Origin of the sequence: Planococcus citreus (genome assembly GCF_003664125.1) — a bacterium.
GTDB classification, from domain to species: domain Bacteria; phylum Bacillota; class Bacilli; order Bacillales_A; family Planococcaceae; genus Planococcus; species Planococcus citreus.
Genome location: NZ_RCCP01000001.1, coordinates 574,482 through 805,167, shown reverse-complemented (window position 1 = coordinate 805,167; position 230,686 = coordinate 574,482). Strand labels below are relative to the sequence as shown.

Below are 230,686 nucleotides of genomic sequence, written 5' to 3'. Positions count from 1 at the left end.
ATGGACCATTTTCTTTCCATGCTTTTTGCCAGTCACACCACCTATTATAGCTCCTACTCCTCCTAATGCTAAACCACCAATGGCTGCTCTGCCAACAGCACTAGTTAGAGAAGACCTATATTCAATTGTGTCATCAATAATCAATTTCACGTCTGTTATGTTATGATAATGGCGACTAATATAGCCATTGTGTTCAATTATCCACAACATTCTAGTGCCCGTATTATCTAATAAAATTTGTCCACCGTTGAATAATTGCCACTCATAATACGTCATGTTGTTTTCATTAATAAGATTATCCATTTTTTCTTTAGCAATCTGCCCTTCGTTATGATCATTAACTAAAGGTGCTACTGCACTTATAAATGCTAATATTACGGTTGCAACAATAATGAATAATATAAATCCACCCATCCATTTTCCTTCTTTCTTAATATATGTAGTTTATATTTAACAGGTCTTCCTATCCTTCTAATTTACCTGAAATCTAAATATTAACTCATATGTTATTTGTTAAAAATTTTTTAATATAAAGCAGTACTACGATTGTTTAATATTGAGGTTGTTTGGGTAATTTGATTTTTCTTTTTATTAATTTGACTCTCCATTTTAATTGCTACACAAAAGTGGCCACCCTGAAGCTTTGTTATTCCGCTTCGGCGTGGCCTCTTTTTTTAATCTATTGACTCTGTAAGTTCTAAATGATCTTTCAAAGTCGACTGGATTTCTGCAAGTTCTGCATCGTCCATCATGTAATACCAGATGCCGTTAATGGTTTCCCCGTAGCCGTCTTCAACAATCATCTGATCAACATTGGTTACCGCGTCTTGGTAATTGCGTTGTACATCGACCATTTCGTCGAAGGTCATGTTCGTCCGGACGTTTTGCCCGAGGGCATCAAAGATGTCTTTGTAATTCCAGAGGCTGTTAATGGAAGCGCCTTTTCTCATGATGCCTTGGATGACTTGTTTCTGACGGTCCTGGCGCCCGAAGTCGCCGCGCGGATCTTGTTTGCGCATTTGGACGTAGTCGAGAGCCTGTTCGCCGTTCAATTGGATTTCGCCTTCTGGGAAGTTATCGAACGCGAGTGAGTTGTTGACGGTCACGCCGTCCACGGCATCGACGATATCTTCAAAGCCTTCCATATTCACTTGCACGACGTAATCGATTGGGATATCAAGTAAATTCTCAGTTGTATTCATCGACATTTCAATGCCGCCGAATGCATAAGCATGGTTGATCTTGTCTGTCGTGCCGCGCCCGATAATTTCGGTGTAAGTATCACGCGGAATGGAGACCATTTTTGTTGACTGTGTTTCTGGGTTAACGGTCATGACGACCATCGTGTCCGAACGGCCGCGATCATCTTCGCGTTCGTCAACGCCGAGCAGTAACACAGAGAATGGATCTTGCTGGTCGAATTCAACGATTTCAGTCCGTTCAACAGACGGTTGTTCGCGTTCGACTGGTTCGTGCATTGTATCAAGTGTTGTCGTGAAGTTTGAGTAGACGCTATAGGCATAGATGCCGCCAGCGATAACTGCCAAAAGCAATGCAATGAGCACGTACTTGGGCCATTTTCGTTTCTTTTTCACATTCGTTCCTCCGTTAGTTCGCGATAAAATAATTGCTTAATTCAGATGCCCACGTTTCAGCGCCCTTATCATTAGGGACGGCATCTTCGGTCAAATGTTCCTTCAAAGCGATGTCGTCCGTGTCGGGCCATGCATCCCAGTGCTCAATGTACGGATGGCCGTAAAGGTTTGCGAATTCCTCGAGTGCCTGCACTTGTGCCAAATAGAACCCGGCACCATAAATCGGCTGCGGTGCGTGTAGGACAAGAACTGCGTCTGGATTTTCTGCTTCCAGGCGAGTGGTGAAGTCACGGACGTCTTTGCGTTCATCTTCAATGGAGATGCGGTCGTTGTTCATAAGCGTCATCGGTTCGAGTAAGACTAGATCGTAGCCGGCGGATAAATCCACGCTCGGCAAATTGTAGGATGTTCCTTCTACTGGCTCAATCGCAACTTCAATCGAATCGCCATATACTTCATCTAATGAAGTCTTCAAGCGTTCCGCATAACCTGGATTGCCGGATTCGAGTGCTTCAGATCCCGCAATTAATAGTTGAAGCGTTTCGCCTTCTGTCCCTTTTTGAAGGAACAGCTTCTGGACTTGTTCATCCATATTGGCGAAGAGATCGGTATTCACAGATTCGCCATTTTTTTCTTCACTTTGTGTGTTTTCGGTTTCGCTCGTGGTGTTTTTACTTTCGGTGCTCGCTTCAGCGTTTGTGCCGGTAGCGCCTTGCAATTTGTCCTGCCAAGATAAGTAAGAAAAGACAAGGATTCCTAAGCAGGCAAGGACTGCAACGAGCCCTCCTAATTTATACAACTTCATACTTTACTCCTTTCAAAAATAGCCATTTATATAAATTAAAGATAGCATAAATCCATCCTTGTTCCTATATAACTTTTTAAAATTGGAAGTCCAAATGGTATATTCCTGTGATATACTGTCTTATGTTGTTTAAATTTGTCTATTATTTAAATTGAAATAGAAGGAGCCATTTACTACATGGAAGAGACTATTAGCTTACAGGATTTATTCAAGACATTAAAAAAGAACTTCGGAATTATTGTCCTTACGACGATCCTTGCGATCACGATTGCAGGAGCGGTTTCGTTTTTGTTTCTGACACCGATTTATGAGAACTCAACACAAATCCTCGTCAATCAAGAACAAACTGAAGCATCACAGATGACTAACCAAAACATCCAAACTGACTTGCAACTCATCAATACATACTCGGTCATCATCAAAAGCCCAGCGATTCTCGATCAAGTCATCGAGCAGATGAATTTGGATATGAGCGCTGAAGCATTAACTCAAAAAATAACAGTAAATACAGCAGAAAACTCGCAAGTCGTGAACGTAGTCGTACGCGATGAAGATCCAGCGCAAGCAGTGGAAATCGCCAATACAACAGCTGAAGTATTTGAAAACGATGTTCGTGAATTGATGAATGTCGACAACGTATCAATTTTATCCCCTGCAGTATTGAAAGAAAACCCAAGCCCGGTTGAACCGAACCCGATTCTTAACATGGCAATCGCTGCAGTAGTAGGTTTGATGCTTGGTGTCGGTATCGCATTCTTACGTGAATATCTGGATACATCAATGAAGACAGAACAAGACATCGAAGACATCCTCGGAGTTCCGCTACTAGGTGTGATTTCACCAATCAAAGAAAAAGCAGAACTTGAAACAACAACGAGCAATCGCAGAAAGGCGGCGGAATTGAATGGCTAAGAAAAAACAGAGTTTGCAAGCAACTGCACGAAAAGTCGTTACGCATACAACGCCTCGCTCGGTCGTTTCTGAACAATTTCGTACTTTGCGGACAAACGTCAATTTTGCATCGCCTGATATGGAACTTCGTTCAATCGTTGTCACTTCCGCTGCACCAGGGGAAGGGAAGTCGACAACGTCCGCGAACTTAGCGACCGTCTTCGCGCAAGAAGGAAAGACTGTCTTGCTTGTAGACGGCGATATGCGAAAACCAACGACTCATTATACATTCCATATGCCAAACACTATCGGTCTATCCAACGTCTTGACGCGTCAAGCAACAGTGGAAGACGCAATCCGTCCGACGACAATCGAACGTCTCGACTTGATGACATGTGGACCTATTCCGCCAAATCCGGCAGAACTATTGGCATCTAACGCGATGGGGATGCTCATCTCTGATTTGAAGAAACGATATGACGTCGTGATTTTTGACGCCCCGCCTGTATTGTCTGTAACGGATGGTCAGGTGCTCGCGAATAAATGCGACGGTGCCATTTTGGTCGTCAATTCCGGAAGTACAGAAAAGGAAATGGCAGCCAAGGCAAAAGAAGCAATCGAAGCGTCCAATAGCAAATTAATCGGCGCCGTATTGAACAATTTTGAGCTGGCAAAAGACAGCTATTATTACCAATACTACGGCAATGCTGAAGAGTAAAAGGGGCATCTTCTCCTTTTGCTTTTTCTTTTAGATACGACACCCAATTTTTTCAAAGAAAGATTTAAAGCTAGCCATAATTGGTAAATCTATCAATCATAAGCGAATATATAGAGAACTCTTATAGAGAAATGAATACCTGGACCTGAGAAATGATTGCCGAGCAACAGGAGGGAACTAGACATGATCGATACACACTCACATATTTTACCAGCACTGGATGACGGTGCAGAAACAATGGAACACACGAAGCGGTTATTGGATATGGCAGTTAAAGAGCAATTGACAGGAATCATCGCGACTCCGCACGGCCACCACCCAAATTTCAAGACCGATATCGCAGCACTTCATATGCAATTGAAAACAGTGAAAGACTATGTAAAAGAAGCACAATTGCCACTTGAAATCTACAGCGGACAGGAATGCCGCTTGTCGGATAAACTACCGGAACGTCTCGCAAATGGCGAAGCCTTGACTTTAGCAGAATCACGCTATGTGTTATTAGAGCTTCCTTCTTCTGGAATTCCTGCTTATACCGTCCCAGTCATTCAGCAATTAATCACTTCCGGCTATATTCCAATCATTGCTCATGCAGAGCGCAATCAAGGCATTATTCAAAAGCCTGAACGTTTAAAGAAGCTATTGATTCACGGTGCCATGGCTCAAGTGACAGCTGGATCCCTCTCTGGGAGCTTCGGTAAAAGCATCCAAAAAACAGCACTTCAGCTCATCGATGCCAACATGATTCACGTATATGGTTCGGATGTGCACAGTGAAGATGTGCGGCCGTTCCATTTCAATGCGGGCCTTGATGTGCTGGAGAAAAAGAACCGTCACCAGATGATTGACATTCTCCTGGAGAACAATGACCGCATCCTCCTGGACCAAGACTTGTACGTTCTTGAGCCACAAGACATAGGAAAGGGCAAGTGGTGGAATATCTTTGCTTAAAACCTAATATTTTAGTATGAATTTTACATTTCTGCTCTATCTTTACTGGAAAATGCATGTTAAAATTAGCAACAGATTTCCAGCACTTATGTAAATAGTAATGCCTCGTGAAAGGGTGGATCCACATGTCACTGAAAAACAGAATGTCTTTACTCATAGTAGTCGATTCGCTGATCGTATTTTTCTCCATCTTTGTCGGCTACTATATCCTCTACCCTTACGTAGATATCTTCGAAAATCAATTCCTCTTAGCAAGCGCATTAACTATCTTTATCGCTCATCACGTTTTTGCCATGTATTTTGGTCTTTACCGAAAAGTATGGGAATATGCCTCTATTGGTGAACTTTCTTCTATTGTAAAAGCTGTAACTTTATCCATTGTCGCAATTGGACTTGTCCAATTCCTCTATCGTGGCGACATCTTAATTCGTGCGTTAGCTATCACTTGGATGCTTCATGTGCTTTTAATCGGTGGTTCTCGCCTTTCGTGGCGCATGATGCGTGGTCGAGCTTTTAAATTGAAATCTTCAGCTCAAAATCTGAAAAGAACAATGATCGTAGGTGCAGGAAAAGCTGGCACGCTTGTTGCACGCCAATTATTGAATAATCCTGAAAATGGATTTTTGCCTGTACTATTTGTCGATGATGACAAGAACAAGCATGGTCTCGATATTTACGATGTCCGTGTCGTTCATGGTGAGACAAAAGATATTGGCGACATCGCAAAAGACAATGCGATTGAGCGCATCATCGTTGCTATTCCCTCACTTTCCAAGCAAGAAGCTGCAGAACTAATTAAGCACTGTATGGACACCGGTATCAAAACTCAGACTATCCCCCTTATTGAAGACGTTATGACGGGGAAGGTTTCTGTGACTGACATTCAAGATGTGAAAATTGAAGATCTTCTCGGACGTGAAGAAGTGAAGCTTGATATGAACAAAATCGCTGATCAACTAACGGGGAAGACGATTTTAGTGACCGGCGCAGGTGGTTCGATTGGATCCGAAATTTGCCGTCAAATCGCTCGCTTTGGTCCAAAACAACTTTTATTACTTGGTCATGGTGAAAACTCTATCTATCTAATAGATATGGAGCTGCGAAAAGCTATCGGTAACGAAACTGAGATTGTGCCTCTAATTGCAGACATTCAAGATCGCGAAAGAATTATAGCAATTATGGATGAATACAAGCCAGATGTTGTATATCACGCTGCAGCACATAAGCATGTTCCTTTAATGGAAGGAAATCCGATGGAGGCTGTGAAAAACAATATTTATGGAACGAAGAATGTCGCTGAAGCTTCCCATATGGCTGGAGTAAGAAACTTTGTCATGGTATCAACCGATAAAGCAGTTAATCCACCGAATGTGATGGGAGCCTCGAAGCGTTTTGCGGAGATGATTGTCCAAAACCTAGCGAAGCGAAGTGAAACAACTTTTGTTGCAGTTAGGTTCGGTAACGTGCTTGGATCCCGTGGATCAGTTATTCCACTCTTCAAAAAACAAATAGCAGCTGGTGGTCCGGTGACGGTTACACACCCAGATATGACGCGCTATTTTATGACGATTCCCGAGGCTTCACGACTGGTAATACAAGCTGGAACATTAGCACGTGGTGGAGAAGTATTTGTTCTTGATATGGGAGAACCAGTTAGGATAGTTGATTTAGCGAAAAATCTTATTCGTTTATCTGGTTACTCCGAAGAAGATATTCAAATTAATTTCTCAGGAATTCGACCTGGAGAGAAGATGTACGAGGAATTATTGGACTCTGATGAAATTCAGGATAAACAAGTGTTCCCGAAAATTTTCATTGGAGTAGCAAATCCGGTAGCGGAATTAGAACTGAAGTACATAATGGAAAAACTACATGAAATGAACGATATAGAGCTGAAAGAAGTTCTAGTAGGCTTAGCAAATCGTAAAAATGTTGGCGAGTCAAACATTCTCGTCAGCAATCAGTAAGTGAAAATACAATAGTAAGGATCAGGTGGGAAAATGTCATATTTAGTTGTAGTAGCACATCCAGATGATGAAGTTTTAGGGGCAGGAGGAACAATTCACGCTTTAACGCAAAGAGGAGAAGAAGTGAATGTTTGTATTCTTTGCTCAGAAGTAGAAATTCGTAACTTCCGACCTACAACTGAAGAGTTGAATTCAGACTTAAAAGAAGCGAATAAATTACTAGGAGTAAACAAGGTGTTTCAAGGTGGATTTCCCAATATTGCTTTGAATACTGTGAAACAAATCGAATTGGTTCAATTCATTGAAAAAGTAATGATTGAGACAAAAACAGAAGTCCTTTTTACCCATCATCCAGGTGATTTAAATAACGATCATTATCATGTATCTATCGCTTGTCAAGCAGCGTCCAGACTTTTTCAAAGAAGGTCCGATGTTGTTCAGTTAAAAGAACTATTATTTATGGAAATCCCGTCTTCAACGGATTGGGCTCTCAATAGTTCGTTAAATACATTCAAAGCCAATGTGTATTTTGAAATCCACGAGTCAGGTGTAGAAAAGAAAGTCGAATCACTTTCAAAGTATCGAGGAGTAATGAGGGACTATCCTCATCCGAGAAGTGCTGAAAACCTCAAAAGTTTAGCTACATATAGAGGAAGCCAAGCTGGACTTGTCTACGCTGAAGCTTTTGAAAGTGTATTTAGAAGAGTTTTTTAATAGAGGAGAGCATAAACTATGAAAATAGCATTTGCTACATGTGTAGAGCTAGGAATGAGTTGTATTGAAGAAATCTACCGTCTTGACGGAAAACTGGATCTTTTAATTACGCTAAAGGATGATAAGGCAAAGAAAAAATCCGGAAGAGTTTATTTAGATGACTTTTCTTCTAGACATCAAGTTCCTTTATTAAAAATCAATAATATTAATGATAAAGAAGTACTTTTCGAACTAAAGATTAAAGAAATAGACTTGCTGTTTATTATCGGTTGGTCTCAAATTGCAAAAAAAGAGTTATTGGATACGCCAATACATGGATGTATTGGTATGCATCCGACCTTGTTGCCTCAAGGAAGAGGAAGAGCGGCAGTTCCTTGGACAATCTTAAAAGAACTTAATAAAACAGGTGTTACTGCTTTTAAGATTAATGAAGGTGTAGATACAGGACCTATCATTGATACTGTTGAGATTTCTATATCTCCTACAGAAAATGCAACAACTTTGTACAAGAAAGTAAATGAATCTCATGTTAAATTGATGGAGCAAGTTTGGCGATTAATTATAGAAGATAACTTGAAAACAAAAGAGCAAGATGAAGCGCTTGCGACTTACTGGGAAGGAAGAAAGCCAGAAGATGGAGAGATAACTGCTTCTAATTCTATGAAAGAGGCTGACCTATTAGTTAGAGCGGTAACAACCCCTTACCCAGGTAGTTATTATATATTTGAGGGCCAGACTTACCGGATATGGGAAGCAAAGTGTGCAAAAAAAAAAATGAGAATGAACTAGTTTTACCATTAAAAGACGGTTACCTAATTCCCTTAGTTTATAAAGTAGAGGAAGTAATGCACAATGCGTAATTTTCAATTATTAATTAAAAGAATTTTCGATTTTTGCGTCTCATTAATATTGGCAATTATCTTATCTCCATTTTTTTTACTAGTGTCTTTATTGATAAAGATTTCATCAGAAGGACCGGTATATTTTAAACAACAGCGTCCAGGACTCCACGGAGAAATTTTTGAAGTGTATAAGTTCAGGACTATGAAGCCTGGTTCTGAAAAAATGATTACCGGTAAAGAAGTGTTATTGAATGACAATAGAATTACTACTATTGGAAAGTACTTGAGAAGATTTAAAGTTGATGAGCTGCCTCAAATTTTTAATGTTCTTAAAGGAGAAATGAGTCTGGTAGGGCCGAGACCAGAACGACTAGCCTCCCTTGATGCTTATACAGATGAAATCTCTAAAAGATTGGACATAGTTCCTGGAATGACAGGTTTAGCACAAGTAAGTGGGAATATTTACATCACTTTACAAGATAGATATAAATACGATATATATTATGCAGAAAATTTCAATATATGGTTAGATGTTAAAATTATTTTCCGGACAATTGGTGTGATTTTATTTGGTGAAGATAAATATATCAATAACTCTTTAGTTAATATAAAAGTAGCAGTGAAAGAGAATAATATCTGAGAGGTGGTTAAGTAATGAAGAAAATACTTATAACAGGGGAGAACAGTTATGTAGGCTCTTCATTGAAAGCTTGGTTATCTAAGCATCCAGTAATATATTCAGTAGACACAATTAGCTTGCGAGATAATCAGTGGAAAGAAGTATCTTTTGCTGGCTACGATACAGTTCTTCATACTGTTGGAATCGCTCATGTAGAAGCAAAGCCTGAAATGGAAGACTTGTATTATAAAATTAATAGAGATCTAACAATTGAAGCAGCAAAAAAATCAAAAGATGATAAAGTAAAACAGTTTATTTTTCTTAGTAGTATTATCGTTTATGGCGATTCTAGTAAAATAAATCAACCTAGAATAATTGATGAAAATACAATTCCAACACCAGCTAATTTTTACGGCAATAGCAAATTACAGGCAGAAAAAGGGATTTTGCCTCTAGAAAACGATGATTTTAAAGTAGTAATAATTAGACCTCCAATGATTTATGGAAAAGAATCAAAAGGAAACTATCGAAAATTAGTTAAAGTTGCTTCAAAATTACCGGTGTTTCCTGAAGTAAACAACGAACGCAGTATGTTACACATCGATAATCTGTGTGAATTCATACGACTTTTAATTGATAATGAAGAAAAAGGGATTTTCTTTCCACAAAATGCTGAATATGTAAAAACAAGTGAAATGGTTAAAGTGATAGCGGAGGTACAGGGAAAGAAAATAAAGTTAACTAAAATTTTTAATCCATTCGTTGTGGGTGTGGGGAAATATGTAAAGATTACCAATAAAATATTTGGTAATCTTGTGTACAAGCAGAGTTTGTCGGAATATAAAAATGAATACAGGATAAAAGATTTTAGAGAATCAATTGAAGATAGTAAATAGAACTTATAAGAAAGGCAAGAAAAATATATAAGTTGTAATAATTTTTAAAAAAGATGCTCTTAGTATCTTTAAATCTATTGTTCTAGTAAGTAAATTTATTTAAGTGGGCTTAAACATATTTCATCAAACTTATAAAGAGTAACTACTTTAAGTTCAAAAATTATAAAGATTATATTTTATACAACTGAACGAAGCGGGATAGTCTGTTTTTTATCGATAATCATTATTATTATAACGACCTTGAGGAGTATATTATGAAAACAATATGGATATTAGATCATCACGCCTCAGAACCTAAGTATGGTGGTATTACAAGACACTATGACTTTGCCAAAGAATTGGCTAAACGTGGGAAAAGGGTAGTTGTAATAGCTTCTTCTTATTCCCATTTTTCCAAAAAAAATATTTTTGACGAAGATTATAAAATAGTGGAAATATCTGAAAATGCACATTTTGTTTATCTGCGTACTACACCTGAATATACTGAAAACAGCCCCAAAAGGTTCCTTAATATGGCTTCTTTTGTCCGAATGGTTAGAAAGTATCGAGATAATATTGCAAAAGCACTGGGAGAACCAGACTCAGTAATGGGTTGTTCTGTTCATCCACTTACTTGGATTGCAGCGTATAATTGTGCAAAAAAATACAAGGTGAAATTTTTCATTGAAGTACGGGATTTTTGGCCAGATTTTTTTATTCAGGCAGGTACATTTTCAAGATATCATCCAATAGTAATTTTTTTCTCGATGTTAGAAAAATGGGCATACAAAAATGCTGATAAAATAATAGTTTCGTTGCCATTTGCAGAACGATATATCTGCGATAAGTTAGGGTTTTCTAAGGAAAAAGTTGTTTGGATAGGACAACCTATGGATTGTAAAAGATTTGACGAATATAGCGTCTCAAAAGTAAAACTAATTCCTGAAGAAATTACAAACTTCATAAATGATTCTTTTGTTTGTACATTTACTGGGTATTACAAAAGTTATGAAGGCGTATTAACAATGTTAAAAGCTGCAAAGATTTTACAAGATAAATCCATACCTGTAAAATTTGTATTTGTAGGAAATGGAAGCGAAAAAGAAGAAATGTCAGATTATGTAAGAGATAACCAGCTTTTTAACGTATATGTAGGATCGCGTATAAATAAAGAAGCAATACCCACCTTATTAAGAAAATCTCAAATTAAGTTAGGGGCTCTATCTCTTAATAATAAAGACGCTTTCGCGTATGGAATATCTAAAAATAAAATAAATGAATATCTATATTCGGGGGGATGTACAATATTCGGATTTTCTCACTTAAACAACGCAGTCGACCTTTCAAAGGGAGGGTATGTTATAGAACCTAATGATGCGGATTTACTTGCAAATACAATCATTAATGTCTATCAAAAGTCAAAAGAAGAACTTATAGAAATAGATCAAAATGCAAGAAATTATATTGAAAAAGTTCATGGTGTAAACATTTTATCAGAAAAATTAGAGAAAGTTTTATTGCAATGACTTTATGTCTATCTTCAACCTACATAGAAGAGTAATTTATGTGTTTATCTTGTCAATAAAAATAACTATAAAAAGAAAGAAGAGAAATTTAAATGAACTTTGCAATAATAGGATGCGGATTTATAGCTAAAAAACATGCACAAGCAATTGAGAATATACCTAACGCAAAATTGATAGCTGTTTGTGATAAGTACCCGGATGCGATGGATTTTTATGTTGAAAACTATAATGCAACAGCCTACGTAGATTCTATTGAAATGCTAAAAGACAGCAGAATTGATATTGTTTGCATTTGTACGCCTAGCGGATTTCATGCTGCTGTTGCAGAAGAAGTGGCTGTAGCCAAAAAACATATTGTATTAGAAAAACCAATTGCAATGACAATTAGAGAAACAAATCGCATTATTAATGCTGCTGAATCAAATAATGTTAAATTGACGATTGTGCATCCAAATAGATTCAGAACAGTAGTACAAGAAGTTAAAAAAATTCTTAATGAAGATTTACTAGGAAAAATTAGCCACGCAAATTGTCTTGTGAATTGGAATCGTGGACAAGAATATTACGATCAAGCTTCGTGGAGAGGAACGAAAGCGCATGACGGTGGAGTATTAATGAACCAAGCTATTCACAATTTAGATTTACTCCTTTGGTTTATGGGAAAGCCGAAAGAAATATTCAGTATGGAGGCTACTAGATTAAGGGATATTGAAGCCGAAGATGTATCTACCGGAATTATAAGATTTGAAAATGGCGCATTGGCAAATGTTCAAGCATCAACAACTGTTTATCCGAAAAACTTTGAAGAGTCTATAACTATTTTTGGTGAAAAAGGAACAATTAAAATCGGGGGAACAAACGCTCTCTTTTTCGAAAAGCTAGAAGTTAAAGATTTAGATGAGACTGAAATTAGTAGGATAATAAGTAAAGTTGAAAAAGATCCTTGGGGGCCTCCAGGTCATCAAAGAATTATTGAAGAAATGATATTAGCTATAGAAAATAATAAAAAACCTTCTGTTACAGGACAAGATGGTAAACAAGCATTAGAACTAGTATTGGCTTTTTATAAATCAGCTGAATCAAAAGAAATTGTAAGTTTATAAAAATTAGATAAGGGGTTTGAAAATGAAAATAAATACAATAGAACGACTAGAAAATGAACTCGTTAAAAAGTTAAATACAAAAAATGCAACAATTGGTGTTGTAGGGTTAGGTTATGTCGGTTTACCTTTAGCTGTAGAAAAAGCCAAAGCCGGTTTTAATGTAATTGGCTTTGATGTTCAAGAGGATAAGGTGAAAAATGTAAATGATGGTATAAATTACATTGGGGATGTATTGCCAACTGACCTTGAATCATTAGTATCTTCAGGGAAATTGAAAGCTACCTCTGACTATTCTTTTATAAAAGACGTAGATGCAGTAGCAATATGTGTTCCAACCCCTCTAGATGTTTATAAACAACCCAATATGGCATATGTTGAAAGTTCAGCTAAAGCAATAGCTGCTAATTTCACTAAAGGAACACTAATCGTCTTAGAGAGCACGACCTACCCAGGCACTACAGAAGAGCTAATTAAGCCAATATTAGAGGAGTCAGGAATGGTATGTGGAGAAGATTTCTTTTTGGCATATTCACCAGAACGCGTAGATCCAGGCAATAAAGACTTTAATACAAAAAATACTCCTAAAGTAGTGGGAGGAATAACTGAAAGTTGTACAAAAGTGGCTGCTGCAATGTACAGAGCAGTTTTGGATGGAGATGTACATGAAGTTTCAAGTCCTGCTGTAGCAGAAATGGAAAAACTACTCGAAAACACTTTTAGAAATATTAATGTGGCTTTAGCAAATGAAATGGCTATTTTATGTCATAAGATGGGTATTGATGTTTGGGAAGTTATTGATGCTGCAGCAACGAAACCATATGGATTCATGCCCTTTTATCCCGGACCAGGCCTCGGAGGGCACTGTATTCCAATCGATCCATGGTACCTAACTTGGAAAGCAAGAGAATATAATTACCATACTAAATTAATCGAAACTGCTGGAGAAATTAATGATAGTATGCCAGATTTTGTTGTACAGCGTTGTGCCGAAATTTTAAATAAACAAGGCAAAGCTTTAAATGGATCGAAAATTTTAGTTTTGGGCGTTGCCTATAAAAAAAATATAGATGACTACAGGGAATCTCCAGTATTACCAATTTTAAATCGTTTATCTTTGGCAGGTTCAAATTGGAGTGTAGTTGACCCATTTGTGGCTAAATTTAAATTAGAAGGAGAAATTATTCATACTATTGATTTGAAAGATGAAACAATACAAGAGGCAGATCTCGTCTTGATAACGACAAATCATAGCAATTTTGATTATGAAAAAATTAGTAAATTTAGTAAAGCAATATTAGATACTAGAAATACAAATGTAAGTAATGAGCTGTATTTTAAAATCTAATTAAATTATTATTGATAAAGGGTTGACCGTTTCAAATAGAAAACTGTATAAAAATGCATAAAGAAATAATATAGAAATCATATTAGTTTTGATTTTTGGTATTTCAATACTTGTTTTATTGATATATGAAGTATGGGTCAAGCTAAAAAAGAATTTAAGTAGTTTTCTTTAAGAGTAGGTGTAAAATTTTCTTTATTTTTGCTTTTGTAAGTATGAATAAGGTAAGGAGTGATTATTTTAAATTCCGCTATTTTTTCATTAATCCTTATTCACATCTTTGTATTTTTTGATAGAAGGTTTGTATAATGAATAAAAAAAAATTCTTAATTGATTCTTTACTAAATATATTTTCTACTACCTTACCCTTATTAGTTTTACAATTAGTATCTCTGCCTATAGTTGCCAATCAGACAGGTTCTGATAAATTCGGAGTGGTGATAACTGTAATAAGTGTAATTACAGTTATTGGCCATCCTTTAGGAAATGTTTTGAATAATATTAGGTTATTAAAAAATGACTTTTATCTCCAAAAAGGTCTTGTTGGGGATTTTAATTATTTACTTATTGGCTCTTCTATCTTTAGTGCCTTATTAGTTATACTTATTTCAATTTTTTATATTAACGATTTAAATATATTTAATATCATACTATTAGTTTTGATTGTAGTATTATCCGTACTGAAAGAATACTTATTAGTAAGTTATAGGATTACTTTAAATTTTAAAGGCATACTATTAAATAATTTATTATTAAGTATAGGATATGGTTTAGGGACTATATTTTTTTTCTCTTTAAATTATTGGGAGATCATTTATTTGTGTGGTTTACTCGCAAGCATAGTTTACATTATCTTAACTACATCTTTGCTATCTGAGCCAATTAAAAAAACAAAACAATTTAAATATACACTTATAGAATTCACAATACTCTATGGGGCGGGGCTTCTCAAAAACTTTTTAAATTACGCTGATAAAATTATACTTTTACCGATACTTGGCCCCAAAAATGTATCAATATACTACGCAGCCAGTATAGTAGGGAAAATTGTTTCACTTGCTTTTGGTCCTATAAATAATGTGATTTTAAGTTATTTAGTTAAAATTGAAGAAATAAATCATAAGGTCTTTATTAAAGCTTTATCAGTAATTCTAACAATTGGTATAGCTGGTTACTTTTTAACCATTTATATAAGTCCTTTCTTTTTGAATTTCTTTTATCCTTTATGGGCTGAAGAATCTTTGAATTTAATATATATTACTTCAGCTACAGCTATAGTTGCAATTTTTTCATCAGTATTTCAACCCTTTAACTTAAGATATAATAAGATGAAATGGCAAATTTACATGAGCATTTCAAATTTAATATTCTTTCTCTTACTTACATATTTACTAACTACAAAATATGGCTTAATTGGTTTTACAACAGCAGTTTTATTTTCAAGTGTTTTCAATTTTGTTTTTCAATTAGCGCTTTATTTTACAAATTATTCAAAAAAAAAGTAATCAATTAAGTGCAAATTTTTATAAACATGATAATTTAGGAGCATTTTACTAGTAGAGTGTTAGAAAAATTTGAAGTTAGGAGTACATTAATGAAAATTTGTCATATGACATCAGTCCACTCACCTTTTGATATAAGAATTTTTATAAAAGAATGTACTTCACTTGCGCAGACAGGTTTTGAAGTCCATTATATTGTTCCTGGAATAGAAGATACTAAAGTAAAGGATGTTTTTATACATGGAATAAGTAAAGGGAGTGGGAATAGAATTCATCGAATGACTACAACTGTGAATTCAGTTTATATGAAAGCACTTGATATAAATGCAGATGTATACCATTTTCACGATTCTGAACTTATTCCGATAGGTCTTAAACTTAAAAGGAAAGGCAAAACAATTATCTATGATATACATGAGGATTTGCCCAGAGCACTACTTTCTAAAAAGTGGATTACCCCTTTAATTAGAAAGCCGTTGGCAAATCTATTAGAAATTTATGAAAACAATTCTGCTAAAAAATTTGATTATCTTATAACAGCGACTCCATTTATTACTGAACGTTTTATTCGTATAAACTCAAATACTACTAATATCAATAACTATCCGTTATTGAAAGAATTACAATCGACGTCCGATAAGGAACAGCGATTTAAGCGGAAACAAGTTTGTTATGTTGGAGGACTTGGATCTATAAGAGGCTCGAACCAGTTACTTGAAGCTGCAAATTTTATAAATGGTACTATACAGGTTGCTGGTCCTTTAAGTCCCAAGGAATTAGAGGATAAATTAAATGTTCATGGTTCTTTCAACTATTTAGGAAATATAAGTCGTGAAGAAGTAAAAGAACTTCTTTCAGCCTCTATGGCAGGAATTGTTACTTTTCTTCCAGAACCAAATCATATAAACGCTCAACCAAATAAAATGTTTGAATATATGTCGGCCGGGATTCCAGTTATTTGTTCTAATTTTCCTTTATGGCGGAGTATCATTGAACGACATAACTGTGGAATATGTGTAGATCCAGAAAGCCCCAAAGATATATCTTCAGCTATAAATTACCTATTTGAAAATCCTGAAATTGCAAAAAAAATGGGGGAAAATGGACGGAGAGCTGTTGAAGGCGAATACAATTGGGAAAGAGAAAGTCAGAAATTGATTAGTATTTACCAAAAAATTAATAAATGAAAGTAGGAATAAATTGTGAAAGTAAATATGCTAGATTTATCTGAACAGTACAAAGTGTTAAAAGATGAAATAATAGAATCCTTAGATAGTGTAATGTCTTCATCTCAATTTATTCTTGGAGATAATGTAAAAAAATTAGAATCAAATGTCGCAGAATATAGTAATACTACTAATGGGATAGGAGTAGCAAATGGTAGTGATGCAATACATATTGCACTTCAAGCTGCAGGTATTAAAACCGGGGACGAAGTTATTACCACCTCTTTTACATTTTTTGCAACTGGAGGTGCTATTGTACGCGCTGGAGCAACTCCAGTTTATGTAGATATTGATCCTATTACTTTTAATATTGATCCAACTAAAATTGAAGCTGCAATAACAGATAAAACAAAAGCGATTATACCTGTTCATTTGTATGGCCAGATGGCAGACATGGAAGCGATTAAAGCTATTGCTGATAAATATAAAATAATAATTATTGAAGATGCGGCTCAGGCTATCGGATCACGACAAAATGGTAAAACGGTTGGAGAAATTGGAACTGCTGCAACTTATAGCTTTTTCCCTACAAAAAATTTAGGAGCTTATGGCGATGCGGGAATGATTATTACAAATAATGATGAATTAGCTGAGCAAGCTCGTGTTATAAGAGTTCACGGCAGTAAACCAAAGTATTATCATCATGTGCTTGGGTATAACAGTCGTCTCGATGAAATGCAAGCAGCTATTCTAAATGTAAAATTTTCACACTTAGAAAAATGGTCAGATGATAGAAGAAGACACGCTGCAGTTTATACAAAACTTTTAAATGAAAAATTATCAGATGTAATTCAAACACCAATTGTAAAGGAAGGAAATCATCATGTTTTCCACCAATATACTTTAAGAGTTCCTAACCGTGATGATTTACAGAGGTTTTTAAAAGAACAAGGTATTGCTACAATGATCTACTATCCTATGCCGCTCCACTTACAACCTGTTTTTGAAGATTTAGGTTATGTAGAAGGCGATTTGCTAGAAACAGAAAAAGCGGCAAAAGAGGCGATTTCTTTACCAATGTATCCTGAATTACCTCGCGAACATCAAGAATATGTAGTTAAGAAGATTGTGGAGTTTTACTCATGAAGATTATGACAATTGCAGGAACTAGACCTCAACTTGTGAAAATTGGAGCGGTTTCTAGAATACTTAGAGAATCTTTTAATGAAATATTAGTGAACACAGGACAGCATTATGATTATAAAATGGCAGGTGTGTTTTTTGACGAACTAAAAATTCCTAAACCAGACTATGATTTAGGAGTTGGTTCAGATTCACATGGGAGACAAACTGGTCGAATGATGATTGCATTAGAAGAAGTAGTAGAAAAAGAAAAGCCTAGTGCGATTTTAGTTTACGGGGATACGAATTCTACATTAGCTGGAGCGATAGTAGCGGCTAAACTGCATATTCCAATAATTCATATTGAAGCAGGGCTGAGAAGCTATAATAAAAAAATGCCAGAAGAGTTAAATAGAATCCTTACTGATCATATTTCTACTTTGCTTTTTACTCCGACAGAAAATGCTGGGGATAACTTGAAAAGAGAGGGAATAGAAGAAGGGGTACATCAAGTTGGAGATGTAATGTATGACGCAGTTAAATTTAATATTGGTTTAGCAGAAGAAAAATATAAGTTAGATGATTTTGCGTTAGAAGAAAAAGGATACATTTTAGGGACTATTCATAGAGCGGACAATACAGACAATCCAGAACGTTTAAGAGCAATACTGGAGGCTTTTAGTGAAGTCAAAGAAATTATTTACTTACCTTTACACCCGAGAACTAAGAAGATGATTGAAAACAGTGGGTTCCAGAGCATCGTAGAGCAATCAGAAAACATTAGAATTGTAGAGCCTATATCTTATTTGGAAATGTTATTTTTAGAAAAAAACGCTAAAGCTATTGTTACGGATTCGGGTGGAGTTCAGAAAGAAGCATATTTTGCAAAAGTGCCTTGTTTAACTTTAAGAGATCAAACTGAATGGGTTGAAACTATTGAGACAGGCTGGAATCAGCTAGTAAATCCTCTTGAAGAGAACTTATCAGTAAAAATTTCTAATTTGACCGTTGGAGAACCCATTGAAAATTTGTACGGCGACGGGCAAGCTGCTCAAAAGATTACTTCAATTATACAAAAACAATTTATTTAAAAAGAAGAGTTAGTCTGAAGTCAGACTAACTCTTCTTTTAAGGAGGAACTTTAATGACAATCGAAAAAGGTTTTAATGTTGTAATTGATAATGGCGTGAAATTTGGAGAAAATATAAAAATAGGGAACAATGTAGTTATTTACGAAGGTACTGAACTTGGAAACAATGTAATTATTCAAGATAATGCTGTTGTAGGAAAACAACCTACTCGTGCTAAAGCTTCAATTTTACCTGAAGTAAATAAACTCCCCCCTGCTATCATAGGATCGAATGTTACCATCGGCACCTCTGCGATCGTTTATGCTAATGCAATAATAGGTGATGACGTATTTATAGCAGACTTAGCAACTGTACGTGAACGTGTAATTGTAGGAAAGCAAACAATTGTTGGTCGTGGTGTTGCTGTTGAAAATGATTGTAAAATAGGTGAAAATTGCAAGCTTGAGACTAATAGTTATATAACGGCTTATTCTGAATTGGGTGATTATGTATTCATAGCTCCATATGTTGTAACTACAAATGATAATTACATGGGTAGAAGTAAAGAACGATATGATAAATTTAAAGGTGTAACGATAAAAAAAGGGGGGAGAGTAGGAGCAAATTCTATAATACTTCCAGGTAAAACTATTTTTGAAGATGGAACAGTAGCTGCTGGAAGTACAGTTTCACGGGATGTTACCAAAGAAACGTTAGTAGTAGGATCCCCTGCGAGAGAGCTAAGAAAAGTGGCAGAAAATCAGTTGTTAAGAAATCAGTAAAGAGAAGTATATTAAGAAGAAAAATTTTATTATTATTCTATTTGGCATTTTGTCCTTTCCCATTCAATTGGTAAATAAACCTGTTGTTAGCTTACTTATAAAAGGTCACGATTTTCAATGTAACTAATTGTTTGAAACTATTAATTCATTCTCTAATGGGATTTATGGGAATTTTAAGATAGAAAGGCGTTACTAAAACATGAGAAAGTTTTACCACACCGTAATATCAGCTGAGTTTTTCTTTGCTGTATTCTTATTTGTAGGCTACTTTAAAGAAGTAGTTAATTTCCCTATTGATTTAGCGGCAGTTTTTTTAGCTTTTACAATTCTTGCAGTTTTAAAAAGATTATATTTTTTACCCCATATCTCCAAAGTATATTTTTTACCTGTGGGGTTAATTTTACTTTTCATGATGTACTTAATATTTGGTTATTTTTACAGTCCCAATATCATAGCTGCTCAAGAAAAAGTATTAAAAATTATTGTTTTGACTATTCCAGCTGCCATTCTCCCATTTTTTATCTTAAATAAGAAGGAAAATGTTAGAAGGTTAGCTGACTCAATAGTTGTCATCTCTGCGTTTTCTGCACTAGCCATTCTCCCAGTGGCAATAAATAGTATTTCAGGAGTTGGCTTTGTAGGATATGGAGATGGTAATTATCAAGGCTTAGCAAGGCTTACAGGAGCAGGTCTTGTTTTCTTGGCATTTTATCATTTTAATGAAACAAAAAGAAGCAGTGATCGTATTGGTTACAGTATTTTAATATTAATATTCTCTTTTGTGCTTCTATCTACCGGCAGTAGAATGCCAATAATCGCACTTGGTATTTTGGTCATATACTACCTGGCAACAAGTATAAAAGTTTTTAAACACAGTCTGTACATGAAAAAAGAAGTAAAACCTATTATAGGATTATTAATTCTACTAGTACCTTTTTTAACTGTTGCTATCAACAAAGGATATTTTAGTACAGTCTTTAATCGCTTTGAAATACTTTTTTCTGATGGCGGAGGTACAAGCGCAGCTGAGCGAGTTCATAGATTTGATTCATCTCTTTCAATGTGGGGGGATAGACCAATAGCTGGTAATGGTACGGGCAGCTTTGGATATCTTTATAATGGCACGAATCAGAATGATTATCCTCATAATATAGTATTAGAGTTATTGGTTGAAAATGGACTAATTGGTTTAATTCTATTCATTTTTCTGATTACTCAAGTACTATACTTTCTAATTAAAGTTAAGTCGCAAAAACTTTATAGCCCTTTATTGACAGCCTGTGTATTCTTTTTAGTTTACTTTTTTATAAATGCAATGGTCAGTGGCGACATTAATAGCAACCGTATGTTTTTTGCTTCAATTTCGATTTTACTAACAAGTTGTATCTTGATGTTAGACAGGAACAAAGAGAAAATTAGTAAAACATATTAAAATATATTTCAAAATAAATAAGCATATGTAATTTTGTGTCCTTATAAAAGAGAAAATTTAGTTTGTTCATTTACAAATCTACAAAGTTTTAAGAAAATCTAAATACCTTTGTCAACGCCGGTTTATTTTTAGTTCTTCCGCAATTTTGGTAAGCCTCTTTTCGAAAATTATTGTAGTATCAACTCTGATATGAGACGTTCACGAATAGACCTGTAATTTTTTTACCCAAATTGTACTGTGCAGCATTTTTCTGAGGGTTCCTTCCACTTGTATCTAGTCGGATTCACAGCCGGTATTAACGAACACTCAAGAATATACCTCTTCAATCTTCTCGTGTCTTCCAGCATGTGCGCGGGCGCTAAACGTTAATGAAGCCTGAGTTTATCTAGAAACTAACGGTTTTTTTGGCCCAAACCTGAAGTTTTCTTTGTCCAAATGAATATAGAAAAACGTGGGAGAACTAAAGCGGTTCTCCTTCGATCACTTTCTTAACTATCCGGTTATCGATGATGCGCGGTGAGCGTCCAATAACGAAAACCTCGTTTCTTAAAAATAAATGCCTTTCCATTTTTTTCGGAAATGCATTTTTTTATTTTCTTTTGAATGTAAAAGTCTTTTGTCACTGCCGCTGATAAAATTACCCAATAACGCCGTTTTAAAATTCCCCATTTATCAAGGATAATCTATATATACCACGTCGTAGAGGAGTATGTGTCGATGTTGAAAATGGAGGAATTTTTTATGATTCGAAAACTTTATCAAAAAGGATGGTCGTTAACCGCCATAGCTCAAGAGACTGGCTTTGACCGGAAAACTATAAGGAAATACATAAATACCGAACACCTCCTTTGGAACAACAAACGAACGTAACGGGCAAGTAAATTAGATGCGTATATGCCCTATTTAATTCAACGGATTCAAGAAGTAACCAACAATTGTGATATGCAATTCGGAAGTTGTTGAAGAATACCTCTACCATAGTTTGGGTGATACGGATTTCCACTTTGTGAGCCATCTCGCATCATATTACAGAGAAGCGTTGGTCTTTTACGAAGAATTAAAGTAGCGGATTAAATAATACATCTATTATTACAATACCGAACGTATAAAAAAATGGCCGGCATGAGCCTGGTGCTATACCGGACGTATGCTGGCCAACTAGCTACATAATTGAAATTGTAACTTTAAAGCGGCACTACCAAAATAATTGTTCTTCAGGTTTTCTATGGATTATTTTTTCAGCGCTTCATCTAAAGAAACTTTAACGCTATCAGATACAGCGCCTGTGTCTCCAAAGATCGAGAAGCCGTCATACGTGTCCAGTTGTCTATAAGTTGCATCTGGAATTCCCGCTGAGCGAACGAGTAAAATCGGCGCATTATTTTTCGCGGCAAGTACAGATCCCGCTAGCGCATCCGGGAAGTTCATCGCTGTTGCGATATATGCTTTATCGGTGCCAAGTGTGAGTGTGGTCGCTACGATATGCCCAGTTTCATAGCGGTCTTTGCCGCCGAGGCGTGTTGGCTTTGTCAGGGTTTTGAAGACGCTGTTACTCACTGCAATGGTACTGCCGATTACATAGGTAGAAGTAGTGTTTTTCAAAACTACTTTCGTTTCCTCTGGCAAACGATCTGGCCTTGTCAAAAGAATCGGCACGCCGTTTTTCGCAGCATACGATGATACAGATAAGACATCCGGGAAGTTTAAGCCGTTTGCTACAATCGCTTTGTCAGAGTTCAATTTACCTGCAATCAGAGCCGCCGTGTCGAAGCGCGTTTGTCCTCCAATTCGCTCCACGTTCAAATTCATGCGTTTCAAATCGCTTTCCACTTCTGCGGAAACCGCGGATGTACGTCCAAGGACGATGACTTTTTTCGCGCCGAGGCGCTGGATTTCTTGTTTCGTCTCAGGCGTTAATGCGCTTGTTTTCGTCAACAGAATCGGTGCATCTTCCTTGAACGCTAGCGGACCTCCCGCTAGTGCATCCGGGAAATCGGCACCCGTGGCGAGCACAACGACTTCAGACGAATCCCAGCCTTCCCGTGAAATCGCAATTGCAGTCAAATAGCGATTCGAACCTGAAATTCGATTTGTTGATTCAGCGTCGGTTTCTGTGCCTCCACCAGTTGGAATAACTGTGACATCCTTAACTTGTAGTTTTCCTCCGTATCCACTTAAATTTTCTAAAGGTATTTCTGCTTCTATTGTTCCATTTTCAACCAATGTGCTACCACCCGCTATCCGCACTCCATAAGCAACAGGCTGATTACCTACTAAATTAGGTTTTTTAACGTTAATATTAATATTTCTGAAAGTAGTGTTCTTACTGTTAGAAGCTAAAGCAACATTAAATTTTCCTTGGACTTTCACATCTGTAATTGTATTATTTTTATTCATTTCTATCGATAGTGGATCTGCTAGTACACTTATTGCTGTAAATGAATCATTAGTATCAGAGAATGCTACAACTTTTCTGATGTCTACGTTGGAAGCTTGCAGTTTGATGAGCCTTTTGCCGAAGTTATGCCCATGTATATCCTCAATTATAATCTTGTTATTTTCTGGCTTTCCTTTATCGACAATATAGATACCAGATACATCTTCGAATATAATCTTATTATTTTCATCGATATTATGGGTGTTAAGTATTTTTATTCCTTTCAAATGAGCTGAAACTGCAGAGTCTTCAATACCATTTCTTACATAAAGAGATGTTAAATTTCCAGCTGCGTCTCCAATAATACCATTTCCCTTTTTATACATATTTTCGAACTTAAGATTTTCGGCATTTAAGTGATTTCCATTTGCCGAAAAATACACTACAATTGTCCCCCCTGAACTATTTATATCTTTTATATTTTTAAACTTTAAATTTTCGAGTGAAATCTCTCCAAGGTTTTCAGAGTAAAATATTCCATACTGTAGGGGGCCACTATTGAAGTCAAATTCTATATTTTTAAATGACAGATTCCTTTTTAAACTAAAAAGATTTTGATTCGCAGCGAGATGAGCTGAAATCACTACTTGTGGTTCTCCAGTAATCTTTCGCGCTTTGCCAGAATTAACGACGATAGGAGCAGTAACTTTATAAACTCCTGTAGGAAAGTACAAGTCTCCCACATCAGAATTGAAAGCATCCCTTATGGCATTGGTATCATCAGAAACACCGTCTCCTTTTGCCCCAAACGTTTTTATGCTTACACTCTCTTGTTGAAGTATTGTTTGCACGTCTTTAGAAGAATCATAAGAATTTTTTTCTGTTACATCGCCCAGAGTAGTGAAATTATTAGAGAAGTACTCGCTCTGGTTAGATCCTTCTTCCGATTCAGTATCTTTTCCATTACTTGCCACTGCACTATAAGTAAAACCAGTGACGAGCATTATAGATAATGAGATTACTGTAAGGTTTTTTCTTTTGGTCATTATAATCCCCTCATTTCTTCTATTTTTATAATAATAAAAAAGTAGCGAAAGAGTGAAAAAATAATTAATTGTAAAGTGAATAGTAATTCTTATTGCTTACTAAAATTTTAAAAAATAAAAATAAATAAAATTAATGGGTAATAATCTCTATATATAGTGTAAAACAATTGGCTATAAAAGTATATAATTATCCGAATAGACAAAAAAACTTGTAAATATTGATTTTTGTTTATTTTGAATTAGGTAATAAGAATTGCGTTTTTGTTTTTTTGAGGTATTTATATTGTTAATTAGATAAATACGCTCTTTTAAAGAGCTAAAAAGATTTTGAGACTTGTAAAAAAAAACTGAAAATTAGAGCCTATTTACAACGGCGTGAATAGGCTATAAGGTTCAATTGAATTCCGAGGATTTTCTTATCGAATCTGTTAAAGCTTTTGATGTTAATTTCTCAATGTATATCTCGAGATGTTAAAAGCTATAGTATTTGAGTATTAAGTATCGGAAATTCCTATGTGAGGAGTTCGGGAACTTTAATTGCTGAGAGTATTACCGTGAATGCAACGAAGAGAGTCGCTGGTTAAAGTTCGCCAGCGACTCTCTTCGTTTATGAGATTAACTATGAATATTAGACTTAGTTGTTTAAGCCATGGTGGAAGGTATTGTTCTGTGTAGTGAATGAATTTGACCATGGAGCGATTCGGTGGACAAACACGCTTTGATACGGCGGCTTTGATTGCGGGCAAACTGAACTCAGAAAAAGCTGTCGTAGCGAACGACTTGAACTTCCCGGATATCTTGTCCGTATCATCGTATTCCATAAAAAAATGGCGTGCCGATTCTTTTGACGCACACAGACCGTTTAGAGGAAGAAACGAAAACGTCATTGAAGGATAAAACATCTACGTATGTCATCGGCTATCGTAATGGTGTCCCTGTGCTAGACACAATTAGTTATTGAGCAGTTAAAAAAAGAAAGTGAACATTGATTTTGGAGAGAAAGCGTCCTTACAGAGCTATTTTTTTCAAGTGCGAAACTGGAATTCCACTAAGTAACCGCTTATTTATTTTTCGTCACTTGCTAAATTGGTATAGACAACTATACCTCTTGGGGCTATAGTGAGTTTAAGAATACATAAAGGGGTGGAAAATTTATGTTTGGTTTTCTTCAAAAAATAGGGAAATCCTTGATGTTCCCGATTGCGACCTTGCCGGCGGCGGCATTGCTGCTGCGTTTGGGGCAGGACGATGTGTTTGGGATTCCGTTCATGTCAGCAGCAGGCGCGGGGATCATCGATAACTTGGCAATCATCTTTGCCATCGGGATTGCGATGGGGCTTGCACATGATGGCAGCGGGGGAGCGGCATTGGCCGGTGCGATTGCTTATCTGGTCTTAACGTCTGCCATCGTCACGATCAATGAGACGATCGATATGGGCGTCTTTGCTGGGATTATCTCCGGGATTGTCGCAGGTCTCCTGTACAATAAATTCTATAATGTGAAATTTCCGCAATGGCTGGCCTTTTTCGGCGGCAGGCGCTTTGTGCCGATTATCACCGCAGCCGCCATGACGATTTTGGCGGGTGTGCTCGGCGTTGCCTGGCCTCCGATCCAGGATCTTATTGACGGTGCCGGCAACTGGATTTTAAATGCAGGGATGTTTGGCGTTGGCGCTTACGGTTTCTTGAACCGGCTGTTGTTGCCGACGGGGCTTCACCACGTGATCAACACAATTGTCTGGTTTGATTTCGGCACGTTCACGACTGCTAGTGGAGAAGTGGTACGAGGAGAAATTAACCGCTTCTTGCGGGGCGACCCTACGGCAGGGCCATTCCTGTCTGGATTCTTCCCAATTATGATGTTCGGGCTTCCGGCTGCTTGTCTAGCGATGTACGTGGCAGCGAAAAAAGAGCGCAAAGCCCTTGTTGGCGGGATGTTCTTCAGTATCGGCTTTACGTCATTTTTAACAGGAATTACAGAACCGATTGAGTTTACATTCATGTTCTTGTCGCCTGTTTTGTATGTCGTCCACGCGTTACTAACGGGCGTTTCGATGATGGTCGCTTATGCCTTGGATATCCATCACGGTTTCGGCTTTTCTGCCGGAGCGATTGACTATGTGCTGAATTTCGGGCTTGCGACCAACCCGCTCATTTTATTGGTGATGGGACTCGTGTTCGGTGTCATTTACTTCTTCATCTTCTATTTCTTGATTGTCAAACTGGATCTGAAAACACCTGGCCGTGAAGACGAAGACGAGGACGCAGACAATGCGGCTTCAGGCAATAACGCAATTGATGTAAGAGCCTATAACACGATTGAAGCATTGGGCGGCGCGGATAATATTGTCGCGACCGAGTATTGCACGACGCGTCTGCGCATGACCTTGAAAGATGCAGATCTCGTCGATGAAAAAGCCTTGAAGCGCCATGGTGCCATGGGCGTCATGAAAATCAATAAAACGAATGTGCAAGTGGTCATTGGAACGGCTGTGGAATTCTTAGGGGACGCAATGAAACCACGCGTGGCAAACGGCAACCCGGCTCCTGAGGCTGGAACGGAAACCGCAGCGGTTGAAGATACGTCGAATGAGGAACCGGCAATGAAAGAAATCATCCCGAAAGATTTCGAAATGCCGATCCAAGGAAAAATCATTCCGCTATCGGAAGTGCCGGATGACGTGTTTGCAAAAGAAATGATGGGGCCTGGCTTTGCTATCTTGCCAACTGAAAATGTTCTCTATTCACCAGTGGATGGCCGTGTCGTCAGTGTCTTCCCGACGAAGCACGCGATCGGCATCGAGACCGATACCGGCATTGAAATCTTGATTCACGTCGGCTTGGATACGGTGAAACTCGACGGCGAAGGCTTTGAGCTATTCGTAGAACAAGGGCAGCTTGTCCAGCGCGGCGACAAATTGCTGCAGCTCGATCTGGAATTCCTGGATGCCAATGCACCATCTCTGGCGACGCCAGTCATTTTCACCAACCTGACAGACCAAAAAGTCATCATCTTGAAAGATGGCAATCAACCACAAGGAACCCATTCCATTGTGAAAATTGAATAGAAAAACAGAAAAGCCAGGACATCCATCGTGATTCTCCTGGTTTTTCCTAAGGAGGAATCAACGTGAAGAACAGCCTATTGATTTCGGACATCACCATTGCAGATGCGGTGGAAGACAGTTTTGTAGGAGACATCCTGATTGAAGATGGCAAAATAAGCCGCGTGGCCGAAAAGATCGATGTAAAGGCAGACGTTCATATTGAAGCAAGCGGTAAAAATTGGACCGCGTTTCCCGGATTTATCGATGTCCATATTCACGGGGCGGCAGGGCATGATGCGATGGATGCCACGCCAGAAGCCTTGATTGGTTTAGCTGGAGCTTTGCCGAAAGAAGGGACGACCAGTTTTCTCGCGACGACGATGACGCAATCGGATGAGGCCATTTCAGCTGCGTTAGAAAATATCCGTGAGTTTCAAGCTAGTGAAGGGCTGGCGGAGATGCTTGGCGTTCATTTGGAAGGACCGTTTATTTCCGCTGAACGTGCAGGGGCGCAGCCGATTGAACATATTGTCGAAGCGTCATATCCGTTATTTCGCGAATGGCAAAAAAAGAGCGGCAATCAGATCCGCTTGGTTACTTTAGCGCCAGAAACCGGGGGCGCCATGGAGTTTATCAAAAAGCTGAAGGAGGATAAGGTCATTGCTTCCATCGGTCATTCCGATGCCACCTTTGAAGAAGTACAGGCAGCCGTTCGTTCTGGCGCGAGCCACGTGACGCATCTGTATAACCAAATGAGCCCATTCCATCACCGTAAGCCGGGTGTTGTGGGAGCGGCATTGATGGAAGATGGCTTGATGGTCGAAATCATTGCCGATTTCATTCACAGCCATCCCGCATCCGTCGAAATGGCGTATCGGCAAAAAGGGGCGAATCGCCTGATGTTAATTACCGATGCGATGCGTGCGAAAGGCCTGCCCCCGGGCGTTTATGATTTGGGCGGACAGGATGTACAGGTAACGAAAAAAGACGCACGGCTCGCGGATGGAACCTTAGCCGGCAGCATCTTGACGATGGATAGAGCGATTCAGAATGTGCAGTCTATCACCGGCTGCAGCGTCAATGAATTGGTGGCCATGACGTCCGCCAACGCGGCAAACGAACTGGGCTTGGCGGATAAAGGCAAGATCCGTGACGGCGCGGATGCGGACATCGCGATTTTGGATGACGATTTCAACGTCCAATTGACCATTTGCAGAGGAACAATCGCCTACAGGAAGGAATGACTGTCATGAAACTGATACGAGTCGAAAACTACGAAGAGATGAGCAGCAGCGCGGCAAGGTTAGTGGAACAGCAAATCCTGGACAATAGCCGTTCGGTACTCGGACTCGCCACCGGATCGACGCCACTCGGACTGTACGAACAATTGATTCGCGGCGTCCATGAACGCCATATCTCTTACAAGCAAGTTCAAACGATCAGCTTAGATGAATACTGCGGACTTTCAGCGGACCATCCGAACAGCTACCGCTATTTTATGAATGGCCACCTATTCCAGCACATCGACATTCAACTGGACAATACGCATATTCCAGATGGCACAGCTTCTCCGGTTGAAGCTGAATGTCAGCGCTATGAGGCCTTGATTGACAGAATTGGCCCGCCGCATCTGCAAATTCTCGGACTCGGGACAAACGGCCATATCGGCTTTAACGAGCCAGGTACACCTGAAGCGAGTGTGACGCATTGCGTGAAGCTAGAAGAATCGACACGCAAGAGCAATGTGCGGTTTTTCAGCGACTTGGATAGTGTACCAATGCACGCCATTACGATGGGCATTCAGTCGATTCTAAAAAGCGAACAAATTCTTGTGCTTGCTTCCGGCAAAAAGAAAGCGCCGGCAGTGAAGCGGTTTTTGGCTGGCGGGGTCAGCGAAGATTTTCCGGTGTCGTTTTTATGGAAGCATCCTCATGTTACACTCATAGTAGACAAGGAAGCCTATAGCCTGGCAGCGGCAGAAAAGGAGTGATGGCTGTGTTGGACAAACAATCGCCGATTCCCATTTACATTCAAATAGAAGAACAGCTGAAGCAGCAAATTCAGCAAGGCGACTTTTCCGTCGGCACGTCGATTCCTTCCGAACGCGAACTGTCCGAACGCTTTGCGGTCAGCCGCATGACGGTGCGCCAGTCGATCACCAATTTGGTCAATGACGGCTTGTTGTACCGGGAAAAAGGGCGCGGCACGTTCGTGGCCTCTCCAAAGGTGGAGCAGCCGCTCAATGGCTTGACCAGTTTCACAGAAGACATGGAGTCGCGCGGCATGGTGCCGAGCAGCAAGCTGATCGGCTTTGACATTCTGGAGCCGGAATCCGATGTGGCCGAGGAGTTGCAGTTAAACGAAGGCGACCGAGTGTATTTTGTCGAGCGCATTCGTTTTGCGGACGACAAGCCAATGGCCATCGAACGCACCTATTTGCCGGTCAATCGATTTCCGAATTTAACGGAAGAGTCGTTTCAAGGCTCGCTGTATGCGGTGATCGAGAACGAGCAACAACTGAAAATCAGCCACGCCACGCAGCGCATGGAAGCGGGACTCGTGAAAAAAGAAGACGCCGAGTTGCTGCAGATCCAACCGCCCGCAGCGATCTTAATGATTGAACGCATCAGTTTTCTAGAAGGCGACTTGCCATTTGAAGTGGTCCGCAGCACGTACCGGGCCGACCGTTATAAATTCACGACCGAAATTCAGCGGTAAACGAAAAGGAGACATGGACATGATTGAAAAAACGTACACTATCATCAGCGACGAAGGGCTGCATGCACGCCCAGTCTCCAAATTAGTGGGAGCGGTGTCACCGTTTTCTGCGGAGGTCAAAATGCTCTATAAAGAAAGAGAAGTGAACTTAAAGTCCATTATGGGCGTCATGTCACTTGGTGTCTCTAAAGGCCACACCATCAAAATCACAGCCGATGGCAGCGATGAAGAATCCTTGATGGCGAAAGTCGATGAATTGATTGTGACGGAAGGGCTTGGGCAAGCGTAAGAAAGTAAGCGGTTTGGAGTGGGTGTCTGATGTTAAGCGATTATTTTAAACGAGTGAAAGAACGCTTAGAGCTTGTGGAAAGACAAGAGGAGCGGGCGATGCTTGCGGCGGCTGAAAAAGTGTCAGACGCGATCCAAGCAGGCGGCATCGTTCAATTGTTTGGATGCGGCCATTCGCATATTTTGACGGAAGAAGTATTTTACCGCGCCGGTGGATTGGTGCCGGTCAAGCCGATTTTTGTGGAGCCGCTCATGCTTCATGAAGGTGCGGTCCGATCCTCTCAACTGGAGCGGGAAAACGGCTACGCTAGCGAATTCTTGCAGGAACAGGATTTCCGTCCTGGCGATGTCGTCTTTGTCATCTCCACTTCGGGCCGCAATCCGGTACCGGTAGATGTGGCACTCGCGGCTCGCGAGAAAGGCGCATTTGTTATCGGCATCACATCGCTCGAATATTCAGGGAGCCAAGCTTCGCGCCATGACACTGGCAAGTACTTGTCTGATTCGGTAGATCTGGTCATCGACAATCATTCGGTGTCTGGGGACGCCATCTTGTCGTATGAACACGTCGAAGTACCCTTTGGTCCCACTTCTACTGTGGTCGGAGCCACGATGCTGAATGCGATTTTTGCGGAGGCTATCAAGAGAATGGCCGATTCCGGCTTTGCGCCGCCGATTTTTTTGAGCGGCAATATCGACGGGGCGGATGCGCATAATATGCGGCTCATTGAGAAGTATCGGGAGCGGATTTCTTTGTTGTAATGGTTGTGTGGTTGTAATAGTTAGTGTCCCTGTGCACGGAAAGATTCTGATAATAGAAACGCTGACGAGTGGGGATTTGTTGAGAAGTTTGAATGTTTTTGTCCCTGTGCACGATACAATTCAAGTGAAAAGCCAGCAACCGATTGCTGGCTTTTTCTGTGCTTTGCACATAGCCCCTTGATTGATGAAGCGAACAGGTAGTTAGTGACTCAGGTAAAAGAGAAATACAAGAAGAGAGCGAGCAGTGATATTTTCACTGCTCGCTCTCTTTTTCTAGTTAGTTCCCTTATTAAGCAGACTTTAGTTTTTAATGATTGAAAATATTTAACAAAAATTTAACCTAACCAACCTAAACTACTAATAATAGATTTATTCCAAAAAAAGCGGGTGAGGCAAACTGAAAAAAGTTTGTAGAAATCAACTTCAATAGAAACTGGAAGTCGCTCTTCCCTCGTGTGACAAAGCCTATGAATTTTCAACAATGGAGTTATATTTTTGATAAAAGGGGGTTGATTGGAAATGAGAATAATTGAAGTCGCGTTGATACTCGTCTTTTCTGTTTTTGTCGCTATCATTACTTTATTTTTTGCATTGCTGGTTTGTCTTGAAAGTCGAGGCGGCGCATTTTATTCGCAAATTAGGTTAGGAAAAGATGGCCGTAGTTTTAAAATTTATAAATTGCGTTCGATGTATATCGATGCGGAAAAAGACGGTCCTCAATGGGCATTGGCAAACGATCACCGAGTGACCAGGGTGGGCAAGTTCATCCGCAAGACACGGATCGATGAACTGCCGCAATTGTGGAATGTCGTGCAAGGGGATATGTCACTCATAGGGCCGCGCCCGGAAAGGCCGGAACTTGTGGAGGAGTTTGAAAAAGAGATCCCGAATTTCAGCGACCGTTTGGCTGTAAAACCAGGCTTGACCGGGTGGGCGCAAATAAACGGGGGATACGAGTTAACGCCAGCCGAAAAGCTGGCATACGATCTACACTACATCACCAATAAGTCTTTCATGCTAGACATCCAAATCATGCTGCGGACGGCTAAGATCATGTTCACCGGCCACGGCGCCAGATAGCACACATCTTACTAGAGCAACCGATAAAGGGGGGAGCGCTTTGAAAATTGACTATCTCGTCTCCACAATGAATCAGCCTGATGCTTCAGTAGTCGGCAAGATGAATATCGCAGAAGAAAATTACACGGTCATCAATCAAGTGACCGATGGGGAAATGACGCCAGTTGCTAATGTACATGCACCCGGACAAAAGATCTTGAGTGTTCTCGATAAAGGCTTGAGCAAAAGCCGCAACATGGCCATCCGAAATAGCGATGGCGACATTTGTGTAGTTTGCGATGACGATATGGAATACACCTTACCGGCAAAAGACATTGCCCGTTATTACGAGCGTTATCCACAGGCAGATCTTATCTTATTCAAAGTAGACGGCACTACCAAATCGTATTGGGACAAGCCAACAGAAGTGGGCTTTGTGAAATCGATGAAAGCCATGTCAGTGGAAATCACGTTTAGAAGAGACCGCATTGTCTCGAATGGCATAAAATTTGATGAGGATTTTGGGGCCGGTGCAAAATACTTCTTGGGCGAGGAAAACATCTTTTTATGGGATTGTCTGAGGAACGATTTGAAAATTGTCTTTGTGCCTGACTCTATCGGCACGTTGCACAATGACAGGCCTTCCAGCTGGTTTACAGGATATAACAGTTCGTATTTCGTCTCAAAAGGCGCGGTATTTTCCAGGATGAGCAGCTGGTTTTACACACCGCTCGTGTTGCAATTTGCGATTCGGAAACACAAAGAATACCACCACGAAGTTCGTTTTTCCAAAGCCATTACGGATATGTGGAAAGGCAGAAAAGAGCTAATGAAGGATTCATAATAATTTTCCGCATATCACGGATCATTCATATGCGGAAAAGTACTGGCAGAGGGATAAGCCATGAAAAAAGCCGTTGTGTTCTTAATCGTCATTACCATCGTTTCGAAAATCACGGGCCTTTTTCGTGATATTACATTGTCGTTCTTTTACGGAGCGTCAGATATCAGTGATGCTTATATCATATCCATGACAATTGCCATCGCCTTGTTTGACATCGTGGTGACCGGTGTCATCACTGGTTTCATACCGATCTATAAAGAAATCGAAGAGCGCAAAGGAACGGAAGAAGCCAGGGCATTTTCGGGGAACTTATTGAATATCGTCTTGTTATTGGCCCTATTGATTGTTGGGGTAGCACAAGTTTTCACAAAACCGATCGTGCTGGTGTTTGCTTCCGGATTTTCCGGAGAAGTGTTGGAGCTAGCCGTTTCGTTCACACGAATTAGCTTGTTGAGCATCTTTTTCGTCGGAATCTTGTACATTCTGCAAGGCTTTTTACAGGCACAGGAAAAGTTTTACTCCCACGCGTTCATTGGCATTCCGTACAATCTCGTCATCATGCTGTTTATTTGGCTCAGCTCGATCTATAGCGTTTACTTGATCGTCTGGGGCGAGATTATCGGGGTCTTCATGCAAGTGCTGGTGTTATTCATATTCGCCAGAAAGCATGGATTTCGAATTCGGTTCGGTTTGCTGTTCAAAAATGAATACGTCAAGAAAATGCTTTTTCTGTCATTGCCAGTCATTATCGGGGTGTCCACACATCAAATCAATATCTTGATCGACAGAACGCTAGCTTCGAACATCATCGAAGGCGGGATTTCTGCACTCAATTATGGAGACAAGGTCAACCTTATTATTCAAGGAGTGTTCGTGCTGACGATGAGCACTGTGTTGTTTCCTGCTATTTCTAAAATGGCGGTTATCGGGGACAAAATCGGCTTGCGGAAGGCTTTTGAGACAGCTGCAAATGCCATCAATATGATTGTCATCCCCATGTCGCTCTATCTCATGATCTATTCGGAAGATATTGTGATGTTGCTGTTTGGCAGGGGGGCATTTGATGAACAGGCGGTGGAGTTGACGCAACTGGCCTTGTTCGGGTATTCATTCGGGATTTTGGGCTTCGCTTACCGAGAAATCGTGTCCCGCTTTTATTTCGCTTTTCAAGATACGAAGACGCCCATGTATAATTCCTTGATTGCGATCGGCATAAATATTGTCTTGAACATCATCCTTTCTTATTTTTTAGGAATTCTCGGATTGGCTCTCGCGACCAGTATTTCTGTTATTGTGGCAGCTGCCTTATTGATCAGAGGAATCGGACGGAAAGTCTCGGGAATCCAGTATGGGAATCTGTTGAAGACGGCGCTTCGAATTGTTCTTGCGACCATCGCCATGCTGGCCTTGGGAAGAGGGGTCCATTTAGGGCTTGAAGGCAAGCTGTCGGATGACTTGAATTTGATCATCACGTCTGTCGTGTCGGGCTTCATTTACCTGGCATTGGTTCAACTGCTAAAGATATATGATTTCAAGGAGTTTAGGCTAAGCCGCAAGTAATGGGGCAAGGCTATTCCGCTTCTACTAGGTTCTGATCGGTGCTAATAACAGTTACGTTAAAGGCAGGAGTAATCAAAATGATGGATACCAATAACAACAAAAACACAAATATCGTTCTGGCATGCTTGCTCATTACTTCCGTTTATTTGAATGCTTTTTATCTCAATGTCGGATTTTCGCTAAAGCCGTACATGATCATCAGTGCCTTGATTTTTATTTTGGTGCTCTATAAATTTCAAATCCACAAACTGCGGTTTTTTGAAGTGAGCATGCTGGTGTTTTTCATCTTTTATTGCGCGACTGGAATCTTCTCAAGATACCCCCAGGACAGCATCCGGTTAATCGTAGCTATCATTTTGGTACTCATCGTCTACTTCATCATGCGCTATGTGTTCAGCAGCCTATCGATCGCCAAACTGGAGAAAGCCATTTCCATCAGTGGCATCTGGTTTAATGTCATTTCACTCGCTTTGTTTGCCTTCGGTGCACTGACTTTACGCTTTAACTTTGTAGGAAATGGGGTGCGGGCATACGGCATTCTGCTCGATCGCGGCGTCCCGCGCTTGATTGGCACCTTTTCGGATCCCAATATCTTCGCATTCGGAAACTTACTGTTCTTTTATTATTATGTGACACATTTAAAGACCACTACGGCAAAAATTGGCTTGTTATTGTCGTCCACTGCGCTTTTGCTCACTTTTTCACGGGGCGCATATATTGCTGTCTTGCTCGGCGGGCTGTTGTTGTTCCTCACCTCCAAGGCGAAGACCAAATTGAAGATTGTGCTATTGGGGCCGCCAGTCCTGTATTTATTAGTGGCTGGGGCATCTCAAGTATTCAATATGAATATCGCACAAATCGTAGGGGATAGATTCAGTGGGTCGGTGAGCGATAACGGGAGCGGGCGGCTGGAAATTTGGAGGAATGGCCTGCAATTATTTGCTGATAACCAATACTTCGGCATCGGGATCTACAATTACAGAGCCTATAGCAATGCCGTTTTCAACAATGACCACTATATGCACAATACGTTTTTAGAAGTGCTGACTGAGTCTGGCATCATCGGTTTCACCCTTTATATCGCTATCTTTTTGTGGATCTTTTACGACTTCTATCTCCATCGCAGCAAAGCGGTCGATACACGGTATTTAGTGGCTACTTTAATCTCCATGCTCATTTTTATGAGTTCGCTGTCACTGGTTGCGAGTGAAGTGTTTTTCTTAATCTTGGCGGTCATCTGGCGCTATTTATTCGAAATCGAGCAGAACAGGAAGGCAGCATTTGCACTTCACTCCAAGAGTGGAGGAGTAAGCTAAAGGCGTTTCACCGTGAAAGCGAGGACTATGCGGAAATTCAAGGGGCGAGGAAGGGAGCAAGCCATGCATACTATCAGTATAGTGGTACCAGTATATAATGAAGAAAAATTTATTGAAGCTTTTTATCACTCTTTAGCGCAACAGCAAAATTTAGACCGTGAACAGGTGGAGGTCCTCTTTATCGATGGCAACTCCGAAGACCAAACACTGTCCAAACTGCAGGCGCTCCAGCGGGAAAATGAAGGATTTGCCATCAAAATATTGCACAATGAAAAAAGGTATATTTCTTCGGCTTTAAATATCGGACTGAAAGAAAGCACTGGCACCTACATTATTAGGTTAGATGTCCACAGCACTATTCCGTGTGACTACATTAGTCGGATCTACAAGGGATTGGCGGAACATGCTTCTGAATACTGTAATTTCGGCGGTCGCACGGTTGCTAAAGGATACGATAAGACGTCTAAGGTTGTCGCAAAAGCTCTTTCCACGAAATGGGTCATAGGCGGCGCGCAATTTCGCTTTGCCACCACCAAAATGGAAGTAGATTCTCTTTTCCCAGGAGCCTGGCTGAAACAAGATTTGTTGACCGTTGGAGGATGGGATGAGGGTTGGATCATCAATGAAGATGCGGAATTAAATTATCGCTTAAGAAAAGCGACGGATAAAAAAATTATGCTGGACCCCGATATTGTCATCAATTATTTTCCGAGAAATACAGTTGGGAAGCTGGGCAAACAATATTTCAATTACGGTTATTGGCGAACCAAAACAGCTAATAAGCACGAACAATCCATGAGGTTCTCACACCTATTGCCGTTTTTTGCGCTTTGTGCATTGCTGTTTGCGACTGGATTAGCGCTGCTCAGCGTGAACGTCTTCAGCTACTTATTGATTGGTGCTGGTGTATGCTACTTACTTTACCTAACAGCAATGACTATAAGCGAATTTGAGAAAGAGGAAATCCCTTTAGCTGTAGTGGTGATCCCGGTCATTCAGTCTGCATGGATACTCGGCGCATTTAAAGGGTATCTTGTTTTCGGATTCCCTATAAAAGGATACACGCGTCTTTTAAAAGATCTAGTCGTCAGTAAATGGAAAATAAAAGTAAAAGGAATAGCGAGTTAACTCCCTTTAGTAGGAATACTTTTTAGGAGAGGTAAATGTTTGGCCTGACTTGTATTTATTTGGCGCAGAAAAAAAGTCGCCATTTTTATCGTGACTGCTAAATGATAAAGCCGTTCTGAGAGCCTGCCAACGAAATCGAGTGATTTCGTTGGCAGGTTTTTTTGCAGTAGAAGATTGTCACAGGCTTTCTTTTTAACTCGAATTTAACGTTTGTTTCTTAAGATACAAGAGAATCATCTGATTCTTTTTTACTGATTAATAGAAAAGAATATGAAAAAGGGGGAGTGTTATGTGTCTATATTACTAACTGGAGGAGCAGGATTTATTGGTAGTCACGTTGCTGTTGAGCTCTTGGATCATGGCTATGATATCGTAGTTGTGGATAATTTAGACAACAGCCAAATGGAAGTTATCACACGCATTCAAGAGTTGACTGCCAAAGGTTTTCCGTTTTATAAACTCGATTTAATGGACAGTGAGCGCTTAGACCAAGTATTTGCTGAGCATGCCATTGAGGCTGTCATGCATTTTGCTGGACTCAAAGCAGTTGGGGAATCAGTTGAGAAGCCACTAGCATATTACGAAAACAATATCACCGGTACTTTGAATTTGTGTAAAGTGATGAGCAAGTATGGAGTGAAGCAAATGGTCTTCAGTTCCTCTGCAACTGTTTATGGCACACCGGCTAGTTTGCCGATTGACGAAAGTTTTCCGCTTTCTGCGACCAATCCATATGGGCGTACGAAATTGATGATCGAGGAAATGCTAGCGGATTTGGTTGTTTCAGACGCTTCTTGGAGCATAGCCGTTCTGCGGTATTTCAACCCAGTCGGCGCTCATGAAAGTGGCAGAATCGGTGAAAGTCCAATGGGGCCCCCCAATAACCTTATGCCGTATATTACACAAGTAGCGGCTGGCAAGCGGGAGCAGCTCCAGATTTTTGGAGCGGATTACGAAACAATGGACGGGACCGGGGTGAGAGATTATATTCACGTATGCGACTTGGCTAGTGGTCATTTAAAAGCACTCAATTATTTAAAAAACCACACAGGAATCGATTCCTTTAATCTTGGAACGGGTGTCGGGTATAGCGTATTGGACATGATCGCAGCCTTTCGCAAGGTCAGTGGCATTGAAATTCCTTTTCAAATTTCAGAAAGACGTCCTGGGGATGTGGCTGCCTGCTACGCTAACTCACAAAAAGCACAAACAGTTCTCGGATGGCGGGCAGTAAAAAGTTTAGAAGATATGTGCAGGGACTCCTGGAGATGGCAAACTGAAAATCCAGAGGGCTATACAGAGCGCATTCCAAACACCATCCTCAATTTTTATGTTCCTGCTGAAGAAGTTCTTTTGCAAGATGCTGAGATCTCACAAGATTATACAGAGGCAGAAATTGGTTAGTGTCCCTGTGCAGGGAACTATTCTGACTACTCAAATACTGACGGGTGGGGATTTTTGGGGAGGTTATACCTTTTTTGTCCCTGTGCACGACACAATTCAAGTGAAAAGCCAGTAATCGGATCAACCGATTACTGGCTTTTAGCTATTTCTTTTATTCTGTGAAAAAGCGGATACGAGATTGATGTCGATAGTGTAGTGTTAAGATCCTTTATGCCGACTAGTCAGATCCCGGAGTTGTCATCAGAGCCAGCTTTTCCCTGGATATTCTTTAAATGGACTTCACTGAATATGCGCATCAGCGGACGAACGAGAAGCTCGATGCTTCCAAAAAGAAAGAACCAGATCGCTATTGTTTCAGTTTCCTTCCAAAAGAACAAAACACTGCCGAGTATGAACCAAACCGCGATTAGAACATCGTTGACATTGTAGTAGAACTTATAGCGGTTGCGAATAATAAGCTCGTGATTTTTTGAGCTGAACTCGATTTCCGAAGAATCATTTCCGTTTTTTTGTGGCATTGGTGAATGCACCCCCTATAGATACGGTGCCATTTCCGTTTTTTCATTCCTAATTTGTTGCTGTTTCATTTTTTCTATACCCTAAACTGACAAAAACCAAAAGGTCTTCTTTTTTCCGAATGTGTTCCTTGTCGTTTCTTAATGGTGTTAATACTGTTTCTTAATGTCCAAAAATTGAGGGGATTGTTTGTCAAGAAATTGATGGATATAATGTCCTTAATAACTCTGGAGAAAGGAAAAGGCGCCACCCTATGTATCGGCATTACCAGTAGCTTGAGGGGAGGCGTCTTCTCAAAAACCATCATAATTGTTTTTGATCATAGTTTAGCAGTATTAAAAAGTCGCGTCCCTGTGTCGAAGACGATTCAGCGTATTCATAACACTATAATGTGAATGATGGTGATAATATTGAAAAAACTGTTAATTATACTAGTGGTAGCGATGATCTGTGCGGCTGTTTATATTTTAGGGGATGCTGGTAAAAATGATCAGCAGTCTGCTTTATTGGACGAAGATGCCTTTCTTTTAATTGCTCATCGGGGGGCAAGCGCATTTGCCCCTGAGCATACTTTGGCATCTTATCAGCTGGCGGTAGATATGGATGCAGACTATATTGAAATTGATTTACAGATGACAAAAGATGGGGTTCTGGTTGCCTTCCATGACGATACTGTGGACCGCACGACCGATGGCAGCGGAAAAGTAGCGGAAATGGACTGGGCAGACATTAAAAAACTGGATGCGGGTTCTTGGTTTAATGCCGAAAATCCGGACAGAGCGAAAGATGAGTACGTAGGCATTCAAGTTCCGACGCTTGAGGAAATCTTTACAGCTTTCGGTGACAGTGCCAATTATTACATTGAAACCAAGCAACCGGCTGAAAGTGAAGAAATGGAAGAGAAGCTGCTGGAATTGCTTGATCGGTTTGAGTTGGTGGAAGAGTCTCAAGCGGATGGGAAAGTGATTATCCAGTCATTTAGTGCAGACAGTTTAAAGACGATTCATGAATTGGACGACGATATACCACTCATCCAATTGATAGACGACTCGGAGCAAGTAATCCCTTCCCCTGAAACTTTTGAGTTGTATAGTGAATATGCCGTCGGTATTGGCGTTAGTCACAGGAAAGCGGACGAGGCCTATATTGCTGCTGCAAGAGAAGCCGGCTTATTGGTCCATCCTTTTGTTGTCGACAAACTGGCAGAAGGGAAGAAGCAGAAAGCCTGGGGAGCAACTGGGATCTTCACGAATAATATTGAAGCTGTAAGCAGTTTGAAGCGATGAGATCTGTGATAAAAGTTAAGTTGTGTCCCTGTGTTCGGGAATATTCTGAAAACAGGAATACTTTCGGATGGGGATTCGCGTCTGTATATGTGTGGAATTGTCCCCACTAGCGTTGCATAGAATCCATAATTACTAAGAAGAGCTAAAATATCCCACCATTGAAGAAAAAGAAATTGAGGGTAGCCAAAATTCGTTTTCCTTTTTTTAACTTTTTTGATGTTTATGGATATAATGATGTTTTGAAATCGGTCTTACAATGGCATGATCTTCCCCAAAATCGATTTGGACGGGGCGAGATATTGGGATTTTCTGGCGTCCTTTGCTTTTTCTCAACGGGCGGGTCATGTACGCGAGGAAATCATCCAGTGTCTTATAGATGTAGGCCCGGATCGCTCTTAAAAACGCCCAGGCCGAGACATTCGGCAACTGGGTAAGCCGCAAAATCTCGGAAAGTGCAAAGGTGATTAACGTTAGAAACATTTGGTTCCAGATCCCCTTTGGGGATTCGCTATATAAGTGACTCACTTTCAGGTGTTGCTTGATCCATTTGAAGAACAATTCGATATACCATCGGTTTTTATAAGCATCGAGAATTTCCTTTTCACTGAGTTCAAGCCGAGTGGTGATCAGGTGATAATGGGTATTTTTTTCATCGACGAATTCAATGTAGCGTAACTTTTTCTTATGTGTCCGCATGGACACCAGTTCGTCTTTCAACACATTCGGTAGTTCCGGTGTGTAAGCCCGTAACGTCTCTGTTCGAAAATCGTGACGGACACGCACGAGGAAATCAATGTTCCGCTCCATCCAACCGCCCATCTTGGTTTTATGCCCATAACCGCGGTCCATGATATACAATGGACTATCGGCGTCAATGATATGGTTCGCCGCATCCACATCGGCCATGTTGCCTGTGGAAGGAATCATTTTTTCCGGAAAGACGCTGTTGGCGGAAGCAACTACTAGGCGGATGTGCAGTTTGATGCCACTGGACACCTTGGAAATGGCGGTCCAGTTCGAAGCGCTATCCGGCAGTTTCACATAGGTCGCATCGATGATGCGTAGAATTCCTACATGGGGATTCATTCCTCCTGCGTGTCGCTGTAGAATCCAATAATGACGAGCCAACCGTCCCAGTAGATCCGCTAAATGAGCTGTATTCAATTCGTTCAATCGACGACTAATCTGTGAATGGCTAATGGATTTTAGGTTCAATTCTTGTTGGAAAGATTGTTCAGGCCCAACGTTTAAAGCAATCGTCCGGTGGGATTCCCATTTGCTTAAAACCGCCATGATCATGAGTTTTACCAACGAAAAATCGGTTAGTTTTTTCGCGTCATAATTGTACAGCGGACAAGCCAACGTATTGATCGGGAGGAGTTGTAAATATTGACGAAAGACTTTCGTTTCGTCTACACTCTTCATAAGGGAGCTCCTTTCTGTAGAGTCATAAACTGATTTAGTCGTCGGTTTCATTCTACGTTGAGGGCTCCCCTTTTTGTATTTAGTTGTTTACCTTTGGATTTTCCTTACAAGTAATCCTATTCATGTAAGCTATGCAACGCTAGTGAATTGTCCCTGTGTCAGACACAATTCAAGAAAGTAGCCGCCAGTTCAGATTTTAACTGGCGGCTACTTTCTTTGCATCTGCTGAAAAAAAGGCTTTTTTTGATCAAATCCGGGAAGTAGAGGGAAGGCGTAGCGAAGGAAATACGCTTATTTTTACATAAAATAAGACGAAGAATGGCAAAATGGAGCTTAACTCTAGTCATTTTTACAGGTCATAATAGCTTTAATAAACTAATGACCATTTTCGTTTAAAAAAGGAAAAAATATCTATACAAGTGGACCATAAAAACTATATAATGATAAAAGTTAGAATAGAGCGACAAATTTTATTCCGCTTTAGCGGCCAGAAGAAATCCAACTGTATTCGCTGGAGATCAACGGCCGTGAGAGCCCGATTGGGTCGACCAACCATCAGTTTTGTGTTCGCTGATTGGCGTTTCTCTCAGGCGTGGAAGAATGTGATATGCCGCGATAATGATTGCGGCGTATTGATGAATCGGATAGCTGTTCTCGAAACTGACGATGAATATAGAAATGAGGGGGGTGTGCTGTGTTCACTGTTAGGGGGATAAAGACAAAAAGAAACCTCCGGATGTCATAGTCTTGGTCGACAAACATCCGGAGGCAGTCAGTTGGAGTGTACCAACTATTAGTTAGTATACTCCTTTTTCGGTAAAGAAATACATCAAAAACCACAAAAGGGGATAGAAACGTGAGAAAGCGTAAGAATTTCAAGTTGGAAATGAACATAGAGAAGGAAATCGGGCAAGATACCGTATTGATTTTGCCGGACTATGATGAAAACGGTTGCTTGAACTCGGTGATTTACCATACGGACGGCATGATTAAAGTTGAGTCGAAGCCTTTCGATTTAATCGATACGAATCTGCGTTTCCGCGGCTCGAGCATGCGCGGAGCGGTGGAAGGCTCGTCGGCGATTCTCGGGAAACTCAATAAGAATCCGGTCATCATCGACCGGGATAAAGGCATTATCCTATTACCAAGCAAATCAGCGATTTTGGATGACTGCGTGTGGCTGTCCTTGCAGCACATTATGGAATGCTTTAGCTTGGAAGGCAACCAGACGAAAGTGACCTTGAGCAACGGCAGTTCGATCGTGCTCGCGGGAAGCAAGAAGTCGATCCAGCGCCGCATGGAAAAAGCGTATGAGCTGCAGTTCAAGATGGAAGCGCAGAAACGCATTTTCGACAATGGAAGGGTCATCTCGGAAAATGCGTATCATTTGGTGAAGCAGGCGGGCCAAGTAAATTATGAGCATCAGGTGGAATAGGTTTTTGGGGGAGAGTGGGCTGTGTGCCTGCTCTTCTTTTTTTGGTTTTGTCCCTGTGCGTGGCACAATTCACATGCACTTGAGTTATCAGAAAGACTGTCAGGTAGGGATTTCTGGTGAACGTGTGTGTTTTTCGGTCCCTGTGCAAGACACAATTCGATGCGGTAGAATGGAGAAAACGCAGTGGAGAGGGAGTCATACGGATGGACAGCATCATTTTTGATTTGGACGGGACGCTTTGGAATCCGCTCGAGGTATCGGTAGCGGTGTGGAATAAGGTATTGGCGGACAACGGTGTAGAGGAGAAGCTCTCGAAAGACGATTTGCGTGGCATCATGGGGATGCAAGCGGATCAAGTCGGGGAGAGGTTGTTTCCACATCTTTCGAAAGAGCAATGCGAAAAACTGACGGAAGAGTCCTCGGAACTGGAATGCGTGTATTTAAGAGAACAAGGCGGGCAGTTGTATGACGGCGTCGAGCATGTGTTGGAGCGGCTGTCACAGAAATACAATTTGTACATCGTCAGCAATTGCCAAGACGGCTATATCGAAAGCTTCTATCAATACCACGCACTGGACAAGCATTTCATCGATTTCGAGAATCCGGGAAGAACGGGCTTGTCGAAAGGCGAGAACATCCAGTTGGTCATGGAGCGAAACAATGTGGATTGTGCGGTGTATGTCGGCGATACGAAAGGTGACCATGAGGCTGCGAAAAAGGCCGGGATTCCTTTTGTGTATGCGGCGTATGGATTTGGGGAAGTGGATGAGTTTGATTATGTGATCAAGCGATTCGATGGATTGTTGGAATTATTCGATTGAAAAAAAGCTGGAACTCTTAACACAATGGAAGTTCCAGCTTTTTCATCTTCTTACTTAGGGCTATTTAATTGTCAGTCCTTGAATTTTTTCATAGATGCTAGAGCCAAGTTTGCTTTCAAAAAGACCTGCAATAACGCCGATTAAGAGTTGGAATTCAGTTCTCCCTGTGATAGCTTCAAAAGATGTTTCACCAATTTCAAAGCTAAAAATCTCACTATTCAATAATAAGAAGAAAATTATGGCACAGAGACCGATATAAGGCAGTCGAATATAGATATTCATGTTGTCCTTTTCAAGGACGCTTAAATCATCTAACTGAAAGGTTAGTTTTCTCGCCCCAAAAGATATCCATAGCCCTACCATCGAACCTGTCCATACGGAAAAATATCCGATTAATGGCGTGATATTGGTGATTGATGAGAATACACCATACACGATCCAACAAGCTACAATTGAAACAAGAGCGCCGATTCCTAATAACTTCATGTAGCGATTTTTAATTCTGTGTCCTTCTATCAGTAAAATTTCCTGCTTCACTAAATCGAGTGATGTTTGGGCTAGTTTAGGCTGTGGAGATACACCTAAAAAACCTACTCTAGCTAAAGATAATAGCTTATTGAAGTAGACTCTTTTCGTTTCTTTCTTTGTATGCTTTAGACTTTTTACGATAGTGACTGTATACTCAATGCTTTTAAACAATTCCTCGTCTATTAAACTCATTTCTAGCGGGTCTTTACCGGGGGATCTCTCGAAATAGAGATCAAACTCTTCGTTTGGATTTTCAGTTATACGGCTGAAAATCCCTATTTGATTCTCAGTTTTAAAAGGGCCGGCCACAAGACAGGCAAGAATCTGGAGGTGGAGCTACAATTCCTCTGCGATGTTTTTCATGCCGTTTTTCATCTAGCATGAAATTTCCTTGTTCATCTAGTTTAACGACTGATAGCAACTCGAGAATTAGTTCAGCTTCGTCATCGGTTAATTCTCTTCCGCCATTACTGATTTTGATGAAAAGATCTCTTGATTTATCCACTTGAGGAGCCTCCTTGAGTTTATTTTGTTGAATCAATTATACTATTTATTATAAATTATTACATCGTTTATTTACTATTTTTAAAAGATTTATGATATTTTATTACCGGTGGCCCAATATTTTATAGTACACTGGATTTTGTTGGATTTGGAAGAAAAAAGCCGGAACTCTCGCTTTCGAGGTTTCCGGCTTTTTTACATGGGATTAATTTTTCGCATCTTCGTCCAGCTGTTCATATAACTGGTCCGTATCGTAGATGGATAGATGAGTGATCTTGCCTTCTGGCGTACAGACGGCCACACCGATGAAATCGAAGTGCTTGGGAGGATCGGGTGCGGTGACGTATTCCAAGTAGACGAAGAATTCATAAGCGCTGATGCCAGCGGCGTTTCCATCGATTTGTGCTTTATCCAGCGTCAAATGCTTTGGAAAGATCTCGTAGTCGATATTGGCGCGGTGCAATCTCAAGGCGTTTGGCCATTCCGTTTGGACATAATTTTCGATTGCGGTGTCGGTTAAATACGGTTTGTACACTTCAGCCGCATGCACATAATACTCATCCAGTTCAGGGTCTCCCCATAGATAGCCGGGATGTTCTCCGTAACTGCTGTAAGCGCCGGCAGCCAATTCTTGCTGATTTTGGTCTTCGACTTTTTGATCGATTCGGACGAGTTCCTCGTCAGGGCCGTAGAACTCCATATTGATGACCGAGTATATGGCCGTTTCACAAGGGTCTCTCATCTGTTCGGGTGATTCTTCCGTGTCGACCGTTACATTTTGGCTGGCGGCGGCGAAAAACGCACTGAGCAGCATCAATCCCTTTTTCCTCAGCTCTTTCAATTTCAAAGGCTCGGTCAAGGATGGGCGAATCATTTTAACTCCTCCTCGTAGTCTGGCTTATATGTATAGAAATCGAGTTGGTGGAGGAGAGAGCTAGTTATTTGCTTTTATCATATGCCCATTGCTCGCCATTTCCCATCGTTAAATCCTGTAATTGGAAAAGAAATGACTGTGGAAATTCGCGTTGTTTAATTGAAAAAAGCCGGGATTCCATTTATCAGGGAGTCCGGCTTTTCATCTGGATTCAACGCTGTTTTTCGTCTTTCAGCATGCTGGATAGTTTCTGCATGGCGGAGAAGAAAGCGGGTACGATGCCGCCATGTGCTTGAACATACACGCCCAAGCGGTAGGCGGCGTATACGCCGGCGATGTCGATGAGGACATCGACCAGCCTGCCGCTGCGCTCGAAGAACAGTTGAAGAAACTCAGTGAACAAGGCGAACAAGCTGCACAGGACGATGGCGACGCGGTGGTCTTTGATGGCTTGATTCACTAATAGGTAAAGGATGCCGAACGACAAGGCGTGGCCGGTTTTCTGGAACACGTAGAGCTTAGAGTCGAGGTGGATGTCGCTGGTGATGAACAAATCGGACAGGTTCGGGAACAGCCGGATGTTGAAGTCGATGTCGCTTGCGAACAGCGCCATGAAATTGTAATTATTGGTGGCGACCAGGATGCATAATGCCCACAGGAGGGCCGGGATGTATTTGGCTTTCATGGTATGGTCCTTTCCCCGTGGATGCGGATTGTAAGTGTTTAATTTCATTTCAGGACGATGATGTACCAGCGATCTGGCATTCTGCTGTTTATTCATAAGAGTACCACAGGACATTCTTTGCCAGCGAAAGGAATCGGAGGAGTGAATGGCTAAAACCTACTGCATCGAGTAGCGCCTTAATCACGGCTTTATTATGTAGATACTCCAAATGGATTTGTGATCCTGGTCTAAATTTTAAAAAATGGTATAATTTTCTTGTGTATAAGAAAAAAGAAAATCGGATTTTATTAAATGGAAAAGTAGGTGCATTCATGAGAGTCAAAAAGGCGATTATACCTGCGGCGGGTCTTGGGACGCGTTTCTTGCCGGCCACAAAAGCGATGCCGAAAGAAATGCTGCCGATTGTGGATAAGCCGACGATTCAATACATCGTTGAAGAAGCGATTGCTTCCGGTATAGAAGACATCATCATTGTGACTGGGAAACATAAGCGTTCCATTGAAGACCATTTCGACCATGCCTTTGAATTGGAAGATACCTTGTTGAAAAAAGGGAAGATGGATATGCTGGATTCCGTGTTGCAAACGTCGAATGTCGAGATCCATTTTATTCGTCAAAAGCAGCCGCTTGGCTTGGGCCATGCGATCTGGTCAGCACGTAAATTCATCGGTGATGAGCCGTTCGCTGTGTTGCTCGGGGATGATATTGTCGAAAACCCGGAACCTTGTTTGGCGCAGTTAATGAACCAGTACGAATTGACCCAAAACAGCATCATTGGCGTGCAGCAAGTACCGGAAGACCAAACCCATCGCTACGGCATCATCGATCCCATTTCGGTTGATGATAAATTGATCGCGGTGAATAAATTTATCGAGAAACCGGCAGCGGGGACCGCCCCTTCTAACTACGCCATCATGGGCCGCTACATTTTGACGCCAGAGATTTTTCAGTTTCTTGAAAAGCATGAGCTCGGCGCTGGAGGGGAGATCCAATTGACGGATGCCATTCAGCAGTTGAATGAGCGGCAACCGGTCTATGCGTATGAATTCGAAGGCAAGCGCTTTGATGTGGGAGAGAAATACGGGTTTATCGAAACCACCATTGAATTCGCCTTGCAGCGGCCGGAATTGAGAGATCAATTGCTGGCGTTGTTTGAGAAAAAGTTGGAGCAAGCGAAGTATCGTGTAGACTGAGTTAAAAAGCTGTTCATACCTGCAGGGTTCGCGAAGTGCTTGCCGATTGATCGGCTGGGTAAATACATTTCATTGCCATAAGTAAACCGCCTGTCCAAGCATCGTGAATTCTTGGGCAGGCGGTTTTTTTAGTCATCCAATTTGATGATGATGGTATCACCGACTCGTTGGACAGCGCTGGCTGCGGGCCATGGCTCCATTTCTTTGTATAAGTCGCTTTCCTTAATTTCTTCTCGCTCTTCCGCACTGGACAAGCCATAGGAATAGCCGAAATAGTTTTTCATCATGCGCTTATAATGAGGCGGGTGAGCCAAGAAACGATCACCCAACATGCCCGTCATTTTCGGTACATTCTGCGGCACTTCTACGGAGCTGACGCTGCTTTCCATCGAGATCCGACCGAGCACCGCCAGTTTGGTGGCTTCTTCTACGCCTTCTGTCTGTTCGATGCGGTCCACGACACGGTTCATGAAGGCGTAGGAACGCTCGTATTTCAAGTTCATATTAAAATAGGAAATGTTGGCGATGATCGCAAAGTTGAAGACGATCAAAGCAGAGACCAACAAGGTGCTCCAGGACAAGACCGGTGTGGTGAATTTGACAGGTGTGTAATTATCATAAAAGACAATTGGCACATAATAGAAGCTGACCAATGTCATGACCATCAGCATGTGGTAACTGACATCAGACGACACGAAGTACAAACTATAAGCCGATATCGGCAAGCTCAGCAATAACACAATCGCTATGCCGAGCAGCCAGCCGTGGCGGTAAATTTTATGGTGCACGGCAAACCAGACGAAGCCGAGTATGATCAGGGTGAAGGTGGCAACATTCAACATTTCAAAAAGGTTGACCGGCATCTCCGTGATATAGCCGCGGAAGAAAAATTCCTGGAACGATTCTTTGATTAACGTGAAGCGTTCGGATATGGTGATCGACGTATCGCCGATTTCGTTCAAGCCTTGATAATTGGAGATCTTGCCGGCAAAGAAATTGGTGTAGAGCGTAAAAGTGATGCCATACAGCGCCATGCCGATTCCCGTCGTCATCAAAAAGCGCAAAGCGTACGTGAGGGTTTTCCGTAAACTTGACTGCTGCGTGAGAATTTCATTGAGCAACACCACCGTGATCAGCGTGAGGGCGAGAGGCAAATTGGCTTGGTAGACCCCGACGCTCACGAAAAACAGCACTGCCCCCGGCAGAAAACCGTAAGTGTATTTCTTGGTGATCACCAGCGAAAGGACGGTTGTGAAGAAACCGAGCATATAGGCGTCGGCCGTGAACATATAAGAAAAGGTGGACGTTACCGTCGGGAAAGTCACGAGCAATCCGGCAGTTAAAATGATCGACAGTTTTTTGCGCAAGCCGAATAATTCCGTCAAGGCGGCTGAGGTCAACGCGAGATAGAAAATGGATAAAGCCCCGTTGACCCACGGCAAGTCGAAATAGGAACTGATGCCGCTAAACGGCGACAGGAAAAAGCGCCCGAGCGAGAACTTTTTTTGCGACATATGGATATTCAACAAGCTGTCGTGGTTTGGGATGGCATTCGTAAACATGAAGAGATGAGTGAGGAAACCTATGATAAGCGCAGCGAAGAACGCAGTTTTCCATTGCGGCTTGATCGCGTTTTTAAGGCGTAGCAATACTTGTTCTGGCATGGAAATCTCCTTTTTTCGGCAATGATGAAGACAGGCAGGGGGATGAGCAGTTAAAATCTCCCTTGCAGCTGCTGGAATCAAGCACTGGTATTTTAATTGATTGAAACATTGAGAATTATACCATATATTAGGTAGTAGGAATCTGTAAAGCTCGTAATATTTTCCAAATTGAGTCCGAATTGTAGGATTGACTCATCGACTTGTTTCAAAATTATTGCTATTATGATAATATATGACTCCAATAATAAGAAGTGGGTGGAAACGATTAAAAAATTAATTACGATTCTTATACCTGCCTATAATGAAGAAGAAGTACTGACGCCTCTTTTGCAGCGCCTGAAGGGTGTAACGGGGAAACTGCCGAACTATAGTTTCGAGTTCCTGTTCGTCAATGACGGCAGTACCGACCGGACATTGGAGATGTTGAGGAAAATGGCCAAAGTCCATTCTGAAATCTCCTATGTGAATTTATCGCGAAATTTCGGCAAGGAAGTGGCGATGCTCGCGGGGTTCGATCATATCAACGGAGACGCCGTCATCATCCTCGATGCCGATTTGCAGGATCCCCCTGAGCTCATTCCGCGAATGATCCGCTACTGGGAAAAAGGCTATGATGACGTATTTGCCAAACGCAATACGCGTGCGGGGGAGACTTGGTTCAAGAAATGGTCTTCCAATTCCTATTACAAGATTCTGCAGAAAGTCTCGAGCATCCCGATCCAGAACAACACCGGCGATTTTCGCTTATTGGACCGCAAATGCATCGAAGCGTTAAAGCAGATGCGCGAATCCGAGCGCTATACGAAAGGCATGTTCAGTTGGATCGGCTTCAACAAAAAGGAATTGCTGTTCGACCGTGAGCCGAGGGCAGCCGGCACCACGAAATGGAATTACAAGAAGCTGTTCAATTTGGCCGTAGATGGCCTGACGTCTTCGACGGTGGCACCGCTGCGGATTTCGTCGTTCTTCGGGATCGTCATCTCGATTTTCGCCTTATTGTTCATGTTATTCATTTTCGTCCGCACCTTGGTCTTTGGCGGCTCGGTGCCCGGGTACCCGTCATTGATGACGGTCATCCTGTTCCTCGGCGGAATTCAATTGATTTCGCTTGGGATCATCGGTGAGTATTTGGGGAAAGTGTTCAATGAAACGAAGAAACGCCCAGCTTATTTGATCAACGAGTATTATTCGCCTATCGCGCTCAGAAAAAATGAGCGGCGCAGAGACGGGTGAAGTCCATAGAGTACAATACATGAAAAGCAGCGGTCTCCGAGTGGGAATCGCTGCTTGTTTTTCGAGAAAGATAAGACGCTGTATTTTCCGAAGCTTATTGCTCGCTTTCCGTGGGGCGGGAATCGAGCCTCCTCGTCACTTCGTTCCTGCGGGGTCTCTCAAACCCGCTAGTCCCACAGGAGTCGAGCAAACACTTCTCCAAATACTAAGATAGGTCGTTGATTAATATATCGAAAAGCTAAGGTTTTTTGACCTATAGTAGATTACGAACTTATTCAACACTCTAAGCAGCGATCCTTTGGAGACCGCTGCTTAGAGTGTGAGAGCTATGGATGTCAGGTGGTTTGCTTGGTTTTCGTGTAGCGTCTTTTTATTGCACCATACGGGAAGTTGAAAAGAATCAAGCCCAGCCCGACGATTGTCGTGATCCACGGGTAGAGCAGCGGGTACAAGAGCGACGGGTAATAATAACCCGGCGGCAAGTAATAATTGATCGGCCCGCTGTAGTTTTCGGTGATCAATTGCGTCTGCAGCTTGGATTTGTTGTCGAAGGTGAACAGTTGTTGCGAGACGGTGCCATCTTTGGTGATTTTGATGAGTTTGTATTCGAGTTGTTCCAGGTCGACATAGCCTTCCATCCAGCCATCTTCATCAATCTGTCTCGTGTCGTAACCATTTTGCCAAATGACGATGGCGAAGAAATCCTCGTCGGTGAATTTGTCTTCAACAGTCCAGTATGTAAGGTAATGCGTATAGCGGTCGAGGCCAGCGACTGCGATGTCTTCGGAATAAAGCAATTGCACTGGATAGTCTTCGAGTGTCTCAACAGTTTCGCCGTTGACCGTCAGGCGGATATCACTGGGATGAACGAGCTCGTCCGAGCCATCAAAATACGGCTCGCCGGTTGTGATGTGCGAGGCGCGGATGATGTTCCCGTAGTAATTGGCATCATCCGGAGCACCGGCGTAATCAGCGTTCAACTCGTCGATGTCGTAGCGCGTGTCCATTTCAATCTTATATGCGATTTCCATGAGCATCGGCGTGATGGAGGGAAGCGAAAGTGCCACGAGGATGATGCCGATAATCAGGCGTTTGCGTTTAGGTTGGGTCATGGGGAGAATCCTTTCCTGCTGTCTATGTATAAATGCCTATTTAAAGTATAGCAAGAATATCGCTTGTTGAGAGGAATTCATTGACAAGAACCTGGCTTAATTTTTAATAAGTGGAAGAATAGAAGTGCTGGAGTAATGTGAATATTAAACTGGATAGGAAGAAAGATACTAGAAGTGCAGCATTTCAGAGATTTTTGTTGTATAATAGTCCTTGCTTGTTTTAAATCGCTTTTGACGGAATAAATTTGCCGTTGAAAGGAAGGACGTGTCTATTTGAAAACTGTATTACGAACGATCATTATCCTCCTGGTGAGCTTAGCTATACTCGCGGGAGCTGGATATTGGGCGTACAAGAGCTTGACCGCGAGCGACGAGCAGCAAATTTCCAAGGCTGCAGAGGAAGCTGAAGATAAGCTGCAACAAGGGGAAGACACTGAAGCACCTAAAGCGAATGAGCTTGTTGAAACTGTGGGCTTGAGTGAAGGTGAATTCCAGATTCATCTTCACCAAATGACACATCAAAAAATCCAAGCGACCGAAAAGCGGGGGGCGATCGAGATGACGCCGGAGCGCATCGATGAAATGTTAAAAATCTTACGGGCTAACGAAGACGCTTATAAAGAGTACGAATTCTATGAGCAAAGCTTGAGCGCTTGGGAAGAAGGCAATTTCTCCAATGCCGTCAATGTGCACAACACCATCTGGGAATGGCACAATGGTACGGTCGGACGCGCGACGGGGTTGTTGTCAGAAGAGCAGGAAGCGGAGTACGTGGAGAATAATTTTAACTAATAATGGTCTGCCTTTGGCAGGCTATTTTTTATAAAATAATAACCTTAATGAATTTAACCCCAGATGTTAGACACTTATTAACCAGTGTCTAACATCTGGGGTTTTATGCGATTGAAGTTATAAATTAGTTAGAGCACTAGTGAAAAAATAAGAATAAAAATTAATAGTGAAAATCTCTGAAATCTCTTGCAGATAAAAATAACGATAAAAGTTTCAAGGAATAAAATGAAAGTAGTTTTTCTTAATGTTAGATTATAAAAGGATGGATATTTAGATTTTTTTGTAAAGTTATAGGTATAAGTTCTCATGAAAAATTATATTTTTAATAAGATAATTATCACATGCAAAGTGCTGAATTTTACCATTAAAGAATCAAAAATTGGCTACATAAGATAGTTCTTTAGGGTTGATAGAGGTTTACTATTGTGATTAATAAATAGTCAATATTTTGCATCTAGAAAATTTTCTCTCGCATCATTGATCAGTGTGAAAGACATAGCATGATTTCTTTCGAATATAAATTGTAGAACGGGTGAAGAAGATGACAGAAAAAGAAAGAATTATTAAAGGGATGAATAAGTGGATTTTATTGAATGATAAGGATCATTATGCGGATTTCCACAAAAAATTAAATTCTATTAAGGAAGACTTCGAAGATCGATTGATGATAATGGTAAGTGGAGAATTCAATGCCGGAAAATCGACTTTTATCAATGCAATACTGGGAGAGGAATTACTGACAGTCGATATAACTCCTGCAACTGCAATGATTACAAAACTAACATATGGTGATCAAAAGAGAGTTATAGCGCATTATACTAATGGGAGTCAGGAAGAATTCGATTGGTCATGGATTGAGAATTTAACAGCTGAACGCGAAGGAGAAGGTGAGTGTATTCGTCAGCAACTTTCTTATGTTGAATATCAATTACCTTCGGATTTTCTGAAAAAATTTACACTAATCGATAGTCCAGGTTTAACCGCCCTTCACTCTCATCATACCGCTGTTACTGAACGGTTCATGAAACGTAATGAAGTTGGAATATGGCTATTTAATGCCATGAGTGTAGGAACTGCTTCGGAGTTAGAATGGCTGAAAAAAATGCGCGCTCTGAATATACCTACATATGGAGTAGTGAATGCAATTGATCGTTTAGACGAGGAAGAGGATTTGGATCAATTCCTTGAATACAATGAGCGCAGATTGTATCCACTTATTAATAAGCTTTATGGAGTTTCAGCCCAGGAGATTTTGAAGGGCAAAATGGAACGAAATGCTGAGTTGCTTGACTGGGGCAATGCACAGGCGATTGATGAATTACTGAAAGATATCGGTTCTGTCGAAGAAAGAAAAATTGATAGTTTTTATCGAAAATTAGTACCGGTACTTGAAGAGTTTAGAGAAATACATAAAGGCGTGAAATCTTCATTGCTATTTGTAGGAGACTCGCAGAGCTATAGGATATTTAATGAAATTTCCTATCCTTCATTTTTGAAAGAACAAAAAGCTTATGAAAAGAGTCTTAGACAAGTTGAAAAAGAACGCGCTGCATGGAGTGATTTATTAAATGGTAATCTCTATATCTTCAGCAAAGTAGAAAAGATCATCGAAAAATTGGGCAATCCCCAAAAATTGAATGCTATATGGAATTCAAAAATTTTGGGTGAAATACAGGTGCTAAAAGAAGGATATCCCAATTTGGAAAATATTTTACGAGGATTGTTAAGAAAAAGAGAAGAACTCGATACACAATGGAAATCTACTATTTCAAATACGAAAATACTCAATCATAAAATTGAGTTCTCAAGACTTGAAAAAAAACATATTGCTGAAGTGAAAAATTGGAACAAAGAAGCAGAGAAGTTAACGAATAAGACCAGACAGATAGAGAAAGAAATAACTGCATTCAAGGAGTTGCTAGAAAACGAAATTGAGCAAAATTTTGCTCGTTCGATGAATAAATCCTTGCCATTCAAGAAAAACCTTCAAAAGACTATTGAGTTAGTGCATAAACGTTTTGATGGAATTTCTCAAGATGAAATTCAAATTGTAAGAAGTCACATTGAACTGCATAAGAACTTTCATCAAGATGTTCATCCTCTTGTATTCCCGACAGAATTGTCTAATAAGAATAATGAAGAACTTGATAAAGTAAGAGCTAATTTGAATGCAATCTCAACACTTTATCATGAAGAAAACTATGAGCTATCTCTTGATCACTTAGAAAGAGTAATATCGTATAGATTCAATGTATTGGATAATATTGAAATCGACTTGAGCTTTGTCAAAGGAAGCGCATTCGATTTAAAACACTTCGAGCAACTTGAGATTGAATATAAGATTACTGAAGAACAAAATAGAGAAAATATTGCTATGAGGGCTACCAATCTAAAGATAATATTAGCGGTTGCAGGAGGGGCTGCGGCATTAACCGGCATGTTCTTATCATATGACAGCTATGATGCAGGGCCTAACACTTCTGATCAATATAAGAGTCCGGAAAGTTATTTTGTTGAAGAAGCTGCATCTGATATGGAAGAGTGGTTTGCGGAAGACTCAAGTATTGAAGCAGCAAGTACTGAACCAGGTAGCGTTGAATTTGCTCTTGAAGAGGACGAGTCCGCTGAAACCTCTGATTATGAAGGATTAGAAGAAACTTCTGACGAGCAAGAGGAAACTCGGCTATACGATTTCAGTGATATAGAGATTGAAGAATTCTTCCGGGAATACCGGTCTGCTTATATGAGTGATTTAAACGGTGAGTCAACTGACAGAATAGCTGATTATATAAATACGGATAGCGATTTATACGATGCTTTAAGTGATTTTGTAAACGACAATAGCTACACCGATAATTATTACGACTTTGAAGAAAATGAAGTTCTTTCTATTCAGCGAGGGAAAGTTGGAGAATATGAAATGCTCGCTCGAGAGACCTTTTATTTATACGGGGAAGATGACAGTGAATTTTATAATAGCCGAACTAAGGAGTACACCCTTGCTACTAACAGTAATGACGAATTACGGATTTTAGGATATGAAACGATTGAAAAGTCCAATGAGATGATCAAAGCGCCTGAAACGGAAGATGAAGAGTTTGATACCGATACAGAAGGTATAGAGACAGTTTATCAAGTAACGGAAGAGCAGATAAGCAGTATGGTGAGTTCTTATTACACCGCTTTGGAGGATGGTTTCAATGGCGGCGGTTTTGGAATAGTTGATTATTATCTTTCGCATGATGGGGCAGAGTATGAACCAACTAAAGAATATATTGAGAAAGCCATAGATGAAAATATGAAGATGATCAATCACGAACTGACCGTAGAAGATATTGAAATCCATGATTCAAATCATTACGTAGTAACGGTTTATCTGGAAGATGAGTACCATTACCAAAGCGGTGCAGGAGATATAAAGGAAGTCCGCGCACAATACTTAATAAAGGTGACGGAATACGGGGATATGTTAATAGAAGAAATGCTGTCACTGGATATCCTGAATAAATATGAACTTTAAACAAGTAGAAGGGAGCAAGACGTGGGCATCAGTTTAGATGAATATCAAAAAAACAGGAGCTTATTGATCAGAGAATTAGACAGCTATAATAATTGGCTCCAAAAAATGGAGCTGAAAGATGATCAAAAAAAGCTTACGCACTACAAAGAAGATATCTTAAGAGATACTTTTCAATTAGTCGTAGTGGGTGAATTCTCTAGGGGAAAGTCAACTTTCATTAATGCATTGTTAGGTACAAAAATCTTACCCTCGTCGGCCAAACCGACAACAACGATTTTAAATAAAATCACGTATAGTGAAAAACCGGTCATCAAGTTGCATTTCCACGATCGTAAGAAGAAAGTAGAAATGATTTCAGAAGACGGATTTAGAAGTTTAGTAGCGCCGATGGATCCTATTCCTGGAAATTCTGAGTCTGAAAAAGAATATGCTAGGCAAGTGAGTTTTGTGAAAGGGATTCAGTACGCTGAAATCGGAAGAAATTTAGCGATTTGTCAAAATGGAGTGGAGATTATAGACACCCCAGGGACAAATGATTTGGATCCTTTACGTGAAGAAATAACGAATACGATAATCCCGCGTTCGGATGCTGCAATTTTGTTATTGAGTGCCGTAAAAATCCTTTCTGAATCGGAATTAAGTTTATTGCGAGACCGCCTGTTGGCGAACGATATTCAAAAAATATTTCTTGTTATAAATTTCAAGGATGAACTGAAATCTGCAGAAGATGAAAGAAAAGTGCTGGACTTCGCTTACGCCAACTTAAAAGAGATCTTAGGAGACCCCAAGATATACTTAGTCTCTGCCAAGCATGCTTTAAATGCCAGAAGAAAAGCTGGTGGTGAAGAGCTTAAGGGTAGAAGAGGAAGACCAATGGATGTGTGGGATTTTGATAGAACAGGATTCCCAGAGCTGGAAGAGCAACTTGCTGATTTTCTACAGTTCGAAAGAGGCAGTATTAAAATGATGAAGCCTATTAAAAGAACTTTGGAAAACATCAAGGGTGTGAGGAAAGAGTATATTGAATTCGAAAAGAAAATCTTGCATTCACAGATGAACGGTTTAAAAGAAAAAGTAGAAGCATTTAAGCCGAAAGTGACTTTAGCTGAAAAGCATGCCAACGATTCTCTTAAAGTATTGAAAATGAAGTTGCAGTCTGAGGAAAAAGCGTTGATGGAATGGCATGAGCTCGAATTAGCTAAGATTGCAAAGAAGGCATTGGAAGCTTTTGATCAGCATCCTCATCTTTCTCAATCAGAGATAAGTCAAAAAGTGGATTTAGCAGTAGCCAAATACGAGAAAACACTTTTCGAGGAAAAAAAGAAAAAGATGAATTCAATTGTGAAAGATGCGATTCAAACAGCTTCAGGAAAAATCAATGAAGAATGGGCAAAGATGGATTTTGAAATGAAGAGTATGCCTGAAAGTGAATCGTCTTACGAATTGTCGACAATAGTTGACCAAGATCCTGCATCCGATGGTGTAGACGACTTCTTTAACTCCATTTACGAGGAGTTAGACAGTGCTTGGAGCAGTTCGCGTGGATTTTGGGATAAAGCAGCAGTCGGGGTAGGCGTAGCTGTCAGTGTAGTGGCTCATGGGCTTACCAAACTTTTTAGCTGGGGATGGTCTCAGCTCACAGGCGTGGACGAAAAAGTTCAACTGAGAGGCCAGTTGGTCGCTCATTATAATAGCGTAGCTAATCAAAAAATGATCACTATGAAGTCCGAATATCGCACTATGAGTAAATATGCAGAAGAGCAATATCAAGGAATCATAAAAGAACATTTATTGATGATTGAAAAACAGCTGGAACAATTAATCGGATCAACTGAACTAGAAGGTAATGAAATTACAGAAAGACAGTTAGTTCTGTTAGAACAGGAAGAAGAGCTGAACCGTATCGCTATTACTTTGGAGAAATTAGCTTTAACGCTCAAACGGCAATCTGCAGGGAAAGTAGGCGTCTGATATGACTTATATTGATGAGAAAGAACGAATTGGAAAATTAGCTGAGGCCGCTTTAACAAAGCTCGAAAGTACACTGCCAGGAAGTTCGCAGATGAAAACCTTAACGGATTTGATTGAAGACCTCGATGAAGATTCCTATAAGATAATGGTAGTAGGAGAATTCAAACATGGAAAGTCTACATTCGTTAATGCACTATTGGGACGGGATATTATGCCGAGAGGAGTTACACCTACTACAGCTACGATAAATGTCATTGAGTATGGTAAAGAAGAAAAGGCGTCAGTTCATAAAAGAAACCAAACCATTGAGGAATTTGATACCCTTGATATTTTAAAGAGCTATACGGCTGATGATGATTTTGATTCAGATGAAATTAGGCATATCAAACTGACTGTGGATTCTACTCTACTAAAAAATAAGGTTGTATTAATCGATACCCCAGGAGTCAATGATTTGAGTGAGCAGCGATCTGAAGTTACCCATCAATTTTTGCCGCGGGCTGATGTTGTGCTCTTTATGGGTTCATTGACCTCCCCCATTAAGGCTTCAGAGGAAAAGTTTATTAGGGAACGATTGATTAAGAATGGAATTGACCGTGTAATTTTTGCTGCTAATTTCATGGATAGTATCGATGAAGAAGAACTGGACGAACTAACTGAGTTTGTCGAACGACGTCTCGAGACGATTACTGGTACGCGTTTGAACTCTTTATATCCACTGTCTGCACTCGAAGCTTTGGAAGGGAAGAAGGAGAACGATGCTGAACTATTAAATTATTCGGGATTGCCAGAACTGGAAGAGGAAATACTTCGGCGTATCGAGTCTGGCTCCAGAGGTAAGGAAAAAATTAAAAACTTCACAGAACGATTAGTTAATATTTGTGAAGTCATTGAAGATGAAATAAAGACTGCTTCAATCGTCTCATCGCAGACGATTGAAGAATTAGAGCTTCAATTTGCGGCTATTCAGAAGTGGTTCGGTGATTTAGCTGCACAAGAAACGGACCTACAAAACTATTTGTACGATCGGGAAGCTGAAATTAATTTTATGGTCAGTAAATCATTAAGCCACTTTGGTGAGCGATTGAATGATGACATAGAAACGCGTATACATACTTTCCAAGGTGCTGCTATAAAGAATTTAGTAGAAAATCAACTTCCCATGGTAATCAAATCTCAATTCACCACATGGATTGATCAATATGAAGATAAAATCCATCAATTACTAATTAAATTGGAAAAGGAAGTTTCTCAAGGACTTACACGTTCTTTCAACCAATCAATTCAGTTACAAAAAAACCAGCGCGCTTCATTTAATCATTTGTCCACGATTCCTATTTTCGACGCGAAAAGCGGGAACGCTCATGTAAAAGCAGGGGTAATTCTTGGAAGTGTTGGATCTGTTGCCTTGTTATTGGGAGCTCCATTCTTCTTGCCGATTGTCGGCATGGCCGGGTTGCCTTACATTTCAGAGAAAATAGCAGAAAAACAATTGGCTGCGGTAAAACCGGAACTTATTATGACAGCTAGGCAAAAAGTAAATGAAATGGTAAAAGATTTTGACCGGCAGTTAAGTGAATATATTAAAGAGGCAACAAATGATATTAGGGACCGCTCTTTAGAAGAGTTTAACCGCTTGCTTTACTCCTATGAGACTATCTTAAATGATGAAATGGATAAACATCACAATGAAACGGCTGATATTAAGAAACGAGAGTCTAAGCTTGAAGAGTTAAAAAATATTGTAACATCCTATAGAAGTGGAGTTGAAATTTATGGATAATGACTCAATTGGTGAAGTCTTTTCTGAAGCAATATACGAAGTGCTTTCTACGGATAACTCAACACAAGTCGAGGTTCTTCCAGCTTCAACGTCCCTGTGCAGCCAAGAGGTATTTGCTTATAAGGATCCATTGAAGTACGCCCACCTTTTTGATTTCACACCGTTGCAATTGAATGTTGAAGGATCGGATATCGTCAAACCTCATTACGTAGCTCCCTATATTCGAGAAGACGGAACATTGGTAGAAGGCTATTATCGAGATGGGGACGGAGATACATCAATTGACCGTCCGTTTGGAATGGGCGGCGGATATACACGCTCAAATCCCAGCGGAGAGTAGTTAATGAATTTCTATGTAAATTTCATACGTGCAGTATTTCAGAAATCGTATGGGAAGAAAGAAGAGGAATTATGATTAAAATAATAGCATACCTAATGGTTTTTATTGGTATTATAATGGGTGTAATTCATTTAGTAGATATCTTAATAGAATCAAGTTTTTTTATATTCTTATTTGTTCTATTTATTTTATTTGGGATAGTAAGTACTGTTTATAGTGTTTTGAGATATTGCTATCGTCTACTTATAGGCTATACTCCAGAATCAGAAAATCCAATTGTCTCCGAGAGAGAAACACCAATTATTGCACCCGTTCGAAGTATGGTGAAAGAAGTAGAAGAAACTAAGGAATATTCAGAATCTGAAAGTGGAATAGAATTTGTTAGAGTAAATGAAAAGTGGGGATATGTTCAAGGGGAGCATAGACAGTTTCGTTTATTTAATACCGGTCTTTGGAAATTTGGGTTCCGAATCGAAGTCATTGTATCGAACAATTCTAGTGATAGCGTTGATGTGGTCGATATTTTGCTTGATGGAAAATCACAATTAACCGATTGGTTTATAGAAAAAGATAAAATGGAAAAAGAGTTTTTAGAATTAGTAATGATTAAGCTTTGGAGAATGGCTTATCGTGAAGAAATCCCATTTCCAAATGTAAAAGAATTAGATGAATTCTTAGAAGAAGTTTCCTTTAACAATTACTTGCTGAAAGAAGGTCTTCTTACGCAGACTGAATCTGAAGAAAATCTTGAACTTGAATATCAATGGGTAAGTTAAGATATTAAATTAAATTTAAGGAGTAGGGTAAATTTTTTTGAATATCAGCCAAAAGCCTTGGATTCCTTCATGGAGTCTAAGGCTTTTGTGTTTTAGGGGAGGTTTATTGTATTAAATGGGTGATAGCGGCGTGGGCTTAATTGCCGATTTTTTCTAAATTTATTAGAAAACTTCCTGATTTCTGTTTAATCCTTAGTCGGTTGGGGAATTATTTCATATCTTGAAATAATATAGGGGGAAAGCAGTTGGAAGGATTTTTGCAGGGGATTGCTGAGTTTTCAGCATGGATATGGGGCATCCCGCTCATTACATTGTTATTGGTTTCTGGACTTTATATGACGTTTAAATTAGGATTTTTTCAGTTTCGTTATTTCGGGTACATAGTAGGTCAAACCTTCGGCAGCATTTTCAGAAGGCCAAAAGGCGAAGGGACGGTCACGCCGTTCCAGGCATTGACGTCTGCATTGTCGTCGACAATCGGTGCGGCGAACATCGTCGGGGTCCCGGCGGCGATCATGTTCGGTGGACCGGGCGCGATTTTCTGGATGTGGGTCATCGCATTGATCGGCATGGCGCTGAAATTCGCGGAAAGCGTGCTGGCGGTTGAATACCGCGAGAAAAACGGCAACGGCGAATTTGTTGGTGGGCCGATGTATTATATGAAGAAAGGGTTGAACATGAAATGGCTGGGCGTCTGGTTCTCGTTCGCGTTGATGATCGAATTGATCCCGAGCATCATGGTGCAAGGGAACTCGATTGCCAACACCGTCGAAGCGACCTTCAGCATTCCAGCGTTATGGACGGGGATTGCAACTGCCATTCTCGTGTCGATCGTCGTCTTCGGTGGCATCAAGCGCATTGGTAAAGTGACGGAAATCTTCGTTCCGTTCATGGCCTTGATGTATGTCGGCGGAGCGGTCGTCATTTTATTGATGAACGTGAAAGCTGTTCCGGAATTCTTTATGTTGATCTTCAACAATGCCTTTTCTCCGGCGCCTGTCATGGGCGGATTTGCCGGTGCGGCGATTGTGGAAGTCATCCGCTGGGGCTTTGCCCGCGGACTTTATTCGAACGAAGCAGGACTCGGGACGGCGCCAATCGCTCACGCTGCGGCGACGACTGACCATCCTGTGCGCCAAGGCTTCTGGGCCGTTATTGGCGTAGTGGTCGATACATTAATCGTCTGTACAGCAACAGCGTTTGTCATTTTGTCTTCAGGCGTGTGGACAGAAGAAGGCGCGATGGAAAATTCATCAGCGTTGACGAGCTTGGCATTTGAAGAGTATTTCGGGGATTTCGGCGCGATTCTTGTGACGATCGCATTGATTTTCTTCGTCTTGTCGACGATTTTGGTCGTCGTGTTCTACGGCGCCAAGCAAGCGGAGTTCTTGTTCGGTACCAAAGCTTCCTACGGCATGCAAGTGGTCTATATCATCGCCGTGGTATTGGGTGCAGTCGGCGCAGCGGAAGTCATCTGGGGCTTCCTCGACATCATGCTCGCCGCGATCCTGATTCCGAACGTCATCGCGATCTTGTTGCTCAGCAACAAAGTGAAAGACTTGAAGAACGAGTTCTTTTCATCGGATGAGTATTACCGGAAGGATCTGAAAGTGAAGAAACGGGCGAAACGCCAGAAAGCCGTTAGAGAAGAGTATGAATCGTAGGCAGGGTGTGTGTGTTTTGCATTGTCCCTGTGTTGGGCACAATTTGCAGGGGACAATTCGCGGCGTAGCGGGATTCTGTTGCTTGGATGTCCCTGTGCGCCACACAATTTAAGTAGCTGGAACGTCAAAAACCCCTTGAACTCGATTGAGTTCAAGGGGTTTTTATGCATTATGGGGGTTGAAGGTTTTGGTGTTTTGTCCCTGTGCGTGGAACAATTTACAGCATTAGATTCGCATCGTGTGGGGATTTTAATTGTCGGGTTTCCCTGTGCGTCACACAATTAGTCAAAAAAATTTTGAATGTTTATAAACTTTATTGAATAGTCATAATTGAGGCTGTCAGGAGAAAACAGCTTTAAGTTGAAGAAAAAAGTTTCAGAAAATCATTATTGCAGTTTACCTTTTAATGGAAACCGGGTGGGGTATTTGTTAAGGGCAGTTGAAAAGATAGATTGGAATAAACGTTAGAAACAGTGGGATTTATAAGGTTTTGATTTGCTTAAATTACGGAAGCAAGCAACTTATTTTCCATTAAAAGTATATAAGAAAAACAAAATATAATCTGAATTATGAGAATTTTCATAGACTACTTTACATATTTTGGCCCTTAATGTAGGTTTATTGTAGTGTTATCAGTTATACGAGGTTTAATTTTTGATAAATAATTGATTTTTAATTATTAATTGGCGGTCGCAGGTAAGAAGTTTTCATGGACAGATCGATTAAATCGAGCGGAGGAATGGTTGAAATGATGGATACACAGCAGGTGGCTTCACCAGACAACAAGACAGCCGAGATGATGGCCGCCCAAGCGGTTGAGAAATCGCGGAGTTGCCCGATCGGCAGCGCGCCTGAAATCGAAGGGCATCGAGTTCCTCAGTTGTATATCGGCTTGCCAATGGACCGAGGCGTTTCTGTTCAATTATATCGGGATGAGCAGGAGGGGCTGAACGAGGCAACGATTCTGCTTTCAGTTGAGCAATTACCGAGTTTTACGCGAGCGCTCATTGAACACCCAATTTTGCTGCCGACGAGTTATTCACAGCGTTCGTCAGTAGAAGATGGACAGCACGCACTTCGGATTGCTTCGAAAGAGGATTTTCCTGATTTTGTTGAACGCCTGACGGATGCGCTCCATGCGCTCCCGCAAAAAAAGTGAATACGGCAAATCTATCCCGTTTATTGTTACGGGGGAAGATATGCATTTATGTTAGCAACAACAGCAATGTTTAAATAATGAGTTGGTAGCCGCGTAATCAATGCTTGTAAGGACCAAAATCGAGGAGGATGAATCGGATGACTGCGATTGTAAAAGAAGAAATGACAATGGAGATCCCGAACAAAACCTATTTGCAAACTTATAAGGAACATATTGACGGTTATAAACAGTATAAGCTGGAGAAGTTGGCTCCGCAGTGGCATGTGCCGGTGGGTCGTAAGGCGCTAAAAGTGGAGAGTGGATCGTAAGCTGTCCCTGTAACTGTCCCTGTGTTAGGCACAATTCGCGTGGGAAGAACCGCGTCGCAGCGGGATTCTGGTGCTTGGTTGTCCCTGTGCGCCACACAATTCAATCGTCAAAAAGCCGTGAACTCATTGGAGTTCACGGCTTTTTCTGCATTATAGGTTTTTCACGTAGTCTTCAACTTCCTGGGAAGTCGCGAGCCCTAGGATATGCTCAGTATGCCCTTCCATGTCCGCTTTGGATAGGCGGCTCAGCTGGGAGCGGGCTTTTAGGATGGACGAAGCGCTCATCGAGAATTCGTCCAGGCCGAGGCCAAGGAGAATCGGGATGGCGATTTCGTCGCCTGCCATTTCGCCGCACATGCCGGTCCATTTGCCTTCTTTGTGGGACGCGTCGATGACGGTCTTCACGAGGCGCAAGATGGCTGGGTTATACGGCTGGTAGAGATATGATACGGATTCGTTCATCCGGTCAGCAGCCATTGTGTATTGAATCAAGTCGTTTGTGCCGATGGAGAAGAAGTCGACTTCTTTTGCGAAAGTGTCTGCCATGACGGCAGTCGACGGGATTTCCACCATGATGCCGACTTCGATTGAATCGCTCACTTCGACGCCTTCTGATTCGAGTTTTGCTTTTTCTTCCAATAGAAGAGCTTTCGCTTCGCGGAACTCATCGAGCGTCGCGATCATCGGGAACATGATCTTGAGATTCCCGTGGACGCTGGCACGGAGAAGTGCGCGCAGTTGCGTGCGGAACATGTCCGGCATCTCGAGGCATAGACGGATCGCACGGAGGCCTAGGAACGGGTTGAGTTCTTTCGGCAATTTCAAGTACGACAATTCCTTGTCGCCACCGATGTCGAGTGTGCGCACAACGGTTGGTTTGTTTTCCATGCCTTTTAAGACGGCTGAGTATGCGTCGAATTGTTCCTGTTCTGTCGGGAACTCGTCGCGGCCCATATACAGGAATTCTGTTCTGTACAAGCCGATTGCTTCGCCGCCGTTTTCGAGAACTCCGGTAAGGTCTTTCGGTGTGCCGATGTTCGCGCCGAGTTCAACTTCAACGCCGTCTTTTGTGACGGTCGCTTCATTTTTCAGCTTCGCCCATTCGGCTTTTTGATCGGCAAACGCCGTTTGTTTTTCTTTGTATTCGGCGAGTGTCGCTTCGTCCGGGTCAAGAAGGATTTCGCCTTCCAATCCGTCGATGATAACGATCGTGCCGTTATCAATGGAGCTCATCGCTGATTTCGCGCCGACGACTGCCGGGATTTCCAGCGTGCGTGCGAGTATCGCGGAGTGGGACGTACGCCCGCCGATATCGGTGATAAAGCCTTTGATGTATTTCGGGTTTAATTGCACCGTATCGGAAGGCGTCAAGTCTTCTGCGATGACGACGACTTCATCGGTGATCATGCTTGGGTTTTGGATCTTCACGCCTAATAGATGGGCGAGCACGCGTTTTGTGACATCGCGCACATCGGCAGCGCGTTCTTTCATGTATTCATTGTCCATCGCTTCGAACATGTCGACGAACATCGTCGAAGTTTCGTGAAGCGCGAACTCTGCGTTGACGCTATCGTTGTTGATCTTGTCGGTGATCGGCCCGATCAATTCGGGGTCTTCCAAGACAAGCAAGTGGGCGCCGAAAATGGCCGCTTCCTTGTCGCTGATTTCTTCAGCGGTGCGTTTTTTGATGACTTCGAGTTCAGCGATCGATTCGTTTACTGCTTGACCGAAGCGCTGGATTTCCGCCTGTGTGTCCGCTACGTTTTTCTTGTCGACTGTCAGTTCCGGATTTTCCAGGCGGAAGGCCTTGGCGATGGCGATGCCGTTAGAGGCTGCGATTCCGGAGATGCGATTCATTCGTTCGAGATTCCTTGTTCTTGGAGTACGCGTTCGATTGTTTCCATCGCTTCCGCTTCGTCTGCACCGTCTGCGGCGATCTGGACTGTGGAGCCAGAAGGTACGCCTAGTGACATAACGCCGAGGATTGATTTCAAGTTAACTTTTTTGTCCTTGAATTCCATCGTGATGTCCGATTGGAATTTTGATAACGAACCTACGAGTGCTGAAGCTGGACGTGCGTGCATGCCTGCCGGGTCTGTGATTGTGAATGTTTTTTCTACCATGAAAAATTCCTCCTTAGGGTGGTTGGGATGTAAGCGAATTCACCCCCCATTATGACATTATCCGCAGAAAATGCATAGCGATGGCCTTGTGGGTGAAAAAAACAGAAAACACAGTCTTGTCCGGAAAGGGGCGACAGGGGTGGTTTTTTGTGTCCCTGTGTTAGACGCAATTTGGCGGAGGAGATCTGCGGCGCAGCGGGGTTTTGGTGTTCGCGTGTCCCTGTGTCAGGAACAATTCGCTGGGCGGGTGGAGTGCCGTGTCCCTGTGTTAGATATAATTTGGCGTGTGAGATTCCCGCCGTAGAGGGATTTCGTTGCTCGAGCGCCTCTGTGCGCCGCACAATTTCACGCCAACGACAGCCTTGTCCGGACAGTGGCGACAAAGTTGGTTTTTCATTAGATTGAATGCGCTTACACAAAGGGCGTATAATCTGAATTAACAAACAAAGCATAAGGGCAAGAGCCCAAAAAAGGAGGATGAAAGGAATGGCAGAAGAACGTTCAAGCGTGAAAGTGAAAGTCCAGAAGTTCGGTAACTTCCTGAGCTCGATGGTTATGCCGAACATCGGCGCGTTTATTGCCTGGGGTCTCATTACCGCATTATTTATTCCAACGGGCTTTTTCCCGAACGAGAATTTCGCGTCACTTGTCGGGCCGATGATCACGTATTTGCTTCCGCTATTGATCGGTTATACGGGCGGTAAGCTTGTGCACGATCAGCGAGGCGGCGTCATTGGCGCGATCGCGACGATGGGGGTTATCGTCGGGGCGCCGGATACTCCGATGTTCCTAGGCGCGATGATCATGGGGCCACTTAGTGCTTGGGTCATCAAGCAGTTTGACCATTTGATCGAAGGCAAGATCCGCTCCGGTTTTGAGATGCTTGTCAATAACTTCTCATCCGGTATCATCGGCGGGGCGCTAGCGATCTTCGCTTACCTCGGCATCGGGCCGGCCGTCAGCGCATTGACGCAAGTATTGGTCGCAGGCGTTGACTGGTTGCTTGAAACAGGATTGCTTCCATTAACAAGTATTTTGATCGAACCGGGGAAAATTTTATTCCTCAATAACGCAATCAATCACGGCATCCTGACGCCGCTTGGGCTTGAACAAGTCCAGCAGGCGGGCCGTTCGGTTCTGTTCTTGCTTGAAGCGAACCCGGGACCTGGTCTTGGCGTCTTGCTCGCGTTCATGTTCTTCGGAAAAGGCATCGCGAAGCAATCGGCACCAGGGGCCGTCATCATCCACTTCTTCGGCGGGATTCACGAGATTTACTTCCCGTACGTGTTAATGAAACCGATGCTTCTGTTGTCCGTCATCCTCGGCGGCATGAGCGGCGTGTTCACACTGGTCTTGATGGGCGGCGGCTTGATGGCCCCTGCATCACCAGGCAGTATCTTCGCGATTGCCGCGGTCACACCGCCTGAAGGCATGGCGTATGTCGCAAACTTCACGGCGATTTTGGTCGCAGCGACCGTATCGTTCTTAATTTCAGCGGTCATCTTGAAGCGCAGCAAAGACACAGCATCAGATGAAGACGTCGAAGCTGCAACGAAACGCATGGAAGAAATGAAAGGCAAGAAGAGCTCGGTTGCCGGCGCACTTGGCGCTAGCGCTGGAGCTGCAGGAACGGCTTCTACAGCTGGCACGTTCCCGGACGATGTCCAAAAGATCGTCTTTGCGTGTGACGCCGGGATGGGGTCGAGCGCGATGGGCGCCTCGCTCTTGAGCAAGAAAGTAAAAGAAGCGGGCATGCACATCAAAGTCACCAATAGCGCGATTTCGTCAATTCCTGCCGATTCACAAATCATCATCACGCAGGATAAATTGACGCCGCGTGCAAAAGACAAACGCCCGGATGCGTACCACATCTCGGTCGACAATTTCCTGTCGAGCCCGGAATACGACCGCTTGATCGAGCGCATGAAACACGGCGTGACAGAAGAGCAAAGTGAACTGGTCGACGATAGTGAAGCGAATGCAGCGACTGGCGATGAAGGCGACGCTCCACTACTGACGGAAGACAATATTTTCATCAATAAACGCTTCCGCAATAAAGAAGAAGCGATCCGCTTCGCAGGCGATGCGCTTGTGAAAGCAGGATACGTCGAACCATCGTATGTCGATGAAATGTTGAAGCGTGAGGAAATCACGACGACCTATATGGGCAATGATGTGGCGATTCCGCATGGCACCGAAGAAGCGAAAAAAGCGGTTATCAAATCCGGCTTTACGGTTGTCCAAGTGCCGGATGGGGTAGACTTTGACGGAGAGAAAGCGAAATTGATCTTCGCCATCGCTGGCAAAGACGGCACGCACCTGGAGATCTTGTCAGGCATCGCGGTCATCTGCGCCGAGCAGTCGAACGTCGACGAACTCGTCGCCGCGAAATCTTCTAAAGAATTGCTGGACATCTTGAACAGCAAATAATCAGCACCACGAAAAGGCAGGGGAGATCCTGCCTTTTTGTGCTATTTCTTTGGTTTATTCAAAGTGAGCAATTTGTTGAAGAAATAGAAATAGTAAATGATAGTGGGGAAATCGCTCCAGGCGGACGCTTTAGGCGCGCAGGATGCGGGTCATGCAGCTGATGCGACAGGACGTCGCGGTTTCAGCTGCCCGCGGTTTCAGCCGCTTCCAGTTTACCAATGAATCAGTTTGAAACGCTGCTGCTCCCACATCTGCGGGGCAGATGCGTCGCAAATGAACAAGCTCAACTGCCTTTCGCTTATTCATTAGTCGCCACCTTTCGCTCTTTAAATTTAGGGTGAGCACTGATGTAGTGTTTCCAACTTTATGGAGATAAAAGAGGAAAGTGAGCTATTTTGCGGAATGTGGATAGTAGTGGGAAAATGAATATAGAACGTTGAAAAGCTTTTATAGCTATAAGAAGTAAGAGTTCACAACAAAATGTTCAGTAAGATATTAGAGTGTGTGTAGAAGCGTCCGCTCGACTCCTGTGGGACTAGCGGGTTTGAGAGACCCCGCAGTGAATGGATGAGTGAAGCTTAGCTGAGCGAATCCATTTGCGACGCAGCTGCCATGCAGATGTGGGAGCAGCGGTTTTCGTAGCGAATGAGGAGGCTCGATTCCCGCCCCACGGAAAGCGAGCGGTAAGCTTCGGAAAACACGGTTTATGACTCAGTATTTGATTCTACAAAGTCTTCATCAACGAAAGGTGACAAGGGAGTAGGTGAGTGGATGTTTGTCACGGTTAGGGAAAAGTCGATTATTGAGCTGGTGACGCGGATGTCGGCGAAGCATACGGTCAATTCCTTGGCGACGTATCTTGATGTCAGCGCGCGGACGATTCAGCGGGATTTGAAATCGGTGGATAAGCTATTGGAGGGGTTCGGCCTTGCGATGAAGCGCAATGCGGCGGATGCGCTGTTTATTGATGGCAACAATGAAAAAATCTACCGCTTGATGCAAAAGCTTGCGGCATCGAGTGCGCCGGAAGCAACGCCTGAGGAGAAAAAGCTGCGTTTGTTGGTCATTTTAATGGAAGAAGGCGCGTTTTTTAAAAAGCAGGTGCTGTCGAATCAGCTCGGCATCAGCACGACGACGCTGACTTCGTATTTGGATGAGCTGGGCAATTGGCTGCGCAAGTTCTCGGTCACTTTGTCCCGTCAGCGCGGTGTCGGTGTGGAAGTGGCAGGTGCGGAAGCGCATAAACGCCATGCGCTGGCGGCGTATTTCCTGATTCATTTCTACGAAGAGCTCATTGAAAGCCTGTATTACTTGCAGCGCGGCAAGACCCAGGACGAAAAAGTGCTCGGCTATTTCAACCCAGACTATCTCGCGGAGGCGAATAAATTGGTCGGCGAACACATCAGCGACGAACAGATTCGCTTGGCCGACAGCGATTATACCGGTTTGGTCGTGCATCTGGCGTTGGCGCTGCAGCGCACCGAGAATGGCTTGTTGCTGGATGCGCAAGAGCCGGCGGGTGAACCGAACGGCGAGTACCACGTCATCGAAGCGATTTGTGAGGATTTGCATAAACGTCTTGGCGTGGAATTGACAGAGCGCGATATTGAGTTTCTTGCGGTCGTCTTGAAGGGTTCGAAAATCCAGGCGTCCAATGTGCTGTATTACGACAGTGTGCTGCTCGGGAAACTCGTGAAGAATATGATTCGCGATGTGTCGGGGCAGCTCGGCGTTGATTTGACGAAGGATTTCTCCTTGTACCAAGGCTTGCTTGCGCATATGGAGCCGCTCATTTTCCGGCTCAAGCAAAAGCTCGAATCGTTCAATCCGTTGACCGACGAGATCAAGAAGAAATACCCGATGCTGTTTCTCGCGGTCAAGCAGACCTTGGAGACGGAGTTTGACGACCTCGAGTTCTCGGCGGACGAAGTGGCGTTTATCGTGCTTCATTTCGGATCGGCCTTATTGATGAATGAAGAGCGCGTGCAGATCGACGCAGTCGTCGTGTGCCCGACCGGCATCGGCACGTCGAAAATGCTGGCGAGCCGCATCCAAAAAGAGCTGCCGGAAATCGATACGGTGAAGATTTTGTCGATCCACGATTTTCAGGCGGCGAATTTTGAGGACTACGATCTGGTCATTTCGACGATCCGCCTGCCGGTGACCGATGTGGATTATTTGATGGTGAGCCCCCTTTTGAACGAACAAGACATCAGCCATATCGAGAATTACTTGCAGCACAATATCCAGAAAGTGACGCGCAACAAGCAGTATTTGCCGGCGGAGGATTATGGCGATGCGGGCAAAAAGCACAGGCCGGATCTCCGGCGCTTGCTGCTCGACATCAAGCAAGTACAGACCGGCATGGAAGCGATAATCGAGCATTTCGGGGTCGTGAAAATGCGCGGCACCGATTATTGGCGGGTGCTCGAAGACGTATTGGACGGGATGGAGTCAGGCGGTTTGCTGGATGCCCAAAGCACGTTGCGGCAATTAAAAGACCGCGAGACGAAAGGGGGACTCGGGATTCCGGGGACCAATATGGCACTGTTTCATTGCCGAGACGAGTCGGTCGGTCAGTTGCTGTTCCAAGTGGTGCATTTGGATACGCCGAGTGCGGTCAAAGGGATGGACGGCCGCGACGTGCAGATGACGAATCTATTGTTGATGCTGACGCCGGTGGAATTAAGCGAGCGCGAACAGGAAATCATGAGCTTGATTAGTTCGAGCCTCATTGAAAGCGAAGCGGCGATGATGATTTTCTCGTCGTCGAATGAAGGCGTCATCCGCGGCAAGTTGGAAGAGTTGTTTTTCGAATACTTACAAAATAATTTGATGAAGGAATGATTTGAATGAAACAAGCGATCCATTTTGGAGCAGGAAATATCGGCAGAGGGTTTATCGGGGCGTTGTTCTCAGAATCCGGCTATCACGTCAGTTTCGTCGATGTGGCGGAACAAGTTATCGACGGCTTGAACGAACAAGGCCAGTACCGCGTGAACATGGCGCAGGAAACGGACGAAAGCGTCTTGGTGGAGAATGTGTCGGGCATCAATAATATGAAAGACGAAGAGGCGGTCATTGCGAAGATCCAGCAAGCGACGTATTTGACGACGGCGATCGGGCCAAACATCTTGCCGCGCATTGCGCCGTTAATTGCAAAAGGAATCGAAGCGCGCGTTAAAAGCAATTTTGCGACTGGGCCGGATTTGGTGCCGTCGTCTGATTTGGATGTGGCGACGGACATGAGCGCGGGTTCGGAAAAATTATACATCATTGCCTGTGAAAACCAGATCGGCGCGACCGATATTTTGAAAGGGCATATTTTGAGCCATTTGAGCGACGAAGCGAAAGCGGATCTCGCGGACAAAGTGTATTTCTTTAATTCTGCAGTAGACCGCATCGTGCCGATTCAGGAAGGCCATTCGCTTGATGTCTTGGTCGAACCGTATTACGAGTGGGTTGTTGAAACGACTGAAGATATTCCTCACGTAACGGGCATGACGATTGTCGACGACTTGGCGCCGTTCATTGAGCGCAAGCTGTTCACGGTCAATACGGGGCACGCGGTTATCGCGTATTACGGCTATCTCGCGGGCAAGACGACGATCGATGAAACCTTGGCCGACCCGGAAATCGAACAAGAAGTGCGGGAAACCTTGAAAGAGACGGGCGCGTACCTCGTGAAGCAATACGGCTTGGACGAAGACGAGCATCTCGCGTATATCGATAAAAACATCGAACGCTTCAAAAACAGCTATTTGAACGACGGCGTCACGCGCGTCGGCCGCGCGCCGATCCGCAAGCTCGGCCCGGAAGACCGCCTCGTGCGCCCGGCCGTGCAAGCGCAAAAAGCGGGACTTGCGTATTCGCATCTCGCGAAAGCGATCGCGGCGGCGTTGTTGTTCGATTATGCAGAAGACGAAGAAGCGGTGAAAATCCAAGAGATGATCGCACAAGGCGGGCCGGAGCGCGTATTGACAGAAGTCAGCGGGCTTGAAGCCGACAGCGAGCTGGCGAAAGAAGTCGTGCGCCAGTATGAGGCGATGAAGAAGTAGTTGCTGCAGCTGTTGCAGCTGTCCCTGTGCACCACACAATTCCAACCGCATTCCGGTGGCCGAAACGGCGCCGGGATGCGGTTTTTGTGTTGCGGATGGTGGTTTGCGTCCCTGTGAGCCACACAATTTCGGCGGGGAGTTTTCTTGCTTGTCCCTGTGTTGCACACAATTTGGCGGGCCGAAAACCCGTTGCAGCGGCATTTGGCTGTTCGTTCGCCCCTGTGCGCCACACAATTCGACACGTGACGGTATACTTTTTGTCTGTATGTGCGGTTAAAGTGCGTACTTCCCAAGATGTAGGGCAGGACTTACACTGGGGAAGCATCAAAATACGCATATGAGGAGCTACACATAGATGAAATTACAACTAGCATTGGATTTAGTAGACATTCCGCAAGCCATCGAATTGATCAAAGAAGTGGAAGGGTCGATCGATATCGTGGAACTGGGCACACCGGTCATTAACCAAGAAGGATTGAAAGCGGTGCGCGAAGTGAAAGCGGCGTTTCCACACCTAGAAGTCTTGGCGGACGTGAAAATCATGGACGCGGCGGCTTATGAAGTCGGCAACGCCGCGGCTGCTGGAGCGGATATCGTGACGATTCTCGCGCAGGCGGAAGATTCGTCAATCAAAGGCGCAGTCGAAGAAGCGAAGAAACTGGGCAAGAAGATTCTCGTCGACATGATCGCTGTGAAAGACATCGAAACACGTGCCGCTGAACTGGACGTGCTGGGAGCGGATTATATTTGCGTCCACACGGGCTATGATTTGCAGGCAGAAGGCAAAGATTCATTCGCAGACTTGCACACGATCAAAAGCGTCGTGAAAAATGCGAAAACGGCGATTGCTGGAGGCATCAAGCTCGAAACTTTGCCGGAAGTGATCAAAGCGCAGCCAGATTTGATCATTGTCGGGGGCGGCATCACGTCTAAAGACGATAAGCAATCAGAAGCAGCGAAAATTAAGGCGCTGATGAACGAAAGCGTGACGGTTTAACGTGAGCGCTTCTGGATTTATGAATGAAATTTCAGCTGAACTTGCGCATACAGTTGGGCAAGTGGACGAGGCGGAAGCTTCCCGGTTGGTCACTGCGATGGCGCAAGCCGACAAGATTTTCGTCGCAGGCGGCGGCCGCTCGGGGTTCATGGCGAAAGCGTTCGTCATGCGCATGGTGCATATGGGCTTGACCGCCTATGTCGTCGGCGAAACGGTGACGCCGAGTTTGCAGGAAAATGATTTGTTCATCGTCGGCTCAGGTTCCGGTGAAACGGACAGTTTGATCGCGATGACGGAAAAAGCCAACGCAATCGGCGCAACGGTCGCAGCGGTGACGACCAATCCGGCGTCATCAATCGGCAAGCTTGCCGGTCTCCACATCACCATCCCGGCACAAGCGAAAGCGGAAGGCGCGATCGGCAAATCCATTCAACCGATGGGTTCGTTGTTCGAGCAATCGCTATTGGTGGTGTACGACGCGCTCGTCTTGGCGTATATGGAGCAGTACCACATTACCGCCGATGCGATGTTCGGCACACACGCCAATTTGGAATAGCACAGAAATAAGCTTGAGGCTGGAAGCGATTCCGTCTCAAGCTTATTTTTCATGCCAAGCGTACCTATTGGACAACTCGCTCACAGAGGTGCAAAATTGATGGAATGGAGAACTGCGGTGACAGGGCAGTGTTGATTGAAATGAATGGCGAGCCGCTCGTGCAGCGCTTAATTTTAATAAAAGACCCGCCAACGAAACTATTTTGATATGAAGGAGCAAGTGTATGTATAAAATGATCGCAATTGATTTAGATGGAACTTTATTGAATGATGAGTTGACGGTGACAACAGATACGATGACAGCGATTCGGCAATCGGTGGAACTCGGAGTGGTCGTGACGATTGCGACCGGACGCATGTACCCGTCCGCACAGCGCATCGCCTTGGAGTTGGGGCTCGATGCACCGATGATCACGTACCAAGGGGCGATGATCAAATCGGCGACGAGCGGAGAAGTGCTGCGTGAGCGCGTCGTGCCGTTCGAGATCGCACAAAAATGCATCCATTTGGCAGCGGAGAAGCAAATGCATATCCAAGTCTATCAAGACGATGTGCTCTACAGCGCCGTGGATAACGAACAAGTCAGAGCGTATTCCAAAGAAGTCGGCGTCGGCTATGAAATCGAGCCGGATCTCCTCAAGCTTGCGAAAAACGGCTTCATGAAATTGCTGTTTATCGACGAACCGGAAGCACTCGCGCCGGTGCAGGAAGAATTGCAGGCGGTGCTCGGCGACGAGGCGTGCATCGAGAAATCCAAACTGCGCTACCTCGAAGTGACGCATCCGGAAGCGAATAAAGGCAGTGCCTTGAACTTCTTGGCCGAACATCTCGGCATCGACCGCTCGCATGTGATCGGCATCGGCGATAACCACAACGACACGGACCTAGTCAAAGCAGCGGGATTCGGCATCGCCATGGGCAACGCCGTCGAAGAATTAAAAGCGCTCGCGGACTACACCAGTTTGTCGAACAACGAAGAAGGCGTGTTGCACGTGCTCAATAAATTCATTTTGGAACCGCGCACAGCCGCTGTCGATTCGGGGCAGTGAGCGACGGATTCCAGTAGACATCATAAGAATGAAATGCGCGAACGATGGAGGGAAAACGAATGCCCAATTTGGGAGAGAAGACATTTAATTGCGAAAAAGAATTGACCCTTTCCATCATCGGCGGAAAGTGGAAAATGCTCGTGTTGTGGCATTTAGGGAAATCCGGCACGAAGCGCTTCGGCGAGTTGAAAAAACTCATGCCCGGCATTACCCAGCGCATGTTGGTCAACCAGCTGCGTGAACTGGAAGATCACTTGATCGTCCACCGCGAAGTGTATCCGGTCGTGCCGCCGAAAGTGGAGTATTCGCTGACGGAACAAGGCGAGAGCTTGATGCCGATTCTCGATTCGATGTACGACTGGGGCAAGGGATATATGGAGCGGAATTTGTAGTTGTGTCCCTGTGCACCACACAATTTCAACCGCATTCTGGAAGCCGAAAAGGCGCTGGGATGCGGTTTTTTGGTGTTGGGAAATTGTTTGCGCCCCTGTGTGCCACACAATTTCATTTCAGAAAATATTTGCATAGATCTGGAAGTTGCTTGATAATCGTACGAGAGTCGCTTCCAGGAACATTCTGGAAGTGGAGTGGAGAAGTTGAAAAGTTATTGGAGGTTCTATAGATGAAGAAATGGCATATTGGATTACTGGCAATTGCTGTACTTTTAGCGGGATGCAGTGAAGATAAGGTAGAACAAACGGGGACAGATTCCCCGAATGCAAGTGAGCAAGGTGTTGAAGTGGAAGAGGTAGAGATTCCTGAATACAGTGTTTTGGAAATGGACGTTTTTGAAGATGCGGGAATTATACGCCGGGATTATTGGGTGCTCCCAGATGATATTTTTATTTGTGAGGAACAGATTGAATTATTGATTACCGATGCAGTCAATCAAGCTGGGGATGACGGGCCGTATAATTCTGTTTTGATTAACGTTATTGATGATGAGCGGTCTATTGATGAACTTCGGACGTTCGCAGAGGGCCAGCATTCTCCCTATGGAAATTGGGCGCGATCGAGTGAAGTGGAAGCGGGCGATTACTCGAACCACGAACTTGTCATTGAAACAGGGTCGTTAAGAAATGACCAAATTCCGGCCGACTATGAAGCAGGGGCGTATCCGACTGAAGAAGAGCTGGATGTGTTTTACTATATATTGGATAAAGTACATGAAGAGCTTGACAGTGCAGGTCCAGAAGAATTCATCGATGGGGACAAAATCGTGAGGGAATCAGCGCAAGAGTTATCGATCAGCTACGAGGAAGCGGAAGCCATTATGGAAAAAGCCAAAAATCGGTGAGGAGGGAATGTCCCTGTGAGCCACACAATTTGCCGGCCGGAAAACCTGTTGCGGCGGCGTTTGTGTGTTTGTTCGTCCCTGTGCACCACACAATTCAAACAGAAAAAAGCCCGTTCCAGGGAAGGAACGGGCTTTTTTATGGAAATGTTAACGGACGTTCATTTCGTTCGGGTGGGCGCCTTTGCGGCGGTTTTTGTCCAGCCCGTTGATTTGGTTCATGTCTTCTTCGCTTAATTCAAAATCGAAGACGTTGAAGTTTTCTTCGATGCGTGATGGCGTGACGGATTTCGGGATGACGATCGTGTTGTTTTGCAGGTGCCAGCGCAAGACGATTTGTGCTGGTGATTTTTTGTGTGCTTCAGCGATTTTTTGGATCACTTCGTCTTTCAGTACTTCGCCGCCTTGGTCAAGCGGGCTCCACGCTTCCACGAAAATATCGTGCTGCGCACAGAATTCTTTTACGTCATTTTGCGCCAAGTATGGATGGCATTCAATTTGGTTAAGAACTGGCGGCACATCGCATTCATCCAACAAGCGCTGCAGATGTTCGGGTTGGAAATTGCAGACGCCGATCGCTTTGACGCGGCCGTCTTTGTATAGTTTTTCCATCGCTTTATACGTCTCAACGTAATTGTCGAATTCAGGTGTCGGCCAGTGGATGAGGTAAAGGTCTACGTAATCGAGGCCGAGGCGCTCCAGGCTTTCGTCGAATGCGCGCAAGGTGCTGTCATAGCCTTGGTCAGAGTTCCACACTTTTGTGGTGATGAACAAATCTTCACGCGGAACGGATGTTTCTTTCAACGCCTGTCCGACGCCTTCTTCATTTTTATAGATCATGGCTGTATCGATAGATGTATAGCCAGTTTTTAGCGCGGTCGTTACGGCATCGGCAGCTTGGTCGTTGTCGACTTGCCAGACGCCGAAGCCTAGTTGGGGCATTTCGAGTTTGTTATTTAGTGTTACATGATTCACGGGACATTTCTCCTTTTTTGGGTTTTGTCACAACAATGTTTATCATACCCTGAAGTGGGCGGGGATAAGCTTTTTTTGTTGGGTGTCCCTGTGTCAGATGCAATTTCGGGTATGTGATTGCGGTTGAAGCGGGGTTTTGTGGTTTTGGCGTCCCTGTGCGCCGCACAATTCAACGAAAAAAAAGCTGCCGAAGGAGGCAACTTTTGGGGATTATGCGCTTAGTACAGGCCGAGAGCGTCCAAGCCGATTTCAGCGAGTTTTGCTTGTCCGGCATTCGACGGATGGATGTCTCCCGGCAGGACGTACAGTGCTTGATCGTTCCCGAAGGCTGTGTAAGCATCCGCCAGATAGACGTCTTCATTGGAGAAGGCGAGGCCGGCGAAAGCATCGTTAATGTCCGGGAGTAGGGGATCGACGATATAGTGGAGCGGGTCGGTCAGCTGGAACGGATTGTAGACATTATAGAGCACAATCGGTGAATCTGTGAGTGTGCGGATTTCTGTGATGATTTGCTGGATATTCGAGAAGACATCGCTTTGGTTGAGTTTCGCTGCAAGCAATTGCTGGAACGCTAGTTGATTGCCGCCGCTTTCGATCGCGGCTTCGCGCAGAATGGCAAGAAAATCGTTATTGCCGATCGTTACGGCGACGTAATCCGAGTGGATGATGGCTTGGCGGTATTTCTGGTCGTTCTGCAAAGCTTCGAGCAGTTGATCCGATTGCCAGCCCGACACGCCGAGGTTGCGCACCCGGAGATCGGCGAGCTTGCCGATTAGATAAGGATAGCTGGTCTTCGCCGGATTTTGGTTGGTCTGGCCGAGATTCAAGCCGAACGGAATCGAATCGCCAACTGCGACGAGCGATTCTTTGGCGTTGTCACTTTTTGCGAAAGCACCAGGAGACACGAGCAGGCTTGCGAGCAACACAACGACAATGGTTTTGATGAGCTTTTTCATAGAACCCTCCCTTTCTCTTCATTCAGCTATAGTATAAAACTAATAGTTCGAATATTCTATCTATTTTTAATGCATATGATTCATTTGATCCGATTGTCACGGATTTAAGGAATGGAGGAATTATCGGCGGGGGAGAGAACATAAGGAGAAAGGATGTATAGGGAGGGCTGGGCGTGAAGCATAGAGGCCGATCAAAATTGGCGGGTGGGATAATCGGATTGATTGCAGGGGTGTTCGCCGGTGCGTTTCTCGGGCTGGTCATCGGTGGTACCTTTTTGGGCGGATTGGATATTTACGAAAATACCGGACTGGAAGGCTATGAACTGGCGGCGTATGTGGGGGCTGTGATTGGCGGAGGGGTTGGCATCGTGTTCGGGGGTCGGCGTCGGACTTGATGTCCCTGTGTCAGACACAATTTGCATGCCAGGAACTTTGTTGTGGCGGGGGTTGACCGTTCGGATGTCCCTGTGTCAGGCACAATTACCGGTGAAAAAAAGAACAGCAGGCGGCGTGAGTTGTCCCTGTGCGCCACACAATTCAAGCCGCATTCCCAATGCCAAAAAGGCGAGGGGATGTGGTTTTTGCGGCTTGGCAGATGGTGTTTGTCCCTGTACACCACACAATTTGACCCACCACAGTCATATTAAAAAAAGAAATTATTCCCAAAACAGAAAGTAGATTACTATTAATTGGAAAATAGAGATGTTACAATAAGCGGGAATTTACCAGCCACGGAGAACAGATGGAAGGGGCCAACAATGTGAATACATCTAAGAAAATCGGAATCACTGTGCTGACGGGAGCGGCGGTTTTGCATATGGCAGGAGGAGTGTCAGCGGATGATGCTGTCGAGACCGATCGCGTCATCGTTGAATTGGAGGCGGGGGCACGCAGCCATGCATTGTCAGGGGAAAAAATCGAAGCTTTGGAGGTCAATACAGCCAATAAGCTGGTGACGGTCGAGGTGCCGAAAGGGCAAAGCGCAGAAGCATACATAGAAGAACTCGGCGCGGCGCCGGGCGTGGCAAATGTCGAGCCGGATCATTTGCTCAAGACGACGGCGGTGCCAAACGATCCGTATTATTCATTCCAATATCATCACGGATTGATCGGGTCGGAACGCGCCTGGACGAAAACGATGGGCACGACGGATGTATTGGTCGCCGTTCTGGATAATGGATTTGATTTGGACCACCCAGACTTGAAAGGGCAACTCGTCAGTTCCTATGCAACAGCGTCGAGCATAAGCGAAGACGACCACGGCACGCATGTTGCGGGCATCATCAACGCTGCACATAATAACCGGACTTACGGCGCGGGTGTTGCACCGGGCGCTGGGGTGCTCGCGATTGATGTGTTCGAAGGAGAAGAGGCGTATTCGTCCGATGTCATCGAAGGCATTTATTACGCAGCGGATGCCGGGGCGGATATCATCAATATGAGCCTGGGCAATTATTACAAGAGCGAGCCCTATCAAGCGGCGATTGACTATGCGCATGAGCGCGGCGTATTGGTGATCGCGTCTTCCGGAAATGATGACACGGACGAGACGCATTATCCATCGGGTTACGAAAACGTTATCGCGGTCGGATCGACAGACCATGCTGACCGGATTTCGTGGTTCTCAAATTATGGTGCTGACCAGGACATCACGGCACCCGGCACCGGCATTTGGTCGACAATCGCGGACGGCAGCTTTTCATCGATGAGCGGGACTTCGATGGCGGGACCAGTCGTGGCAGGGGTCGCAGCACTCGTGAAAGCGAACGAGCCGGATTTGACGAATGAAGAAATCGCCCAGCGGCTGTATGATACCTCGGTCGACCTCGGCGCTGCCGGCAAAGACCTTTATTTCGGCCACGGCCGGGTCGATGCAGAAGCGGCGTTGATGATTTTTGATATCGAACAGCCGTCAGTGAATGCTGTCTATGAAAGCTCGGCGGAAATCACTGGCACTTTGAATCAGCCCGTAGAAGACGCCGTGATCACTGTTGAGAATGAAAACGGTGAAATCGCGCGCCAAGAAGGATATGCGGGAGCGGGCACGTTCAGCGTGGCGATTCCGAAGCAAACAGCGGGGAGCGCGTTGACGATACTGGTGCGCGACCGCTACGGCAATGAAAGCGAAGCGCTGGAAGTTGTCGTGCAAGAAACGGAGCCGGAAGAAATGCCGGAACGCATATCCGGCACTAGCCGCTATCAAACGGCAATCGCGATTTCACAAACCGGCTGGGATGAAGCTAACACAGTGGTCCTCGCCACTGCAGGCGATTTCCCGGACGCACTGGCTGGCGGGCCGCTCGCTTACCTGGAAGATGCACCGATTTTATTGACGCGTACAGGTGAACTTCATTCCGGAACGCGCGAGGAAATCGAACGTTTGGGCGCTGACAAGGCGATCATCCTCGGGGGAAGCATCGCCATATCCGAAGAAGTGGAAGCGGAACTGGAAGGCATGGGACTATCCACTGAGCGCATCGGCGGAAAATCGCGCTATGACACCGCTGCGTTGATCGCAGAGAAATTGGACTCGGAGCGAGCGGTCGTCGCAAGCGGATTGAACTTCCCGGATGCTTTATCGGTTTCGCCGTATGCCGCGAAAAACGGCATCCCGATTTTGCTGACGCGCAGCGACTCCTTGCCAAACGAGACCGCTACCGCGCTTGAACGCTATACGTCGAGCTACGTCATCGGCAGCACCGGCGCCGTCAGTGAAGAAGTGTTCGCCCAGTTGCCGGATGCCGAACGATTCGGCGGCAAATCGCGCTACGACACCGGATCCGAAGTCGCGACACGGCTTCCGCTCGGCGACAGCCGCGCCTTTATCGCTACCGGATTGGACTTCCCGGACGCGCTGACGGGCTCTGTGTTGGCTGCGAAAAACGACGCGCCGATTTTGCTCGTGCGCCCGGATCGCATCCCGAAAGCGACCGAACAGCAGCTGCCGGTGTATCATGGCTTCTCGATCTTCGGAGGCACCGGCGCGGTGTCTGACGGAGTGAAAGGGATGCTTGGGCGGTAAGATGTCCCTGTGTTAGACACAATTCGTCGGGCAGGAACTTTGTTGTGGCGGAGTTTTTCCGTTCGTTTGTCCCTGTGTTAGACACAATTTAAACGCTGTATCCTGCTCATGGATACAGCGTTTTATTTTTGGATAGATATAAGAACTGCTGAGTATGACGACGGATTTCTCCTTTCGTTTTTTTAGTGGATTTTATTGTGGATAGTCAAAATAATTTCACAAATTGCAATAATATTCCTTCAATAAAATGTCTCTAATTAGCATAAATTTATCATAAAATGTATGCTTATTTTAACGGAAACAATAATCATGGCTGGATTTGAAGAGTGGAAGGCAGTGAATTCGTGGCGATATGCTGGGACTCCTTGAGTAGAGGCAAAAGTTCTTCTGTCTAGTGAGGGCATAGCTTTTGATGTGGCAGGGACATATGCTTAAGAAAGGAAAGAGAAGCTGTCATGAAGTTAATTAAAGTCGCAGACTATAACGAAATGAGCCGGATCGCAGCTGACTACGTCATCGATAAACTTCACCGAAATCCGCAAATCAAATTGGGGATGGCGACAGGCGACACGCCAAAAGGATTGTATCGGGAATTGATTTCCGACCATGTGATGAACGGCACTTCCTATAAACACGTCCAGACATTCAATCTAGACGAGTACATCGGATTGTCCGGACGCGATTACCAGAGCTACAGGTACTATATGGATACGCGGCTGTTCGACCATATCGATATCGATAAAAAGAATACGCACCTTCCAAAAGGTGATGCGGTGGATGAATTCGCAGAAGCTGAGGCGTACGAAAAGCTCATCCAAGACAGCGGCAAGGTGGATTTGCAGATTCTTGGCTTGGGCGGCAATGGCCATATCGGCTTTAATGAGCCCGGTACTCCATTCGATTCAACGACGCATGTCGTGGAATTGACGTTAGCTACAAGAACCGCGAATGCCAAGTTTTTCGGAAGTCTCGATTTGGTGCCGAACCGGGCGATCACGATGGGCATATCCACGATTATGGGAAGCGAAGAAATTTTACTGCTCGTCTCGGGTGCGGCAAAAAGCACAGCTTTAAGCCGTTTGGTGCTTAGGGAAATTGATGAAGGGTTTCCCGCGTCGATATTAAAGACGCATCAAAATGCTACTATCATTGCCGATGAAGCAGCTTTGCAGTACTTGGACAGTGTTGTGTTCGGTAGTGTCCCTGCGCACGACGCAATTCATGGGGGGAGAAATGCTGATATAGCGGGGTTTTGGTCGCTGGACGTCCCTGTGCAAGACACAATTTAAAAGCCTGGAAAGCGCTGCTTTCCAGGCTTTTTGTATGGGAAAAACTCATTTTCAGCCCTTGCCCAGACAGTACTTATGCCCATCGAATCAAAAAGAGACACATGTGTTTACTGCAATGCGTATCGGGAAAAAGTCATTAAGCTTTAAACGCATGCGAAAGCGTTCGCATGTGGGAAGGAGAGAAGATTTAGTGGAAATACATCCCTTATTATTGGTGCTGATCATTTTCAGTATCAGTTTAAGTTTTGTCACTTTGTCGACGATCCGCATGATTTTGATGGTAAAGGGTTATCAATATTCAGCGGCCGGCTTGTCGATTCTCGAAGTCATCATCAATATTTTGGGACTTGGTCTGGTCTTGGACAATTTAGCGAATGTACAAAATTTATTGGCGTACGCGCTTGGTTTTGCGGCCGGCATCATCGTCGGTTCGAAAATCGAAGACAAATTAAGCCTCGGCTATGTGACAGCGAATGTCATTTCGCAGGACAGCAGCGGGCGGCTGGCCATTCAATTGCGCGATAAAGGATATGGCGTTACGGATTGGGAGACAAACGGCTACGAAGGGAAGCGCAGTTCACTGCAGATCCTGATGCCGAAAAAACAGGAGCCTGAGCTTTACCGCATCGTGAAAGAGTTGGATCCCCACGCGTTCATCGTTGCTTATGATGCGAAAACGATCTACGGCGGTTTCTGGATCCGTGCGTTGAAAAAGCGGACGATTACGGTGAGTGATTAGATGTCCCTGTGTTGCACACAATTCACGGGACGGAATTCCTGGTATAGAAGTATTTCGCTTCGCGGCTGTCCCTGTGTTGCACACAATTCAATAGAAAACAAGAAGCCTCCATCCGCCCAAAAGACGGATGGAGGCTTTTATCATTTTTATGGCACATAGCGACTTTGACGAACACCTGCAGCCGTAAACTACATTTCCGGCGGGGCAAGTTCCTCCACATGCTTGTCTTCGTCCACTTGTTGCTTGTATTTCAGGCAGTACAAGCAATAGGCGGCGTTGGTTTGTGCGAAAGGCTCGGGCATTAACGTGGATAGGATGGAGCGGTCCAAAAACGGCGGAGCTTGCCGATCCTCGTTCCAATAGTACGGAAACGAGCTATACGGATAGTGGGCCAGGCGCTTGACCATAGGCGTGGATGTTTGGATGGGGTTGCGATGGATATAGCTGCTGACGACCAATAAGCCATACGGCGAAGCGACTTCCTTGGCGAAATATCGCTTTTGGTAGATGCGCCCGAGATGCCCGTAACGCTTGCTATAAGAATGGCTATAGCGGCGATTCACCAAGCTCATGATTTTGCTGAGCGAATCTTGCTCCGGTTTAATTAAAATATGATAGTGGTTGGACATGAAGCACCAAGCGAGAATCGTGAATGGATAATGCTGATGGACATGCAAGAATGCCCGCTTCAATTCAAGCATATCTTCTTTTGTGTTGAAAATGGACTGCCGGTTATTGCCGCGCATAATGACGTGATAATAGGAATCCGGGTTGAAATTGCGTCTTCTCGTCATGTGAGGCCACCGCCCGATTGGGGGACGTTGACAAATGGAGTTAGGTAACTGTTTTCTTGTGGAGGAGAATTAAAAGTGGTGGTTGAAGAGCTTTCGTGGGGCGCTGAATCTGTGTAAGAGGAAATGGAGAAAATGCTTATAAAAATCCCTTCTTTCTATAGAGGATATATTCACGTTTAGTATAATCGACGGGTGAAAAATAGTATATAGAATTTTGTGTGGCACGAAGGTTTCTGTGAAATTGTGTGTAACACAGGGACAGACGGCCACTGAAATGCCGATATACCAAGGATTTCGCCCGTCAAATTGTACGGAGCACAGGGAGCCCCAGTGAAGAGATTTGTTTAGACATATGAATATAGGGAATTTTTAAACTGATTATAATCTCAAGAGGAGGCGCTACCGTGAAGAAAAATATCGGCACGTATAACTCGATGTTCCGCATCGCCGGCGGCTTGACACTGCTTGCGTATGCGACGGCGAAAATGGCGCGCGAAGGCACGTCCGCTGTACAGCTCGGCGTGGCATTTGCCGGCGCGCAGAAAGTCGGGGAAGGCATAACCTATTATTGCCCTGTGGCAGATGCATTGAATTTAGAAGGTTCGAAGTTTTTGAAGTAAGAGAGACCGTCTCCGGCGACAGCTGGGGGCGTTTTTTTGTGCTTGCAGAATTGTGTCTAACACAGGGACAATCCAACAGCGAAATGCCTATACACCAAGGGATGCGCCCGTCGAATTGTGCGCAACACAGGGAACCGAGCAGGAACCGAGCTAGATGGGTTGACTAAAAACGATTACAGTTGTAAACTAAGGTCAATCGATTACAAACGTAAACGAAATGGAGGCATGCAAAATGGCAGTTGAAGAGAAAGTGGAGATGACCACGTCAGAGCGGGAGATCATGCGCGTGGTTTGGACGCTTGGCGAGGCGACGAGTAAAGATATCATCGATGTGCTGGAGGCGAAAAAGGAGTGGAAGCCGGCGACGGCCAAGACGTTTATTGGCCGCTTGGTGAAGAAGGGCTTTTTGCTCGCGGAGCCGGAAGGCAATAAATACATTTATTCGGCTGCGATCAGTGAAGAGGATAGCGTGAAAACGGCGGCGCACCGGCTGTTCGATCAGATCTGCCATAAGCAGGCGGGCAAGACGATCGCGGATATGCTGTCAGAGGCGCCACTTAGCCATCAGGATGTTGAATTAATTCAGCAAGTACTCAATGACAAAAAGAAACACGCGGTCGATGAAGTGGCATGCAATTGCGTGCCGGGCCAGTGCAAGTGCAGCACGCATTGATTTTAAAATAGAGAGGTGAAACGCAATGGAGAAATTATTGACGATCGAAGGGATGACGTGTGCCTCGTGCGCACAGTCCGTCGAGAAATCCGCCGGCAAACTATCCGGTGTGGAAGAAGCGAGCGTCAATCTCGCGACCGAGAAACTGAAAGTCCGCTTTGATGAACAAGCGGTTTCAATAGAAGAGATTTACGAAGCGGTGGAACAGGCCGGCTATAAAGCGCTGGCCCCTGCCGAAACGAAAACCTTCACGATCGAAGGGATGACCTGTGCATCCTGTGTGCAATCGGTCGAGAAAGCGACGAGAAAGCTCGACGGCGTCGCAGAATCGAACGTCAATATGGCGACTGAGAAAATGGTCATCCGCTTTGACCCGCAACAAATCACAGTGAATGATATCAAAGCTGCAGTTGCGGATGCTGGTTACACAGCAGTTGAAGATGTCGACGGCGAATCAACTGCTGATCAGGGCCGCGAGAAAAAGCAGCAGCACATCCACTCGATGTGGCGGCGCTTCTGGATGTCCGGGGCATTGACGATTCCGCTATTGTTGATTTCGATGGGGCATATGATCGGCATGCCGCTGCCAGCAGTGGTCGACCCGATACTCAATCCGGTGAACTTCGTGCTGGTGCAGCTCGTATTGACCATACCGGTAATGGTTTTCGGGAAAAACTTCTTCACGGTCGGTTTCAAAACTTTATTCAAAGGCCATCCGAATATGGATTCGCTGATTGCGCTTGGAACCAGTGCGGCTTTCATTTACAGCGTCATCGCGACCGTTTTCGTCTTGATGGGCAATACAGGGTACACGACGAATCTTTATTATGAATCAGCCGCTGTCATTTTGACATTGATTACTTTAGGAAAATATTTTGAAGCGCTGTCGAAAGGAAAAACGTCCGAAGCGATCAAGAAATTGATGGGCATGGCACCGAAGACTGCGGTCGTCGTGCGTGGTGGCGTGGAGACGGAAATTCCCGTCGACGCTGTGGAAACGGGCGATATCGTCATCGTCAAGCCCGGCGAGAAACTGCCGGTCGACGGCGTCGTTATAGAAGGTGCGACTGCGATCGATGAATCAATGCTGACGGGCGAAAGCATGCCGGTCGAAAAAGCTGCCGGCGACCGCGTCATCGGGGCGAGCATCAACAAGAACGGCGCGATCCGCTACGAAGCGACCAAAGTCGGCAAAGACACGGCGTTGGCACAGATCATCAAATTGGTCGAAGACGCACAAGGATCCAAAGCGCCGATTGCCAAAATGGCCGACATCATTTCCGGCTATTTCGTGCCGATCGTCATCGCCATCTCGATTCTTTCGGGTTTGGCTTGGTATATCGGTGGGCAGTCAGGCTTGTTCGCCTTCACGATCGCCATTTCCATCTTGGTCATTGCGTGCCCTTGTGCGCTCGGGCTTGCGACGCCGACAGCCATTATGGTCGGCACCGGCAAAGGCGCAGAACACGGAGTCTTGATTAAAAGCGGTGGCGCACTTGAGACGACGCACGCCATCGATACGATCGTTTTCGATAAAACCGGGACGATCACGGAGGGGAAATTGACCGTGACCGATGTGTTGATTGCACAAGACGGTTTGACAGAAGACGAATTGCTGAGCCTCGCCGCATCGGCTGAAAAAGGTTCGGAACATCCGCTCGGCGAAGCGATCGTCAAAAGCGCGGAGCAGCGACAACTGGCGCTAAAACCGGTCGAGCGTTTCAACGCAATCCCTGGCCACGGCATTGAAGTGTTCATTGAAGGAACAGAAGTCCGTCTCGGCAACCGCAAACTGATGGACGATTCCGGAATTGCGCTCGTCGAATTTGCAGCAGCGTCCGACCGCATCGCGAATCAAGGGAAGACGCCGATGTTCGTCGCTGTGGACGGTGAATTTGCAGGCATCATCGCTGTATCCGATACGGTGAAGCCATCGAGCGTCCATGCGATCCGCAAGCTTCAGGACATGGGAATCAAAGTAGTGATGCTGACAGGCGACAATAAATTGACCGCCGCTGCAATCGCCAAGCAAGTCGGCATCGACGAAGTATTGAGCGAAGTCTTGCCGGAAGAAAAAGCGAACGAAGTGAAGAAACTGCAGGCACAAGGCAATAAAGTGGCGATGGCCGGCGACGGCATCAACGACGCTCCGGCGCTCGCACAAGCCGATATCGGCATCGCGATCGGCTCAGGAACGGACGTTGCCATGGAATCGGCTGACATCGTCTTGATGCGCAGCGATTTGATGGACGTGCCGACCGCGATCCAATTGAGCAAATCAACCATCAGAAACATCAAGCAAAACCTGTTCTGGGCATTCGCCTACAACGTACTCGGCATCCCGATCGCGATGGGCATCCTGTACTTGTTCGGCGGACCGCTGTTGAACCCGATGATCGCGGCTGCGGCGATGAGCTTCAGTTCCGTATCGGTACTGCTCAACGCCTTGCGCTTAAAAAACTTCAAACCAGCTGCGGTTTGATGGGTGAGTTGAGTGGATAATAGTAGAAAATGAAAGGAGTTTGATGGAAATGGATAACAAAACGGAATTGGTGCTCTATACGCGCCCGACTTGCTCAGATTGCCAGGACGCGAAAGCTTATCTGGCAGAGCATAACATCCCGTACGAGCATAAAGACGTTGGCGCGGACCCGTCGCTCGAACAAGACATGAAGAACATATCTGGCGCCAAGATCGTGCCGGTATTCGCCTTCTATAAAAAGGGATTGTTCGGCAAGAAGCTGACGCATCATTTCATCGGCTTCGAACGGAACCGCCAGGAGATAGTGGACTTGTTGTTGTAGATTTTGTCCCTGTGTTGGACACAATTCACAGAGGCAGAATGTTGTCGCACCGGGATTTTGCTTGTCGCTTGTCCCTCGCTTGTCCCTGTGTTCAACACAATTCGATTGCTTCAAGCCATATCTTTACAAAAAAAAGCCGCTTCCATCAAAAATGGAAGCGGCTTTTTTGTATATGTTTTATTCCTTACAGCCCAGGCAAGATTCCTGAGAACAAGTTCAGGATAAAGACGGTAATCAAGGCGGTGACACCGGCGATGAAACCGCCACCGGTCCAGGCGAGAAGCGTTTGGGGAACAGTGAGTTTCCCGAAGCGGTTGACGACCCAGAAGCCGGAGTCGTTGGGCAAGGACAGGCCGATTCCGCCGGCACAGATGGCAAGACCCAAAAGGATCGGGGAGACGCCGAGTTCAGTGACCATTGGCCCGAGAATGCTCGAAGTGGTGACGAGCGCGACAGTTGCCGAGCCGAGTGAAGCGCGCAGGATCTGTGAAAAGATGAACGCGAGCAAGAGTACCGGAATGCTCCAGCTTTGCATCGTGGAGATCAAATGGTCGCCGATGCCGCTGTTGTTAATGACGGCACCGAACGCACCGCCAGCTCCTGTGATCAGTATGATAATCCCGGCAGAGTTGATGGCTTCGCTATACAAGCGGTTGTTCGGGATGGAAATATAAGGGCGCAAGAAGATAATCGCTGCGAACACACTGATCAAGAGGGCAACGTTTTTCTCACCGACGAATCCAAAAAAGCTGGAAACAGAAGTTTCAGGCACCAAAAGTTGGGACACCGTATTTGCCAAGATCAAGACGATCGGCAATGCGAGCATGAAGAAACTCAAGGCCGTGCTGATTTCTTTTTTCGGCAAGTCTTCTTTTTCCACGATGATTTCCTCGATTTCGCCGGAATGCTTGACGCGTTTTCCGATGAACATGCCGTAAAGATAACCGCCGACCAATGTCGCTGGAATGGCGACGATGATGCCGTAGATGATGAACAGGCCAAGTTCAGCGCCGGTGTTTTCCGCAACGACAAGCGGGCCGGGTGTCGGGGCGATCATATTGTGCGACACGATCAAGCCGACACCGAGAGCCGTGACGAAGCTGACGACCGAAATGCCCGTTTTGCTGGAAAGCGAACGGATCAAGCCGCTCAAAATGACGAACGCAGCGTCGAAGAATACCGGAATCGAAACGGCGGTACCGGTCAAGGCGAGGCCTGCCGGCGAGCGTTGGATGCCGAACACTTTCAAGACGGCTTGTGCGATTTTCTCGACCGCGCCGGACGCTCCGAGGAATTGGCCGAAGATGACGCCAAGGCCGATGAGGATCCCGACGCCTGCAAGCGTGTTGCCGAAGCCGGTCGTGACGGTCGATGCGACGTCTTGCAGCGGCATGCCGATTGCGAGCGCAGTGAGCACGGCGATGGTAATCAAGGCGAGAAAGGGCTCGATTTTTAATTTAAGAATGGCAAAAAACAAAGCGGCGAGCGACAGAACAAAAATCACAATCAACAAATTTCCTGTAACCATGTGAACATCTCCCTTATCGGTAAAGTTTGGTGGGGCAGCTTATAGCTTAGAAGCCAGTGGCGCTGGCTAGATATGCCTTAATTTTTTAATGAATGCAAAAATTTCCCTCAATAATAAAGCTTGTTATTCGCAATAAGGTCCATCAAGCATCCGGATTTTTCAACAGACGGACAAACCGCGCCATGACCGGCGTGATGGCTTGCTGCATGCCGGCCATCATATCGGACAGATGCATCGGCTGATCGGCTGCTTGCTTCAAATACTTTGTCGCAGCGAGCGACACTTCCGTATTTACGTTGACTTTGCAAATGCCTTTGGCGACCGCTTGTTGCATCGTGTCGTCCGGGGTGCCGGAACCGCCGTGGAGCACGAGCGGGACGCCGACCGCTTGGCGGATGTCGTCGAGTAGCCCGAGCTTGATGTCCGGTTCGCCGGTATACATGCCGTGGACGGTGCCGATCGACGCTGCGAGGAAATCGACGCCGGTTTGGTCGACGAATTCTTTAGCGGACGCGGGGTCCGTCAAGGCACCGGTGCCTTCTTCTTCATCGGAGAACGCGCCGCGGGCAGTGGAGCCGATTTCCGCTTCGACGCTGACGCCTGCCTGGTGTGCGAGTTCGACGATTTCTTTCGTGTAGGCGATGTTTTGCGGGAGCTCATGTTTCGAGCCGTCGTACATGACGGACGTGAAGCCGCAAGCAATCGCGCGGATGATGGATTCTTTTTCGTACGCGTGGTCGAGATGCAAGGACACCGGGACGGACGCTTTTTCCGCCAAAGTTTTCGTGAGTGCCGCAAAGCCTTCGACGTCGACAGTTCCGAAATAACGTTCGCCGAGCGCGATGATGACAGGCTGGTTTTCTTGTTCTGCTGACTGGATTGCAGCCTGCAAAGTTTCGAGGCTGTAGACATTGAACGCCGCAACCGCGTAGTGTCCGGCTTGTGCCGCTTGTAACATTTCTTTTGTTTGGATAAACATTCACACACCGCCTTTTATTGTATTCGCTTACATGGATTGCAAGCGGCAAATGCCACCCGCCTTATCCGTGAAGGATTTCTGCTACATCTTTCAAGCTAGTTTTCGAGCCGACATTGCCCGGAAAAATCACGTAAGCCATCCCTGGGAATTTGCTTTCGCTGCCCGTCAGCCATACCGGAATGCCCGGTTGGATCTGGCCGGCGACAGTGGCGCGCTGGACGCTTAGGCCATTGGTGCCGATGTCGCTTGAGGTGATGCCGCCTTTTGCGATAATGAAGCTCGGGCGCACGTGGAGGTTTTTGACGATGCTCGTCACAGCATCCGAAATCTTCACCGAGAGCTTCAATTCTTCTTCTTGCTGGTTGTCGCCGAGGTCGAGCCGTTCGCGTTTCGTGTAGACAGCGACGGTCTGGCCCTCACAAATCAAGCGCTCGCTCGTGTCGATGACGCGGTTGATTTCCGCTTCGAATTGTTCAGGGTGCAAGACGAGATGGACGTCGAACTCGATAAATTCGATAAAATCGCACGTCTTCAATACTTCGAATTGCTCGGTGGTCTTTTTCACGTGAGAGCCGATCATGATGAGCCCGCCGTTGTCGCTCGGTTCAGTGATCAGTTCTTCTTTCGTCAGCAAGGCTTTGTCGCTGATGCCGCCGATGATTTTCGTCAAGGCCGCTGCGCTGCGGAACATAAACTGCTTGCCGGCGTTCATCGCGCGGATCAAGGCGATGACGACGACTTTGGCATCTACGTACTGTACGGCGTTGACGATCACTTTATTGAAATCCGTAACAGTCATCAGCTGGTCGACGAGATGATCGATGCGCAATGCGCGGATGTCTTCGAGCGACAGATAGACCGCGTCTTGTGCTTTGAAGGCACCATTTGACTTTTCTTCTGCCCATTCGCCGAGATGCGATGCCGTATAGCCGAACGTGCGGTCTTTCGCGAATTCGGTTTCACCGGCCGGCACCAACTGCTCGCCGTCCTGGACGTAATGGATGTTATTGATGGTCAAGCGGCCGCCTTCTTGGAAGAACGGCATGATGACTTCGCCGTCGAATGAACGATCGGATTCGGATTCGACCGTGTTTTTCAGCACTTCGGTTTCGAGTGGGTAATGGCCGCGCAAGGTCGAGTCGCCGCGGCTGATGATGATGAAGTCTTTATCGTGCTTCGCGGCGGTTTCTTGGATAACGCGCGCGATGTCTTCATGCGCTTGTTTTGTTTCCGCTGCCGTAAAGCCTCTGGAATTGGTGAGGATGAAGAACATCGACTGCTGTTCCTTAAATCCAGCGTCGATGCTTTCTGCTGTCCAGTCGGTGTAGACTGAAACGCTGTGGACGGTTTGCACGCCGGTCGGATCGTCGTCGAGCACGATGATTTTTTTATTGAAATCAAGCAGCTCTTGCTCAAGCATTGCGTCTACTTTTGCGGCGTCCGGAACTGCCGGTAATGAAGCAAGCACGTCGTGTGCGTTTAGAATTTCAGAATGAGCCATCCGTTACACCTTCCTTACTTCGACATTCGCTAACTTTTCATAGTATTGGACGATTCCGCCGTGGTCGTCGGCTGCTTTGCCGTCGACTTTCAAGGCGTGGAAAATCTCCACTAGTTGGCTCGAAAGCGGAAGCGGCACGCCGATTTCGTGTGCGGTCTCCATCACGTTCGTCATGTCTTTCAAATTAATGTCGATGCGTCCGCCTGCTACGAAATTACGGTCGAGGATCAACGGCACTTTAGCATCGAGCACTGCGCTGCCGGCTAAGCCGCCGCGGATCGCTTGATACATTTTCTCCACATCGATGCCGGCTTTCGCTGCAAGTACGAGCGCTTCGGACATCGCCGCAATGTTCAAGTTGACGATAATCTGGTTCGCGAGTTTAGCGGTGACGCCGCTGCCGTTATCACCGACAAGGACGATATCGGAGCCGACGCATTCGAAGACATCTTTGACGGATTCGAAAACGCTTTCTTTTCCGCCCGCCATAATCGCCAAGGTGCCATCGATGGCTTTCGGCTCTCCGCCGCTAACAGGTGCATCAATCATGTCGACGCCTCGCTTCGCTGCTTCGTTGGCAATTTCAACCGAAGCGACAGGGGAGATCGAGCTCATATCAATGATGACCGTTCCTGGTGTGGCGTTCGTCAAAATGCCGTTGTCGTCGAGGACGACTTGTTTCACGTGATGGGACGCTGGAAGCATCGTGATGACGACATCACAGGTTGCACCCATTTCTGCAGGGGTGGCGAATTGTGCGCCGGCTCTGATAAGTGTGTCGACAGCCTCTGTGTTGAGGTCATTGACCGACACTTGGTAGCCTGCTTTCAGTAAATTCAATGACATCGGCTTGCCCATAATGCCGAGCCCGATAAATCCTATGGTTTTGTTCATTGATGATTGCTCCCTTCAAATTCACAAAGCTGCCATGTAAAATAGCGCTTTCATTTTGGTATTAATCAATATAGTACACATTATTGTTCATTTTGTATACAAAATATTTTAAAATGTATACAAAAAAATAGTGGCTTTTAAATTTTTCCAATAGAACTTATACTTTGTAAGGAGAAATAAATTAGCCAGGAGTCGATTAGCATGACCAAAAAAGCCACACAGCTTGCGTATATCCAAGCTTACGAATATATCCGGGACCGGATCCTGAACGGTGAACTCGAGCGCGGCACGAAATTGGTGGAGGAGCGGCTCGCCGAAGAGATGGGCATCAGCCGGACGCCGGTACGCGATTCCATCCGCAAGCTCGAGCAAGAAGGGCTCATCAAAGACAAACGCGTCGTCAACCCGAGTGACAGCGATTTGCGCGACGTCTTCCAAGTGCGCACCTTGCTCGAAGGCTTCGCCGTGCGCCACTGTGCGATGTACATGGGCGAAGGCGATCTCGACAAACTTAGAAACTGCGTCGAAGTCGGCCGTACCGGCACGATGGAACAAGTCATGGCGGCGAACAAGGAATTCCACGAAATCATTGTCGGCGCCACGAACAACCCCGTCATGATCGACATCTTCGAACGCATGCAGTCGATCATCTACCTGTTCCGCAAGACGGTCGTCTACCACAAACGTCCGCTCTTGATCGACGAACATCAAGACATCTACGAAGCTATCGCTGCTCATGACGCAGACGAAGCGGAGCGGCTCATGAAAGCGCATCTGCAGCTGGACCTGGAGTTCTGCTTGAACCGGATGAAAGGGTAGGGCTGGTTCGTTCTTCTGTCCCTGTGTTAGACACAATTCAAGGAGGAAGAATACTTTCGCACTGGGAATTCGCTTTCTGCTTGTCCCTGTGTCAGACACAATTCATCAGAAAAAAGCATCCAGCCGCCTTCATGGCAGCTGGATGCTTTTTTAAATTGTGTGTTACGCAGTCACATATGCCGTTGAAAACTACATTTCCAGCGCTTCGAATTTCATATCTTCTTCATCTTTCTGCCGATACTTCAAGCAGTATTGGCAATAGGGGGCGTTGGTTTTGTGTGAGGATGATTCATTAACGTGGAGAGAAAGTGGCGGTCTAAAAAAGGCGGGGCGTGCAGTCTTCGTCCCAATAATACGGAAATGAGCTATGCGGTATTTTGCGCAATACAGAAGGAACGAAATGGCCGATGAACTTTCAGCTTTTATAAAAATAGTTGGTCGCCAAGGAGGTCTTCAGTTGAATGTAAGAGAAGCTCTTAATAATCGACTGAAACTTTCAATGTGCATGGTCCTGATTTTAGACAGCCTATTGAAGTAAATCTACGGAAGGCCTTAAATTCAAAGAAGGATGGTGAAAGGATGAAAATACTTGTCTGCGGTGGCGCTGGATATATCGGCAGCCATACCGTCAAAGAATTGATAGGGAATCATGAAGTCGTCGTATTGGATAATTTAACAACAGGGAATTCTTTTTTATTGGATAGCGAAGTGATTTTTGAAGAGGGGAATTTAGGTGATGGGGCGATTTTGGATAAGATCTTTACGGAACATGCCATCGATGCGGTATTTCACTTTGCGGCCAATAGCTTGGTTGGGGAATCGGTCCGAGATCCACTGAAATATTACGGCAATAACGTAGGGGCCACAATCGTTCTATTACAGAAAATGATTGAGCATGGCGTGGATAAATTCATTTTTTCTTCCACAGCTGCGACATATGGAATTCCCGATTCAAAGATCATTACGGAGGAAATGCCAAGCACTCCCATCAATCCTTATGGAAGATCCAAACGGATGGTGGAAGAGATATTGGCTGATATTTCGCGGGCACATCAGTTCAAGTATGTCGTTTTGCGCTACTTCAACGCTGCAGGGGCCCATGCGTCCGGCGAAATTGGAGAAAGCCACGATCCTGAGACGCATTTGATCCCGATCATACTTCAGCACTTATTGGGGCAGCGGGAGAACATAGCGGTGTTCGGGACGGATTACGATACGCCGGACGGCACTTGCATCCGTGATTATATCCATGTGACGGACTTAGCGAAAGCTCATATTTTAGCTTATGAAGCTCTGCGGAAAGGTTCCATAAGCAATGAAGTATTCAATTTGGGGAATGGGACAGGCCATTCAGTAAAAGAAGTTATCGGGGTTTGCGAAAAAGTGGCTGGCAAGTCGGCAAGGGTGGAGTACGGGGAACGGAGAGAAGGTGATCCCGCTATCTTGGTTGCATCTTCCGGTAAAATCGGCCGTTTGCTTGGGTGGAAACCTGATTACGGGTTAGAGGAAATCATCGAGAGCGCTTGGATATGGCATAAAGGCCGAATTTAATCGGAAACTGAAAAGCTGTTTTCGGCAATTTATCGCTTGTATAAATAGTTGAAGGAAAAAAGCATCGCTAAAAGGATCGAAATGTAAAAAGGATGAATATTTTTATGCGGTTATTTTGAATTAAAAAGGTATTTTACACATTGGTTTTCATAATGGCGAAGTTCCAGCTGAATGGTGCATAAAAATAAAAAGCTTGGTTAATCCTGGGTATTCCTAGGATTAGCCAAGTTTTTCTTATTTTTAGAATATAACTTTACTAAACAGGCTAGCAATAAAAATGACCGTTTATGCATCCATTTACCCAAAAAATTAACGCAATTAAAGCTGTAGAGGAAGAAAGCGGGAAGGAAACTAGGGCGAAGGAGAGCGTGGAAATTATATGAATTAAACAATAAGGAAGTTTAATGCGGAAAACTGTCGAGGAACATTTAGGTTATAAAAAGCAGGTAGAATGTCAGTTATTTATTTATTTGTAAATTATATTGTAATTGAATCTTATATGAGAAAAATTAATGTGACTATAGTATTGTGTATTTTTTAAAAATTAAAAAAATTAATGATGACTTAGGTTAAAAGTCATGATAAGATTAACGAAAATTTAACAAAATCTTTACTTTGTTTACAAAAGTCATGGTTTTTATTTGGTTCTCCTTCTTGGCCTTGGTGAATTACAATCATCAATCTTTGGGTAATCGGCGAAGTCCCTGTCCTGGTTGATTGACCTTTCTTGTTGGAATTGAACGGCTGTTGAATCTTTTCGGCAGCTTGCCCTATGGCCAATGTAAAAAGGAGGAGAGTCCTATGAGAGTAAAAGAAAGCAGGTTGCTTTTGGATATGCCTGCCGCAAGCCCAAGTTTTCCTGAAGTGAGCGTCGCCTATTTGTTCATCAAAAGGTCGCTTGATGTCATAGGGGCATTGGTTGGGATTTTCCTGATGCTTTTCATCATGGCCTTTTGTTCATTCTTCTATGTAGTGGGTCCGAATAAGGGTGCGGTTTTGTTCAAACAGAAGCGCATTGGCCGGAACGGGGAACCTTTTGCGATTTATAAATTCAGGTCGATGGTCAACAATGCAGAGGAAATGTTGAAAAAAGATGAACTTTTGTACAAGAAATATGTCGCCAATGGCTATAAGATCACGGCAGAGGAAGATCCGAGGATCACGTCTTTCGGCAAGTTCATCAGGAAGACCAGTTTGGATGAATTCCCCCAGTTCCTTAATGTGCTGAAAGGGGACATGAGCCTTGTGGGCCCGCGTCCGCTGGTCCAGGCGGAATTAGACGAATATCGCGAACAGAAAGATTTGCTGCTGTCGGCAAAGCCGGGAATGACCGGTTACTGGCAGGTTTGCGGCAGGAGTGACGTTCATTATCCGGAGCGGGTGGACATTGAGCTGTATTATGTGAAACATCAATGTCTCTTGCTAGACCTTGAAATCCTGTGCAAGACCGTTGTGCAAGTTCTGCATAGAAAAGGCGCTTACTGAGCGGGTTTCGGAAGGGGCGGGATCATGAAAAAGGTGTTGTTGATCGGAGAATCTTATAGCGGCGGAGTCAAGACATATATCGACACCATTATGGAGAATAGCGAAGGCATCCCAAGGGTGCGCGTGTTTGCGATGGTCAGTTCCGTGCGCCTCGATTCCGGGGAAAGCCAAGGGGAAGGGTATTTTATAGAAGATAATCTGTCCTTCGGGAAATCGCCTTGGAAATTAATAAAAGCTGTGAAGGCAACTCACGGAATCGTCAGAAGCGAAGCCATCGATGTCATCCATGCCAACAGCACATTCGCCGGCATGCTGATGTACGTCTATTCCTTTTACAATCCTAAGCTTTCTTTTCTTTACACTCCCCATGGCTATTATTCATTCAAGAAGATGGGAAGGGCGAAGAAATATGCTGTGCAGTTGATCGAGAAGCGCATCAATAAAGTGGCGGACCAGGTGATTCACGTGTCGCCGCGTGAAGAGCGGGAAGCGCTCAGCGAAAAGCTGGTCGACCAGGATAAGTCGGTGGTGATTTTAAATGGCGTAAAGCCACCGGATAGGATGCCGGGCCGAGAAACGCAAGGTATTTTTACGGTTGTTAACCTAGCAAGAGTCGACGACCAGAAAAATCCGTTCGATTTCATTGACATTGCCAGGGAAGTGGCGGGCATTTCACGAGATATCCAGTTTATATGGGCGGGAAGCGGAGAACACCTGGAGGAAGCGAGGGGGCGTGTGAGAAAATACGGCTTGGAAGAGCAAGTGAAGTTTATCGGCTTTACTGCCGACAAAGACCGGATTCTTCGGCATGCTGATCTGTATCTCTCTACTTCCCATTACGAAGGGCTGCCTTTTGCGGCAGTGGAAGCCATGTCCTATAAACTGCCTTTATTGCTGACGGATGTCATCGGCCATACGGATTTAATGGATGGCAGCAATGGATTGCTGTTCAAAGGTAAGGGAGATCCAGCGCTTTATGATTTCATCGCCCAACTTCTCGGCGACAAGGAAATTTGGCAATCCTTGTCGGCTGGATCCTATCGTGTATTCAGCGAGCGTTTCAACACACACCAAATGATGAAGCGCTTATCGGAAGTATATGGCGTGCTTTAAATGGGCAGAACCAAAAATGGACAGGCTGCGCGGGCCTGTCCATTCGAAGTATTGCTTTTAAATGAAAAACTATTTTATTTTTTGGGCAACGGGAACGCCCAAGGAAGTGCATAAATAAACCAGAAATGGCGCCAATGCAAAGTGTCTACCACGATGCCGTTGAACAGTAAGCCGACAGCGGAAGCGAAAATGACGATGGATAGAGGGCTTTTCGTAACCAAGACAATCCTTAAGGACCGGTATAAGGTCGTCAACAGGAATCCGGTATAGCCAATAAAGCCGACAAGGCCATTTTCCGATAATACCCGCAAGAAAGAATTATGGGTGGCATAGCCGATCGTTTCCTCGTATTGCCCTGGCCCGATGCCCAATGGATTGGATGCCCCGACCCCGACCGCTGTAGCCTGGTTGCTGAAGCGGTCATCGTCGTAGTATTGGTATTCAAAACGTTCATAGAACATCTCGTTCACCAGGGGGATGCTCAACACATAATTGAAAATGCCGAATAGCAATACTAAGGTCAATAAAAATTTCCCTATGACTTTCATGGATGGCTCCAATAAGAAACGCAGGCCTGTATAGAGAAAAAGGGATAGCACCATATTACCCCAGGCAGCCCTGGAGAAGCTGAGGAAGATGCCGAAAATTAAAATCGCCAATATGGCTGGCCAAATCACCTTCTGTTTTCCTTTAGGCTGTTCGATTAACGAGTAAGCGTAAAGGGCGATGGGAATGAGGAATGGGCCGAACACATTCGGATCTTTGAATAAGCCTTTGACGCGGCTGAACTTCATAAGAATTTCTTGCCAAGGAATAATGCCGAAAAACGTGAGGATGCCGATGGCCGCTGAAAACACGGCGGCCAATGTATAGCCATAGAATAGGATTTTTACCGCCTTTTGGCCATACATCTCAATGATGCCGATATAGAGGAACCAAGACAGGATCAGATAGAAAGTGATGGCGAAATCCCGCACCCCGAGCAAAGTGTGAGGAAGTTCGAACATCGAAATGAGGCTCGCGACTACAAATAAATAAAGAAAAAGAAGAGCCGGGGTTAGATTGGCATATGAGAATCTGAGCCGCTGAAACAGGATTCCTGCCACGAGCAAAAATATAAGGCCAAAGTCTACAGGTGCAGGTTCAATCAAGACGATGGAACTGCTGGCCATGATCAGGAAAACGAGCCATAAATAAAAAGAAGAAGCCTGCTTTTGGGGCATCAAAGTGTCGGGATTGCGCATCTCCATCAACCTTTCTTGAAAAAGAGTAGGAGTCATTTTTTAACACAACGGTTCATGTAATATTAAAATATCTGAAAATTAAAAAATTTATATTTAAAAAATATCATAAATATGTATAATAGGCTATAAAAAATAAATAAATATAAATTTATTCTTTTTAACTAAATCTTTTAACCCATTAAAATGATACGGAATGGAGTGGTAGGGATGAAGGGGGAAATGGACGCTCGCCAAATTTTCGGGATAGGGAAACGTTTTATTGGCTTGATTCTGTTGATGGCATTTGCAGGGGCTGTAGTGGCTGGAGTGATTTCTTATTTCTTTATGACCCCGCTGTACCAAAGTACGACGCAATTGCTGGTCAGCAGGGAAGCCGGAGAGACACAGGAATTGACCGAGCAGAACATCAAGGCGGATCTGCAGCTAGTCAACACGTATAGCAGTTTGATCAAAAGCACAGCAGTTTTAGGGAAGGTCAGTGAGCAATTGCCATTTACGGCTCCTGAAGAAGAATTGAGATCGCAGATTAAAGTGGATTCTGCTGAAGACTCCCAGCTGATTGACATTACCGTAATAGATTCCAGCCAAAAAAATGCGGTAGAAATTGCAAATGCGACAGCGACGATTTTCCAGCAAGAAGTAAAAACCCTTATGAACAGCAATAATGTGAAGATTCTCTCGCCGGCGGTCGTCAATGACGATGCGATTCCAGTATCACCTGAGCCGATATTCAATATCATCGTCGGATTGGCAGTAGGATTTATGTTTGGGATCGGTGCTGCATTCCTGCTCGCTTATTTGGACACTTCCATAAAGGACGAAGAAGATGTCCGGAATCTTCTTGGCGTGCCTGTACTGGCAAACATTCCCCCCATTGACGGCGTCAAAGAAGAACTCGCTTCAGCAAAAGTGGGACTGCAGGAAAAGGAGGCTTAGCCCATGATGATTAAAAGGAAAAACAGGATAGATAATGAATTGGTCGTTGCCACAACGCCCCACTCGCATATTTCCGAAGAATTCAGGAGGTTGCGCACTAATCTGAATTTATCTTCTGTTCCTGGTGAATTTCGTTCGCTTCTTGTTGCATCCTCGGCAGAAGGGGAAGGGAGATCGATGGTCGCTGCGAATCTTGCAGTTGTTTACGCTCAGCAAGGGAAAAAAGTGCTCTTGGTCGACGGGGATTTGAGAAACCCGACAGCGAATGAAAGCTTTGGATTAAAAAACAAGGCAGGTTTATCAACTATATTGGAGGGCCGAATGGGCATGGAAGCGGCAATCCAAAAAAACGCTTTTGAAAACCTTGATTTGCTTTCTTCCGGTCCCGTTCCGTCGAATCCTTCCGAATTATTGAGTTCGGATACGATGGCACAGCTGATGGACAGGATGGCGAAAACTTATGGCATTGTCATTTTTGATTCTCCCCCCCTCTTGAAAGCCGTCGATGCCCAGATCATTGCAAACAAATGTGATGGAAGCATTCTGGTCATCCATTCCGGGGCAACCGATAGAAAACAAGTACTGAAAGCACAAGAAATCCTTGCTTCGTCAGGTTCTCAGCTGATTGGCGTCATCTTGAATAATTTTAAGCCTGTGCCGGCGAAAAGCTTTGGATAAAAATGAATTTGCGGATTTCGCGTGGGGGAGGGTGGAGGAATGGAACAACAGGCAACTTTAAGCAGCTATATAGCAGACGCTTTCCAAGGAAGGGCCGATCTCCGGATTTTGCATTTCAATGCGAAAGATTTGGTGTTGAAAGAAGAGCTGTCACAACGTGGGTTTTCGAATTTTTTAGGGATTGCTATGAATAAGCCAGTACCGGGCCTTTACTGGCATGAGTCGAAAAAGGCAGCACATAAAAACAATGCGGAACTCCTATTCTTGGATGGTGCCGATTTCGAAACTTTGGTCAATGCTTTTCGCTCACGGGCAGAGTGGATCATTTATCGGCCCAATCAATGGTTCAACAAGTTCACTTTTCGGCCGCTCCTCGCTATGCTTCAATACAAAAACAGGCGCTGGGATTTCAGTTTTGAGAACTTCGAAATGGCCGGCCGGGGCATGCAGCGGGTGATTGTTTTTAAACGGAGGCATATCAAGAAAGAGGCAGCCCGCCATTACCTTTCACCGGACATTCGCCCGGATGACTTCTTTGGGCGGTTGAACAAGGAAGAAGTGCCTTATGTTGTGTTGCGTTGGCATGAGGAAATCCCGTTTACGGACATCGATGAAGACATCGATTTACTGGTTTCCGATGAAGCCATTGGCAAAGTGCACGCAATCCTGGATGAGCGAATAGGGATTGTACCATTCGACGTGTATAGTGAAAGCGGCTTGACGGGAAGCGGTTATCGAGAAATGGCTTATTACCGGCCGCATCTTGCGCGGGAAATTGTCTTGAGCAGAGAGCTTTGGAACAGCCGCTTTTACATTCCGGATTGCAGGCATCGCTTTCTCAGCCTGATGTATCACGCAGTCTACCATAAAGGCGAGGAATCTGGTCTTCCCATTTTTGAAGGGGGCAGAGGCAAGCGGCAAACCGAACACGATTATCCCCGTATTCTTAAGGAAATGGCAAAAGAGAACGGAGTTGTAGAACTGGCCATGAACTTGACCGATTGCCACCGCTTTTTGAAACAGCAAGGCTGGTCACCGGCAACTGATACCATCCGTAAGCTCAGTCAAGGAAACGGCCATTGGCTCGAATCGATTGTCCAGGCCGATGAAATGAATTTCGAGAAAAATGGTGAATTGATGGTTTTTGTCATCCGCGAATGGGCGAGTGAAAAAGGCTTGAACGGCTATATCGCGGATTGGTTCGAAAACGCCGGATTGAATGTCGTGAAATTGATCGAGCTGGAAGGAGAAGAGCGAAAAAAAGCAGCGCAAAACCTGCGGGGCGGCAATTGGGGCAAGGGGCCGTGGCCTGTCAGTGGAGGCGAACCGGCCGCTTTATTGATTGTCTACGATTACCACCCTAAAGCGTTGAAGGCAAAGGAGCGAAAGAAATATCCTTACGTTTCCAATGAGCATTATCTATTGAAGGAAAAATTGCGGAAAGAGATCAACTCGAATTTGTGCAAAGAGCAACAGGCGAATGCGCTCCACAGTTCGGACGATGAAATTGAAGCATTGGAGTATATCCATTCCGTCGTGCCTCAGGTATTCCAGGAAGTGGAAGAAACCATCCGGAACTGGGATGAAAAGTACCGGACGAAAGAAAAAGTGATCAAGGACATTTCAGAGAATAAACGGCGGGCTAAAGTGGAAATCATCGACTTCAATGGCGTTAAAGCCGTTAAAAAAACCTATAAAGCCGGAAAAGAACGGTTCTTGAATCGCGAGAAGTATGTTTACGGTGAGCTAAGCAATGAACGGGAATTCATCCCGAAGCTTTTGGACAGTGGGGATAATTATATCATCATCCCCTATTTCGAGACTGTGAGATTCTCGAACAATGAACGGGCAAAGAACAAAATGCTGAAAAAACATTATAAGGAAGAAATCTACGGTATCAGCGACTTTTTCTATCATAAAGGATGTGCGTTAATTGATTTTCATCCGGGCAATCTATTGATCACGCGTGAAGGGCTGAAAGTGATCGATTTTGAATTCCTCTATCATTACGACCAATTACCCGAAAGTAGCCTGAAAACATTCGACCTGCTTGGCTTCCCGGTTGATTTTGAGGGAGATAAACCTTATGGCATCAAGGGCGCACACCGGAAAAAAGTGTGGAAAAAAATCTTAAATTAATCGCGATCTGAGGTCAGGCTTATGGCATCCTTGAAAACGAAAGCTGTGGACAGCGTTAAGATTACCGGAGCGACTATGGCAATTGTGGGCATCCTCCAATTAATCCAATTGGTGGTGCTCGGGCGAGTGCTGGGGGCAGCGGTGTTTGGAGCCATCGCGGTCATACAGATCGTCATTCAATTTGCCCAAATGTACATGGATATGGGTATCACGGACGCCATTATTCAAAAAGAAAAAATCAGCAAGAAAGAATTGTCCAGCCTGTATTGGTTTTCGATCGGCCTGGGGACTGTCCTTTTCCTGCTCATGGCACTGGCAGCGCCTGTAATCGCCACTTTGTTTGACCAGCCCGAACTGGAGGGCTATATCCGCGTGATCGGCATCAGTTTTGCCATCATTCCATTTGGCGCCCAGTTCCAGACCATTGCTACCAAAAGCTTGGACTTCAAGGACATCGGCAAGTATGAAATCCTGTCGAATCTCGCGGGGACCCTTGTGACATTGACTCTGGCCATCTTTTTCAGCTTGGGGGCGTGGTCATTGGTATACGGATTTATCACCATGTCGGTTTTCAAGACTGTGCCATGGGCCATACACGGCTTCCGCGACAGCGGGACCCGCCCGCACTGGGAGTTCGCTTGGGGAGACATTCAGGAATTGATTAATTTCGGCATGTATCGCTTGGCAGCAAATACGGCCAATTTCTTCAACACTAAAATCGACCAGATTGTCGTCGGCATCATGCTCGGCCCCCAAATCCTCGGTTATTACAGCATGGCGATGAATATTGTCATGCAGCCAATCCAACGCCTCAATCCGATGATTACCAAAGTGTCGTTCCCGGTTTTCTCCAAGATCCAGAAAGATCGATTGCGTTTGAGAAAAGCTTATTTGTTCATCATCAAGCTGATCATGGCGTTGAATGCGCCTTTATACGGAGGGCTCATTGTGTTGGCGCCTTATGTCATCCCGATGCTTTTGGGGGACGGCTGGGGCGAGGCGATACCGGTTGTCCAAATCCTTTCGCTTTACGCTTTGTTCAGGGCGCTAGGCAATCCGAGCGGCAGCTTGTTCGTCGCCGTCGGCAAGGTCAAATGGAGTTTCTATTGGCAATTGTCGCTGTTGTTCGTGGTACCGCTAGTCGCTTATCTTTCCAGCTTGAGCGGCAGTATCGTTCTGGTGGCATCGGCGATGGCGCTGTTGCGGTTCGTTTTGTTTTTCATCAATTACTGGCTCCGGATTCGCTGGATTATCGGGCCTGCTATCGCTCCTTTACTGAAAGCTATTTTCATCCCGCTTGGCTATTCTGCTGTCATGGCGACGGTTTTGGTGGTGATCATTGCGTCCATTTCAGGAATTGCGGATGGAAGGATGATCGTCACGGGCACGTTGGCGGGGGCATTTGTATACGGAGGATTGATGCTGTTGTTTGAACGTAAATTGCTTCAGGAAGTGAAAGGCATGTTCATCAAAAAAGCAGAGATTTGAGAAGCAATCTTGAAGTGAGGGAGTGTTGCCTAATGAAGGATGTCCAAGAGAAAGTCAGCATTGTTATCCCGACCTACAACCGCGCCGAACTGCTGAAAGAAGCAGTCAAAAGTCTCCAGAATCAAACCTATGGAAACATCGAAATAATCATCGTGGACGATTGCTCAGTTGATGGGACAGAGGAAACCGTGAAAAGCATTGGGGATAGCCGCATCACTTACCTCAAACATGAAGTGAACAAAGGCGGAGGTGAAGCCAGGAACACAGGCATTCGCCACGCATCAGGTGAATACATCGGATTTTTGGATTCCGATGACCAATGGGAGCCCGATAAATTGGCGAAGCAGATGGCAGTGTTCCAAAAGCAGACGGATGTCGGCGTAGTCTATACAGGGATGAAAGTCTATCAAGGCGATTATTTAGTGAAAGAGGTAATTCCGAAATATCAAGGGGGTCTATTGAGCAAACTGATCGAATCCAATTGCATTTATACCACTTCTTCTATCTTAGTGAAAAGACCCCTGTTGAAAGAGGCGGGTGGATTCGATTCGTCGCTTCCCAGCTGCCAGGATTGGGACCTCTATATCCGTTTAGCACAGATTACCCGCTTCGGTTTTGTGGAAGATTCCTCGGTGCTATATTATCTTCACCCTGGTGAACGAATTTCCACGAACGTCGATTCGGTGATTCGCGGCCACATGCAGATCTACCACAATTACAAAGAATTAGCGAAAGAGCAGGGAAAAGACACTTTCCAGAAATTCAGCATTAAAATCGCTAAGACGATTTTCAGGGTCGGCATGATTAAACAAGACAAAGACACCATCAATCTGGCGCGCCGCATTTTAGTCGATGGCTTAGCCAGGACAGAATCGACCGGCAAAAACCTGATGTTATATGGCACGACGTTCATGAACCGGAGAGTCTTGCTGTTCATGTACAGGCAATTCGAGAAAATCAATAGCGGAAATTATCCGGTGCCAGGAAAACGGAAGCTGATCTTTAAATGAGCATGGGGCCTTATGCGGCCAAGCAATGGAGGAGGAATAGACATGAACAAGAAAGTAACGAAAGCGATCATTCCCGCTGCGGGTTTAGGGACGCGTTTTCTGCCATTGACCAAGGCCATGCCGAAAGAGATGCTGCCAATCGGGGAAAAGCCGACGATTCAATACATTGTCGAGGAAGCGGTCCGGTCGGGGATTGAAGACATCATCATCGTGACCGGGAAAGGAAAGCGCGCGATTGAAGATCATTTCGATACGAACTTCGAACTCGAAGATAATCTGATCAAAAAAGGCAAAATCGAATTATTGGAAAAAGTGCAGAGCTGCTCCAAGATTGAACTTCATTATATCCGCCAGAAAGAACCGAAAGGGCTTGGGCATGCCGTTTGGACCGCCCGGAAATTCATAGGGAATGAACCTTTCGCTGTCCTGCTGGGGGATGATATCGTGCAATCGGAAAAACCATGCCTAAAGCAATTGATCGATAAATACGATGAAAAACAGGCGTCGATCATTGGGGTGCAGACGGTGCCCGAAAGCGAAACGCATCGCTACGGCATCATAGATCCTGAACGCAAGAGTGGGCGTTGCTATGATGTCCGGAATTTCATCGAGAAGCCGGTGCCCGGCACCGCCCCTTCCAACCTGGCAATTATGGGCCGGTACATTTTAACGCCGGAGATTTTCCGCTTCCTGGAGGAGCAGGAAATTGGCGCAGGCGGGGAAGTGCAGCTAACCGATGCTATCCAAAAACTCAACCAGATCCAGGATGTCTTTGCCTATGATTTTGAAGGGAAGCGATACGATGTCGGGGAGATGATGGGCTTTCTCCGTACGACTTTTGAGTTTGCCCTGGATAACCCGGCGTTGGGCGATGAAGTTCAGGAGATGATGATTGAATTGTTAAGGATGCGGGCAATGACAAAAACAAGCTAGGCCGAGGAGTGATCGACATGAAAATATCGGTGATCGGGACTGGATATGTCGGCCTGGTGACAGGGGCGACGTTGGCGGATATCGGACATGAAGTGATGTGTGTCGATGTCGATGTTCAAAAAGTCGAGCAGATGAAACAAGCGATTTCCCCGATTTATGAACCGGGCCTTGGTGATTTGATGGCACGGAACATTGCTGCCAAACGGCTCAACTTCACGAGTGACCCACAGTCGGGTTTCAAGGAGGCTGAAGTAATTTACATTGCAGTCGGCACTCCGGAAAATGAAGACGGTTCAGCCAATTTGACGTATATCGAACAAGCAGCAAAAGATATTGCGGACCATATTGAAAATGATATCGTCATCGTCGTGAAAAGCACCGTCCCGGTAGGCACCAACCATAAAATCAAACAATTGGTCGAAGCCGCTGTGAAGGGGCGTGCCCGAATAGCTGTCGTGTCCAATCCGGAGTTCCTGAAGGAAGGGTCGGCGATTCAGGACACTTTTTATGGAGACCGGATTGTCATCGGTTCGGATGATGAACCCAGTGCGCGGATTGTAGAAGCTATCAACGAACCATTCGGGGTACCAGTTTTCCATACCGATACGCGCAGCGCAGAGATGATCAAATACGCGTCGAATGCCTTTTTGGCGACCAAAATCAGTTTCATCAATGAGATTTCCAATATTTGTGAATTGGTCGGCGCCAATGTTGAAAATGTCGCAGCGGGAATGGGGATGGACAGCCGGATAGGCCATCAGTTTTTGAAAGCGGGCATCGGTTATGGCGGCTCCTGTTTCCCAAAAGATACCGAAGCTTTGATCCAAATTGCGGGCAATGTCAATTATGAATTCGAATTATTGAAAGGCGTCGTCAATGTCAACCGCAAACAGCAATTGCTGCTGATTGAAAAGCTCAATGCCTGTGTTGACTCCCTCGCCGGGAAGCGAGTGGCCGTCCTTGGGCTTGCGTTTAAACCAAAGACAGACGATATGCGTCAAGCGGCTTCACTGCTCATCATCGAAGAACTACTTAAGCAAGGCGCTGAAGTGGTTACTTTCGATCCCGTGGCGACTGAAAAGGCTAAAGCTTTACTCAATCCTTCCATCGTGTATGCAAATTCTCTCGAGGCTGCAGTCGAAGGCAGTGATGCGGCATTGATTGTTACAGAATGGGATGAAATTAAGAATGCGGACCTGAATGTTTTTGCGGGCATGAAGCGCCCGTTGGTGATCGATGGCCGGAATTGTTTTGGGTTGGAAATGGTGAAATCCCATGCTATCGAATACCATTCGATCGGCAGACCGGCGATTTTCAATGCAACGAATAAGGATTTTTCCGGAGTGAAATGGAGTCCCGAAGCGGAAAGGCTCGTCCATTGGGGCTTAAATACGAATTGAAGGGAAAATCCGTTGTTGTGAATGTTGGACTGACCATTTGAGCTTTTCCGTTAAAGGCAGTGGAAATCGATGGCAACGAGTGGGAACCGTCTTCCTGGAATCTGGGGAAACGGTTTTTTTGAGTGGATTGCACGGCCATATCCGCCTCAAAAATCACCACTGTCAGAATACGCTGTTGAAAGGGTTTTCATGATAATATGGGTTTAACGGCTTTGCCGAGAGAAAATGGGGGAATGGATTTTGAAGACGATGGGTTTTGTAATTAGCCGCAAGAATAACGAGAAGCGGCGGGCGATTTTGCCGGCAGATTTGAAGCAAGTGGCACATCCGGAGCGCTTGTATTTTGAGCAAGGCTACGGCGAGGTACTCGGCCTGACGGATGAGGATTATCGTGCGATGGGCGTTCATATCGCCATGCGTGATGAAGTCTTGTCTTGCGACGCGATTGTCGATGTGAAATTGGGCTTTGCGGATTATTTCGATCAATTGGAAGACGGCAAGTTGTTGATCGGCTGGGCGCATGCGATCCAGGACGTTAAGTTCACGGATGGCGCGATTGCTGGCAAGCATACGGTTGTCGCTTGGGAAGAGTTATTCGAAGGCGGGCGTTATATTTTCTATCGCAACCGTGAAGTGGCAGGAGAAGCGGCTGTGCTGCAGGCTTACCAGCATTGCGGCAAGATGCCGTATGAGACGCGTGTCGCGATTCTCGGAAACGGCCATACGGCAAAAGGCGCAATGCGCATCCTTCATGGACTTGGTGCAGAAGTGGACGTTTACGGCCGCCGCGCTGAAGCCTTGTTCCGCGAGAAGATGGTCGATTACGATGTGCTCGTCAACTGCATCATGTGGGACACGACGCGCACCGACCGCATCATCTACCGCGAAGACCTGAAGCGCTTGAAAAAAGGCGCGATGATTATCGACGTCAGCTGCGACCCGGAACTCGAGATCGAAACCTCGACACCGACGACGATCGACAACCCGGTCTACACTGTGGACGGAATCATTCATTACGCTGTCGACAACACGCCGGCGATGTTCCCGCACACGATTACGAAAGTACTCAGCACCGGCTTTGCGCCAATGCTCGACGAGTTACTTGAAGGCCATATGTCCGAAATGGTCCAGAATGCCATCGTCATCGAAGACGGCATCATCAAAGATGAGCGCATCACTGAATTCCGCCAAGCACGCGGATTGACCGTCTAATAATAGAAGAAACCAATGATCCGCCTTTGTCACGTCGACAAGGGCGGATTTTATTATGCCGCTATCTTTCGAAATAGTCATTGCGGCCTAGAACCCGCCAATATATAATAAGTTGATTGGTTTATCTCATGATAATGAAGTAGATTTCTGATGAATTTCGGGGTTAACCCCGTGTGCTGAATAGATACTTTAGGAGGAATGGCATGAAATTATTTTGGTCTATACTTTTCAGCTCGCTATTGGGCTATATATTGTTCATGTTCGGGCCGTTATATGGCGGGATATTGGCTTTCGGCATCCTGTTCGGCTGCATGTTCAGGGGGCTTTATTTATTGAGCCAGCTCCATAAAAAAATCTCGCAGGCCACGATCGAGAAAACGCCAGTTCCGCAAGAATCCCGGCGCACCATTTAAGGAATGGTTGTGGAAATGAAAGAAAGATAACCAGTTTACGAAAAATGAATATCCATATTATATAGAAGAAAACCAAAGGGGATAGAGAGATGATGGCGACTGTTCACATCGAGACGGCGGATGATTTGGTCCGCGTTATCGGGGAGTTATGGAAGAAGAAGTCGCTGCGTGCGGCAAAGGAGTTTTTGGCCAGCATTCCGAATGAAGAGGAATTTTACCGCTTGATCCGCATGGCGGATGAATCCGATTTGTACGGCTATAGCAATTTGCTGGCGACGGTGAGCTATAAGCGTTTCGGAAGCTTGCGTTCCTATGCATGGCATTGCGTGCGTTTTATGGAAAACGGGCGCAGCCTGGAAGCAGAGGAAAGGATTTTAGCCCGCCTGCAAGGCATTCATGCCGATGCTTATGAAGATGAAGAATTGATGCATGCGCATCATTTATTGATGAAAGTTTATTGCCAATTAAACCGTATCCCAGAGGCTGCCGAGCAATTGGCGCGCATCGAGGAGCTCGGTGGGGCGCGCCCGGACCAGGAAGCGTTTTTCGCTATCCATAGCGGAGACTGGGAACTTGCGGAACAAACTCTATTGAGTGCGCTGCCGGATACAAACAGCCGCTGGAGCACGAGCATCCACTTGTTGTATGCGGACCTGTTGGCGATGCGAGGGGCGCCGGAACAATCGCTTGAGTTATTGATTCAAGCCGCTGCTGAATTTCCGCATGTCCACGCTTTTCGCACGGAACAGATTGCCAGGCTGCATCAGCTGGGCCGTTTTGAAGAAGTCCTGAATGAAATGCAGGCGGTTCTTGAAGCCAATCCTTTTCATTCGCGCAAAAAAATGTTCATTCATTTAACGGCGCATTGCTTGTACGAACTCGAGCGTTTCGAGGAGCTGGGCCATTGGGTTGCCACACATCCCCGCGAGTTGAAAGACAGCCTTTATACGAAAGCTGAAATCAAGCCGAATGGGACACATAAAAAGCTGTCCTTGACGCCTGAAGTGCAGAAGCTCAATTATTGCGTCCCGGCTTCGCTGTCGCTGATTTTGCAGGCGTTCGGGCGCAAGGCGACGCAAGACGACATCGCCGCGCACGTCTTTGATGTGACGGGTTCGAAATTGCAGACGACGATGTCTTATATGGAAACGCTTGGCTTCACTGCGCGTTATTTTAAAGGAACAATCGAACGTTATAAAACTTTCATCGACGCCGGCGTTCCGGTGCTGCTCAGCATGATGATCGAAAACAGTGCGCACGTGCAGGTCGTGGTCGGATACGACGATCGTCTGCAAGCGCTCGTCATCCAAGACCCGAATGACTTGGGGCCGTTCCTCGTCGCTTATGACGAAGTGCCGAAAATGTTCCGTATGACCGATTCCCTGAGCGTGGCGTTTGTGGACGGTTCCCGTAATGAATTGCTGGAGACGCTGGACCCGGCGGATCACCTGTTCTTTAAAGAAATTTATGAACTTCTCGATGTCGAGCCGCTCAATGAAGCGCAATTCGTGGACTTTTTGGAGCAGCACGAAGAACAGCGCTATGCAGCGGTGATCGGATTGACGATGGCGCTTGCTGGCCAGTCCGTTGAATGGCATGAAAAGTGGCTGGAACGGCTGCGGGCGGAGTTCGACGCACATGATGCGGAACTGGAATTACTGGAAGCGCATCTGTATTTCCAAAAAGATCAAGGCAGTAAAGCGCTCTCCGCTTTAACAGAACCGGCACACGCGAGAAGCCCGTATGCCCTGTTTTTAAAAGCGGCCATATCCATGAATGAAGGAAAAGTGGAACAAGCGATTCCTTTATTGAAACGGTCGATCGAACTCGATCATTACCAGCCGCTCGCCTATAGCCATTTGGCGCGCTGCTATTTGGAAGGCAGCCACATTTTCCAGGCCTATAAATGGTCGAAAATCGCGATCGGCCAATTGCCCGAAGACATGTACGCACAAATTACGCACGCCCTCATCCAGTATGAGTACGGGGCTGTCGAGCAGGCGTACCGCCGCTTTGCCGAATTGAACCAAAACCATCCGGAAGATGGCTATTTCCCCTATGAAATGGGCCGTTGCCTGCAAGCGCTCGACAAAACGGAAGAAGCCTTGGAGCAGTACCGCCATGCACTTGCACTGGATTCAGAACAGCCTTTTGCGTATTTGCGCATGGCCGAACTGTTCATGGAGAAAGAACGCTGGGCGGAAGCGCAGAAAATCATTGGAGACGCCTTGAAGAAAGAGTTGAATCAAGACATTCTTCACTCGTATCTTGGCCATATCGCGATCGAACAGCAACAATTCGAACAAGCGGAGGCTGCCTACAGGCGTGCGTATGAACTGGATCCCACGGATTTGTTCACGCCTGTCCACATCGCGCAGGCTCTATACGGCCAAAAGCGCGGCAAGGAAGCGTTGGCGTTTTTGATACAAAGGCTGGAACGGGCCGATGCCGGCTACCGTCTCCGAGCTGCCGAATTGATCTTGGAACAAGCAGAGGACGTAGCGTCTGCCGGGGAAGCTTTGAAACTCATTGAAGACGGATTTGAGCTTTCCGAAGGCGAAGATTTGTATATGCTCGCTGAACGCTATAGCGAGTTCGGCGCGGCCCCAAGCCTACGCCACCGCGTCATCGCTGGATTGAAAAAGTTGCGCAAGATCGGCGCGCCGCAAATTCTCTGTCTGGAAGCGGAACTTCACGAACTGGCCGGCAATCCGCGTTTTGCGAGGCATCTGTATAAGTCGGCAGGGAATTTCCCGTTGGCGCTCGCCAAACAAGGGCAGCTGGCGGAAACGAACGGCGACATTGTCGAGGCCATTGCCTGTTACGAGCAAGCGGCTGGACAGGAAGCCGGTTACGCGCCGGCACTTGGCGGGTTAGTGCGCTGCTACCGGGAAACTGGGAAAAACCAAAAAGCATTTGCGGCAGCGCTGGATTTTATCGCAGCCGAGCCGTTATCCGCTGTCTTGCCGGACTTAGTTGGGTTTGCTGCGACGCCTGCCGATATCGAAAAATTAAACCGTTTGCTCGACCGGATTGAAGACCAAGTGCCGGCGGAGTGGTTGTATGCCGCACGGGCACATGTCCATGAAGCAGCGGGCGACCTCGAGATGGCGGAGACATATTTCCACAAGGCAAATGAAGAACCGAACGCGTTCCCGTCACGTTTCCAATATGTGCAATTTTTGAATCGCCACGGCGAACATAAACGCGCGCTGGACGAGCTCAAGAAGCTGCTTTTGGAAGCGCCGGACGAAGAGGAATTGTACGGCGAATATGTGCTGACACTGGAAGCGCTCGGAAAGATTCCGTTCCTTAAGCGCAATTTACAGAAATGGCTGCCGGCAGAGGGCCAGGCAGCCGCATATGTCCTTGCAGCCGAGTCAATGATGGAGCGTCTTGAACAGTTGGAAGAACAACCGCCTGCCGGCATCATTAAACGCATGCGCCACCGCAGCAAACGCTTGATGTTCGCAAGTACTATCATCACGTTGTGCGAAACCGCCGCCAAGCTGGCACCGGAGAGCGAAGACGCAGCGATCCAGTTGGCGCAGTTTTATTTGAACCGCGGCATGGCAAAGGAAGCGGTCGATGAATTGAAACCTTATGCGAAAACGAAAGCACCTGGAGAAGCGCAGCGCATGCTGATTTTTGCCGAACTTCAATTGGCGGAAGAGACCGGCAAACCGAAGCATTACGAAACGGTCATCCATCGCTTCCGTGAGTATGGGGAGACGGCGCCGCTCGATGCGGAAATGCTCGCCTGGTGGAGCGAAGCGCTGGAAATTTTAGAGGATATCCCTGGCGCACTCGAGAAATTAGATGCCGCCATTGCATTGGAACCATTCAATCCGGACCTTTATATCCGCAAATGGAATGCTTTGGAGTCGATGGAATGCGAAATGCGTATGGAACTGGAAGACAATTTGCCGGAAGAAATGCATTACGCGGAATGGCTGATTCTCGCAAGGGCGTCGAGCTATTCGACGAAACGCCACGGGCAGCGGGCAAAAGAGATGATCGAGCCGCTGCTTGCGGATATGCCGGGCTTTGTGCCGGCGAAGTATGAACTGGCGCGCGCGCAAGCAGCAAGGCATCAGCCACTGGCCGCAAAGACGATTCTAAAGGAACTACTCGAAACGGAAGAGGCTTCCGCGATTTGGGAGATGGCAGTGGAAGAGGACCTATTCGCTTCATTTCTTGTAGAGCTTTCTAGTCCATAAAGAGGAAAAAAGTCTCTCGTGCAATTATTCTGAATATGATATTGTGGAGTAGCATAAGACTGCACGGATTTCGAGCCACGGACCACAAACCTGAAAGGGGCGTTCCGTATGAAGTTAGAGAGTATCCGCACATTTTTATCCACGCTTCTCGAATATCGCGGCGTGCGTATTACCCAGACTTTCAACTCCGAAGACGGCAAAACGCTTATCGTTCAGTGTGAGCCAAGCACGGGGGGATTGGTCATTCGCGACATGTCCAACGGCATGGCGTGGGAATACAAAACGCTTGAAGAAGCGACGCAGTTCATTGACAGCTATTTGCATCCAGAGACACCCAAAGTCAACGCCTGAACAGTTTTGTTCAGGTGTTTTTTTGAGCTTATAAATAGTAATCAACGACGGAATTTCATACAATTCGAGTAGAACGATAGGAAAGGGAGACGCAAGATGAAAAGAATGATGGGCTTGATGGCGATACTACTTGTGTTGCTGCTTGCGGCATGCGGCAATGGCGAATACGAGACGATTGCGATTGAGGAAGTGGCGGCGAAGCAGGAGGCGGGCTATACGGTGCTCGATGTGCGGGAGCCATATGAGTACGAAGAGGCGCATATTGTCGGCGCGGAGAACAAGCCGCTCAGCACGCTTCGGGAAGAGGAATTTTCCGGCTTGTCGGAAGATCAACAGTATGTGGTGATTTGCCAGTCGGGTAACCGTTCCCAGGAAGCGAGCGCCATTTTGAATGAAGCAGGATACGATGTAGTGAATGTATCGGAAGGTATGTCGTCGTGGGAAGGCGATGTAGAGTAAGAAATCCACGACATGAGCAGCTTTGGTTCTGTGGGGATACAGTGTAACTGCCATGACAGTGAGTATGTTGCGGTACAGTCTTTATAGGAATAAGCATGTTTAGCGATAAAATAAAGCCAATACAAATAGCATTCCGAACTGTTGCATGTTCTATTTTATATCCTATTTACAAAATATTAGCCTTATTAATTTCAATACTTAAAAAAAGCTTGGGAACAATTCCTAAGCTTTTTATATTTGTAGACGGATCAGAACAGTTAAAGCATGAGAATAGGCTGCAAGCGGCTCATGCAATTGGTGATTCGACTTGGAAACCTTTTAGGATTTCAGCATCGTATTCTTCGTGTTCGATAGCTTGAGCAAGAACGGGATCAAAAGCGAAGCAAGCGTGACATACACAAGGAAGAGCAGGAGAAGAAACAGCAACCCGGCTTCCCGATAGACGATGAAGTAATTGGATATCAGAATGAACGGGATGAGAAACAGCATATAACTCCAGAAATTCGATTTTCTTGAAGGGTATTGAAGGACATGGCAGTTTCGGCATTCCTGCTTCCCTTTAAGGCTAAGTTTGAACATATCTTTCCAGTCCCACTGGAATCCGCAATTTTGGCAACGGGGCATAGGGTTCATCCTTTCCGGCAATCGCATATTCATTGATTTGAAAGTCAGCTTGAAGCAAGTGATTATTCGATCGTTTTGCCGAATCGTTTCCGGGTACTCGATAGCCTATAGAAGAAAGGCAGCACCAGCAAAACAAGCGGTAAGTAAATCGGTATGGCAAGAAAAATCCATGACGAGCTAATTTCGTAATAAGCACGAAGAAAGCTTGTGGGAAGGATAAAAGCCATGGAAGTAAAGAACGTAACCCAGAAGTTTGATGCGGGAGATATATATTGTCTTTTGTTGCAGTTGGGGCATTCTTTTTTGCCTTTCAGACTGAGCACCATGACATCTTTCCAACTCCATTTGAAATTACAATTTTGGCAGTGTGGCATAAAATGTATCCTTCCTTCAGCGGATTTTTGGTTGATTGGAGAGTTGAATGGCATAGGGCAATGCGATAATAAGTGAGCAGGAGTAGATCGTAACAAAAAGGGTGAACATATTGAGCGGAACATCCAAATAGGGGAGTAGGATACTCACTGCGAATAAAAAGGCGCAGGCTGCGTAAAGTTTCTTTGCGTTAGCATTTGTCTTAGGGTATTGCATATTCGCGCAATTCGGGCATTTGCGTTTGTTCAAAAATGAAATTTTAAAAGTGTCGCTCCAAGTCCATTTGGCTCCGCAGTTGTCACAATGAGGCATTGTTTGGCTCCTTTGCTTTTATGAGTTAAATATATGTATACCCTTAATTTTAAAATTAATCCAAATTAATGGGAATAAATTATGAGATAGTGCCCGCTAATTGTAATGTGCGCCATTTTAATAAAAGAAATAGAGTTTGTCAGCATGACATAGAGACACAACTTAAATATAACCATGAATGAATGCAGCAAGACCTTGCTATTGCATGACAATATTCTTAGAATAAAGGTATAAGTTGTAAATGGGGAGGGTGCGGAGTATGAAGTTGAATATGGAGCAGCGGCGCATTGTGGAATTGGAGCCGGGCGGGCCAATGTTGGTCAAAGGGGTGGCCGGATCGGGCAAGACGACGGTGGCGATTCGGCGGATCCATTTCTTGATGGATCATTATTGCCACGAGGAAGATGACCAGATTTTATTGGTGACGTACAACAAGACTTTGCTCAATTACATAAAATTTCAATACGAACGTTTGGCGGATGCAGCTGCTGGCGAGGCGGAACGGTTATTTGCGTCAAATGCGGAAGTGAAGATCGCGACGATCGATTCGCTCATGTACGGGCAGTTCATGAAATATTTACAGCGCACGAAACGCAAGCTGGCCATTGCGCCGGGCGATAAGGAATGGCAAGTGCTGACGAAAGCGATTCACGAAGTGAAGAAATCCCATCCGGATGTGATAGCTGCTGACGCCGAAAAATATGAAGTTCTTGAAAGACGAGGCGGAGTGGATCACGTCTTGCGCGATGGTAGATATCGAGACCTATCAATCGGTGGACCGCATCGGGCGCGCTTCCGGAAATAGCGGGACGCCGCAGAAATTATTGAAGAATTCGCCGACCCGTGAAGCGGTGTTTGAAGTGGCGAGATTGTACCGCGAGCTTCTGGAAAAAGAAGGCCTCGTTTCATTCAAGCAAATGAACGAGCTGGCGCTTGATGAAGTGAGGCGCTCGAACGGCGGCAAGTATACCCATATCATCATCGATGAAAGCCAGGATCTGACGCGCGTGCAGCTGGAATTCCTGAAGGAGCTTTATAAGGAAAAAGCGCATTCTTCGCTAATGTTCGTGGCGGACAATACGCAAAGCATCTATCCGGATTCCTGGCTCGGCAAAGGGCGGCCGTATACGACAATCGGCTATGACATGAGCGGGAAATCGCGAACCTTGAGCAAGAACTACCGGACGACGACGGAGATTTCGCAAGCCGCTTTCGATTTGATCGAAGCGGACGAAACGATCCAGTCGAATGTCGATTTCGTCAAACCGGCGCTCATTGACCGCCACGGCCATCCGCCGATTTACCAGTTCTTCATGCAGCCCGAGCAGCAAGTGGCTTTTCTTGCAGAGGAAATCGAGCGGCTTCGCGGCGATTACCGTCTGTCCGAGATGTGCATCGTCGCGCGAGGCAAGCGCTCCGTCGAAAGCGCCGCAGCGGATTTGGCGGCCAAAGGCATTGCCTGTGAGATCCTCCAGAGCAAGGAGCCGGATTTCGAATCGGACAAAGTGAAGCTCGTGACGATGCATTCGATCAAAGGGCTGGAATTCAAAGTCATTTTCCTCATCGATTTGAATCAAGGTGTCATCCCGATGGAGCTTTACGATGACGCCGAAGACCAGAAGACGATCGATTCCGATGAACGCAAGCTATTGTATGTCGGCATGACGCGCGCGAATGAACTATTGTATATGTCGTCGGTGAAAAAGCCGTCGAAATTCATCAAGGAAATCGACCGCAAGCATTTGCGCATGCGAAAAGACGCTGCGCTCCGCCCATTCGAGTCCATCAGCATGACCGATTACCGCTTGGCCGATCAATTGGTCGATTTGCATTCCAAAGAGGAACTGACCCGACAGTGGCTCATCCGCGAACTACACGAGACGTACGGATATCCGTATGAACTCATGCAGCTCGAATACCCGGTCCAGCAATTTTCGAAAAAAGGCTATTGTGATATCGCCGTGGAAATTCATGCGGACGGCCAAGCGCGGCCATATATTATCGCCGAAGTGAAACGTTTCGGCACGGGTATTGCCGACGCCGTGAATCAGCTGAAGAGTTATTTGGAAGCGGACAGCCGGGCGTTTTACGGAATCGCGACAGACGGCTTATCGGTGAAGATCATCGACCGGCAAGGCGAGGGAGTACAGGACTTGCCGAAATGCCAGGCACGTTTTTTGCCGGACACGAAGCAGCGCAGCTTGTATAAAAACTTGAAGAACGGCCGCGATTACGAATACGCCCAAGAACCGGGTGCGGACATCGAAGTGCGTGAAGCGGGCGAAGACGTATTGATCCAAGTGCACGAATTGGCGGAAGTGCCGCTCATCGGAAACGTCGCGGCGGGCATTCCCGCGCTTGCTTCTGAAAGTTACGAAACGGCGCACAGCTTGCCGCGTGACTGGCTCGTGTCGCCGAAAGACAGCTTCTTGCTGACGGTGACTGGGGACAGCATGACCGGTGCCGGCATCGATAAAGGCGATATGGTCGTCGTCCACCAGCAAAATACGGCGTCGAACGGCGACATCGTCATCGCAGTCATCGACGGCGAAGCGACGATGAAAAAGTATATGCCGATGGGCAGCGAGATCCTGCTCGTTGCGGAAAATCCCGAATTCGAACCGATCATGATGCGCAGTGAAGATGTCTACATCAACGGGCGGGTCATTGGGGTAATGAAGAAATAGAATGCATTAAAAAAACAGCCCTCGGGCTGTTTTTATTTACAGTGTTGAAGAAGTCTATTAATCAGTTATGAATTAAAATGGAACCATCTTTTTGCCGTTCAACATCAATGACCTATCTAAGTATTTGGAGAAGCGTTCGCTCGACTCCTGTGGATCAGCGAGACGACCGAGACCCCGCAAGGCGCGAAGCGGCTGAGGAGGCTTGGGCGCGAGCCCACGGAAAGCGAGCGATAAGCTTCGGAAAATACCACTTCTTACCTTTTTCGAGAAGTATTCGATAATCTATAGAAGAATGGCCCCATGACCGTACCTAGCGTCATATAAAAAATGAAACCCGTAATTGCCAATGGCCAGCTGAAACTGAAATTGGAAGTAAGATAGGAATACAGCAGCACAAAGGGCATGACGACCAAAAATGCCCCGAAGAGATTCCGGCCGCTTTTGACGTATTGGTCTTTTTGGCAATTCGGGCAAGGCATGTTTCCTTTTAGTGCGACTTTGATCATGTCGCTCCAGCTCCATTTGAACCCGCAGTTTTGGCAATGTGGCATAAAGGCGCTCCTTCCGATTGAAAAACATTCTATTCTTTTCATCATACTATGGTTTTTCGCTGGTGGATGCCTGGCCGAAAAATTTTTCATCAAGCTTCACATCAGGGCAACGCTTCTTCAGCTCTGCTATAAACGCATCTTGATTTTCCGGTGAGATTTTCACGGTCCCGAACATCGTCTTGTTGTTGATCAGTTCCAGCGCATCCCGCGATGACAACAGGCGGTAGCCCGTGAAAATATCGCGTGTCGGGGTGATTTTTAAGATGCTTGTGTAAGGAATGCGGCTTCTGAAAGGACCAGCTTTCACGAGCAAATGCTGTTCAAGGAAAACGTAACGGATGGCGAAGGTGATCCACAAGATGAGTACAGTGGTGATTACAAAAGTAGCCGTGACGATTACGAAAGCTGAAAACGGCGCACCTTCGAATAACAATGGAATAAACGAAACGGCGGCGATGAACAGGATAGCTGCCAACATGAAACGGATAAAAAAAGAATCGATTTTCGAATGGAAAGTCATTTATGCTCACCTCTATGTAACTATACGGATGAAAGCGCTGAGGGCTTCATTTTAAATTCAATTCTTTCAAGGATCTTCTTTCCGGTGGTGAAATCCAATGGGGAAACAGCCTGCTGTTCGGGATTATCGTATTTGTCATGTGTTTAATTTGGGGCTGGGCGAAAGAGCCTTATGATTGGAGCAAGCATAAACGATAAGCAGCCATACTTTACTCATTTTCAATTCATTCACCTCAAGCGGTTCTCGCTAATGGAAATTTGTTTAAGCACCCTTCGTTCCGTCTATAGGAATAACGGAGGCAATTCAACCGAGACTAATTGAAGGAGGAATTTTGATGAGCATGCAGAACATCGAACAACAGGATTTGGTGCGCGATGAGTACGGCAATTACTACAAAGTGGTGGGCTTACATAAGGACGAAGACACGCTGAAGGCGATCGAAATCTCCAATCTGTTTTTCGAGACTTCATTCCAGTATGCGGCGTCTCAAATCACGGATTCCGATAAGCCAGTCGGCGTCTTTTTACAGGAGAAGCTCAATGAATACGTTGCGGACGTTGAAAACCGCGAACGCCCAGTCTACGGGATCAAAGATTTGATGGTCAATAAAATCGAAGTATATGCGGTCGATATCACGCAGCCGCATCCGAAACGCGAAGAAACGGTATGAAGCCATATGCGCCCTATCTGGATTCGAGCAATCCAGGCAGGGCGTTTTCTCGTTTTTTTAACATTTCCTTAACCTTCTATCATTAAGCTGAAAGAAGACAGCCAGGAGAAGAGGGGGACGCACATGAAACAGGTTCAAATCGTAGGCATCGCCTTGCTTGCAGCGGCGGGCGGGGCGGGCATCTTAACGCATGAAGCGCTCGCGGCAGAAACGGAGTACCGGGAGCTGGCCAAGTTCCCGGACGGCGTCAAGGCAGGAGAGCTCGCAGTGGTGGATGAACAAGTCATCGCAGTGCTCGAGAGCCAGTTGGGGCCGCAAGCAATCGTCAGCTATAGCGCAGAAGGCAAGGAATTGTGGCGCAAAGAGCTTGAAGGTGCACAGTATGCAATCGGCGACCGGGCATTTGTCGTGATTTCCGGAAATGAAGTGTCGGTGCATGATGTAGCGGATGGCAAAGAAACCGGAACCTTTACGCTTGCGGACGGTTTTCGGATGAGCGGATCCGGTGCGGATGTTGCGTTCGATTCGGGACACGTCATCATCACCGGCAATCTCGGCGCACGCTTGCTCGTATATAAACTTGACGGCAAGCCGGTCGCAGACGTGGCGGGCGGTGATTTGCGGCAAGCGGCCATTTCAAGCGGCCATTTGATGTATTTCGATGGCTCGGTGCTTCACGGACGTACGCTTTCAGGAGGCAAGGAGTGGCAATCGCCTCATGTGCTGGAGCCTTATGCAGTGAAAGATGGCATCATCTACTATATTAAAGCACCAAACGAAGAGCTGATGGTGCCGACCTTGATTGCGCGGTCGCTTAGCAAAGAACGAGTCATATATGAAAAAGCCTTGCCTGCTGCAGAAGAGGTGCGGCTGGCCGGGACCGACGCAGACGGTGCAATCGTTGAATTCGTGAATTCGGGCGAGTGGGCATTTTTGAACGCCGAAGGAAACGAGCGCTTGCGCAAGCCGATCCGCTCAGCTTCGTTCCGTGCGCTTGAGAGCCGCTACCGCCCGGTGGTGACGGAATCCGCACTGAGCCATCAACAGCAAAGCAATTACCGCTTGCTGTTGCTTCAGGAACAAGGCACAAGCGCGTTCGGCAATCCGTATCATCTCGGCGCCTTGCAAGTGATGGCACCAAATGGCGGTTTCAATAAAGTGCTGGAGCATTCCATCGAAGCGGCGGCGTTGTCTCCGTCCGGCGGGGCAGCGGTGCTGGGCGACGGGAAGTTGAAATTCTACGATGCTAAAGGCAATCAAGTGGCCAAGGAGAGTGTCCCGCAAGGCAGTGAACTGCTCGCTTCCATTAACGACACGGTGTACGTATACGGCGGCAGCGGCATTGCGGCGTATAGCGGAGAACCGGAACCGAAAGCGGCTGCAGTGAAGAAAATCAGCGGCGATGACAGCTACGAGACGGCGGCTTTGTTATCGGAGGCGGTATGGGATTCGGCAGAGACAGTCGTATTGGCGACAGGTGAAGGCTTTGCGGATGCATTAGCCGGTGCGCCACTCGCCTATCAGGAAGGCGGGCCATTATTGTTCACGGAAAATGATGAGTTGAATGCGTCGGCCAAAGCGGAAATCGAACGTCTCGGGGCCACGAACGCCATCATCCTCGGCAGCGAACCGGTCATTTCCGATACGCAGCTGGAGGAATTGGCTTTTATGGGGGTTGAGGCAGAACGCATCGGCGGTGCCAACCGCTATGAGACGGCGGCGTTAGTTTCCGAGCGCATCGATTCGGAAGGGGCGGTCGTGGCGGACGGCGCGACATTCAAGGATGTTTCACTCGCGTCTGTCTTTGCGGCGCAAAACCAATACCCGATTTTGTTGTCACAAGGCAACCGTATGCCGCGCGAGACGACCGAAGCAATGAGGGGGCGCAGCGATATCGTTTTGGCCGCTGACCGCTTGTCGATCGAAGCGCGCACGAAAGAGGAAGACGCCGAGCGCCGCGTCGCGGTTTTGGCGCCTGCATCGAATTTCACGGATGCCTTGGCTGGGGCGAATGCTGCCGCCAGGCGCAACGCTTCTTTGTATTTGATTGGCGATAGCGGCTTGACGAAAGAGCTGAAAGAGCAGCTGGAGCGGTATGAATCATTTTTGATCGTCGATTCGGAAGGCCTGATCGATGCGGAAATGACCCGTTCACTTGAAGCACTTGTTGATTGAGCGCACTAGGTTATAATAGAAGAACGACAAGAAAGAAAAGGATTTGGCAGGATGAAAAAGCAATCGCTGGCCTGGTTATGGCCGGTCTTATGGATGATTTTTATATTTGGATTATCGCATCAGCCAGCCGGGGTTTCGGGCGGCATCAGTTCGGAAATCGTCCGGCAAGTGTTTGAAGCTATCGCATCGTTCGTCCCGGTGGAGTTCGATACACTTCATACACTGTTCAGGAAAAGCGCCCATTTCTTCGCGTATCTCGTGCTCGGGCTGCTGTTCGTAAGGGCGCTCGGAAAAAGCGGGATGGCCGTGCAGCGCGCGGTTTTTGTGGCATTCGCCTTGAGCGCGCTTTACGCAGCGTCCGATGAATTCCATCAATTATTCATCCCGGGGCGCAGCGGCGAAGTTCGCGACGTCTTAATCGACAGCGCAGGGGCGGCGACAGGTTTAGTATTGTACTGGCTTTTCGCTAAGTTCAAATGGCAACACGAGAAAAAGGCCGAAACCAGTTGGTGAGCGGCCTTTTTTGTTTTGTGTAAAACCGGTGTTTTTGAAGGCTCACAACGGGAATAGAACAAGCAGGAGGTGGGCATCGATGAAAGATAAGCTAAAAGACAAGGAAGAGAAATTTGCGGTGAGCACGGAATACCGCGAAAACTTAAAGCAGACAATCCAAGTTTTACAGGAACAGGTGGCGATCACCGAACAATTCGAAGACGATAAAGACGTCGACGCGATGAAAGGGAAACTCGGCGATCTCGTGAGAAAACACGAGGAGCTGGACGAGCAATCGCACCGCCTATCGAAACTATTATTGGACATCTAAGGAATGTGCCGCAACGCTTAAAATGAGCGATTGCGGTATTTTTGTGGAATTAAATGAGTGTAAGTTCCTATCTTTCTATATGTTATTTCCAAAATATATGTACCAAAAGGCATTTCCTGCTAAACTTAAGAGACTGATAAGAGTGGGGTGTATTGATGGAGGCGTACTTTTTTTATTTCCTTGAAAATATGGCATTGATCATTGCGATGATGTATCTCGGCTTGAAAGCCCGGGAATATCTCGTGCCAAAACTGGCGGAATCGAGGAAAGCGCCACTGTTGAACGGCTTGCTGACAGGATTTTTGGCGTTCGCGATCATGTACAATCCGCTGCTTCACGAAGGGATGCGCATCGACCTCCGCGAAGCGCCGCTTTATTTCATCGCCTTTATCGGCGGCTGGCTGCCCGGTGTCATTGCCATGATCATCCCGTTCATCTACCGGATGATGATGGAAGGGCCGACGGTATGGCTCGGCATCATGCAGGCGATCTTTTTGCCAGTGCTGATCGGCAGCTTGTTCCATGACCGGAAAAACTACCGTCCGCCTTATGCGATGGCCAGCATCAAACGCATGATGCTCGGCTTTGCGGTATTTGAAGTGATCAAATCGGTGTGGATGGTGTTGTCAACGCCTGCGACTGCAGGAATGGCAATGATAATGGCCATGATGGCGACCATTGGGGTATTGGCGCTGGGCTGGATCCTCAACGATACGCATCGCAACATCATCCGCTGGAAAGCGCTTGAACACGATTCGACTCATGACGTGCTGACGGGCTTGCCGAATCTTCGGTTTTTCCATGAAAAGGTGCGCCAGTTGAAATACCGGGGCGTTCCGATGGCAATTGTCATGATGGATGTCGATCATTTCAAGAATTATAACGATACACATGGCCATCCGGCAGGGGACGGCGTGCTCCGGTCGATCGGCCGATTGATGGAAGAATCGACGCGTCCAGGAGATGTCATCGCCCGCTACGGCGGGGAAGAATTCATCCTGTGCTTTACCGGAGTGTCTACTGAACGGCAAGCGTTCGAATTGGCCAATGCCTTAAGAGAACGGATTGAAGACCATGCGTTCTACGGTGCTGAGCAGCAGCCGGGCGGGCGCTTGACCGTATCACTCGGAGCTGCGATTTCCGAAACGGAACAGCCGCTTGACGAATTGATCGAGCAGGCTGACCGTGCGCTTTACCAATCGAAAAAATCAGGGCGCAACCAAGTGACGGTTGCATCGATGAAAACAAGTATCGAAAAAAAATCCAGCTATCACGTGAACGCATGATTTCGCTCGAAAAATATAAAGAGTTGGCAGGATGTACGGACTGCTGGACATAAAAATGCTATCCCACGGAACTGGGATAGCATTTTTACGTTCAGCCCTTTACCGATTTGTATTCGTTATACCAAGGGACAACGCTGTGGTCGACGTATTGGTGGAAGAACCATTCGCCAGCCGACAGCACCAATGCGCTGACGAGTGCAGGGACGACCAGTGCGGCGAATTCGCCCGTCAAGAGCCATCCGACCAGCAAGATGACGCCCAATGCCATGATGAAATCCGTGAATGTCGCGATGGTGTTGCGGGTTGACTGGTTGTTCGGCTTGCCGGCATTCAAGAAAATGAGCATATCGCCGACCGCATAGGACAAGGCCGTGAGCGCAAGGCTGATCATCAAGGTATTCATGAAGCTGACATCAAATGCCCACGTCAAAACGATCAACAGGACGACGGTGATGATGACGAATTTAATAGCCAGTGCAATGAGATGTTTCATGCAATCCCTCCTTTTTTTAGAATGAAGTATAGGAATCTTTACCCGTTCCATTAAATTGATATGCGTGATTTTCATGTGAAAGAAAGAGTGAGTCGAAAAAATCAATAATTAATCAAAAAATGGAAATACTATTTTTTTATATGGTAAAATTATGAGAAAAAGAGAAAAGGGCGTTTTGTGATTGGAAAAAGTGAAAGCGGCTGGGAAATTTCTGCTCGGCCAATGGGATTATGTATTATTTGTTTTATTGCTGTTAGGAAAGGTGTATTATTTTTCGAATGTCAGCGGCACGCTGTTTACAACGCTCGGCCCATTTGCGTATGCCGAGGAATTCGTTTCTTGGCTGTTCGGAGGGGACAATGAACGGATTTTTGAAGGGGTGCTATTGATCAGCATCGGGACGATCCTGCTCAGTACATTCTGGCTATTGCTTCTGCACGGCCGAAAGCGACTATTTTGGATGGCAATCACCAATCTGGTGCTGAGTTTCATCATTTTGGCGGATACATTGTATTTCCGTTATTTCGAAGACATCATTTCCGTGACGGTGTTGATGCAGATGCGCCAAGTGGGCGATGTCGGCGAAAGTATTTTCGCTTTATTCCGCTTGAGCGATGCATTGCTTTTGGCGGATGTGTTATTGATGGCGATTCTCTGGCTGTTTATCAGCCGGAAAAAGGCGGATGTCCGCATGCCTTCTCGTTGGGCGAAAGTCGGGACGGCGCTGTTGGTGCTCGTGCTCGGCTGGCAGTTGACGGCGGTTCCATTCGCTAAATCGATGGAAGGCGGCGGCGCATGGCAGTTCAATAAATTGATTTCGAATATGCGGGTGTATAATTTCACCGGTTTGCTCGGATTCCACAGCGCCAATATCACGCGCTATATCGATGATAATTTCATCAACCGCAAAGTCTATAGTGAAGATGAAATCTCAGCGAGCCAGGATTGGTTTGACGGGCGCAATGCCGAGCGCTTGCCTGGCCCGTATTCCGGTGTGGCAGAAGGAAAGAACCTCATCGTCCTCCAAGTGGAAGCGCTGCAGAATTTCGTCCTGAACCGTGAAGTGAACGGGCAGGAAATCACGCCGAACTTGAACCGTTTGGCAAGGGAAAATCTCTATTTCCCGAACTTCTACGAACAGACGGCGCTTGGCCGGACTTCGGATGCCGAGTTCCTGTTGAATACATCCTTGTATCCGACAGCTGAAGGTTCCGCTTATATGCTCCATGCTGAAAATACATTCGACGCACTTCCGGGCATTTTAAAGGAGCAAGGCTATGGGACCAATGTGTTCCATCCGTATAAAGCAAGTTTCTGGAACCGCTATATCATCTATCCACAGCTCGGCATCGACACGTTCTATTCGGACGATGACTTCGAGGAAGCGGAAGTGATCGGCTGGGCGATCAATGACGAAGCGCTGCTCGACCAATCACTCGAGGAGATGGCTGGATTTGAAGAACCCTTCCATTCGCAAATCGTTACTTTGACGAGCCATCACCCGTTCGAGATGCCGGAACACTTGCAACTGCTCAACACGGAAGGCTATAACGGCTATCATGACCGCCACTTCAAGAATTATTTGCAGTCGATTCATTATGTCGACCAGGCAATCGGCAAATTTGTCGATGGGCTCGAACAAAAAGGGATGCTCGATGATACGGTGCTGGTCATTTACGGCGACCATAGCACGGGCATGACGTCGAATACGAAAAAGTTCGTGGAGTTCACTGATGCGGAAGACCCGCTCACTTATTTCGAGACGAATAAAAACGTGCCGCTTATTCTCCACATTCCAGGTACGGAACCGAAAACCTTCAGCCAAGTGGCAAGCCAGCTCGATCTGGCACCGAGCTTGCTCGATGTGCTCGGCGGGGACCCGGCACAGCATCATTTCATCGGGCGCAATATGTGGGATGCAGAAGGCGGGCGGGCGACATTCCGTGACGGCTCGTTCATCACGGGTGAACTGAGCTTTATCGCGTCATCCGACGGCATTTACGAAAATGGCAGTTGCTTCTGGCGAATGACCGGTGAAGAGCTGGGCGTCGAGGCGTGCGAAGAGCCGTTCAAGGAAGGCTCGAAAGAACTGCAAATCTCGGATGATGTCCTGCGTGGGAATTTGCTCAAGAAGTTCGAAGAGTAACGATAAGCAAAATTCACCAACTCACTGGATAGGAGCGGTACACTAGATGTGTTGAATCCATTCGAGAAAGGGAGTTTTTGCATGAACTATAATTTTGACGAAACAATTGAACGCCGCAATACCTATTCACTGAAATGGGACGGTGCGGAACTGATCAAGCAATTCGGCATCACCGATCGCTACGATGAGGACACAATCCCGCTATTTACGGCGGATATGGATCTTCCGGTTGCGCAGCCGATCGTTGATGCCCTCCATAAAACGGTCGACCATCGCATCTTCGGTTATACGATTTTGCCGGATACGTATTTCGAAGCGATCCAGCAGTATTTCCAGAAACGTTACGACTGGGCAATCGACAAAGAACAGATCGTCTTCAGTCCAGGAACGGTGCACGCCTTGAATATCGCCGTGAAAGCCTTCACCGAAGAGGGCGACGGCGTCATCATCCAGCGCCCGGTCTATCCGCCGTTCACCTCCGCTGTCGAGGGCAACGGGCGCGTCGTGAAAAACAACGCACTCGTGCAGGATGAAGAAGGCCGTTACTCGATCAACTTCGAAGAATTCGAGGAACTCGCAAAAGATGAAGATACAAAATTATTCATTCATTGCCATCCGCACAACCCGACAGGACGCGTCTTCACGCCGGAAGAATCGAACAAGCTGGCGGACATCTGCAAGCGCCATAATGTGACGATCATCGCCGATGAAATCCACGGAGACTTGGTGCGCAGCGGTGAGACGTTTACGCCGATGGTCCTGGCAGCGGATGAAACCGACCATATCATCACGTGCACGGCCATCAATAAAACCTTCAACGTGGCAGGGCTTCACTGCACGAACGTCATCATCGAAAACGAAAGCTTGCGCGAGAAATTCACAGCGGAACTCGGCATGCAATTGCCGACGCCTTTCACAGTCGCAGCACTCATCGCAGCCTATACGGAAGGCGACGACTGGCTCGAACAAGTGAATGAATACCTTGACGGGACGCTCGAATGGATGCAGGAATTTCTCAAAGAGCGCATGCCGAAAGTGAAAGTGCGCATTCCAGAAGGCACTTACGTCATGTGGCTCGATTTCCGCGGATATGGGATTGACGATAAGGAAATCCATGACCGCATCTACAATAAAGCGAACGTCATTTTGGAAGACGGTACGATGTTCGGCCCTGAAGGCGCAGGATTCCAGCGCATCTGCATCCCGTCACCGCGCCCGCTGATCCAAGAAGCGATGGAACGCATCGCACGTGAATTCGAAGATTTGAACTAATGTTTTTTTCGTGCCGTTTCAGGGAAAGCTAGAGAGAGACGGAAAACGAAAGGACGTGCCTGCATGGCTTTGAAAGCAATATTCCTTAATTGTTCATTGAAGAGTTCAGAAGAAGAATCCAATACTGAAGGATTCATGAAAGACGTTCAAACCCATTACAAAAAGCTTGGTGTCGAGTCGGAAATCATCCGTTTGGCGGATTATTACATCGCTTACGGCGTGGAGGAAGACATGGAAGACGGCGACGAATGGCCGGAGATATTGGAGAAAGTCAAAGACGCCGATATCCTGATCATCGGCACACCGATTTGGCTCGGAGAAAAAAGTTCGCTTGCGACACAAGCCATTGAGCGCTTGTATGGCTCAAGCAGCGTGACCAACGATAAAGGCCAGGCGATTTTCTATAATAAAGTCGGCGGAGCCGTCATTACCGGCAATGAAGATGGCGCGAAGCATTCAGCAGCATCGCTGTTATACGGCTTGTCGCATATCGGCTTTGTCATCCCGCCGAATGTCGATGCGTATTGGGTCGGGGAAGCCGGTCCAGGGCCGTCGTATTTGGAAGCGGGGCATGGCAACGACTTCTCCAAATCGGCGATCCAACGCTTAGCGTATAATACGTACCATTTAGCGAATATGCTGAAAGAGAATCCGATTCCAGCAGAAGGCAATACATTGTAAAACACAGCCCCTTCTCTTTTTTGAGAAGGGGTTTTTGTATTGGAATAAAGGGAAGTGAAATACATATCAGTATTGAAGATTCAATTTTAGAACGCACAGCACGTTGTAAATGTAAATTGAGATTTTTTATACGGAGATTACGCTCCTGGCGGATGCTTGCCGGGGGGTGGGCGTCGAGCCAATGTGCCGCAAAAAGCGCGTCACATTTGTCTCGCCAGTCCCACTCAGTCCCCCAGGCGTCACCGCCATCCGCTCCATCTCTGTTGCCAAATATGCAATTAGAAATTATTCTCTGCAAATACACATAAAGCAGTGGACATTATAGTAAAAAATCTGTGAGAAAATGGGGATTTTATGAAGACTTTAGCGGGCTTTATTATTTTGATGGGAATTATTTTGTTGTTTGCGGATGCTGAGCTGCTCGCGCCTTTGGGGGAATTTGCGGGGTATTTCATTGGCGGCGGCTTGTTGTTACTGGTGATTGGCCAGTTTGTGGGGAATCATGAAAAGCATTGGCTGTGCCGGATTGGGTTCCATGATTTTGAGCGCCAGGAGCGGGTTGAAGAAGTTCCCGCTATGCGCTGGTATCGTTGTAAGCGCTGCGGCAAGGAGAAGCGTGCGGCGTCGATTGTCTAATTCTTGCATAGGAAAAGCCAGGAATTCAGATTCCTGGCTTTTTGACGATTAAAATTCGAATGCTTCGCCGTCTTGTGGGATGTGTAATTGGTTGGAGAAGCCTTGTTCAGCTGCAAACTGCTTGAGGTCTTCGCGCGATAAGGCCCAGTGATTGACGGCTTCCATATGGCTCGCGATCAATGTCGCTTGCGGTGCTGCTTTATGCGTTTGTAGGACGTCTTCTTTGCCCATGACAAGCGAACCCCCTTCTAGGAACTGGTTGTCGCCTGCGTTCAGGACGATGACTTCCGGCTGGTGCAAGTCAATTTCTTCTTTAACGCCCGCGTACCAAACGGTGTCGCCTGCGACATAAAGCGTTTTTTCGTCTTCGTGTTGGAAGACAACGCCGCACACTAGTCCTGCCATTTTCAGGATTTCGCCTCGCCCGTGTTCGCCTTGCGTCTTGATCAAGGAAATGCCTTCGAAGCTCGTATCTTCGCCGAGAACGGTGACATTCGTGAAGCCGTCGTTGCGGAGCACTTGTGCGTCTTCTTCGTTTTGGCTGAAGACCGGCAAATGTTTCGGCAAGAATTCTTTGGCCGCTTCATCGTAATGGTCCAGATGAAGGTGGGTGATGATGAGCGCATCGATGCCTTCGACGAGCTGTTCTTTCGGAATCGGCAATTCCGACAAAGGATTGTTTTGATCTTGGCGTGCGGAATTCGGGAATGGCGGGTAGCTTCCTTTGTCGCCGAGAAACGGGTCGACGAGGAAATGCTTGCCTGCGTATTGGATGCGTAAAGTAGCGTTGCGGATCTGTTCGATTTTCATGATTCGAACTCCTTTCATGAGGTGTGACCCTAGTATATACTGAAACTCACGATAGAGACGATGGCCTCGTGAAGGTCTTTTGGCGTTTTCACTTGATTAATGAAAGGAATTGACCTGGCAATGGATTCGACAGATCAACTTATCCTGCGTGAACTTTCCCGCAACGGGCGCATGACGATGAAGGAGCTTGGCGAAAAAGTGCATTTGACCGGTCAGGCGACCGCTGCGCGCGTCTTGAAATTGGAGGAAGCAGGGATTATCGATGGCTATACGATCCGTGTGTCGAAAGAAAAACTCGGCTACATCGTCCATGCTTTTGTTACGGCCATCATGCATGAGCCTCGCCATCAGAAGTTTCTCGACGAACTGGATCGCCGGCAGGACACCGTCAGCCGGTATTTCAAGACGAGCGGCGAAGGCTGTTATTTGATCGAATGCCATTTCCCGACGCATCAGGAACTGGATGATTTTTTGAACGACATCAGCGAGTTCGCGAGCTACAAAGTCACCATCGCCATCCAGCAATATGGGCAATAAGTAAGGTTAGAAATCGTATTTTCCGAAGCTTATCGCTCGCTTTCCGTGGGCGCGCGCCCAAGCCTCCTCAGCCGCCTTGCGTCTTGCGGGGTCTCGGTCGTCTCGCTGATCCACTGGAGTCGAGCGAACGCTTCTCCAAATACTTAGAAATATCATTGCATTTTTGAATGTAGAAAAAACGATCCCATTCTCATTCATAATGGATTAATAGACTTCTTCAACACTCTGAAAAGCCGTGCAACAAAAACTGCACGGCTTTTTTCTCTAGTTATTTCTTGCCGATCGCCAAGGCGAACTGCAAGTACATCAGGCCATTGCGCGCTTTTTGGCTCATGGCGAGCGTCATGCGTTCAAGCTCTGCTTCCGTAATGTGGTGGCTTTGTGCACGGGCATTGTCTTTTTCGAAAGGTTCCGCTTTTTCGACCACTTGCAAATAGCTATTGTCGATGCGGTTGCGGATGTGCAAGGCTTTTTTCACGAACAGGCTTTGCTCGTCCGATTGCTCATAGCCGTATACTTCTTTTGATTGCCAGTACAAGGCTTTCAAGGCATCGTTTTTCGTGTTCTGGACAAATGGCTTGAGTGGCTTTTTCAAGTCTTCGTCCTCGAACCAGATGCGCTGGAAATTGACGCGCGGCTCTTCGACGCCGAGTTGCATCGTCTGGTTCAATAACAGCGCCATTTTGTCGAATAGGGAATAGGCTTGGCGATAAATTTGCTTCAAGTCTTCATGGCGTTTCGTATAGCGTGTATTGTCGCCGTCCATCTTATGGTCGTCCGCGACATCTTCGCTGTTCAATGCGAGGTAGAGTGAACGGCGCATTGCGGTGAATTCATGCGTCAACGAGTCCAGGAAATTGCCGAGGAACGCGTTGTTCTGGATGCGCAGCGGGAGATCGCGCTTCGCCATCGTATCCGGTTCGATATCGTTGCCGCTATTGAGGAACAATTGCTGCTCAGCGCACCAATTGAGATAGCGCTGTTCGTCCGCAGTCGGTTCCGGCTGCTGCGCGAGTTTCACTGGATCCACATCACCGAGTTGGTCGATCATGTTCCCGGCAAGCTTGATGCGTTCGTCGTAAAGGGCTTGGCCTTTTTCGTCTTTGATGTCGGTTTTGGCTGTCTTGAATAAATCGAGCGCTTTTTCGAGTGCGCTGAGGCGTTCTGCTTTGACCGGCAAGAAGGTCGAATAGAAAATCAATGTCCAGCCGAATTCGCCGTTCAGGCGCTGGTAGGACGGGTCGTTTTCATCTTTGACCATTTCTTTCAGGACCGCCTGTGCATCAATCGAGCGTCCAGTGTGGACGAGCGTTTCCGCATAGTTTAAGCACACCTGGTTCCAGACATTCGATGGAATGCGTCCGCGGTATGTTTCAATCGTATTATCGTATAGATACAATTGGCGTTGTTTCAAGTCGGAGTTCCAGTCTTTTTTCAGCTGGTGCTGGATCGATAGATAACTCGTCTCCAGCAGCACAGCGAGCGGATAAGCCGCTTTACCTTGAAGGCGCTCCTTCAAATGGTTGATCATGGCATTGATGCGGCCCGGGAAAGCTTCGGCTTTCGCTTGTTGCATTTCCTGCAGGAGCTGATGCGTCGCCCCGTAAATTTCCTTTATTTCAAATTGCCCTAAATCGTCAGCTAGAGCGATGTCGCTTAAAGTTGCCATCCCATTTCCTCCTTGATGCGTTTTGATGTGTCTATATCCATTCTAAGGGAAAAATGTCCATTGGTCACCCCGCGGCAGGAAATTGGCAGAAAATATGGAATATAGGAGACAATGCGAAAGGGGAGGATGGGTATGGCGGAATCCAAGGAGCCGTTCATCTGGCTGCCGATCATCAAGGAGGAGCAGGGAAAAGATGTTCAGATCCAAAGCAATATCACCGAAAAGGAATTCAAGATGGCTTCAGAAGGTGATAGCCGTGAGCATGCACCGATTTCCCGAGACAAATTGGAAGAGATGGTGCGCGGCTTCGAAGGCTACGAAGTGGAGACAATCGAATTGAACGTGGTCGGGGCAGTCGAGACGGGCGGCCTGTTGCAGTTCATCGTTGCCGGCAAAGCGGAAGCTGGAATGACAGTGACATTGAAAAAGAAAGGGAGCCATGGAAAACCGAAAGAATAAAGGGCAACGGAAGGCGGCGCTGCGATAGCGGCGTTTTTTTAATTTCTAAAAAACGCTCAATAAACGTACGGGATAGGATAATTGGCATTGATAAGTGCATAATTGATAATTTCATGAGGTAGCTGCAGGCATTAAGGTCTATGTGAAAAGGAGGGAATCGAAGGTATAATGTTTACTATATTCCAGAAAAAAGAGCGTTAAGAATCACTGTGAATTTTAATCGATAAGCAAAAAGTCCTTTAAACAGGATGTTTCTTACTGAATTCATTAAATAGTTAGCTATATAACATTTTTTCGGTTCGCCAAGTCAGGAGGTTTGTCATGGCTATGTTCCCGCATATCAGTTTAATCTTTTTATCCATTATCGTTTCCATAGCGACGAGCTACACTGTATTGATCCTGATTGAATACGTAAGCAAGCGGAAAAAAGCCATTAATTCGCGCTCCAATCTGCTGGCGGTGCTGGCGTTGGGCAGTGGGTTTTTTGGCATTCAAGTGATCGGCATCCTGACCTTTATGGCGGAGTACCAGTTCACGCCACGCTATTGGCTGCTTGCCCTCGCGCTAGTAACCGCTTGTATACTGGCAGTCTATGTCTTGAAGATCCTGCCACAAGGCATCAACAACCGCAGTGACATGGCGAGACGGGTACTCGTCACGGCATTTTTCATGAAAGCAGTCCATTTTCTTGGGTTATCGGGCGTATTGGACGTCCGGTTTTCGGCGATTTCGCCAGGCTATTATGTATTGTCGGCAATTACGGTACTGGGAATAAGTTATTTCAGCTTCCGCTTCGTTTTGAAGACCAATGCAATGCAAGTGACAGAGAAACAGCGGCTTAAAAACGCCACTATTTTAGGATTCGTGCTCACTTTGCTTTATTACACTTCAACAAAAACCTTCTATACCAATATGGCTCTTCCGGAAGCAACAGCCGATGGCATGGGGGCTATCACGATGGCTGTTTTTGTCGCTTCGATTGTTGCCTTGCTGCTGTTGTCTGCAGCGAATTTGGCCTTGGTCGATTTGCATGCGCTTGAGACAGAAACAGGACTGTTGCAACAGGTAAAAGCGAGCGAAAGCCGTTTCCGGACACTCGCCTATACCGACCAATTGACAGGTGTTCCGAATCGTCATTGGTTTTTTGCGCATTTTCGGGAGTTGATGGATTCACCAGACGGCAAAGTGGAGTCGGTCGGGGTGGTGCTGCTCGATTTTGATGATTTTAAGTCAATCAATGAATTGATCGGCCATGATGGCGGTGACCAGTTCCTGAAAAAAGTCGTTGAGCGCTTGAAATCGGTGCTGCCGGCAACCATTTCGCTTGCCAGGCTTGGCGGGGACGAATTTGTCTTTGCGGTGCCGAATGCAAAAAAGCAGTATCTTGAGCGGCTTTGCCAAAACATTTTGCTAATCATGGAAGAGCCGATACAAATCGGGGAACGGTCTGTGGCTTCTGGCATCAGCCTCGGCATCAGTTGCCAAAAAATTACGGAGCTTAACGAGGAGAGTTTGATCAAGCAGGCGGACCTGGCGCTGTTCATGGCGAAAAGCGCCGGCAAAGAGAGCTATGAATTCTTTTCCCCGGATCTTTTGGACAGCTCGATCCGCAAGCAGGAAATAACCGCGGCGTTGCAGCAGGCTTTGGTGAATGGGGAGTTCTCGGTTCATTATCAGCCGCAAGTGGAATTATTGAGCGGTCGTGTCATCGGGTTCGAGGCCTTGCTGCGCTGGAATTCTGCGCTGGGCGCGGTTCCGCCATCTGAATTTATCCCCGTCGCTGAAGAATGCGGCGCGATCCATTCAATCGGTGAATGGGTGCTGCGTGAAGCTTGCCAGCAATTGAGTGCGTGGCGCCGGGAAGGCCGGCCAGATATCCATGTGTCGGTCAATGTCTCGGCCAAGCAATTCCTCGATCCGGAGTTTGCCGAGAAAGTGGCGCGCATTTTAATCGCAACCAACGTGCCTGCCGAATGCGTGGAAATTGAAATCACCGAAAGCGTCATGATCGACCTCGATACCGCTGCCGCATTGGTCGAAGAGCTGCAGGAAATCGGCGTCAAGCTGGCGATCGATGATTTCGGCACCGGTTATTCATCGCTCAACGCGGTCAAGAATATCCAGATCGATACCTTGAAGATCGATAAATCCCTGGTCGACGAAGTGCTCGGCAGCGACCGCAGCATGGCGATTTTGGCGACCATTATCGAACTCGGGAAAAACCTGGGGGCGGACGTGGTCGTGGAAGGGCTCGAGACGCTCGAGCAAGTGACCTTGATGCGGCAATATGAAGTCATCGGTCAAGGCTATTATTTCAGCAGGCCGCTCCCTGCCGACAAAGCGGCGAGGGTGTGGGACAAGTATCTTGAACAGCCGGACGGGATGTTCCATGCACCGGTTTTATATTGAATATGAAAAGGCGCAGCGATGAGCTGCGTCTTTTTTGTTTTGAATGAACAGTATTTAGCTGGAGATAATGGGTGGCGAGAATCGTGTCCTTGGACAGATAAAAGAAGATAGTGAGTGTTTGCGTGTTGAACTGTTCCGTTTTTCTGTTTTGTGTCATCAAGGTAGTCGCCTCCTAGCTTTGGGTTGGCCTCTTGCAATGAGCCAGAAAGACCATCTGTCTCATTGCGTCGGCTCACCCTTGGCGCTGGTCGGCTGAGAGATTTCGTTGGATGAAGCGTGTTTAGTTGGAACTGCTTTTATATATAGTTGCGGGCTAGTGGGGGAATCGTTTCCTTGGGCAAGCGTTGGGCGTATAGCGAGTGTTTGCTTGTTCAACTGTTCCGTTCTTCTGTTTGTGCTTCACCTGAATAGTCGCCGCCCTACTTTGGGTTGGCCTTTGGCAGCAAGCCAGAAAGAACGCCTGTCTTACTGCGTCGGCTCACCCTTGGCGCTGGGCAGCTGAGAGATTGCAATGATCATTTCAAGTTTAATGCGATCTACTTTTTTATATAGTTGCGGGCTAGTGGGGAAATCGCTTCCCTGGAAATTGCATCAGGTAATGAGTGGTTTTGGATTCGAGAGATGATCCATACTGCTGAACTAAAAGGGAGGGGAGGAAATCAATTTAGCTTCCTTTAGGCTCTGCAATAGTCGAGCAGTATTTTTTTCAACACTTGTTGCTGGGTTTCGGGTTGGATGTCTTGGTCCAGGTAGGAGATGGACGATTTTAGGGCGACGTTGTTCGTGAAGCTTGAATAGCTGTTGATGATGGTGACAATGAGCGGTTTAGCGGGAATTGAGCTATTGATGGAGCCGTCTTGTTGGCCGTCTTGGATAAGCGGTTCGAGCAAATCCATGATCTGGCGCTGTCTTGCCAGGTAGCGGTCAATCTCGGGAAGTGGTTCGGTGCGGAACGAGGCATAGCTTTCGAATGCTTCCCGGAAACGCGCGGATTTATAATGTTCGGCTTTTTGTGCATCGAGCAAGGTGTCGAGCAATTGTTCCAGCCGTTCGAAGGCGCTTGATTTCATGGAAATGATGCGACGGAATTCAGCTTCTACGGCATCCAGTGAACGGATGGCGACTTCAACGATCAATTCGTCTTTTTTCGGGAAATAGCGGAAGACGGTCGCTACGCCGGCACCGGCGCGTTCGGCGACGTCTTTCATTTGCACGTCGTTCAACCCGCGTTCTGTAAAGAGTTCTTTTGCGGCTTCGACGATTTTATCGGTTTGCAGTTGTTTGTTTTCTTGTCGTTTTGATGGCATTTCGTTTTCACTCCTTGCTTTTAGTATAGCGCTTTAATTGATGAAATGAAGCCAGGGGAGTATACTTGAAATAAATTGATAGTCAGACTATCAAAATTTAATTCGAGGTGAGCATAATGAGATTGGAAAACAAAGTAGCCATCATCACGGGCGGCGGCTCTGGCATGGGAGAAGCTGCTGTGCGCTTATTTGCAAAAGAAGGCGCGAAAGTCGTTGCAACCGATATCAATTTGGAAGCGGCGGAAAAGGTTGCGCAAGAAGTAAGGTCCGCAGGTTTTGAAGCGGTGGCGATGAAGCAGAATGTGGCGGACAAATCGGATTGGCAGTCAGTCATCAGCCAGACCGTTGAAACTTTCGGCAAGATCGATGTTCTCGTCAATAACGCAGGCATTTCCGTGGCTAAAGATTTCCTGGACCAAACCGAAGAAGATTTTGCGAAGGGCTTTGCAATCAATACGAACAGCGTTATGTACGGCATGCAGCTGGCGATTCCGCATATGATTGAAAACGGCGGTGGATCGATTGTCAATGTGTCGTCGATCGCAGCGTTGACCGGTATGTCGGGAGCGGGCGTTTATACGGCATCGAAAGGGGCTGTCCGATCGATTACAAAAGCTGCCGCTGTCGATTACGGCAAACAGAACATCCGCGTCAATTCGGTGCATCCGGGATATATCGTGACGCCGATGAGTGCGGAATACATGGAAAGTGAAAAATTCCGCCCGCATTTCCTCTCACAAATTGCGCTTCCTGAACTCGGCAATGCAGTTGAAGTCGCCAATGCGATGTTGTTCCTCGCATCAGATGAAGCGAGCCATATCACGGGCATCGAGCTTCCGGTAGACGGCGGCGTGACGGCGAAATAAATAGTAGTTGATAGAAGATGCGGCCTTGGCTGTGTCTTCTTTTTTGTTGCCGTCTAGCGGTGGGATCGCTTCCCGAGCCATTTTGGACAGATAGTGAGTGTTTGACAGTGGAAGGGTTCCGATATTCTATTAAAGTATCATCGGAATAGCCGCCGCCGTGCTTTGGGTTGGCCTTTAGCAGTAAGCCAGGAAGAACGCCTGTCTTACTGCGTCGGCTCACCCTGGGCGCCGGGCGACTGAGAGATTTCATTGGTTGAAGACTGTTCAAACAGTTCTGCTTCTATATGAAGTTCCCGTCTAGTGGGGGAATCGCTTCCCGGCCCATACCACCTGGCATATAGAGGCTTGAATCGAAAAATTTGTTGGTGGACTAGGACTAGCAATTACAAATATCTCGGTCACGATGTCTGGAGATACAAAGTATGATGCCTTTTTATATTCTATATTGAGTGGATTGAAAAATTTATCTTCCACTCTAAAACTAAAGACGGAGTGGAAGGGGCCGACTCCGGGAGGAATAGCGAGACAATTGAGACCCTGCAGGAGCGTAGCGACGAAGCGGCTCAATGCGAGCTCTCCGGAAAGCGTGCCCCTGCAACGCAGTCGAAAAGCGGAAGCTTTTCTAATCACTGCTTTTAAATTCGAATGCAAACTATTTGATTTCAGAACAATCTGTTAATTGACAACGAAGAATGGTAAACTGTCGGTAATCAGCAGGACCTACACCTCAGAAAAAATTCAGGAATGGGGGATTCATGTGGCGTTCGACATTCACGAAGTTTTGGAGAGGAAAGGCATCAACGTCCCGGATCATCACAAGGAAATGCTCACCGGCCAGATGGCAGGATTCGAGGAGTTGCGCAAGACGGTGAACCAGGAACAATTGAAAGACCTGGATATGGCCTTGACGCATATTCCGGGAGGTGAGCAGAAATGAGCAATGAACTCGCGCAGAAATCCATCGGGGAACTGGCGCCGCTCATCCAATCGAAACAGGTTTCGCCTGTTGAATTGACGGAGCAGGTATTGGCGAACGTCGATTTATATGACGGGGAGATCAATGCGTATATAACCGTTCAGAAAGAACAAGCGCTGGAAGCCGCCGCCCAGGCTGAACAGGAAATCCAAAGCGGCAACTACCGCGGCGCGCTTCACGGAATTCCGATGGCGCTAAAGGACATTCTTTATTTCAAGGACGAGAAAGCGACAATGGGATCGAGTATCCACAGTGAGTTCGTGGCGGATTTCGATGCGACGGTCGTCTCGAAATTGAAGATGTCGGGTGTGACATTCACCGGCAAGCTCAATATGCACGAATATGCGTGGGGTGCGACGACGACCAATCCGCATTTCGGGCCGTGCAAAAACCCGTGGGACCTGACGAAGATTCCGGGCGGCTCAAGCGGAGGCTCGGGTGCTGCGGTGGCGTCCCATATGTCGATTGCGTCGCTCGGTACGGATACGGGCGGATCGATCCGCATCCCGGCGTCGAGCTGTGGCATCATCGGGCTCAAGCCGACCCATGGGCGCATTTCGAAATACGGCTGCTTCCCGCTCGCCTGGTCGCTCGATCATATCGGGCCGATGACAAAGACGGTGTACGATGCGGCGTTGCTATTGGAATTATTAAGTGGTTACGATCCGAAAGACCCGACTTCAATCGACCGCCCGGCGAAGAATTTCTCAGGGCTATTGGAAAGCGATGCGAAAGATTTAGTCATCGGCATTGAGGAGGAATATTTCTTCAAAAACGTCGATAGCCGTGTGGACGAACAAGTGCGCCACGTTTTGAAACAGCTGGAAGATGAGGGAGCGGTCATCAAGCCCGTTAGCATTCCATCCTTGAAGCAGGCGGAATTTGCGGAGCTCGTGACGATCACGACAGAAGCGAGCGCTGTGCATCATGCGAATTTATTGAAATCGCCGGAGAAATTCGGCGAAGACGTGCGCTTTTTACTCGAAGTCGGCGAATTGATGAGCGGCGTCGATTACGTCCAGTCCCAGCAGATCCGGCGGAAACTCGATCTGGAATTCGCCGCGGCGTTTGAAAGCGTCGATGTGCTGATCAGCCCGACCTTGCCGTTCCTGTCACCGCCGATCGGTTCGCAGACGGTGGATGTCAACGGCCAGGAATTGAGTTTCCTGGATGAAGTGATCCGCTTTACAGGACCGGGAAATTTGACCGGCTTGCCGGCGCTCAGCATTCCGGTAGGGGTGAAAGATGGGTTGCCAGTGGGATTGCAGATTATGGGTCCGGCTTTTGAAGAAGAGAAAGTGCTGCGGGCAGCGGCACTGATTGAACGAATGGAATTGATGAAAGGCCATGCGCCGACACTCGGAAAATAGAATGCTTCATGGACAGCTTCCGCCGGCAAAAAACCCGGCTTTTGGGAGCTGTTTTTTCATTTAAAAATATTTAACCGATTTTTAACATTTAGCAGGTAGAATCGTCGTACGACATTCAGTAAGTAAAGGGGCGGCCCAATCATGGCATTTTGGAAAAAACCGAGGGAGAAGGAATTGCTTCCGCGCAATAAAGAGGATATTGTCCGCGAAATGTGGAGTCCGAAAAAGACGGCAGACCAATTATTCAATGTGAAATCATACGGGGCGATCGGCGACGGCAAAGCCGATGACCGGAAAGCGCTGCAAAAAGCTATCGATGCCGCATACGGCACGAGTAAAGGCGGCAATCTGTTTTTTCCGCCGGGCTTGTATCGCATCAGCGGCCCCATCGAAGTGCCGGAATGGGGCATGGGGGCAGCTGTTTCGTGGATCGGGCATAGTTCTGAGACGACGCGCATCGCACCATCCGAGCCGATGGATTATTTGGTGCGAATGCGCGGTGGCAGCGGCTCGGTCAAAGGCATCCAGTTTATGGGGACCGATCCTGAAAACGGCTATACGCAATTGGTCAAGGTCTGTATGGTCGCAAGCGAAATCCGTGATAAATTGTTCTCAGGCGCCGCGTTCATGTGGGGTTCGGTCCACGGTTTGCAGATTTTAGGGGAAGGCAATAATAATCTATGTGTATTCGACCGGTTGTGCCAGTTTTCGCAAAATGGCTCGGTCATCGAGGGCAGCGGGGCTTCCGGGCGGGGGACGAATATTTCATTCATGAAACTCGACCCAGCCGCGCGAGACGTCCATGTCGGCGCGTATTTCAAAGTAGGATCCGGCGAAGGGTCCGTTTATCACATCGATGAAGTCGGCCCGCGCAGCATTACCGTATCGCCGCCTTTGAAAGAGACGGTTTCCCCGGGAACGCCGTATAAAATCCATCTTGGCTGCGGCTTGCAGACGGACCGCGGCAGCGATAATAATGTCTACGGGATTTACGATTGCCATTTTGTCGGCAATGCAGCAACCGGGCTGATGGTGCGCGGGTTGTATGGCCATCATATCCAAGGCGGCAATTTCGATTCGAATGGCATCTCGGGCATCCATATCGGCAGCGGCGCGATCAATACGACACCAGCGTATTCCGGCAGCATCAACCATAGCTATTTCGAAAACAATGGCTATGCGAATGTCTTGCTCGATTATGCAGCAGGGCTCAGCATCATCGAGCCGCTCCTCGCGAAACCGCGCGACGGCATGGGGGATGGCCTTGCCTCGATCACTTCTTTATATAATGAAGAGTACCAATACGATACGACCAGCATCCTCTATAACGGGCGCCTGCATCAATATGTGCCTGAAGGCGGCCGCTCGCCGCTCGATATGAAAGATGAGCCGCGCATGACAGTTAATAAGAAAAACGGCGCATCCCAGGCGGAAACCGTGAAGCTGCCGCCAGCACCAATCCATAAATTCAGCGAAGAAGTGGAAATCTTTGTCGAACATAGCGGCGGACAGGAAGTGCGGCTTGTCTGCGATAACGCCAAGGTCAATAACCGGCCAGGCAGTGAAGGCGTGCTCGCGCCGGCAGGGATCGGCTATAAAATCACCGCTTATTACAATAGAACCGACAAGAGCTGGATGATTTCACATACGACACCTTTAAGTTAAAAAGTATTTTATACCTGAATTTTCAGATTTTTATTGACGTTTCTGTTTTTAATTGGTATTTTTGTATTATGCTTATCGAATTATTTAGTTATTTTGAATTAGCACTTATACTATATGCACACGATTTTTGCGAAGTGGAGGGTTTTAGATGGATAAAAAGAAAATTTTGATCCTTGGCGGCACATTCCATATGGTCAATGTAGTGGAGACGGCCAAACGCATGGGCTATTACACGATCGTTACCGACAATATGGTCGGTTCGCCAGCGAAGAAAATTGCCGATCTATCGTATGACATCAGTACTGCGGATATTCAGAAGCTAGCTGAAATCGGCAGGGAAGAGCAGATTGATGGCGTGTTCACGGCTTTTGACGACATCAACACATGGCATGCGGTCGCGCTGTGTAAAACGCTCCATTTGCCGTTTTATGCCACGCCCGCACAGCTCGAAATCACTTCGCATAAAGACCGTTTCAAGGAATGTTGCCGGACATTCGGCGTGCCGGTCATTGAAGAATATGAATGTGACCCAATCCAGGACCCTGAGCTCCCTGTGGTGGAATTTCCGGTCATCGTCAAGCCGGTCGATAGCTACGCGAGCAAAGGGATCACGGTGTGCTATGAAGAAGACGAACTTACAAAGGGGGTCGAAAAGGCAGTCGGGGAATCAAAAACGGGCAAGATTATGCTCGAGCGCTTTGTTGATTCAGATATCGGTGTTCAGGCATTTTACACCGCACGGGATGGCCATCTCGTCTTGACTGCCGTCACGGACCGCTTTACCCATAAGCAATCAAAAGAACATCCGCCACTGCCTGTGGCGATGCTATTTCCCTCCCAGCATCAGCAGCAGTATATTAAGGAAGTCGATCCAACAGTGCGCAAGATGATCAGCAATATGGGCATCGAGAATGGCTTGGTGTTCATCCAGACAATGTACGATGGGGGCAGGATCTATGTATACGAAATGGGCTTCCGTTTCAGCGGCGAGCAGCACTATCACATTATCCACAAGCAGACAGGCGTCCATTTATTGGAGATGATGCTCGATTTCTCGGTCGGCGAAGATACGGCCAACCATCCGATCGAACAATTCGACCATGCACCGATGCCATACCCTTCCGCTAATTTGCCGATTTTGCTCGGGCCGGGAACGATTACGGAAATTCGGGGCTTGGAGGCAGTGAAAGCGATGCCAGAAGTGATTTCCTGCGTCATTAACCGTTCCGAAGGCGAAACGATCGAGCGGACAGGCTCTTATTCGCAAATGTTCGGCCGTTTCAATGTGGTCGCAAAATCACAACAGGAACTCCTCGAAACGATTGAACGGATTTACCGTACGCTCGATATCCGCTCAGAAGACGGCCAAGATATGATCATGGCACGTTTCCAACCCGCAAAAGTGAACGCTTCGTAATAGTATCAATGAAACAGCGTGAGCGTATGCCCGCTGTTTTTTGATGCCTTGAAAGTGAAATGAAAAAAGCGCGGATCCATATAGGATCCAGCGCTTTTTCATCCTCTGTATAAAGGGAAATGGCCAGTGTTTTCGATGCCGGTTTGAAGGCGTTTCAGCTCGGTCAGCCTGCCGTACATATCGGTATTGCGAATGCGTTTGCCGGTCAAGATCTCGAGCGGTTCCGTTTTGGTGAACCGCCGTTTAAAGCGGTATAGGGCTTCTGTTGAAGCACCGCCTAGATGAAATTGGGAAAAGCCGTTTTCTTTGCCGTAGCGGCACGCTTCCGCCATGATCAGTGAATTTCCGGCACAGCGGAAATACTCGGGGTCGTTAGCGACCAAATGGTAGTGCATATAGTCGCCGTGGTGGACGATCAATGCGGAGGAGACGGTCTTGCCGTCGTATTTCGCATTGAGTAAAAATTGCTTGCCTTCCAGATACGTAAAGGATTCCTTTAACATGGCCGGGTTGAATAAATAATGATCCGGAAAATCATTGCGGTCCGCTGTGAGATCGTATAGCCGGCAAAAATCATCCAATGTGTCCCCGGTGAAATCATATTCCACTGTTACGCCGTTTTTCAACGCACGGCGAACTTGCTGGCGGGCGGCGGAAGAAAATTCAAAGCGGAAGGGATCATCGACAGTCAAATCGATATACATGACGATGCCGCGCATATCAAGGCCATAAAGCGGGAAGAAGTCTTCCGCATTCTTGATCCAGGAACTGAAGCGGATGTATTCGGAAATGATGTGCTGCTGTTCGCAGTAATCCTGGAATGCCGCATCGAACTCGTCGACCAATGCGCGGCGTTGGCTTTCTTCGCCACTTATGACAACAGGGCCGCTTTGGCCGAACGCGGTAATCGTATCGAACCAGCCTTCTAACAGCGGCACCGGCCGTTTGATGAAAGGATAGATAATGTGCCCGAGCTCACTTTTCCATTCGAACTGCTGGAATTCCCCTCCCTCGTGTGCGGCGTATGCTGCGTTCCATTCAGGCGTAAAGAAAATGTCCGGAACCGCTTGCTTAGTAGGTATTGCCATGGCTCTCTGCCTCCTTAGAATAAATGGTATGCTATCTGCTTTCACAATAGGGTTTTCGGGTTAAAAAGAGGTAAAGCTTTTTAAATAGGAAGAAATATTATTTTTTTCAGAATTCCAGATTGACAAAACAATACCCCGGTTGGTAAATTTGTTCTACAAACAAACAAGAAAGTCGATGGATTTTGTATAATCCGAGAAATTCCTAGTCAATATTACCTGAATAGACTGAAGGGGGTGTTTCCTGTGGAAAGACAGAAAAAGCTGCTTATTCTCGGCGGCATTACGCATATGATCGATGTGGTCGAAACTGCTAAGAACATGGGACTTTACACAATCGTTACGGACAACAACGAGGAATCGCCGGCAAAGAAAAACGCCGACAAAGCTTACCATATCAGCACCGCAGACATAGACGCCTTGGAAGCCATGGCGCGTCAAGAACAAATCGATGGCGTGCTGACGGCTTTCGACGATATCAACACGTGGAATGCCCAATTGTTGACTGAGCGGCTTGGATTGCCGTTTTATGCTACAAAAGAACATCTAGAGATCAGTTCCAATAAAGATCGGTTCAAGGAGTTTTGCCGAAGATTCGATGTGCCGGTCATCGAACAATACGAAAAAGACGATGGGGTTCCGGTGCGTTATCCGGTCATCGTCAAACCGGTCGACAGCTACGCCAGCAAAGGCATTACGGTCTGCCAAAATGAAGTGGAACTATATGATGCAGTAGAAAAAGCAAGGCGCTTTTCGCGTCACGGCCGCGTGCTCGTCGAACGCTTTATCGATACGAACCACGGCGTCGAGATGTATTACACTTTGCAAAACGGAGAGGTCATTCTATCCGCCGTCACGGACCGTTTTGTCCACAATCAAGGCCACCAAAGCCCTCCATTGCCGATAGCAACGATTTATCCTTCAAGCCATCTCGCTGAATTCGTCTCAAAGCATGATGCCAACATACGGGAGATGTTGAGAGGCATGGGGCTCAAGAACGGCCTTGTACTGATCCAGTCATTATACGAGGGCGGAAAATTCTATATTTACGAGATGGGCTACCGCTTGAGTGGGGAGCAGCATTACCAGATCGTCAAACGCCAGACGGACGTCAACTTGCTGGAGATGATGATTGATTTTGCGGTCGGCGAAGACATCTCAAAATATGATTTAAGCAATTTCGATGATGGGTTCATGCGCTATCCGTCCTGCAATCTATCGGTGCTTCTAGGGCCGGGAACCATCCGTGAAATCAAGGGCTTGGAAGAAATCCTGGATTTGCCATCCGTGATTTCCTGGGTGCCGACACGAGAAGTGGGCGATGAGATTACAGTGACCGGCTCCTATTCACAGATGCTGGGCCGTTTCAATATCGTGTGCCAGACGATTGAAGAGTTGAACGGGACGATCCGCGACATCAACCGGACGCTGGAAGTCGTCTCGGAAAACGGTGAAGACATGGTGCTCGCCCGCTATCTGGCAGGAGAAAAAGTGAGCTAAACCGCAGCGGCTGCTGCGGTTTTTTCTTTTGTGCTGCATGGCTAAGTGTAGAGTAGAAATTGAATTCATCCAGAAATAAAATCGAGATGAGATTGAGTAAATGCTCGTGCTGGAGATTGCTCTCCAAGGGGCACGCTTGGGGCCCGCATGATCCCTCAGGCGTCGGCCCCTTTCCGCTCCATCTCTAAGTTTAGTGTGGAAATGAATGAGATTCATCTGTCATTGAAATTAGCATGAATAGTTTGGACAGCTCTGACTCAACACATTGAATAGACACCAAACATCTTCGGAGCTATCAAGTCCAACTAAGTGTCGGCGTCAGCGGATGAAGACAATGAACAGCGACACTTCTTCGCATGCAAAATATAGTGAAATCTATCAGCCGAACCGCGTGCAAGGGCTAGCTAACGAAGAAATGTCCAAAGGCATTCCACTTTGCGCATCTGTCTAATCCACTCAAATATATCGATGCACACATACTTCTCCACAGAAAAAGAGGCTCCCAATTGGAAGCCTCTTTCTTATTTGGAGTAAGTGGTGACGAACGATGGGCGCGGGAAGATGTTCGGGCGTTTGTCGATGCCTTCCGATGTGCCGCGTTTTTTATGTGCGTGCGAGTAAGCTTGGGACGACTGCCAAGTGGTGAAGGCGGATTCGTCTTCCCACATCGTGAGAATGACATACGTATCGGAATCGAGCGGGCGCAAGATGCGGATCGCTGCGAAGCCCGGTTCTTTTTCGACGAGCCCGGCGCGGTTCTGGAAGCGCGATTCGAACAATTCGCGGCCTTCTTCAGTGACTGGGATGTTATTGAATACGGCGTAAGCCCCGTCTTCGAGCTTCCCTTTTTGATCAAGCACTTCGTAAGATTCAATCTGATCGCCAGCCGGAACTTCTTGTTCATTGATGGCTGCAACGTCACTGCCGCTTGTTAAAACGAACCAGCCTTTGTCTTTCAGCGTATCGGTTTCTTGTTCATTGCCGAGCCATTTATAAAGCTTCATCGATATGCACCTCTTCTTTGAAAGTTCTATATTTCCTATATTAAGTAAATTATTTCATTTTCGCAAAGAATGTTGTCCCCTTTTCGGGCGATTTTGTCTATATACAAGTATTAAAAAAATTCCAGGCTTGTTTAACCTGTCTTTAACCTAGGCCTTTTAGGATAGGGGCTAATGAAGGGTTTCATTTGGAAAGGAGTGCATGCGATGGCAGGAACTCCACCAGGCATTGGGGGGAAGTATTCGCAACTTACAACGAGAAAGAAGGAAAAGATGATGGGGGATCTTTATTTCGATGAGCGTTATGGAAAGTTGTACGAAGAAATAGAAAAAGGCGTTTGCCAAATATTCGAGTTCAATCATTCGCTCGGGCGTGTCCGGCATCTGTTCATCAAGCGGGAGATTCCGATATTGCTCGGGTCTAATCGTTACTTCGATATCGTCACGCCTTACGGATATGGAGGGCCGTTGATGACGGGCTGTGAACCGGAACATCGGGAAGAGCTGGCATCCGCGTTTATGGAAGCATTCGCTGAGTATTGCGAAGAAGAAGGCGTGGTCAGTGAATTTATCCGGTTCCATCCGGTGCTCGATAATGCAAAGGATTTCGAAAAGAGCTACGAAGTACGCTACCTGCGCGACACGGTCGGAACCACGGTCGATGCCTATGACGATCCGGTTGAAGCGGAGTTCAGCGCTTCTGCCCGCAAGAACATCCGCAAAGCGCTGCGTGATGGCGTTGAGTTCAGGGTGACGCTTGGGCCACGCGACCTGCGGGAGTTCCAGCGGATTTATTTTGCGACGATGGACCGCAATCATGCCGATTCGTTCTATTACTTCAGTGAAAAGTATTTCACTCAATTGCTCGAGTCGTTCGGGGAGAGATTATTGCTGGTCGAAGCACTGTATGAGGGCGAAGTGATCGGCATGGAATTGCAATTTGTCTACAACGATCTGATCCATACGCATTTGTCCGGAACATATGAAGCATTCCATCATCTATCGCCGGTTTACATCATGCAGTACGCTACGGTCTTGTGGGCTAAAGAGCATGGCATCAAGCTCATCCACGGTGGAGGCGGGCGAACAAATAGCCCGGACGATAACCTGCTTCGGTTTAAACAGCAATTTGCCCACCATACTAAGTTTTCATTCTATAGCGGCCAAAAAATATGGAATGAAGAGGTGTACAGAAAGCTTTGCCAAGAAGCGAACACTGCCGTAGGGGATGAGTTCTTTCCAGCATACCGGAAACGGCCGGTAAAAGAGGCGAGCGAGGTCTGACAGAGAGAAAACAGAGGGGGAGCAGGCACAAACAACATAAGCAGAAATGGGGTTTAGCATGTGAAGGATTTGTTTTTCGAAAAAAATTACGGCCGATTGTACGAAGTGATCGAGAATGGCCGGTGCGAAGTGTTCGAGTTTGAACATCCGCTTGGCTGTGTGCGTCATCAGTTTATCCGCCGTGAGATCCCGATTCCCGTAACAGGTGGACCATATTTCGACATTGTGACTCCGTATGGCTATGGAGGGCCGGTCATCAAAAAATGTGCAGAAGGAAGAAAAGCCCAATTGGTGGAGGCGTTCGAGCAAGCTTTCGGGGACTATTGCTCGGAACACGGCATTGTCAGTGAGTTCGTCCGGTTCCACCCGGTCATCGGCAATGCCTTGGATTTTGAAGATTGCTATGAGGTGCGTTATTTGCGCGAGACGGTAGGGACTAACCTGGCGGCTTACGAGGACCCGGTTCAAAGTGAGTTTTCCAAATCGACACGCAAGAATATCCGCAAAGCGCTTGAGGCAGGCGTGGTTTACGAGATCATCGAAAATCCCGTTAGCCTGGGCGAGTTCAAAGACATCTATCATGAAACGATGAACCGCAATAATGCGGATGCCTATTATTATTTCGAGGAAGATTATTTCACGGAATGCCTAAAATATTTTGCCGACCGCATCGTTTTGACAAAAGCGATCTATGATGGGCAAGTGATAGGCATGGGGTTGAACTTCGCCTACGAAGACCGCCTCCACACGCATCTGTCAGGGACTTTAAGCGATTACAATCACGCCTATCCTGCCTACGTGTTGCAATATGCACTGACGGTTTGGGGAAAAGCGAACGGTTATCGGCTCATTCATGACGGGGGCGGAAGGACTAACGACCCGAATGATAATTTGCTGATGTTCAAGAGGCAGTTCGGCAAGAATACCCGATTTGACTTCTATATCGGAAAGAAAATATGGAACAAGCCGATCTATAGGAAATTATGCGAACTCAATGCGGCCGATGCAGCGACCGAGTATTTCCCGGCTTACCGCTGTAAAAAGCATTTGGAAGCGAGCCGTGTCTAGGGCGGCACATGATGAAAGGAAGTGGATCCATTGAATGACCTGTTTTTTGAAGAAGCTTACGGCAAGCTTTACGAAAGGATGGAGCACGGAGTATGCGAGGAATTCGTGTTCCAAAGCGCATACGGCGAAATCAGGCATCTGTTTATCAAACGCGAAATTCCGATGATGGTGCATGGGGAGAGATGGTATGACGCCATCACACCTTATGGTTACGGCGGCCCGCGGATCATGCGCTGTGCGACAGGGTGCCATTCCGATTTGGTCAGTGCTTTTGAGCATGCTTTCCGTGAATACTGCAAGGACCAACGCATCGTTAGCGAATTCGTCCGCTTTCATCCGATCTTCGACAACGCTCGCGACTTTTCCAATTGCTACGATGTCACGTTCCAGCGTGAAACCGTCGGGACGACACTCGACGGCTTCGACGATCCGGTTGCGTCCGAGTTTTCAAAATCCGCCAGAAAAACTTTGCGCCGTTCGCTGAATGCAGGCGTTACGTGCCGCATCACCGTTGCGCCGAGCGACCTGGGCCGTTTCAAGGAAATCTACTATGAAACGATGAGCCGCGTCCACGCCGATTCCTATTATTTCTTTGATGATACGTATTTCGATAGCTGCCTGCTGAAATTCGCCGATAAAATTGTTTTGGCTGAAGCCATTTATGACGGGCAAGTGATCGCTGCAGAGCTGCACTTTCTGTATGACGGCATTTTGCACACGCATCTTTCGGGCACTATCCACGATTTCCATCAACTGTCGCCGATCTACGTTTTGCAATACGGCGCTGTGCGTTGGGGCAAAGAGAACGGCGTCAAGCTGATCCATGCAGGGGGCGGCCGGACAAACGACGAGGAAGATCCACTTTACAAATTCAAGAAAAAGTTCGGCCAGCATACGGGCTTCCGCTTTTATACCGGCCGGAAAATCTGGAACGCCGAGATTTATGAAGAGCTCTGCAAAAAGTCCAGAGCCAATGCGGCGGAATCATTCTTCCCCGCATACCGGGCGAATGCCAGCAAGCAATTGAGCAGCGTATGAAACTTTATGAAATCCCAAAGTGCCCGCAGCATTTTTTGCGGGCTTTTTTTATTGTCATGTTGCTGAAAATCTTTGGGTAACGGGAAGGTTAGCTGGATTAGCTAGCGAGATGGCATATCTCTATCCATCAATTTAATCCATTTGCTGGTGATGCTTAGTCGGACTGGCGAGAGAAGTGGAATGCCTTTAGATAATTCTTCACCAGTTAGCCGCCTCCCGCTTTGGGCTGGCCTCCCGCAATGAGCCAAGAAGAACACTTGTCTCATTACTCCGGCTCGCCCGTGAGCGCGGTTCGGCTTTTACATTCTACTGAATTCGCTAATTGACGAAGTATGTTATTTTCTCGTGATCATCCGCTGGTGGATGATGCTTATTTAGGCTTGTGAGTGAGACGAGTGGTTTGTCGATCTTTTCATCACGAAGCAGCCGCGTCCCGCTTAGGGCTGGCCTTTAGCCATAAGCCAAGAAGGGCACTTGTCTTATGGCGTCGGCTCGCCCATATGCGCGGTTCGGCTAATAGATCTCATTGATGCTTTTGAGTGATGAAGCATCTTTTTCTTATATTCATCCACTAGTGGGAGACGCTTATTTGGATATAGCAATTATAAAGATGTTATAACTTTCACCTTTTATCTTGGAAGGATGTATAAAATTATTGACGCAAATACCAATGGAAGAAAGCATGCCGTCCATTCTAAAACTAGAGATGAAGCGGAAAGGGGCGAATGGATGGCGAGGGGGAGCCGAGTCCATTCATTTGCGACGCATCTGTGCAGCAAATGTTTTTGTGCGATGCCCGAACATAGTGAGGGTTGAGCAGATGTGGGAGCAACGGTTTTCTCGTGATGCTCGAACACAGAGAAACTAGGTGCCCTGGACTGAGCGCTAGCGAGGGAAGCGGCTGAAGCCGGCCCCCTCAGAAAGCGTCCCCTTGAAGCGAAGTCTCTTCCACTATCTCTATTATTCATATTCAAAATGACGAAGTCCTGTCTCATCATCTGCATGACCGGTCCCAAGCGTCCCCTTCAAGCGCAATCTCCTCCACATAAAAGTTCCGATTGCAATCTTCTCTATTAAAATATTTCGAATTATCCAAAGCTTTTTCAAAACACCTAAACAGTTTAACCCTCTTTTAACCTCTGCCCCCTAGGATTAACAACAACAGGATTCCGTCCGCGCCAAATTCTAAGGAGGATCGCCGCCGCAAACAGATGGCCGGATCAAATGATATGCTGCATCACTGCTTCGGGAGCGGATCTTGGCTTCCAGAATGAACGCAAAAGAGGTTGAAACTATGGAAAAAACAGTCATCGCCATCATGTTCGTCGTCATCATCACGAAAGTTCTCGGCTTTTCACGGGATATCTTCCTATCGTTTTTCTACGGTGCCGATGGATTGACCGACGCCTACTTGATCTCGACCGATATCCCGACAGTGTTCTTTGCGTTTATCGGCATGGGCATCGCCGCGAGCTACATCCCGGTCTACACGAAAATCCGTGAAGAGCGGGGCGATGTAGCGGCAGAGCGCTTTACAGCGAACGTCACCAACGCGGTCATGCTGTTGTCAACGGTGTTGGTCATCTTGCTCTTGGTGTTCCCGGTGCCGATCGTCAAACTATTCGCTTACGGGTTCGAAGGGGAGACGCTGCGCATCGCGGTGCTGTTCACGCGGATCATTTCGCTGACGCTCTACTTCACCGCCCTGATCTTCATTTTCACCAGCTATCTGGAAGTGAAGGACCGATTCCTGCCGACGGTGCTGAGCGGCTTGCCGCTGAATGTGCTGCTGATCACGACGATTGTGGTCAGTTCGAAAATGGACATCATGATGCTTGCCATCGGAACGGTCATTGCGGTCATCGTGCAGTTTCTGTACATGGTGCCGGCAATACGCAAAAGCGGCTATCGCCATCAAATGGTGCTGAACCTGAAAGACCGTGATTTGAAGCAGATGATGATGCTCGCGATTCCGGTCATCATCGGGGTATCGGCTGACCAAGTCAATATCCTGGTCGACCGGACGATCGCTTCGCAGTTGGCGGAAGGCGGGATATCCGCATTGACCTATGCGCACCGCATCGTATTCTTCGTCCAAGCCATCTTCGTGCTGGCGGTCGTGAAAGTGATGTTCCCGAAAATCTCGAAATTGGCTGTGAGGAAAAATATGGAGGAATTGAAAGGCGTCGTCGGCAAGATCATTACGACGGTGTCGTTGATTGTCATTCCCGCTGCGGTCGGCATGATGATTTTTGCCCGGCAGATTACGGAGCTGTTGTTCGGGCGCGGGGCGTTCGAGGAACGTGCCATTGCGATGACGACGGGTTTGTTGTTCTTCTACGCGCTGGGCTTGCTCGGTTTCGGTCTGCGTGAAGTGTTGTCGAAAGTGTTTTATTCCTTGGAAGATTCACGGACGCCGATGATCAACGCATTCGGCGCGATGTTTTTGAATGTCGCATTGAACCTGGTGCTATCACGCGTTATCGGGCTGAACGGCTTGGCGCTTGCGACCAGCATCGCGGCAATCGTCAGTACGGTGCTGTTGTATGCATCGCTGGTCCGGAAAATCGGTTCGCTCGACAGTCGGCGGCTTATGGTCGACTTGGCGAAAGGCATATTCGCCGCAATCGTCATGGGCATCGCGGCAAGAACGGCATTCACGGTTTCCTTACTGGCAGTGGGCGATATTCCGGCATTGTTCATCGGCGTATTGACGGGGGTCATTGTTTATGCGGCGATGCTGTGGGCGCTGCAATTGAGCGATATCGCCTACTACAAGTCGCGATTGATGGCATTGGCGAAACGTTGAAAGAAGGGGGTGGGGGTTCATGATTTATGTACTTGGATTTTTTGTGATACAGATTCTGGCAACGTTTTTAATCAAAGATTTTCTTCCGGCAGGTGATGGATATGGGATGCTTCTCGTCTTTACAGGAATCGTCGCCATTTCGTTGTATCTATACCGCAATTTGAAGAATGAATGGCTGTTCGTCATTTTTGCCGGGTTCGCGGTGCGGGTGGTCATTTTATTCATCGACTTGTATGTTCCGTCGATCGGGATTTTCTCGAGCGGCACGGATACGGAATACTTCCATGAAGTTTCCGTAATGGTGGCTAACGGGCAATATCCGCTGGACCAGACTTCGACGGTATATGTGCCGTTTCTGTCAGGGCTCTACTACATGATCGGGGAGCAGCGGGTTTACTCGCAATTCCTCAATATCGCCTGCTGGGTATTCTCGGCCGTGTTCCTCTTCAAGTCACTGAACTATTTGCAGATCGAGAAGAAATTGAGCTTTATCGCGTTGCTCATCTTCACGCTTATGCCGAACAGTATTTTCATGTCGAGCATCCTGCTTCGGGAAGCGCTGATCATTTTCTTTACGACGGTTTCGCTTTATTACTTCCTGCGCTGGATCGGGGAGCGCTCGTTCCTCCAGTTCGGCTGGGCTGTGGTGTTGTCGATTCTGGCGATGATGTTCCACACCGGCATGATCGGCTTGCTGCTCGTCTATATCGCCTCGTTCGTCTGGTTGGAGCGCGGGAAGATGGGCAGGAAAATTTCGACGCCTCTCATCTATTTGTTGTTTGTCGGCGGCATCGCATTCCTCGTTTTCCAGAACTCAGATGTCTTCTTGAGTAAATTCGTCACGGAAGAAGGCGGAACGGTCGATTACGAGATTTTCGCTGAAGGCGGTTCAGTCTACCTGGCAAGCTTCAGTGGATTATCGGGGATAGCGGCACTGCTCGTTGCGCCGCTCAAAATGTTCTACTTCCTGTTTTCGCCGCTGCCGCTCGATTGGCGGGGAGTCGGGGACATTGTCAGCTTCTTGTTTGATTCCACCGTTTATTTGTTCCTGATCGGCGCTACGCTTTATGGCCTGTTCCGGAGTGAAATGCCGGTGCGCACGAAAATATTCATCTTGCTGGTGATCGGGATGACCGTTTTCATCTATTCCTACGGGACGCAAAGTGCCGGAACGGCGATGCGGCACCGCAATAAAATCATCCCGCTATTATTGCTGTCGTTCGGAGCAGCGAATAGCAAGCAATTGCTGGAATTCACCAAAATGAAATGGACGGGGAAAAAGGGGGAGAAGGTGGGCTCATGATGGAAAACTTGAAAATCGCAATTGTTGGGGCCGGGGAAACAAGCTTGCTTGCGGCAACAACGTTCGGCACGGTTTATCCGGTCATCGTATTTGATCCGGATCGCTCCAAAAGAGCAAGATTCGATGAAAAAGGCATTGCTTTTACCGATCAAGCCGGCGAACTGGCTGATGCCGGCATCCTCCTGATGACCGGATCGAAGCGCCCCGCCTATACCTTGGATGCGCTTACGGAGTTGTGCCGGATTGTCGGGAGGCATATGAAAAAAGGCTCGGTGCTCATTTTTGAAGCCCCGGTGTACCCTGGCACAACCGAAGAAATTTGCATCCCCTTGATAGAGCAGCATTCAGGTTTTGTCGCCGGAAAGGAATTTTTCGTCGGTTTCGCACCATCCAGATGGCAAGGCAGTGAACCGCAAGGCAAGGTTGCGAAAATGCGCAAAGTGATTGCAGGGCAAAGCGGCCCCGTCACCGATTATCTGGCAGATTTATTCGAACCTATCCATGACGGGGGCATTTACAAAGCGAAATCGATCCGTGTCGCAGAAGCCGCCCAATTGCTCGAAATCGCCCAAAAAGAAGTGAATATCGCATTGATGAATGAAGTTGCGCTGACCTTGAACCAGCAGGGAATCGATACGCATGATGTATTGGAAACCGCCAATACGAAGCGGGGATTCATCAAATTCGAACCAGACCTCCTCGGAGACAATCCCGTGCCATGGCATGGAGTGGGCCAATTCTGGTGCAAAGGCGAGCAGAAAGGGAGGCAAGTGGCACAGCGGATTATCAAGAAATTGATCCAGAACGAAGTCATCATCCACGAAGCGCGCATCACGGTGCTTGGCCTCACGAAAGAAGACGGGACAAGCGAAGTGCCGGAAACGGGGGTGCTCGAACTCGTCTCGGAGCTTCAGGAATACGGCATGGATGTCCAAGTCACGGATGCCAGGCTCGAACTGGGCCAGGCGGAATGCGTGGGAGGCGTTTTGCTGACAAAACAGGAGGAACTGCTTCCAGCGGTTTCGGTCATACTTGCGGTACCGCATGAAGCTTACCGAAAAACAGGATGGAAATTATTCGAGCGTTTGCTGGAAGGCAAGGAAGGCTATGTCTTTGATGTCAAAAGCATACTTGAACGGAATGAGAAACCGGAGAAGGTGACTTTATGGAGAATGTGAGGAGGGGGCAGCCCATGATTGTTGGAGATTTCAGTGAAGAGAAAAAACGGCCGAAGCGCTCGAACGCAGCGGTGAGGTTCCTGGAAGTCGTTATTGCCACTTTGATGTTATTGGTCTTATCGCCATTATTGTTAACAGTCGCCTTATTGATTCGCCTGGAGTCGAAAGGCCCTGCCATGTTCAAGCAGCAGCGCGGCGGACTTTACGGACGGCATTTCACCATCTATAAATTCCGGACGATGGAGCACGGGCGGGATAAGAAGCGCAATCGCATCGATCCATTCGACGGCGATCCGAGCATTACAAAAATCGGCAACATCCTCCGCAAAACAAGCATCGATGAATTGCCCCAGCTGATCAACATCGTCAAAGGCGATATGTCATTCATCGGGCCGCGCCCGACTGTCACCGACCAGACCGACAATTACAACGATTACCAGAAGCAGCGGCTGATGGTGAAACCGGGTGTTACGGGCCTTGCACAAGTGAGCGGGCGCAACAGTTTAAGCTGGGACGAAAAAATTGACATCGATATCGATTATATCAACCGCAAAAGCTTGCGACTCGATTTGTACATCTTGATGCAGACGGTGGTCAAAGTGTTCCGGACAGAAGAAATTTATGAAAAAAGCTGAGCGGAGGGTAATGCCATGACAATGAAACTGATCCACGCCGTAACTGTTTCGGAAAGTTTGAGCTTTATGGATGGCCAATTGCGCTATTTGAAAACCCGTGGATTCGAGCCGAAAGCATTGAGCTCCAAAGGCCCTGGCTACGAGGAGTTTCGGGCAAGTGAACAAGTGGAGATGCTTGAACTGTCGATGGACAGGGGCATTTCGCCGCTCCGCGATCTGCAATCGCTTGCCCGGTGCATCACGTTATTTCGCCGGGAGCGCCCGTTAGTCGTCAATGCCAGCACACCGAAAGCTGGCCTGGTCGTCACTATGGCGGCGCGGATGTGCCGGGTGCCCGTGCGAATCTATACGATGAGGGGCTTGAGAATGGAGACGACTGCGGGATGGAAGCGCAGTTTGTTGTTGAGTATGGAAAAAATTGCTGCGTCTTCTGCGACTCACTGTTTGGCGGTATCGGACAGTTTGCGGGAGCGGGCGATCGAATTCGGCATCGCCGATGAAGAAAAAATCAGCGTGCTCGGAAAAGGCAGCGGCGACGGATTTGATGTAGCGAGATTCCAGAGCACCCCTGAAATTGAGGCAGCCGGAAATGAACTGCGCCATCGCTATAAACTCAGCAAAGAGCATATCGTTCTCGGGTTTGTCGGCAGGCTGACAAGAGACAAAGGAGTCAATGAACTGGTTGCCGCCTTCAAGCTGTTAAGCCTGGACAACGAGCAGCTGCGATTGCTCATCGTCGGCGATTACGAAGACGATGACCCGGTGGAAGAAGAAGTGAGATGGGAAATCGAGAACAACCCGAAAATCATCAAGACCGGGTTTCTGCCGGATCCGGTAGCGTATTACCATTTGATGGACATTTTCGTATTCCTAACGAAACGTGAGGGTTTTGGCAATGTGTCGATCGAAGCGGCTTTATGTGGGCTGCCGGTCGTCGCTTCCGATGTCACGGGTGCACGGAATACGATTGTGGACGGGAAGACCGGCTTATTGGTGGACCCTGGGAACTTAAAGGAAATCACGGAAACGATTCACAAATTGATAGCATCCGACAGTTTGCGCGCACGGTTTGGGGAAGCCGGTCGGGAATGGGCAAGCACCCATTTCAGCAACGAGGTGTTATGGAAAGAGCTGGACAGTTTCTATAAAAACTGCCTCAGCGAATCGCTGGTACCAGCCGGCGAATTGAACTAAGGGTTCAGGTCATGCGGGGAAAATCAAAAACAAAGGGGAGTTTCATTTGAAAACATATTATTATATTGCGTCTGCTGGAGTGCTCGGAGTCAAAACGAACATCAAAAATTTCGGCTGGTCATATGGCCATAATGTCCCGGAAGGCACGAGGGAACAATACGAGCGCTGCGTGGTCCGCATGCAGGTCGATTTAAGGGAATTCAATGACGATGCTGAACACGAAGCGATGGGGAAATACCATTATTTCAGCGGCACGCCAGGAGCGGACAAAATCTATTACACACGCAATTACGCCGGCAAAGGCCGCATGCGCATCCGCGCAGAAGGGTTTTTGACAGACGAGCCGAAAATCACCGTCAACCGCGCTTATTATAAACTCATCACCCACCGGATCATGAACCTTCATTCCATCGGCTATATCATGACCGACCTTGCGACATTGCTGCTATTGAGAAAAGGCTATGCGCCGATTCATTGCTCCGCATTCAAGAAAGATGAGTCGACTTTGACGGTGTTCGCTCCGCCGGATACTGGCAAGACCTTGAGCAGCATGACGGCTTGCATGGAACATGGCGCTGAATTCATTGCAGAGGATCTGGCCATCACAGACGGCAAAACGATCCATTCCGTGCCGTGGACCAGTACATTCCGCTATTACTCCACTGTTGAGCAGGGAATGGGCGCGAAGATCAAGAACCGCGTCGATAAACTATTGCCGGTGATGGAATACATCAGCTTTAAAAAGCCGGATCCGATTACAGAGTACGTTGGTGAACAATCGATACTCGACCATCAAGTAGTGACGCATGTCGCCATTCTTGAGCGCGGCGATGATTATGTCGCGGAACAGACGGAAGCCGTAGCGCTCCAGAAGCTGATGAACTTAAACCGTTATGAATTCAATTATTTACGCTCGCCATTGCTGACGGCGTATGAATTCTTCAATCCCGAATTGAACATCGACCAGGCACTCGCCAATGAACGCGAAGTTTTGACGAAATTGATCCGGGGCAGCGAGAAAGTGTTTTCCGTGAAAAAGAATAACGCCACTCATTACGCGAAGGAACTACTCGAACAAATCGGCAGCCCGATTGCACCTGCAAAAGCAGTGCAAGGGGCTTGAAAGGAAGCGGTCCATCATGTCAGCGAAAGTGTTGCACGCCATGACCATTGCGCAAAGCCTTCAATTGGTGAGAGGGCAATTGAAGACATTGGAAACGCACGGCTATGAAGTGAAAGCATTGACTTCAGAGGGAAGCTACGCCAAAATCTTTGAACAACAAGAGGGAGTGAAGGTGCTGCACGTCAATATGGAGCGTGAAATCGCCTTGAAGCAAGACTTGGAATCGCTGTTCGCCTGCATCCGTGTCATCCGCTCCGAAAAGCCGGATATCGTCAATGCCGGAACGCCGAAAGCGGGGCTGATCGTGTCGCTCGCTGCTTACTTTTGCAGGGTGCCCGTGCGCATCTATAATGTGCTGGGCTTGCGCCTCGAGACGACCGGGGGCATCAAGCGGCAGATCTTGCTGATGGCAGAGAAAATCGCCGCAGCGTCTTCAACCCATATGCTTGCAGTATCGCCGAGCCTGAAGCGCCAAATTGTCGAGCTTGGTATTGCGCCTGCCGATAAAATTAAGATTCTCGGGCATGGCAGCGTCAATGGCTTCGACCTGCAGCGCTTTGAACTGGATGACGAGATGAAACGGCGTGTGGAGGAAAAGCGTCAAGCTTATGGATGGACCGGCGACGAACTTGTTCTCGGGTCAATGGGGCGTATCACGAAAGATAAAGGCATTGACGAAACAGTGCGCGCGTTCACCGAGCTGCATGGGCAGCACCCGAATTTAAGGCTGCTCATTGTCGGCGATTACGAATCGGCGGATGCAGTTTCCGAGTGGACGCGTGAAACAATCACCAGTCATCCGCATATCGTCCACGAAGATTACCAATTGGACCCCGTACCGTTTTATCATTTGATGGACCTGTTTTTATTCCTCACAAAACGCGAAGGATTCGGCAATGTGTCGGCGGAAGCGGCGCTGACGGGGATACCGGTCATTGCAGCGGACGTCACGGGCGCGCGCGACACCTTGGTGGACGGGGAAACCGGTTATTTGGTCGACCCCGACAGCCACGAAGATGTGATGGGAAAACTGGACAAATTGATCAGTGATCCTATGCTGCGTAAAGAGCTGGGGGCAAATGGCCTGGAATGGGTACGCCAGAATTTCAGCAATGAAGCCTTATGGGAAGAGATGGATCAATATTACCGAAGCTGCTTGCTAGAACGCTCGAGTGTACTCGGTGAAGTGCAGTGAAATGTGCTTGCACTTAATCTGTTTCCTGATTGCAAAATAGATTCAAGCCAAACGAAAACCCGGCATGCTATATGCCGGGTTTTCGTTTATGCTATTACTCTTCTCTTGGGGCAATGCTGATCGGGCGTATGGAGCCCCATGGCGCAACGTCGATGGTGACTTCGAGGTCGACCGCTTCTTCCAGTTCTGGGCCGCGGCCTTGCTCAACGTAAAAGTTTTCGAGCTGTGGGGCGACGATGCGGCGGTCGTATTTGCTGCCGTTGATGGCGCCGAAGAACGGTCGCTCCTCGATGCGGTCGATGACGGCGTAGCCATCTTCGCCTGCCGTTAAGGTAAAGTAGACGGCGCCGTCAGATATTCCAGCAGGTGCGTCAAGGTCGGGATACTGCAGCATGACGTATTCACCGTAGAACGGATCGAACGGATCGTAAGGTTCAGCACGCAATAAGTATTGCTCACCGAACCAGGAAGTGGCGTAAAAGCTGACGACGAGCAATGCGACGAAGACGGTCTGCAGAACAGGCATTAGCCATTTCTTCATGTCACTGCACCTTCTTTCTTGCGGTTAAGCCACCAGGCGATGCCTGATAGCACGAACAGCAGGATGGCGCCGATCAGGAAGAACAGCGACATGTCGAGCCGTTCCCACGCGTAAATGACGTAGATGACGAATTGCACGACAATGAAATAGACGAAGCCCAAAGCGAGCGGTTGATCTTGGCGCTGGGCGATGACCAAATAGGCAAGCGCGGTCAATTCCGCGACGATGGCTAAGGCGATGGCCGTTTCATCGAAGAGCATGAAACCGACAAGCCCGAGTACGCCGAGCCACATCAAATGGCGTTCGCGGAAGTAGGCGAGTGCGAGCACTATTGCCCCTGCCACTGCAAGAGCGATCGATTCAGGCATGGTCAATTCAGCGAAAGCCATATCGCTTTCCCCGCGAATCGCCAGGAAGACGATCAACTGGATCCCTCCGACAATCAAGTAAAGCGGTCTCAATAGCTTCTGCTTGTCTTTTGGGATCAGCAGCAAGAGCAAGGTCAGTGCGAACAAAGTCCAGATCGGCACGAGCGGGCTGTCGATGTCCCATATACTCCATACGAGAAAGCCGGAACCGAACAACAAGAGCCAGCTGAAAATCATCATCGGCCCGTCTTTGCTCAGGAACAGCCAAGCGAGCGTAACGGCGATGAACAGCAGCCATTCGATCAAGCCAATGCCGGGAGCTGCCGATGTCAGGATAGTGATTCCGCTAATGAACGCCAATACGGTGAATGCGGCATGGCGCCAGATGAAGAAATGGGCGATGGCGGCAATGAACAGCGCCCACGGAACGATGCTGGAACCGGTGCCGAGATGGAAGGTTTGGCCAGTCACGACTAAACTCGCACCGAACATCACATATCCAAGCACCTGAAAAATGATGGGATGGCCAAAATGTTTTTTCTCGGAGAAATAAGCGAGCACATAGAAAATCCACATGAGCAAGACGACCATGCCGACTTTCGCGAGCGCCGGTATGGCTTGCCAGTTGGCAGCGATAAAACTGAAGACGGCAAGCGCAAAAAAGATCAAGCCGATGACGAGCAAAAGAGGCACTTTGCGCTTTTTCGGCTGACGGGTTTCAAACGCCTGGATGCGCTCGGCCGTCTCTTGGTCGATAAGCCCTTCCGCCCGCCACCTGGCGAGTTTGCGTTCCCATTCCATATAGGACACCTCCCTAATTATTAACTGTATTATAAACCTATATTGTCAGAAATAACAGAAAACGTTCCTATTTTCTAGGTCTATTTTAGTAATTCGGAGCGCGTAATAATTGCGTTCATAGTAAACTATACTTGTATAAAATTTTGCATTATTTGCAGGAAAAAACTCACATAAAAAGGGTTAAAGCTGCTTTATGGCGAAAGTTTAAACTTATCTTAAAGAATGAAAAACTGGGGTAGGCGACACTGTAGATTGGGGTTAATGATTTTACAAGGGCTGGAGCGTGAAAGTGGTGGAGTTTGTATATGAATGGATGGGCCACATCCAATTGGGGGTATTTTTGCTGGCGCCGCTATTATTGCCATGGTGGCTAAAGCGATACATCTGGCTTGGTTTCGTGGCAGTCGGGTATGTACTTTACATAGCTTGGGGGCTGTATCTTCAAGCTACGAGAACTATGGAAGAGTTCGGGACCGGTTTCGGCATGATGATCCTGCCGTATTTGGCGGGAATCTCATTGTTCGGCTATTTGCTTCAAAAATCGATTGACCATTCGAAGCAGAACGGTTCGGAGGAATAGAAAAGGGAGTGGACATTCGTGATCATCGATCCTGCACAACAAACGAGCAAGGAAAATTATAAACTGCTGATCGGCAGCGTGTTGCCGCGGCCGATTGCCTGGGTCTCATCCGTCTCGTCGGGCGGCGAGTTGAATTTGGCGCCTTTCAGTTTTTTTACAGTCGCTTCGCGCAATCCGCCGATGCTGATCTTTTCAATCGGTGAAGGGGTCGAGGCAAGGGCAGGCACAGTGAAAGACACCTTGACGAATATCCGGGAGCGGGGAGAGTTTGTCGTCAATATCGTTTCCGCACCACTCGCGAATGAAATGGCGAGAAGTGGCGAGCATGTCGCGCCGGACGTCGATGAATTCGCATACGTAGGATTGACGCCTGTATCATCTGAAGTGGTTTCAGTGCCGCGCGTGAAAGAATCTCCCGTCAGCATGGAATGTGAGCTGGTGCAGGTCATTCCGCTTGGCGACGATCATCTCGTCATCGGCAAAGTGCTGCGTTATCACATCCAGGATGAATTATATGACAAGGGACGGATCGATACGAAAAAGCTCGCGCCGATCGGTCGGCTTGCCGGGAATTATTCGCCTGTAGAATCGATGTTTTCGTTGCCGAATGAGCATTTGAAGGAATATTTGCGGCCGCCGGTAGATAAAGACCGGGAGTAGCCGCGACCACGGGGAGGGATGCTTCATGGCCTTGCAAATTGAACATGTCAGTTTCGAACGTTTGCGCCGGGAACATTTGCCGCAACTTTACGAATGGATCACGAAAGAGCCACAGATCAACCGGTTTTGGGGATATAGCTATAATGGAACTTACGGGGAATTTGTGCGCGAATTTGTCGGGAGCATCAAAGGGAAGGATCCCACTGAACCATACCTTATCTATTATCTGGAAGAACCGATTGGCTATATCCAGACATTCCGTTGGAGTGATTATCCGGGCAGCGAACAGTTTACGGAATTGCAGCGCGCGGCAGGGCTTGATATTCTCATCGGCAGGCCTGCCTACCGCGGCCAGGGCTTCGGGCAAGCGATCATCCGCCGCTTTCTGGAAGAAGTGGTGTTCCGCGACGGATCGGTGACGTGCTGCGTCACCGATCCCGATATCCGCAACAAGCCGGCAATCCGTGCTTACGAAAAAGTCGGGTTTGAAATCGTCCGGCGCGTGGAGGAAGTATCGGAGATCACGAGGCCGGTCTGGTTTATGCGCGTCGGTCGCCAGCAGCTGGAACGAAAGAAACCCTAGCCATTGTTGGCTAGGGTTTTAATTTTTGTTCGGCATCGCGGATTGCTTGTTCCATGAAGCGCACAGGATGATCAAGCAGGCGGCCGTGCCCGACAGCGAGAAAGCTCGGCTGCAGCAAGGTCAATTTCTTGGCGCTGTCGAGTGCTATGCGTTTGTCCCATGTCGCCATCGCCGGGAACGGGAACAGCGGCTTGAATGTCCCGGAAACTGCGGTTCCTCCGCGTGTCTGGAAGGCATCTCCCGCGATGAGGACGCCCGAACGTCTATCGAAAAAGGCAATGGAGCCCGGAGAATGCCCGGGGGACAGGACGACTTCGAGCGACCCGACCCGGTCGCCTTCTTTCAGCAGCCGGTCGGGTGTCGTCTGGATATTTTTCGGGATCCCGCCTTTGACGGGTTTGCCCGCGTCTTCAGGCGAAGCGCTTTTATCCCCCGAGAGGATTTTTGCTTCCCTTTCCGAGACGGAAACTTGCGCCGCAGGGAACTGTTTTTTCAAAGCATCGAGTGCGCCGACGTGATCGATATGGGCATGCGTCAGCGCGATTTCTGTAATCGGTTTGCCGATGGTTTTTGCCGCCAGTGCGATGTCCCTGGCTGCGAAACCCAAAGCGCAATCGACAAGCGTCAAGCCTTCCTGTTCTTCGACCAAATAACAATTCACCGGAAATACTGTAGGCATAAAAGCCAGTTGATAGACATTCTGCACTTTCTTGACCCGCATGGCCGCCAACTCCTTTTGGATGATTACTGCCATTTTATCGCAATCGGCCGATGAAATGAAGCCGGGGGCAAATAGTTGTGCAGGAAACGAAGCTGGCGCATAATGTCCGTAGATTGTTTTTTAACGGAGGAGGAAAATCTGTTGGTTAAGTTAAAAGGCGTAGTGCCTGTCATGCGTAACCTGAAGGAATTTGAACGGCTGCTTGCCAGTGACCAGGAGACCATCATTTTCCTGGAAGTCCGGCTTGCCCAGCTCAAGCCGCTTGTCGCGGCTGCCAAGAAGGCAGGCAAGAAAGTGATCTTGCATGCCGATTTAATTCAAGGCCTGAAAACGGACGCTTACGGCATTGAGTATTTGGTCCGTGAAGTGAAACCGGACGGCATCGTCTCGACAAGAAGCAATGTCATCGCTCTTGCGAAGAAAAATAAATTGACGACGATCCAGCGATTGTTTCTGCTCGACAGCCATGCGCTCGAACATAATTTAAGCTTGATCGATCAAGTAAAACCCGATTACATCGAATTATTGCCTGGGCTCATTCCGTCAATCATCAAGGAAGTGCACGAACGGACCGGCATCCCCATCATTGCAGGCGGCTTGATCCGCACAAGGGAAGATATCGAACTTGCCTACCAAGGCGGGGCGGAGGCCGTCTCGACATCCCAGCCAGAACTATGGGATACCTGATTTTGTAAAGCCCATCAATCGGCGATCGCTCTTCAGAAAGAGTGCGTGCCGATTTTTTCAATTTCCATCACTCCCAGATAAGCCCCAATTAATTGTTGACAGCGTTTTCAAAAACTGCTAAATTGATTTTACAAGTTAAGGACCGTGCAGGAGAAAAGAGATCCGCATCGGACAAGGCCCAGTTTATTGGGCCTTCGTTCGGTGCGGATTTTTTGTGGCTAGTCCTTGATTATACATGGAAACTCTGCTGGAAAGCGTGCCTTGTCATTCGACAGGTTCGATACAAGCGGAGGATCTGAAAAAGGGGTGTAAGGAAATGACAGTATTTTTAGCGGAATTGATCGGTACAATGATTCTCATCATTTTTGGTGCGGGTGTTGTAGCAGGTGTGGTTTTAAAAGATTCAAAAGCGGAGAATGCAGGATGGATCGTCGTCACGATCGCTTGGGGGCTCGCGGTAACAATGGGTGTTTATGCGGTCGGGAATTTCTCGGGAGCGCATTTGAATCCAGCAGTCACATTAGGCTTTGCGTTTGTCGGTGAATTTCCGTGGTCGCAGGTGCCGGTTTATATTGCCGCACAAATTCTTGGGGCCATTATCGGTGCTGTTATTGTCTTCTTCAACTATCTTCCGCATTGGGACAGAACAAAGGAAGCTGAATCGAAACTTGCTGTGTTCGCAACGATTCCAGCGATCCGCCGCCCGTTTTCCAACTTGATCAGTGAAATCATCGGGACTTTCGTTTTGGTCATGGGCTTGTTGTTCATCGGGGCCAATGATTTCACGGAAGGCTTGAACCCGTTGATCGTCGGCGCGCTCATTATCGCGATCGGCATGTCGCTTGGCGGCACGACAGGATACGCAATCAACCCCGCTCGTGATTTGGGGCCGCGTATCGCACACGCTTTGTTGCCGATTCCAGGAAAAGGCCCATCTGACTGGAGCTATGCTTGGGTGCCGATTGTGGGACCTGCATTTGGCGGTATTTATGGGGCAGTGTTCTATAAAGCGATCTTTACAGGAGATTTCGGCTTGCCGTTCTTTGCATTGAGTGCAGTGCTCTTCCTGGTATTTATCGGGGCAGCCAGTGTAGAATTGAAAAATGGCCGAGTGAAAGCCAAGCAATTAAGAGAAAAAACCATTTCATAAGTTAGCGGAGGAGATTCCAGTGAGTAAAAAATATATTCTATCGATCGACCAAGGAACAACCAGTTCACGGGCGGTCCTGCTGAACCATGCCGGCGAAATAGTCGGGACAGGCCAACAGGAATTCCAGCAATTTTTCCCGAAACCGGGTTGGGTCGAGCATGACGCCAATGAAATTTGGACTTCGGTCCTGGCGTGCATCGCAGAAGTATTGCGCAAAACAGACGTCGACCCATCCGAAATTTCAGGCATCGGCATCACCAACCAACGTGAAACGACGGTTGTCTGGGACCGCAATACAGGCAAGCCGATCTATAAAGCGATTGTTTGGCAATCTCGCCAAACGGACGGCATCTGCAATGAGTTGAAAGACCAGGGATTGAACGATACATTCCGCAAGAAGACCGGCCTTTTGATCGACGCGTACTTCTCAGGCACGAAAGTGAAATGGATTCTCGACAATGTCGAAGGCGCAAGGGAAAAAGCGGATAACGGCGATTTGATGTTCGGCACGATCGATACATGGCTCGTCTACCGCTTGTCAGGCGGTTCGACGCATATCACGGATTACAGCAACGCATCCCGTACGCTCATGTACAATATTCATGATCTTAAGTGGGACGATGAACTGCTCGATATCCTGACCGTGCCGAAGAGCATGCTGCCGGAAGTTCGCCAGTCATCAGAAATTTATGCACATACCGTCAATTATCATTTCTTCGGCCATGAAGTGCCGATCGCAGGGATTGCCGGCGACCAGCAGGCAGCATTGTTCGGTCAAGCGTGTTTCGAAAAAGGCATGGCGAAAAATACTTACGGGACTGGATGCTTTATGCTGATGAACACCGGTGAGAAAGCAGTCGAATCCGAACATGGCTTATTGACGACACTCGCTTGGGGCGTCGATGGCAAAGTCGAATATGCACTCGAAGGCAGTATTTTCGTCGCAGGTTCGGCCATTCAATGGCTGCGCGACGGACTGCAAGTTATCGAGACGGCACCGGAGAGTGAACAATTTGCACAACAAGTAGACTCGACGGACGGCGTCTACATGGTGCCGGCATTTGTCGGGCTCGGTACCCCGTACTGGGATACCGATGCGAGAGGCGCTGTATTCGGCTTGACGCGCGGCACGACAAAAGCACATTTCATTCGTGCGACGCTTGAGGCGCTCGCATATCAGACAAAAGACGTTGTAGATGTTATGATAGAAGATGCAGAGATTGAATTGAAGACTTTGCGCGTCGATGGCGGTGCAGTCGGCAACGATATGCTGATGCAATTCCAGTCGGATTTGCTTCACGTACCTGTTGAACGCCCACGCATCCAAGAAACAACGGCGCTCGGGGCAGCTTACTTGGCAGGCCTCGCTACAGGATTCTGGAAAGATAAAGACGAGATTGCCGCACAATGGCAGCTTGATAAAACTTACGAGCTGGAAATGTCCGACGAAACAAGCGAGCGACTGTATACAGGCTGGCAGAATGCGGTAGCCGCGACTCGTACATTCAAGCCCGTCAACTAAACTTACAAGTTAATCACCGAGAGATAAATGGCCGGAGACGAGGAGAGACCATGCCAGTACAGCAGATGCGAATCTGCGGCTGTGTACAGGTCTCTCTTTTTAATATGGAATATATTGGAAAAGGAGTCGGTTAAGAATGAAATTCTCAAGCTTAAGACGTACAGAAACTTATGGACAAATGAAACAGGCGCCACTTGATGTATTGATCATCGGTGGAGGTATTACAGGAGCAGGGATCGCGCTCGATGCCGCAGCACGCGGTGTTCGTGCAGGCGTCGTGGAAATGCAGGATTTTGCGGCAGGAACTTCGAGCCGTTCGACGAAACTCGTGCACGGCGGTTTGCGCTACCTCAAGCAATTTGAAGTGAAGATGGTCGCGGAAGTCGGCAAAGAACGCGAAATCGTTTATGAAAACGGGCCGCACGTCACGACACCTGAATGGATGATGCTGCCATTCCACAAAGGCGGCACATTCGGCCCACTCAGCACAAACGTCGGCCTCCGTGTCTATGATTTCCTCGCAGGGGTTAAAAGAAGCGAACGCCGCCAAATGTTCTCCCGTGAAGAAGCGATCCGCCGCGAACCACTCGTAAAACAAGATGGTTTGAAAGGCGCTGGGTATTACGTTGAATACAAAACGGACGATGCGCGCTTGACAATGGAAGTCATGAAAAAAGCTGTTGAAAAGGGCGCACTTGCGATGAACTACGTGAAAGTGAAAGGTTTTCTTTACGACAATGGCAAAGTGGTCGGCGTGGTAGCGGAAGACCAGCTTGATGGCACAATCCACGAAATCTTCGCGAAAAGAATCGTCAATGCAGCTGGCCCGTGGGTCGACACATTGCGCGAAGAAGACAAATCGAAAAAAGGCAAAACCTTGCAGCTGACGAAAGGGATCCATTTGGTATTTGACCAATCGCGCTTCCCGCTCAAGCAAGCGATTTATTTTGACATGCCGGACGGCCGTATGGCATTCGCCATCCCGCGCCAAGGCAAAGTTTATGTCGGTACGACCGATACGGTATACAAACAGGATATCGCGCACCCAACGATGACGACGGAAGACCGCGACTATGTGCTAGAAGCTGTTAACTTCATGTTCCCGGACGTGGCGATTACAGCTGCGGATATCGAATCCAGCTGGGCAGGATTGCGCCCGCTGATCCACGAAGAAGGCAAGGACCCATCTGAGATTTCCCGTAAAGACGAAATCTTTGTATCGGATTCCGGCTTGATTTCGATCGCTGGGGGCAAGCTCACCGGTTACCGGAAAATGGGCGAAAGCATCATGGATCTAGTCACCAAGCAACTTCAAGAGGAATACGGTACTGCTTTCAAGAAAGTATCCACGAAAAAAATGGCGCTGTCCGGCGGGGAAGTTGGCGGATCGAAAGGCTTTAAAACATTCAAAGCCGATCGCTTGAAACGTGCGGCCGAATTCGGTCTTACGGAAGACGCAATGGAATTGCTCGTCAACCGCTACGGCGCGAATGTCGACCATGTGTTGCGCCATTATACAGATGGATTGGCTGAGGCCGCTGAGCATAATCTCGATCCACTCGTCTATGCAATGCTGCAATACGGCATCGAATCTGAAGCTGTGTGCAAGCCGGTCGATTTCTTCATCCGCCGTACAGGCGCGTTGTATTTTGATATCCACTGGGTACATGCCCATAAAGAAGCTGCAGCGGATTACATGGCAGGCGTATTCAATTGGACAGCCCAACAGAAAACGCGTTATACGGAAGAGTTGGAGATCCTTCTTCACGAAGCTGTCATTCCAACCCCAGTATCCGAATTAAGTAAATAAGTGCTAATTGCTGTAGCAGTTCCTTGTCATCCATTTGACAAGGAACTGTTTTTTTGATTAAAAAAATAAAACTTATGCCATTAGTGCTAAAAGATGGGTTTCGAAGGGTAGAGATTAATATCCATTTTTTATCGAAATTCAAAAGAATTTTTACATTGTCTAGGCATTTGTCAGGAAAGGTCGTATAATTTTTGTAAATAAATATTTGAATTATCAGAAAATATAGGGTGGAAAGACTATGGGGATGTGAGGGGAATGACCATGAAACAGACAACTACAGTATTGGCGGCTATGACATTAGCCCTTTCTCTGATCGGCATTGGCACAATGGCGCAAGCGCAAGGACCGACAGAAAACCCGGCAGACCGGGTCATTGTTAAATTGCGGGAACAAGCCGCTATGGAAGGTGCAGCTGCTGCACAGAAAGTCGCAACAGCGAAAACGGGCGACGGGCAAATCGTCACGCTCGAAGTGCCGCAAGGGCAGAGCGTGGAATCGTTTATGGCGGAGCTTTCCAAGCAAGGGCATATTGAATACGTCGAGCCGGACCATCGAGTGGAATTGGCCGCCATACCGGGTGACCCGTTTTACGCAGGGTATCAATACCACCACCGGCTCATCGGTTCAGAATCCGCTTGGGATAAGACGACCGGGAAAGCCGATGTGCTTGTGGCGATAATCGATGATGGATTTGACTTGCTGCATCCCGATCTGAAAGGGCGCATCGTTTCCCCGTTTAATATCATCACTGGAAAACCTGGAAGCGTAAGTGTAGAGATCCACGGGACACATGTAGCCGGGCTTATCGCCGGCAACATGGACAATGAATTATTCGGGGTTGGCGTGGCACCGTCGACGAGCATCATGCCAATTGATGTATTCGATGGCGAGGATGGCTTTATCTCGGACGTTGCCGCTGGCGTTTATCATGCAGTCGATAACGGGGCTGACATCATCAACATGAGCCTGGTGGCATATTCCGACACGAACGTCTTGAGAGAAGCTGTGCAATATGCACATTCCAAAAATGTTCTCGTCGTGGCAGCAGCCGGCAACGATGGCATCAGTTCCCCTTACTACCCAGCAGCATATCAAGAAGTGCTATCCGTCGCTTCAACTGATGCTGCGGACAAGCGCTCCGATTTCTCGAATTTCGGCAAAACGATCGATATCGCTGCACCGGGAACAGGCGTTTTTTCCATATTCCCTGATCAATCATTCGGGGGAATGGACGGAACTTCCATGTCCACGCCGATCGTCTCGGGGGCTGCAGCGCTGCTCAAGGCGAATGAACCGAAACTCAGCAATACCGACATCGCAGGGCGTTTGATGCTGACGGCAAAAGATCTTGGGACGGCTGGAAAAGATGTCTATTACGGCCATGGCCGCCTTAATGTAGACCGTGCATTGACTTTGGATGCAAGCCATTGGTCGGACCGATTGGCTGGTTCCAGCCGCTATGACACGGCGGTTGCCATTTCCAAAGCCGGATGGAGCTCGGCTTCGACAGTTATCATTGCGACAGGCACTGACTTTCCTGATGCATTGGCGGGTGGTCCGCTCGCCTACAAAGAAAATGCGCCGATCCTGCTGACAAAAGGGGATGCCCTTCACCCGGCAGCAGCAGCTGAAATCCGTCGTTTGAAACCCGGCAAAGCTATTCTTCTCGGCAGCAACGGGGCGTTATCGGCAACTGTTGAACAGCAAGTGGGCCAGCTGGTGAATAGCGTAGAGCGCATCGGCGGCAAGACACGCTACGAGACGGCCGCCCTGATCGCTAAAAAAATTACTAGTGACCGGGCAGTCGTCTCCAACGGCCAAAATTTCCCGGATGTTCTTTCCGTTTCCCCTTATGCAGCGAAAAATGGCATCCCGATTTTGCTGACACGGACGGGCACATTGCCGGCAGAAACAAAAGCTGCCCTAGCCGGTAAAGATTCGACGATTGTCACCGGAGGCACGAGCGCGGTCAGCAATGCCGTCATGGCCCAGTTGCCTGGCGCTAAGCGGTACGGTGGAACCAGCCGCTACGATACCGGCAAGTTGATCAACCAAGGCTTGCCGATGGGGAAACAGAAAGCTTTTATCGCCACCGGCACAAACTTCCCGGACGCTTTAGCGGGATCGGTACTTGCGGCTAAAAAAGACGCGCCGATTTTATTGACCGCAGCGAACTCGATTCCTTCGCCGACGAAAAGTTTGCTTCCTTCGTATCCGGCGTATTCAATCTTCGGCAGCAAAGGCGCTATCACGCCAGATGTGAAGTTTGAGGTTGATTTGCAATTAAAATAAACGGGAAATCCGCTTTTCTAAGCAGTTCCTCCAAAAATATTCCCTGCCTTTACATATCTTTAGGGATTTCAGGGTAAAGGGAGTTATCAGGCGGCATAAGCCGCAGCAGTTACTGTATTGGAGGATGAAAAGATGAGAAAGATGAACCGCGGAATGATCACGTCACTCGGGGCGATCGGCATCGCACAAGGATTGAAAATCGTCACGCATAAAGTGGTGGCAGGGAAATGGGATTGGCAGCAAGCCTTTACGACAGGTGGAATGCCGAGTTCCCACTCAGCAGGAGTGTCGGCACTCGCCGCATACGTCGCTTCCAATAAAGGTGCACGCCACACGGAAACGGCACTGGCAGTCGTATTCGGCGCCATCGTCATGTACGATGCGCAAGGCATACGCCGCCATACAGGCGAAATTGCGCGTTTGGTCAATGACCTCGAGGACAGCTTCACGAAAATTTCCGGGGAGTTTCCGAGCTTTGAATTTGTGGAGCGCGATAAAGAGTTGAAGGAATTGCTCGGCCATCAGCCAATCGAAGTGTTCGCAGGGGCTGCGTTCGGCACATTGCTTGGCATCGTTGCCGCAAAGATCGAGAATCGTGAACGTGATTTGGAACAGCAAAAACGGCTGCCATACAATGGTCGCATGACCCGTGCAGATTACAGATAAGAAAAAAGCTGCTGCTTAAGCGGCTTTTTCTTTTGCGATGAAACTGAATGTAAAGTTTGTTAAGTGTTAGTGAAGACTGTCGCCAAAGGGGTTACGAAGACGGACAAATCGGTTAGCCTAGGAGTGAAAGCAGACCAATTCGAAGGAGGAAAATCATTTGAAGATTTCTGCTCTGAACATTTCACTTTCGGCGCTCGTTTTTGGGACGGTATTCATGGCGCATTTTGAACCGGTGACGTTTGCAAGCGAGAATTCAACAGGCGGCAAAAAGCACGAACCGGGGCGCGAAGTGATCGAACGTTTGGGCCCTCATGGTGATGTGGAACAAGAATTGGAACAGCTAGAACAGCATGTAGACAGCAAAAGCACATTAACGATTGAAGAGTATCAAGAGATTCAAGGACAGTTGGATGAACTGCTGCAGCGCGTCAACGAACAAGCGAAAGCAAGCGGAAAAGCCGATGCCCAGCTATTCAGTGACGTGTTGGTACTGCAGGAAGCAGTCACAGGGATCGATGTCCGCTGAACTTGTTGAAGCGTGCAATAAAAGAGAAGTACAGGAAGCGATGCCGAGGCATTGCTTTTTTTAGTGGAGATTATTTTTATAGCAAGATGTTGCAGCTGGCAAGTTCGAATCACCTATCCCATTATTTTAAAAGCATTTCCCAAAAGAACGAAACGGTAATTTTATCCGCTTTCTGATGGAGGCAGGGAAAACGGAGCTTTAAGCAATTTTAGTACGTATAAAGACCTAAAAAACATGTTCTGAATTTTGAAATTTATTACCAAATAAGGACAAAATATTACAAAGGCAACCTAAGGTGGAGGTTTGGCGTTCTAAGGTTTATAATGAAGAAAATTCGGGGATGAATTATGTCCGGCAGGAGGTACAGCTATGAAATGCACAAAGTGTGGCACGATGAATGATGAGTCTGCAAAGTTCTGTGATAATTGCGGAGCGCCGCTTGCCACAAGAAAGCAACGCAAACCGAAGCGCAATAAATTCATGTATGCGCTCGTGTTGTTGGCCGTGTTATTGGGGCTTGGATTTGGATTAGGGCAATTGCTAGGTGAGGAAGAGCCGGAAGTGGCATTGCCTCAGGAAGACACCGAAGCGTCTGAAGAAGTGCCTGAAGAGGTGCCTGAGGAAGAACCGGTGGAAGAAGAGCCGGTGGAAGAAGAAATGCCGGTAGAAGAGCCGGAAACGCAAGTGTCGTCTGAAGAACCGGTAGAAGGCACAGTGACGAAAGCAGAAAATATCACCCACCCTTCCGACCAGGAAGAAAAAGTCGAGCCGAAGAAAAAAGACAAAGCGGCCATCATTAAAGACGCACAATCACGCGTCTACACCATCTTGACGGAAGGCGGCCAAGGATCCGGGTTCCTGTTTACGGAAACGGGCATGGTCGTGACGAACGCGCACGTTGTATCAGGGTATACAGATGTCATCGTGCGCAATATCAATGGGCAGGACCATGAAGGAACCGTTGTCGGTATTTCAGCTGAATCCGATATTGCCTTGATTCAAGTAAATAATTTAACGGGCATCGAGCCTTTGGAAGTGGAAATGGCAGCAACCGATGTCGGCACGGAAGTCATCGCGCTCGGCAGCCCGTCCGGTTTTGAAAATACCGCGTCAATGGGTTATTTGACTGGCATCGACCGTGATTTCTACCAGGAGTTCACGTATGAAAATATTTACCAGATCGATGCTGCCCTAGCACCGGGATCAAGCGGCGGTCCGCTTCTTGACGCAGGCACAGGAAAAGTCATTGGCATCAACTCACTGTTATTCCCTGAAGGGGATTCAATCGGATTCTCCATCCCTCTCTATTCGATGTATGACCAATTGGATGCATGGGCGAAAAATCCGATGAGCCGTGAAGCGGTCGCCAAGATCTTCCCGGCCTACGACGATTTTGATAGCAGCTACGAAGACGAAAACTACGAATTCGATTACAGCACAACACATGAATTCACGGAAGAATCATTGACGGAATTTGTCGTGAGCTACCAGGAATTTTACGAACTGGCATTGCAGGAAGAGGATTTCTATTATGTCCAGAACTTGCTGGTCTACCAAAGCGATATCTACAATAGCATGATTGAGTATATCGACCAGATTGCTGGCAAAGACATGGAACATATTTTCAATAAACTTGATATCACCAATATTGAAATCAAGGAAGACCATGCCCTTGTTTATACGGAAGAAGCGTTTGAGTTCAAGGACGCGGAAGGCAATTGGTCGGTGCAGGAACGCACGAAAGTTTATACGATCGTCATGGATGATTACGGATTCTTCTATATTTCCGATATCGTCAACGTGGAATAGTGAAAAGCCCTGAATGAGAATTCAGGGCTTTTCTCAGCTTGTGGAGAAAGGTAAGAAGTCGTATTTTCCGAAGCTTATCGCTCGCTTTCCGTGGGCTCGCGCCCAAGCCTCCTCAGCCGCTGCGCGTCTTGCGGGGTCTCGGTCGTCTCGCTGATCCACAGGAGTCGAGCGAACGCTTCTCCAAATACTTAGATAGATCATTGATTTTTGAAAGTACTAAAAACCAATTCCATTCTAATTCGAAATGTATTAATAGACTTTTCTATTGAATAAAAAAGACCGCAGCTTCCTTTTGGGAGGCTGCGGTCTTTCGTTTAGTTGCTCGAGATGAGGTCAGCTACGAGAATATAGCGTTCTGGCGCATAGCCGACGAAATCAAAAGGATAGCACGTCGAGACCGTCAATGTGGCCCTCGGTTTCGGGACGATGACAGTGCGGTCGTCTTCATCGACGATGCGCACTTGGCGGACGCGGTAGGTAAACGTGCCATCAGCGGTATTAACGATGAATTCATCGCCTTTGCCGACTTTTCCGAGTTCCCGGAACACCGTATCGCGATGACCTGACAAGACTGAGTTATCGGATTGACCGGGCAAGACGCTGTCTGCATAATGGCCAACGCCTTTCTCCAATTCGTCTTCATCAGTGCCATGGATAATTGGCAGGCTGGCCTCCAGTTTCGGGATGATCAGTTCGCCCATCAAGTCGCCGATTTGTGGATCTGTCGGATACTGGATGTCTTTCGGGAGTTGGGCTGCTTCTTCAGTTTCTTTAGTTTCTTCGATTGGAGCCTGTGGGTCTTCATTCGGCGCAGCTTCCGGTAATGAAACTTCGGCGTTTGTCGTCTGCAGTTTGGGCGCAAAGTCCTCTGCGGAGACTGAATCAGCTTTGTATAGAAAATAGCCTTTTGCGAAAGTGGCAGCCTGTGTGCCGCTGAACCATAGGCCAAAGACGATCATTCCGGCTGCCGCCATTGTCATCAACCAGGAAATTCGCTTTTTGTTCATGATGTGGGTTTCACCCGTGTGCGTCTGAACAACAAAGCACCGAATGCGATAAAGCCAAGCCCGATAGCCGCGTTTTGTGCGAAGTCACTGGCTGTTTTTGGCAGTTTTCCGCCTTTGACGGTTTGGTTCGTGTTATCAGCTGGCTTTTTAGGCGGCGGTATAACAGTCGGTGTGCTGTTTTCCAATTCTTTTCCGGTATCGACAATGAGGTCCGATCCGAACATATCAGCGGTCAACAGGATATCTGCCAGAAAGTCGCCTTGCAAATTGTACAGCTCGATCAAGAGGTCATAACCATCTGTCGACTCAAGTGAAATAAGGGATTGGACGCTCATCTCTTTTTTCTCATCGCCTTTGACGAAATAATACTTGGCTTCCATTTCGAAGATTTCCATGAATTCGTCGTAGATTGACAGGAGTTCCGCGATTTGTTCGGCGGATAATTCGGTCACCGTGGAGAATTCCTCGATCGCCATCATGCGCTCGCTGAGTTCCATCAACCGTTCTTCAAATTCCGGATTCGTGTAATCAAGCGTTTCAAAATGTTGGGCGAGGCGCTCAAGTTCCTGTTCAGTCAAGCCGAATTCAGCGAATACGTCCTCCAAATCCATGTCAAATAGCCAGTCTTCCTGATAGAACATGATGGAGCTCTCCAAGTCCTCGATGAATTCATAATTGGCGATTGAATCATCGAATAAGTTAAGGAATTCCTCCAGTTCTTCTTTGGAAGCAAAGCCGAAATCCTCAAGCAATAAAGCTAAGTTCGCTTCGGTGATCGGTGTCCAATCTTCTTGATAGGTCAAATAGAAGTCTACCGATTCTTCCAGTTCTTCCATGAAAATAATGAAGTCCCCGTCCAATACATCTACGCCTGCATCAAGATCGCCGAACTCTTCCAGCAGGCTGTTCAATTCAACGCGTGTCAGCTCGTATGTATCCAGAACTTGTGCAATGCCGTCTTCCGTTAGCGGTGTACCTAGATCGGTGGAAGAATAAAAATCATCCAGCGTCCAGCCTTTGCTGTCCAAATAATCGATGTAATCCGCTTTTTCCCAGCCGATTTCTGTCAATAAGCGGTTAAAGCCGCGGTCATCCTCTGAAATGGCGAACGCCGGAACTGTTCCAATCGCAAGAGCCAGTAAGAGGGAAGTAATAAGTGTTAACGCACCTTTCATTTGAATCCTCCTGTATGTGAAATAAATGGAATATCTAGAATAGTATAGTCTTGAATCATGGCTTTTAGAATAGGTCTATTAGATTATAACTTGCTTTTCCTTTCATGAAACTGCTGGGTTTTTAAAGATAAAAGAAATAATTGTTCGAATTGTCTTGCTTTTTGATTATTCATTATCGTATAGTCTATACAATAATGAATAAATGAGGTGAAAACATGCACCGACATTTACTGGTGCCAGACGCTATCGAAGAAGTCATGGCCATGCACGATGAAGATATCATCATCACGAATCGGGCAGGCCGCATCATTAAAGTAACGGAAATGAGCGGCTTGCATTATGGATTGGAACCGGCTGCACTGCTTGGCCGCTCGATCTATGAGTTGGAGCAGGAAGGCGTCTTTACGCCAGCCGTCACACCGCTAGTCATCGAGCGAAAGAAAAAACTGGTGCTCGTTCAGGAAACTGCGACGGGTAAAAAAATGCTCATTACGGGGATGCCGGTATTCGATGAACAACGAGAAGTAGAATATGTCATCAGTTATTCCTATGAAGTATCAGAACTGATGATCATGAAAGAATATCTTGAATCCCTGGAAACAGAGATGGACCGTGTCAAAGGGGAGTTGGCGTATTTACGCGGCAGGCAATTATCAGTCGACGGGGTCATCGCCCAAAGCGTACAGTCCGAACGAGCGCTGCGCAGTGCGTTGAAATTGGCAGAATACGATGCTTCTTTAGTAATCGAAGGCCCTCGGGGAACCGGAAAAAGCATGTTTGCCAAGCTCATTCACCAGCATAGCGCGAGAAAGGATGAACCCTTTATCGAAGTTGACTGTGGCGCCATTCCGGAAACAATCTTCGTTGAATCGTTTGAAGGCGAAGGCGGCTATTTCGGCCTGGCACAAGGCGGGACGCTCGTTTTGAACGAAATTGACCAGCTATCAGGCCGTACGCAGTCGATGCTTGAAAAATTGCTTGCGGAAAAACGCGACATCCGGCTGATCGCCATCAGCGACACTTCATTGGAGGAACATATGCAAGAAGGAAAGTTCCGGGAGGCCCTATTTTACTTATTGCATGTCTCGCTGATTCAACTCTCAGGGCTGCGCGAACGGCCGGAGGATTTGGAAGCCTTTTTGACCCGGACAATCGATGAACTGGGGGATAAATATGGCGCTCGGAAAAAACTGACAGACCCGGCATATGTCCATTTGCTTCAACTGGATTGGAAAGGCAATTTCCGGGAAGTACGCAATGTACTGGAACGTGGCTATCTTGAAAGCGAGCACGGTGACATCTGCCTGGAAGACCTGCCGGCAAGTTACCGTCCCGCAAAAGATGAGCAAGTCGGCATCGAACTTGAAGGCCGTACACTGCCGCATTTGCTTGATGTAGTTGAGAAAAAAGTGTTGGAAAACGCCAAGAAACGCTACCGAACGACGACCGAAATGGCGGAACGGCTCGGCATCAGCCAGCCATCTGTCGTGCGCAAGTTGAAAAAACATGCTATCGCAACAGGAAAGGATGAAGATTTATGACAACGAAACAAACACAGGGATGGATGGAAATGACGAACTCCATCGGCAATTTGTTGGCGCCGAGCATGGCGAAAGACCACCCGAATCTGCCGGTCGTAAAAGCGGAAGGCTGTTATTACTACGGGGCGGATGGGCGCACCTACCTGGATTTCACCTCAGGTATCGCGGTGGAGAATGTCGGTCATCGCCATCCGAAAGTCGTCCAGGCAATCAAAGACGGGGCGGACCATTTGATCCACGGTCCATCCGGCGTCATCATCTATGAATCGATCTTGAAGCTGGCATACGAGCTCCAGCAAATCATGCCGGGGAAACTGGATAATTTCTTTTTCGCGAATAGTGGGACAGAAGCGATCGAAGGCGGCATCAAGCTTGCGAAATACGTCACGAAACGACCATACGTCGTGTCGTTCACCGGCTGTTTCCACGGGCGTTCGATGGGCGCGCTTAGCGTGTCGACTTCGAAAAGCAAATACCGCAAACATATGCAGCCGTCCTGGCTGACCTATCAATTGCCATATGCCCATCCGGATGATTTGCCGGAAGGAGCGGATCCGAAAGTGTTCTTCCCTGAAAAACTGGAGCGTGATATGGAAAAGCTCTTCAATCACCAAGTGACGCCGGAAGAAGTCGCTTGCATCATCTTGGAACCGGTGCTCGGAGAAGGCGGCTATATCATCCCGCCAAAAGAATGGCTGGCGAAAGTGCGCGAAATCTGCGACCGCCACGGCATCCTGTTGATATTCGATGAAGTACAGACCGGTTTCGGCCGCACTGGCAATTGGTTCGCCGCACAGACTTTTGGAGTCACGCCGGACATCATGGCTGTCGCAAAAGGCATCGCCGCTGGGCTCCCGCTCAGTGCGACGGTGGCATCGAAAGAATTGATGGATCAATGGCCGCTCGGCACGCATGGCACGACATTCGGCGGCAATCCACTTGCTTGTTCTGCGGCGCTTGCATCGATCGAAGTGCTGAAAGAAGAACGGCTATTGGAAAATGCGCAGACGCTCGGTGCTTATGCCCTGGAAGAGTTGGACAAGCTGAAACAAAAACATCCAACCATTCGCGAAGTGCGTGGCGTCGGGCTCATGATCGGAATCGAATTGATGGATCCAGAAACCAAACGCCCGGACGGGAAAGCGGTCATGACGGTATTGGATGATTGCCTGAAGCAAGGGGTGCTGTTCTATTTATGCGGCAATTCAGGAGAAGTTATCCGGATGATTCCGCCGCTGACGGTCACAAAAGAACAGATTGATGAAGGCATCAAAATACTGGACAAGGCATTAACAAATTTGCAGTAACAAATGAAGGGGAATATATATAAGGGGGAAACGTTCATGACCAGCATACCAAAAGAGAAACAGGCCTTATCGCCATCTGCAACATGGAAATTTATCATCCCATCATTAATCGGGGCTTTACTATTCCTTGTCCCTGTCTCCTATGACGGGCAAATTACAATCGGAGTCGGCATTCTTGCTTCATTCTTGCTGTCGACATTCGGGGAGTGGATTCCTGGATTCATTTTGGTTCTTCTTGGCTTCTCAGCATTCGCAGGATTGGCAGCGAGTATCGTGAAACCTGGATTCATCCAAAATTTCGATATGCTTCGTCCGATTTTCATCATCGGACCAGTTAGCTTGGCAATCCGCTTTATCGGATTTGCGGTCGGTATCATGGCGTTTTATGAAGTCGGCCCGCAAGCCATCGCTTCCCGCAATACAGGCGGCGTCGTACTTTACGACCTCGCGCCGGTACTGTTGACTTGGTTTTTGTTTGCCGGCATCCTGTTGCCGCTTCTAGTCGAATTCGGCTTGATGGAGTTCGTCGGGACTTTGCTCAATAAAATCATGCGCCCGGTGTTCACATTGCCGGGACGTTCGTCAATTGATGCGATGGCTTCCTGGATGGGCGCTGCACCTGTCGGGGTATTGGTGACGATGAAACAATACGACGAAGGCTATTACACGAAACGCGAAGCTGCGGTCATCGCGACAACTTTCTCGATCGCTTCTGTTGCATTCAGCCTAGTCGTCGCAAATGTCATCGGCATCGGCCACCTGTTCCTGCCGTTCTATCTGGCGGTTTCGGTCGCTTGCCTCGTCGCGGCGGTCATCATGCCGCGCATTCCGCCTTTGTCCCGTAAAACTGATACATATCGGGAAGGCGTCGGGAAACAAATCGACGACAGCGTTCCGGAAAATGTTTCTTTGGTCAAATGGGGATTTGAAGCCGCGCGCTTGAAAGCGAGTACGGCCGCAAGCGGCAAGAAACTGGCTCAGTCAGGCATCGGCACGGTCATGGATATCTGGCTTGGCTTGATTCCACTGGTCATGGCGCTCGGTACGGCTGCACTGGTCATCGCGGAATACACGCCGATTTTCCGCATCATCGCTTATCCGCTCATTCCATTGCTTACGCTTTTGGGCTTGCCGGAAGCGGCTGAAGCGGCGCCGACTTTACTGGTCGGATTTGCCGATATGTTCTTGCCGGCAGTGCTCGGCAGCGGCATCGAAAGCGATTTGACGAAATTCGTCATTGCCGGCATGTCGCTCACGCAATTGATTTATATGTCGGAAATCGGCATCTTGATCTTAAAATCGAATATTCCGGTGAAGTTCTGGGAGCTGCTCGTCATTTTCCTTTTGCGCACAGCGATCACTTTGCCGATCATCGTATTGTTCGCACATCTTTTCGTTTAAACAAAAGTCTCCGCCATGGCGGAGGCTTTTTTGCTTTCTGGAAACAATGCTATACTCTCAAGTAAATGACTGCGTTAGGAAAGGTGGGAAGGTCCATGAAGATCACAAAAGCGATCATCCCGGCGGCGGGCCTGGGTACCCGTTTCTTGCCGGCGACCAAAGCGATGCCGAAAGAAATGCTGCCAATTGTCGACAAGCCGACCATACAGTATATCGTTGAAGAAGCAATTGCCTCTGGCATCACGAGTATCATCATCGTCACGGGAAAAGGCAAGCGTGCCATTGAAGATCATTTCGACCATGCTTTTGAACTTGAACATATCCTGAAAGAACAAGGAAAGCTCGATATGCTTGATTCGGTTCTTGCCACTTCAGAAGTGGAAATTCATTACATCCGCCAAAAACAGCCGCTCGGCCTCGGGCATGCCATCTGGTCGGCGCGGCATTTTATTGGCGATGAGCCGTTTGCGGTGCTGCTCGGGGATGATATCGTCCAAAACGATCCCCCGGCGCTACTCCAGTTGATCGAGCAGTTCGAGAAGACAGGCAGCCCGGTCATTGGAGTCAAGGAAGTAAGTGAGGATGAAACCCATCGTTACGGGATCATTGCCCCGTCCAAAACCGAAGGTCCGCTCATGAAGGTCGGCTATTTCGTCGAAAAACCTAAGCCTGGAGATGCCCCATCTAATTTCGCCATTATGGGCAGGTATGTCCTGACACCGGAAATCTTCCGTTTACTGGAAGAGCAGGAACCGGGGGCTGGGGGGGAAATCCAATTGACCGATGCCATCGGAAAGTTGAATGCGACCCGTCCGGTCCAGGCATTCGCTTTTGAAGGTAAACGTTATGATGTAGGCGAAAAATATGGATTTATCGAAACGACGATCGAATTCGCACTGCAGCGCCCTGAACTGAAAGCGCAGTTGCTCGACCTATTCGAAAAGAAACTAGCTGAAGAAAAGGCGAGAGAATAGTTTTTAATAGTGATTGAATTTTCTGATAATAAATGACATACTTGATGTATGTTCAACCGAATGGACACTGTGAAGGAGGAGATTCGATGATTACAGAAGATGATATCCACGTCGACTATCGGATTGAGATGCGGCCGGGGACTGAAATCTTTGCATGCAAAGCAGATTGTACGTTGAAGGGGCAGGAAGAGCAGCCGCAAGTCGGGGATGCCCATTTCTACCTGTTCAATCCCCAGCGCAGTTCGCTCGAGTCACTGGCCATGTATGCAGAGCATATCTCCGAAGGCTTGGGGGATGTCTACCGTGACTTGAAGCATATTCCGGATATCGATGATGTCTTTGGCCTAGTGGCAGTGTTTGATGATTTGCAGGTGGCCGAGGAAGAGCGAAATAAAGGCATCGGAGAATCGTTCGGACAAAAAATGCTAGAGGAATTGAAGTTCTTGGATGTAGAACTGCTGGTCGTCATTCCGGGTTATTATACGAATACTTCCAAGCAGGATGAAGCATATAACAAGAAAATCAGGGCATATTATAAGAAGAATGGCTTTAAACGCTTAAAGAAAAATATGGAAAATCCGGTCATGTATACGTATTTATAACAGAAAAAACTGCCGATCCGGCAGTTTTTTTATTGCGTTTATATGGAGATTGAATAAAAATCGAAAATGATTTTTAAAAGTTAATGTCAATATTTGTATCCGCTTTCAGAGGCTTTGAATTAAGCCCATTATACCTTTGTTCATATAGAAAATGATATCTGAAAATTAGAATTATATAGATATTAATACCTATTATAATTAAAAAATCACAGGATATTATTACTGACAATACTTTTTATACTAGTTTAAATTTATTCTATGTAGTAGTATAGGTTTATGATATTTCAATATTTATAATATTGGAATAAATAACAGGTACTTTAACCTATGCGATGGGGTGGGCGGAATGAAGAATAATTTGAAGCTCGGAATTTTGATTTTGATGGTGCTTGGATTCGGTTGGGCGTTATTCTCGCTGGTTCTGCCGTTTTCCACCGAAATGCTGCTTGTGGCGGGGCTATCCATCTTGTTCATGACATTAATTCATGAACGTTATGTATTCCTGTACGGCATAAGCATCATTTTGAGCTATGGGGTTTTCTTGACAGTATTTGCCTTTTTCTTCACGCAGCGGCCGGATTTGGAAATCATGTATGTCTATAGCCATTTGCTATTCACCGGTTTCATCTTGTCTTTTTGGCTATTGCTCAATCAGATCAAGCAAATCGGCTACGAAGCGAGCGAATTGCGCCGGCAAGTACAGCTTCTCCAAAAATATCATGGAGAAACTGACATCCTGACGGTCAATGAGTTCACTGAGCAGGCGCAATGGGTGCTCAAGACGACAGAACGCCGGCAAGAAGAGGCGTGGTTCGTGGAAATCACGATCAATACGAAAAACAAGCGCACCCAACAAAACATCAAAGAATCGCTTGAACGGGCAACGCTGGCCACGATCCGCCAGAAGTTCGACTTGGCGACCTCGACCGGCCAGTCAATTTACCTGCTGCTGAAAGATATAGATGAAGAAGGGGTACGCCTCATGATGGAGCGCTACCGCGACAAAGTGAAGCAGGAATTGAATTTGCTGGATTCACCGTATGAAGTCAGAAAGGAGCAGGTGTCCAATCTGAATGAATTGTCGCGTGCTTTGGGTAGAGCGATATGAATATACTCATCACAGCCACAGTTGTCCTGTTTTGGATCTTGCTGCTGTTCTATTCCGCGGTGACAATCGGCGGTGTTTGGTACCGGCTGCGGTTCCGCAATCCGCTGAAAATCAAACATTATCCGAGCGTGGCCGTGTTGATCCCTGCACACAACGAGGAAATCGTCATTGAAAATACATTGCGCGCCATGGCGCGGCTGAAATATGAAGGCAAACTCGATATTTACATTTTGGATGACAGTTCCAAGGATGGAACGGCTGCCATCGTCCAGGAATTCGCTGAAGTCTTTTCGCGCATCCATTACATTCCTGTACCGCCCGGGAATCCAAAGGGGAAATCGCGGGTCTTGAACTACGGCTTGAGCGTAACGGACTCGGATTATTTTGTCGTCTACGATGCGGATAATGAACCTGAGCCGGATGCTTTGGAGAAATTGGTCCAGGCAGCAGAGACGGTGCCGAACGCTGCAGGGGCTGTCGGGTATGTCAAGACGAAAAATGTCGATACAAATGTCTTGACCCGAATGATTTCGCTTGAATTCCAAGTGTTCCAATTGCTCATGCAATGCGGGCGCTGGGCACTTTTCAGACTTGGTTCACTAGCGGGGACGAACATGCTTTTGCGCCGTTCGGTCATCGAGAAGCTGGGAGGCTATGATGTTTATGCCTTGGCAGAGGATGCCGAACTGACGGTCCGTCTGACAGCTGCTGGTTACGTGTTGCCGGTCATTCCGACTTCACGCACATGGGAGCAGGAACCGGAAACGCTTAAAGCTTTCATCAAGCAACGGACCCGCTGGCTTACCGGCAATTTGTATTTATTGGAGAAGTCAATGAAAGATTGGTCGCACTGGAAAGGCAGAACCTTCGTGCTCAGTTTACAGCATCTCTTCACGTACCTGATTTTTGTTTTGATGCTGCTGATTTCGGACATCTTTTTCATCCTGAGCATTTCCGGAGTTGACATTCCGAACGTCGGTGCGCCACTCATGATGCTTTGGTTTATGACCTATATCGTCTATACCGCCCAGCTCTTGAGTGCGCTTGTCGTCGACCGGAATGTTTCGTTGACCAATGTGCTGTACGTGCTGGTCATGTACTTCACGTATGCCCAATTGTTTATCTTGCTGCTGATCCGCAGCGTTGCTACTTATACATGGAGCAAATTGCGCAAAAAAACGATTGCCTGGGACAAAACCCAGCGCTTCAAAGGGAGAGTGGATTCATGAGGAAATGGCTCTTGCCGGTGATGGGTGTGGCAATGCTCGCTGCCTGCAGCGAGGAAACAAGTGAACCGTCGCCTCAACCAGACGAGCAACAGGCGCCAGAGGACCAAGAACAGCCGGTGGAGCAAAAAGCGGTTCCGGAAGATTTTGCGGAAGCCTATTTCGACGAAAATAATTTTATCCATGCTTATCCTTCGGCTCCCGATTCGCAATATTTGTCCGAGAGCATCGGCTTGTATATGGAATATTTGGTCATGATGGAAGATGAAGAAAAGTTTGCAGAGCAATACGAAAATCTCATGGACGAATTTGTGGTGGAAGAGGGAGATAACTTTTTCATTAATTGGCTGATTTTTGAGGATGCTACCGTCAACGCGTTAATTGACGATATCCGGATTGCAGCTGCGCTAAGGGAGGCAGACCAATTATTCGGTCAGCCAGAGTACTCGGAAACCGCAGACCGGATTATTGAAACCATTTCCCGTATCCAAACGAATAATGACTATACAGTCGATTATTATGATTGGGAAGTGGAATTTCCAGCGCAAAGAGTGACCTTGAGCTATTTAATAGATGATGTTCCAAAAGATATGAATGCCGATCGTGTACTGGAAAATGTCGACACTGACGAAGTATTCTTTCCGGAGTATTTCGATGTGGTGGAAGAAGTTTATGTGAAGGGTGATGTAATCCATCCGATAGATCAATTGCTCATAGCGATCAACCGTGAACGGATCGGATTATCGTCAGAGCGTTTTGAAGAGTGGCTTAAAACCGAATGGGAGGAAGAAGGGCGGTTATACGGAAGGTACGACCGCGAGACGCTGCAGCCGGCAGTCACTTATGAATCACTCGCAATGTACTTTTTCATGAATGAATATTTTCTGATCATCGGTGAAGAAGAAGCTGCTGAAGAAGTGAAAGTCCGCGCGACCGAAATGATTGAAGAAAATGGCGAAGGTGAAACGCATTTCTTCGACTTCATCCATTATCATCTCATGATGGAAGATGAGTCGAAGTAGGAAAGGGGGCGCTGTTGATGAAAAAAATCTTGTCTTTCATATTACTGCTCGCCTTCCTGGCCGCCAGCCCGTGGGCAATCGCTGCAGCTGATGACTCGTCCAGCAAACAAGCGAAAGTGTTGATTTTGTACCATGCGGAAGAGCAGACGCAACGAGAAGAAGTGCCGATTCTGGATATGCTGGTAGGGCATTTCAGTTCGGATATCACCATACAATCCATTGAGGAAGCTGCAGCAGAATACGTAAAAGGCGATTACACGCACGTCATATACTTTGGGCTTGGGAAACGGCAATTGACTGAAGAAGAACTGTTCATTGTCGACCAATATGACGACGTGAAAAAAATGTTTATCGGGAATTATTTTGAATACTTTAAAGAAGCTCCCGATCTTAGCATCCGAGATTATCGTAACATTGATTCCGTTAGCGGAGATGGTAAAATGTTCGATTTGAAGGAAGAAAAGGACATGATGCTCATCAATGGCATCGAACAGATGGAAGTTCTTTATGAAGGGCAGGCAGCAGACGGGGCATATCCGCTGATTTTTAAAAACGATAATTTATATTATGTCGCTGCCAACTCGATTACTGGCCGGATCAGCGACATTGTAGGTGAATCGCTTTTCGACTTTTTTGATGAAGAGAAATCCCCGCCTAAAAAACTGATCCGCCTGGAAGATATCCACCCAAGGAGCGATCCGGTACTGGTCAAGCAAGTGGGTGATTATTTGGCAGAGCGGAATATACCTTATGCCGTGACAGTCGTGCCGGTCTATACGAATCCTGAAACCGGGCAAAGCATCCATTTATCCCAGGCTATCGAGTTGGTGGAGGTTTTGCAGGAAATGCAGAAAAACGGCGCCAGCTTGATTCAACATGGCTATCTTCATCAGTACCGGGAAGATGAAACCGGTGAGGGATTTGAATATTGGGATGTAGATCACGACCGCCCCATTTACCAGTCGAATACAGATGAAGTAAAGCTGAGGGAAGATTTCGCTTCCGATGAAGAATATCAAGATTTCGTTCAAAATGTTGGCTTGCCATACGAACAAACGTATATTTACAACTCCATCGTCAATGGGGTCTACGAAATGACAGCAGAAGGACTATATCCGATTGCGTTCGAAGCGCCCCATTATTCCATGTCGCAAACCGGCTATAAAGAATTGTCCAAGTATTTCACGACTTATGTTGGGCAGATCCAAATTTCAGACCGGACCTATGACGGAACTTTCGTGCCAGTATATGAAACGACCCCATCAGGGCTGGACGGGATGAAAGTGATTCCAGAAACATTGGGCTATATCGACCCGGAGAATGACAATGCGGTAGATGAAATGATTGAACAAGCCGATTACACAGCCCAATTCAGCGATAGTTATTTAGCGTTCTTCTATCATCCATATTTGGGAATCGATAAGTTTGATGAAGTAATGACCAAGTTGGAAAAATATAATCAGTATGAATGGGTCAACTTGAAAGAGATGGATCATAAAACAGAAGTGGACGGTATGGTAGTAGAAACAGCAGGTGGCGATATCGAAGTTTCTCGCCCGATGAGTGTTCTTGTTGCGCAAACGACAAGAGATCTCTGGTGGGTTTCTATTCCGCTAGCCATCTTCGTCATCATTGCCGTAGCGGCCGTGGCACAGAAATTCCGCAGACGTAAAACGGACAGCGAGTTCTGGGAGAAGCAATGAGTGAGTTTAGAAAAAAGAAAGTGGGACAGAGAATTTCTCTGTCCCATAGTTTTTTTGTGCAAGCTAGTGTAAGATAATTTTGGTAATGAACTTCAATATCTTTTTGAGTTTTTACCAATTATTTTACGAGGAAGATAATAAAATGAATAAATTGAAATTTTTACCTTTTTTCATATGCTTAGCATTGCTTTCTGGAATCATATTGCTTTATTTTCGTTGGCCCTTCTATGAATACGCTGTAGCGGCTGCTTTCCTTTCTGTCCCTTTTATCTTGTTATTGCCGAGAAAATGGCTGCCTGCTTTTCTATTTCTGGTCTTGCTTGCGGCGATTGGGACGGCATTTCAGCAGCCTGGAGCTTCACTCACTTCAATAGGAACTTATTTCCTGTTGTCGGTTTTTCAATTTTCGCTTTGGGTTGTTTCTGACCAAGTGAAATTGGTGGGGGAAGAAACAAAGCGCCTGAAAGAACACCGGCAACTCTTATTGCGTAAAGAGGGTGAACTCCGTGCGCTGGAGTTACAGGAATTTGTCGAACAGGCTTTATGGATGTTGAAAACAAGTAAGCGAAAAGAGCGCACATGGTTGATGGAAGTGACCCCTTTTGCCAACTGCCCTGTCCAGACATCGGAATTGGAGCGTGCAGCACTGCAATCGATCGTTCGGGAGCGGGATCTCGTAACGAGCCGAAAAGGCGCGGTTTATGTATTGGTCAAGGAAACGGAAGAGGATTCGATTCAGCCTTTATTGAAACGAATCGAGCAAAAAATGAGTGCAAAGAGTGAATCGGCAACATACGAAGTTAAAAAAACAGCGATTACTACAGTCGGTGAAATGGGGAGTTTACTCAATTGAAGCGATTAAAGAGAAATAAATTATTCGTGTTGGCGTTTTTGGGTAGCTTGGCGACAGGGGGGTGCGGAATGGTCAACGGGCAAGGGACGACGGTTCAGGAAACGGTTGATTCTCATTATGTGAATGATGAAGGGGTCATCCATGCCTATCCGGACAATCGGGATTCTGAATATTTATCGGAAAGCCTCGGCTTGTATTTGGAGTATTTGCTTCAAGTTGAAGACGAAGAAAATTTCGCGGAGCAGGCGGCAATTTTAAAAGACCGTTTCTTGATTGAAACAGGTGGCCAGGTGTTTATCCCTTGGCGCCTATACGAGGAAGCGAATGTAAATGCATTGATCGATGATGTGCGCATTGCGGCGGCTTTGGAAGGTGCAGCAGAACAATTTGCAGAACCAGCTTATTTGAAACTTTCACAGCAGATTGTATCTGCGATTGAAGACCGCCAACACCAACAAGGAACAGCGGTTGATTATTATGATTGGTCCTATCAGCTTGCAGGAAATCGGCTTACGCTCAGCTACCTCATCGACGAAATAACGGTGCTTCCTGAATCGTTCGCTATGCTGGATACGGGAGAGAGTGAAGTTTTTTTTCCTGAGTACTATGACTTTGATGAAAAAAAATATGTGAAAAGCGGCGAAGTCCATATGATCGACCAATTATTGATTGCGGTCAACCGCTTCGACCAGGACATCGAATCCCCTGAATTTGAAAACTGGCTGACCGAAGAGTGGGTTAATCAAGGGCAATTGGCCGGGAGGTACGACCGGGAAACCGGAAAACCGACTGTCGATTACGAGTCCTTGGCGGTCTATTATTACTTATGGCAGTATTTCGAACGAATCGAGCAAACGGAATTTGCGAAACAGGTAGTTCAGCGTGCGGAGTCGCTCGCAGGAGAGGAATTACCGGGCGATTTGCATTTCTTTGACTTTATCCATTATCAAATGATGATGCATGAACAGTAATCGAGCTGTTTCGGCGCGAGGATGAAAAGGGATATCCTTTTCATCCTTTTTGGGTGGAGAAGACTCGAGTGTTTCAGCTTATGTAGTTAGTTTATTTTCCAGAAGGGTATGGAATCGTTAAGAAGAAGATTTCTGGAGGTGGTTGAATGGAGATGGTCATGGCGGTTCTGATTGGCCTGGCGTTGAGCGCCACGGTCGGATTCCGTATTTTCACCCCATTATTGATAACAGGGATTTTCGAACGGGTGGATTGGGTTACCTTGTCTGAAGGGTTTAGTTGGGTTGGCAGCACGCCGGCACTCATTGCGTTCGGTGCAGCCACGATATTTGAGGTTCTGGTCAATTATATTCCGGCGGTTGGATCGTTCATGAAATTGATCTCTACGCCGGTCGCGGCACTTGCGGGAATTTTGCTGACGGCATCGTTTATCGGCGATATGAACCCATTTCTGGAATGGGCGATTGCGATTATCGGAGGAGGGGGTGTGGCTACGGCTTCACATGCGACCTTGACGGCAGTGAAAGGGGTCAGCGATACAGCATTGATGGGCCCGGCTGTCTCGGTTGCAGAGGATGCCACCGCCACCATTGCGCCAATTTTGATTTTCTTCGTGCCCGCATTGGCTGTCGTGTTTCTACTGGTAATGGCGATTGTTATTTTTCGTCTGTATAAACGCTTCTTATATAGGAAAAGCCCGGCTTAATTCGCTGTGGAATCAATATTTTATTAATCAAGAAAGCTAAAAAAGCCATCCGAAGATGGCTTTTTTAGCTTGTCGAGAATGGTAAGAAGCCGTATTTTCCGAAGCTTATCGCTCGCTTTCCGTGGGCTCGCGCCCAAGCCTCCTCAGTCGCGGTGCGCCTTGCGGGGTCTCGGTCGTCTCGCTGATCCACTGGAGTCGAGCGAACGCTTCTCCAAATACTCAGCTAGAACATTGATTTTGAATGTGGAAAAAGTGATTTCCTTTTTTATTTATAACAGATCACAGACTTCTTCAACACTCTGGAAAAGCCATCCGAGGATGGCTTTTTCTTATGCCTTCAATGTCAGCGTGGGATGATCAGTACTTGGCCGACGCGAATGGAATTGACGTTGGTGATGTTATTCGCTTTGGCAATGGCAGTGACAGTCGTATTGTATTTTCTGGCGATGCTGTAAAGTGTATCTCCGGCTTTCACTGTGTACTTGACAGTCGTCACTGGCGGCGGTGCTTGTTTGACCGGAATGACCAAGACTTGCCCGACGCTGATGAGATTGATATTGGTAATTCTATTGGCGGATGCAATAGCTGCAACAGTCGTATTATATTTGCTGGCGATGCTATAGAGCGTATCTCCGGCTTTTACCGTGTACTTGACGGTCGTTGCTGGCGGCGGTGTCGGAGCGGTTGTGCCTGGAATCACCAAGACCTGTCCTACGCGGATTAAATTGTAATTGGTAATGTTATTGGCTTTCGCAAGAGCGGCGACAGTGACATTATATTTTTTGGCGATGCTGTAAAGCGTGTCGCCCGCTTTGACTGTGTAAGTCGCTCCGCCTGTTGGCGGCAATTTCAACAGCTCGGAAACGGTGACGAATTTGTAGCCTTTCGCTTTCAGTTTGCTGATCATGCCTGGGAGTGCACCGGGGGTTCCGGAAGCTCCGGCACCGGTGTGCATCAAAACGATGGATCCTGGCACGATATTATTGACGACTTTATTGGTGATTTCGGTAGAAGATAAGCCTCTCCAGTCAATGGTATCGATATTCCATTGGATGGTATGCGTGTAGCCTGCATCACCGACACCTTTCAACACGGTCGCATTGGACGCGCCGAATGGGGCCCGGAAAATAGGTTTGGTCGATTTGCTTGTGACGTTTTTATAAGCGGTTTCCGTTCGGGCGAGTTCACTTTGCATAGCGGCAATGCTGATCTTTGTGAAGTCCGGATGCGAGTAGGAATGGTTGCCGACCTGGTGTCCTGCATTGGCGATGTTGCGGATCCAGCTCGGGTGATGGTTAATGCCGGAACCTGTCAGAAAGAAAGTAGCTTTAACATTATTGGTTTTTAGGATGTCGAGGATTTTGTTGATGTTCGTTCCATCGGATCCGTCATCAAAAGTTAAGGCGACTACTTTGCTCGTTGTGTTGCCTTTCGTGACATAAGTAGAGGATGCGGCATCGGCCTGGCCTGTGAACGACAGCAGTGAAAAGAGCAATAATCCCGTGATAGCTAGCAACTTGCTCCATCTGGATAACATTCTGCTCACCCCTTATATGATTTAGCCGGCAGACGGCTTATGTATATGGAAAACTTTGCATGATTCAAGGCTTATAATATGTCGATATTTCTTTTTTTAATCAGTTTTTATAGTCTTATTATATCACGTTCCAATACAAAAACTATCTTTATGATTGAAAATTCAGTAAATAATAAATAAAATATAATAAATCTTCCCTAGGCAATGGAAGCTTCCCCCCTCAATCTATGATATGGCAATCGGGCTAGTGCAAAAGAGCTAGTGACTGAAAAAGTCTCGAGGCGGGTATGGAAAAGCAAATGATGGAACGGGAGGGGCTTTTGCATGCATTATATAAATGAACCGACCATTGAAGCGCGTGGGGAACAGCCATATGTCGGCATTACTGCAAGGATTTCAGGCCATATCGGAGAAGCGCCTGAACTTGCAGCTGAAGTATTGTCATGGTTGAGTGCGCGTAATGAATCGCCTGTTGGGCTGCCGTTTATCCGCTTCTGGTGCTTGGACGATAATGGCCAGCGGCTGATCGAAGTCGGCGTTCCGACAAAAAAGTTGATGGCTGAAGATCATCGCATCATTTCGGGGTATTTGCCGGGAGGAGATTTTGCCCATGCAATTCACAATGGGCCGCCGGAACAATATTGGTCATCTGCAGACGCGCTGGTGGGCTGGTTGGAAAGGGATGGTCTTTCGGCGGCGCTGCGTTACGAAGCTGAAACGAAGATATGGGACGGGCATATGGCTTTTTTTATTACCGACCCACTTGAAAAAAAGACGCAGGATGCTTGGGTGATTGAGTTGTTCATTTTGCTGCTCGCTGATCATGCCGCATAAAAAGAGAAGCCATGCCGTTTGCCGGATTCTGCCGGCAGACGGCGTGGCTTCTTTATGGGTGCAGCTGATGGAAACACTGCTTGTTTATCATCAAAAAATTATTTCATGCAGCCGTTTCCTCTGTTTGGATAAGTTGTGGGTAGATGCGTCGACTTCTTTGGAGATCCCGAAGCGTTCGTAAATGATGCGTGTCCTGACGGAAGAGATGGCCTCCAGTTTATAGTGGTGATTGAAGATCCATACACATCCCAGTTGGCAAGGGGAATGAGTCGGGTAGGCGGCAAGACCGCCATTTGAGAATAGAATGATGTTCTTCCCATGTATCTTGAGGTTATGGCGCGTAGCCTTTACACGTCCGCCGTCAGGGATAGCGAACAACATGGATGCTTTATCGATCAAAGTTAGCAGCGGGTCGGGCGAATAGAAGACACCGTATGTAGTAGTGATGCGTGAACGCTTTCCTGTCTCGTACCATGATTCGAGGAATAAGACGTCCCGATCAACCCGCAAATCGCCGCAATTTTTCATTCCGTCTCTCTCCTTTTTGCATTGTGTGGAAATCGTATCATTTCTCTTTTAATGAATCAATAGTAATATGCAGATAATTGTAATTATTATGGAAATTATCAAAAACTTAAGTATTATAAAATGGGTTTATTATCCAATTTTAAAAGCATTGCTATTCGCTTTCCGACCTAGACTCAGCGGGGAAGCTTTCATAAGCTGTATTCACCCGGGAATAAACAGGACGTCCAGAAGGAAAAGAAGATGGAAGCTTTTACGGAAGTGGCAGACCAGTACGCGCCGATGATTTCATCGATTATCCGCAAATTGAATATTTACACCGATTATGATGCATTCCGCCAACTAGGGTTTATTGCGCTGTGGCAAGCGTGGGAAAAACATGATCCGGCAATCGGCCATTTTGCGCCGTTTGCCTATCGCAGCATTAAAGGTGCCATGAAAGACGAATTGACAAGGCGCCAAAAAGGAGGCAAGAAGGTCAAGAATTCCGATTTATTCCTTGAAGAGGAAGAAGCGGTGGAGTGGGTGGCTGAAAAGTTGCCGGACTGGCTGGATGCGGCTTTGTTGAGCCCGAAAGAACGGCGGCTGCTTCAAGAGATGTATATAGACGGCTACAGCCTGACAGAATTGCAAAAACATTATGGCGTCACATTATCCGGAATGAAAAAGCGCAGGGAACGGACCTTGACAAAGATACGGGCGGCAATTGACCATCCGTATAAAGATCGTTAAAAATAGCTGGAAGGTGAGGGGAAATTATCGGTATAATAGTAATCTGAAACGGGAAAGGGAGGTGCAGCCATGGAAGCGATGATGACCGGCATGATCAATAATATTTTCTTCATCATTTTTCCGATCATCCTCTATCAAATGTTCGCGACAGCCGGGCAGCGAAACTTCTTCGTCAGCCACAGGATCACCATGACGATCCTGTTTTCCATCTCCATCATCCTGTGCATGGTGTTTCCGTACCAATTTCTCACGGAAGATTATATATTCGACCTCCGGCAAGTACCGATGATTGTCGGAGCTTTATACGGCGGGCCCTTGGTCAGTGCGGTGCTGTTCATCGTATCGGCTATCGGGCGTATAGCCATTGGCGGGGACGGCATGTATATCGCGATTCTGAACCAGTTTTTATTAGCGGCCGGCGTGCCTTTGCTTGGGCCTCTTTACAGGAAAGTCAATCGGTGGTGGAAAGCGGTAGTCGTTTTCTCCATTTCAATCGCGTCCCTGTTATTCAACTTGTTTGCAGGTTATTTCTTCTTCGGGGATCCGATCCATAACCTGATCGGCATTTGGCTCATGCTCATGCTAAATCAAGGCGGTATCATCATCTTGACCGCTTTGCTCATCGAGCATCTGCAGAAACAGGAGTATTTATATAATTCGCTCATGCGCCATGAAAAGATGGAGACGGTCAGCCATTTCGCTGCGGCCGTATCCCATGAACTGCGCAATCCGCTGCAAAGCGTAAAAGGGTTTGTCCAGTTGCTTCAGGAATACGAATACCCGCGGGCGAAACAGTTGGAGTTCCAGCAAACCATCCTGGAAGAAATCAAAGTAGCCGAAGACTTGATCGATGATTATTTGATTTATGCAAAGCCGGCTTACGGTGAAATGAAACGCATCGAAGTGGAACCTGAACTATCCCATGTCATCAAAATCATGACGCCTTATGCCAATGCCAGGAATGTTGAAATTTTTGTGCAGGGCGCTGACGCTGCCAGCCCGATTTTGGGCGATTCCCAAAAACTCCATCAGGCGCTCGTGAACATTATCCGGAATGGCATTGAAGCGATGCCGGATGGCGGAAGGCTGCAGGTCGAGCTTGAGTCATCTACCCATACGGTTTGTGTGCATATCCAAGATGAAGGCGTGGGCATGACGAAAGAACAAGTCAAGCGTCTCGGGGAACCGTATTTCTCCAATAAGTCGAAAGGGACAGGGCTTGGTCTCATGGTCACTTACAGCATACTCAATCAAATGGGCGGAGATATTACCGTCGAATCGGAAGTCGGCAAAGGAACTAAATTTACATTGGAATTTCCGAAATTGCCGGCTGAATAAAAGAACCGCCTGGATAGCCGATTGACGGCTGTCCAGGCGGTTTTTGCTATTGGTTTTGGAGTTTGTGAAGAAACGGCAACACCGCTTGTTCCTTCAGCTTCGCTTCAAACATGATATCGACTTCATAGCCTTCGACAAGCTTCAGCAATTCAGCAAAATCCTCTTCTGAGATGAGGTCATGGTGACGCAGGTCGGTAAATCCTTCACGGCCGGTGCTGATGTGGATTTTCGGGCGGCCGTATCCTTCCCATGTAGCCAGGATTTCCGAGAAATCAACCGGCTCCCCGTCATTATTGCAATTATGGTGGTGAATATCGAAGCAAATCGGCACCTTGCACATGGCATGCACATCGAGCACATCGCGCAATGTGAAAGTTTTGTCATCATTTTCGAGCCTCAATCGCTGACGGATGCTATCGGACAACATCAAATAATTATCGGCAAAACGCCGTTTGGCAGTTTCTTTATCGCCATATGCCCCGCCTGTGTGCAGGATGATGTCTGTGCCGCCGAGCAATTGAATCAATTTGTCGTGGTATTCAAGGTCTTCAATCGATTTCCGGACTACTTCAGGTTTAGGTGAATTCAACACCGTGTACTGACCTGGATGTACAGAAACGCGTATTCCGTGTTCATCTACCAATCGGCGGATCTCTCCAGCTATCGCCAAAAAATCTTCATCTTCCCACCAGCGCCAATCATTGATTGGGTGTGTCGATAAGGGGACGATGGAACTTGAAGCGCGGTAAAAAAGAATGCCCTGCTCCAAATTCCAGCGAATGACTTCTAATGTGGTTTCCATATTTTGGATGGTCAATTCTTTGATCTTTTCGACGCCTTCTTTTTCGGCTGTGGCTAGACGCAATGTGCGAAAAACCGTTTTCAGCTCGGTGTTCATGCATGCATATCCTAATCTCATCGTTTTCAGCTCCTCCCGCACAATATACCCGATTTAAGTAGAAAACACACGGAACTTGGGTATACTATGAATAAAGACGAGTGGAGGAGGAATTTCAATGACAGCAGAAATCACTAAAAATCCTACCGGCTACAACGCCACATTCGACAGATACTTTGAGCATTCCCCAGAGCAAGTATGGGCAATGCTGACAGACAACCACAAAATCCATCGCTGGTTTTCAGGGCTTCAAATGGAAGAAGAAGGCGAATCTGGCCATCTGACACTGGAAATGGGCCATGGGAAAAAGAAAGAATTTCCTATTACCGACTATAAAAAAGGCGAGATTCTTGCATTTGAATGGGGAGACGACCATGTGCATTTTGAACTGAGCCCGGATGGCCAAGGCACGAGAGTGAAAATGGTCGAAACTTTACCGGATATTACAGATCAAACCCCGAAAGATGTTGCCGGGTGGCATGTGGCGCTGGATATTATGGAAGCCATTTTAGATGGCCATGGAATAGAGCGCACTTCTGAATGGGAGCGCTGGTATCCTGAATATAAGCGCTTGTTCGAAAGCATGGGCGTCGATTTTGCATAGGAGTTGAATTTAACCCCAAGCGGGTCATCCGCTTGGGGTTTCTTATGGGCTTATTTTATTGGAGATCATTTCTATGGAGAAGAGGAAAATGCATAAAGTTGCTTCCCGGAATTCAATGAGATCTCTAGAGACAGCTGTAAGCCTTGTTGATGGCCGTTTTCAGGGAATCTGGAATTCGTATTTGCGGTCTTCACGGAACTCGCCGTTTTCGTAGCTGCGTTCAGCGAAAGTGACAAGCCCGTCATGGCCGATGAGCAACACCGTTGCGGAACGCGTCCCGTAGTCAGGCATTTTGATGAACATGGGAGAAAGCGCTCGCTCCAAGTCCAGGCCGACTCCGGTTTTTGGAAGCATGTGGTCGGGCGCTTGTTCGGCATCCGCTAAGATTTCAAACAGCCGGTCAAGTTCCAATTGTTCATTCACCGATACGTAGGCTTCGAGTTTTTCTTTTCCGCGCTCGACTTTCGGCCAGGGCGTGTTCAGGAAATGATTGCTCAATCCATGAGTGCCGGGTGGAACTTTTACCGGTTCTCCGTGGATATTGTTGTAATAATAAAGCCCTTCGGCATCGCCGGCGATTAAATTGAATCCGGCATAATCCTGATCATTGATTGCCCGCAGATAATCTTCGGGGGAGATATGGCCATCAAGAAATTGAGTGACTAGTTCGCCGCGTGACTTGGCGCCAGCTGCCATATGTTCAGGGTCCCGGTAATTGGTTAGCGCAGCGAAACTGCCGGATTTATTCACGCCGAGCCAAGTGCCCATCTGGCTTAAATCACGGCCGGCGAGAATCCCGGGTAAGTCTTCCCAGAAATGGGCGGGCGCAGCAGGGCGGCCATAAAACTCATCGCGGTTCGCGGCGACAATCAGTTTGTAGCGGGGGTGCTGCTGGAATTGCAAATTGATCAAACACATAATGGATCCTCCTTAATCGATCCGGTTAGGAATCGAACACTGAAATCATTTAGCCGGATAAAGTTGATTTTATTATAGCGGATAAGGAGACTCTTGGCTCAAAGGGTGCTTGGCGGCTAGGCCAGTGGAACCAGCTGAATTGAAGGTGAAAAATAGTGGCGGCAAGCTTTTTAGCTAGGCGGAAAGTTCCTGCTGGATTGAAAATCTGATAAGATGTTAAAGAAGATAAAACAAGTTAAACAAGTCAGTGGCATTTCGGGGGAAGTGGGGTATTGTAGATGGGGAGCAAGCCTGAACGGTTGGCGTTGGAGCGTGTATTGCTCGAAGGTATAGAAGAGATGATTTTCATTGTCAGAGTCGAGCCGGATGCTTGGGTTTATGAATTCATCAACGAGGCGGTAAAAACCAATACTCAGTTGGATGGCTCCGTTCTTGGAAAGTCTTTCAGGGAAGTGCACGAACCAGAAATTGCCCGGCAGCTGAAACATTTCTATGAAAAGGCGTTGGCGGAAGGGGCGAGTATTTTTTATGAAGATTCTTACTATGCCCCGAACGGGGAGCTGCGTTACTCCAAGTCGCGCTTGACGCCGATGTTTGACAAAACCGGCCGTTGCAGCCATATCGTCAGCGTGGTCAATGACGTGACAGAAGAAAAGTTGGCAAAACATGCGCGGGAGGAAGCGCTGAACCGTTTGGAGGAAAGCAATGCCAAATACCGTTCCTTATTCGAAAGCAACGGCGATGCGGTATTCACTTTGACATTGGGTGGGCAGATCAATGGCGGGAACCGGATGGCCAGGGCGCTTGTCCAGCGGCCGATCAGTGAATTGGCTGGAAGGGATTTCTGCGGCTTGGTTGAGCAAAGCGAACGCGTGAGATCGAAAGAAATCTTCGAGGAAGCGGCAGCGGGTCTCTATAAAGACCACCGGCTGAGCCTGCAATCGAAGGATGGGAATGCTATCGGGTGTTTGGTGAAATTCATCCCGATCAGCGTCCAAGGCAGGGTAACGGGCTATTATATGATGGCGAAAAACATGACCGAGTTGGATAGGCTGGTCAGCAAGTATTTGGAAAGTGAGAAAAATTTCAGGGTGATCGCCGAAAATGTTTACGATGTAGTGGTCTTGATGAACAGGCAAAAGGAGTATTTATATGTATCCCCATCGAGCCAGGAGATTTTCGGCATTGCCTCCGAAGAAGCAGTTAAGCAGAAACCGTTCTTTAACGTGCATCCAGACGATTTAGCGCTTGTGGATCAGCAGTTTCAGGAGGCAGTGCAACAGGCGGGCCCATATTCCTTGCAGCTGCGCTTCGATCATCCGGGGCGTGGCTGGATTTGGGGGGAGATGAATGGGACCCCAGTCTACGATGAGGAAGGCGCATTCTCCCATATGGTCATGATTGTCCGTGACATTTCAGTACAGAAGAAATACGAAGCCCAATTGGAATATTATGCATTCCATGATTCCTTAACCGGGCTGCCGAACCGCCGCTATTTCCAGGAATATAGCCGCAACAAACTGAGAAATCAGGAGCAAACAGACGGGAAAATAGCCTTGGCTGTGTTGGATCTCGATGATTTCAAGCGCATTAATGATGATTATGGACATGATTTCGGGGACATGGTTTTGACGGAATTTGCAGTTCGCTTAGCCAAGTTGGAGAAGGCAGGCTACGTTGCTGCCAGGATGGGCGGTGATGAATTCGTCGTAATTCTGGAAGGTGTAACCACTAATTCAGAGGCGCTAGCAGCTGCTGAAAAAATCCGTGCGGAGCTTACAGGAGACTGGACCATCCAAGGCAATCTCGTTCCGGTCAATTTCAGCTTAGGGACAGCTATAGCCTTATCCGCAGAGGAAAGCATTTCCTCTATTCTAAGGCGGGCGGATAAGGCGATGTACCAAGCAAAAGGAAACGAAACCGATACAATTAAAATATTGCAGCCGTAAGCAGAAGCTTATGGCTTTTTTTAATGCTTTCGGACTAAGGGGAATAAAATGATGTAAAAACCATAGTTCTAAATATATATTTGAATATTCGGAAATTAAAATGGTTTTCTTTTCCTGTGATAAATGATATGATTTCGTTAAATCAATAAACCTAGTTAATATACATAATATGGATTAAAAAAATAAAAAATAAATCTTTTGCCTTAGGTCAAATGATTATTTTCTGCGTTTCGTTGTCGCATTCAACACAAGAGCTGCTGAAAACTGTAGATATCTGATAATTCGGATAAAAGAGGTGCTGTTCCATGGGTTATTCCAAGAGAAAGATAAACTCAGCTCTATTCTTTTTTCTCGTATGCTGTATGGCGCTTTCGGGTGCCGGCATGAATACTTCAGCCGATTCCGGCAATCTGCTCGTGCTGGATGATGCCCAGCAAGAAGTTGCTGCGGGCAGCCGGCTTTCTGTTCTGGAAGATGAATCAGGCAATCTGCAAATTGAAGATATCCAACAGCCGCCTCATGCTTGGAATTTTATGCCTGCTAGCAATAACCCGATGAATATCGGTTTTAGCTCATCAGTGTATTGGCTAATGCTGGAAGTGGGAAATATGGCTCATGCCGAGAAGGAATGGCTTCTCGAACTGGGATCTTCGAGCGTCGATCAAGTGAGTCTTTATACGGATGATGGCGAAGGAGGATTTACGGTAGTTCGCAGTGGCCAGGAGGCGGATACGGAAATTATCCATAGGACGGCAGTCTTTCCGATATCTCCGCCCACAGGCGAATCGGCCATTTACTGGATGCGCGTTGAATCTTCTGCGCCGATTCAATTGCCGGTTACCGTTTGGGAGCGGGAAGCGTTTGAGAGCCAGACCAGGCAACAGGTTGCGTTTGTCGGTGTGCTCGGTGGGCTTGGTTTAATGTTTTTGTTCTATTATGTCCACCGTTTCATCACAGTGCGGCAGCGCGCCTATTTGTATTTCGTCATTTATGCGATAACCGCCTTTTTCCTTTTTTCTTCTGCAGCGGGTTTGAGTCTTGATGTTATTTGGCCGGAGCTGGATTTATGGAATGGCTATAGTGTATTTTTCATTGTCGGGCTGTCTTCGCTGTCTGCGACACTGCTGACGGAAGGCTTATTGAATACGAAGCGCCATTTGCCTGAAACGGACCGGATGATCAAGGCATTGCTCCTATTCAATGCAGTAGTGTTAACCACTTTATTCATTTCGTTTGAATGGGCGAGGCTGCTGCTGACGCTGGCTCTTGGTGCGACATTGGTTGTCAGCCTGTTATTGGCAGTCTATGGGATGAAAAGGGGAGTGGTTCATGCCCGTTACTATCTGGTATCTTTGATCTTCTTTTTAGCCGCTGTCTTATTTAATGCACTTTACGTTTCAGGGGTCTTGCCGATTACCATGGCGGCCCAAGGCTTGATTTTCTTCTTAGGGGTCTTCGCTGTCCTGTTCGCTGCATTGGCGCTGAGAGACAAAGAGAAAATCAGGGAACAAGAAAGGCTTCAGCGCGAGCGCAGTTCCGTTGAACGGCAGCGCATTGAAATCGAGCGGCTTCGTCAAGTCAATGAACGTAAAGATGAGTTACTTGCGATCACTTCCCATAGCTTGCGCACGCCGCTTTACGGAATGGTTGGAATTGCAGAATCCCTTCAAGAATCAGCCTATAGCAAAATGCCGCCTTCTGTTATCCAGCAATTGGAGACGATTTCTGAGAGCGGTAAAAAGCTGGCGCGGATGATCAATGAAACATTGGATTTTTCAGGCCCGAAACACCACATGCTATCTTTGCATCTGGAGAAAGTGAAACTGCCGGGCGTTGCGGATTCCGTGATTCGGTTGTGCACCCCTTTGCTGAAATCGAGCGAAGTTAGCTTAAAGCACACAATTCCCGCTGACTTCCCGGAAGCAATCGCTGATCCCGAACGGGTGCGCCAAGTACTCTATAATCTTGTCGGCAATGCGGTGGAGCATACAGATAGTGGAGAAATCATCATTACTGCAAAAATCATCAAAAAACAAGTCGCCATTACGGTCAAAGACACTGGAAGTGGAATGGAAGAAGAGCAACTGGATCGTTTGTTTGAACCGATCGGCAATTCAACAACACCACATCTAGGCATCGGGATGGGGCTGAAAATCACCAAAAGGCTTGTGGAAATGCAGGGGGGCTGGCTTAAAGCGGAATCGGCCCCTGGGAAAGGCTCTTCTTTTACCTTCACGCTGCCGCTTACAGAAGAAGAACGGGAACAGGAATCCACGCCCCCGACAGAAATCAGGGAACTGACGGCTTCGCAACTGGCAGATTCGCTGGTCAAGGAAAAGAATGTCAGGAAAGGGTTACGCATTTTGGTCGTAGAGGCGGAGGAAGTCAACCGGTTGATGCTGATCCATCAGCTTAAAGGAGAAGGGTATAAGGCGGAAGGCGTCAGCTGTGGCGAAGAAGCGCTCGTGCATTTGGAGAATCGGCCGGCGGATTTGGTCATTCTCGACGACGAGCTTGCGGATATGGCAGGAGACGAATTATGCCGCCGCATCCGGGTCAATGCGACTCTGACGGAATTGCCGATTTTGATGTTGTCCGACAAGGAAAGTGTCAGGGAAAAAACGAATGCGTTCAGTGCAGGGGCCAACGATTATTTAGTGAAACCATGCGATGTCGAAGAATTTTTGATGAGAGTGGAAACGCTTGCTACGCTTCGCAGCATGACACAGGAAATCACCAATTTGAATTTCTTCCTTGAACGCAACGTCAAAGAGCGGACGATGGCTTTGGAGATCACCAATATGAACTTATTGACGGTGAATGACGAAATCCAGGAAGTCGAGAAATCCCGCAATGAGATGCTGTCGGCGATTTCGCATGAACTGGGCACACCAATCACCTTGATCCATAGCTATATCCAGGCTGTAAAAGAGAGTTTGATCGAGGAAAACAATCCCCGGTATTTGGATATGATCCACAAAAAACTTTTATTGCTCGAGCGTTTGACGGAAGACCTAGTCGAACTGTCGAAATACAAATCCGGCAATATGACGTTGCGTTTCGGGGAATTGAAGCTTGATGAGTGGCTGGGGCGGATTGCGGCATCAATGGAAGCGGATCTTGCGCAAAGCGGCAGGCGCTTCCGATTCGAAGGGCCAAGTGGAAAAGAACGGCCAGCTGATTGGCGGCTTTTGGTCGACGTGGACCGTGTCGACCAAGTTTTCTCGAATTTATTGTGGAACGCGGTCAAGCACACATCGCCGGAAGAAGGGCGCATCACTTTATCGACAAGCATCCGGGCAAGCGCACATGTACTGGACGAAACGGAAGCGGACGGCGAATTGATCATCCGTGTAGAAGATAATGGATGCGGAATTCAAAAAGAGGCGTTGCCGCATATATTCGACCGGTTTTTCAAAATCGATGAATCGATCCATTATAAAGGAAGCGGACTTGGTCTTGCGATTGCCAAAGAAATCATCCAATCACATAAAGGCGAAATCTGGGCAGAAAGCGAAGAAGGCGCAGGCAGCACATTCATCATTGCCCTGCCCTTGAGATACTAACACATGGGAGGGATTTTCATGAACAGTGCGACTGTATTGATTGTCGAAGACGAAGACGGCATCCGCGAATTGATGCGTTTGTTCCTGGTAAAGAAAGGCTATGAAATCATCGAGGCGGAAGATGGCTATGAAGCGATGGACGTGCTGTCGAAAGAAACTCCGGACCTGATCTTGCTGGATATCGAAATGCCTGGCATGAGCGGCTTGGAATTGTGCGAGAAAATCCGGATACGCACCAAGACGCCGATCCTTTTCGTCAGCTATAGGAAAGAACTCGCCTATAAAATCCAAGGGCTGGAAGTGGGCGGCGATGATTATATCACCAAACCCTTCGATTTCACAGAGTTGGAAGCGCGCGTCAAAGCGATCCTGCGCCGCAATGGCTGGAAGAGCGGGGAAGAGGATAAGCTATCGATCCTGAAATTCGGCGACCTTCATATCCATGTCGATTCACGCGAGCTGTATGTGAAGGGCAAGCCCGTGAAACTTTACCATAAAGAATTTCAATTATTGCTCTTGATGGCCCAAACGCCGAACCGCGTCTGGACAGCCGAGCAATTATACGACCAAGTGTGGGGCTATTATTCAGAAGGCGATGTCCAAACCGTCAAGGTCCACATCAGCAACCTGCGCCGGAAAGTGGAGAACGATCCGGCAACTCCGCGGTATATCCAGACAGTCCGGGGATTCGGGTATAAGTTCACCAATTGAAGATGGAAAGGCCGATCATATTGCCGAAGAGGCGAACGGGTCGGCTTTTTTATTTGCGGAAAATCCCGTGGAACTTTGCGCATAAGCACGACGAAAGCGCCATTATAAATTAATTTATTAGATAAATAAAACTAGTGAAACTATTTAACTTTGTTTTAACCTGCTCTCTTTAGTATGGGTCTTAACCGATAGGAAGACAGATATCAAGGAGGAAAAGCAGATGATTGAGAACAAAATCAAGATGACGAATGAACCGCCTGTCAATTTTGAGCAGCAAACCGTCTTCAAGCAGAGCCGGGAAGCCCCAAGCACACAGCCTTCCATCACTGGGCTTGGCCTTTCGGAAAATGTAGCGGGGTCGCTTGCGTATTTGCTCGGGTTTTTCTCGGGTTTCATCCTATTGATGGTTGAGCGGGAAAACCGTTTCGTCCGTTACCACGCTTTCCAGTCCGTATACGTCTCGATTCTTTTTTTCACATTGTTTACAGCAGCCGGCATGATGCCGATGACAGGATGGGTGGCCGAAGTGCTATTGATGCCGATCGGCTTAGTGCTATGGATCATCCTCATGTTGAACGCACACAACGGCAAAGCGCTGCGCCTGTGGATCATCGGCCGCTTTGCAGAAAAACAGCTCCATTGAACAAGCAAAATCACCCCGTACATGGGGATATGAGGTGAAGACATGGAAAGTACATTCAATATGAAAGAATTTTTCAAGAACTTGAAGAAACGCCTGCCGCTCATCATCGCGATGACTGTCGCTTTTGTCGCCATCGCGGCAGCTGTCAGTTATTTATGGATGAAGCCGGTCTATCAGGCATCGACTCAGATCCTCGTCAATAAAGCCCCGGCAAATGCCCAGGAGTTCAGCATGCAGGATATCGATACGAATCTTCAATTGATCAGCACCTATAACGTTATCATCAAGAGCCCGGCGATTTTGACAGAAGTCATCAATGAACTCGGGCTTAACGAAACGGTGCAGTCATTGAACGAACGGATTGAAGTCTCCAGCATCGAGGATTCACAAGTCGTGACGCTAGAAGTCGAAGACGGTTCGATGCAACAGGCGGTATTGATCGCCAATACGACCGCCAAAGTGTTTGAACAGGAAATCCGCAATTTGATGCGTGTCGACAATGTCAGCATACTCGCCCCTGCCACTATGCCTGCAAGCCCTGAGCCGGTCAAGCCGGATCCGCTGTTCAATATGGCCGTCGGTGCGATCATCGGATTCATGCTCGGAACTGGACTTGCGATTGTCCTCGATCAATTGAACACGACGGTGCGCACGGAAGAAGATATCGATGAACTGCTTGGCCTGCAAGTGCTCGGCGTGGTAAGCCCGGTCGGCGACTTGGACAGAACGGATAAACCATCGAAACATACTGACAGAATGGAGTTGGATGAGAATGTTGAACCAGACAGCGTCAAAACGGCCGCTCGCCCGAAAGTTGGTAGCACGTATTAAGCCGAATTCGGTGATCAGCGAACAATACCGTACGATCCGCACGACCATCAACTTTTCCTTGCCAGGAAACGAAATGAAGACTTTATTGTTCACTTCCGCTTCGAAAGAGGAAGGGAAATCGACGACTTCAGCCAATATGGCCGTCGTCTTTGCGGAATCCGGAAAAAAAGTGCTGCTCGTCGATGCGGATATGCGGAAACCGACTTTGCATCATACCTTCAATTTGAACAATCATATCGGCTTGTCGAATTTATTGGTCGGCAAAGGGGAGCTTGAGCAAAGTGTGCGCGATAGCGGCATCCGTGGCCTGGAACTGCTGACATCAGGGCAGATTCCGCACAATCCGGCAGAACTACTGGATTCACCGATGCTGGATCGATTGGTCGTTGAGATGAAGGAACGCTACGATTTGATCATCTTCGATTCGCCGCCGATCCTATCGGTGACGGATTCCAAGATCCTGGCGAATAAATGCGATGGCACGGTGCTCGTCGTCAATACTGGAAAAACCGAAAAGCAAAGCGCAATCAAGGCGCGCGACAGCCTAGCGACTTCCAAAGCTTATATCGTTGGAGTCGTGATGAATAATTACAAACTCAGCAAGGACCATTATTACAGCCATGACTACAACTAATAAGGGGTACCTGCGCGAGGTGAAGGAGCTAATGACATGACGATTACTAAACGCTATACTTCATTGTTCATAATCGACTCGCTGATCATCCTCTCAGCAACGTATCTCTGTTATTTGTTTTTGCTGCCGTTCGACAACATCATGTCAAACCGCCTGCTATTGCTGATGACAATTACATTGTTCATTGCCCATCATTCCTTTGCCTGGCATTACGGGCTATACCGAAAAGTGTGGGCATACGCTTCAGTCCACGAGCTGAAGTCGATCGTTAAAGCGGTCACTTTGACGATGTTCGTCGCGACAGTGATGCAGTATATCCAGACCGGCGGGGTGTTTGTCCGGATCCTAGCGCTGACATGGATGTTCCTCATTCTATTCCTCGGGGCATCGCGTTTTTCATTCCGCTTGTATCATGAGCGCGAGCCGCGTAAAGGTGAAGGGCAATTAAGCCGCACGATTGTTGTCGGTGCGGGTGAAGCTGGGCGCATGATTGTCCGGCAGATGAAGCAGAATCCGCAATGGGGACGAAAGCCGATTCTTTTCATTGATGATGACCGGACAAAATGGGGTCTGGAGATATTTGGATTAGGAGTGGCGGGGCCGATTTCTGAAATTCCGCGTTTGGCCGCACACAACGAGATTGACCAGATTGTCATTGCCATTCCCTCGCTGTCGAAGAGGGAAATGGCTGAAGTGACAACACTGTGCATTGAAACCGGACTTAAAGTACAGACGATTCCGCGAATTGAAGATCTGATGGTCGGCAAAGTCAAAGTCAGTGATATCCGTGACGTGAAAATCGAGGATCTTCTTGGCCGCGAAGAGGTTCGCCTGGATATGGAAGCATTGACTGAAAAAATCGCAGGAAAGAGCATTATGGTCACTGGCGCCGGTGGATCAATCGGTTCAGAGATATGCCGCCAGATCAGTGTTTTCAAACCGGCGCGCCTCCTTTTGCTTGGCCATGGCGAAAACTCGATTTACACGATCGACCGTGAGTTGCGTGCAAAAGTGCCGCAAGAAATCGATATTGTCCCGATCATTGCGGATATCCAGGACCGTGAACGGATTTTTGAAATGGTCGGTAAATTCAAGCCGGATATCATTTATCACGCCGCAGCCCATAAGCATGTGCCATTAATGGAAGCGAATCCGCTTGAAGCGGTGAAGAACAACATTTTCGGGACAAAGAATGTGGCAGAAGCGGCAGATCGCCACGGCGTCGGCAATTTCGTCATGATTTCTACCGATAAAGCCGTCAATCCCCCGAATATCATGGGAGCTTCTAAACGATTTGCGGAAATGATCGTCCAGAATTTAGCGGTTTCTTCTGATACGACATTCGCCGCAGTGCGATTCGGCAATGTACTCGGCTCTAGAGGAAGTGTCGTGCCGCTGTTCCGTGAACAAATCGCGAAAGGCGGCCCGGTCACTATCACTGATCCGAAAATGACCCGCTATTTCATGACGATTCCGGAAGCTTCCCGCCTGGTGATCCAGGCAGGCATGCTCGCATCCGGCGGTGAAGTGTTTGTGCTGGACATGGGAGAACCAGTGAAAATCGTCGACTTAGCCCGCAACATGATCCGTTTGTCCGGCTTTGAAGAGGATGAGATTCAAATCAAGTACACGGGCATGCGGCCGGGTGAAAAACTCTATGAGGAATTGCTGGATCCGAGTGAAATCCAATCGGAAAAAGTGTTTGCGAAAATCCATATCGGCAAAGCCACACCGATCAGCCAAGTGGAAATTAGCCGGATTTTGAAGAAGCTTCCTGAAATGGAAGAACAGGAAATCCGCGACACTTTGTTGAAACTCGCGAATCGCCCGAAAGAAGACAAGGTAAAAGAAACAGCTTGGAAAGAACAATGGAAGATCGAAGGGGGATTGGCCTGATTACAGTTTCTGCCTAGAAGCGCAGGGGGGATGCAAAGTGAAGCTGCTATCAACGGAACTGTATGGGAATTCTCCCGTCTACCTCCAAAGTCTGTTGCTCAGTTTACGTGAATATGCCAATTCACGTAAAAGGTATGGCATGGGCTATTATCGCTTTCTTCATCAACTTTCGGGCATGGACGAGAATGACCGGCAATCAGAGGAGCGGTATCAAGACCAGGAACTTCGCTCGCTTCTCCGCCATGCTGCTGAGCATAGTGCATTTTACCGGGATTTTTATGGGGAGGACTTGGCTGATATCCGAGTTGCCAGTGATTTAAGACAGCTTCCGGTTATCGAAGAGGAGCTTTTTAATGAGCGGATTGATGAAATCCGTACGCAAAACGGCCGCAAGAAAAGGGCGGAACCTGAAATCTCAGAACCAGGCCAATTACCACGTTTATGGCTGAACAATTTGGATCTGCAAAAACAAACCGCAGCAATGGACCATTTCAAGAAGCAGCATGGGGCAATCAACCTGGACATGAAGCGTGCGACATTCTACCGTGGGGATTTTGTTCCTATCGGCCAGAAAGAAGGTGCGTTCTGGCGTGATATTTACTATCTCAACCAGCGCCTATATTCAGCCCATCATTGCACGGAGCCTTATCTTTCAGCTGTGGTCCGCAACTTGAATGATTTCGGTCCTGATTTCATCGATGGTTTATTTGAATCGATCGTAACGATAGCCCGTTTCATCAACGATCACCGGCTTCTATTGGATTTTCAAGCTGTGGCCGTTTTTGTGGAAACGGGAATATTGTCTGAAAGCGAACGATTGGAGATCGAAAGCGCGTTTGGTTGCCCTGTCCGCAGGTGGAGCATGGCAACCGAACGTTCCCCATTTCTTTCTGAATGTGCTGTCGGGAATCTGCACTTCAATATGCGGACAGGGGTGTTGGAGTTTACCGACAAAGGCGAAGTTCTCTTGACCCGCTTCCATACAAAAGGGACGCCGCTGATCCGGCTGAAGATTCAAGAACAGTGGATGCCGGTGCATTGTGCATGTCCATGCGGCAGTGTGCATCCGGTAGTCCGCAAGCCGTTCAAGCCAATATCTGGCTTTTTGCAATCGAGGAGCAGAGGCAAGGTGACAAGTTTGTATTTAGCCACGGTGCAAGGGAAATTCCAGCAAGCTGCGCCTTCCATGCAGTTCGTCCAGAACTCTCTGGATGCGATTGAAATATGGCTCAGTGGAACCGATTTCGTTCCTCCGCAACTTGAACAAGATATTATCCAGGAAATGGAAGTTATATTCGGTGAGGATATGATTTTTACGGTGAAAGGCCGCTCGAATGGCCTGTCGGAAGAAACCGGTCCTGCCGGCTTGATTATCAATAATTTGCAATTCCCGCGAACTTGCCAAAGTGATTACAGCACGGACTGAACGTGCGAAGAAAGAAGAGGAGGCTGTTGTACATGAACATTCGACAGGATGCAGGAACATCGGTTGTGCCCTTTCCGGTTCCGGTTAAAGAAACAGGTGATAGGATTTTTCTTTCTGCCCCGCACATGACGGGAAATGAGCAGAAGTATATCAGCGAGGCGTTCGAGTCCAATTGGATTGCGCCGATGGGGGCGAATGTCAATCAGTTCGAAGCAGAAATAGCGGCGTATGCCACGACTCAGGCAGCGGCTGCTTTATCTTCAGGGACTGCCGCAATCCATTTGGCTTTACAACTATTGGGCATCGGTAAAGGAGACCGTGTTTTCTGTTCCAGTTTGACGTTTGTGGCGAGTGCCAATCCGATTCTCTACGCTGGGGCGGAACCTGTCTTTATCGATTCAGAAGAAGAAACGTGGAATATGTCTCCCTGGGCGCTGCAGAAAGCATTCGCGGCTGCAGAACAAGAGGGCAAACTTCCAAAAGCGGTGATTATTGTACATATATATGGACAAAGCGCCCGCATGGATGAACTTCTTGCCCTTTGTAATCATTACGGGGTGCCCATCATCGAAGATGCAGCGGAATCGCTTGGTTCCACTTATAAAGGCAAGAAAACGGGAAGTCTCGGAACATACGGAATTTATTCATTCAATGGCAATAAGATCATTACGACGTCCGGAGGCGGCATGTTAGTGTCAAATGACAGAAAAGGAGTGGCGCAAGCACGGTTTCTCGCTTCCCAGGCGAAAGATAACGCCCCATTTTATGAACATAGCCGTGTCGGATATAATTACCGGATGAGCAATGTGCTGGCAGGCGTCGGGCGTGCCCAACTTGAGGCAATCGAACTGCGCGTCTCGGCCCGCCGAGCTGTCTTCGGCCGCTATGTTTCTGCGCTCGGCAAGCATGAAGCGGTGAAATTCCAGCCCGAACTTGAAGGTACCCGTTCGAACCGCTGGTTGACAGTCATGCTGCTTGACCCCGCTAGAACCGACCGGTCGCCGGATTATATCCGTGAATGGCTGGAATCGGAAAATATCGAATCGCGCCGTGTATGGAAGCCGCTTCATCTGCAGCCATTGTTTGCGGGCTGCAAATTCTATTCGCATAATCCGCATGGCAAAACGGCTGTCAGCGAAAAATTATTTGCGGAAGGGCTTTGCCTGCCTTCAGGATCTGATTTGCAACCAGAGCAGCAACAACGCATCATCGGGCTGCTTGAAGAAATCTTAGCTTAAACGCCCTTAGACGGAGCCGCATTTTGGTGGTACGATTAGTACGAAATCAAAAGACGGTTCGCAAGGAGCAGATGAGTGTGAGTGAAAACACGAAAAATCAGCGAATGGTCAGGCTGCTTCCAGGCCTGGCCCTTTGTTTGTTGGTTATATGGTCAGGAATTTATGGGGCGGATTTAATCGGCGCGGCACTCGGGGCGGCCGGGCTATTGCCGGAAGGCGGAAAAAGCCCGGTGTCAGGGATTTTTGTGGCGATCCTGGTGGGGATCATCATCCGTAACACAGTAGGCTTACCGGAGATCTTCATTAGCGGCGTCGGTTTTTCAGTCAAATACGCCTTGCGGGCAGGCATTATCCTGCTCGGTTTGCGCTTGAGTTTGACGGAAGCTTTGACGCTCGGGGCGTGGGGCATGCCGCTCATCATAGCCTGTATCACAGTAGGAATCAGCGTCACTTTGTTTTTTACGAAACTATTTGGGCAGTCCAACCGGCTTGGCGCATTGATCGCAAATGGCACGGGCATATGCGGCGTAACCGCCATTATGGCGACAGCACCGGTAATCCGCGCAAAAGAGAACGAAATTTCGTACGCCATCGCCAATATTACGGTTTTCGGGCTATTGGGCATGTTGTTCTATCCATACCTTGCCCATTTCTTTTTTGCAGATGAGCCGATCAAAGCCGGGTTGTTCCTTGGCACCGCCATACACGACACTGCGCAAGTAACCGGTGCTGCGTTGATGTATGAGCAAATGTACGGCTCGACACTGGCGCTTGACGTGGCGACCATCACGAAGTTGACGCGCAATCTGTTCATCATTGCCGTGATTCCGCTGATCGCGTATTTGTTCTTCCGGAGCGAGGGGCAGGACGGGAACCCCATGCCGAAATGGTATAAATTGTTTCCGTTCTTCATTCTAGGGTTTCTTCTGCTGTCGTTTCTACGCACGGTTGGAGATGCTACGCTCGCTTCAGGCGGGCAGGCGTTCGGCATTTTCAGCGCCTCGGGCTGGGAAGAATTCTACAGCTTTTGGAGTTCGTTCGGATCTACCTATATGCTTGGCCTCGCAATGGCAGGCGTCGGGTTATCGACCAACTTGAAAATATTCCGCGGGATGGGATTGAAGCCGTTTTACATCGGCTTGATCGCGGCCATCTCTGTCGGGGCGGTCAGTTTATTGCTCATTTCGCTATTCGGCGATTTGGTGCAGCTGGCGTATTGATTGGAAATCACCTGTGTGCCTAAAAGAGGCGTACAGGTGATTTTTTATGGACCCGGAAACCTGTTTTCCCCAAGCTCGCTGAGGGTATGGACAAGTAATAGTGTTAAAAGGAGGAGAAGAGAATGAATATAGAAGCCGAACGCGATCTTTTGAAGGACGAATATGGCAATTATTATGTCGTCTCCTACGCGACGAAAGATTCCTTGACAGTGGTGAATGCGGCGCTTTATCATGCTTTCAACCAAGAGCTTACAGACGAATTTGTGGCAGAAGTGAAGCGTAAATACCCAAAAGGCGTAGCCGTGGGGGTTTATTTTGCGGATCTAGTGCATGAACAGATCGAGAAACTTGAAGACCCGGAATTTCGAGGGCATATTTACGATTTAAACGAAGTGCGGAAAGAATACGATATCCATCTAAAGCCCATTTATCACGATTCACTCCATCTTTGATTAGCTGGAGGCGCGCAGGAATTTCGAATCAATTCCGTTAATAAATGACTGAATATTCGATTTATCATCAGGTTGTTAGCCGTAATATTTAAAAAAAGGAGGAGAGTTGATGAAATATTGGCTTGGTTTTGGAGGGGTGGCACTGATGCTTACAGTGGCTGGCTGCGGAACACAGGATACGGTAACAGAGGAACCTGAAGAAGATACAGTGCAGGAAGAAGCAACCCAAGATGAGGCGACAGAAGCAGAACAGGAGGAAACGCCAGCTGAAGGCACGAGCGGCGACAGCCATGACGGGGGCCAGGCAGCCGTCGATCCATATGATTATTTCCTTGAAGATGGGTCGATTGCCAGATTCGAAGGATACGGAAATGAATTTGCCGAATTTACGCTGAAAACCGATTACATGGAAGCGAACCATGTCGCAACGTATGAAGATAATGGCGGAACCGTCGTTCTCAAAGTCTTCCGACTGCATGACGATCGCATCGAGCTCGTTAAACAGGAAGGCGAGTTTTACGATGACTACACGGCAAGCTTCGAAGAATTGGAAGCCTTGGAAGTGATTTCGACTTACCTGGAATTTCCGATCGAAGAAGGCCAGGAAATCGGTGACGCGACTGTGGTGGAAACTGGCACAAGCTTAGAGACGCCATATCAAAATTTTGATGATGTTTTCGTGCTTGAATCAATGACAGAGGACGGTTCGATCAACCGCAATTATTTCGTGGAGGGTTACGGAGAAGTGAAACGTGAATTCCGTGCAAATGCCGATGACTCCGATGAAATGGCGATCACATCTACACTCGCCTCGATCGAACTTGCCGAAGAAAAGAAGTAGACAGGCGATTTCATTGAAAAGCCCGCTGATTTAGCGGGCTTTTTCGCTGTATAATGGGCGTATCATTACTAGCTAAAGGAGAGGGACACGATGGGAAATATCACGATTATCGGTGCTGGAACAATGGGGCATTCAATTGCATTGTCAGCGGCATGGAGCGGCCAGTCAGTAAGTATATTCGGAGTGGACGCCCGAGATCTGGAAACTGCGCAAAAAGGGTTTGAAATAAAACTGCGCCTGATGGCAGACAATGAACTGATCGACAATGAACAAGCCAAGGAGATAGCGGAGCGTGTGGCCTTCACGAGTTCATTGGAAAAAGCGGTGGAAAATGCAGAATTCATCATAGAGGCTGTACCTGAAAATATAGGGTTGAAGCATCAAATCTACCAGCAGTTGGAGGGCTTGATCGCAAACGATATTATCATTGCCAGCAATAGCTCGGGGTTGATGCCGACTGCCCTTGCCGAAGGAATGAAACATCCGGAACGCTTCGTGTTGACACATTTCTGGAATCCGGCACATTTAATCCCGCTCGTGGAAATCGTCGGCGGCGAGAAAACCAGTGAACAAACTTTGCAACGAACGAAAGCGCTCATCGAGCAGATGAACAAGCAAGCTGTACTATTGAAAAAAGAACTCCCGGGCTTTATCGGAAACCGGCTTCAATTCGCTTTGTTTCGTGAAGCACAGGCTTTGCTGGATGCGGGGGTGGCGTCGAAAGAAGATATCGATGCTGCCGTCACTTATGGCATCGGCAGGCGCTTGCCAGTAACCGGTCCGCTGCAGACGGCGGATCTCGGCGGTTTGGATATTTTTTATGCGATTTCGGATTATCTATTCGAGGACCTGTCGACAGATCAAAAGCCGGGCCGCACGCTGAGTGAATTAGCGAAAAGTGGCAAGCTTGGGACCAAGACAGGAAGCGGCTTCTACGAGTGGCCGGAAGCGCAATCGAGAGCTGTGCAAGCTGAACGGGAAGAAGCGTTGATTCACTTCCTTAAACAGGATATGGAAAAAGAATGATATAGGCTCATCATTTCTCTATCAGCCTAAAGTCTGAAATTAATCAGAATTATAAGAAAAGTATTTCAATTTGACGTGAAGGCGATATAATAAACAATTATAATCAAAAGGGAGATGAGGCAAATGACCGATTTGAAAAACGATTCGCTGGACTTGCATAGACGGCATCAAGGGAAATTGGAGATTCGTTCAAAAGTGGCTGTGGAAAACGAGAGGGATTTGAGCCTCGCCTACTCTCCCGGCGTAGCGGCACCGTGCCGTGAAATTCATGCCGATCCAAGCAAAGTGCATGACTACACGATGAAAGGCAATACGGTTGCAGTCATAACTGACGGCACCGCCGTGCTCGGGCTCGGCAATATCGGCCCGCAAGCGGCGCTCCCGGTGATGGAAGGGAAAGCTTTATTGTTCAAGGAATTTGCCGGTGTGGATGCATTCCCGATCTGCCTGGATACAACGGATGCCGAAGAAATCATCCGAACCGTCAAATTGCTCGAGCCGGGCTTCGGCGGCGTCAATCTGGAAGACATTGCCGCCCCGACTTGCTTCATCGTGGAGCAGCGTTTGAAACAGGAAATGAATATCCCTGTATTCCATGATGACCAGCACGGCACTGCAATTGTGACCTTGGCAGGCCTCATCAATTCCTTGAAGTTGGTCGAAAAGGAAGTGGAAGACGTGAAAGTGGTCGTGAATGGCGCCGGCGCAGCAGGTATCGCCATCGTCAAATTGCTTGCAAAGTTCGGTTTTGGCCATATCGTCATGTGCGATACGAAAGGTGCCATCTATAAAGGGCGCCAGAACGGCATGAATCCTTTCAAGGCAGAAGTTGCGGAGATGAGCAATTACCAGATGGAGCAAGGCCAGCTCGCGGATGTCATCGCCGGTGCCGATGTCTTTGTCGGCGTATCGGCAGAAGGCGCTTTGACGGAAAGCATGGTCCGTTCGATGAACGAAGATCCAGTCATCTTCGCGATGGCGAACCCGAATCCGGAAATTTTGCCGCATGCTGCGAAATCAGCCGGTGCGCGGGTCATCGGGACAGGGCGTTCCGATTTCGCCAACCAGGTCAATAATGTACTGGCGTTTCCGGGGTTATTCCGGGGTGCCCTTGATGTACAGGCGAGCGATATCAATGACGCGATGAAAATCGCGGCAGTCGAAGCGATCGCTGCGTTGATCGCTACCCATGAGCTTCACGAAGATTATGTGATACCGAAGCCGTTCGACCCGCGTGTAGCACAGGCGGTCGCTGAAGCAGTCTCAAAAGCTGCCGAAGAAACGGGCGTTGCCAAAGTATCGCTTAAAGAGCCTGCCCAGCAGATTGTTTTATGATAAATAGAAGAAAGCCTGAATTCCCCTCCCCCTGGAATTCAGGCTTTCTTAGGTTTGAGGGGGAATGAGTAGACACAAAAAAGGCCGCCCGGTTCGTCAGCTGACGAACCGGGCGGCCTTTAGAATGAACACAATCAATCAGCGACGCTAAGCCCTTTGGCGATCGCGATTTTCTCGAGTGCCTGGCTGAAGTCGTTGATCAAGTCATCGGGATGCTCGAGTCCTGCGGAAAAGCGCAGAAGCCCATCGGTGATGCCGCGCTTCTCGCGTTCAGCCGGCGGCATTGCAGCATGGGACATCGTGGCCGGATAGGACAGGATTGACTCAACAGCGCCGAGGCTGACGGCGAACACAGGGATTTCCAAAGCATCCACGAGAATGCGGGCGGCGTCCTTATCCGCCAGGCGGAATGACAACACACAGCCTGCGTGGCTTGCTTGGCGGCTATGGATCGGATTTCCGGGATGGAATGAAAAGCCGGGATAATAGACTTCTTCGACAAGCGGGTGCCTATGCAGATACTCGGCAATGCGTGCGGTCGTCTCGCCGGATTGTTTTGTGCGGGCGCCGAGCGTTTTGATGCCTTGGATCAATGTATAGGAATCCTGTGCGCCGAGCACAGATCCGAATGTATTTTGGATGAATGCCAATTGTTCGCCGAGGCCGGCATCTTTTGTCACCGCAAGGCCGGCCGTGATGTCACTATGGCCAGACAGGAACTTCGTCGCGCTGTGGAGCACGATATCCGCGCCGAGTTCAAGCGGGTTTTGGTAAAGCGGCGTCATGAAAGTATTGTCGACGAAAGTCATGGCGTCGTTTGCTTTGGCCAGTTTCGCGGCCATTTCGATATCGGTAATTTTCATGACGGGATTGGAAGGCGTTTCGATGTAGACCACTTTCGTGTTCGGCTGGAATGCTGCGGCCACTTCGCCAAGGTCGGTCATGTCGACGAATGTGTAATCGACTTTGAATTTTTCCAGCACTTCCGTGATGAAGCGATAAGTGCCGCCGTAAACATCTTCCGAGACCAGCACATGGTCGCCGGCTTTCAATAGCATGAAGGCCGATGAGATGGCTGCCATGCCGGAAGAAAAGGCCAAGCCCCGCGCGCCGCCTTCTAGTTTGGCGATCGTTTCTTCAAGCGATTTGCGCGTCGGGTTGCCGGAGCGGCTGTAATCAAAAGGCCCGAATGAATCGATGCTTTCCTGATGGAAAGTCGATGATAAATAGATCGGCACATTGACTGCGCCTGTTAATGGATCGATGCCTGCTGAATGGATCAATTTGGTCTCGCGTCGTTCACTCATGGGAAACGACCTCCTTTTCCAGTTTGGCCAAGGCTTGTGACAAATCAGCGATCAAATCTTCTGCCTGCTCGACGCCTACAGAGAAGCGGAGCAGGCGGTTACAGACGCCGCGTGCCGTGCGTTCTGCGACCGGCATATCGGCATGGGTCTGGGTCGCGGGATACGTGATGAAACTTTCCACACCGCCAAGGCTCTCTGCGAATGTGATGAGCGACAGGCTCTCGAGGAATTCCCCGACCCATTGTTCTTCACGCAGGCGGAACGACAGCATGCCGCCTTTCCCGGGATACAGCACGTCTGTCACGGTATCTTGAGCTTCCAGAAAGCGGGCAAGTTCTTTGGCGTTCGCTTCGTGCTGGCGCATACGCAGCGGCAAGGTTTTCAAGCCGCGGATCAACAGCCAGGAATCGAGCGGCGACAGCACAGCGCCGGCTGAGTTGTGGGCGTTGAAAAGCTGCTCGCATAACCCTGCGCCTTTTGCAGCGACGAGGCCTGCGAGCACATCGTTATGGCCGCCGATGTATTTGGTGGCGCTATGGAGTACGATATCAGCGCCCATTGCGAGCGGCTGCTGGAGGAAAGGCGTCAAAAAAGTATTGTCGACGATCAGTAAAAGATTGTGGCGCTTGGCCAGTTGTGCGTACAATTCCAAATCAATTTCCTGCATCAACGGGTTGGTCGGGGTTTCGATGAAAATCGCTTTTGTGTTGTCATTGATTTTCGCTTCGGCCGTTTTCGAATCGATGAAGGAATCGTACACGGGGCGGATATGGTATTTCTCTTCATATTGTTCCAGCAGGCGGTAGGTGCCGCCATAAATGTCTTCGGGAAGCAAAATCTCATCGTTCGGGCGGAACAGGGAGAGGACCAGCTGGATCGCGGCCATTCCAGAGCTGCACGCAAAGCCTGCGTCACCGCCTTCTAGATTCGCGATCCCTTCTTCAAGAAGCTGGCGTGTCGGATTTTTTGTCCGCGTATAATCATAGCCTGTGGATTTGCCAAGGCCTTCATGTTCGTAGGCGGTAGAAAGATAAATCGGGGGATTGACCGCCCCGGTGCGTTGGTCGCTGCGGTTGCCGAGTTGTACCAGGCGTGTTTCTAGGCTATGTTGTGTCATGGTCCTCATCCTTTCAAATCAAAAAGCAGGGGCTTTCTTCTATGATAAGAAGAAAGCCCCTGCCGTATATGCTATCTTCTCATCTACTAGGCTTCACCTATTGGAATTAGCACCGTGACAAACACGTCCGGTTGCTGAGACTTCACAGGGCCAAATCCCTCCATCTCTCTCGATAAGAATCATTTTATATAGTTGTGGTTGGTTGATGTTTTCCATCATACGGCAATTACTTTCGAAATACAAGCGGAATATTGAAAATACTCTTGTAAATGTCCCGAAGGCGCTCGCTTTTATTTCGGAAGCTGAAATGGTATGCTGAGGTATACTTTTATCCTGCCCGGCTTATACAAAGCCAGTTGCAAAGGGGTTCTGAATTATGTACATCGTCACATCGACCGTCATTGTGCCTGAAGACAAAGTGCAAGACGTCATAGAAATATACCAAAAACGATCGCGCCGTGTTGACCAGGCGGAAGGCTTCACTTCATTCCGGCTGATCCAAAACACGAAAAAGCGCCATGAATTGACCGTCCACTTGGAATGGCAATCCAAGCAGGCCTACATGAACTGGGTCAAGAGCCAGGAGTTCAAGGAGATTCATGATTTGGAGAAGAACTATCCTGACCAGGAACTCGCGGGCATCGTCCCGAAAGTCCATCAATACGAAGTGGTGGCCGAATGAACCAGGAACAAAAACAGCAAATCGCGACCGACACGGCAGACGGTATATACGAAGCGTACCCGAATTTATGGGAACGTTTCGGCGATAAGGGATATGAACATACCGTCAAAGACAATCATCACCACTTGGATTATCTCGAAACGGCTTGGGAGCTGCAGAGCGAGCAATCCTTTCTAGATTATGCACTCTGGCTCGAGACGGTGCTCGTAAGCCGCAATGTCGAAACTGCGCTCATCATCGACAATTTTCAGCGGCTCATCGAAATTGTGCCGCGCTATACCGAAACAACGCAAGGAGATTTCATGCGGGGCTGCCTCGATCGCGCAGTCCGGTTATTGGAGCTCCCTCCACATAAAAGGGGCTGATCAAATGAACGAGTCAACACAGCTTTCGGATCTTTTCCTGCAGGGGCAGGAAGAGGAAGCTTTGAAATACGTCCAGGCTTTCCTGGAAAGCCATTCGCATGAACAGCTTTACGGCGAACTTCTGACGCCGGCGATGTACCGCATCGGGGAATTATGGGAACAAAATGAAATATCGGTAGCGGAAGAGCATTTGGCAACCGCTGTTTGCGATTTTGTCTTGTCCGCTACGGAGCTGCGCAATAAAGATAAGGATGGCCGCAAAAAAGCGATGATTTTTGGCCCGGAAGGCGAAGAGCATTATATCGGGCTCAAGATGGTCGCGGCGATGTTCCGTGAAGAGGGCTATGATGTCCGTTATATGGGGCCGAATTTGCCGCTCGATTCAGCGCTCGAATTGGCCGGTGACTGGCAACCCGATGTTGTTGCATTGTCGGGTGCACTTGCACACCGCTTGCCGGTTTTGAAAACCTACGCCGAAGCTTTTTCTAAGGTGGACTCAAATCCAGCCGTCCTGATTGGCGGCAGGGCCGTCACTTTGTCGAGCTTTGCGGATTTGCGTATAAAAGGAGCGGTCGTCGTCCGGGAACTTGGTGCGCTCAGGGAATGGATCCGCACTGGAAAGGGGTCGAACGATGACACGCTCTCCACTGGCTGAATGGCCGCTTCCGGCTTTTCAATTGAACAATAGCTTTGCGGTCGTCGACTATTCCCAAGAGGCAGAACAGCTTTTCGGAAAACCAAAAGGATTTTTTGAATTACTCGATGAAGGCAGCCACGCCAAAGCGGAACGCTTACTGAAAACACGCGGCAGCAAAAAACCTGTCGAATTGAATTTCACCACAGCAGCTGGCTTCTTCTTGGCGGACGTCTATTACCGGTGGGATAGCGACTTTTCACTGAATCTTGTACTGGTGCCAAAAGATGAGCAAATGGCTGCCATCACGGCGCAATTGATTCGCTTGCGGGGCCGCTTGAAAGAAACGGATTATGAATTGCTCAAGGAAAAGGAACGGTCGGATGCGCTGCTGGATAAAGTGCGCGAACTTTCCGCACCGTGCATCGCAATCGGCGGAGGCTATGTGCTCATTCCGTTGTTCGGTAATTTGGATGCGAAAAAAGTTGAAGCGATCCGCCCGTATATTGTCACGCGCATCTATGAATACGAAGCCGAAACGGTCGTGATCGATTTGACGGCGATGGGTTCGGTGACGCAAGAAGGCGTCAGTTACCTGGAGTCGCTCGTGCAGACCTTGGGCGTCATGGGGATCGATGCAGTCATCACCGGCGTAAAGCCGGACCATGCCCAAAAATTGCATCTGTTGAAACGGGAAATGAATTTGCGTTTTGAAGCATCACTGGAATCCGTCCTGACAACAGCCTCAGAAAATCAGTGATAAAACCGGCCATGGGAGCCGGTTTTTTTTGGTTAGGAAGCCTAGTGACTGGATGTTTGTTTCATTTTCCATAGGGTATCCGGCGATTTTTCGGGAATACATTTAGAGAAAAGGATTATTAAAAGCTGCAGTGGAGGTGTTGGCGATGGGATCATCACATGATCATTCGCATAGCCGCAATAAAAAAACATTGCTGATCGCCTTTTTGATCATCACCAGTTATATGGTGGTCGAGGCGGTCGGTGGATATTTGACGAACAGCCTAGCGCTACTAGCTGATGCCGGCCATATGCTAAGCGATTCCATTTCGCTCGGTGTCGGCTACCTGGCTTTTTCCATTGGCGAAAAAGCAGCCGACCAAATGAAGACTTACGGCTATAAACGTTTTGAAATTCTGGCGGCAGTCTTTAACGGCGTGACGCTCGTCTTGATTTCGTTCTATATTTTCTATGAAGCCTACCACCGGTTTTCAGATCCACCGGAAATTGCGACTTCAGGAATGTTGGCTATCGCGGTCATCGGCTTGCTCGTCAATATCCTCGTCGCGTGGATCTTGATGCGCGGCGGAGATACGAAAGAAAACTTGAACCTCCGTGCTGCTTTTTTGCATGTCTTAAGTGATTTGCTTGGCTCGGTCGGTGCAATCACGGCAGCCCTTTTGATCATTTTCTTCGGGTGGGCATGGGCAGATCCGCTGGCGAGTGTAGTTGTCGCCATCCTTGTCTTGATCAGCGGCTGGCGCGTAACGAAAGAAGCGGTGCATGTCTTGATGGAAGGCACGCCGAAAAATGTCGACCTGGAGCAAGTAGCGCAGACAATCGAAGCGTTGCCTGCGGTTAAAAGCATTCATGACTTGCATGTATGGAGCATCACGAGCGGAAAAAATGCCATGTCGGGACATGTAGTCGTCAAAGAACATATCTCGTTCAAAGACAGCCAGCAAGTGCTTAGGGATATTGAACATGCGCTGTTGGAGCTGAAAATCGGCCATGTCACCGTCCAATTGGAAAATGAAGACCACCCACATGACGACTCGATCCGCTGCCAAGGGCAAGAAGAGGCTGAAGCGGCAGGGCATCATCATCACTGAAAAAAGAATCGACCAGTAAGGAGTGGGATCATACCGCTCCTTTTTTCTATGAAAAATACAATTTGTATATGTTTTATCATCCAAATCACCGCTTGAACATATAAGCATATGCTGATATGCTGTATTTGGTATTACAGTATTTAAGCAAACCTAATTATAGAAGCGGGGGAAATCATCCGATGGAAGTGAAAGCGCGCGAAATAGAAATCGACAAGGCGAGCATGGTGCTGAAGCTATTAGGCGACAAGACGAGATTGTCGATGGTCAAATTGCTCGAAAAAAACGATTGCTGCGTCTGTGAATTTGTGGAAATCTTTAACGTCAGCCAGTCGGCGATCAGCCAGCACTTGCGCAAGCTTCGCGATCTCGGTTTAGTGAAGGAAAAGCGCAAAGGGCAATGGATTTTCTATTCATTGAACCAGGACAGTGAATTATACGATATGCTCATGCAAGTCTTGTCATTCATTCCGAGCCAGGATGAGCGAATCGAGAAATTGGTGGAGCAGGGATTGCGCATTCGTTGTGAGTAATTGTTGATATGGAAAAGGCATCACGTTGAATAAACATAGAGATACTAAAAACCATTCATGGAACAAGGGAGCTAATCAATATGACGAAAAAAACATTGTACTTTTTATGCACAGGCAATTCATGCCGCAGCCAGATGGCGGAAGGCTGGGGGAAAGAAATTTTGGGCGATGAGTGGCAAGTATTGAGTGCCGGAATCGAAGCACATGGCTTGAACCCGAACGCGGTAAAAGCGATGAATGAAGTGAATATCGATATTTCGAATCAAACATCTGATGTCATCGACACCGAAATTTTAAACAATGCGGATTTTGTGGTGACACTTTGTGGCGATGCGGCCGATAAATGCCCGATGACGCCTCCTCACGTAAAACGCGACCACTGGGGCTTTACGGATCCGGCGAAAGCGCAAGGTACCGAAGAAGAGAAATGGAAAGTTTTCCAATCGGTACGCGATGATATCGAAGCGCGTATCCGCCATTTCGCTGCAACTGGTGAGTAAGTGAAGTATTGAATAGAGTAAGCATATGTATGATGACTCTAGTCTTATTTGATAGAACCAAACTACACAGGTTGAAGGAGAGCTGAATATGAAAAAGGTGGAAATTTTCGATCCGGCGATGTGTTGTTCGACGGGTGTTTGCGGCCCTACTGTGGACCCGGAACTGACGCGCATCGCGTCGGCTGTGTATTCACTCGAGAAAAAGGGCTTTGCGATTTCACGCCATAATTTGACGGATGACCCTGGTGCGTTTGTGGACAATAAACAAGTCAATCAAGTGCTGGTCGATAAAGGGCCGGACGCGTTGCCGGTCGTGCTGGTCAACGGTAAAGTCGTAAAGATTGCCGAATACCCGACAACAGAAGAATTGGCAGAGTGGTTCGAGACCGCACCGTCCGAATTGCAGGAAAAGCCGCGCGTACGCGTGTCACTGAACATCAACAACTAAAGGAGCGTTCCTATGTATTCATTGTTCAATCCGAATCAAATGGCCGTCACTCCGTTTCTGTTTTTCACCGGTAAAGGCGGTGTCGGAAAAACTTCGACTGCGTGTGCCACAGCGGTAGCTTTAGCTGATCAGGGCAAGAAGGTATTGCTCGTCAGCACCGATCCTGCTTCTAATCTGCAAGACGTGCTGGAAGTGGAACTGACGAACGACCCGAAACCCATTCCGTCTGTCGCCAATTTGTCCGCCTGCAATATCGATCCGGAACAAGCGGCCAAAGCTTATAAAGAAAGCGTCGTCGGTCCTTACCGCGGCAAATTGCCGGATGCGGTGCTCGCGACGATGGAAGAGCAATTATCCGGTGCTTGCACGGTCGAAATCGCGGCGTTCGATGAGTTTTCGCATTTGCTGGCAGATGAAGAGATTTTAGCGCAATACGACCATGTGCTGTTCGATACGGCACCGACCGGCCATACGCTGCGTCTTTTGCAATTGCCGACGGCGTGGAGCGGCTTTTTGGAAGACAGCACACACGGCGCCTCATGCCTCGGTCCGCTCGCTGGGCTAGAAGGCAAAAAGGCATTGTACAAAAAAGCGGTGGATTCGCTGTCTGATGGCGATAAAACGACCTTGATTTTGGTTGCGCGCCCGGACAATTCCTCTTTGCTCGAGGCAGACCGTGCATCATTTGAATTAAAAGAAATCGGCATCAAAAACCAATTGCTCATCGTCAACGGGCTGCTTCAAAGTCATCAGCCGGAAGACCGGGTGTCAACGGCATTCTACAAGCGGCAACGTGCGGCGATTGAACAGACACCTGAAGCCTTGAAGCAAGTGATGACTTATTCATTGCCATATGTTTCATATTCGCTTACGGGTGTTGAAAACTTGCGCCATCTGTTCAGTTCATACGCCATCACTTCATTCGAAACGGAAGAAGAGGGCGAGCCGCTCGACTTGCCGGGATTGAATAGCGTCATTGATGACTTTTCCGAACACAATACGCGCGTCATTTTCACGATGGGCAAAGGAGGCGTCGGCAAAACTTCCGTCGCATCCGCTATCGCAGTCGGCTTATCCGAGAAAGGCCATCAAGTTCATTTGACGACGACCGACCCTGCAGCGCATTTGGCGTATACGTTTGAAGGAAGCGGCATACGCGATAATTTGTCCATCAGCAGCATCAATCCAGACATCGAAGTGGCGCGTTATAAAGAAACCGTCATCGAACAGGCAGGCAGCGGGATGACCGAGGAAGAGCTCGCTTATTTGAAAGAAGACCTGGAATCGCCGTGCACCGAAGAAATCGCGTTGTTCCAAGCCTTCGCCAAAGTAGTCGAGAAGTCCGAGAACGAAATCGTCGTCATCGATACCGCGCCGACCGGACATACTTTATTGCTGCTCGATTCGACAGAAGCCTATCATAAGGAAATGAGCCGCTCGACAGGCGATGTGCCGGACAGTGTGAAAAAACTATTGCCGCGCCTGCGCAATCCAAAAGAAACAGGGGTCGTCATCGTCACCTTGGCGGAAGCGACACCAGTATTGGAAGCGGCGCGTCTCGAAGAAGACTTAAAGCGTGCCGGGATCGAGCCGAAATGGTGGGTCATTAACCAAAGCCTTTATGCTACAAATACAGCGGATGCTGTACTGAGGGGACGCGCGATCTCCGAGAAAAAGTGGATTTGCAAAGTTGACGCAGAACTGGCCGAGAAATGCGCCATCATTCCTTGGCTCGAAGAAGAGAAAATTGGTTATGACCAATTGAAAGAATTCATTTTATAATAATGGGGACATCAAATGAGTCTGGAAGGGATGAGGCAAACGATGAGTGAAGCATACCAGCCATTAGTGAAAGACCGCATTTTCATCGGCGGCGCAGCAGATGCGAAAACAGCAGTTGAAAATGAAGGCATCGACGTCGTCTTCGATTTGCGCGCAGAAGCAGGAGACAACGATGAAAGCTATACACGCATCCATGCACCGATTGTCGACGATTCTAAAGAACATCAGGATGAGTCGATCCAAGAAGCGGTGGACGGGGTTGTCACTGCGTACGAAGAAGGCAAGAAAGTCTTTTTCCACTGCGCAGGGGGCAGCAATCGCACTGGTACCGTGGCAATCGGCACTTTGCTTGCATTAGGCAAAGCGGAGACGGTTGAAGAAGCCGAACAAATGGCGACGAACGTACGGCCGATTATCAGCGTAAAGCCAGAACTGAAAGAATCGCTGCACCGCATTTTTCCGCAAGCCTAGTCCATGTTAAAGTGAAGAATAATTGAAAAGAACAGGGGAGATGGAGTTTATGATGATTACCGATGAAGCTAAGAACTATATCCAGTCCATTCTGGAAGAACAGCAAACAGAAAACTTGCGCCTTTATGCAGTCGCCGGCTGCTGCGGCCCGCAAATCGGCTTGTCGCTCGATGCACCGGAACAAACGGATGAACTCATCGATGTGAACGGCATCCGTGTAGCGGTCGCGCCGGACGCAAAAGAACTGGCAGAGGAGCTCGCCTTGGATTTTGATACGCAAGGCGAGCAAGGCGGCCTGGTCATGATCGGTGCGCCGACTGGCTGTTGAATAGAAAAAAGAGCTCATCCGTGAGCTCTTTTTTTAATGGATTCCATTTATTGTGCTTCTGCGTTCGAGTAAGACATTGTCACGCCAGATGCCGTCTCGCTTTCCGATGCGCTCACGGACACCGACTTCACGGAATCCGTTTTTCTTATGAAGCCGGATGCTTGCTTCGTTTTCAGGAAATATTTTCGCTTCCAAAGTCCAAAAGCCTTGTTGTTCCGAAGCATGAATAAGAGCTTGCATAAGCTTGTGGCCGATGCCTTCGCCCGAATGTACAGGGTCGACATAGATGCTCACTTCACCGACACCCGAGTAAACCGTGCGTTTCGATACAAGTGAAAGCTTACAAAAGCCACGTATTTGCGTTGCTGATTCGATAACCAAACGGCAATGGCTTATCTCGCTATCGCTCCAGAGTTCATAACTAGGCGCTTTGGTTTCGAAAGTAGCGAGCCCGCTGTCCATGCCCGCTTCATAGATCTGCTTGATTTCCGGCCAATCCGACTCCACCGCCGGCCTGATGGTGTATTCCATATGCATCACTCCGATTCTTATAATTAGATTAAATATTAAAATAAATACTTGCAATTTGCAAGTTTATTCTATATGCTATCACTAGAGGTGTTGAAGATGGAAAACAAACGGGAACTTTTTCAAAGCATGGTTAAACGCTTTGGCTTGTTGAATAGAAATTGCTGTACAGTTGACGATGTGGAAATCAGCTTGGTGCAAAGCCATATCCTTTATGAGATCGACCGCCGGGAATGGCCATCCATGCAACAAGTGGCGGATGCTCTTGCGACCGACCTGTCTACTTTCAGCCGGCAAGTGCAAAGCTTGATGAAGATAGGCTTGATCACGAAAGTGCCATCTTCTGCGGATAAACGGATCTCGGTGCTGGGTTTGACAGAAGAAGGCCAGAAAGTAGCGCTTGCCATCCAGCGAGACATGGAGGCGCATCTCGAGGAAATCTTCTCGCATATGACCGAATTTGAACAGGACATGGTGCTGCAATCAATCAAATTGCTGAACGAGGCGATGGCAAAATCATCTGTCTGCTGTAAACCGATGTATTAAGTTCGAATTAATACTTGCAATAATCAAGTTCTTAACAATTAGGAGGCCAAAACATGAACACTCAAACAAATTGTTGTTCAACCACTCCACAACCCATCCAAATCAAAAGAATAAAAAAGACAAAGCCGGAATTGCCGGTCGTTATCATCGGGGCAGGACCAATCGGTTTGGCTGCTGCCGCCCATTTATCGCTGGCGGGTGAAAAATTTTTGGTGCTCGAAGCTGGCGGCCGAATCGGCCATCACGTGCTGCAATGGGGACATGTTCGTTTGTTCTCTCCTTGGCAATACAATATCGATAAAGCCGCGCGAGCCTTATTGGACCGCTCTGGCTGGAATGCCCCAGGGGATGACAAGTTGCCGACAGGTGCCGAGCTGGTGGAAGATTATTTGATGAAGCTGGCCGCTGTTCCCGAAATCGAACCGTACATCCGCCTCAATGCACGTGTCAGTGCCATCAGCCGAAAACATCAAGACAAGATGAAGACGGCGAATCGCGAGTATCAGCCTTTTGTGATCTATGTAGAGATTGAGGATGCGGAAATGGAGCGGATGGAAGCGAAAGCTGTCATCGATGCCACAGGCACTTGGGGCCAGCCAAATCCGCTTCAAGCCGACGGGGTTTGGACTCAGAGAGAACGCAGCCAACAAGAGCGTATTTTTTACGGCATCCCGGACCTACATGGCAAAGACCGCGAGCGGTTTGCCGGAAAACAGGTAGCCGTCATAGGTGGAGGCCATTCTGCAATCAACACTTTATTGGATCTTGCCGCACTTGAGGATGCAGGACATCAAGTGAAAATCTCCTGGATCCTGCGCAAGCCGAAAATTGAGGATGTCTACGGCGGCGAAGCAGATGATGCGCTCGAGGCAAGAGGTGAATTAGGTGCGCGTGTCCACGGATTGGTGGATTCGGGGCGTGTGGAAATCTTTACGCCGTTTCGGATAGAGCAGGTTTCTCGAAAAGATGGAAAGCTTTCCTTAATGGGTGATTGGCAAGGAAAAATCCATTCGATTGAAGCAATCGATGAAATTATCGTCAATACGGGCAGCCGCCCTGATTTCTCTTTCTTGAAGGAACTCCGTTTGAAGATCGATAATGCAACGGAAAGCATCGAAGCACTCGCTCCGCTGATCGACCCGAACGTCCATAGCTGCGGAACGGTCCGGCCGCACGGCGAAAAGGAATTGCGTCAGCCGGAACAAGGATTCTACATCGCCGGCATGAAAAGCTACGGACGCGCGCCGACTTTTTTGATGGCGACCGGCTATGAACAAGTCCGCTCCATCGTCGCTTATATCAATGGAAACATTGAAGCTTCCGAGAAAGTGGACCTGGAGTTGCCGGAAACGGGCGTCTGCAGTTCCGGCGTTTCCAAAAATGGCCGTCAGCCGATTGCTATCGGCGGCTGCTGCTGAAAGGAGTGGATTGTGATGACAGTCAATCACGGAGGCCGTCTGCAGCCTGCATACTTTAAGTCCTATCTTACGCTCATCATGTCTTCACGCGAGTGCAGCCTAGATTGTGCAAAAGAATATACGATCAACACATTGTTCCGGGGAAACCCCGAATTGTATGGGCGGGATAGTAGTAATAGTTTTAAAGAAGCAGTCAATTCCATGCGCGGTTGACAGCAATCCAATGAAATAATTCGAGTGGCGGGGACGTCTGTCTCCACCACTTTTTTAGATGAAAATAAAAATCTAAAATGAATAAAAAAAGTCTGTTAATTAATGGGAATATTCATTAAAGTATATACAGGGCTTAAATAGTAAGAAAGTTCAGCATAAAAATTAGAGATGATAGGGTGGGAGCAAGAGAATGGAAGTTTGGGATTTGTATGACGGGGAGCGGAACCCGCTTGGAAAGAAACATATTAGAGGCAATAAATTGCAGCCTGGCGAGTTCCATATTGTTGTGGAAGTGATTACGCTCAATGCAGATGGAAGAATTTTTATGACGCAACGAGATCCGGCAAAACCGCTTCCGATGCTTTGGGAAACGACGGGCGGCTCTGTAGTGGCGGGGGAAAGCAGTTTGATGGGGGCGCTTCGCGAGTTGGAAGAAGAAACAGGATTGCTCGCCAGGCCTGAAGAACTTCGCTTCCTAGGCAAAATGAAAGGCGGTAATTATTTTTTGGACAGCTATGTCTGGAGATGCAAAGAGAGCATCGACCTGGATGCGCTTCAGCTTCAACCTGGCGAAGTGTGCGCCGCACAGTTAGTCAACTGGATTGAATTCCAGCAAATGAACCGGGAGCGCTTGATCGTGCCTTCGGTCTATCAGCGCATGGAGCATTATTTCGAGAAATTGGCCTCTTTTTCGACTTATGCATGGGATGGTTCATTCAGGTAGTTGGAGGCAATACATAAATTTGCAGAAAGCTAAAATGCAAAAGGGGCGATAGGATGATGAAAAAATTGCTCAGTTTATTTTTTGTAGAAGACACCGATAAACAAGACGGCGGCAAAGATGGATACTTTATGGTTTTCGCAGCGTGGGGATTGATTCTGTTGGCGAATGGCATTTCTGAATATTTTATTGGAAACGCATTGATCGACAACTGGTTTGTGATTTTGATGATCGGGCTCGTGGTATTTTCCGCTTCAGAAGTTTTTAACAAAGAAACTAGCGGGGAGGGCGATTGAAATAAGAACGATCACCTTGGCAAATGGCGAAACCGTCGAAGTGGAATGCCTGAGCTGCGCGTTGGTGGATGGCTTGATCGAACCTGAAGGCGGAGTCGTAGTGGAGACGGCGCATTTCCACGCCCATCAAGATGTGGCTTATCCCATCCCCGGCTTGATCATCCTCGCCTCAAAGCGCCATTTGAAAAGCTTGGACGAATTGACCGAAGCGGAGCGGCTCGATTACATCACGATCCTGTCGGAAATTCGCAAAGCACAGCGCGACGTTCTTGGCATCGAATCGGTCTATTATTTCTATAATGAAGATACGACGCATCATTTCCATACGTGGATAGTGCCGCGCTATGAATGGATGTACGAATTGGGGCGTTCCGTCGAGTCGGTACGGCCGGTGCTTTTGCATGCGCGAAATGAGATGAACGATGAAGCGAATCTAAAGAGTGTCAGGCAAGCGATTTCGGCATTGACGGAAGAACTGAAGCGATGAAGAAAGTAAAAATCTTCGATGCCCATTTACATATTATCGACCCGCGATTTCCGTTGACCGAAAATCAAGGCTATTTGCCGCCTGCATTCACCGCTTCGAATTATGTGGCCGCTGTAGAAAACTTCGAAGTAACCGGAGGCGCCATCGTATCGGGCTCGTTCCAAGGCTTTGACCAATCGTATTTAGTGGATGCACTTGATACGCTCGGTGACCGGTTTGTCGGCGTGACGCAATTGCCGGCGGACACATTGGACGAAGACATCCTCAATTTGCATGGAAAAGGCGTACGTGCCGTGCGGTTTAATGTGAAGCGCGGCGGTTCGGAAGCGATCGAGCGGCTCGATCATTTCACAAGGCGCGTCCATGACATCGCCGGGTGGCACGCAGAGCTGTACATCGATTCGGAAGATCTCGTGGAACTGAAAGACGTAATCAGCCGCTTGCCTGCCGTTTCCATCGATCATCTCGGCTTATCGAAACAAGGATTCCCCGAACTGTTGAAGCTGGTGGAACAAGGCGTCAAAGTGAAAGCGACCGGGTTCGGGCGGATTGACTTCGACCCGTCGCAAGCAATAAGAGCCATCCATGAACTCAATCCTGAAGCGCTGCTCTTCGGCACCGACCTGCCGTCGACTCGAGCAAAAAAACCATTTCAAGCGAGTGATGTCACAGTTATTCAAGAAACTTTGGGTGACATCGAAGCAGAGAAAGTTCTCTATGGTAATGCATTGAAATGGTATGGAATTGAATAAGGTCTATCTCGAGCCAGCATCCTGTCCATTCGGCAGGCTGCTGGCTTTTTATATTTAGAAAGCTCTTGCGCTTTACGTTAACGTCAATGGTAAGCTTTAACTATCAAAAAAATCAGACAAAGGGGATGGGAGATGAAAACGATACGCGAAGCCGCAGAGGAATTCGGGGTGACCACGCGGACGATCCGCTATTACGAGGAACTAGGCATG

210 protein-coding genes, 2 pseudogenes and 1 riboswitch (2 of these 213 only partly in view) are annotated in these 230,686 nt (G+C 47.0%); of the genes and pseudogenes, 167 read left to right on the top strand and 45 right to left on the bottom strand.

Features of this window, described 5'->3' with window-relative positions:
- The 3 genes from DFR62_RS04000 to DFR62_RS03990 form a co-directional block, all read right to left on the bottom strand.
- A protein-coding gene (locus tag DFR62_RS04000) for a hypothetical protein (protein ID WP_121298169.1) crosses the window boundary here: on the bottom strand, positions 1-414 show its 5' portion. The gene continues 162 nt to the left of window position 1, outside the view; 414 of the gene's 576 nt are visible here — the first part of the coding sequence; its start codon is at positions 412-414; its stop codon lies beyond the left edge, outside the window.
- A 260-nt stretch (positions 415-674) separates the two neighbouring features.
- Positions 675-1,595 (bottom strand): LCP family glycopolymer transferase, encoded by a 921-nt coding sequence (locus DFR62_RS03995; protein WP_175578546.1) that lies wholly within the window; start codon positions 1,593-1,595, stop codon positions 675-677.
- Positions 1,596-1,608: 13 nt separating this feature from the next.
- Positions 1,609-2,400 (bottom strand): SGNH/GDSL hydrolase family protein, encoded by a 792-nt coding sequence (locus tag DFR62_RS03990; RefSeq protein WP_121298167.1) that lies wholly within the window; start codon positions 2,398-2,400, stop codon positions 1,609-1,611.
- 177 nt (positions 2,401-2,577) lie between these two features.
- Here DFR62_RS03990 and DFR62_RS03985 point away from each other — a divergent pair, with 177 nt between their 5' ends.
- From DFR62_RS03985 to DFR62_RS17625, 18 genes are all read left to right on the top strand, one after another.
- The gene (locus DFR62_RS03985; RefSeq protein WP_121298166.1) at positions 2,578-3,312 is read left to right on the top strand and encodes a YveK family protein; all 735 of its coding nucleotides are present in this window, start codon (positions 2,578-2,580) and stop codon (positions 3,310-3,312) included.
- Complete coding sequence (locus DFR62_RS03980; protein ID WP_121298165.1) at positions 3,305-4,009, top strand: CpsD/CapB family tyrosine-protein kinase; 705 nt, start codon at positions 3,305-3,307, stop codon at positions 4,007-4,009. The genes DFR62_RS03985 and DFR62_RS03980 overlap by 8 nt, the downstream gene beginning before the upstream one ends.
- Positions 4,010-4,192: 183 nt before the next feature.
- Positions 4,193-4,960 (top strand): tyrosine-protein phosphatase, encoded by a 768-nt coding sequence (locus DFR62_RS03975; RefSeq protein ID WP_121298164.1) that lies wholly within the window; start codon positions 4,193-4,195, stop codon positions 4,958-4,960.
- A 125-nt stretch (positions 4,961-5,085) separates the two neighbouring features.
- Positions 5,086-6,927, top strand: a complete 1,842-nt coding sequence (locus tag DFR62_RS03970; protein WP_121298163.1) for a polysaccharide biosynthesis protein — start codon at positions 5,086-5,088, stop codon at positions 6,925-6,927.
- 33 nt (positions 6,928-6,960) lie between these two features.
- Positions 6,961-7,641, top strand: a complete 681-nt coding sequence (locus tag DFR62_RS03965) for a PIG-L deacetylase family protein (RefSeq protein WP_121298162.1) — start codon at positions 6,961-6,963, stop codon at positions 7,639-7,641.
- An 18-nt stretch (positions 7,642-7,659) separates the two neighbouring features.
- On the top strand, positions 7,660-8,430 hold the full coding sequence (locus tag DFR62_RS03960) for a formyltransferase family protein (protein ID WP_241663162.1): 771 nt from the start codon (positions 7,660-7,662) through the stop codon (positions 8,428-8,430).
- Between the two features lie 63 nt (positions 8,431-8,493).
- On the top strand, positions 8,494-9,123 hold the full coding sequence (locus DFR62_RS03955; RefSeq protein ID WP_121298161.1) for a sugar transferase: 630 nt from the start codon (positions 8,494-8,496) through the stop codon (positions 9,121-9,123).
- A gap of 14 nt (positions 9,124-9,137) precedes the next feature.
- On the top strand, positions 9,138-9,998 hold the full coding sequence (locus DFR62_RS03950) for an NAD-dependent epimerase/dehydratase family protein (protein WP_121298160.1): 861 nt from the start codon (positions 9,138-9,140) through the stop codon (positions 9,996-9,998).
- Between the two features lie 254 nt (positions 9,999-10,252).
- Positions 10,253-11,503 carry a glycosyltransferase family 4 protein gene (locus DFR62_RS03945; protein WP_121298159.1) on the top strand — a complete coding sequence of 417 codons (1,251 nt, stop codon included), beginning with the start codon at positions 10,253-10,255 and terminating at the stop codon, positions 11,501-11,503.
- Between the two features lie 92 nt (positions 11,504-11,595).
- Complete coding sequence (locus tag DFR62_RS03940) at positions 11,596-12,606, top strand: Gfo/Idh/MocA family protein (protein ID WP_121298158.1); 1,011 nt, start codon at positions 11,596-11,598, stop codon at positions 12,604-12,606.
- 22 nt (positions 12,607-12,628) lie between these two features.
- Positions 12,629-13,951 (top strand): nucleotide sugar dehydrogenase, encoded by a 1,323-nt coding sequence (locus tag DFR62_RS03935; RefSeq protein WP_175578547.1) that lies wholly within the window; start codon positions 12,629-12,631, stop codon positions 13,949-13,951.
- Between the two features lie 305 nt (positions 13,952-14,256).
- A complete protein-coding gene (locus DFR62_RS03930) occupies positions 14,257-15,453 on the top strand; it encodes a lipopolysaccharide biosynthesis protein (protein ID WP_121298157.1) in 1,197 nt (398 codons plus the stop codon).
- 89 nt (positions 15,454-15,542) lie between these two features.
- A complete protein-coding gene (locus tag DFR62_RS03925) occupies positions 15,543-16,637 on the top strand; it encodes a glycosyltransferase family 4 protein (protein ID WP_121298156.1) in 1,095 nt (364 codons plus the stop codon).
- Positions 16,638-16,652: 15 nt separating this feature from the next.
- A complete protein-coding gene (locus DFR62_RS03920) occupies positions 16,653-17,762 on the top strand; it encodes a DegT/DnrJ/EryC1/StrS family aminotransferase (RefSeq protein WP_121298155.1) in 1,110 nt (369 codons plus the stop codon).
- Positions 17,759-18,829 (top strand): non-hydrolyzing UDP-N-acetylglucosamine 2-epimerase, encoded by a 1,071-nt coding sequence (wecB, locus tag DFR62_RS03915; RefSeq protein WP_121298154.1) that lies wholly within the window; start codon positions 17,759-17,761, stop codon positions 18,827-18,829. Before DFR62_RS03920 ends, wecB begins: the two co-directional genes overlap by 4 nt.
- A gap of 53 nt (positions 18,830-18,882) precedes the next feature.
- Positions 18,883-19,590: an N-acetyltransferase gene (locus DFR62_RS03910; protein WP_121298153.1), complete on the top strand. Its 708-nt coding sequence runs from the start codon at positions 18,883-18,885 to the stop codon at positions 19,588-19,590.
- Between the two features lie 199 nt (positions 19,591-19,789).
- Positions 19,790-21,022, top strand: a complete 1,233-nt coding sequence (locus tag DFR62_RS03905; protein ID WP_121298152.1) for an O-antigen ligase family protein — start codon at positions 19,790-19,792, stop codon at positions 21,020-21,022.
- A 717-nt stretch (positions 21,023-21,739) separates the two neighbouring features.
- Positions 21,740-21,892, top strand: a complete 153-nt coding sequence (locus tag DFR62_RS17625; RefSeq protein ID WP_121298151.1) for a terminase gpP N-terminus-related DNA-binding protein — start codon at positions 21,740-21,742, stop codon at positions 21,890-21,892.
- 360 nt (positions 21,893-22,252) lie between these two features.
- Here the strand turns inward: DFR62_RS17625 and DFR62_RS03895 are convergent, their stop codons facing one another.
- Complete coding sequence (locus tag DFR62_RS03895; protein WP_121298150.1) at positions 22,253-24,445, bottom strand: cell wall-binding repeat-containing protein; 2,193 nt, start codon at positions 24,443-24,445, stop codon at positions 22,253-22,255.
- 678 nt (positions 24,446-25,123) lie between these two features.
- Between DFR62_RS03895 and DFR62_RS03890 the strand changes: the two genes are divergently transcribed.
- The 13 genes and pseudogenes from DFR62_RS03890 to galE (DFR62_RS03830) form a co-directional block, all read left to right on the top strand.
- Entirely contained in the window at positions 25,124-25,342 is a 219-nt protein-coding gene (locus tag DFR62_RS03890) for a cell wall-binding repeat-containing protein (RefSeq protein WP_121298149.1), read from the top strand.
- 257 nt (positions 25,343-25,599) lie between these two features.
- Positions 25,600-27,513, top strand: coding sequence for an N-acetylglucosamine-specific PTS transporter subunit IIBC (gene nagE / locus DFR62_RS03885; protein ID WP_121298148.1), 1,914 nt, complete (start codon positions 25,600-25,602; stop codon positions 27,511-27,513).
- 62 nt (positions 27,514-27,575) lie between these two features.
- On the top strand, positions 27,576-28,736 hold the full coding sequence (nagA, locus tag DFR62_RS03880; protein WP_121298147.1) for an N-acetylglucosamine-6-phosphate deacetylase: 1,161 nt from the start codon (positions 27,576-27,578) through the stop codon (positions 28,734-28,736).
- A 5-nt stretch (positions 28,737-28,741) separates the two neighbouring features.
- Complete coding sequence (nagB, locus tag DFR62_RS03875; protein WP_121299480.1) at positions 28,742-29,482, top strand: glucosamine-6-phosphate deaminase; 741 nt, start codon at positions 28,742-28,744, stop codon at positions 29,480-29,482.
- A gap of 5 nt (positions 29,483-29,487) precedes the next feature.
- Entirely contained in the window at positions 29,488-30,210 is a 723-nt protein-coding gene (locus tag DFR62_RS03870; RefSeq protein WP_121299478.1) for a GntR family transcriptional regulator, read from the top strand.
- Between the two features lie 19 nt (positions 30,211-30,229).
- Positions 30,230-30,499 (top strand): HPr family phosphocarrier protein, encoded by a 270-nt coding sequence (locus DFR62_RS03865; RefSeq protein WP_121298146.1) that lies wholly within the window; start codon positions 30,230-30,232, stop codon positions 30,497-30,499.
- Between the two features lie 29 nt (positions 30,500-30,528).
- On the top strand, positions 30,529-31,260 hold the full coding sequence (locus tag DFR62_RS03860; protein WP_121298145.1) for an SIS domain-containing protein: 732 nt from the start codon (positions 30,529-30,531) through the stop codon (positions 31,258-31,260).
- A gap of 534 nt (positions 31,261-31,794) precedes the next feature.
- Positions 31,795-32,340 (top strand): annotated as a pseudogene (locus DFR62_RS03855) (sugar transferase); the annotation flags it as partial.
- Positions 32,341-32,380: 40 nt separating this feature from the next.
- Positions 32,381-33,163 (top strand): glycosyltransferase family 2 protein, encoded by a 783-nt coding sequence (locus tag DFR62_RS03850; RefSeq protein ID WP_121298143.1) that lies wholly within the window; start codon positions 32,381-32,383, stop codon positions 33,161-33,163.
- Between the two features lie 60 nt (positions 33,164-33,223).
- Positions 33,224-34,723, top strand: a complete 1,500-nt coding sequence (gene murJ / locus DFR62_RS03845; protein WP_121298142.1) for a murein biosynthesis integral membrane protein MurJ — start codon at positions 33,224-33,226, stop codon at positions 34,721-34,723.
- Positions 34,724-34,800: 77 nt separating this feature from the next.
- Complete coding sequence (locus tag DFR62_RS03840) at positions 34,801-36,039, top strand: O-antigen ligase family protein (protein ID WP_121298141.1); 1,239 nt, start codon at positions 34,801-34,803, stop codon at positions 36,037-36,039.
- Between the two features lie 63 nt (positions 36,040-36,102).
- The gene (locus tag DFR62_RS03835) at positions 36,103-37,167 is read left to right on the top strand and encodes a glycosyltransferase family 2 protein (protein ID WP_158290860.1); all 1,065 of its coding nucleotides are present in this window, start codon (positions 36,103-36,105) and stop codon (positions 37,165-37,167) included.
- A gap of 291 nt (positions 37,168-37,458) precedes the next feature.
- Positions 37,459-38,469: pseudogene (gene galE / locus DFR62_RS03830) on the top strand (UDP-glucose 4-epimerase GalE); the annotation flags it as partial.
- Between the two features lie 323 nt (positions 38,470-38,792).
- Here galE (DFR62_RS03830) and DFR62_RS03825 read toward each other — a convergent pair.
- A complete protein-coding gene (locus DFR62_RS03825; RefSeq protein ID WP_121298138.1) occupies positions 38,793-39,089 on the bottom strand; it encodes a YrhK family protein in 297 nt (98 codons plus the stop codon).
- Between the two features lie 399 nt (positions 39,090-39,488).
- Here DFR62_RS03825 and DFR62_RS03820 point away from each other — a divergent pair, with 399 nt between their 5' ends.
- On the top strand, positions 39,489-40,373 hold the full coding sequence (locus DFR62_RS03820) for a glycerophosphodiester phosphodiesterase (RefSeq protein WP_241663173.1): 885 nt from the start codon (positions 39,489-39,491) through the stop codon (positions 40,371-40,373).
- A 204-nt stretch (positions 40,374-40,577) separates the two neighbouring features.
- On the opposite strand, the gene DFR62_RS03815 is transcribed toward DFR62_RS03820, so the two are convergent.
- Positions 40,578-41,798, bottom strand: a complete 1,221-nt coding sequence (locus tag DFR62_RS03815) for an IS4 family transposase (RefSeq protein WP_158290849.1) — start codon at positions 41,796-41,798, stop codon at positions 40,578-40,580.
- An 856-nt stretch (positions 41,799-42,654) separates the two neighbouring features.
- On the opposite strand from DFR62_RS03815, the gene DFR62_RS03810 reads away from it, so the two are divergent.
- Positions 42,655-43,233 carry a competence protein ComK gene (locus tag DFR62_RS03810; protein WP_121298136.1) on the top strand — a complete coding sequence of 193 codons (579 nt, stop codon included), beginning with the start codon at positions 42,655-42,657 and terminating at the stop codon, positions 43,231-43,233.
- A gap of 203 nt (positions 43,234-43,436) precedes the next feature.
- Positions 43,437-44,054 carry an HAD family hydrolase gene (locus DFR62_RS03805; RefSeq protein ID WP_121298135.1) on the top strand — a complete coding sequence of 206 codons (618 nt, stop codon included), beginning with the start codon at positions 43,437-43,439 and terminating at the stop codon, positions 44,052-44,054.
- A 60-nt stretch (positions 44,055-44,114) separates the two neighbouring features.
- Here DFR62_RS03805 and DFR62_RS03800 read toward each other — a convergent pair whose 3' ends face one another.
- The 4 genes from DFR62_RS03800 to DFR62_RS03785 all read right to left on the bottom strand — a co-directional run bounded on the left by DFR62_RS03800 (position 44,115) and on the right by DFR62_RS03785 (position 46,645).
- Positions 44,115-44,774 (bottom strand): hypothetical protein, encoded by a 660-nt coding sequence (locus DFR62_RS03800; protein ID WP_135449664.1) that lies wholly within the window; start codon positions 44,772-44,774, stop codon positions 44,115-44,117.
- 100 nt (positions 44,775-44,874) lie between these two features.
- Positions 44,875-45,087, bottom strand: coding sequence for a hypothetical protein (locus DFR62_RS03795; RefSeq protein ID WP_121298133.1), 213 nt, complete (start codon positions 45,085-45,087; stop codon positions 44,875-44,877).
- A gap of 204 nt (positions 45,088-45,291) precedes the next feature.
- Positions 45,292-45,960 (bottom strand): hypothetical protein, encoded by a 669-nt coding sequence (locus DFR62_RS03790; protein ID WP_121298132.1) that lies wholly within the window; start codon positions 45,958-45,960, stop codon positions 45,292-45,294.
- 211 nt (positions 45,961-46,171) lie between these two features.
- Positions 46,172-46,645, bottom strand: coding sequence for a VanZ family protein (locus DFR62_RS03785; RefSeq protein ID WP_121298131.1), 474 nt, complete (start codon positions 46,643-46,645; stop codon positions 46,172-46,174).
- Between the two features lie 311 nt (positions 46,646-46,956).
- On the opposite strand from DFR62_RS03785, the gene galU (DFR62_RS03780) reads away from it, so the two are divergent.
- Positions 46,957-47,838: a UTP--glucose-1-phosphate uridylyltransferase GalU gene (galU, locus tag DFR62_RS03780; protein WP_121298130.1), complete on the top strand. Its 882-nt coding sequence runs from the start codon at positions 46,957-46,959 to the stop codon at positions 47,836-47,838.
- A gap of 128 nt (positions 47,839-47,966) precedes the next feature.
- Here the strand turns inward: galU (DFR62_RS03780) and DFR62_RS03775 are convergent, their stop codons facing one another.
- Complete coding sequence (locus DFR62_RS03775; RefSeq protein ID WP_121298129.1) at positions 47,967-49,502, bottom strand: glucosyltransferase domain-containing protein; 1,536 nt, start codon at positions 49,500-49,502, stop codon at positions 47,967-47,969.
- Positions 49,503-49,757: 255 nt separating this feature from the next.
- Here DFR62_RS03775 and DFR62_RS03770 point away from each other — a divergent pair, with 255 nt between their 5' ends.
- The gene (locus DFR62_RS03770; RefSeq protein WP_241663171.1) at positions 49,758-50,735 is read left to right on the top strand and encodes a glycosyltransferase; all 978 of its coding nucleotides are present in this window, start codon (positions 49,758-49,760) and stop codon (positions 50,733-50,735) included.
- Positions 50,736-51,070: 335 nt separating this feature from the next.
- Here the strand turns inward: DFR62_RS03770 and DFR62_RS03765 are convergent, their stop codons facing one another.
- Positions 51,071-51,847 carry a hypothetical protein gene (locus DFR62_RS03765; RefSeq protein ID WP_121298127.1) on the bottom strand — a complete coding sequence of 259 codons (777 nt, stop codon included), beginning with the start codon at positions 51,845-51,847 and terminating at the stop codon, positions 51,071-51,073.
- Positions 51,848-52,120: 273 nt separating this feature from the next.
- On the opposite strand from DFR62_RS03765, the gene DFR62_RS03760 reads away from it, so the two are divergent.
- The 9 genes from DFR62_RS03760 to DFR62_RS17335 all read left to right on the top strand — a co-directional run bounded on the left by DFR62_RS03760 (position 52,121) and on the right by DFR62_RS17335 (position 64,160).
- Complete coding sequence (locus DFR62_RS03760; RefSeq protein WP_121298126.1) at positions 52,121-52,639, top strand: DUF6241 domain-containing protein; 519 nt, start codon at positions 52,121-52,123, stop codon at positions 52,637-52,639.
- Between the two features lie 541 nt (positions 52,640-53,180).
- The gene (locus DFR62_RS03755; RefSeq protein WP_121298125.1) at positions 53,181-56,159 is read left to right on the top strand and encodes a dynamin family protein; all 2,979 of its coding nucleotides are present in this window, start codon (positions 53,181-53,183) and stop codon (positions 56,157-56,159) included.
- A 21-nt stretch (positions 56,160-56,180) separates the two neighbouring features.
- Complete coding sequence (locus DFR62_RS03750; protein WP_121298124.1) at positions 56,181-58,130, top strand: dynamin family protein; 1,950 nt, start codon at positions 56,181-56,183, stop codon at positions 58,128-58,130.
- Between the two features lies 1 nt (position 58,131).
- The gene (locus DFR62_RS03745) at positions 58,132-59,913 is read left to right on the top strand and encodes a dynamin family protein (RefSeq protein ID WP_121298123.1); all 1,782 of its coding nucleotides are present in this window, start codon (positions 58,132-58,134) and stop codon (positions 59,911-59,913) included.
- On the top strand, positions 59,906-60,253 hold the full coding sequence (locus DFR62_RS03740) for a hypothetical protein (RefSeq protein WP_121298122.1): 348 nt from the start codon (positions 59,906-59,908) through the stop codon (positions 60,251-60,253). Before DFR62_RS03745 ends, DFR62_RS03740 begins: the two co-directional genes overlap by 8 nt.
- Before the next feature lie 71 nt (positions 60,254-60,324).
- The gene (locus DFR62_RS03735; protein ID WP_121298121.1) at positions 60,325-61,029 is read left to right on the top strand and encodes a hypothetical protein; all 705 of its coding nucleotides are present in this window, start codon (positions 60,325-60,327) and stop codon (positions 61,027-61,029) included.
- A gap of 245 nt (positions 61,030-61,274) precedes the next feature.
- Complete coding sequence (locus DFR62_RS03730; RefSeq protein ID WP_121298120.1) at positions 61,275-62,693, top strand: alanine/glycine:cation symporter family protein; 1,419 nt, start codon at positions 61,275-61,277, stop codon at positions 62,691-62,693.
- A 709-nt stretch (positions 62,694-63,402) separates the two neighbouring features.
- Positions 63,403-63,852 (top strand): hypothetical protein, encoded by a 450-nt coding sequence (locus DFR62_RS03725; RefSeq protein ID WP_135449375.1) that lies wholly within the window; start codon positions 63,403-63,405, stop codon positions 63,850-63,852.
- A 137-nt stretch (positions 63,853-63,989) separates the two neighbouring features.
- Entirely contained in the window at positions 63,990-64,160 is a 171-nt protein-coding gene (locus tag DFR62_RS17335; RefSeq protein ID WP_158290789.1) for a hypothetical protein, read from the top strand.
- A 150-nt stretch (positions 64,161-64,310) separates the two neighbouring features.
- On the opposite strand, the gene ptsP is transcribed toward DFR62_RS17335, so the two are convergent.
- Together ptsP and DFR62_RS03715 are read right to left on the bottom strand one after the other, a co-directional pair.
- Complete coding sequence (ptsP, locus tag DFR62_RS03720) at positions 64,311-66,017, bottom strand: phosphoenolpyruvate--protein phosphotransferase (protein ID WP_121298118.1); 1,707 nt, start codon at positions 66,015-66,017, stop codon at positions 64,311-64,313.
- Positions 66,014-66,283 (bottom strand): phosphocarrier protein HPr, encoded by a 270-nt coding sequence (locus tag DFR62_RS03715; RefSeq protein WP_121298117.1) that lies wholly within the window; start codon positions 66,281-66,283, stop codon positions 66,014-66,016. Before DFR62_RS03715 ends, ptsP begins: the two co-directional genes overlap by 4 nt.
- A 486-nt stretch (positions 66,284-66,769) precedes the next feature.
- Between DFR62_RS03715 and DFR62_RS03710 the strand changes: the two genes are divergently transcribed.
- From DFR62_RS03710 to DFR62_RS03675, 8 genes are all read left to right on the top strand, one after another.
- Complete coding sequence (locus DFR62_RS03710) at positions 66,770-68,713, top strand: PTS mannitol transporter subunit IICBA (RefSeq protein ID WP_121298116.1); 1,944 nt, start codon at positions 66,770-66,772, stop codon at positions 68,711-68,713.
- Positions 68,714-69,484: 771 nt separating this feature from the next.
- The gene (locus DFR62_RS03705; protein WP_121298115.1) at positions 69,485-71,560 is read left to right on the top strand and encodes a BglG family transcription antiterminator; all 2,076 of its coding nucleotides are present in this window, start codon (positions 69,485-69,487) and stop codon (positions 71,558-71,560) included.
- 5 nt (positions 71,561-71,565) lie between these two features.
- Entirely contained in the window at positions 71,566-72,771 is a 1,206-nt protein-coding gene (locus DFR62_RS03700) for a mannitol-1-phosphate 5-dehydrogenase (RefSeq protein ID WP_121298114.1), read from the top strand.
- 355 nt (positions 72,772-73,126) lie between these two features.
- On the top strand, positions 73,127-73,768 hold the full coding sequence (hxlA, locus tag DFR62_RS03695) for a 3-hexulose-6-phosphate synthase (protein WP_121298113.1): 642 nt from the start codon (positions 73,127-73,129) through the stop codon (positions 73,766-73,768).
- A 19-nt stretch (positions 73,769-73,787) separates the two neighbouring features.
- Positions 73,788-74,324 (top strand): 6-phospho-3-hexuloisomerase, encoded by a 537-nt coding sequence (hxlB, locus tag DFR62_RS03690; RefSeq protein ID WP_121298112.1) that lies wholly within the window; start codon positions 73,788-73,790, stop codon positions 74,322-74,324.
- Between the two features lie 223 nt (positions 74,325-74,547).
- Complete coding sequence (locus DFR62_RS03685) at positions 74,548-75,372, top strand: Cof-type HAD-IIB family hydrolase (protein ID WP_121298111.1); 825 nt, start codon at positions 74,548-74,550, stop codon at positions 75,370-75,372.
- Between the two features lie 59 nt (positions 75,373-75,431).
- The gene (locus DFR62_RS03680; protein ID WP_101190983.1) at positions 75,432-75,764 is read left to right on the top strand and encodes a winged helix-turn-helix transcriptional regulator; all 333 of its coding nucleotides are present in this window, start codon (positions 75,432-75,434) and stop codon (positions 75,762-75,764) included.
- Positions 75,765-75,994: 230 nt separating this feature from the next.
- The gene (locus tag DFR62_RS03675) at positions 75,995-76,669 is read left to right on the top strand and encodes a hypothetical protein (protein WP_121298110.1); all 675 of its coding nucleotides are present in this window, start codon (positions 75,995-75,997) and stop codon (positions 76,667-76,669) included.
- 147 nt (positions 76,670-76,816) lie between these two features.
- Here DFR62_RS03675 and DFR62_RS03670 read toward each other — a convergent pair whose 3' ends face one another.
- Positions 76,817-77,641, bottom strand: coding sequence for an aldo/keto reductase (locus DFR62_RS03670; RefSeq protein WP_121298109.1), 825 nt, complete (start codon positions 77,639-77,641; stop codon positions 76,817-76,819).
- A gap of 218 nt (positions 77,642-77,859) precedes the next feature.
- Positions 77,860-78,597, bottom strand: coding sequence for a GDSL-type esterase/lipase family protein (locus DFR62_RS03665; RefSeq protein ID WP_121298108.1), 738 nt, complete (start codon positions 78,595-78,597; stop codon positions 77,860-77,862).
- 173 nt (positions 78,598-78,770) lie between these two features.
- Here DFR62_RS03665 and DFR62_RS03660 point away from each other — a divergent pair, with 173 nt between their 5' ends.
- The 4 genes from DFR62_RS03660 (at position 78,771) to DFR62_RS03645 (ending at position 83,647) form a co-directional block, all read left to right on the top strand.
- Complete coding sequence (locus tag DFR62_RS03660; protein WP_121298107.1) at positions 78,771-78,992, top strand: hypothetical protein; 222 nt, start codon at positions 78,771-78,773, stop codon at positions 78,990-78,992.
- A 365-nt stretch (positions 78,993-79,357) separates the two neighbouring features.
- Entirely contained in the window at positions 79,358-81,619 is a 2,262-nt protein-coding gene (locus DFR62_RS03655; RefSeq protein ID WP_158290840.1) for a cell wall-binding repeat-containing protein, read from the top strand.
- Between the two features lie 455 nt (positions 81,620-82,074).
- Positions 82,075-82,908 (top strand): glucosamine-6-phosphate deaminase, encoded by an 834-nt coding sequence (gene nagB, locus DFR62_RS03650; protein WP_121298105.1) that lies wholly within the window; start codon positions 82,075-82,077, stop codon positions 82,906-82,908.
- 190 nt (positions 82,909-83,098) lie between these two features.
- The gene (locus tag DFR62_RS03645; protein WP_241663151.1) at positions 83,099-83,647 is read left to right on the top strand and encodes a DUF2179 domain-containing protein; all 549 of its coding nucleotides are present in this window, start codon (positions 83,099-83,101) and stop codon (positions 83,645-83,647) included.
- A gap of 188 nt (positions 83,648-83,835) precedes the next feature.
- On the opposite strand, the gene DFR62_RS03640 is transcribed toward DFR62_RS03645, so the two are convergent.
- The gene (locus DFR62_RS03640; RefSeq protein WP_121298104.1) at positions 83,836-84,441 is read right to left on the bottom strand and encodes a transposase; all 606 of its coding nucleotides are present in this window, start codon (positions 84,439-84,441) and stop codon (positions 83,836-83,838) included.
- 404 nt (positions 84,442-84,845) lie between these two features.
- Between DFR62_RS03640 and DFR62_RS03635 the strand changes: the two genes are divergently transcribed.
- The 4 genes from DFR62_RS03635 (at position 84,846) to DFR62_RS03620 (ending at position 88,538) form a co-directional block, all read left to right on the top strand.
- Complete coding sequence (locus tag DFR62_RS03635) at positions 84,846-85,061, top strand: YgaP family membrane protein (RefSeq protein WP_241663150.1); 216 nt, start codon at positions 84,846-84,848, stop codon at positions 85,059-85,061.
- A 232-nt stretch (positions 85,062-85,293) separates the two neighbouring features.
- Positions 85,294-85,734, top strand: coding sequence for a CopY/TcrY family copper transport repressor (locus tag DFR62_RS03630; RefSeq protein ID WP_121298103.1), 441 nt, complete (start codon positions 85,294-85,296; stop codon positions 85,732-85,734).
- A 25-nt stretch (positions 85,735-85,759) separates the two neighbouring features.
- Complete coding sequence (locus DFR62_RS03625; RefSeq protein WP_121298102.1) at positions 85,760-88,216, top strand: heavy metal translocating P-type ATPase; 2,457 nt, start codon at positions 85,760-85,762, stop codon at positions 88,214-88,216.
- Positions 88,217-88,265: 49 nt separating this feature from the next.
- Positions 88,266-88,538 (top strand): glutaredoxin family protein, encoded by a 273-nt coding sequence (locus DFR62_RS03620; protein ID WP_121298101.1) that lies wholly within the window; start codon positions 88,266-88,268, stop codon positions 88,536-88,538.
- A gap of 184 nt (positions 88,539-88,722) precedes the next feature.
- Here the strand turns inward: DFR62_RS03620 and DFR62_RS03615 are convergent, their stop codons facing one another.
- The 4 genes from DFR62_RS03615 to garR all read right to left on the bottom strand — a co-directional run bounded on the left by DFR62_RS03615 (position 88,723) and on the right by garR (position 93,440).
- Positions 88,723-90,066, bottom strand: coding sequence for a GntP family permease (locus DFR62_RS03615; protein ID WP_121298100.1), 1,344 nt, complete (start codon positions 90,064-90,066; stop codon positions 88,723-88,725).
- A gap of 142 nt (positions 90,067-90,208) precedes the next feature.
- On the bottom strand, positions 90,209-91,045 hold the full coding sequence (locus tag DFR62_RS03610) for a class II fructose-bisphosphate aldolase (RefSeq protein ID WP_121298099.1): 837 nt from the start codon (positions 91,043-91,045) through the stop codon (positions 90,209-90,211).
- A 61-nt stretch (positions 91,046-91,106) separates the two neighbouring features.
- Positions 91,107-92,546 (bottom strand): four-carbon acid sugar kinase family protein, encoded by a 1,440-nt coding sequence (locus tag DFR62_RS03605; RefSeq protein ID WP_121298098.1) that lies wholly within the window; start codon positions 92,544-92,546, stop codon positions 91,107-91,109.
- A 3-nt stretch (positions 92,547-92,549) separates the two neighbouring features.
- Positions 92,550-93,440, bottom strand: a complete 891-nt coding sequence (garR, locus tag DFR62_RS03600) for a 2-hydroxy-3-oxopropionate reductase (protein ID WP_121298097.1) — start codon at positions 93,438-93,440, stop codon at positions 92,550-92,552.
- A 201-nt stretch (positions 93,441-93,641) separates the two neighbouring features.
- Here garR and DFR62_RS03595 point away from each other — a divergent pair, with 201 nt between their 5' ends.
- The 4 genes from DFR62_RS03595 (at position 93,642) to DFR62_RS03580 (ending at position 98,408) form a co-directional block, all read left to right on the top strand.
- Entirely contained in the window at positions 93,642-94,259 is a 618-nt protein-coding gene (locus DFR62_RS03595; RefSeq protein ID WP_121298096.1) for a GntR family transcriptional regulator, read from the top strand.
- Positions 94,260-94,838: 579 nt separating this feature from the next.
- Positions 94,839-95,810, top strand: coding sequence for a UDP-glucose 4-epimerase GalE (gene galE / locus DFR62_RS03590; protein WP_121298095.1), 972 nt, complete (start codon positions 94,839-94,841; stop codon positions 95,808-95,810).
- An 834-nt stretch (positions 95,811-96,644) separates the two neighbouring features.
- Positions 96,645-97,295 carry a sugar transferase gene (locus DFR62_RS03585; RefSeq protein ID WP_175578538.1) on the top strand — a complete coding sequence of 217 codons (651 nt, stop codon included), beginning with the start codon at positions 96,645-96,647 and terminating at the stop codon, positions 97,293-97,295.
- A gap of 24 nt (positions 97,296-97,319) precedes the next feature.
- A complete protein-coding gene (locus DFR62_RS03580; protein ID WP_121298093.1) occupies positions 97,320-98,408 on the top strand; it encodes a glycosyltransferase in 1,089 nt (362 codons plus the stop codon).
- Positions 98,409-98,482: 74 nt separating this feature from the next.
- Here DFR62_RS03580 and DFR62_RS03575 read toward each other — a convergent pair whose 3' ends face one another.
- On the bottom strand, positions 98,483-99,652 hold the full coding sequence (locus DFR62_RS03575) for an O-antigen ligase family protein (protein WP_135449580.1): 1,170 nt from the start codon (positions 99,650-99,652) through the stop codon (positions 98,483-98,485).
- A 207-nt stretch (positions 99,653-99,859) separates the two neighbouring features.
- Here DFR62_RS03575 and DFR62_RS03570 point away from each other — a divergent pair, with 207 nt between their 5' ends.
- The 12 genes from DFR62_RS03570 (at position 99,860) to DFR62_RS03515 (ending at position 114,891) form a co-directional block, all read left to right on the top strand.
- Positions 99,860-100,588: a YveK family protein gene (locus DFR62_RS03570; protein WP_158290839.1), complete on the top strand. Its 729-nt coding sequence runs from the start codon at positions 99,860-99,862 to the stop codon at positions 100,586-100,588.
- 3 nt (positions 100,589-100,591) lie between these two features.
- The gene (locus DFR62_RS03565) at positions 100,592-101,266 is read left to right on the top strand and encodes a CpsD/CapB family tyrosine-protein kinase (RefSeq protein WP_121298090.1); all 675 of its coding nucleotides are present in this window, start codon (positions 100,592-100,594) and stop codon (positions 101,264-101,266) included.
- Positions 101,267-101,305: 39 nt separating this feature from the next.
- A complete protein-coding gene (locus DFR62_RS03560; RefSeq protein WP_121298089.1) occupies positions 101,306-103,405 on the top strand; it encodes a protein kinase family protein in 2,100 nt (699 codons plus the stop codon).
- 21 nt (positions 103,406-103,426) lie between these two features.
- Positions 103,427-104,893, top strand: coding sequence for an MOP flippase family protein (locus tag DFR62_RS03555; protein ID WP_121298088.1), 1,467 nt, complete (start codon positions 103,427-103,429; stop codon positions 104,891-104,893).
- A gap of 32 nt (positions 104,894-104,925) precedes the next feature.
- A complete protein-coding gene (locus DFR62_RS03550; protein WP_121298087.1) occupies positions 104,926-105,903 on the top strand; it encodes a glycosyltransferase family 2 protein in 978 nt (325 codons plus the stop codon).
- A gap of 42 nt (positions 105,904-105,945) precedes the next feature.
- Positions 105,946-106,836 (top strand): UTP--glucose-1-phosphate uridylyltransferase GalU, encoded by an 891-nt coding sequence (galU, locus tag DFR62_RS03545; RefSeq protein WP_121298086.1) that lies wholly within the window; start codon positions 105,946-105,948, stop codon positions 106,834-106,836.
- 17 nt (positions 106,837-106,853) lie between these two features.
- Positions 106,854-108,236: a UDP-glucose dehydrogenase family protein gene (locus tag DFR62_RS03540; RefSeq protein WP_121298085.1), complete on the top strand. Its 1,383-nt coding sequence runs from the start codon at positions 106,854-106,856 to the stop codon at positions 108,234-108,236.
- A gap of 249 nt (positions 108,237-108,485) precedes the next feature.
- Entirely contained in the window at positions 108,486-109,448 is a 963-nt protein-coding gene (locus DFR62_RS03535; RefSeq protein ID WP_121299470.1) for a N(5)-(carboxyethyl)ornithine synthase, read from the top strand.
- Positions 109,449-109,651: 203 nt separating this feature from the next.
- Positions 109,652-109,861 (top strand): hypothetical protein, encoded by a 210-nt coding sequence (locus DFR62_RS03530; protein ID WP_121298084.1) that lies wholly within the window; start codon positions 109,652-109,654, stop codon positions 109,859-109,861.
- 89 nt (positions 109,862-109,950) lie between these two features.
- On the top strand, positions 109,951-114,081 hold the full coding sequence (locus tag DFR62_RS03525; protein ID WP_121298083.1) for a C39 family peptidase: 4,131 nt from the start codon (positions 109,951-109,953) through the stop codon (positions 114,079-114,081).
- A gap of 108 nt (positions 114,082-114,189) precedes the next feature.
- The gene (locus DFR62_RS03520) at positions 114,190-114,432 is read left to right on the top strand and encodes a hypothetical protein (protein WP_121298082.1); all 243 of its coding nucleotides are present in this window, start codon (positions 114,190-114,192) and stop codon (positions 114,430-114,432) included.
- Between the two features lie 96 nt (positions 114,433-114,528).
- Positions 114,529-114,891, top strand: a complete 363-nt coding sequence (locus tag DFR62_RS03515; protein WP_121298081.1) for a rhodanese-like domain-containing protein — start codon at positions 114,529-114,531, stop codon at positions 114,889-114,891.
- Positions 114,892-115,209: 318 nt separating this feature from the next.
- Here the strand turns inward: DFR62_RS03515 and DFR62_RS03510 are convergent, their stop codons facing one another.
- The 3 genes from DFR62_RS03510 to DFR62_RS17615 form a co-directional block, all read right to left on the bottom strand.
- On the bottom strand, positions 115,210-115,515 hold the full coding sequence (locus DFR62_RS03510) for a TIGR04104 family putative zinc finger protein (protein WP_158290838.1): 306 nt from the start codon (positions 115,513-115,515) through the stop codon (positions 115,210-115,212).
- Between the two features lie 62 nt (positions 115,516-115,577).
- On the bottom strand, positions 115,578-115,889 hold the full coding sequence (locus DFR62_RS17620; protein ID WP_158290837.1) for a TIGR04104 family putative zinc finger protein: 312 nt from the start codon (positions 115,887-115,889) through the stop codon (positions 115,578-115,580).
- Positions 115,890-115,905: 16 nt separating this feature from the next.
- Positions 115,906-116,199: a TIGR04104 family putative zinc finger protein gene (locus DFR62_RS17615; protein WP_121298078.1), complete on the bottom strand. Its 294-nt coding sequence runs from the start codon at positions 116,197-116,199 to the stop codon at positions 115,906-115,908.
- Positions 116,200-116,458: 259 nt separating this feature from the next.
- Here DFR62_RS17615 and DFR62_RS17490 point away from each other — a divergent pair, with 259 nt between their 5' ends.
- Positions 116,459-117,004, top strand: coding sequence for a UvrD-helicase domain-containing protein (locus DFR62_RS17490; protein ID WP_241663149.1), 546 nt, complete (start codon positions 116,459-116,461; stop codon positions 117,002-117,004).
- Entirely contained in the window at positions 116,901-118,886 is a 1,986-nt protein-coding gene (gene lexA, locus DFR62_RS03495; protein ID WP_241663148.1) for a transcriptional repressor LexA, read from the top strand. The genes DFR62_RS17490 and lexA overlap by 104 nt, the downstream gene beginning before the upstream one ends.
- Before the next feature lie 254 nt (positions 118,887-119,140).
- On the opposite strand, the gene DFR62_RS03490 is transcribed toward lexA, so the two are convergent.
- Both DFR62_RS03490 and DFR62_RS03485 read right to left on the bottom strand, forming a co-directional pair.
- Positions 119,141-119,437: a TIGR04104 family putative zinc finger protein gene (locus tag DFR62_RS03490; RefSeq protein ID WP_158290836.1), complete on the bottom strand. Its 297-nt coding sequence runs from the start codon at positions 119,435-119,437 to the stop codon at positions 119,141-119,143.
- 46 nt (positions 119,438-119,483) lie between these two features.
- Positions 119,484-119,957 carry a PH domain-containing protein gene (locus DFR62_RS03485; protein WP_121298076.1) on the bottom strand — a complete coding sequence of 158 codons (474 nt, stop codon included), beginning with the start codon at positions 119,955-119,957 and terminating at the stop codon, positions 119,484-119,486.
- A gap of 334 nt (positions 119,958-120,291) precedes the next feature.
- Here DFR62_RS03485 and DFR62_RS03480 point away from each other — a divergent pair, with 334 nt between their 5' ends.
- From DFR62_RS03480 to DFR62_RS03460, 5 genes are all read left to right on the top strand, one after another.
- Positions 120,292-120,627 (top strand): hypothetical protein, encoded by a 336-nt coding sequence (locus DFR62_RS03480; RefSeq protein WP_121298075.1) that lies wholly within the window; start codon positions 120,292-120,294, stop codon positions 120,625-120,627.
- Between the two features lie 123 nt (positions 120,628-120,750).
- The gene (locus tag DFR62_RS03475; protein ID WP_121298074.1) at positions 120,751-122,802 is read left to right on the top strand and encodes a cell wall-binding repeat-containing protein; all 2,052 of its coding nucleotides are present in this window, start codon (positions 120,751-120,753) and stop codon (positions 122,800-122,802) included.
- 51 nt (positions 122,803-122,853) lie between these two features.
- On the top strand, positions 122,854-123,315 hold the full coding sequence (locus DFR62_RS03470; RefSeq protein WP_121298073.1) for a VanZ family protein: 462 nt from the start codon (positions 122,854-122,856) through the stop codon (positions 123,313-123,315).
- A gap of 79 nt (positions 123,316-123,394) precedes the next feature.
- A complete protein-coding gene (locus DFR62_RS03465) occupies positions 123,395-123,625 on the top strand; it encodes a hypothetical protein (protein ID WP_121298072.1) in 231 nt (76 codons plus the stop codon).
- A 155-nt stretch (positions 123,626-123,780) separates the two neighbouring features.
- Complete coding sequence (locus DFR62_RS03460) at positions 123,781-124,911, top strand: GGDEF domain-containing protein (RefSeq protein ID WP_121298071.1); 1,131 nt, start codon at positions 123,781-123,783, stop codon at positions 124,909-124,911.
- A gap of 91 nt (positions 124,912-125,002) precedes the next feature.
- On the opposite strand, the gene DFR62_RS03455 is transcribed toward DFR62_RS03460, so the two are convergent.
- A complete protein-coding gene (locus tag DFR62_RS03455; protein ID WP_121298070.1) occupies positions 125,003-125,404 on the bottom strand; it encodes a DUF2512 family protein in 402 nt (133 codons plus the stop codon).
- Between the two features lie 190 nt (positions 125,405-125,594).
- On the opposite strand from DFR62_RS03455, the gene DFR62_RS03450 reads away from it, so the two are divergent.
- The 4 genes from DFR62_RS03450 to DFR62_RS03435 all read left to right on the top strand — a co-directional run bounded on the left by DFR62_RS03450 (position 125,595) and on the right by DFR62_RS03435 (position 130,139).
- Positions 125,595-127,550: an LTA synthase family protein gene (locus tag DFR62_RS03450; protein WP_241663153.1), complete on the top strand. Its 1,956-nt coding sequence runs from the start codon at positions 125,595-125,597 to the stop codon at positions 127,548-127,550.
- An 81-nt stretch (positions 127,551-127,631) separates the two neighbouring features.
- Complete coding sequence (locus tag DFR62_RS03445; RefSeq protein WP_121298068.1) at positions 127,632-128,822, top strand: MalY/PatB family protein; 1,191 nt, start codon at positions 127,632-127,634, stop codon at positions 128,820-128,822.
- Between the two features lie 63 nt (positions 128,823-128,885).
- Entirely contained in the window at positions 128,886-129,503 is a 618-nt protein-coding gene (locus DFR62_RS03440) for a flavodoxin family protein (RefSeq protein ID WP_121298067.1), read from the top strand.
- Positions 129,504-129,857: 354 nt separating this feature from the next.
- A complete protein-coding gene (locus DFR62_RS03435) occupies positions 129,858-130,139 on the top strand; it encodes a hypothetical protein (RefSeq protein WP_121298066.1) in 282 nt (93 codons plus the stop codon).
- Positions 130,140-130,187: 48 nt separating this feature from the next.
- Here DFR62_RS03435 and DFR62_RS03430 read toward each other — a convergent pair whose 3' ends face one another.
- Positions 130,188-130,949 (bottom strand): MBL fold metallo-hydrolase, encoded by a 762-nt coding sequence (locus DFR62_RS03430; RefSeq protein WP_121298065.1) that lies wholly within the window; start codon positions 130,947-130,949, stop codon positions 130,188-130,190.
- A gap of 120 nt (positions 130,950-131,069) precedes the next feature.
- On the opposite strand from DFR62_RS03430, the gene DFR62_RS03425 reads away from it, so the two are divergent.
- Positions 131,070-131,486 carry an Lrp/AsnC family transcriptional regulator gene (locus DFR62_RS03425; RefSeq protein ID WP_121298064.1) on the top strand — a complete coding sequence of 139 codons (417 nt, stop codon included), beginning with the start codon at positions 131,070-131,072 and terminating at the stop codon, positions 131,484-131,486.
- A 268-nt stretch (positions 131,487-131,754) separates the two neighbouring features.
- Here DFR62_RS03425 and DFR62_RS03415 read toward each other — a convergent pair whose 3' ends face one another.
- On the bottom strand, positions 131,755-133,155 hold the full coding sequence (locus DFR62_RS03415; protein WP_121298062.1) for an LA2681 family HEPN domain-containing protein: 1,401 nt from the start codon (positions 133,153-133,155) through the stop codon (positions 131,755-131,757).
- A gap of 132 nt (positions 133,156-133,287) precedes the next feature.
- On the opposite strand from DFR62_RS03415, the gene DFR62_RS03410 reads away from it, so the two are divergent.
- Both DFR62_RS03410 and DFR62_RS03405 read left to right on the top strand, forming a co-directional pair.
- Positions 133,288-133,614 carry a hypothetical protein gene (locus DFR62_RS03410; RefSeq protein ID WP_121298061.1) on the top strand — a complete coding sequence of 109 codons (327 nt, stop codon included), beginning with the start codon at positions 133,288-133,290 and terminating at the stop codon, positions 133,612-133,614.
- 321 nt (positions 133,615-133,935) lie between these two features.
- The gene (locus DFR62_RS03405) at positions 133,936-136,023 is read left to right on the top strand and encodes a bifunctional diguanylate cyclase/phosphodiesterase (protein ID WP_121298060.1); all 2,088 of its coding nucleotides are present in this window, start codon (positions 133,936-133,938) and stop codon (positions 136,021-136,023) included.
- A gap of 674 nt (positions 136,024-136,697) precedes the next feature.
- On the opposite strand, the gene DFR62_RS03400 is transcribed toward DFR62_RS03405, so the two are convergent.
- Positions 136,698-137,330: a TetR/AcrR family transcriptional regulator gene (locus DFR62_RS03400; protein ID WP_121298059.1), complete on the bottom strand. Its 633-nt coding sequence runs from the start codon at positions 137,328-137,330 to the stop codon at positions 136,698-136,700.
- A 116-nt stretch (positions 137,331-137,446) separates the two neighbouring features.
- Between DFR62_RS03400 and DFR62_RS03395 the strand changes: the two genes are divergently transcribed.
- From DFR62_RS03395 to DFR62_RS03375, 5 genes are all read left to right on the top strand, one after another.
- Complete coding sequence (locus DFR62_RS03395) at positions 137,447-138,196, top strand: SDR family NAD(P)-dependent oxidoreductase (protein ID WP_121298058.1); 750 nt, start codon at positions 137,447-137,449, stop codon at positions 138,194-138,196.
- Between the two features lie 757 nt (positions 138,197-138,953).
- Entirely contained in the window at positions 138,954-139,133 is a 180-nt protein-coding gene (locus DFR62_RS03390) for a hypothetical protein (protein ID WP_121298057.1), read from the top strand.
- Complete coding sequence (locus DFR62_RS03385; protein WP_121298056.1) at positions 139,130-140,542, top strand: amidase; 1,413 nt, start codon at positions 139,130-139,132, stop codon at positions 140,540-140,542. The genes DFR62_RS03390 and DFR62_RS03385 overlap by 4 nt, the downstream gene beginning before the upstream one ends.
- Positions 140,543-140,683: 141 nt before the next feature.
- Complete coding sequence (locus DFR62_RS03380) at positions 140,684-142,207, top strand: right-handed parallel beta-helix repeat-containing protein (protein WP_121298055.1); 1,524 nt, start codon at positions 140,684-140,686, stop codon at positions 142,205-142,207.
- Between the two features lie 148 nt (positions 142,208-142,355).
- Positions 142,356-143,624, top strand: coding sequence for an ATP-grasp domain-containing protein (locus DFR62_RS03375; protein WP_121298054.1), 1,269 nt, complete (start codon positions 142,356-142,358; stop codon positions 143,622-143,624).
- A 98-nt stretch (positions 143,625-143,722) separates the two neighbouring features.
- Here the strand turns inward: DFR62_RS03375 and DFR62_RS03370 are convergent, their stop codons facing one another.
- Entirely contained in the window at positions 143,723-144,712 is a 990-nt protein-coding gene (locus tag DFR62_RS03370; protein WP_121298053.1) for a GNAT family N-acetyltransferase, read from the bottom strand.
- 243 nt (positions 144,713-144,955) lie between these two features.
- On the opposite strand from DFR62_RS03370, the gene DFR62_RS03365 reads away from it, so the two are divergent.
- Both DFR62_RS03365 and DFR62_RS17560 read left to right on the top strand, forming a co-directional pair.
- Complete coding sequence (locus DFR62_RS03365) at positions 144,956-146,209, top strand: ATP-grasp domain-containing protein (protein ID WP_121298052.1); 1,254 nt, start codon at positions 144,956-144,958, stop codon at positions 146,207-146,209.
- Positions 146,210-146,534: 325 nt separating this feature from the next.
- Positions 146,535-146,660 (top strand): hypothetical protein, encoded by a 126-nt coding sequence (locus DFR62_RS17560; RefSeq protein ID WP_277751607.1) that lies wholly within the window; start codon positions 146,535-146,537, stop codon positions 146,658-146,660.
- Positions 146,661-146,730: 70 nt separating this feature from the next.
- On the opposite strand, the gene DFR62_RS03360 is transcribed toward DFR62_RS17560, so the two are convergent.
- Complete coding sequence (locus DFR62_RS03360) at positions 146,731-147,213, bottom strand: antibiotic biosynthesis monooxygenase family protein (RefSeq protein ID WP_121298051.1); 483 nt, start codon at positions 147,211-147,213, stop codon at positions 146,731-146,733.
- 204 nt (positions 147,214-147,417) lie between these two features.
- On the opposite strand from DFR62_RS03360, the gene DFR62_RS03355 reads away from it, so the two are divergent.
- From DFR62_RS03355 to DFR62_RS03310, 10 genes are all read left to right on the top strand, one after another.
- Positions 147,418-148,494 (top strand): GNAT family N-acetyltransferase, encoded by a 1,077-nt coding sequence (locus DFR62_RS03355; RefSeq protein WP_244201650.1) that lies wholly within the window; start codon positions 147,418-147,420, stop codon positions 148,492-148,494.
- A 60-nt stretch (positions 148,495-148,554) separates the two neighbouring features.
- Complete coding sequence (locus tag DFR62_RS03350) at positions 148,555-149,562, top strand: GNAT family N-acetyltransferase (protein WP_121298050.1); 1,008 nt, start codon at positions 148,555-148,557, stop codon at positions 149,560-149,562.
- Between the two features lie 21 nt (positions 149,563-149,583).
- Positions 149,584-150,600: a GNAT family N-acetyltransferase gene (locus tag DFR62_RS03345; protein ID WP_241663146.1), complete on the top strand. Its 1,017-nt coding sequence runs from the start codon at positions 149,584-149,586 to the stop codon at positions 150,598-150,600.
- A gap of 1,294 nt (positions 150,601-151,894) precedes the next feature.
- Positions 151,895-153,409 (top strand): murein biosynthesis integral membrane protein MurJ, encoded by a 1,515-nt coding sequence (gene murJ, locus DFR62_RS03340; RefSeq protein WP_167456515.1) that lies wholly within the window; start codon positions 151,895-151,897, stop codon positions 153,407-153,409.
- Positions 153,410-153,428: 19 nt separating this feature from the next.
- The gene (locus DFR62_RS03335; protein WP_121298047.1) at positions 153,429-154,712 is read left to right on the top strand and encodes a hypothetical protein; all 1,284 of its coding nucleotides are present in this window, start codon (positions 153,429-153,431) and stop codon (positions 154,710-154,712) included.
- Positions 154,712-155,890 (top strand): UDP binding domain-containing protein, encoded by a 1,179-nt coding sequence (locus tag DFR62_RS03330; RefSeq protein WP_167456514.1) that lies wholly within the window; start codon positions 154,712-154,714, stop codon positions 155,888-155,890. The genes DFR62_RS03335 and DFR62_RS03330 overlap by 1 nt, the downstream gene beginning before the upstream one ends.
- A 14-nt stretch (positions 155,891-155,904) precedes the next feature.
- Positions 155,905-156,525, top strand: coding sequence for a sugar transferase (locus tag DFR62_RS03325; RefSeq protein ID WP_121298045.1), 621 nt, complete (start codon positions 155,905-155,907; stop codon positions 156,523-156,525).
- Positions 156,526-156,540: 15 nt separating this feature from the next.
- On the top strand, positions 156,541-157,719 hold the full coding sequence (locus tag DFR62_RS03320) for a glycosyltransferase family 4 protein (RefSeq protein WP_121298044.1): 1,179 nt from the start codon (positions 156,541-156,543) through the stop codon (positions 157,717-157,719).
- A gap of 46 nt (positions 157,720-157,765) precedes the next feature.
- Entirely contained in the window at positions 157,766-158,842 is a 1,077-nt protein-coding gene (locus DFR62_RS03315) for a hypothetical protein (protein ID WP_121298043.1), read from the top strand.
- Between the two features lie 16 nt (positions 158,843-158,858).
- Positions 158,859-160,037, top strand: coding sequence for a glycosyltransferase family 4 protein (locus DFR62_RS03310; RefSeq protein WP_121298042.1), 1,179 nt, complete (start codon positions 158,859-158,861; stop codon positions 160,035-160,037).
- A 94-nt stretch (positions 160,038-160,131) separates the two neighbouring features.
- Here the strand turns inward: DFR62_RS03310 and DFR62_RS03305 are convergent, their stop codons facing one another.
- Both DFR62_RS03305 and DFR62_RS03300 read right to left on the bottom strand, forming a co-directional pair.
- The gene (locus DFR62_RS03305) at positions 160,132-160,578 is read right to left on the bottom strand and encodes a GDYXXLXY domain-containing protein (protein ID WP_121298041.1); all 447 of its coding nucleotides are present in this window, start codon (positions 160,576-160,578) and stop codon (positions 160,132-160,134) included.
- Positions 160,575-161,747: a DUF2157 domain-containing protein gene (locus tag DFR62_RS03300; protein ID WP_121298040.1), complete on the bottom strand. Its 1,173-nt coding sequence runs from the start codon at positions 161,745-161,747 to the stop codon at positions 160,575-160,577. The genes DFR62_RS03305 and DFR62_RS03300 overlap by 4 nt, the downstream gene beginning before the upstream one ends.
- 292 nt (positions 161,748-162,039) lie before the next feature.
- Between DFR62_RS03300 and DFR62_RS03295 the strand changes: the two genes are divergently transcribed.
- Genes DFR62_RS03295 through DFR62_RS03285 form a run of 3 tightly spaced genes read left to right on the top strand, consistent with a single transcriptional unit; the run spans position 162,040 to position 163,570 of the window.
- Positions 162,040-162,327, top strand: a complete 288-nt coding sequence (locus tag DFR62_RS03295; protein WP_135449573.1) for a hypothetical protein — start codon at positions 162,040-162,042, stop codon at positions 162,325-162,327.
- 18 nt (positions 162,328-162,345) lie between these two features.
- Complete coding sequence (locus tag DFR62_RS03290) at positions 162,346-162,987, top strand: flavin reductase family protein (protein ID WP_121298038.1); 642 nt, start codon at positions 162,346-162,348, stop codon at positions 162,985-162,987.
- A gap of 25 nt (positions 162,988-163,012) precedes the next feature.
- Positions 163,013-163,570, top strand: coding sequence for a GNAT family N-acetyltransferase (locus DFR62_RS03285; RefSeq protein WP_121298037.1), 558 nt, complete (start codon positions 163,013-163,015; stop codon positions 163,568-163,570).
- 10 nt (positions 163,571-163,580) lie between these two features.
- Here the strand turns inward: DFR62_RS03285 and DFR62_RS03280 are convergent, their stop codons facing one another.
- A complete protein-coding gene (locus tag DFR62_RS03280) occupies positions 163,581-164,291 on the bottom strand; it encodes an MBL fold metallo-hydrolase (protein WP_121298036.1) in 711 nt (236 codons plus the stop codon).
- A gap of 141 nt (positions 164,292-164,432) precedes the next feature.
- On the opposite strand from DFR62_RS03280, the gene DFR62_RS03275 reads away from it, so the two are divergent.
- From DFR62_RS03275 to DFR62_RS03240, 8 genes are all read left to right on the top strand, one after another.
- Entirely contained in the window at positions 164,433-164,978 is a 546-nt protein-coding gene (locus DFR62_RS03275; RefSeq protein ID WP_101190877.1) for a glycerol-3-phosphate responsive antiterminator, read from the top strand.
- Between the two features lie 316 nt (positions 164,979-165,294).
- Positions 165,295-166,128 carry an MIP/aquaporin family protein gene (locus DFR62_RS03270; protein WP_121298035.1) on the top strand — a complete coding sequence of 278 codons (834 nt, stop codon included), beginning with the start codon at positions 165,295-165,297 and terminating at the stop codon, positions 166,126-166,128.
- A gap of 19 nt (positions 166,129-166,147) precedes the next feature.
- A complete protein-coding gene (gene glpK / locus DFR62_RS03265; protein WP_121298034.1) occupies positions 166,148-167,650 on the top strand; it encodes a glycerol kinase GlpK in 1,503 nt (500 codons plus the stop codon).
- Between the two features lie 136 nt (positions 167,651-167,786).
- Positions 167,787-169,460 (top strand): glycerol-3-phosphate dehydrogenase/oxidase, encoded by a 1,674-nt coding sequence (locus tag DFR62_RS03260; RefSeq protein ID WP_121298033.1) that lies wholly within the window; start codon positions 167,787-167,789, stop codon positions 169,458-169,460.
- A gap of 261 nt (positions 169,461-169,721) precedes the next feature.
- Positions 169,722-171,752 (top strand): S8 family serine peptidase, encoded by a 2,031-nt coding sequence (locus DFR62_RS03255; protein WP_158290833.1) that lies wholly within the window; start codon positions 169,722-169,724, stop codon positions 171,750-171,752.
- A 132-nt stretch (positions 171,753-171,884) separates the two neighbouring features.
- Positions 171,885-172,418 (top strand): divergent PAP2 family protein, encoded by a 534-nt coding sequence (locus DFR62_RS03250; protein ID WP_121298031.1) that lies wholly within the window; start codon positions 171,885-171,887, stop codon positions 172,416-172,418.
- Between the two features lie 157 nt (positions 172,419-172,575).
- Entirely contained in the window at positions 172,576-172,944 is a 369-nt protein-coding gene (locus tag DFR62_RS03245) for a hypothetical protein (protein WP_121298030.1), read from the top strand.
- A 369-nt stretch (positions 172,945-173,313) separates the two neighbouring features.
- A complete protein-coding gene (locus tag DFR62_RS03240; RefSeq protein ID WP_121298028.1) occupies positions 173,314-174,753 on the top strand; it encodes a trypsin-like peptidase domain-containing protein in 1,440 nt (479 codons plus the stop codon).
- A 314-nt stretch (positions 174,754-175,067) separates the two neighbouring features.
- On the opposite strand, the gene DFR62_RS03235 is transcribed toward DFR62_RS03240, so the two are convergent.
- Positions 175,068-175,760 carry a class D sortase gene (locus DFR62_RS03235; RefSeq protein ID WP_121298027.1) on the bottom strand — a complete coding sequence of 231 codons (693 nt, stop codon included), beginning with the start codon at positions 175,758-175,760 and terminating at the stop codon, positions 175,068-175,070.
- Complete coding sequence (locus tag DFR62_RS03230) at positions 175,757-176,935, bottom strand: processed acidic surface protein (RefSeq protein WP_121298026.1); 1,179 nt, start codon at positions 176,933-176,935, stop codon at positions 175,757-175,759. The genes DFR62_RS03235 and DFR62_RS03230 overlap by 4 nt, the downstream gene beginning before the upstream one ends.
- A gap of 215 nt (positions 176,936-177,150) precedes the next feature.
- Here DFR62_RS03230 and DFR62_RS03225 point away from each other — a divergent pair, with 215 nt between their 5' ends.
- The 12 genes from DFR62_RS03225 to DFR62_RS03170 all read left to right on the top strand — a co-directional run bounded on the left by DFR62_RS03225 (position 177,151) and on the right by DFR62_RS03170 (position 190,347).
- Complete coding sequence (locus tag DFR62_RS03225) at positions 177,151-178,476, top strand: sigma 54-interacting transcriptional regulator (protein WP_121298025.1); 1,326 nt, start codon at positions 177,151-177,153, stop codon at positions 178,474-178,476.
- Positions 178,473-179,783, top strand: a complete 1,311-nt coding sequence (locus tag DFR62_RS03220; protein ID WP_121298023.1) for an aspartate aminotransferase family protein — start codon at positions 178,473-178,475, stop codon at positions 179,781-179,783. The genes DFR62_RS03225 and DFR62_RS03220 overlap by 4 nt, the downstream gene beginning before the upstream one ends.
- 36 nt (positions 179,784-179,819) lie before the next feature.
- Positions 179,820-181,184: a YjiH family protein gene (locus DFR62_RS03215; protein ID WP_121298022.1), complete on the top strand. Its 1,365-nt coding sequence runs from the start codon at positions 179,820-179,822 to the stop codon at positions 181,182-181,184.
- A gap of 95 nt (positions 181,185-181,279) precedes the next feature.
- Complete coding sequence (gene galU, locus DFR62_RS03210; protein ID WP_121298021.1) at positions 181,280-182,158, top strand: UTP--glucose-1-phosphate uridylyltransferase GalU; 879 nt, start codon at positions 181,280-181,282, stop codon at positions 182,156-182,158.
- An 86-nt stretch (positions 182,159-182,244) separates the two neighbouring features.
- Positions 182,245-182,760, top strand: a complete 516-nt coding sequence (locus tag DFR62_RS03205) for a hypothetical protein (protein ID WP_121298020.1) — start codon at positions 182,245-182,247, stop codon at positions 182,758-182,760.
- A 346-nt stretch (positions 182,761-183,106) separates the two neighbouring features.
- Positions 183,107-183,868, top strand: a complete 762-nt coding sequence (locus tag DFR62_RS03200) for a hypothetical protein (RefSeq protein ID WP_121298019.1) — start codon at positions 183,107-183,109, stop codon at positions 183,866-183,868.
- Positions 183,865-185,097 (top strand): glycosyltransferase family 2 protein, encoded by a 1,233-nt coding sequence (locus tag DFR62_RS03195; RefSeq protein WP_121298017.1) that lies wholly within the window; start codon positions 183,865-183,867, stop codon positions 185,095-185,097. Before DFR62_RS03200 ends, DFR62_RS03195 begins: the two co-directional genes overlap by 4 nt.
- Positions 185,094-186,116 carry a hypothetical protein gene (locus DFR62_RS03190; RefSeq protein ID WP_121298016.1) on the top strand — a complete coding sequence of 341 codons (1,023 nt, stop codon included), beginning with the start codon at positions 185,094-185,096 and terminating at the stop codon, positions 186,114-186,116. The genes DFR62_RS03195 and DFR62_RS03190 overlap by 4 nt, the downstream gene beginning before the upstream one ends.
- 17 nt (positions 186,117-186,133) lie before the next feature.
- A complete protein-coding gene (locus DFR62_RS03185) occupies positions 186,134-187,819 on the top strand; it encodes a polysaccharide deacetylase family protein (protein WP_121298015.1) in 1,686 nt (561 codons plus the stop codon).
- 142 nt (positions 187,820-187,961) lie between these two features.
- Positions 187,962-188,672, top strand: coding sequence for a hypothetical protein (locus DFR62_RS03180; RefSeq protein ID WP_135449594.1), 711 nt, complete (start codon positions 187,962-187,964; stop codon positions 188,670-188,672).
- A 68-nt stretch (positions 188,673-188,740) separates the two neighbouring features.
- Positions 188,741-189,643, top strand: coding sequence for a hypothetical protein (locus tag DFR62_RS03175; RefSeq protein ID WP_121298013.1), 903 nt, complete (start codon positions 188,741-188,743; stop codon positions 189,641-189,643).
- 146 nt (positions 189,644-189,789) lie between these two features.
- The gene (locus tag DFR62_RS03170) at positions 189,790-190,347 is read left to right on the top strand and encodes a DUF4126 domain-containing protein (RefSeq protein WP_121298011.1); all 558 of its coding nucleotides are present in this window, start codon (positions 189,790-189,792) and stop codon (positions 190,345-190,347) included.
- Positions 190,348-190,690: 343 nt separating this feature from the next.
- Here DFR62_RS03170 and DFR62_RS03165 read toward each other — a convergent pair whose 3' ends face one another.
- Positions 190,691-191,884: a LysM peptidoglycan-binding domain-containing protein gene (locus DFR62_RS03165; RefSeq protein ID WP_121298009.1), complete on the bottom strand. Its 1,194-nt coding sequence runs from the start codon at positions 191,882-191,884 to the stop codon at positions 190,691-190,693.
- Between the two features lie 324 nt (positions 191,885-192,208).
- Here DFR62_RS03165 and DFR62_RS03160 point away from each other — a divergent pair, with 324 nt between their 5' ends.
- Entirely contained in the window at positions 192,209-192,718 is a 510-nt protein-coding gene (locus DFR62_RS03160) for a GyrI-like domain-containing protein (protein ID WP_121298008.1), read from the top strand.
- A 90-nt stretch (positions 192,719-192,808) separates the two neighbouring features.
- Here DFR62_RS03160 and DFR62_RS03155 read toward each other — a convergent pair whose 3' ends face one another.
- Positions 192,809-193,246: a competence protein ComK gene (locus tag DFR62_RS03155; protein WP_121298006.1), complete on the bottom strand. Its 438-nt coding sequence runs from the start codon at positions 193,244-193,246 to the stop codon at positions 192,809-192,811.
- A 240-nt stretch (positions 193,247-193,486) separates the two neighbouring features.
- Here DFR62_RS03155 and DFR62_RS03150 point away from each other — a divergent pair, with 240 nt between their 5' ends.
- Together DFR62_RS03150 and DFR62_RS03145 are read left to right on the top strand one after the other, a co-directional pair.
- A complete protein-coding gene (locus tag DFR62_RS03150) occupies positions 193,487-193,975 on the top strand; it encodes a sigma-70 family RNA polymerase sigma factor (protein WP_121298004.1) in 489 nt (162 codons plus the stop codon).
- 69 nt (positions 193,976-194,044) lie between these two features.
- Positions 194,045-195,313 carry an ATP-binding protein gene (locus DFR62_RS03145; protein WP_121298003.1) on the top strand — a complete coding sequence of 423 codons (1,269 nt, stop codon included), beginning with the start codon at positions 194,045-194,047 and terminating at the stop codon, positions 195,311-195,313.
- A gap of 46 nt (positions 195,314-195,359) precedes the next feature.
- On the opposite strand, the gene uvsE is transcribed toward DFR62_RS03145, so the two are convergent.
- A complete protein-coding gene (gene uvsE / locus DFR62_RS03140) occupies positions 195,360-196,232 on the bottom strand; it encodes a UV DNA damage repair endonuclease UvsE (protein WP_121298001.1) in 873 nt (290 codons plus the stop codon).
- 97 nt (positions 196,233-196,329) lie between these two features.
- On the opposite strand from uvsE, the gene DFR62_RS03135 reads away from it, so the two are divergent.
- A complete protein-coding gene (locus DFR62_RS03135; protein ID WP_121297999.1) occupies positions 196,330-196,815 on the top strand; it encodes an SRPBCC family protein in 486 nt (161 codons plus the stop codon).
- Between the two features lie 159 nt (positions 196,816-196,974).
- On the opposite strand, the gene DFR62_RS03130 is transcribed toward DFR62_RS03135, so the two are convergent.
- A complete protein-coding gene (locus tag DFR62_RS03130; RefSeq protein ID WP_121297998.1) occupies positions 196,975-197,733 on the bottom strand; it encodes an NRDE family protein in 759 nt (252 codons plus the stop codon).
- A 278-nt stretch (positions 197,734-198,011) separates the two neighbouring features.
- Here DFR62_RS03130 and DFR62_RS03125 point away from each other — a divergent pair, with 278 nt between their 5' ends.
- The 14 genes from DFR62_RS03125 (at position 198,012) to ystJ (ending at position 215,501) form a co-directional block, all read left to right on the top strand.
- Positions 198,012-199,682 carry a diguanylate cyclase domain-containing protein gene (locus DFR62_RS03125; RefSeq protein WP_121297997.1) on the top strand — a complete coding sequence of 557 codons (1,671 nt, stop codon included), beginning with the start codon at positions 198,012-198,014 and terminating at the stop codon, positions 199,680-199,682.
- A gap of 383 nt (positions 199,683-200,065) precedes the next feature.
- On the top strand, positions 200,066-203,248 hold the full coding sequence (locus DFR62_RS03120; RefSeq protein WP_167456513.1) for an ATP-binding protein: 3,183 nt from the start codon (positions 200,066-200,068) through the stop codon (positions 203,246-203,248).
- Between the two features lie 18 nt (positions 203,249-203,266).
- Entirely contained in the window at positions 203,267-203,959 is a 693-nt protein-coding gene (locus DFR62_RS03115) for a response regulator transcription factor (RefSeq protein WP_121297994.1), read from the top strand.
- 220 nt (positions 203,960-204,179) lie between these two features.
- Positions 204,180-204,602, top strand: a complete 423-nt coding sequence (locus DFR62_RS03110) for a DUF4870 domain-containing protein (protein WP_121297993.1) — start codon at positions 204,180-204,182, stop codon at positions 204,600-204,602.
- A 42-nt stretch (positions 204,603-204,644) separates the two neighbouring features.
- Complete coding sequence (locus DFR62_RS03105; protein WP_121297991.1) at positions 204,645-205,433, top strand: YveK family protein; 789 nt, start codon at positions 204,645-204,647, stop codon at positions 205,431-205,433.
- Positions 205,369-206,067 (top strand): CpsD/CapB family tyrosine-protein kinase, encoded by a 699-nt coding sequence (locus DFR62_RS03100; protein ID WP_121297990.1) that lies wholly within the window; start codon positions 205,369-205,371, stop codon positions 206,065-206,067. The genes DFR62_RS03105 and DFR62_RS03100 overlap by 65 nt, the downstream gene beginning before the upstream one ends.
- Positions 206,068-206,103: 36 nt before the next feature.
- A complete protein-coding gene (locus DFR62_RS03095) occupies positions 206,104-207,963 on the top strand; it encodes a polysaccharide biosynthesis protein (RefSeq protein ID WP_121297988.1) in 1,860 nt (619 codons plus the stop codon).
- Positions 207,964-208,000: 37 nt separating this feature from the next.
- Positions 208,001-209,389, top strand: coding sequence for a hypothetical protein (locus DFR62_RS03090; RefSeq protein WP_135449705.1), 1,389 nt, complete (start codon positions 208,001-208,003; stop codon positions 209,387-209,389).
- Between the two features lie 125 nt (positions 209,390-209,514).
- Positions 209,515-210,627 (top strand): aminotransferase class I/II-fold pyridoxal phosphate-dependent enzyme, encoded by a 1,113-nt coding sequence (locus DFR62_RS03085; protein ID WP_241663180.1) that lies wholly within the window; start codon positions 209,515-209,517, stop codon positions 210,625-210,627.
- Positions 210,628-210,704: 77 nt separating this feature from the next.
- Entirely contained in the window at positions 210,705-211,847 is a 1,143-nt protein-coding gene (locus tag DFR62_RS03080) for a YeiH family protein (RefSeq protein ID WP_121297984.1), read from the top strand.
- 122 nt (positions 211,848-211,969) lie between these two features.
- On the top strand, positions 211,970-212,299 hold the full coding sequence (locus DFR62_RS03075) for a hypothetical protein (RefSeq protein WP_121297983.1): 330 nt from the start codon (positions 211,970-211,972) through the stop codon (positions 212,297-212,299).
- Positions 212,300-212,408: 109 nt separating this feature from the next.
- Complete coding sequence (locus tag DFR62_RS03070; RefSeq protein ID WP_121297982.1) at positions 212,409-213,140, top strand: hypothetical protein; 732 nt, start codon at positions 212,409-212,411, stop codon at positions 213,138-213,140.
- 90 nt (positions 213,141-213,230) lie between these two features.
- Positions 213,231-214,166 (top strand): 3-hydroxyacyl-CoA dehydrogenase family protein, encoded by a 936-nt coding sequence (locus DFR62_RS03065; protein ID WP_121297981.1) that lies wholly within the window; start codon positions 213,231-213,233, stop codon positions 214,164-214,166.
- Between the two features lie 123 nt (positions 214,167-214,289).
- A complete protein-coding gene (ystJ, locus tag DFR62_RS03060; RefSeq protein WP_121297979.1) occupies positions 214,290-215,501 on the top strand; it encodes an NADP-dependent malic enzyme in 1,212 nt (403 codons plus the stop codon).
- A 134-nt stretch (positions 215,502-215,635) separates the two neighbouring features.
- On the opposite strand, the gene DFR62_RS03055 is transcribed toward ystJ, so the two are convergent.
- Positions 215,636-216,808, bottom strand: a complete 1,173-nt coding sequence (locus DFR62_RS03055; protein ID WP_101190813.1) for an aminotransferase class I/II-fold pyridoxal phosphate-dependent enzyme — start codon at positions 216,806-216,808, stop codon at positions 215,636-215,638.
- Positions 216,801-217,925: a methionine biosynthesis PLP-dependent protein gene (locus tag DFR62_RS03050; RefSeq protein ID WP_121297977.1), complete on the bottom strand. Its 1,125-nt coding sequence runs from the start codon at positions 217,923-217,925 to the stop codon at positions 216,801-216,803. Before DFR62_RS03050 ends, DFR62_RS03055 begins: the two co-directional genes overlap by 8 nt.
- Positions 217,926-218,001: 76 nt before the next feature.
- Positions 218,002-218,104, bottom strand: a riboswitch (SAM riboswitch).
- A gap of 197 nt (positions 218,105-218,301) precedes the next feature.
- On the opposite strand from DFR62_RS03050, the gene DFR62_RS03045 reads away from it, so the two are divergent.
- The 11 genes from DFR62_RS03045 (at position 218,302) to DFR62_RS03000 (ending at position 225,515) form a co-directional block, all read left to right on the top strand.
- On the top strand, positions 218,302-218,607 hold the full coding sequence (locus tag DFR62_RS03045; RefSeq protein ID WP_058383281.1) for an antibiotic biosynthesis monooxygenase family protein: 306 nt from the start codon (positions 218,302-218,304) through the stop codon (positions 218,605-218,607).
- The gene (locus DFR62_RS17330) at positions 218,604-218,972 is read left to right on the top strand and encodes a hypothetical protein (protein WP_101190809.1); all 369 of its coding nucleotides are present in this window, start codon (positions 218,604-218,606) and stop codon (positions 218,970-218,972) included. Before DFR62_RS03045 ends, DFR62_RS17330 begins: the two co-directional genes overlap by 4 nt.
- A 4-nt stretch (positions 218,973-218,976) precedes the next feature.
- Entirely contained in the window at positions 218,977-219,627 is a 651-nt protein-coding gene (locus DFR62_RS03040) for a cobalamin B12-binding domain-containing protein (RefSeq protein WP_158290859.1), read from the top strand.
- The gene (locus DFR62_RS03035; protein ID WP_121297975.1) at positions 219,605-220,366 is read left to right on the top strand and encodes an STAS domain-containing protein; all 762 of its coding nucleotides are present in this window, start codon (positions 219,605-219,607) and stop codon (positions 220,364-220,366) included. The genes DFR62_RS03040 and DFR62_RS03035 overlap by 23 nt, the downstream gene beginning before the upstream one ends.
- A gap of 145 nt (positions 220,367-220,511) precedes the next feature.
- Positions 220,512-221,456 carry a cation diffusion facilitator family transporter gene (locus DFR62_RS03030; RefSeq protein ID WP_121297974.1) on the top strand — a complete coding sequence of 315 codons (945 nt, stop codon included), beginning with the start codon at positions 220,512-220,514 and terminating at the stop codon, positions 221,454-221,456.
- Positions 221,457-221,635: 179 nt separating this feature from the next.
- Positions 221,636-221,986, top strand: a complete 351-nt coding sequence (locus tag DFR62_RS03025) for an ArsR/SmtB family transcription factor (RefSeq protein WP_121297972.1) — start codon at positions 221,636-221,638, stop codon at positions 221,984-221,986.
- An 80-nt stretch (positions 221,987-222,066) separates the two neighbouring features.
- Positions 222,067-222,486 (top strand): arsenate reductase (thioredoxin), encoded by a 420-nt coding sequence (gene arsC / locus DFR62_RS03020; protein ID WP_058383287.1) that lies wholly within the window; start codon positions 222,067-222,069, stop codon positions 222,484-222,486.
- Positions 222,487-222,574: 88 nt separating this feature from the next.
- Positions 222,575-222,934 (top strand): arsenite efflux transporter metallochaperone ArsD, encoded by a 360-nt coding sequence (gene arsD / locus DFR62_RS03015; protein WP_121297971.1) that lies wholly within the window; start codon positions 222,575-222,577, stop codon positions 222,932-222,934.
- A gap of 12 nt (positions 222,935-222,946) precedes the next feature.
- Positions 222,947-224,716, top strand: coding sequence for an arsenical pump-driving ATPase (gene arsA / locus DFR62_RS03010; RefSeq protein ID WP_121297969.1), 1,770 nt, complete (start codon positions 222,947-222,949; stop codon positions 224,714-224,716).
- A gap of 42 nt (positions 224,717-224,758) precedes the next feature.
- The gene (locus DFR62_RS03005) at positions 224,759-225,187 is read left to right on the top strand and encodes a protein-tyrosine phosphatase family protein (protein ID WP_121297968.1); all 429 of its coding nucleotides are present in this window, start codon (positions 224,759-224,761) and stop codon (positions 225,185-225,187) included.
- A gap of 49 nt (positions 225,188-225,236) precedes the next feature.
- Entirely contained in the window at positions 225,237-225,515 is a 279-nt protein-coding gene (locus DFR62_RS03000; RefSeq protein WP_158290804.1) for a HesB/IscA family protein, read from the top strand.
- A gap of 33 nt (positions 225,516-225,548) precedes the next feature.
- On the opposite strand, the gene DFR62_RS02995 is transcribed toward DFR62_RS03000, so the two are convergent.
- Complete coding sequence (locus DFR62_RS02995) at positions 225,549-226,046, bottom strand: GNAT family N-acetyltransferase (protein WP_121297966.1); 498 nt, start codon at positions 226,044-226,046, stop codon at positions 225,549-225,551.
- Positions 226,047-226,142: 96 nt separating this feature from the next.
- Between DFR62_RS02995 and DFR62_RS02990 the strand changes: the two genes are divergently transcribed.
- The 7 genes from DFR62_RS02990 to DFR62_RS02955 form a co-directional block, all read left to right on the top strand.
- The gene (locus DFR62_RS02990; RefSeq protein ID WP_121297964.1) at positions 226,143-226,589 is read left to right on the top strand and encodes a MarR family winged helix-turn-helix transcriptional regulator; all 447 of its coding nucleotides are present in this window, start codon (positions 226,143-226,145) and stop codon (positions 226,587-226,589) included.
- Positions 226,590-226,642: 53 nt separating this feature from the next.
- Entirely contained in the window at positions 226,643-228,007 is a 1,365-nt protein-coding gene (locus DFR62_RS02985) for an NAD(P)-binding domain-containing protein (RefSeq protein ID WP_121297963.1), read from the top strand.
- 403 nt (positions 228,008-228,410) lie between these two features.
- Positions 228,411-228,944: an NUDIX hydrolase gene (locus DFR62_RS02975; protein WP_058383296.1), complete on the top strand. Its 534-nt coding sequence runs from the start codon at positions 228,411-228,413 to the stop codon at positions 228,942-228,944.
- 53 nt (positions 228,945-228,997) lie between these two features.
- Positions 228,998-229,237, top strand: coding sequence for a hypothetical protein (locus DFR62_RS02970; protein ID WP_058383297.1), 240 nt, complete (start codon positions 228,998-229,000; stop codon positions 229,235-229,237).
- 16 nt (positions 229,238-229,253) lie between these two features.
- Positions 229,254-229,724: an HIT family protein gene (locus DFR62_RS02965; RefSeq protein WP_241663094.1), complete on the top strand. Its 471-nt coding sequence runs from the start codon at positions 229,254-229,256 to the stop codon at positions 229,722-229,724.
- The gene (locus DFR62_RS02960) at positions 229,721-230,476 is read left to right on the top strand and encodes an amidohydrolase family protein (protein ID WP_058383299.1); all 756 of its coding nucleotides are present in this window, start codon (positions 229,721-229,723) and stop codon (positions 230,474-230,476) included. The genes DFR62_RS02965 and DFR62_RS02960 overlap by 4 nt, the downstream gene beginning before the upstream one ends.
- A 132-nt stretch (positions 230,477-230,608) precedes the next feature.
- On the top strand, positions 230,609-230,686 hold the 5' portion of the coding sequence (locus DFR62_RS02955) for a MerR family transcriptional regulator (protein ID WP_058383300.1). The gene runs 306 nt beyond the window's last position; 78 of the gene's 384 nt are visible here — the first part of the coding sequence; the start codon lies at positions 230,609-230,611; the stop codon falls past the right edge of the window.

Excerpts from the sequence above, each read along its gene's own strand:
- DFR62_RS03990 (WP_121298167.1), bottom strand. The coding sequence starts at position 2,400 with ATGAAGTTGTATAAATTAGGAGGGCTCGTTGCAGTCCTTGCCTGCTTA.
- DFR62_RS03985 (WP_121298166.1), top strand. The coding sequence starts at position 2,578 with ATGGAAGAGACTATTAGCTTACAGGATTTATTCAAGACATTAAAAAAG.
- DFR62_RS03980 (WP_121298165.1), top strand. The coding sequence starts at position 3,305 with ATGGCTAAGAAAAAACAGAGTTTGCAAGCAACTGCACGAAAAGTCGTT.
- DFR62_RS03975 (WP_121298164.1), top strand. The coding sequence starts at position 4,193 with ATGATCGATACACACTCACATATTTTACCAGCACTGGATGACGGTGCA.
- DFR62_RS03970 (WP_121298163.1), top strand. The coding sequence starts at position 5,086 with ATGTCACTGAAAAACAGAATGTCTTTACTCATAGTAGTCGATTCGCTG.
- DFR62_RS03965 (WP_121298162.1), top strand. The coding sequence starts at position 6,961 with ATGTCATATTTAGTTGTAGTAGCACATCCAGATGATGAAGTTTTAGGG.
- DFR62_RS03960 (WP_241663162.1), top strand. The coding sequence starts at position 7,660 with ATGAAAATAGCATTTGCTACATGTGTAGAGCTAGGAATGAGTTGTATT.
- DFR62_RS03955 (WP_121298161.1), top strand. The coding sequence starts at position 8,494 with ATGCGTAATTTTCAATTATTAATTAAAAGAATTTTCGATTTTTGCGTC.
- DFR62_RS03950 (WP_121298160.1), top strand. The coding sequence starts at position 9,138 with ATGAAGAAAATACTTATAACAGGGGAGAACAGTTATGTAGGCTCTTCA.
- DFR62_RS03945 (WP_121298159.1), top strand. The coding sequence starts at position 10,253 with ATGAAAACAATATGGATATTAGATCATCACGCCTCAGAACCTAAGTAT.
- DFR62_RS03940 (WP_121298158.1), top strand. The coding sequence starts at position 11,596 with ATGAACTTTGCAATAATAGGATGCGGATTTATAGCTAAAAAACATGCA.
- DFR62_RS03935 (WP_175578547.1), top strand. The coding sequence starts at position 12,629 with ATGAAAATAAATACAATAGAACGACTAGAAAATGAACTCGTTAAAAAG.
- DFR62_RS03930 (WP_121298157.1), top strand. The coding sequence starts at position 14,257 with ATGAATAAAAAAAAATTCTTAATTGATTCTTTACTAAATATATTTTCT.
- DFR62_RS03925 (WP_121298156.1), top strand. The coding sequence starts at position 15,543 with ATGAAAATTTGTCATATGACATCAGTCCACTCACCTTTTGATATAAGA.
- wecB (WP_121298154.1), top strand. The coding sequence starts at position 17,759 with ATGAAGATTATGACAATTGCAGGAACTAGACCTCAACTTGTGAAAATT.
- DFR62_RS03910 (WP_121298153.1), top strand. The coding sequence starts at position 18,883 with ATGACAATCGAAAAAGGTTTTAATGTTGTAATTGATAATGGCGTGAAA.
- DFR62_RS03905 (WP_121298152.1), top strand. The coding sequence starts at position 19,790 with ATGAGAAAGTTTTACCACACCGTAATATCAGCTGAGTTTTTCTTTGCT.
- DFR62_RS17625 (WP_121298151.1), top strand. The coding sequence starts at position 21,740 with ATGTTGAAAATGGAGGAATTTTTTATGATTCGAAAACTTTATCAAAAA.
- DFR62_RS03895 (WP_121298150.1), bottom strand. The coding sequence starts at position 24,445 with ATGACCAAAAGAAAAAACCTTACAGTAATCTCATTATCTATAATGCTC.
- DFR62_RS03890 (WP_121298149.1), top strand. The coding sequence starts at position 25,124 with ATGAATTTGACCATGGAGCGATTCGGTGGACAAACACGCTTTGATACG.
- nagE (WP_121298148.1), top strand. The coding sequence starts at position 25,600 with ATGTTTGGTTTTCTTCAAAAAATAGGGAAATCCTTGATGTTCCCGATT.
- nagB (WP_121299480.1), top strand. The coding sequence starts at position 28,742 with ATGAAACTGATACGAGTCGAAAACTACGAAGAGATGAGCAGCAGCGCG.
- DFR62_RS03865 (WP_121298146.1), top strand. The coding sequence starts at position 30,230 with ATGATTGAAAAAACGTACACTATCATCAGCGACGAAGGGCTGCATGCA.
- DFR62_RS03860 (WP_121298145.1), top strand. The coding sequence starts at position 30,529 with ATGTTAAGCGATTATTTTAAACGAGTGAAAGAACGCTTAGAGCTTGTG.
- murJ (WP_121298142.1), top strand. The coding sequence starts at position 33,224 with ATGAAAAAAGCCGTTGTGTTCTTAATCGTCATTACCATCGTTTCGAAA.
- DFR62_RS03840 (WP_121298141.1), top strand. The coding sequence starts at position 34,801 with ATGATGGATACCAATAACAACAAAAACACAAATATCGTTCTGGCATGC.
- DFR62_RS03835 (WP_158290860.1), top strand. The coding sequence starts at position 36,103 with ATGCATACTATCAGTATAGTGGTACCAGTATATAATGAAGAAAAATTT.
- DFR62_RS03825 (WP_121298138.1), bottom strand. The coding sequence starts at position 39,089 with ATGCCACAAAAAAACGGAAATGATTCTTCGGAAATCGAGTTCAGCTCA.
- DFR62_RS03815 (WP_158290849.1), bottom strand. The coding sequence starts at position 41,798 with ATGAAGAGTGTAGACGAAACGAAAGTCTTTCGTCAATATTTACAACTC.
- DFR62_RS03805 (WP_121298135.1), top strand. The coding sequence starts at position 43,437 with ATGGACAGCATCATTTTTGATTTGGACGGGACGCTTTGGAATCCGCTC.
- DFR62_RS03800 (WP_135449664.1), bottom strand. The coding sequence starts at position 44,774 with ATGAGTTTAATAGACGAGGAATTGTTTAAAAGCATTGAGTATACAGTC.
- DFR62_RS03790 (WP_121298132.1), bottom strand. The coding sequence starts at position 45,960 with ATGATTCGCCCATCCTTGACCGAGCCTTTGAAATTGAAAGAGCTGAGG.
- DFR62_RS03785 (WP_121298131.1), bottom strand. The coding sequence starts at position 46,645 with ATGAAAGCCAAATACATCCCGGCCCTCCTGTGGGCATTATGCATCCTG.
- galU (WP_121298130.1), top strand. The coding sequence starts at position 46,957 with ATGAGAGTCAAAAAGGCGATTATACCTGCGGCGGGTCTTGGGACGCGT.
- DFR62_RS03775 (WP_121298129.1), bottom strand. The coding sequence starts at position 49,502 with ATGCCAGAACAAGTATTGCTACGCCTTAAAAACGCGATCAAGCCGCAA.
- DFR62_RS03765 (WP_121298127.1), bottom strand. The coding sequence starts at position 51,847 with ATGACCCAACCTAAACGCAAACGCCTGATTATCGGCATCATCCTCGTG.
- DFR62_RS03755 (WP_121298125.1), top strand. The coding sequence starts at position 53,181 with ATGACAGAAAAAGAAAGAATTATTAAAGGGATGAATAAGTGGATTTTA.
- DFR62_RS03745 (WP_121298123.1), top strand. The coding sequence starts at position 58,132 with ATGACTTATATTGATGAGAAAGAACGAATTGGAAAATTAGCTGAGGCC.
- DFR62_RS03740 (WP_121298122.1), top strand. The coding sequence starts at position 59,906 with ATGGATAATGACTCAATTGGTGAAGTCTTTTCTGAAGCAATATACGAA.
- DFR62_RS03735 (WP_121298121.1), top strand. The coding sequence starts at position 60,325 with ATGATTAAAATAATAGCATACCTAATGGTTTTTATTGGTATTATAATG.
- DFR62_RS03725 (WP_135449375.1), top strand. The coding sequence starts at position 63,403 with ATGGACAGATCGATTAAATCGAGCGGAGGAATGGTTGAAATGATGGAT.
- DFR62_RS17335 (WP_158290789.1), top strand. The coding sequence starts at position 63,990 with ATGACTGCGATTGTAAAAGAAGAAATGACAATGGAGATCCCGAACAAA.
- ptsP (WP_121298118.1), bottom strand. The coding sequence starts at position 66,017 with ATGAATCGCATCTCCGGAATCGCAGCCTCTAACGGCATCGCCATCGCC.
- DFR62_RS03715 (WP_121298117.1), bottom strand. The coding sequence starts at position 66,283 with ATGGTAGAAAAAACATTCACAATCACAGACCCGGCAGGCATGCACGCA.
- DFR62_RS03710 (WP_121298116.1), top strand. The coding sequence starts at position 66,770 with ATGGCAGAAGAACGTTCAAGCGTGAAAGTGAAAGTCCAGAAGTTCGGT.
- DFR62_RS03705 (WP_121298115.1), top strand. The coding sequence starts at position 69,485 with ATGTTTGTCACGGTTAGGGAAAAGTCGATTATTGAGCTGGTGACGCGG.
- DFR62_RS03700 (WP_121298114.1), top strand. The coding sequence starts at position 71,566 with ATGAAACAAGCGATCCATTTTGGAGCAGGAAATATCGGCAGAGGGTTT.
- hxlA (WP_121298113.1), top strand. The coding sequence starts at position 73,127 with ATGAAATTACAACTAGCATTGGATTTAGTAGACATTCCGCAAGCCATC.
- hxlB (WP_121298112.1), top strand. The coding sequence starts at position 73,788 with ATGAATGAAATTTCAGCTGAACTTGCGCATACAGTTGGGCAAGTGGAC.
- DFR62_RS03685 (WP_121298111.1), top strand. The coding sequence starts at position 74,548 with ATGTATAAAATGATCGCAATTGATTTAGATGGAACTTTATTGAATGAT.
- DFR62_RS03680 (WP_101190983.1), top strand. The coding sequence starts at position 75,432 with ATGCCCAATTTGGGAGAGAAGACATTTAATTGCGAAAAAGAATTGACC.
- DFR62_RS03675 (WP_121298110.1), top strand. The coding sequence starts at position 75,995 with ATGAAGAAATGGCATATTGGATTACTGGCAATTGCTGTACTTTTAGCG.
- DFR62_RS03665 (WP_121298108.1), bottom strand. The coding sequence starts at position 78,597 with ATGAAAAAGCTCATCAAAACCATTGTCGTTGTGTTGCTCGCAAGCCTG.
- nagB (WP_121298105.1), top strand. The coding sequence starts at position 82,075 with ATGAAGTTAATTAAAGTCGCAGACTATAACGAAATGAGCCGGATCGCA.
- DFR62_RS03640 (WP_121298104.1), bottom strand. The coding sequence starts at position 84,441 with ATGACGAGAAGACGCAATTTCAACCCGGATTCCTATTATCACGTCATT.
- DFR62_RS03630 (WP_121298103.1), top strand. The coding sequence starts at position 85,294 with ATGGCAGTTGAAGAGAAAGTGGAGATGACCACGTCAGAGCGGGAGATC.
- DFR62_RS03625 (WP_121298102.1), top strand. The coding sequence starts at position 85,760 with ATGGAGAAATTATTGACGATCGAAGGGATGACGTGTGCCTCGTGCGCA.
- DFR62_RS03620 (WP_121298101.1), top strand. The coding sequence starts at position 88,266 with ATGGATAACAAAACGGAATTGGTGCTCTATACGCGCCCGACTTGCTCA.
- DFR62_RS03615 (WP_121298100.1), bottom strand. The coding sequence starts at position 90,066 with ATGGTTACAGGAAATTTGTTGATTGTGATTTTTGTTCTGTCGCTCGCC.
- DFR62_RS03610 (WP_121298099.1), bottom strand. The coding sequence starts at position 91,045 with ATGTTTATCCAAACAAAAGAAATGTTACAAGCGGCACAAGCCGGACAC.
- DFR62_RS03605 (WP_121298098.1), bottom strand. The coding sequence starts at position 92,546 with ATGGCTCATTCTGAAATTCTAAACGCACACGACGTGCTTGCTTCATTA.
- garR (WP_121298097.1), bottom strand. The coding sequence starts at position 93,440 with ATGAACAAAACCATAGGATTTATCGGGCTCGGCATTATGGGCAAGCCG.
- DFR62_RS03595 (WP_121298096.1), top strand. The coding sequence starts at position 93,642 with ATGACCAAAAAAGCCACACAGCTTGCGTATATCCAAGCTTACGAATAT.
- galE (WP_121298095.1), top strand. The coding sequence starts at position 94,839 with ATGAAAATACTTGTCTGCGGTGGCGCTGGATATATCGGCAGCCATACC.
- DFR62_RS03585 (WP_175578538.1), top strand. The coding sequence starts at position 96,645 with ATGCCTGCCGCAAGCCCAAGTTTTCCTGAAGTGAGCGTCGCCTATTTG.
- DFR62_RS03580 (WP_121298093.1), top strand. The coding sequence starts at position 97,320 with ATGAAAAAGGTGTTGTTGATCGGAGAATCTTATAGCGGCGGAGTCAAG.
- DFR62_RS03575 (WP_135449580.1), bottom strand. The coding sequence starts at position 99,652 with ATGCGCAATCCCGACACTTTGATGCCCCAAAAGCAGGCTTCTTCTTTT.
- DFR62_RS03570 (WP_158290839.1), top strand. The coding sequence starts at position 99,860 with ATGAAGGGGGAAATGGACGCTCGCCAAATTTTCGGGATAGGGAAACGT.
- DFR62_RS03565 (WP_121298090.1), top strand. The coding sequence starts at position 100,592 with ATGATGATTAAAAGGAAAAACAGGATAGATAATGAATTGGTCGTTGCC.
- DFR62_RS03560 (WP_121298089.1), top strand. The coding sequence starts at position 101,306 with ATGGAACAACAGGCAACTTTAAGCAGCTATATAGCAGACGCTTTCCAA.
- DFR62_RS03555 (WP_121298088.1), top strand. The coding sequence starts at position 103,427 with ATGGCATCCTTGAAAACGAAAGCTGTGGACAGCGTTAAGATTACCGGA.
- DFR62_RS03550 (WP_121298087.1), top strand. The coding sequence starts at position 104,926 with ATGAAGGATGTCCAAGAGAAAGTCAGCATTGTTATCCCGACCTACAAC.
- galU (WP_121298086.1), top strand. The coding sequence starts at position 105,946 with ATGAACAAGAAAGTAACGAAAGCGATCATTCCCGCTGCGGGTTTAGGG.
- DFR62_RS03540 (WP_121298085.1), top strand. The coding sequence starts at position 106,854 with ATGAAAATATCGGTGATCGGGACTGGATATGTCGGCCTGGTGACAGGG.
- DFR62_RS03535 (WP_121299470.1), top strand. The coding sequence starts at position 108,486 with ATGGGTTTTGTAATTAGCCGCAAGAATAACGAGAAGCGGCGGGCGATT.
- DFR62_RS03530 (WP_121298084.1), top strand. The coding sequence starts at position 109,652 with ATGAAATTATTTTGGTCTATACTTTTCAGCTCGCTATTGGGCTATATA.
- DFR62_RS03525 (WP_121298083.1), top strand. The coding sequence starts at position 109,951 with ATGATGGCGACTGTTCACATCGAGACGGCGGATGATTTGGTCCGCGTT.
- DFR62_RS03520 (WP_121298082.1), top strand. The coding sequence starts at position 114,190 with ATGAAGTTAGAGAGTATCCGCACATTTTTATCCACGCTTCTCGAATAT.
- DFR62_RS03515 (WP_121298081.1), top strand. The coding sequence starts at position 114,529 with ATGAAAAGAATGATGGGCTTGATGGCGATACTACTTGTGTTGCTGCTT.
- DFR62_RS03510 (WP_158290838.1), bottom strand. The coding sequence starts at position 115,515 with ATGCCCCGTTGCCAAAATTGCGGATTCCAGTGGGACTGGAAAGATATG.
- DFR62_RS17620 (WP_158290837.1), bottom strand. The coding sequence starts at position 115,889 with ATGCCACACTGCCAAAATTGTAATTTCAAATGGAGTTGGAAAGATGTC.
- DFR62_RS17615 (WP_121298078.1), bottom strand. The coding sequence starts at position 116,199 with ATGCCTCATTGTGACAACTGCGGAGCCAAATGGACTTGGAGCGACACT.
- DFR62_RS17490 (WP_241663149.1), top strand. The coding sequence starts at position 116,459 with ATGAAGTTGAATATGGAGCAGCGGCGCATTGTGGAATTGGAGCCGGGC.
- lexA (WP_241663148.1), top strand. The coding sequence starts at position 116,901 with ATGAAGTTCTTGAAAGACGAGGCGGAGTGGATCACGTCTTGCGCGATG.
- DFR62_RS03490 (WP_158290836.1), bottom strand. The coding sequence starts at position 119,437 with ATGCCACATTGCCAAAACTGCGGGTTCAAATGGAGCTGGAGCGACATG.
- DFR62_RS03485 (WP_121298076.1), bottom strand. The coding sequence starts at position 119,957 with ATGACTTTCCATTCGAAAATCGATTCTTTTTTTATCCGTTTCATGTTG.
- DFR62_RS03480 (WP_121298075.1), top strand. The coding sequence starts at position 120,292 with ATGAGCATGCAGAACATCGAACAACAGGATTTGGTGCGCGATGAGTAC.
- DFR62_RS03475 (WP_121298074.1), top strand. The coding sequence starts at position 120,751 with ATGAAACAGGTTCAAATCGTAGGCATCGCCTTGCTTGCAGCGGCGGGC.
- DFR62_RS03470 (WP_121298073.1), top strand. The coding sequence starts at position 122,854 with ATGAAAAAGCAATCGCTGGCCTGGTTATGGCCGGTCTTATGGATGATT.
- DFR62_RS03465 (WP_121298072.1), top strand. The coding sequence starts at position 123,395 with ATGAAAGATAAGCTAAAAGACAAGGAAGAGAAATTTGCGGTGAGCACG.
- DFR62_RS03460 (WP_121298071.1), top strand. The coding sequence starts at position 123,781 with ATGGAGGCGTACTTTTTTTATTTCCTTGAAAATATGGCATTGATCATT.
- DFR62_RS03455 (WP_121298070.1), bottom strand. The coding sequence starts at position 125,404 with ATGAAACATCTCATTGCACTGGCTATTAAATTCGTCATCATCACCGTC.
- DFR62_RS03445 (WP_121298068.1), top strand. The coding sequence starts at position 127,632 with ATGAACTATAATTTTGACGAAACAATTGAACGCCGCAATACCTATTCA.
- DFR62_RS03440 (WP_121298067.1), top strand. The coding sequence starts at position 128,886 with ATGGCTTTGAAAGCAATATTCCTTAATTGTTCATTGAAGAGTTCAGAA.
- DFR62_RS03435 (WP_121298066.1), top strand. The coding sequence starts at position 129,858 with ATGAAGACTTTAGCGGGCTTTATTATTTTGATGGGAATTATTTTGTTG.
- DFR62_RS03430 (WP_121298065.1), bottom strand. The coding sequence starts at position 130,949 with ATGAAAATCGAACAGATCCGCAACGCTACTTTACGCATCCAATACGCA.
- DFR62_RS03425 (WP_121298064.1), top strand. The coding sequence starts at position 131,070 with ATGGATTCGACAGATCAACTTATCCTGCGTGAACTTTCCCGCAACGGG.
- DFR62_RS03415 (WP_121298062.1), bottom strand. The coding sequence starts at position 133,155 with ATGGCAACTTTAAGCGACATCGCTCTAGCTGACGATTTAGGGCAATTT.
- DFR62_RS03410 (WP_121298061.1), top strand. The coding sequence starts at position 133,288 with ATGGCGGAATCCAAGGAGCCGTTCATCTGGCTGCCGATCATCAAGGAG.
- DFR62_RS03405 (WP_121298060.1), top strand. The coding sequence starts at position 133,936 with ATGGCTATGTTCCCGCATATCAGTTTAATCTTTTTATCCATTATCGTT.
- DFR62_RS03400 (WP_121298059.1), bottom strand. The coding sequence starts at position 137,330 with ATGCCATCAAAACGACAAGAAAACAAACAACTGCAAACCGATAAAATC.
- DFR62_RS03395 (WP_121298058.1), top strand. The coding sequence starts at position 137,447 with ATGAGATTGGAAAACAAAGTAGCCATCATCACGGGCGGCGGCTCTGGC.
- DFR62_RS03385 (WP_121298056.1), top strand. The coding sequence starts at position 139,130 with ATGAGCAATGAACTCGCGCAGAAATCCATCGGGGAACTGGCGCCGCTC.
- DFR62_RS03380 (WP_121298055.1), top strand. The coding sequence starts at position 140,684 with ATGGCATTTTGGAAAAAACCGAGGGAGAAGGAATTGCTTCCGCGCAAT.
- DFR62_RS03375 (WP_121298054.1), top strand. The coding sequence starts at position 142,356 with ATGGATAAAAAGAAAATTTTGATCCTTGGCGGCACATTCCATATGGTC.
- DFR62_RS03370 (WP_121298053.1), bottom strand. The coding sequence starts at position 144,712 with ATGGCAATACCTACTAAGCAAGCGGTTCCGGACATTTTCTTTACGCCT.
- DFR62_RS17560 (WP_277751607.1), top strand. The coding sequence starts at position 146,535 with ATGAAGACAATGAACAGCGACACTTCTTCGCATGCAAAATATAGTGAA.
- DFR62_RS03360 (WP_121298051.1), bottom strand. The coding sequence starts at position 147,213 with ATGAAGCTTTATAAATGGCTCGGCAATGAACAAGAAACCGATACGCTG.
- DFR62_RS03355 (WP_244201650.1), top strand. The coding sequence starts at position 147,418 with ATGGCAGGAACTCCACCAGGCATTGGGGGGAAGTATTCGCAACTTACA.
- murJ (WP_167456515.1), top strand. The coding sequence starts at position 151,895 with ATGGAAAAAACAGTCATCGCCATCATGTTCGTCGTCATCATCACGAAA.
- DFR62_RS03335 (WP_121298047.1), top strand. The coding sequence starts at position 153,429 with ATGATTTATGTACTTGGATTTTTTGTGATACAGATTCTGGCAACGTTT.
- DFR62_RS03330 (WP_167456514.1), top strand. The coding sequence starts at position 154,712 with ATGGAAAACTTGAAAATCGCAATTGTTGGGGCCGGGGAAACAAGCTTG.
- DFR62_RS03325 (WP_121298045.1), top strand. The coding sequence starts at position 155,905 with ATGATTGTTGGAGATTTCAGTGAAGAGAAAAAACGGCCGAAGCGCTCG.
- DFR62_RS03320 (WP_121298044.1), top strand. The coding sequence starts at position 156,541 with ATGACAATGAAACTGATCCACGCCGTAACTGTTTCGGAAAGTTTGAGC.
- DFR62_RS03310 (WP_121298042.1), top strand. The coding sequence starts at position 158,859 with ATGTCAGCGAAAGTGTTGCACGCCATGACCATTGCGCAAAGCCTTCAA.
- DFR62_RS03305 (WP_121298041.1), bottom strand. The coding sequence starts at position 160,578 with ATGAAGAAATGGCTAATGCCTGTTCTGCAGACCGTCTTCGTCGCATTG.
- DFR62_RS03300 (WP_121298040.1), bottom strand. The coding sequence starts at position 161,747 with ATGGAATGGGAACGCAAACTCGCCAGGTGGCGGGCGGAAGGGCTTATC.
- DFR62_RS03285 (WP_121298037.1), top strand. The coding sequence starts at position 163,013 with ATGGCCTTGCAAATTGAACATGTCAGTTTCGAACGTTTGCGCCGGGAA.
- DFR62_RS03280 (WP_121298036.1), bottom strand. The coding sequence starts at position 164,291 with ATGCGGGTCAAGAAAGTGCAGAATGTCTATCAACTGGCTTTTATGCCT.
- DFR62_RS03270 (WP_121298035.1), top strand. The coding sequence starts at position 165,295 with ATGACAGTATTTTTAGCGGAATTGATCGGTACAATGATTCTCATCATT.
- DFR62_RS03260 (WP_121298033.1), top strand. The coding sequence starts at position 167,787 with ATGAAATTCTCAAGCTTAAGACGTACAGAAACTTATGGACAAATGAAA.
- DFR62_RS03255 (WP_158290833.1), top strand. The coding sequence starts at position 169,722 with ATGAAACAGACAACTACAGTATTGGCGGCTATGACATTAGCCCTTTCT.
- DFR62_RS03250 (WP_121298031.1), top strand. The coding sequence starts at position 171,885 with ATGAGAAAGATGAACCGCGGAATGATCACGTCACTCGGGGCGATCGGC.
- DFR62_RS03240 (WP_121298028.1), top strand. The coding sequence starts at position 173,314 with ATGAAATGCACAAAGTGTGGCACGATGAATGATGAGTCTGCAAAGTTC.
- DFR62_RS03235 (WP_121298027.1), bottom strand. The coding sequence starts at position 175,760 with ATGAACAAAAAGCGAATTTCCTGGTTGATGACAATGGCGGCAGCCGGA.
- DFR62_RS03230 (WP_121298026.1), bottom strand. The coding sequence starts at position 176,935 with ATGAAAGGTGCGTTAACACTTATTACTTCCCTCTTACTGGCTCTTGCG.
- DFR62_RS03225 (WP_121298025.1), top strand. The coding sequence starts at position 177,151 with ATGCACCGACATTTACTGGTGCCAGACGCTATCGAAGAAGTCATGGCC.
- DFR62_RS03220 (WP_121298023.1), top strand. The coding sequence starts at position 178,473 with ATGACAACGAAACAAACACAGGGATGGATGGAAATGACGAACTCCATC.
- DFR62_RS03215 (WP_121298022.1), top strand. The coding sequence starts at position 179,820 with ATGACCAGCATACCAAAAGAGAAACAGGCCTTATCGCCATCTGCAACA.
- galU (WP_121298021.1), top strand. The coding sequence starts at position 181,280 with ATGAAGATCACAAAAGCGATCATCCCGGCGGCGGGCCTGGGTACCCGT.
- DFR62_RS03205 (WP_121298020.1), top strand. The coding sequence starts at position 182,245 with ATGATTACAGAAGATGATATCCACGTCGACTATCGGATTGAGATGCGG.
- DFR62_RS03200 (WP_121298019.1), top strand. The coding sequence starts at position 183,107 with ATGAAGAATAATTTGAAGCTCGGAATTTTGATTTTGATGGTGCTTGGA.
- DFR62_RS03195 (WP_121298017.1), top strand. The coding sequence starts at position 183,865 with ATGAATATACTCATCACAGCCACAGTTGTCCTGTTTTGGATCTTGCTG.
- DFR62_RS03190 (WP_121298016.1), top strand. The coding sequence starts at position 185,094 with ATGAGGAAATGGCTCTTGCCGGTGATGGGTGTGGCAATGCTCGCTGCC.
- DFR62_RS03185 (WP_121298015.1), top strand. The coding sequence starts at position 186,134 with ATGAAAAAAATCTTGTCTTTCATATTACTGCTCGCCTTCCTGGCCGCC.
- DFR62_RS03180 (WP_135449594.1), top strand. The coding sequence starts at position 187,962 with ATGAATAAATTGAAATTTTTACCTTTTTTCATATGCTTAGCATTGCTT.
- DFR62_RS03175 (WP_121298013.1), top strand. The coding sequence starts at position 188,741 with ATGGTCAACGGGCAAGGGACGACGGTTCAGGAAACGGTTGATTCTCAT.
- DFR62_RS03170 (WP_121298011.1), top strand. The coding sequence starts at position 189,790 with ATGGAGATGGTCATGGCGGTTCTGATTGGCCTGGCGTTGAGCGCCACG.
- DFR62_RS03165 (WP_121298009.1), bottom strand. The coding sequence starts at position 191,884 with ATGTTATCCAGATGGAGCAAGTTGCTAGCTATCACGGGATTATTGCTC.
- DFR62_RS03160 (WP_121298008.1), top strand. The coding sequence starts at position 192,209 with ATGCATTATATAAATGAACCGACCATTGAAGCGCGTGGGGAACAGCCA.
- DFR62_RS03155 (WP_121298006.1), bottom strand. The coding sequence starts at position 193,246 with ATGAAAAATTGCGGCGATTTGCGGGTTGATCGGGACGTCTTATTCCTC.
- DFR62_RS03150 (WP_121298004.1), top strand. The coding sequence starts at position 193,487 with ATGGAAGCTTTTACGGAAGTGGCAGACCAGTACGCGCCGATGATTTCA.
- DFR62_RS03145 (WP_121298003.1), top strand. The coding sequence starts at position 194,045 with ATGGAAGCGATGATGACCGGCATGATCAATAATATTTTCTTCATCATT.
- uvsE (WP_121298001.1), bottom strand. The coding sequence starts at position 196,232 with ATGAGATTAGGATATGCATGCATGAACACCGAGCTGAAAACGGTTTTT.
- DFR62_RS03135 (WP_121297999.1), top strand. The coding sequence starts at position 196,330 with ATGACAGCAGAAATCACTAAAAATCCTACCGGCTACAACGCCACATTC.
- DFR62_RS03130 (WP_121297998.1), bottom strand. The coding sequence starts at position 197,733 with ATGTGTTTGATCAATTTGCAATTCCAGCAGCACCCCCGCTACAAACTG.
- DFR62_RS03125 (WP_121297997.1), top strand. The coding sequence starts at position 198,012 with ATGGGGAGCAAGCCTGAACGGTTGGCGTTGGAGCGTGTATTGCTCGAA.
- DFR62_RS03120 (WP_167456513.1), top strand. The coding sequence starts at position 200,066 with ATGAATACTTCAGCCGATTCCGGCAATCTGCTCGTGCTGGATGATGCC.
- DFR62_RS03115 (WP_121297994.1), top strand. The coding sequence starts at position 203,267 with ATGAACAGTGCGACTGTATTGATTGTCGAAGACGAAGACGGCATCCGC.
- DFR62_RS03110 (WP_121297993.1), top strand. The coding sequence starts at position 204,180 with ATGATTGAGAACAAAATCAAGATGACGAATGAACCGCCTGTCAATTTT.
- DFR62_RS03105 (WP_121297991.1), top strand. The coding sequence starts at position 204,645 with ATGGAAAGTACATTCAATATGAAAGAATTTTTCAAGAACTTGAAGAAA.
- DFR62_RS03100 (WP_121297990.1), top strand. The coding sequence starts at position 205,369 with ATGAGAATGTTGAACCAGACAGCGTCAAAACGGCCGCTCGCCCGAAAG.
- DFR62_RS03095 (WP_121297988.1), top strand. The coding sequence starts at position 206,104 with ATGACGATTACTAAACGCTATACTTCATTGTTCATAATCGACTCGCTG.
- DFR62_RS03085 (WP_241663180.1), top strand. The coding sequence starts at position 209,515 with ATGACGGGAAATGAGCAGAAGTATATCAGCGAGGCGTTCGAGTCCAAT.
- DFR62_RS03075 (WP_121297983.1), top strand. The coding sequence starts at position 211,970 with ATGAATATAGAAGCCGAACGCGATCTTTTGAAGGACGAATATGGCAAT.
- DFR62_RS03070 (WP_121297982.1), top strand. The coding sequence starts at position 212,409 with ATGAAATATTGGCTTGGTTTTGGAGGGGTGGCACTGATGCTTACAGTG.
- DFR62_RS03065 (WP_121297981.1), top strand. The coding sequence starts at position 213,231 with ATGGGAAATATCACGATTATCGGTGCTGGAACAATGGGGCATTCAATT.
- ystJ (WP_121297979.1), top strand. The coding sequence starts at position 214,290 with ATGACCGATTTGAAAAACGATTCGCTGGACTTGCATAGACGGCATCAA.
- DFR62_RS03055 (WP_101190813.1), bottom strand. The coding sequence starts at position 216,808 with ATGAGTGAACGACGCGAGACCAAATTGATCCATTCAGCAGGCATCGAT.
- DFR62_RS03050 (WP_121297977.1), bottom strand. The coding sequence starts at position 217,925 with ATGACACAACATAGCCTAGAAACACGCCTGGTACAACTCGGCAACCGC.
- DFR62_RS03045 (WP_058383281.1), top strand. The coding sequence starts at position 218,302 with ATGTACATCGTCACATCGACCGTCATTGTGCCTGAAGACAAAGTGCAA.
- DFR62_RS17330 (WP_101190809.1), top strand. The coding sequence starts at position 218,604 with ATGAACCAGGAACAAAAACAGCAAATCGCGACCGACACGGCAGACGGT.
- DFR62_RS03040 (WP_158290859.1), top strand. The coding sequence starts at position 218,977 with ATGAACGAGTCAACACAGCTTTCGGATCTTTTCCTGCAGGGGCAGGAA.
- DFR62_RS03035 (WP_121297975.1), top strand. The coding sequence starts at position 219,605 with ATGACACGCTCTCCACTGGCTGAATGGCCGCTTCCGGCTTTTCAATTG.
- DFR62_RS03030 (WP_121297974.1), top strand. The coding sequence starts at position 220,512 with ATGGGATCATCACATGATCATTCGCATAGCCGCAATAAAAAAACATTG.
- DFR62_RS03025 (WP_121297972.1), top strand. The coding sequence starts at position 221,636 with ATGGAAGTGAAAGCGCGCGAAATAGAAATCGACAAGGCGAGCATGGTG.
- arsC (WP_058383287.1), top strand. The coding sequence starts at position 222,067 with ATGACGAAAAAAACATTGTACTTTTTATGCACAGGCAATTCATGCCGC.
- arsD (WP_121297971.1), top strand. The coding sequence starts at position 222,575 with ATGAAAAAGGTGGAAATTTTCGATCCGGCGATGTGTTGTTCGACGGGT.
- arsA (WP_121297969.1), top strand. The coding sequence starts at position 222,947 with ATGTATTCATTGTTCAATCCGAATCAAATGGCCGTCACTCCGTTTCTG.
- DFR62_RS03005 (WP_121297968.1), top strand. The coding sequence starts at position 224,759 with ATGAGTGAAGCATACCAGCCATTAGTGAAAGACCGCATTTTCATCGGC.
- DFR62_RS03000 (WP_158290804.1), top strand. The coding sequence starts at position 225,237 with ATGATGATTACCGATGAAGCTAAGAACTATATCCAGTCCATTCTGGAA.
- DFR62_RS02995 (WP_121297966.1), bottom strand. The coding sequence starts at position 226,046 with ATGGAATACACCATCAGGCCGGCGGTGGAGTCGGATTGGCCGGAAATC.
- DFR62_RS02990 (WP_121297964.1), top strand. The coding sequence starts at position 226,143 with ATGGAAAACAAACGGGAACTTTTTCAAAGCATGGTTAAACGCTTTGGC.
- DFR62_RS02985 (WP_121297963.1), top strand. The coding sequence starts at position 226,643 with ATGAACACTCAAACAAATTGTTGTTCAACCACTCCACAACCCATCCAA.
- DFR62_RS02975 (WP_058383296.1), top strand. The coding sequence starts at position 228,411 with ATGGAAGTTTGGGATTTGTATGACGGGGAGCGGAACCCGCTTGGAAAG.
- DFR62_RS02970 (WP_058383297.1), top strand. The coding sequence starts at position 228,998 with ATGATGAAAAAATTGCTCAGTTTATTTTTTGTAGAAGACACCGATAAA.
- DFR62_RS02960 (WP_058383299.1), top strand. The coding sequence starts at position 229,721 with ATGAAGAAAGTAAAAATCTTCGATGCCCATTTACATATTATCGACCCG.